The organism is Priestia megaterium, from assembly GCF_041941685.1.
Classification (GTDB): Bacteria; Bacillota; Bacilli; order Bacillales; family Bacillaceae_H; genus Priestia; species Priestia megaterium_C.
This window is the reverse complement of sequence record NZ_CP130958.1, coordinates 4,890,897-5,121,582: the sequence shown is the minus strand read 5'-3', so window position 1 is coordinate 5,121,582 and position 230,686 is coordinate 4,890,897. Positions and strand designations below refer to the sequence as shown.

Annotated in this window: 215 protein-coding genes, 4 tRNA genes and 3 pseudogenes (2 of these 222 only partly in view); 174 read left to right on the top strand and 48 right to left on the bottom strand. The window is 38.3% G+C overall.

The genetic code is table 11. The features are described from left to right. The 7 genes from jag to Q5794_RS27045 form a co-directional block, all read left to right on the top strand. Positions 1–413, top strand: partial view of an RNA-binding cell elongation regulator Jag/EloR gene (gene jag, locus Q5794_RS27075; protein WP_215054915.1) — the 3' portion only. 217 nt of this gene lie to the left of the window's left edge; 413 of the gene's 630 nt are visible here — the last part of the coding sequence; the start codon falls outside the window, past its left edge; its stop codon occupies positions 411–413. Between the two features lie 308 nt (positions 414–721). Then, positions 722–2,110 carry a tRNA uridine-5-carboxymethylaminomethyl(34) synthesis GTPase MnmE gene (gene mnmE, locus Q5794_RS27070; protein ID WP_164796795.1) on the top strand — a complete coding sequence of 463 codons (1,389 nt, stop codon included), beginning with the start codon at positions 722–724 and terminating at the stop codon, positions 2,108–2,110. Between the two features lie 22 nt (positions 2,111–2,132). Then, entirely contained in the window at positions 2,133–4,022 is a 1,890-nt protein-coding gene (gene mnmG, locus Q5794_RS27065) for a tRNA uridine-5-carboxymethylaminomethyl(34) synthesis enzyme MnmG (protein WP_215054914.1), read from the top strand. 30 nt (positions 4,023–4,052) lie between these two features. After that, positions 4,053–4,769, top strand: coding sequence for a 16S rRNA (guanine(527)-N(7))-methyltransferase RsmG (gene rsmG, locus Q5794_RS27060; RefSeq protein WP_192997016.1), 717 nt, complete (start codon positions 4,053–4,055; stop codon positions 4,767–4,769). A gap of 135 nt (positions 4,770–4,904) precedes the next feature. Next, entirely contained in the window at positions 4,905–5,780 is an 876-nt protein-coding gene (noc, locus tag Q5794_RS27055) for a nucleoid occlusion protein (protein ID WP_215054913.1), read from the top strand. Between the two features lie 117 nt (positions 5,781–5,897). Continuing rightward, positions 5,898–6,680 (top strand): ParA family protein, encoded by a 783-nt coding sequence (locus Q5794_RS27050; protein ID WP_013059922.1) that lies wholly within the window; start codon positions 5,898–5,900, stop codon positions 6,678–6,680. After that, positions 6,652–7,521: a ParB/RepB/Spo0J family partition protein gene (locus tag Q5794_RS27045; RefSeq protein WP_013059921.1), complete on the top strand. Its 870-nt coding sequence runs from the start codon at positions 6,652–6,654 to the stop codon at positions 7,519–7,521. Before Q5794_RS27050 ends, Q5794_RS27045 begins: the two co-directional genes overlap by 29 nt. A 32-nt stretch (positions 7,522–7,553) precedes the next feature. On the opposite strand, the gene yyaC is transcribed toward Q5794_RS27045, so the two are convergent. Beyond that, on the bottom strand, positions 7,554–8,174 hold the full coding sequence (gene yyaC / locus Q5794_RS27040; RefSeq protein ID WP_215054912.1) for a spore protease YyaC: 621 nt from the start codon (positions 8,172–8,174) through the stop codon (positions 7,554–7,556). An 86-nt stretch (positions 8,175–8,260) separates the two neighbouring features. On the opposite strand from yyaC, the gene Q5794_RS27035 reads away from it, so the two are divergent. The 24 genes from Q5794_RS27035 (at position 8,261) to rlmH (ending at position 27,957) form a co-directional block, all read left to right on the top strand. Then, entirely contained in the window at positions 8,261–9,274 is a 1,014-nt protein-coding gene (locus Q5794_RS27035; protein WP_215054911.1) for a hypothetical protein, read from the top strand. Between the two features lie 67 nt (positions 9,275–9,341). Then, the gene (locus Q5794_RS27030; protein WP_192997019.1) at positions 9,342–10,235 is read left to right on the top strand and encodes a mechanosensitive ion channel family protein; all 894 of its coding nucleotides are present in this window, start codon (positions 9,342–9,344) and stop codon (positions 10,233–10,235) included. Positions 10,236–10,249: 14 nt separating this feature from the next. Next, positions 10,250–10,447 (top strand): DUF951 domain-containing protein, encoded by a 198-nt coding sequence (locus Q5794_RS27025; RefSeq protein ID WP_013059917.1) that lies wholly within the window; start codon positions 10,250–10,252, stop codon positions 10,445–10,447. Between the two features lie 170 nt (positions 10,448–10,617). Continuing rightward, the gene (gene ychF / locus Q5794_RS27020) at positions 10,618–11,718 is read left to right on the top strand and encodes a redox-regulated ATPase YchF (protein WP_013059916.1); all 1,101 of its coding nucleotides are present in this window, start codon (positions 10,618–10,620) and stop codon (positions 11,716–11,718) included. A gap of 189 nt (positions 11,719–11,907) precedes the next feature. Continuing rightward, positions 11,908–12,195, top strand: a complete 288-nt coding sequence (rpsF, locus tag Q5794_RS27015; RefSeq protein WP_013059915.1) for a 30S ribosomal protein S6 — start codon at positions 11,908–11,910, stop codon at positions 12,193–12,195. A 48-nt stretch (positions 12,196–12,243) separates the two neighbouring features. Then, on the top strand, positions 12,244–12,744 hold the full coding sequence (ssb, locus tag Q5794_RS27010; protein WP_013059914.1) for a single-stranded DNA-binding protein: 501 nt from the start codon (positions 12,244–12,246) through the stop codon (positions 12,742–12,744). 66 nt (positions 12,745–12,810) lie between these two features. Further along, positions 12,811–13,050, top strand: coding sequence for a 30S ribosomal protein S18 (rpsR, locus tag Q5794_RS27005; protein ID WP_013059913.1), 240 nt, complete (start codon positions 12,811–12,813; stop codon positions 13,048–13,050). Between the two features lie 138 nt (positions 13,051–13,188). After that, positions 13,189–14,133, top strand: a complete 945-nt coding sequence (locus tag Q5794_RS27000) for a YybS family protein (RefSeq protein WP_215054910.1) — start codon at positions 13,189–13,191, stop codon at positions 14,131–14,133. A 36-nt stretch (positions 14,134–14,169) separates the two neighbouring features. Next, positions 14,170–16,143: a DHH family phosphoesterase gene (locus Q5794_RS26995; protein ID WP_192997020.1), complete on the top strand. Its 1,974-nt coding sequence runs from the start codon at positions 14,170–14,172 to the stop codon at positions 16,141–16,143. After that, a complete protein-coding gene (gene rplI / locus Q5794_RS26990) occupies positions 16,140–16,589 on the top strand; it encodes a 50S ribosomal protein L9 (protein ID WP_013059910.1) in 450 nt (149 codons plus the stop codon). The genes Q5794_RS26995 and rplI overlap by 4 nt, the downstream gene beginning before the upstream one ends. 116 nt (positions 16,590–16,705) lie before the next feature. Next, positions 16,706–18,070 carry a replicative DNA helicase gene (gene dnaB / locus Q5794_RS26985; RefSeq protein WP_013085554.1) on the top strand — a complete coding sequence of 455 codons (1,365 nt, stop codon included), beginning with the start codon at positions 16,706–16,708 and terminating at the stop codon, positions 18,068–18,070. A 187-nt stretch (positions 18,071–18,257) separates the two neighbouring features. After that, the gene (locus tag Q5794_RS26980; protein ID WP_013085553.1) at positions 18,258–19,544 is read left to right on the top strand and encodes an adenylosuccinate synthase; all 1,287 of its coding nucleotides are present in this window, start codon (positions 18,258–18,260) and stop codon (positions 19,542–19,544) included. 168 nt (positions 19,545–19,712) lie between these two features. Beyond that, a tRNA-Lys gene (locus Q5794_RS26975) sits at positions 19,713–19,785 on the top strand. A gap of 15 nt (positions 19,786–19,800) precedes the next feature. Continuing rightward, a tRNA-Glu gene (locus Q5794_RS26970) sits at positions 19,801–19,872 on the top strand. Between the two features lie 26 nt (positions 19,873–19,898). Continuing rightward, positions 19,899–19,974 (top strand) — tRNA-Asp (locus tag Q5794_RS26965). A gap of 4 nt (positions 19,975–19,978) precedes the next feature. Continuing rightward, positions 19,979–20,051 (top strand) — tRNA-Phe (locus Q5794_RS26960). 262 nt (positions 20,052–20,313) lie between these two features. Beyond that, the gene (gene yycF, locus Q5794_RS26955; protein WP_013085552.1) at positions 20,314–21,021 is read left to right on the top strand and encodes a response regulator YycF; all 708 of its coding nucleotides are present in this window, start codon (positions 20,314–20,316) and stop codon (positions 21,019–21,021) included. A gap of 6 nt (positions 21,022–21,027) precedes the next feature. After that, a complete protein-coding gene (gene walK, locus Q5794_RS26950; protein ID WP_215054909.1) occupies positions 21,028–22,935 on the top strand; it encodes a cell wall metabolism sensor histidine kinase WalK in 1,908 nt (635 codons plus the stop codon). Beyond that, positions 22,932–24,293 (top strand): YycH family regulatory protein, encoded by a 1,362-nt coding sequence (locus Q5794_RS26945; RefSeq protein WP_374988577.1) that lies wholly within the window; start codon positions 22,932–22,934, stop codon positions 24,291–24,293. Before walK ends, Q5794_RS26945 begins: the two co-directional genes overlap by 4 nt. Then, positions 24,280–25,059 carry a two-component system regulatory protein YycI gene (locus Q5794_RS26940; RefSeq protein ID WP_215054907.1) on the top strand — a complete coding sequence of 260 codons (780 nt, stop codon included), beginning with the start codon at positions 24,280–24,282 and terminating at the stop codon, positions 25,057–25,059. The genes Q5794_RS26945 and Q5794_RS26940 overlap by 14 nt, the downstream gene beginning before the upstream one ends. An 18-nt stretch (positions 25,060–25,077) precedes the next feature. Further along, positions 25,078–25,872, top strand: a complete 795-nt coding sequence (locus tag Q5794_RS26935) for an MBL fold metallo-hydrolase (RefSeq protein WP_014457688.1) — start codon at positions 25,078–25,080, stop codon at positions 25,870–25,872. Positions 25,873–25,929: 57 nt separating this feature from the next. Continuing rightward, the gene (locus Q5794_RS26930; protein WP_226897590.1) at positions 25,930–27,162 is read left to right on the top strand and encodes a S1C family serine protease; all 1,233 of its coding nucleotides are present in this window, start codon (positions 25,930–25,932) and stop codon (positions 27,160–27,162) included. Positions 27,163–27,235: 73 nt separating this feature from the next. Beyond that, a complete protein-coding gene (locus Q5794_RS26925; protein ID WP_013059901.1) occupies positions 27,236–27,394 on the top strand; it encodes a CxxH/CxxC protein in 159 nt (52 codons plus the stop codon). Between the two features lie 83 nt (positions 27,395–27,477). Next, complete coding sequence (rlmH, locus tag Q5794_RS26920) at positions 27,478–27,957, top strand: 23S rRNA (pseudouridine(1915)-N(3))-methyltransferase RlmH (protein ID WP_013085547.1); 480 nt, start codon at positions 27,478–27,480, stop codon at positions 27,955–27,957. A gap of 169 nt (positions 27,958–28,126) precedes the next feature. On the opposite strand, the gene Q5794_RS26915 is transcribed toward rlmH, so the two are convergent. Beyond that, on the bottom strand, positions 28,127–29,125 hold the full coding sequence (locus Q5794_RS26915) for a tRNA-dihydrouridine synthase (protein WP_215054906.1): 999 nt from the start codon (positions 29,123–29,125) through the stop codon (positions 28,127–28,129). Positions 29,126–29,535: 410 nt separating this feature from the next. Beyond that, on the bottom strand, positions 29,536–31,434 hold the full coding sequence (locus Q5794_RS26910) for a PhoX family phosphatase (RefSeq protein ID WP_215054905.1): 1,899 nt from the start codon (positions 31,432–31,434) through the stop codon (positions 29,536–29,538). Positions 31,435–31,815: 381 nt separating this feature from the next. Between Q5794_RS26910 and Q5794_RS26905 the strand changes: the two genes are divergently transcribed. After that, complete coding sequence (locus tag Q5794_RS26905) at positions 31,816–32,658, top strand: PepSY domain-containing protein (protein WP_215054904.1); 843 nt, start codon at positions 31,816–31,818, stop codon at positions 32,656–32,658. Positions 32,659–32,699: 41 nt separating this feature from the next. On the opposite strand, the gene Q5794_RS26900 is transcribed toward Q5794_RS26905, so the two are convergent. Continuing rightward, positions 32,700–34,145 (bottom strand): cell wall metabolism sensor histidine kinase WalK, encoded by a 1,446-nt coding sequence (locus Q5794_RS26900; RefSeq protein ID WP_215054903.1) that lies wholly within the window; start codon positions 34,143–34,145, stop codon positions 32,700–32,702. Then, positions 34,142–34,825 (bottom strand): response regulator transcription factor, encoded by a 684-nt coding sequence (locus Q5794_RS26895; RefSeq protein WP_374989252.1) that lies wholly within the window; start codon positions 34,823–34,825, stop codon positions 34,142–34,144. The genes Q5794_RS26900 and Q5794_RS26895 overlap by 4 nt, the downstream gene beginning before the upstream one ends. A 233-nt stretch (positions 34,826–35,058) precedes the next feature. Here Q5794_RS26895 and Q5794_RS26890 point away from each other — a divergent pair, with 233 nt between their 5' ends. The 3 genes from Q5794_RS26890 (at position 35,059) to Q5794_RS26880 (ending at position 39,201) form a co-directional block, all read left to right on the top strand. Further along, positions 35,059–36,096, top strand: a complete 1,038-nt coding sequence (locus Q5794_RS26890) for a PepSY domain-containing protein (RefSeq protein ID WP_215054902.1) — start codon at positions 35,059–35,061, stop codon at positions 36,094–36,096. A 192-nt stretch (positions 36,097–36,288) separates the two neighbouring features. Next, positions 36,289–37,488: a class I SAM-dependent rRNA methyltransferase gene (locus Q5794_RS26885; RefSeq protein WP_215054901.1), complete on the top strand. Its 1,200-nt coding sequence runs from the start codon at positions 36,289–36,291 to the stop codon at positions 37,486–37,488. Between the two features lie 279 nt (positions 37,489–37,767). Further along, positions 37,768–39,201, top strand: coding sequence for an anion permease (locus tag Q5794_RS26880; RefSeq protein ID WP_374988576.1), 1,434 nt, complete (start codon positions 37,768–37,770; stop codon positions 39,199–39,201). A gap of 30 nt (positions 39,202–39,231) precedes the next feature. Here Q5794_RS26880 and Q5794_RS26875 read toward each other — a convergent pair whose 3' ends face one another. After that, the gene (locus Q5794_RS26875; protein ID WP_215054900.1) at positions 39,232–40,683 is read right to left on the bottom strand and encodes an alpha-amylase; all 1,452 of its coding nucleotides are present in this window, start codon (positions 40,681–40,683) and stop codon (positions 39,232–39,234) included. Positions 40,684–40,933: 250 nt separating this feature from the next. On the opposite strand from Q5794_RS26875, the gene Q5794_RS26870 reads away from it, so the two are divergent. Together Q5794_RS26870 and Q5794_RS26865 are read left to right on the top strand one after the other, a co-directional pair. Continuing rightward, entirely contained in the window at positions 40,934–41,623 is a 690-nt protein-coding gene (locus Q5794_RS26870) for a response regulator transcription factor (protein ID WP_192997031.1), read from the top strand. Beyond that, on the top strand, positions 41,601–43,850 hold the full coding sequence (locus tag Q5794_RS26865; RefSeq protein ID WP_374988575.1) for a histidine kinase dimerization/phospho-acceptor domain-containing protein: 2,250 nt from the start codon (positions 41,601–41,603) through the stop codon (positions 43,848–43,850). Before Q5794_RS26870 ends, Q5794_RS26865 begins: the two co-directional genes overlap by 23 nt. 326 nt (positions 43,851–44,176) lie before the next feature. On the opposite strand, the gene katA is transcribed toward Q5794_RS26865, so the two are convergent. Together katA and cstA are read right to left on the bottom strand one after the other, a co-directional pair. Then, positions 44,177–45,637, bottom strand: coding sequence for a catalase KatA (gene katA / locus Q5794_RS26860; RefSeq protein ID WP_215054898.1), 1,461 nt, complete (start codon positions 45,635–45,637; stop codon positions 44,177–44,179). 275 nt (positions 45,638–45,912) lie between these two features. Further along, a complete protein-coding gene (gene cstA / locus Q5794_RS26855; RefSeq protein WP_215054897.1) occupies positions 45,913–47,721 on the bottom strand; it encodes a carbon starvation protein CstA in 1,809 nt (602 codons plus the stop codon). Positions 47,722–47,965: 244 nt separating this feature from the next. Here cstA and proB point away from each other — a divergent pair, with 244 nt between their 5' ends. From proB to Q5794_RS26840, 3 genes are all read left to right on the top strand, one after another. Continuing rightward, positions 47,966–48,799: a glutamate 5-kinase gene (gene proB / locus Q5794_RS26850; protein WP_251034399.1), complete on the top strand. Its 834-nt coding sequence runs from the start codon at positions 47,966–47,968 to the stop codon at positions 48,797–48,799. After that, positions 48,796–50,040, top strand: coding sequence for a glutamate-5-semialdehyde dehydrogenase (locus tag Q5794_RS26845; RefSeq protein ID WP_374988574.1), 1,245 nt, complete (start codon positions 48,796–48,798; stop codon positions 50,038–50,040). The genes proB and Q5794_RS26845 overlap by 4 nt, the downstream gene beginning before the upstream one ends. 131 nt (positions 50,041–50,171) lie before the next feature. Next, the gene (locus Q5794_RS26840; RefSeq protein WP_215054894.1) at positions 50,172–50,321 is read left to right on the top strand and encodes a hypothetical protein; all 150 of its coding nucleotides are present in this window, start codon (positions 50,172–50,174) and stop codon (positions 50,319–50,321) included. Between the two features lie 63 nt (positions 50,322–50,384). Here the strand turns inward: Q5794_RS26840 and Q5794_RS26835 are convergent, their stop codons facing one another. Then, a complete protein-coding gene (locus Q5794_RS26835; protein WP_374988573.1) occupies positions 50,385–51,770 on the bottom strand; it encodes a sugar porter family MFS transporter in 1,386 nt (461 codons plus the stop codon). Positions 51,771–51,961: 191 nt separating this feature from the next. On the opposite strand from Q5794_RS26835, the gene Q5794_RS26830 reads away from it, so the two are divergent. The 9 genes and pseudogenes from Q5794_RS26830 (at position 51,962) to Q5794_RS26790 (ending at position 63,412) form a co-directional block, all read left to right on the top strand. Continuing rightward, entirely contained in the window at positions 51,962–52,738 is a 777-nt protein-coding gene (locus Q5794_RS26830; protein ID WP_215054892.1) for an alpha/beta hydrolase family protein, read from the top strand. A gap of 95 nt (positions 52,739–52,833) precedes the next feature. Continuing rightward, positions 52,834–53,844, top strand: a complete 1,011-nt coding sequence (locus tag Q5794_RS26825; protein ID WP_215054891.1) for a LacI family DNA-binding transcriptional regulator — start codon at positions 52,834–52,836, stop codon at positions 53,842–53,844. 144 nt (positions 53,845–53,988) lie between these two features. After that, positions 53,989–54,750, top strand: a complete 762-nt coding sequence (locus tag Q5794_RS26820; protein WP_013085528.1) for a threonine/serine exporter family protein — start codon at positions 53,989–53,991, stop codon at positions 54,748–54,750. 14 nt (positions 54,751–54,764) lie between these two features. Continuing rightward, positions 54,765–55,220 carry a threonine/serine exporter family protein gene (locus Q5794_RS26815; protein ID WP_013059882.1) on the top strand — a complete coding sequence of 152 codons (456 nt, stop codon included), beginning with the start codon at positions 54,765–54,767 and terminating at the stop codon, positions 55,218–55,220. Between the two features lie 300 nt (positions 55,221–55,520). Further along, positions 55,521–56,927 (top strand): cytochrome ubiquinol oxidase subunit I, encoded by a 1,407-nt coding sequence (locus tag Q5794_RS26810; RefSeq protein ID WP_374988572.1) that lies wholly within the window; start codon positions 55,521–55,523, stop codon positions 56,925–56,927. Continuing rightward, a complete protein-coding gene (cydB, locus tag Q5794_RS26805; protein WP_128821432.1) occupies positions 56,914–57,930 on the top strand; it encodes a cytochrome d ubiquinol oxidase subunit II in 1,017 nt (338 codons plus the stop codon). The genes Q5794_RS26810 and cydB overlap by 14 nt, the downstream gene beginning before the upstream one ends. Next, a pseudogene (cydD, locus tag Q5794_RS26800) lies at positions 57,930–59,641 on the top strand (thiol reductant ABC exporter subunit CydD). The gene cydB and the pseudogene cydD overlap by 1 nt, the downstream one beginning before the upstream one ends. Then, complete coding sequence (gene cydC, locus Q5794_RS26795; RefSeq protein ID WP_374988571.1) at positions 59,638–61,386, top strand: thiol reductant ABC exporter subunit CydC; 1,749 nt, start codon at positions 59,638–59,640, stop codon at positions 61,384–61,386. The pseudogene cydD and the gene cydC overlap by 4 nt, the downstream one beginning before the upstream one ends. Positions 61,387–61,612: 226 nt before the next feature. After that, positions 61,613–63,412 (top strand): sodium:proton antiporter, encoded by a 1,800-nt coding sequence (locus Q5794_RS26790; RefSeq protein WP_215054887.1) that lies wholly within the window; start codon positions 61,613–61,615, stop codon positions 63,410–63,412. A gap of 28 nt (positions 63,413–63,440) precedes the next feature. On the opposite strand, the gene Q5794_RS26785 is transcribed toward Q5794_RS26790, so the two are convergent. From Q5794_RS26785 to Q5794_RS26745, 9 genes are all read right to left on the bottom strand, one after another. Continuing rightward, the gene (locus tag Q5794_RS26785; protein ID WP_215054886.1) at positions 63,441–64,817 is read right to left on the bottom strand and encodes an O-antigen ligase family protein; all 1,377 of its coding nucleotides are present in this window, start codon (positions 64,815–64,817) and stop codon (positions 63,441–63,443) included. Between the two features lie 25 nt (positions 64,818–64,842). Next, positions 64,843–66,345 (bottom strand): murein biosynthesis integral membrane protein MurJ, encoded by a 1,503-nt coding sequence (murJ, locus tag Q5794_RS26780; RefSeq protein WP_215054885.1) that lies wholly within the window; start codon positions 66,343–66,345, stop codon positions 64,843–64,845. Between the two features lie 30 nt (positions 66,346–66,375). Further along, positions 66,376–66,708 carry an EamA family transporter gene (locus tag Q5794_RS26775; protein ID WP_215054884.1) on the bottom strand — a complete coding sequence of 111 codons (333 nt, stop codon included), beginning with the start codon at positions 66,706–66,708 and terminating at the stop codon, positions 66,376–66,378. Continuing rightward, complete coding sequence (locus Q5794_RS26770; protein ID WP_215054883.1) at positions 66,701–67,036, bottom strand: EamA family transporter; 336 nt, start codon at positions 67,034–67,036, stop codon at positions 66,701–66,703. The genes Q5794_RS26775 and Q5794_RS26770 overlap by 8 nt, the downstream gene beginning before the upstream one ends. Continuing rightward, positions 67,036–68,754, bottom strand: a complete 1,719-nt coding sequence (locus tag Q5794_RS26765) for a DUF6020 family protein (RefSeq protein WP_215054882.1) — start codon at positions 68,752–68,754, stop codon at positions 67,036–67,038. Before Q5794_RS26765 ends, Q5794_RS26770 begins: the two co-directional genes overlap by 1 nt. Before the next feature lie 2 nt (positions 68,755–68,756). After that, a complete protein-coding gene (locus Q5794_RS26760; protein WP_013059871.1) occupies positions 68,757–69,695 on the bottom strand; it encodes a glycosyltransferase family 2 protein in 939 nt (312 codons plus the stop codon). Beyond that, a complete protein-coding gene (locus Q5794_RS26755; protein ID WP_374988570.1) occupies positions 69,692–70,792 on the bottom strand; it encodes a glycosyltransferase family 4 protein in 1,101 nt (366 codons plus the stop codon). Before Q5794_RS26755 ends, Q5794_RS26760 begins: the two co-directional genes overlap by 4 nt. 291 nt (positions 70,793–71,083) lie before the next feature. After that, positions 71,084–71,869 (bottom strand): endonuclease/exonuclease/phosphatase family protein, encoded by a 786-nt coding sequence (locus Q5794_RS26750; protein ID WP_215054880.1) that lies wholly within the window; start codon positions 71,867–71,869, stop codon positions 71,084–71,086. A gap of 4 nt (positions 71,870–71,873) precedes the next feature. Next, entirely contained in the window at positions 71,874–73,511 is a 1,638-nt protein-coding gene (locus Q5794_RS26745) for a PTS transporter subunit IIBC (RefSeq protein ID WP_025752447.1), read from the bottom strand. A 274-nt stretch (positions 73,512–73,785) separates the two neighbouring features. Between Q5794_RS26745 and pgmB the strand changes: the two genes are divergently transcribed. Both pgmB and Q5794_RS26735 read left to right on the top strand, forming a co-directional pair. After that, positions 73,786–74,493: a beta-phosphoglucomutase gene (pgmB, locus tag Q5794_RS26740; RefSeq protein WP_374988569.1), complete on the top strand. Its 708-nt coding sequence runs from the start codon at positions 73,786–73,788 to the stop codon at positions 74,491–74,493. Between the two features lie 88 nt (positions 74,494–74,581). Beyond that, positions 74,582–75,451, top strand: a complete 870-nt coding sequence (locus Q5794_RS26735) for a Cof-type HAD-IIB family hydrolase (protein ID WP_215054878.1) — start codon at positions 74,582–74,584, stop codon at positions 75,449–75,451. Positions 75,452–75,484: 33 nt separating this feature from the next. Here Q5794_RS26735 and pdxK read toward each other — a convergent pair whose 3' ends face one another. Beyond that, the gene (pdxK, locus tag Q5794_RS26730) at positions 75,485–76,309 is read right to left on the bottom strand and encodes a pyridoxine/pyridoxal/pyridoxamine kinase (RefSeq protein ID WP_374988568.1); all 825 of its coding nucleotides are present in this window, start codon (positions 76,307–76,309) and stop codon (positions 75,485–75,487) included. A 357-nt stretch (positions 76,310–76,666) separates the two neighbouring features. Here pdxK and Q5794_RS26725 point away from each other — a divergent pair, with 357 nt between their 5' ends. After that, positions 76,667–77,356, top strand: a complete 690-nt coding sequence (locus Q5794_RS26725) for a hypothetical protein (RefSeq protein WP_226897593.1) — start codon at positions 76,667–76,669, stop codon at positions 77,354–77,356. A gap of 62 nt (positions 77,357–77,418) precedes the next feature. Here Q5794_RS26725 and ald read toward each other — a convergent pair whose 3' ends face one another. Together ald and Q5794_RS26715 are read right to left on the bottom strand one after the other, a co-directional pair. Beyond that, complete coding sequence (gene ald / locus Q5794_RS26720) at positions 77,419–78,552, bottom strand: alanine dehydrogenase (protein ID WP_013059863.1); 1,134 nt, start codon at positions 78,550–78,552, stop codon at positions 77,419–77,421. Positions 78,553–78,803: 251 nt separating this feature from the next. Then, the gene (locus Q5794_RS26715; RefSeq protein ID WP_215054875.1) at positions 78,804–80,039 is read right to left on the bottom strand and encodes a CdaR family transcriptional regulator; all 1,236 of its coding nucleotides are present in this window, start codon (positions 80,037–80,039) and stop codon (positions 78,804–78,806) included. Between the two features lie 396 nt (positions 80,040–80,435). Between Q5794_RS26715 and gndA the strand changes: the two genes are divergently transcribed. Beyond that, complete coding sequence (gene gndA / locus Q5794_RS26710) at positions 80,436–81,848, top strand: NADP-dependent phosphogluconate dehydrogenase (protein WP_215054874.1); 1,413 nt, start codon at positions 80,436–80,438, stop codon at positions 81,846–81,848. A gap of 42 nt (positions 81,849–81,890) precedes the next feature. On the opposite strand, the gene zwf is transcribed toward gndA, so the two are convergent. Further along, the gene (gene zwf / locus Q5794_RS26705) at positions 81,891–83,393 is read right to left on the bottom strand and encodes a glucose-6-phosphate dehydrogenase (protein ID WP_013059860.1); all 1,503 of its coding nucleotides are present in this window, start codon (positions 83,391–83,393) and stop codon (positions 81,891–81,893) included. Between the two features lie 305 nt (positions 83,394–83,698). Then, positions 83,699–84,145, bottom strand: a complete 447-nt coding sequence (locus Q5794_RS26700) for a staygreen family protein (protein ID WP_025752460.1) — start codon at positions 84,143–84,145, stop codon at positions 83,699–83,701. A 177-nt stretch (positions 84,146–84,322) separates the two neighbouring features. Here Q5794_RS26700 and Q5794_RS26695 point away from each other — a divergent pair, with 177 nt between their 5' ends. From Q5794_RS26695 to Q5794_RS26685, 3 genes are all read left to right on the top strand, one after another. Then, the gene (locus tag Q5794_RS26695; RefSeq protein WP_215054873.1) at positions 84,323–84,997 is read left to right on the top strand and encodes a uracil-DNA glycosylase; all 675 of its coding nucleotides are present in this window, start codon (positions 84,323–84,325) and stop codon (positions 84,995–84,997) included. A 115-nt stretch (positions 84,998–85,112) separates the two neighbouring features. After that, positions 85,113–85,418 (top strand): YwdI family protein, encoded by a 306-nt coding sequence (locus Q5794_RS26690; RefSeq protein ID WP_223269014.1) that lies wholly within the window; start codon positions 85,113–85,115, stop codon positions 85,416–85,418. A gap of 15 nt (positions 85,419–85,433) precedes the next feature. Further along, a complete protein-coding gene (locus tag Q5794_RS26685; protein WP_013059856.1) occupies positions 85,434–85,805 on the top strand; it encodes a DUF423 domain-containing protein in 372 nt (123 codons plus the stop codon). A gap of 24 nt (positions 85,806–85,829) precedes the next feature. Here the strand turns inward: Q5794_RS26685 and gerQ are convergent, their stop codons facing one another. From gerQ to hemQ, 3 genes are all read right to left on the bottom strand, one after another. Continuing rightward, on the bottom strand, positions 85,830–86,309 hold the full coding sequence (gene gerQ / locus Q5794_RS26680; RefSeq protein WP_057240029.1) for a spore coat protein GerQ: 480 nt from the start codon (positions 86,307–86,309) through the stop codon (positions 85,830–85,832). Positions 86,310–86,335: 26 nt separating this feature from the next. Continuing rightward, positions 86,336–86,758 carry a cell wall hydrolase gene (locus tag Q5794_RS26675; protein WP_215054872.1) on the bottom strand — a complete coding sequence of 141 codons (423 nt, stop codon included), beginning with the start codon at positions 86,756–86,758 and terminating at the stop codon, positions 86,336–86,338. Between the two features lie 178 nt (positions 86,759–86,936). Further along, positions 86,937–87,680 (bottom strand): hydrogen peroxide-dependent heme synthase, encoded by a 744-nt coding sequence (gene hemQ, locus Q5794_RS26670; protein ID WP_013059854.1) that lies wholly within the window; start codon positions 87,678–87,680, stop codon positions 86,937–86,939. A gap of 276 nt (positions 87,681–87,956) precedes the next feature. On the opposite strand from hemQ, the gene pta reads away from it, so the two are divergent. Beyond that, complete coding sequence (gene pta / locus Q5794_RS26665) at positions 87,957–88,928, top strand: phosphate acetyltransferase (RefSeq protein ID WP_013059853.1); 972 nt, start codon at positions 87,957–87,959, stop codon at positions 88,926–88,928. 31 nt (positions 88,929–88,959) lie between these two features. Here the strand turns inward: pta and Q5794_RS26660 are convergent, their stop codons facing one another. After that, positions 88,960–89,811, bottom strand: coding sequence for a biotin/lipoate A/B protein ligase family protein (locus Q5794_RS26660; RefSeq protein ID WP_215054871.1), 852 nt, complete (start codon positions 89,809–89,811; stop codon positions 88,960–88,962). 128 nt (positions 89,812–89,939) lie between these two features. Further along, positions 89,940–90,614: an RsfA family transcriptional regulator gene (locus Q5794_RS26655; RefSeq protein WP_308215704.1), complete on the bottom strand. Its 675-nt coding sequence runs from the start codon at positions 90,612–90,614 to the stop codon at positions 89,940–89,942. Between the two features lie 201 nt (positions 90,615–90,815). On the opposite strand from Q5794_RS26655, the gene Q5794_RS26650 reads away from it, so the two are divergent. The 3 genes from Q5794_RS26650 to Q5794_RS26640 all read left to right on the top strand — a co-directional run bounded on the left by Q5794_RS26650 (position 90,816) and on the right by Q5794_RS26640 (position 93,074). Continuing rightward, entirely contained in the window at positions 90,816–91,040 is a 225-nt protein-coding gene (locus Q5794_RS26650; RefSeq protein ID WP_013059850.1) for a DUF1450 domain-containing protein, read from the top strand. 193 nt (positions 91,041–91,233) lie between these two features. Beyond that, positions 91,234–92,541 (top strand): HD domain-containing protein, encoded by a 1,308-nt coding sequence (locus tag Q5794_RS26645; protein WP_013059849.1) that lies wholly within the window; start codon positions 91,234–91,236, stop codon positions 92,539–92,541. A gap of 23 nt (positions 92,542–92,564) precedes the next feature. Further along, a complete protein-coding gene (locus tag Q5794_RS26640; protein WP_013059848.1) occupies positions 92,565–93,074 on the top strand; it encodes a YwgA family protein in 510 nt (169 codons plus the stop codon). 46 nt (positions 93,075–93,120) lie between these two features. Here the strand turns inward: Q5794_RS26640 and Q5794_RS26635 are convergent, their stop codons facing one another. After that, positions 93,121–93,306, bottom strand: coding sequence for a 2-hydroxymuconate tautomerase (locus Q5794_RS26635; protein ID WP_013059847.1), 186 nt, complete (start codon positions 93,304–93,306; stop codon positions 93,121–93,123). A gap of 274 nt (positions 93,307–93,580) precedes the next feature. Here Q5794_RS26635 and Q5794_RS26630 point away from each other — a divergent pair, with 274 nt between their 5' ends. Both Q5794_RS26630 and Q5794_RS26625 read left to right on the top strand, forming a co-directional pair. After that, positions 93,581–94,225: a site-2 protease family protein gene (locus tag Q5794_RS26630; protein WP_215054870.1), complete on the top strand. Its 645-nt coding sequence runs from the start codon at positions 93,581–93,583 to the stop codon at positions 94,223–94,225. Positions 94,226–94,244: 19 nt separating this feature from the next. Next, positions 94,245–94,757, top strand: a complete 513-nt coding sequence (locus Q5794_RS26625) for a YwhD family protein (RefSeq protein ID WP_025752469.1) — start codon at positions 94,245–94,247, stop codon at positions 94,755–94,757. Positions 94,758–94,795: 38 nt separating this feature from the next. Here Q5794_RS26625 and Q5794_RS26620 read toward each other — a convergent pair whose 3' ends face one another. Then, the gene (locus Q5794_RS26620) at positions 94,796–96,862 is read right to left on the bottom strand and encodes a transglycosylase domain-containing protein (RefSeq protein ID WP_374988567.1); all 2,067 of its coding nucleotides are present in this window, start codon (positions 96,860–96,862) and stop codon (positions 94,796–94,798) included. A gap of 266 nt (positions 96,863–97,128) precedes the next feature. On the opposite strand from Q5794_RS26620, the gene speE reads away from it, so the two are divergent. The 4 genes from speE (at position 97,129) to argS (ending at position 101,205) form a co-directional block, all read left to right on the top strand. Beyond that, positions 97,129–97,956 carry a spermidine synthase gene (gene speE / locus Q5794_RS26615; RefSeq protein WP_013059843.1) on the top strand — a complete coding sequence of 276 codons (828 nt, stop codon included), beginning with the start codon at positions 97,129–97,131 and terminating at the stop codon, positions 97,954–97,956. Between the two features lie 75 nt (positions 97,957–98,031). After that, positions 98,032–98,910 carry an agmatinase gene (gene speB / locus Q5794_RS26610; protein ID WP_013059842.1) on the top strand — a complete coding sequence of 293 codons (879 nt, stop codon included), beginning with the start codon at positions 98,032–98,034 and terminating at the stop codon, positions 98,908–98,910. A gap of 187 nt (positions 98,911–99,097) precedes the next feature. Further along, positions 99,098–99,538 (top strand): DUF1934 domain-containing protein, encoded by a 441-nt coding sequence (locus tag Q5794_RS26605; protein WP_311591199.1) that lies wholly within the window; start codon positions 99,098–99,100, stop codon positions 99,536–99,538. Beyond that, entirely contained in the window at positions 99,535–101,205 is a 1,671-nt protein-coding gene (gene argS, locus Q5794_RS26600) for an arginine--tRNA ligase (RefSeq protein WP_215054867.1), read from the top strand. The genes Q5794_RS26605 and argS overlap by 4 nt, the downstream gene beginning before the upstream one ends. 32 nt (positions 101,206–101,237) lie before the next feature. On the opposite strand, the gene uvsE is transcribed toward argS, so the two are convergent. Both uvsE and cls read right to left on the bottom strand, forming a co-directional pair. Then, positions 101,238–102,191, bottom strand: coding sequence for a UV DNA damage repair endonuclease UvsE (uvsE, locus tag Q5794_RS26595; RefSeq protein ID WP_215054866.1), 954 nt, complete (start codon positions 102,189–102,191; stop codon positions 101,238–101,240). A gap of 24 nt (positions 102,192–102,215) precedes the next feature. Then, positions 102,216–103,412 (bottom strand): cardiolipin synthase, encoded by a 1,197-nt coding sequence (gene cls / locus Q5794_RS26590; protein WP_251034398.1) that lies wholly within the window; start codon positions 103,410–103,412, stop codon positions 102,216–102,218. 195 nt (positions 103,413–103,607) lie between these two features. On the opposite strand from cls, the gene Q5794_RS26585 reads away from it, so the two are divergent. From Q5794_RS26585 to Q5794_RS26545, 9 genes are all read left to right on the top strand, one after another. Beyond that, a complete protein-coding gene (locus tag Q5794_RS26585) occupies positions 103,608–105,719 on the top strand; it encodes a (Fe-S)-binding protein (protein WP_215054865.1) in 2,112 nt (703 codons plus the stop codon). A gap of 104 nt (positions 105,720–105,823) precedes the next feature. After that, positions 105,824–106,987, top strand: coding sequence for an acetyl-CoA C-acetyltransferase (locus Q5794_RS26580; protein ID WP_215054864.1), 1,164 nt, complete (start codon positions 105,824–105,826; stop codon positions 106,985–106,987). 15 nt (positions 106,988–107,002) lie between these two features. Further along, positions 107,003–107,857, top strand: coding sequence for a 3-hydroxybutyryl-CoA dehydrogenase (locus Q5794_RS26575; protein ID WP_016765937.1), 855 nt, complete (start codon positions 107,003–107,005; stop codon positions 107,855–107,857). Positions 107,858–107,869: 12 nt separating this feature from the next. Beyond that, positions 107,870–108,997 (top strand): acyl-CoA dehydrogenase, encoded by a 1,128-nt coding sequence (locus tag Q5794_RS26570; protein WP_192997064.1) that lies wholly within the window; start codon positions 107,870–107,872, stop codon positions 108,995–108,997. An 11-nt stretch (positions 108,998–109,008) separates the two neighbouring features. Further along, positions 109,009–110,142 carry an acyl-CoA dehydrogenase gene (locus Q5794_RS26565; RefSeq protein WP_013059833.1) on the top strand — a complete coding sequence of 378 codons (1,134 nt, stop codon included), beginning with the start codon at positions 109,009–109,011 and terminating at the stop codon, positions 110,140–110,142. A 27-nt stretch (positions 110,143–110,169) separates the two neighbouring features. Continuing rightward, a complete protein-coding gene (locus tag Q5794_RS26560; protein ID WP_215054863.1) occupies positions 110,170–110,814 on the top strand; it encodes a TetR/AcrR family transcriptional regulator in 645 nt (214 codons plus the stop codon). After that, positions 110,811–114,053 (top strand): fused isobutyryl-CoA mutase/GTPase IcmF, encoded by a 3,243-nt coding sequence (gene icmF, locus Q5794_RS26555; protein ID WP_374988566.1) that lies wholly within the window; start codon positions 110,811–110,813, stop codon positions 114,051–114,053. The genes Q5794_RS26560 and icmF overlap by 4 nt, the downstream gene beginning before the upstream one ends. 350 nt (positions 114,054–114,403) lie before the next feature. Further along, positions 114,404–114,934 (top strand): DNA-directed RNA polymerase subunit delta, encoded by a 531-nt coding sequence (rpoE, locus tag Q5794_RS26550; protein WP_215054861.1) that lies wholly within the window; start codon positions 114,404–114,406, stop codon positions 114,932–114,934. A gap of 320 nt (positions 114,935–115,254) precedes the next feature. Continuing rightward, positions 115,255–116,862 (top strand): CTP synthase, encoded by a 1,608-nt coding sequence (locus tag Q5794_RS26545; protein WP_014457748.1) that lies wholly within the window; start codon positions 115,255–115,257, stop codon positions 116,860–116,862. Between the two features lie 39 nt (positions 116,863–116,901). Here the strand turns inward: Q5794_RS26545 and Q5794_RS26540 are convergent, their stop codons facing one another. Continuing rightward, positions 116,902–117,432, bottom strand: coding sequence for a DUF2529 family protein (locus Q5794_RS26540; protein WP_215054860.1), 531 nt, complete (start codon positions 117,430–117,432; stop codon positions 116,902–116,904). 237 nt (positions 117,433–117,669) lie between these two features. Here Q5794_RS26540 and Q5794_RS26535 point away from each other — a divergent pair, with 237 nt between their 5' ends. From Q5794_RS26535 to fabZ, 41 genes are all read left to right on the top strand, one after another. Next, entirely contained in the window at positions 117,670–118,044 is a 375-nt protein-coding gene (locus Q5794_RS26535) for a response regulator (RefSeq protein ID WP_087944205.1), read from the top strand. Positions 118,045–118,268: 224 nt separating this feature from the next. Further along, positions 118,269–119,126, top strand: coding sequence for a class II fructose-bisphosphate aldolase (locus Q5794_RS26530; protein WP_013059826.1), 858 nt, complete (start codon positions 118,269–118,271; stop codon positions 119,124–119,126). 137 nt (positions 119,127–119,263) lie between these two features. Continuing rightward, positions 119,264–119,908 carry a fructose-6-phosphate aldolase gene (gene fsa / locus Q5794_RS26525; RefSeq protein ID WP_215054859.1) on the top strand — a complete coding sequence of 215 codons (645 nt, stop codon included), beginning with the start codon at positions 119,264–119,266 and terminating at the stop codon, positions 119,906–119,908. Positions 119,909–120,115: 207 nt separating this feature from the next. After that, entirely contained in the window at positions 120,116–121,402 is a 1,287-nt protein-coding gene (locus Q5794_RS26520; protein WP_215054858.1) for a UDP-N-acetylglucosamine 1-carboxyvinyltransferase, read from the top strand. A 524-nt stretch (positions 121,403–121,926) separates the two neighbouring features. Then, positions 121,927–123,201, top strand: a complete 1,275-nt coding sequence (gene rho, locus Q5794_RS26515; RefSeq protein WP_013059823.1) for a transcription termination factor Rho — start codon at positions 121,927–121,929, stop codon at positions 123,199–123,201. A gap of 154 nt (positions 123,202–123,355) precedes the next feature. Continuing rightward, positions 123,356–123,556, top strand: coding sequence for a 50S ribosomal protein L31 (gene rpmE, locus Q5794_RS26510; RefSeq protein WP_013085477.1), 201 nt, complete (start codon positions 123,356–123,358; stop codon positions 123,554–123,556). A gap of 204 nt (positions 123,557–123,760) precedes the next feature. Continuing rightward, the gene (locus Q5794_RS26505; RefSeq protein ID WP_226897604.1) at positions 123,761–124,375 is read left to right on the top strand and encodes a thymidine kinase; all 615 of its coding nucleotides are present in this window, start codon (positions 123,761–123,763) and stop codon (positions 124,373–124,375) included. 138 nt (positions 124,376–124,513) lie between these two features. After that, on the top strand, positions 124,514–125,581 hold the full coding sequence (gene prfA / locus Q5794_RS26500; RefSeq protein ID WP_013059820.1) for a peptide chain release factor 1: 1,068 nt from the start codon (positions 124,514–124,516) through the stop codon (positions 125,579–125,581). Next, on the top strand, positions 125,581–126,432 hold the full coding sequence (gene prmC, locus Q5794_RS26495; RefSeq protein WP_374988565.1) for a peptide chain release factor N(5)-glutamine methyltransferase: 852 nt from the start codon (positions 125,581–125,583) through the stop codon (positions 126,430–126,432). Before prfA ends, prmC begins: the two co-directional genes overlap by 1 nt. Positions 126,433–126,552: 120 nt before the next feature. Beyond that, a complete protein-coding gene (gene spoIIR, locus Q5794_RS26490; protein WP_192997069.1) occupies positions 126,553–127,443 on the top strand; it encodes a stage II sporulation protein R in 891 nt (296 codons plus the stop codon). Positions 127,444–127,528: 85 nt separating this feature from the next. Continuing rightward, positions 127,529–127,975: a GNAT family N-acetyltransferase gene (locus Q5794_RS26485; protein ID WP_013059817.1), complete on the top strand. Its 447-nt coding sequence runs from the start codon at positions 127,529–127,531 to the stop codon at positions 127,973–127,975. Between the two features lie 192 nt (positions 127,976–128,167). Then, entirely contained in the window at positions 128,168–129,208 is a 1,041-nt protein-coding gene (locus tag Q5794_RS26480; protein WP_013059816.1) for an L-threonylcarbamoyladenylate synthase, read from the top strand. Positions 129,209–129,275: 67 nt separating this feature from the next. Next, entirely contained in the window at positions 129,276–129,836 is a 561-nt protein-coding gene (locus Q5794_RS26475) for a manganese efflux pump MntP family protein (RefSeq protein WP_215054857.1), read from the top strand. Between the two features lie 22 nt (positions 129,837–129,858). After that, on the top strand, positions 129,859–130,014 hold the full coding sequence (locus tag Q5794_RS26470) for a hypothetical protein (protein WP_215054856.1): 156 nt from the start codon (positions 129,859–129,861) through the stop codon (positions 130,012–130,014). A gap of 50 nt (positions 130,015–130,064) precedes the next feature. Further along, positions 130,065–130,493: a low molecular weight protein arginine phosphatase gene (locus Q5794_RS26465; protein ID WP_025752493.1), complete on the top strand. Its 429-nt coding sequence runs from the start codon at positions 130,065–130,067 to the stop codon at positions 130,491–130,493. 80 nt (positions 130,494–130,573) lie between these two features. Then, positions 130,574–131,035 (top strand): ribose 5-phosphate isomerase B, encoded by a 462-nt coding sequence (rpiB, locus tag Q5794_RS26460; RefSeq protein ID WP_215054855.1) that lies wholly within the window; start codon positions 130,574–130,576, stop codon positions 131,033–131,035. 14 nt (positions 131,036–131,049) lie between these two features. Then, positions 131,050–131,622 (top strand): TIGR01440 family protein, encoded by a 573-nt coding sequence (locus tag Q5794_RS26455; protein WP_215054854.1) that lies wholly within the window; start codon positions 131,050–131,052, stop codon positions 131,620–131,622. Positions 131,623–131,739: 117 nt separating this feature from the next. After that, a complete protein-coding gene (gene glyA / locus Q5794_RS26450; RefSeq protein ID WP_374988564.1) occupies positions 131,740–132,984 on the top strand; it encodes a serine hydroxymethyltransferase in 1,245 nt (414 codons plus the stop codon). Between the two features lie 213 nt (positions 132,985–133,197). Beyond that, the gene (gene upp, locus Q5794_RS26445; RefSeq protein ID WP_013059810.1) at positions 133,198–133,827 is read left to right on the top strand and encodes a uracil phosphoribosyltransferase; all 630 of its coding nucleotides are present in this window, start codon (positions 133,198–133,200) and stop codon (positions 133,825–133,827) included. 22 nt (positions 133,828–133,849) lie between these two features. Further along, a complete protein-coding gene (gene wecB, locus Q5794_RS26440; RefSeq protein ID WP_215054853.1) occupies positions 133,850–135,001 on the top strand; it encodes a non-hydrolyzing UDP-N-acetylglucosamine 2-epimerase in 1,152 nt (383 codons plus the stop codon). 66 nt (positions 135,002–135,067) lie between these two features. After that, entirely contained in the window at positions 135,068–137,260 is a 2,193-nt protein-coding gene (locus tag Q5794_RS26435) for a S8 family serine peptidase (RefSeq protein ID WP_215054852.1), read from the top strand. A 297-nt stretch (positions 137,261–137,557) separates the two neighbouring features. Next, on the top strand, positions 137,558–137,779 hold the full coding sequence (locus Q5794_RS26430; protein ID WP_215054851.1) for an AtpZ/AtpI family protein: 222 nt from the start codon (positions 137,558–137,560) through the stop codon (positions 137,777–137,779). 6 nt (positions 137,780–137,785) lie between these two features. Next, the gene (locus tag Q5794_RS26425; RefSeq protein WP_013059806.1) at positions 137,786–138,157 is read left to right on the top strand and encodes an ATP synthase subunit I; all 372 of its coding nucleotides are present in this window, start codon (positions 137,786–137,788) and stop codon (positions 138,155–138,157) included. Between the two features lie 18 nt (positions 138,158–138,175). After that, positions 138,176–138,886: a F0F1 ATP synthase subunit A gene (atpB, locus tag Q5794_RS26420; protein WP_013059805.1), complete on the top strand. Its 711-nt coding sequence runs from the start codon at positions 138,176–138,178 to the stop codon at positions 138,884–138,886. 90 nt (positions 138,887–138,976) lie between these two features. Then, the gene (gene atpE, locus Q5794_RS26415) at positions 138,977–139,189 is read left to right on the top strand and encodes a F0F1 ATP synthase subunit C (RefSeq protein WP_013059804.1); all 213 of its coding nucleotides are present in this window, start codon (positions 138,977–138,979) and stop codon (positions 139,187–139,189) included. 102 nt (positions 139,190–139,291) lie between these two features. After that, positions 139,292–139,810, top strand: a complete 519-nt coding sequence (locus tag Q5794_RS26410; RefSeq protein WP_215054850.1) for a F0F1 ATP synthase subunit B — start codon at positions 139,292–139,294, stop codon at positions 139,808–139,810. Beyond that, a complete protein-coding gene (locus Q5794_RS26405) occupies positions 139,807–140,352 on the top strand; it encodes a F0F1 ATP synthase subunit delta (RefSeq protein ID WP_013085462.1) in 546 nt (181 codons plus the stop codon). Before Q5794_RS26410 ends, Q5794_RS26405 begins: the two co-directional genes overlap by 4 nt. 15 nt (positions 140,353–140,367) lie before the next feature. Continuing rightward, on the top strand, positions 140,368–141,876 hold the full coding sequence (gene atpA, locus Q5794_RS26400) for a F0F1 ATP synthase subunit alpha (RefSeq protein ID WP_013085461.1): 1,509 nt from the start codon (positions 140,368–140,370) through the stop codon (positions 141,874–141,876). Positions 141,877–141,981: 105 nt separating this feature from the next. Next, entirely contained in the window at positions 141,982–142,839 is an 858-nt protein-coding gene (locus tag Q5794_RS26395) for a F0F1 ATP synthase subunit gamma (protein WP_013059800.1), read from the top strand. 36 nt (positions 142,840–142,875) lie between these two features. After that, on the top strand, positions 142,876–144,297 hold the full coding sequence (atpD, locus tag Q5794_RS26390; protein ID WP_013059799.1) for a F0F1 ATP synthase subunit beta: 1,422 nt from the start codon (positions 142,876–142,878) through the stop codon (positions 144,295–144,297). 26 nt (positions 144,298–144,323) lie between these two features. Beyond that, positions 144,324–144,728, top strand: a complete 405-nt coding sequence (locus Q5794_RS26385) for a F0F1 ATP synthase subunit epsilon (protein WP_028411988.1) — start codon at positions 144,324–144,326, stop codon at positions 144,726–144,728. A 274-nt stretch (positions 144,729–145,002) separates the two neighbouring features. Beyond that, positions 145,003–145,239, top strand: coding sequence for a DUF1146 family protein (locus Q5794_RS26380; protein ID WP_013059797.1), 237 nt, complete (start codon positions 145,003–145,005; stop codon positions 145,237–145,239). Between the two features lie 160 nt (positions 145,240–145,399). Continuing rightward, complete coding sequence (locus Q5794_RS26375; RefSeq protein ID WP_192997076.1) at positions 145,400–146,140, top strand: YwmB family TATA-box binding protein; 741 nt, start codon at positions 145,400–145,402, stop codon at positions 146,138–146,140. 31 nt (positions 146,141–146,171) lie between these two features. Next, positions 146,172–147,476, top strand: coding sequence for a UDP-N-acetylglucosamine 1-carboxyvinyltransferase (murA, locus tag Q5794_RS26370; protein ID WP_013059795.1), 1,305 nt, complete (start codon positions 146,172–146,174; stop codon positions 147,474–147,476). A 161-nt stretch (positions 147,477–147,637) separates the two neighbouring features. Then, positions 147,638–148,660, top strand: a complete 1,023-nt coding sequence (spoIID, locus tag Q5794_RS26365; protein ID WP_215054848.1) for a stage II sporulation protein D — start codon at positions 147,638–147,640, stop codon at positions 148,658–148,660. Positions 148,661–148,822: 162 nt separating this feature from the next. Next, positions 148,823–149,653, top strand: a complete 831-nt coding sequence (locus Q5794_RS26360; RefSeq protein WP_215054847.1) for a M23 family metallopeptidase — start codon at positions 148,823–148,825, stop codon at positions 149,651–149,653. 276 nt (positions 149,654–149,929) lie between these two features. Next, entirely contained in the window at positions 149,930–150,193 is a 264-nt protein-coding gene (gene spoIIID, locus Q5794_RS26355; RefSeq protein ID WP_025908769.1) for a sporulation transcriptional regulator SpoIIID, read from the top strand. A gap of 186 nt (positions 150,194–150,379) precedes the next feature. Next, entirely contained in the window at positions 150,380–151,381 is a 1,002-nt protein-coding gene (locus tag Q5794_RS26350) for a rod shape-determining protein (protein ID WP_013059791.1), read from the top strand. A 114-nt stretch (positions 151,382–151,495) separates the two neighbouring features. Continuing rightward, positions 151,496–152,320 carry a flagellar hook-basal body protein gene (locus Q5794_RS26345; protein ID WP_215054846.1) on the top strand — a complete coding sequence of 275 codons (825 nt, stop codon included), beginning with the start codon at positions 151,496–151,498 and terminating at the stop codon, positions 152,318–152,320. A gap of 23 nt (positions 152,321–152,343) precedes the next feature. Further along, positions 152,344–153,165, top strand: a complete 822-nt coding sequence (locus tag Q5794_RS26340) for a flagellar hook-basal body protein (protein WP_374988563.1) — start codon at positions 152,344–152,346, stop codon at positions 153,163–153,165. An 83-nt stretch (positions 153,166–153,248) separates the two neighbouring features. Then, entirely contained in the window at positions 153,249–153,683 is a 435-nt protein-coding gene (gene fabZ / locus Q5794_RS26335) for a 3-hydroxyacyl-ACP dehydratase FabZ (RefSeq protein ID WP_215054844.1), read from the top strand. A gap of 27 nt (positions 153,684–153,710) precedes the next feature. Here fabZ and Q5794_RS26330 read toward each other — a convergent pair whose 3' ends face one another. Together Q5794_RS26330 and Q5794_RS26325 are read right to left on the bottom strand one after the other, a co-directional pair. After that, positions 153,711–154,133: a helix-turn-helix domain-containing protein gene (locus Q5794_RS26330; RefSeq protein ID WP_025752508.1), complete on the bottom strand. Its 423-nt coding sequence runs from the start codon at positions 154,131–154,133 to the stop codon at positions 153,711–153,713. A 523-nt stretch (positions 154,134–154,656) separates the two neighbouring features. Further along, positions 154,657–155,094, bottom strand: coding sequence for a YwpF-like family protein (locus Q5794_RS26325; protein WP_014457773.1), 438 nt, complete (start codon positions 155,092–155,094; stop codon positions 154,657–154,659). A gap of 96 nt (positions 155,095–155,190) precedes the next feature. Here Q5794_RS26325 and ssb (Q5794_RS26320) point away from each other — a divergent pair, with 96 nt between their 5' ends. Further along, positions 155,191–155,553, top strand: coding sequence for a single-stranded DNA-binding protein (gene ssb / locus Q5794_RS26320; protein ID WP_192997082.1), 363 nt, complete (start codon positions 155,191–155,193; stop codon positions 155,551–155,553). A 524-nt stretch (positions 155,554–156,077) separates the two neighbouring features. Here the strand turns inward: ssb (Q5794_RS26320) and Q5794_RS26315 are convergent. The 3 genes from Q5794_RS26315 to Q5794_RS26305 form a co-directional block, all read right to left on the bottom strand. Further along, a complete protein-coding gene (locus Q5794_RS26315) occupies positions 156,078–157,124 on the bottom strand; it encodes a LysM peptidoglycan-binding domain-containing protein (protein WP_215054843.1) in 1,047 nt (348 codons plus the stop codon). A 298-nt stretch (positions 157,125–157,422) separates the two neighbouring features. Further along, the gene (locus tag Q5794_RS26310; protein WP_374988562.1) at positions 157,423–160,053 is read right to left on the bottom strand and encodes a DEAD/DEAH box helicase; all 2,631 of its coding nucleotides are present in this window, start codon (positions 160,051–160,053) and stop codon (positions 157,423–157,425) included. After that, positions 160,046–161,608: a replication initiation protein gene (locus Q5794_RS26305; RefSeq protein ID WP_215054841.1), complete on the bottom strand. Its 1,563-nt coding sequence runs from the start codon at positions 161,606–161,608 to the stop codon at positions 160,046–160,048. The genes Q5794_RS26310 and Q5794_RS26305 overlap by 8 nt, the downstream gene beginning before the upstream one ends. 241 nt (positions 161,609–161,849) lie before the next feature. On the opposite strand from Q5794_RS26305, the gene galU reads away from it, so the two are divergent. The 3 genes from galU (at position 161,850) to Q5794_RS26290 (ending at position 165,037) form a co-directional block, all read left to right on the top strand. Continuing rightward, positions 161,850–162,734, top strand: coding sequence for a UTP--glucose-1-phosphate uridylyltransferase GalU (gene galU / locus Q5794_RS26300; RefSeq protein ID WP_192997086.1), 885 nt, complete (start codon positions 161,850–161,852; stop codon positions 162,732–162,734). Positions 162,735–162,979: 245 nt separating this feature from the next. Next, positions 162,980–164,263, top strand: coding sequence for a nucleotide sugar dehydrogenase (locus Q5794_RS26295; RefSeq protein ID WP_374988561.1), 1,284 nt, complete (start codon positions 162,980–162,982; stop codon positions 164,261–164,263). 66 nt (positions 164,264–164,329) lie between these two features. Beyond that, entirely contained in the window at positions 164,330–165,037 is a 708-nt protein-coding gene (locus Q5794_RS26290; protein ID WP_215054839.1) for a WecB/TagA/CpsF family glycosyltransferase, read from the top strand. 36 nt (positions 165,038–165,073) lie between these two features. Here Q5794_RS26290 and Q5794_RS26285 read toward each other — a convergent pair whose 3' ends face one another. Both Q5794_RS26285 and Q5794_RS26280 read right to left on the bottom strand, forming a co-directional pair. Continuing rightward, positions 165,074–166,603, bottom strand: a complete 1,530-nt coding sequence (locus Q5794_RS26285; RefSeq protein ID WP_013059778.1) for a flotillin family protein — start codon at positions 166,601–166,603, stop codon at positions 165,074–165,076. 20 nt (positions 166,604–166,623) lie between these two features. Beyond that, the gene (locus Q5794_RS26280; protein WP_215054838.1) at positions 166,624–167,157 is read right to left on the bottom strand and encodes a hypothetical protein; all 534 of its coding nucleotides are present in this window, start codon (positions 167,155–167,157) and stop codon (positions 166,624–166,626) included. Positions 167,158–167,785: 628 nt separating this feature from the next. On the opposite strand from Q5794_RS26280, the gene Q5794_RS26275 reads away from it, so the two are divergent. Beyond that, on the top strand, positions 167,786–168,838 hold the full coding sequence (locus Q5794_RS26275) for a glycosyltransferase family 4 protein (RefSeq protein ID WP_057244808.1): 1,053 nt from the start codon (positions 167,786–167,788) through the stop codon (positions 168,836–168,838). Positions 168,839–168,874: 36 nt separating this feature from the next. Here the strand turns inward: Q5794_RS26275 and Q5794_RS26270 are convergent, their stop codons facing one another. Next, complete coding sequence (locus tag Q5794_RS26270; protein WP_215054837.1) at positions 168,875–169,876, bottom strand: LCP family protein; 1,002 nt, start codon at positions 169,874–169,876, stop codon at positions 168,875–168,877. Positions 169,877–170,072: 196 nt separating this feature from the next. Beyond that, positions 170,073–170,708, bottom strand: a complete 636-nt coding sequence (locus Q5794_RS26265; RefSeq protein WP_215054836.1) for a YigZ family protein — start codon at positions 170,706–170,708, stop codon at positions 170,073–170,075. A 439-nt stretch (positions 170,709–171,147) separates the two neighbouring features. Here Q5794_RS26265 and Q5794_RS26260 point away from each other — a divergent pair, with 439 nt between their 5' ends. The 15 genes from Q5794_RS26260 (at position 171,148) to cudC (ending at position 183,037) form a co-directional block, all read left to right on the top strand. Then, positions 171,148–172,296: a sensor histidine kinase gene (locus tag Q5794_RS26260; protein WP_013059773.1), complete on the top strand. Its 1,149-nt coding sequence runs from the start codon at positions 171,148–171,150 to the stop codon at positions 172,294–172,296. Positions 172,297–172,373: 77 nt separating this feature from the next. Then, the gene (locus tag Q5794_RS26255; protein WP_013059772.1) at positions 172,374–173,057 is read left to right on the top strand and encodes a response regulator transcription factor; all 684 of its coding nucleotides are present in this window, start codon (positions 172,374–172,376) and stop codon (positions 173,055–173,057) included. A gap of 422 nt (positions 173,058–173,479) precedes the next feature. After that, entirely contained in the window at positions 173,480–173,893 is a 414-nt protein-coding gene (gene fliS, locus Q5794_RS26250; RefSeq protein WP_251034401.1) for a flagellar export chaperone FliS, read from the top strand. A gap of 137 nt (positions 173,894–174,030) precedes the next feature. Beyond that, complete coding sequence (locus Q5794_RS26245) at positions 174,031–174,468, top strand: YaaR family protein (RefSeq protein ID WP_215054835.1); 438 nt, start codon at positions 174,031–174,033, stop codon at positions 174,466–174,468. A 106-nt stretch (positions 174,469–174,574) separates the two neighbouring features. Continuing rightward, positions 174,575–175,420 carry a DegV family protein gene (locus Q5794_RS26240; protein ID WP_215054834.1) on the top strand — a complete coding sequence of 282 codons (846 nt, stop codon included), beginning with the start codon at positions 174,575–174,577 and terminating at the stop codon, positions 175,418–175,420. A 79-nt stretch (positions 175,421–175,499) separates the two neighbouring features. Beyond that, positions 175,500–177,008, top strand: coding sequence for a DEAD/DEAH box helicase (locus Q5794_RS26235; protein ID WP_374988560.1), 1,509 nt, complete (start codon positions 175,500–175,502; stop codon positions 177,006–177,008). 95 nt (positions 177,009–177,103) lie between these two features. Continuing rightward, complete coding sequence (locus Q5794_RS26230) at positions 177,104–177,697, top strand: ComF family protein (RefSeq protein WP_328244265.1); 594 nt, start codon at positions 177,104–177,106, stop codon at positions 177,695–177,697. A 61-nt stretch (positions 177,698–177,758) separates the two neighbouring features. Then, complete coding sequence (locus Q5794_RS26225) at positions 177,759–178,172, top strand: TIGR03826 family flagellar region protein (RefSeq protein WP_215054832.1); 414 nt, start codon at positions 177,759–177,761, stop codon at positions 178,170–178,172. Between the two features lie 159 nt (positions 178,173–178,331). Then, positions 178,332–178,586 carry a flagellar biosynthesis anti-sigma factor FlgM gene (gene flgM, locus Q5794_RS26220; protein WP_014457790.1) on the top strand — a complete coding sequence of 85 codons (255 nt, stop codon included), beginning with the start codon at positions 178,332–178,334 and terminating at the stop codon, positions 178,584–178,586. Between the two features lie 21 nt (positions 178,587–178,607). After that, positions 178,608–179,069, top strand: coding sequence for a flagellar protein FlgN (locus Q5794_RS26215; RefSeq protein ID WP_229754667.1), 462 nt, complete (start codon positions 178,608–178,610; stop codon positions 179,067–179,069). An 18-nt stretch (positions 179,070–179,087) separates the two neighbouring features. Continuing rightward, positions 179,088–180,611, top strand: a complete 1,524-nt coding sequence (gene flgK, locus Q5794_RS26210; protein WP_374988559.1) for a flagellar hook-associated protein FlgK — start codon at positions 179,088–179,090, stop codon at positions 180,609–180,611. Between the two features lie 2 nt (positions 180,612–180,613). Beyond that, positions 180,614–181,495 (top strand): flagellar hook-associated protein FlgL, encoded by an 882-nt coding sequence (flgL, locus tag Q5794_RS26205; protein ID WP_215054830.1) that lies wholly within the window; start codon positions 180,614–180,616, stop codon positions 181,493–181,495. A gap of 81 nt (positions 181,496–181,576) precedes the next feature. Then, positions 181,577–181,999 carry a flagellar assembly protein FliW gene (gene fliW / locus Q5794_RS26200; RefSeq protein ID WP_045293745.1) on the top strand — a complete coding sequence of 141 codons (423 nt, stop codon included), beginning with the start codon at positions 181,577–181,579 and terminating at the stop codon, positions 181,997–181,999. A 24-nt stretch (positions 182,000–182,023) separates the two neighbouring features. Then, positions 182,024–182,254: a carbon storage regulator CsrA gene (gene csrA / locus Q5794_RS26195; RefSeq protein WP_013085431.1), complete on the top strand. Its 231-nt coding sequence runs from the start codon at positions 182,024–182,026 to the stop codon at positions 182,252–182,254. Positions 182,255–182,482: 228 nt separating this feature from the next. After that, complete coding sequence (gene cudC, locus Q5794_RS26190) at positions 182,483–183,037, top strand: choline uptake/conversion transcriptional regulator CudC (protein ID WP_192997100.1); 555 nt, start codon at positions 182,483–182,485, stop codon at positions 183,035–183,037. A gap of 42 nt (positions 183,038–183,079) precedes the next feature. On the opposite strand, the gene Q5794_RS26185 is transcribed toward cudC, so the two are convergent. Then, the gene (locus tag Q5794_RS26185; RefSeq protein ID WP_215054829.1) at positions 183,080–184,282 is read right to left on the bottom strand and encodes an iron-containing alcohol dehydrogenase; all 1,203 of its coding nucleotides are present in this window, start codon (positions 184,280–184,282) and stop codon (positions 183,080–183,082) included. Positions 184,283–184,303: 21 nt separating this feature from the next. Next, positions 184,304–185,761, bottom strand: coding sequence for a betaine-aldehyde dehydrogenase (gene betB, locus Q5794_RS26180; RefSeq protein ID WP_215054924.1), 1,458 nt, complete (start codon positions 185,759–185,761; stop codon positions 184,304–184,306). A 661-nt stretch (positions 185,762–186,422) separates the two neighbouring features. Here betB and Q5794_RS26175 point away from each other — a divergent pair. Then, entirely contained in the window at positions 186,423–188,135 is a 1,713-nt protein-coding gene (locus Q5794_RS26175) for a sodium:solute symporter family protein (protein WP_215054828.1), read from the top strand. A gap of 37 nt (positions 188,136–188,172) precedes the next feature. Here the strand turns inward: Q5794_RS26175 and Q5794_RS26170 are convergent, their stop codons facing one another. Further along, entirely contained in the window at positions 188,173–189,570 is a 1,398-nt protein-coding gene (locus Q5794_RS26170; RefSeq protein WP_374988558.1) for an amino acid permease, read from the bottom strand. A 331-nt stretch (positions 189,571–189,901) separates the two neighbouring features. On the opposite strand from Q5794_RS26170, the gene Q5794_RS26165 reads away from it, so the two are divergent. From Q5794_RS26165 to hpf, 5 genes are all read left to right on the top strand, one after another. Next, the gene (locus tag Q5794_RS26165; protein ID WP_215054826.1) at positions 189,902–190,582 is read left to right on the top strand and encodes a YpmS family protein; all 681 of its coding nucleotides are present in this window, start codon (positions 189,902–189,904) and stop codon (positions 190,580–190,582) included. A 202-nt stretch (positions 190,583–190,784) separates the two neighbouring features. Next, on the top strand, positions 190,785–192,593 hold the full coding sequence (locus Q5794_RS26160; protein WP_374988557.1) for a flagellar hook-associated protein 2: 1,809 nt from the start codon (positions 190,785–190,787) through the stop codon (positions 192,591–192,593). Between the two features lie 16 nt (positions 192,594–192,609). Beyond that, positions 192,610–193,011, top strand: a complete 402-nt coding sequence (gene fliS, locus Q5794_RS26155) for a flagellar export chaperone FliS (RefSeq protein ID WP_215054824.1) — start codon at positions 192,610–192,612, stop codon at positions 193,009–193,011. A gap of 165 nt (positions 193,012–193,176) precedes the next feature. Continuing rightward, positions 193,177–193,362 carry a hypothetical protein gene (locus Q5794_RS26150; protein WP_374988556.1) on the top strand — a complete coding sequence of 62 codons (186 nt, stop codon included), beginning with the start codon at positions 193,177–193,179 and terminating at the stop codon, positions 193,360–193,362. Between the two features lie 179 nt (positions 193,363–193,541). Next, positions 193,542–194,093 carry a ribosome hibernation-promoting factor, HPF/YfiA family gene (gene hpf / locus Q5794_RS26145; RefSeq protein ID WP_013059750.1) on the top strand — a complete coding sequence of 184 codons (552 nt, stop codon included), beginning with the start codon at positions 193,542–193,544 and terminating at the stop codon, positions 194,091–194,093. Between the two features lie 71 nt (positions 194,094–194,164). On the opposite strand, the gene Q5794_RS26140 is transcribed toward hpf, so the two are convergent. Beyond that, positions 194,165–194,569 carry a GNAT family N-acetyltransferase gene (locus tag Q5794_RS26140; protein WP_215054822.1) on the bottom strand — a complete coding sequence of 135 codons (405 nt, stop codon included), beginning with the start codon at positions 194,567–194,569 and terminating at the stop codon, positions 194,165–194,167. Between the two features lie 226 nt (positions 194,570–194,795). Between Q5794_RS26140 and secA the strand changes: the two genes are divergently transcribed. The 6 genes from secA to cccB all read left to right on the top strand — a co-directional run bounded on the left by secA (position 194,796) and on the right by cccB (position 202,009). Then, positions 194,796–197,312 (top strand): preprotein translocase subunit SecA, encoded by a 2,517-nt coding sequence (secA, locus tag Q5794_RS26135; RefSeq protein WP_374988555.1) that lies wholly within the window; start codon positions 194,796–194,798, stop codon positions 197,310–197,312. Between the two features lie 99 nt (positions 197,313–197,411). Continuing rightward, positions 197,412–198,510 (top strand): peptide chain release factor 2 gene (gene prfB, locus Q5794_RS26130; RefSeq protein WP_115655064.1). Its coding sequence is split into 2 segments (ribosomal slippage): positions 197,412–197,474 and positions 197,476–198,510, totalling 1,098 coding nucleotides; the frame shifts between segments, so codons are not numbered across the junction. Positions 198,511–198,815: 305 nt separating this feature from the next. Then, a complete protein-coding gene (locus Q5794_RS26125; protein ID WP_374989251.1) occupies positions 198,816–200,549 on the top strand; it encodes an alkaline phosphatase D family protein in 1,734 nt (577 codons plus the stop codon). 26 nt (positions 200,550–200,575) lie between these two features. Further along, positions 200,576–200,794, top strand: a complete 219-nt coding sequence (locus Q5794_RS26120) for a twin-arginine translocase TatA/TatE family subunit (RefSeq protein ID WP_016765885.1) — start codon at positions 200,576–200,578, stop codon at positions 200,792–200,794. Positions 200,795–200,853: 59 nt separating this feature from the next. Continuing rightward, positions 200,854–201,570, top strand: a complete 717-nt coding sequence (gene tatC, locus Q5794_RS26115; protein WP_374988554.1) for a twin-arginine translocase subunit TatC — start codon at positions 200,854–200,856, stop codon at positions 201,568–201,570. Between the two features lie 124 nt (positions 201,571–201,694). Then, entirely contained in the window at positions 201,695–202,009 is a 315-nt protein-coding gene (gene cccB / locus Q5794_RS26110) for a cytochrome c551 (protein ID WP_215054819.1), read from the top strand. A 25-nt stretch (positions 202,010–202,034) separates the two neighbouring features. Here the strand turns inward: cccB and Q5794_RS26105 are convergent, their stop codons facing one another. Then, on the bottom strand, positions 202,035–202,571 hold the full coding sequence (locus Q5794_RS26105; RefSeq protein WP_215054818.1) for a flavodoxin family protein: 537 nt from the start codon (positions 202,569–202,571) through the stop codon (positions 202,035–202,037). Between the two features lie 339 nt (positions 202,572–202,910). Between Q5794_RS26105 and ftsE the strand changes: the two genes are divergently transcribed. The 8 genes and pseudogenes from ftsE to pruA all read left to right on the top strand — a co-directional run bounded on the left by ftsE (position 202,911) and on the right by pruA (position 211,891). Then, positions 202,911–203,597, top strand: coding sequence for a cell division ATP-binding protein FtsE (ftsE, locus tag Q5794_RS26100; RefSeq protein ID WP_013085414.1), 687 nt, complete (start codon positions 202,911–202,913; stop codon positions 203,595–203,597). Further along, positions 203,587–204,477: a permease-like cell division protein FtsX gene (gene ftsX / locus Q5794_RS26095; protein ID WP_215054817.1), complete on the top strand. Its 891-nt coding sequence runs from the start codon at positions 203,587–203,589 to the stop codon at positions 204,475–204,477. The genes ftsE and ftsX overlap by 11 nt, the downstream gene beginning before the upstream one ends. Positions 204,478–204,637: 160 nt before the next feature. Continuing rightward, a complete protein-coding gene (locus tag Q5794_RS26090; protein WP_192997113.1) occupies positions 204,638–205,846 on the top strand; it encodes a murein hydrolase activator EnvC in 1,209 nt (402 codons plus the stop codon). A gap of 173 nt (positions 205,847–206,019) precedes the next feature. Then, positions 206,020–207,458, top strand: a pseudogene (locus tag Q5794_RS26085) (S41 family peptidase). A gap of 162 nt (positions 207,459–207,620) precedes the next feature. Beyond that, a complete protein-coding gene (locus Q5794_RS26080; protein ID WP_192997114.1) occupies positions 207,621–208,811 on the top strand; it encodes a PDZ domain-containing protein in 1,191 nt (396 codons plus the stop codon). Positions 208,812–208,837: 26 nt separating this feature from the next. After that, positions 208,838–209,062 carry a DUF2198 family protein gene (locus Q5794_RS26075; RefSeq protein WP_028412034.1) on the top strand — a complete coding sequence of 75 codons (225 nt, stop codon included), beginning with the start codon at positions 208,838–208,840 and terminating at the stop codon, positions 209,060–209,062. 315 nt (positions 209,063–209,377) lie between these two features. Then, positions 209,378–210,292: a proline dehydrogenase family protein gene (locus Q5794_RS26070; protein ID WP_013059735.1), complete on the top strand. Its 915-nt coding sequence runs from the start codon at positions 209,378–209,380 to the stop codon at positions 210,290–210,292. A 27-nt stretch (positions 210,293–210,319) separates the two neighbouring features. Continuing rightward, on the top strand, positions 210,320–211,891 hold the full coding sequence (pruA, locus tag Q5794_RS26065) for an L-glutamate gamma-semialdehyde dehydrogenase (RefSeq protein WP_374988553.1): 1,572 nt from the start codon (positions 210,320–210,322) through the stop codon (positions 211,889–211,891). A gap of 65 nt (positions 211,892–211,956) precedes the next feature. Here the strand turns inward: pruA and Q5794_RS26060 are convergent, their stop codons facing one another. Beyond that, positions 211,957–213,618: a sigma-54-dependent Fis family transcriptional regulator gene (locus Q5794_RS26060; protein ID WP_215054815.1), complete on the bottom strand. Its 1,662-nt coding sequence runs from the start codon at positions 213,616–213,618 to the stop codon at positions 211,957–211,959. A gap of 335 nt (positions 213,619–213,953) precedes the next feature. Between Q5794_RS26060 and uvrB the strand changes: the two genes are divergently transcribed. The 18 genes and pseudogenes from uvrB to hisIE all read left to right on the top strand — a co-directional run. Then, a complete protein-coding gene (gene uvrB, locus Q5794_RS26055; RefSeq protein ID WP_013059732.1) occupies positions 213,954–215,933 on the top strand; it encodes an excinuclease ABC subunit UvrB in 1,980 nt (659 codons plus the stop codon). A gap of 6 nt (positions 215,934–215,939) precedes the next feature. Beyond that, a complete protein-coding gene (uvrA, locus tag Q5794_RS26050) occupies positions 215,940–218,816 on the top strand; it encodes an excinuclease ABC subunit UvrA (protein WP_215054814.1) in 2,877 nt (958 codons plus the stop codon). A gap of 87 nt (positions 218,817–218,903) precedes the next feature. After that, the gene (locus Q5794_RS26045) at positions 218,904–219,215 is read left to right on the top strand and encodes a hypothetical protein (RefSeq protein ID WP_013059730.1); all 312 of its coding nucleotides are present in this window, start codon (positions 218,904–218,906) and stop codon (positions 219,213–219,215) included. Between the two features lie 38 nt (positions 219,216–219,253). Then, positions 219,254–220,345 carry a DUF4097 domain-containing protein gene (locus tag Q5794_RS26040; RefSeq protein ID WP_116074757.1) on the top strand — a complete coding sequence of 364 codons (1,092 nt, stop codon included), beginning with the start codon at positions 219,254–219,256 and terminating at the stop codon, positions 220,343–220,345. A gap of 41 nt (positions 220,346–220,386) precedes the next feature. Beyond that, complete coding sequence (locus Q5794_RS26035) at positions 220,387–220,581, top strand: PspC domain-containing protein (RefSeq protein WP_013059728.1); 195 nt, start codon at positions 220,387–220,389, stop codon at positions 220,579–220,581. Between the two features lie 2 nt (positions 220,582–220,583). Beyond that, positions 220,584–220,949 (top strand): phage holin family protein, encoded by a 366-nt coding sequence (locus tag Q5794_RS26030; RefSeq protein ID WP_013059727.1) that lies wholly within the window; start codon positions 220,584–220,586, stop codon positions 220,947–220,949. A 190-nt stretch (positions 220,950–221,139) separates the two neighbouring features. Then, positions 221,140–222,074, top strand: a pseudogene (gene hprK / locus Q5794_RS26025) (HPr(Ser) kinase/phosphatase). A 16-nt stretch (positions 222,075–222,090) separates the two neighbouring features. Continuing rightward, positions 222,091–222,924: a prolipoprotein diacylglyceryl transferase gene (gene lgt / locus Q5794_RS26020; RefSeq protein WP_215054813.1), complete on the top strand. Its 834-nt coding sequence runs from the start codon at positions 222,091–222,093 to the stop codon at positions 222,922–222,924. A gap of 60 nt (positions 222,925–222,984) precedes the next feature. Further along, the gene (gene ppaX / locus Q5794_RS26015) at positions 222,985–223,632 is read left to right on the top strand and encodes a pyrophosphatase PpaX (RefSeq protein WP_215054812.1); all 648 of its coding nucleotides are present in this window, start codon (positions 222,985–222,987) and stop codon (positions 223,630–223,632) included. Beyond that, a complete protein-coding gene (locus tag Q5794_RS26010; protein WP_028409652.1) occupies positions 223,629–224,156 on the top strand; it encodes a DapH/DapD/GlmU-related protein in 528 nt (175 codons plus the stop codon). The genes ppaX and Q5794_RS26010 overlap by 4 nt, the downstream gene beginning before the upstream one ends. Before the next feature lie 183 nt (positions 224,157–224,339). After that, on the top strand, positions 224,340–225,521 hold the full coding sequence (locus tag Q5794_RS26005; RefSeq protein ID WP_043977360.1) for an ATP phosphoribosyltransferase regulatory subunit: 1,182 nt from the start codon (positions 224,340–224,342) through the stop codon (positions 225,519–225,521). Next, complete coding sequence (gene hisG, locus Q5794_RS26000; protein WP_013059721.1) at positions 225,521–226,153, top strand: ATP phosphoribosyltransferase; 633 nt, start codon at positions 225,521–225,523, stop codon at positions 226,151–226,153. Before Q5794_RS26005 ends, hisG begins: the two co-directional genes overlap by 1 nt. 15 nt (positions 226,154–226,168) lie before the next feature. Further along, entirely contained in the window at positions 226,169–227,437 is a 1,269-nt protein-coding gene (hisD, locus tag Q5794_RS25995) for a histidinol dehydrogenase (protein WP_192997121.1), read from the top strand. A gap of 75 nt (positions 227,438–227,512) precedes the next feature. Continuing rightward, complete coding sequence (gene hisB, locus Q5794_RS25990) at positions 227,513–228,097, top strand: imidazoleglycerol-phosphate dehydratase HisB (RefSeq protein WP_013059719.1); 585 nt, start codon at positions 227,513–227,515, stop codon at positions 228,095–228,097. Beyond that, a complete protein-coding gene (gene hisH / locus Q5794_RS25985; RefSeq protein ID WP_215054810.1) occupies positions 228,098–228,745 on the top strand; it encodes an imidazole glycerol phosphate synthase subunit HisH in 648 nt (215 codons plus the stop codon). It begins immediately after the preceding gene. Further along, positions 228,732–229,466 carry a 1-(5-phosphoribosyl)-5-[(5-phosphoribosylamino)methylideneamino]imidazole-4-carboxamide isomerase gene (gene hisA / locus Q5794_RS25980; RefSeq protein WP_215054809.1) on the top strand — a complete coding sequence of 245 codons (735 nt, stop codon included), beginning with the start codon at positions 228,732–228,734 and terminating at the stop codon, positions 229,464–229,466. The genes hisH and hisA overlap by 14 nt, the downstream gene beginning before the upstream one ends. After that, positions 229,466–230,224 carry an imidazole glycerol phosphate synthase subunit HisF gene (gene hisF / locus Q5794_RS25975; RefSeq protein ID WP_192997124.1) on the top strand — a complete coding sequence of 253 codons (759 nt, stop codon included), beginning with the start codon at positions 229,466–229,468 and terminating at the stop codon, positions 230,222–230,224. The genes hisA and hisF overlap by 1 nt, the downstream gene beginning before the upstream one ends. Next, positions 230,221–230,686, top strand: the 5' portion of a protein-coding gene (gene hisIE / locus Q5794_RS25970) for a bifunctional phosphoribosyl-AMP cyclohydrolase/phosphoribosyl-ATP diphosphatase HisIE (protein ID WP_013059715.1). It continues 158 nt past the right edge of the window; 466 of the gene's 624 nt are visible here — the first part of the coding sequence; it begins with the start codon at positions 230,221–230,223; its stop codon lies beyond the right edge, outside the window. The genes hisF and hisIE overlap by 4 nt, the downstream gene beginning before the upstream one ends.

The following is a 230,686-nucleotide window of genomic DNA, read 5'->3' as shown; positions in this document are numbered from 1 at the left end:
GTGAAATGGGGATTTTGATTCATACGAACGTCAAAAAAACCTCGAGAAACTGCATAATTGAGATTAGTAGCGATTCAGCGGGAATGCTGATTGGAAAACATGGACAAACCCTCAATGCACTCCAGCTTCTCACACAATTGGTAGCTAATCGATACAGTCAGCAATTTTTAAATGTTGTATTAAATCCAGAAAGCTACCGAGAAAAACGAAAAGAAATGGTCGAAAAACTGGCATTAAAAATAGCTAATCAGGCGATCAAAACGAATCGATCTGTTCAACTAGAACCAATGCCTTCTCATGAAAGAAAAATGATTCACCAAGCGTTAGCTAAAAATTCTTTAGTTGAGACACAATCCGTTGGCAAAGAACCCAAAAGAAGTATTTTGGTTCAGCCAGTTGCCAAAAAGCACTAGCAAAATAAGCTAGTGCTTTTTTATGTGCTTATTTTTATCGATCTAGCGCTCAAAAAAATCAAGATGCATACGTTGTTATTCACATGTGGATAAGTTAAAATAGTACATACTGCCTGTTTTTCTTGCTGTGCATAACAGAAGAACGTTAGAGATGTTCCAAATCGGTGAATTGTGGTATTCTATTTATTTGGTTCATACAAATCACGGGCCTTAAAATAGATGTTTTTGTTCGTGGAAAATTGTTAACGATGATAGTATATAACATCGTTTAAAATAAAAGGTTTATAAAATGAAATGAGGTGAAGTTGGTGCTAGATTTTGATACAATTGCGGCCATTTCTACACCAATGGGAGAAGGAGCTATTGCCATCGTCCGCCTGAGTGGTGAAGAAGCAGTTACGATTGCAGATCGTATCTTTAAAAGCGTTTCGAATAAACGATTAACAGACGTAGCTTCTCATACCATTCACTACGGTCATATCGTAGATCCCAAGACAGAGCAAGTCGTTGAAGAAGTGATGCTTTCCATTATGAAAGGTCCCAAGACATTTACTAGAGAAGACATTATTGAAATTAACTGTCACGGAGGAATTGTATCCGTTAATCGTGTGTTGCAGTTAGTTATTGCAAATGGTGCCCGTTTAGCTGAGCCGGGTGAGTTTACAAAACGAGCATTTTTAAATGGTCGAGTAGACTTATCACAAGCAGAAGCTGTAATGGATTTAATTCGTGCCAAAACAGATAAAGCGATGAATATGGCGATTGGTCAAATGGAAGGGCGTTTGTCCAAGCTAGTACGTCATTTACGGCAGGAAATTCTTGAAACACTTGCCCATGTAGAAGTAAACATTGACTACCCAGAATATGACGATGTAGAGGAAATGACTCACCAAGTATTGATCGAAAAAGCTTCAAATGTACGCCAAGAAATTGATAAGCTTCTTCAAACCTCTCATCAAGGGAAAATTTTAAGAGAAGGATTGGCTACGGTTATTATTGGACGTCCTAATGTAGGGAAATCTTCTCTTCTAAATAGTTTAGTGCAAGATGCAAAGGCCATTGTCACAGACATTCCTGGAACGACGCGAGATGTAATCGAAGAGTACGTCAATGTGCGAGGAGTTCCTCTGCGATTAGTTGATACAGCTGGAATTCGTGAAACAGAAGATATTGTAGAACGAATTGGTGTGGAACGCTCCCGTCAGTATTTGAAAGAAGCAGATTTAATTTTGCTTGTGTTGAATTTTAATGAAGAACTAACGGACGAAGATAAAAAGCTATTTGAAGCTGTAAAAGGCATGGACGTTATCGTGATTGTGAATAAAACAGATCTTGAGCAAAAAATTAATCTAGAGGAAGTGCAGCAATTTGCTGGTGATCATCCAATAGTGACGACTTCGCTTCTTCAAGAACAAGGAGTAGATCAGCTTGAAGAAGCAATCGCAGCTCTTTTCTTTGGAGGAACAATTGAATCTCAAGATTTAACATATTTATCTAATACAAGACATATTGCGCTTTTAACGCAAGCAAGAGGAGCTATCGATGAGGCTATCACAGGCATTGAAAGTGGTGTTCCAATCGATATTGTCCAGATTGATTTAACAAGAACGTGGGAACTATTAGGTGAAATTATTGGTGATGCTGTTCATGAAAGCTTAATTGATCAGTTGTTCTCTCAATTCTGTTTAGGAAAATAGATTATTAAAGGAGGCTACTATTATGCAATATGAAGGTGGACAATATGATGTTATTGTCATTGGAGCAGGTCATGCAGGTTGTGAAGCGGCACTTGCTTCTGCGCGTATGGGTGCTAAAACGTTAACGTTGACCATCAACTTAGACATGGTGGCGTTTATGCCCTGCAACCCTTCTGTAGGGGGTCCTGCAAAAGGTATTGTCGTACGTGAAATTGATGCTCTTGGCGGAGAAATGGGTAGAAATATCGATAAAACTCATATTCAAATGAGAATGTTAAACACAGGAAAAGGTCCGGCTGTTCGAGCGCTTAGAGCTCAAGCAGATAAATTTGCTTATCAGCATGAAATGAAAAAAACGTTAGAAAATGAAGAAAATCTAACGCTTATGCAAGGCATGGTAGAACAGTTAATCGTAGAAGACGGTGTATGTACGGGCGTTGTCACTCAAACGGGAGCTGTGTATAAAGCTAAAACAGTTGTTATTACGACAGGGACATTCTTACGCGGGGAAATTATTTTAGGTGAACTAAAATATTCAAGCGGTCCTAATAATCAACAACCGGCTATTAAGCTTTCTGAACACTTAGAGGAGTTAGGACTGGACATGGTCCGTTTTAAAACAGGAACTCCACCTCGTGTTAATAGCTCAACTATTGATTACAGCAAAACGGAGATTCAGCCTGGGGATGATGTGCCCCGTGCTTTCTCATATGAAACAACACAGTACATTACAGATCAATTGCCTTGCTGGTTAACATATACAAGTGAACGAACTCATCAAATTATTGATGACAACCTCCACTTATCTCCTATGTATTCTGGGATGATCAAAGGTACTGGACCACGCTACTGTCCATCTATTGAAGATAAGGTTGTGCGCTTTAATGATAAACCGCGCCACCAAATTTTCTTAGAGCCAGAAGGACGAAATACGCAAGAAGTATATGTTCAAGGACTATCAACAAGCCTTCCTGAGCACGTACAGCGTCAAATGCTTGCGACAATTCCTGGTCTTGAAAAAGTCCAAATGATGCGTGCGGGCTATGCTATTGAATATGATGCAATTGTTCCGACTCAGTTATGGCCAACGCTTGAAACGAAGAAAATTAAAAATCTTTATACGGCTGGACAAATTAACGGAACATCTGGTTATGAAGAAGCTGCAGGCCAAGGTCTTCTTGCTGGAATTAACGCGGGAAGAAGAGCGCTGGAACAAGAAGAAGTCATTTTAGGACGTTCTGATGCTTACATCGGTGTATTGGTGGATGATTTAGTGACAAAAGGAACAAATGAACCGTATCGTCTGCTAACGTCTCGTGCAGAATATCGTTTATTGCTTCGTCATGATAACGCTGATTTACGCCTTACTGAAATTGGTCGTGAACTAGGATTAATCAGTGATGAGCGCTATGCTAAATTTGAACAGAAGAAAGCGGAAATCGAGCAAGAGAAGAAACGTCTTTTCTCCTTTATTATTAAGCCGAATGAAGCTGTTCAACAACTGATTAAAGAAGCTGGCGGCAGTGAATTAAAAGATGGGATTCGTGCGACAGATTTACTTCGCCGCCCTGAAATGACATATACTCATATTCATCAATTAGCACCAGCTGATGAGACGGTAGATCCTGAAGTAGCTGAACAAGTAGAAATTCAGGTGAAATACGAAGGATATATTCAGAAATCACTTCAGCAAGTTGAACGCTTGAAGAAGTTAGAAAACAAAAAGATTCCTGATTATATCGATTATGATGCAATTAACGGTTTAGCTACAGAAGCACGTCAAAAATTAAACCAAGTGCGTCCACTAACGGTAGCGCAAGCTTCACGTATTTCTGGAGTCAACCCAGCTGATATTTCAATCTTGCTTGTTTATATTGAACAAGGGCGCATCGCTAAAGTATCAAATGATTAAAACTCTTAGGCGCGAAGAAAGGGAAACTCAATGAATATTCAACAGTTTCAACAGCTATTAGAAGAAAAGGGAATTTCTCTTTCTTCTAAACAGCTGAATCAATTTGAAAAGTATTATCAAGTTTTAGTGGAATGGAACGAAAAAATGAATTTAACTGCTATCACTGATCACGGTGAAGTGTATGAAAAGCATTTTTACGATTCTATTTCAGCTGCTTTTTTTCAAGACTTTACAGAAATTGAATCCATGTGTGATGTAGGTGCAGGAGCAGGGTTTCCAAGTATTCCGATCAAAATTTGCTTCCCGCATTTGCGTGTAACAATCGTTGATTCTTTACAAAAGCGTATTACGTTTTTAACGCATCTTGTAAATGAGCTTGAACTAGACAATGTCACACTATGTCATGATCGAGCTGAAACATTTGGTAAAAAAGAAACGATTCGCGAGTCATTCGATCTTGTAACGGCAAGAGCCGTGGCACGTATCTCGGTTCTTAATGAATTTTGCTTACCGCTTGTTAAAGAACAAGGACGCTTTTTAGCAATGAAAGGTGCTTCTGCCCCTGAGGAATTAAAAAATGGAGAAAAATCATTCCAAGTATTAGGTGGAAAAGTGAAGTCGATTGAACATTTCCAATTGCCTTTGGAGCAAAGTGAACGTTACATTATTTTAATAGACAAAATAAAGAAAACGCCTAAAAAATATCCTAGAAAACCTGGTACCCCGGTTAAGCTTCCACTAGAGTAGGCATTAAATAGATAGAGAAGAGAATGTTTCATATGAAACATTTTCTTCTCTATATTTTCTGTTTAGAAAGCAGGATATGATTAAAAAACATCGAATTAGTTTAAGGCGGGATTTTCCTGAAGGTGGTGTGGGACTATGAAATCTGCTTTTTCACGTTTTTTTAATTTAAAAGAAAAAGATGAGGATATTCATGTAGAGATTGAAACTGTCCAAGATGAAAATGTCGAAAAAGTTTTAAGAGATGAAGTAAAACAAATTAGGGTTTCAAGTATTATTCCGAATCGTTACCAGCCGCGTACTGTGTTTAATGAAGCAAAAATTGAAGAGCTAGCTCTTACTATTCATACACACGGTATTATTCAACCTATTGTGGTTCGACCGACTGAGGGCGAAGAATACGAATTAATTGCTGGAGAACGCCGGTGGAGAGCTGTACAAAGCTTAGGATGGGATACGGTTCCTGCAATTGTGAAACATTTTAACGATACAGAAACGGCCTCTGTGGCTTTAATAGAAAACTTACAACGTGAAGAGCTAACGGCTGTCGAAGAAGCACTAGCCTACGCAAAGTTAATTGAGTTACATAATCTTACCCAAGAGGCATTAGCTCAACGTTTAGGAAAAGGCCAATCCACAATTGCAAACAAGCTTCGTTTGTTAAAGCTTCCTGTTGAAATACAAGAAGCAATCAAACAAAAATTGATTACAGAGCGACATGCAAGAGCGCTCATTCCCCTCAAAAATCAAGAAAAACAACTTCAAGTATTAGCTGAGATTATTGAAAAACAATTAAATGTAAAACAAACGGAAGATCGAGTAGTTAAATTGTTAGAAACGCGGGTTAAAAAGCCAAAAGCTAAAAGAAAAGCGTTTAGTAAAGATACGCGCATCGCAATGAATACAATTCGTCAATCCTTGACAATGGTTAGTGACAGCGGTATTTCATTAAACACGGAAGAAGAAGAGTTTGATGAATATTTTCAGTTTACTATTAAGATTCCGAAAAAATAAAGAAATAGCCCTCATCTTTTTTTGATGAGGCTTTTTTATCAAAGTTTTTCGTCAGAAAATTCAATGAACAATTAAACTGTCTGGACAAATGGGATGGAAATGAAAGTAGGTGACAACATGGGGAAAATTGTGGCAGTTGCGAATCAAAAAGGCGGAGTTGGAAAAACAACAACCGCTGTTAATTTAGGAGCTTGTTTAGCTGAACAAGGAAAAAAGGTTCTACTTGTAGATGGAGATCCACAGGGTAACGCTACGAGTGGAGTTGGCATAGATAAAGCAGATGTAGATGAATGTATTTACAATGTAGTAGTGGAAGATATGGAAGCCAAAAACGTTGTGCGTTCAACAGCCGTCGAAAATTTATCAATCATTCCCGCGACCATTCAATTAGCTGGTGCAGAAATTGAATTAGTGTCGACTATTTCACGTGAAGTTCGACTTAAGAGAGCTTTAGAAACGGTGAAAGATCACTTTGATTATGTTATTATTGATTGTCCCCCTTCTCTTGGTTTACTGACATTAAATGCGTTAACGGCAGCTGATTCTGTTTTAATACCTGTACAGTGTGAATATTATGCGCTTGAAGGATTAAGTCAATTGCTAAATACCGTTAGATTAGTCCAAAAACATTTGAATAATCAACTGCGTATCGAAGGTGTATTGCTGACTATGCTTGACGCACGCACAAATTTGGGACTGCAGGTAACAGCAGAAGTGAAGAAATACTTTCAGGATCGCGTTTATCAAACGATTATTCCTCGAAATGTTCGTTTGAGCGAAGCACCTAGTCATGGTGAACCAATTATCTTATATGATGCAAGATCTAGAGGGGCCGCAGTTTATACGGAACTTGCAAAGGAAGTGATTTATAATGGCGAAAGGATTAGGGAAAGGAATTAATGCCTTATTTTCAGGCTTAGATGCACAGGCTGATGATTCAATTCAGGAAGTTGCTATTCACGAACTCAGACCCAACCCCTATCAACCACGTAAAACGTTTAATAAAGAAGCAATTAATGAGTTAAAGCAATCCATTTTACATCATGGCATCTTACAGCCAATTGTAGCTCGCAAAAGCATTAAAGGCTATGAAATCTTAGCGGGTGAAAGACGATTTAGAGCTGCTAAAGAAGCCGACCTTGCTACTGTTCCTGTCATTATAAAAGACTTTTCAGAAAAGCAAATGATGGAACTAGCTTTGTTGGAGAATTTACAGCGTGAAGATTTGACGCCAATTGAAGAAGCAACCGCTTATCAATTGCTTATGGATAAGCTCGATATGACACAGGAGCAACTTGCTACACGACTGGGAAAAAGCCGACCTCACATTGCTAACTATGTTCGCCTCTTGCAGTTGCCTGAGGAAATTCAAACCCTCATTTCTACTAATGAATTGTCTATGGGCCATGGGCGTACGCTAGTCGGTTTGAAAAATAAAGCTCTTCTACCTAAAGTCGTTGAAAAAATACGCAAGGAACAATTGAATGTCAGACAGCTCGAGGCTTATATTGCCCACTTAAATAAAGCCGTTCCACGTGAAACATCAAAAACTAAAAAAGATAAAGATTTATTTATAAAACAAAGTGAAACACAGCTTCGTGAGCGTTTTGGTACCTCTGTTCACATTACACAAAGCAAGAAAAAAGGAAAAATTGAAATCGAATTTTTCTCTAAAGAAGATTTAAACCGTCTTCTTGAATTATTTAACGATCTTTCTCAGACTAACAAATCTTCTGTATAAAAAAGGTTGTCCTAGTTTTAGGACAACCTTTTTTATTGTTTATAATGTCTTACAGGTTGGTAAACCGAAGAATTATTAAACTCTTTCTCTCGTTCGTTGTACGCAGTCTCAATACTTTTCGCAATTAAATCGGCAATGCACATAACGAGGTGAAGCCTCGTATTTTGCAAGACGAAAAACTCCATAAATCCGCTCACGTTGACAACCCCTGTTATATGAATATCCCCGACTGGCGGCAATTCTTTATTAACTCCTGCTCCTGGTTTAACGGGTCCTATTCCAAGTGAGGCAGAGCCTACGCTTTTCATACGACCTAAACAAGCATCAATTCCAATAATAAAAGGATTCGGGAAAAGCTTTTGAATATGTTTTAACGTTTCTTTCAAATTAACAGCATGAACAGGCTCTTCTAACGTTCCGAAAATGTGAAAAGATGAAACCTTTTTTTCATTCAGTTTCGTTCCGACTAATGGACCCAATGAGTCCCCAGTTGAACGGTCCGTTCCAATACATACAAAAACAATTGGTCTGTCTTTCTGTGCTGGAAGTAAAGATAGTAACTGTGTACTCAGCTTCTTTGTAGCAAATTCTTCATCATGAAATACGCGGGTTGAATGTTGTGTCTTCTCAAAGAAGGGAGATTTTAAATTCATAGGGTCCACTCCTTATACATAATAGTAACAGTATACGAAGATTTTGAAGATTCTATACATATATTTCATGGATTGGGGGAAAATCGATGTGGAGAGCAGGATGTAAATGGATATTCTTAATTATGGGAACCATGATAGGCGCTGGGTATGCTTCAGGGAGAGAGCTATGGCAGTTTTTTGGCGAAGAAAGCGGACTTGCTATTTTTCTATTTTCTATTATTTTTGCGATTTCTTGCAATGTGATTATGCAAATCAGCTATCGCTACCGAACCAATCAATTTTACCCAGTACTAATTGAATTAATAGGAAAGAGATGGGCTGCAGCCTACGATATTTTAATCGTTTTTTATTTGTTTACGACGACGGTGATTATGATCGCGGGCGGCGGGGCGACATTGGAAATGTGGCATGTTCCTTATTGGTGGGGAATTGGCGCTCTTAGTGCGTTTATCGTCTTTGTTTTTTCAAGAGGATTAAATGGGCTTCTTTCTATCAATTCTTTCGTTATGCCAATCTTAATGATTGGACTAGCTGGCGTACTTCTTACATTTGTTTTACGTCATCCTGTAGTAACTGATTGGCATCTTCAGCATAATTGGCCTGCTGCGTTTACCTTTACGGCTTTAAATATTCTTCCTCTTGTCGCGGTATTATCTACAATTGGAAAGGAAATTAAAAGCAAAAAAGAGATTTATATTGCAAGTGTTGGCAGTGGTTTTTTATTAGGGGGGCTCTCCTTTATTTATAATGAATCGCTTATTCAAGTTTCAGGCCTTCTTTCTTCTTATGAAATTCCATTATTCGCTATTCTTAAAGACTTTCCTTATACGATGCTGTTTTTAATGAGCATTGTTTTGCTCATTGCAATTTATACAACAGCCGTATCAGGAATCTTAGGACTGACCGCACGTTTTCATACTGAAAAGGTGCAATCTCTGTGGAAACTGGCAGCCTGCTGGCTACTTTTAATGATTCCCTTTACAAAGTTAGGTTTTTCTACTTTGATTGCCGTTTTGTATCCAATGTATGGAATCGTCAATTTATTTTTAGTAACGGCCGTTCTATTATATCCATTTCGAAATCGCTACAAAAGTTCGTAGAAACTTGCTACAATAGATTAAAACTTTCTCGTATGTAGAGTATGTTACGATAGGAGCTACATGTAGTATGAATTCGTTGACGTCAGTTTTTAAGAACGTATTTGAGCCATTTTTTCAAGAAGAAACGTGGGCACATATTGGAGAAGGCTTCATAAAAATTCTGTTGATTCTGCTTATTTCTATGTTTTTAATTCGAATTGGAAAGCAAGCGTTAAATAAATTTGTAGAGGTTCGCACAAATAGCCCTCTGCGTATTTCTGAACGACGAGAAGCTACGATGGTCCGTTTGCTTCAGAACGTTTTTTCTTATGCTATTTATTTCGTTGCTGGAGTTATGATTTTAGAAACATTATCAGTAGATGTTCGAGGATTGCTAGCGGGGGCTGGAATCGTAGGGCTCGCGGTAGGGTTTGGTGCTCAAAACTTAGTGAAAGACATCATCACGGGATTTTTTATTATCTTTGAAGATCAGTTCTCCGTTGGCGATTATGTTCGAGTAGGAACATTTGAGGGAACTGTAGAAGAAATTGGTCTGCGAACAACAAAGATTAAGAGTTGGACAGGCGAGATTAATATCTTGCCCAATGGCAGTATTGTGGAGGTCACTAATTTTTCGTTACATAACAGCGTAGCTTTCGTTGATGTAAGCATTTCTTATGAAGAAAACATACAAGAAGCAGAACAAGTAATTTTAGAGCTGCTAGAAGAATTGCCAAGCCGCTATGAAGATATGGTTAAAACGCCTGAATTGCTGGGGGTTCAAAATATCCATGCAACTGAGGTCACAATGAGGATTACAAGCGAAGTAAAACCAATGAGACATTTCCATATTTCTCGTATGATTCGTAAAGAAGTGCGTACAAGGCTAAATGAACATGGCATTGAAGTTCCATTTCCTCGTATGGTTATGTATAATCGTACAGAAGAAGCACAGCATTCGTCGACGTTGAAAGGGAAATAAGGAGGAGAGAGCTGATGACGGAAAAAGAATTTGGTTTAAATGACGTTGTGGAAATGAAAAAACCTCATCCTTGCGGTACAAATGAATGGAAAATCATTCGAATGGGAATGGATATCCGTATTAAATGTGAAGGCTGCGGCCACAGCGTAATGATTCCACGACGTGATTTTGCACGTAAAATGAAAAAAATTCTTGTAAAGCATGAGGAATAACCTCATGCATTTTCTATGTTTATGCCTTATACTGTAAGGTGGGACAAAATGAAGCATCTTAAAACGGTGTGACTAAAGGTTCTTTATCAAACTTGTATTTCAAAAGTTGACTCACTATAATTGTGACAGGTTAACTTGTTTCGGATATATAAAGAGGAGTGAATAAATATATGGCTTTAACAGCTGGAATTGTTGGTCTTCCTAACGTTGGAAAATCAACATTATTTAATGCAATTACGCAAGCGGGCGCAGAATCTGCGAACTATCCTTTCTGTACGATTGATCCTAACGTAGGTATTGTAGAAGTACCTGATCATCGTCTTCAAAAACTTACAGAGCTTGTAAAACCTAAAAAAACAATTCCAACAGCATTTGAATTCACAGATATCGCTGGAATCGTAAAGGGTGCTAGTAAAGGTGAAGGACTGGGAAATAAATTCTTATCTCATATTCGAGAAGTAGATGCGATTTGTCACGTTGTGCGTTGTTTTGAAGATGAAAACATCACGCACGTTTCAGGAAAAGTAGATCCTATTTCAGATATTGAAACAATTAATTTAGAGTTAATTTTAGCAGATTTAGAAACGGTAGAGAAGCGTATTGGCCGTGTTCAAAAGATGGCTAAACAAAAAGATAAAGAAGCAATGTATGAATACGAAATTCTCGAGAAACTAAAGAATGCATTTGAAAGTGATCAGCCAGCTCGTGCTGTATCATTTACAGAAGAGCAAATGAAATTAGTAAAACAATTTCACTTGCTAACAATCAAACCTATTCTTTATGTAGCAAACGTTTCTGAAGATGAAGTAGCAGATGCATCTGCTAACGAATATGTAGCAAAAGTGCGCGAGTATGCGGCAAGTGAAGGTGCAGAAGTGATTGTTGTTTGCGCACGCATTGAATCTGAAATTGCTGAGCTTGAAGGAGAAGAAAAAGCAATGTTCCTTGAAGAACTAGGCATTGAACAGTCAGGTCTAGATCAGCTTGTACGTGCAGCGTATGATTTACTTGGATTAGCTACGTACTTTACAGCTGGTGAGCAAGAAGTACGCGCGTGGACGTTTACACAAGGTATGAAAGCTCCTGAGTGTGCAGGTATTATTCATACAGATTTTGAACGCGGATTTATTCGTGCAGAAACGGTGTCATACGAGGATTTATTAGCTGCCAAAACAATGGGAGCAGCTCGTGAAGCTGGAAAAGTACGTTTAGAAGGAAAAGAATACATCGTAAAAGACGGAGACGTTATGCATTTCCGCTTTAACGTATAAGATTAAAAGCCGAAAGGAGATATCTTCTTTCGGCTTTTGTCGTTGGCGAAAATATTAGCATATATTTACGAAACAGCCCGCAATGCGTATTGCTTTGCCTATGGTAGTGTGCTATAATTTTAATTCGTGAGTAATATTTTATTGCTCCTTGCCCGTTTCGGGCCGTTAGACCAAAAGGAGGTGACAGTGATGAGAAAGTATGAAGTAATGTACATCATCCGTCCAAGCATTGATGACGAAGCAAAGAAAGCATTAGTTGAGCGCTTTAACGGCGTATTAACTGATAATGGTGCTGAAATCGCAAATGTTAAAGAATGGGGTAAACGTCGTTTAGCATACGAAATCAATGATTTCCGTGACGGTTACTACATGATTCTTGACGTGGCGGCTACTTCAGAAGCAGTTTCTGAATTTGATCGTCTTGCGAAAATCAACGAAGACATTATCCGTCATATCGTTGTTAAACAAGAAGCATAATTAAACGTTTAAATAAATTGGGTTTTATTTCCTTAAGGAGTGGTTCTGATGATGAATCGCGTAATTCTCGTAGGACGCTTAACCAAAGATCCTGAATTACGTTATACCCCGAGTGGAGCAGCGGTTGCAACATTCACTTTAGCGGTAAACCGCACATTTACAAATCAGCAAGGTGAACGTGAAGCTGACTTCATCAACTGTGTTGTATGGCGTCGTCAGGCTGAAAATGCAGCCAATTTCCTTAAAAAAGGAAGTTTAGCTGGTGTTGATGGTCGACTACAATCTCGCAGTTACGAAGGACAAGACGGTCGTCGCGTATATGTAACGGAAGTTGTAGCGGAAAGTGTGCAATTTTTAGAGCCGAAAAGTGGCGGTGGGGATACGCAACGCAGTAACTTTGCTAACACTGGAGGATCTGGACAAGGCTCTCCATTTGGAGATAATCAGAACCGTAACTCAGGTAATCAAGGTTATACTCGCGTTGATGATGATCCATTTGCAAATAATGGCGAGACAATTGACATTTCAGATGACGATTTACCGTTTTAATTCGCAGTAGATTATCCGGAGTATAAAATTTTATAGAAACTTTTAAGCGGAAGGAGGCGTATCAAAATGGCAGGTGGACGTAAAGGTGGACGCAACAGACGTCGTAAAGTTTGTTTCTTCACAGCAAACGGCATCACTCACATCGATTACAAAGATGTAGATATGCTTAAAAAATTCGTTTCAGAGCGTGGTAAAATTTTACCTCGTCGTGTAACTGGAACAAGCGCTAAATACCAACGTAAATTAACGATCGCTATCAAACGCGCTCGTCAAATGGCATTATTACCATATGTTTCTGGTGAATAATGAACGGTATAAAAAGAGGCAGTAAGGATTCCCTTACTGCCTCTTTTTACATTACATAGGTGCTCTTTTGCCAAATAGTTGCTTCTTATGAATTGAATCGATAAAATAAATAATAGTCTATATCAACGAGGTGAAGTTGTGAAAGGAATTCGATATATTACAGAAGGAGCAGCTCTTTTAGCGCTGTTTGTGGCGCTGTTACTTTTTTCACTATACATACCTGTTGTGGGAACCATTTTTCAACTAGCGCTAGCTGTTCCATTTATTGTGTATACCGTTCGTCATGGGTGGAAAAAGGCAATATTATTTTTAGTAGTAGGGTTGTTATTGACTTTGTTATTTGGAAATGTGTTGACTCTTCCTTTTACATTTGTATTTGGTATTGGTGGATTAGCAATAGGAATGCTTTACCAACAAAAACAAAAAAGGTATACCATTTTACTAGGCGGCACGGTTGCATTTAGTTTAGGTTTACTTTTATTGTTCGTAGGAGCAAATGTCGTTTTTAATGTTAATCTAATGGAGCAAATAAATAATGCTTTAGATCAATCGATTAATCAAAGTATTGAAATGATGAAAAGTTTAGGACAAGACGTTAAGGAATCTCAAATTGACCAAATGAGAGATGCATTTGATATGTTTAAAAATCTGTTGCCTCTATTAATTGTTATGGGCGGAGTTATTCTGGCCTTTTTCTCTCAGCTTATTGCTACGCCTATTCTTAAAAGAACAGGTTATGAGGTGCAAGCATTCCCGCCTTTTCGTGAATTTAAACTTCCTAAAAGTATCCTATGGTATTATTTGATTGCATTAATCTTATCTTTCCCATCTTTTAATATTGAACAAGGTACATTTATGTACGTAGCTATTATCAACATCGTGATGGGACTGCAAATGCTAGTAGTGTTACAAGGGATCTCTTTTATTTTCTATTTCTCACATCAAAAAGGGTATGCCAAAGCAATTCCAATTGTTGTAACAATTTTAGCATTAATTATTCCAATTATCCTTCAAATTGTGCGCATCTTAGGTATAATTGATTTAGGATTTAATTTAAGAAAACAATTAGACACAAAAAAGTAGATATTGTGGAACTTAAAAAAGTAGGAGCTGAAATGGATGCCTGTCTTTACAAAAAAGAACGTCATTCGCTATCCATTTTACTCATTGTATAGTATAGCTCTGATTTTAGTAGGTATCGTGACCTATCATAATTGGATCATAGGAATGATAGGCTTTATATTACTATTAGCCTGTCTTTTTCTATACATGAGAATGGAGCGAATGCTGTCCGATGAGTTTGAAACCTATATTTCAATGCTGTCTCATCGGCTGAAAAAAGTAGGCGAAGAGGCATTAATGGAAATGCCGATTGGGATTATGCTGTTTAATGATGAATATCAAATTGAATGGACCAATCCTTTTCTAGCATCTTGTCTCGGTGAAGACACACTAGTGGGAAGATCATTATACGATGTAGCCGAAAGTATTATTCCACTGGTCAAACAAGAAGTGGAAACAGAAGTTGTCACGTTGCATGATCGGAAATTTAAAGTGGTGATTAAACGAGACGAGCGCTTACTGTACTTCTTTGATATTACAGAGCAAATAGAAATCGAAAAATTGTATGAAGAAGAACGAACAAGTTTAGGTATTATCTTTTTAGATAATTATGATGAACTAACGCAAGGAATGGATGATCAAGTTAAAAGTAACTTGAATAGCCAAGTAACCTCTATGTTAAATAGTTGGGCTCAAGAATACGGTATTTTTATTAAACGTACGTCTTCCGAGAAATTTATTGCGATTATGAATGAACAAATTTTAATTCATTTAGAGCGAAGCAAATTTTCTATCTTAGACCAAGTTCGAGAAGAGACGTCTAAACAAAATATACCGCTTACATTGAGCATTGGTATCGGAGCTGGTGCTGCTGATTTACCTGAGCTGGGTGCTTTAGCTCAATCTAGTTTGGATTTGGCCTTAGGTCGAGGTGGAGATCAAGTAGCGATTAAACAGCCGAATGGAAAAGTAAAATTCTTTGGGGGCAAGACAAACCCAATGGAAAAACGGACGCGCGTGCGTGCAAGAGTTATTTCTCACGCGTTAAAAGAGCTCATTACAGAGAGTGGAAAAGTGATTATCATGGGTCATAAGTATCCGGATATGGATGCTGTAGGAGCTGCTATTGGGATATTAAAAGTAGCGCAAGTCAATCAGAAAGACGGTTTTATCGTATTAGATCCTGATCATATTGATACAGGTGTGCAGCGAATGCTAGAAGAAATTAAAAAGAAAGAAGGCCTGTGGGAACGATTTATTACGCCTGAAGAAGCCTTAAATCTTGTGAGTGATGATACTCTTTTAGTAGTAGTAGATACGCATAAGCCGTCGCTCGTTATTGAAGAAAGGTTATTAAATCGTATTGAAAATGTCGTGGTCATTGATCATCATAGACGAGGAGAAGACTTTATCGAAGATCCTCTTCTTGTCTATATGGAGCCATATGCTTCCTCGACAGCAGAACTCGTTACTGAGCTTCTTGAATACCAGCCAAAACGATTTAAAATTGATATGCTAGAAGCAACAGCACTTTTAGCCGGTATTATTGTCGATACAAAAAGCTTTACATTACGCACGGGATCTCGTACGTTTGATGCAGCGTCCTTTTTACGTTCTCAAGGCGCAGATACGGTTCTTGTTCAAAAGTTTTTAAAAGAAGATATCACGCAATATGTACAGCGAGCACGCTTTATTGAACATGCAGAGATTTATACAGCAGGTATTGCCATTTCACGAGCTGAACCAAACAAAATGTATGATCAAGTGTTAATTGCGCAGGCTGCAGATACGCTGCTTTCAATCAGCGGAGTGGTTGCTTCGTTTGTTATTTCTAAGCGACGGGATAATCTAATTGGCATTAGTGCTAGATCGCTTGGAGATATCAATGTACAAGTTATTATGGAAAGTCTCCAAGGCGGAGGTCATTTAACGAATGCTGCTACTCAGCTTCAAGACATTAGTTTGGATGAAGCTGAAGAACGGCTTAAACAAGCAATTGATGAGTACTTAGATGGAGGTAAAAAATCATGAAAGTAATTTTCTTAAAAGATGTAAAAGGAAAAGGTAAAAAAGGTGAAGTGAAAAATGTTTCAGACGGTTATGCACATAACTTCTTATTAAAAAATGGCTATGCTGTTGAAGCTACAGGCGGTAATGTGAAAGTATTAGAAGCACAAAAAAATAGAGAGCAAAAAGATGCAGCTGCAGAACTTCAAGCAAACAAAGAGTTAAAAGCAACTCTTGAAGAACTAACAGTTGAATTAACAGCAAAATCTGGTGAAGGTGGCCGTTTATTCGGTTCTATCACAAGCAAACAAATTGCTGAAGAATTAAAGAAAAAGCACAAAATTAAAGTAGATAAGCGTAAAATTGAATTAAATGATGCAATTCGCGCATTAGGCTACACAAATGTACCGGTTAAATTACATCCGGAAGTAACGGCTACTGTAAAGGTACACGTGACTGAACAAAAATAAACGTAGGATTGAGAAATAAGTAAATAATATAAAGGGTTGGCGCGGACTTGTATTTGTTCGCGCCAACATTTATGATGAAAGAAAATACTGAAAGAATATAAGAGGGGCATAGAAATATGAGTGATCTTTTTGCTGATCGTCTTCCGCCTCAGAATATTGAAGCAGAGCAAGCGCTATTAGGGGCCATTTTCTTAGAGCCTTCTTCTTTAACCTTAGCATCTGAACTGCTAATACCTGAAGACTTTTACCGGGCATCGCACCAGAAAATCTTTACATGTATGCTGAAACTTTCTGACCAAGGTGAACCGGTTGATTTGGTAACGGTAACGTCTGAATTAGCTGACCAAAAAATCCTAGAAGAAGTTGGCGGCGTATCGTATTTAAGTGATTTAGCTAACTCTGTTCCAACGGCTGCAAACGTAGAGTATTACGGTAAAATCGTAGAAGAAAAGTCGATTTTACGCCGTTTAATTCGTACTGCAACGCATATTGCTTCAGAAGGATATGCAAGGGAAGACGAAGTAGAAGTTTTATTAAATGAAGCGGAAAAAAACATTTTAGAAGTAGCACAGCGTAAAAACAGCGGTGTGTTTCAAAATATCAAAGATGTACTTGTACAAACGTATGATGATATCGAAGTTCTTCACAATCGAAAAGGTGACATTACAGGTATCCCAACCGGATTTAGTGATTTAGATAGAATGACAGCAGGGTTCCAGCGAAATGATTTAATCATTGTAGCGGCTCGACCATCTGTAGGTAAAACGGCTTTTGCTTTAAATATTGCGCAAAACGTTGCAACGAAAACGGATGAGAACGTAGCTATCTTCAGTTTAGAGATGGGTGCTCAGCAGCTTGTTATGAGGATGCTGTGTGCGGAAGGAAATATTGATGCACAAAGGCTGCGTACAGGTTCGCTTACAGCTGATGACTGGGGAAAGCTCACTATGGCAATGGGATCTTTGTCCAATGCAGGGATTTATATTGATGATACACCGGGTATCCGTGTAGGTGAAATTCGTTCTAAGTGTCGTCGCTTGAAACAAGAAGGCGGGCTTGGGATGATTTTAATTGACTACTTACAGCTCATTCAAGGAAATGGAAGAAGCGGAGAAAACCGACAGCAGGAAGTATCTGAAATTTCTCGTGCGTTAAAAGCTTTAGCTCGTGAATTAGAAGTTCCTGTTATCGCCTTATCACAGCTTTCCCGTGGAGTAGAGCAAAGACAAGATAAGCGACCAATGATGTCTGATATCCGTGAATCCGGAAGTATTGAGCAGGATGCCGATATCGTAGCTTTCTTATATCGTGAAGACTATTATGAAAAAGATACAGAAAATCAAAATATTATCGAGATTATTATAGCCAAGCAGCGTAACGGTCCAGTTGGAACCGTACAGCTTGCCTTTGTAAAAGAGTACAATAAATTCGTTAATCTCGAGCGGCGCTTTGATGACGCAGGAGTGCCGTCTGGTGCATAAAACCTCTCAATATGAGAGGTTTTATTTTATTGTTATCGCATTCGTTCCGCAAAATACGATATATTTGTAATAACTTTTGTTAAATCGTTCGGATTTAATTGACTTTAGCGTGATAAATTGATACACTTATCCATGGTTAAATTATGTCGTAGTGAGCTGTTGCTTACTAAGCGGAGGTGCTTAAGATATGTCTTCAGTCGTTGTAGTAGGAACACAATGGGGAGATGAAGGAAAAGGGAAGATTACAGACTTCCTATCAGAAAATGCAGAAGTGATTGCACGTTACCAAGGTGGGAACAATGCAGGTCACACAATTAAGTTTAATGGTGAAACTTATAAGTTACATTTAATTCCTTCAGGTATTTTTTATAATGACAAAACGTGTGTAATTGGAAACGGTATGGTTGTCGATCCAAAAGCGCTTGTTCAAGAATTAAAATACTTACATGATCGCGGTGTAACAACAGAAAACTTACGTATTAGTAACCGAGCTCATGTGATTCTTCCATATCATTTAAAATTAGATGAAGTTGAAGAAGAACGTAAAGGTGAAAATAAGATTGGTACAACGAAAAAAGGTATTGGACCAGCTTATATGGATAAAGCAGCACGTGTTGGTATTCGAATTGCCGATTTACTAGACCGTGAAGTATTTGAAGCAAAATTAACACAAAACTTAGCTGAGAAGAATCGCCTTCTTGAAAAAATGTATGAAGTAGAAGGCTTTACATTAGAAGAAATTTTAGATGAATACTATGAGTATGGTCAACAAGTTGCAAAATATGTTGTTGATACATCAGTAGTATTAAATGATGCGTTAGACGAAGGACGTCGTGTACTATTTGAAGGCGCACAAGGTGTTATGTTAGATATCGATCAAGGAACATATCCATTTGTTACATCTTCAAACCCAGTAGCGGGTGGAGTAACAATTGGTTCTGGTGTAGGTCCATCTAAAATCAAACACGTTGTAGGTGTATCAAAAGCGTATACAACTCGTGTTGGTGACGGTCCTTTCCCAACTGAATTAACAAACGAAATCGGTGATCAAATCCGTGAAGTAGGACGTGAATATGGTACAACAACTGGTCGTCCTCGCCGTGTAGGTTGGTTCGACAGTGTAGTTGTACGTCATGCTCGTCGCGTTAGCGGAATCACAGATTTATCTTTAAACTCAATTGATGTATTAACGGGAATTGAGACATTAAAGATTTGTGTAGCTTACCGTTATAAAGGGGAAGTTATGGAAGAATTCCCTGCTAGCTTAAAAACACTTGCAGAATGCGAACCTGTATATGAAGAGCTTCCAGGTTGGACAGAAGATATTACGGGTGTGAAAACATTAGATGAGTTACCTGATAACGCTCGCCACTACTTAGAGCGCGTGTCTCAATTAACAGGTATTCCTTTATCTATTTTCTCTGTAGGTCCAGATCGTACACAAACAAATGTATTACGTGGTGTATATAGCTAAATAAAAAAGGTTAGCTCCTCGTGAGCTAACCTTTTTTATTTATAATTGGTGCTTTGTTAACAAGATTTTTTAAAAAAGCTCAATAATAAAAAGAAAGTTTTAAAAAAACTATTGCATTCATATGAAATATCATGTTATTATAATAAGCGTCGCTAAGAGATATAACATGAGCCATTAGCTCAGTTGGTAGAGCATCTGACTTTTAATCAGAGGGTCGAAGGTTCGAGTCCTTCATGGCTCACTTTTGTTACAACGTGGCCCGTTGGTCAAGCGGTTAAGACACCGCCCTTTCACGGCGGTAACACGGGTTCGAATCCCGTACGGGTCATTTTTAATACATAGCATATAGACTGAGGTCCCGTGGTGTAGCGGTTAACATGCCTGCCTGTCACGCAGGAGATCGCGGGTTCGATTCCCGTCGGGACCGCCATTTTGGCTCGGTAGCTCAGTTGGTAGAGCAAAGGACTGAAAATCCTTGTGTCGGCGGTTCGATTCCGTCCCGAGCCATCAAAAAGCATGACTTTATTTAAAGTCATGCTTTTTTCTTTTATTTACATTTAAAAGAAAACGTTATTTGCTTTGTATCTCTTTTGTGGTAATATATTACTTTTGTATTTAGAGATGGTTGAAAATCATATATCTTCATGTATAGTAGAGGATGAACTTGTGACGTTTCAAGGGTTATCAAGTATAATAAAACTACGGTATTCAAACAGTATGAATACTATCTTTTATATTTTGCTTCAACTAATAAAGGAGAACGATGATCATGGATAAACGTATTTTAGTCGTAGATGACGAAAAGCCGATTGCAGATATTTTAAAGTTTAATTTGCAAAAAGAAGGTTACGAAGTATTTTGTGCTTATGATGGCGTAGAAGCACTTGAAAAAGTGGAAGAAGTACAGCCTGAAATGATTTTATTAGATATTATGCTTCCTCAGAAAGATGGAATGGAAGTTTGCCGAGAAGTGCGCAAAAAATATGATATGCCAATTATCATGTTAACAGCAAAAGACTCTGAAATTGACAAAGTTTTAGGTCTAGAATTAGGTGCAGATGATTATGTAACTAAGCCGTTCAGTACGCGTGAATTATTAGCACGTGTAAAAGCTAATTTACGTAGACATCAGCAGGTAGCTGTTCCAACGGAAGAAAGCGAAACGAATGAAATTACAATTGGAGCACTTGTTATTCACCCAGATGCTTATATCGTGTCTAAGCGCGGAGAAACGATTGAACTGACTCATCGTGAATTTGAGCTACTGCATTATTTAGCGAAGCACATTGGACAAGTCATGACGCGTGAACACTTGCTTCAAACTGTATGGGGTTATGACTACTTTGGTGATGTGCGTACGGTAGATGTAACAGTTCGAAGATTACGTGAAAAAATTGAAGATAATCCAAGCCATCCAATGTGGATTGTAACAAGACGTGGAGTAGGCTATTATTTACGCAGCCCAGAGCAGGAGTAATTTTAGATGAAGAAAGTAAGGCTCCTGCAATCTATTCATTTAAAGTTTGTATTGATTTATGTGCTGCTCATTTTAATTGCGATGCAAATTATTGGGGTCTATTTTGCACGACAATTGGAAAAAGAATTAGTTAACAACTTTCGAACGTCTCTTCAAGAGCGGACAGACTTGCTGACGTATAACATTGGACAAGAAATAGTGAAAAATCGTGATGATGATTCACCTACTCTTGAGGAAGACTTAAAGACTATTTTACGAGATTTTGCTTCAAGACCCAATTTAGCTTCAAATGATATGAATGACATCTCTGAAGTAAGAGTCATTGACCAAAATAGAAGAATCATTGCTACATCGAACTCAAACCCTCAACAGATCATAGGTAAAAAGACTAATGATTTAGCGATTACAAATGCGTTGTTAGCAGGAACGAACTCTGATAATGTATTTGTTGACCAAAGCGGACACCGAATCAGAGTTATGATACAGCCTATTCGTTTACAGGATAAAGTAGGTACCAGTCAATCAAATTCAACTAATAAAAATGGAAAAGTTCAGTCTAGCGAAGAAATCTTAGGTGCTATTTACTTAACAGCTTCCATGGAGCCTGTTTACGATCAAATGAGTAATATCAATCAGATCTTTAAGGCAGGTACGGTGATTGCTCTTTTTATTACAGCTATTTTAGGCGTATTTTTAGCTCAGACGATTACTCGTCCAATGTCTGAAATGAGAAAACAAGCACTTGAGATGGCTAAAGGGAATTTTACGAGAAAAGCTAAGGTATACGGATATGATGAAATTGGTCAGCTAGCTCTCACATTCAACAACTTAACAAGAAAGCTTCAAGAAGCACAGGCAACTACAGAAGGGGAGCGCCGTAAGCTTAGTTCGGTATTAGCTCATATGACGGACGGCGTTATTGCCACGGATCGAAAGGGAAGAGTAATTTTAATTAATGATCCAGCTGCAGCTATGCTAAATGTTTCACGTGAAACGGTTTTGTCTGATCCAGTTGTTTCCCTATTAGATCTTGAAGAAACGCATACGTTTGAAAGCTTGCTCGCTAATCAAGAGTCATTAATTTTGGACTTTAGTACAAAATCGGATCCCTTTATTTTAAGAGCTACCATTTCCGCTATTCAAAAAGAGACCGGTTTTATTAACGGGATTATCATTGTCTTGCATGATATTACAGAGCAGGAGAAAATTGATCAAGATCGCCGAGAATTTGTAGCGAATGTTTCACATGAATTGCGTACGCCGTTAACAACGATGCGCAGTTATTTAGATGCGCTTGCAGAAGGAGCATGGCAAGATAAGGACTTAGCTCCAACATTTTTAAATGTAACGCAAACGGAAACAGAACGAATGATTCGTCTCGTTAACGACTTGCTTCAATTATCTAAGCTAGATAGCCAAGACTACCGATTTAGTCGTGACCCAATCAATTTTGTGAAGTTCTATCATTACATCATTGATCGCTTTGAAATGACAATTGAACAAGGTATTTCGTTCGTGCGCGACTTGCCAAATGAAGCAATCTATGTCGCTATCGATCAAGATAAAATTACACAAGTATTAGATAACATTATTTCCAATGCAATAAAATATTCACCTGAAGGCGGAACCATTACATTTTCAATTGCTCAGCATACGCATGAAATTGTTGTGAGCATTAAAGACCAAGGTATGGGAATTCCAAAATCAAATTTAGCTAAAATTTTCGAACGCTTCTATCGTGTAGATAAAGCACGAACGCGTAAATTAGGCGGAACAGGATTAGGGCTTGCTATTGCCAAGGAAATTATTGAAGCACATGATGGACGCATTTGGGCAGATAGTCAGGAAGGAAAAGGAACAACGATTTACTTTACTCTTCCGATTGAAAGTGAGAATGATGACGAATGGGAATGAGATATGAACATATCAAAACGGCCATCTTAGTTGTTCTCGTCGCTTCCAGTTTAATTATGACGTATCATATATGGACGTATCAGCCTTCTTATAAGGTCATTTCAAAAAATCAACATTTGCAGGAAGTTGAAGTGAGTTCAAAAAGTAAGATAGAAGATCATATTCTTCCAACAGAAGTTCTCTATCATCGAAACGATAATCACTACATGTCTCACGACGAAGATGATGTAAACAAATGGGTAAATGAAATGAAAAAGTGGAAATTTTCGAATGTGACGGACGTTTCGGATGCTATTTCTCCTGATGGATTTTTAAATTATGTCCATGGAAGTAATTCTATTGAAGTGCTGTATCCAGACGCGCTACCGTTAAAAACATTTCAACAGCTTTTTTCATTTTCTCAAACGTCTTTGCCTAATCAAACATTTGACCGTGTACTCATTAAAATTAAGCGTACACCTTCCTTTTTCGTGAGCGTGTATCTTGTGAATTATGAGCAAAAAAAGATTTATTCGGTTACAGTCAAGAATTTGGCCAAAGATGATATCAAAGAATTAGAAGACAAAATGAAACGTACGTATGCCCTGAGCTTTGTATATAAAGAAAACAAAAATCGGTATATCTTCCTTCCGGAAAACAATATCACGATGAATAGTGAAGTCTACTATACGAGCATGAGGCATTTAGACATTGAGAAATATAAGGAAGCGCTTTTTAACAACCCAGACTATGCACGGAAAGAAACGTCTACAAACCGAGATGTCTACACCGAAGGTACAAAAGTGATTAATGTTAATACGAAGACAGATGTGATGGAATATGTGAATCTTGTAAATTCCACGACCGAAGTAATGGAAGATTATAATTTAATAAATCGCAGCTTTAGCTTCGTTAATGACCACGGCGGCTGGACGGAATCTAATTACAGGTTCAACAGCTGGAATCGTATTACAAAAGAAATTAGCTATCGTTATTATAAAGATAACTATCCCGTGTACAGCAATCAGGGAATGACTGAAATATATCAGAGATGGGGAAATGCGGAGATTTTAAATTACCGTCGTCCTCTTTATCGTTTTGTAAGAGTACAGGATTCGAGTGTAGAAAAGCTGCAGTCATCTCAAAAGGTGATTCAATTAATTGAAAAACACCAAAACTTTGACCCGAATCTGTTAAAAGATATTTCAATAGGCTATCAGTTAGAAGAAGTCTCACAGCAGCCGAAAACTGGTGAAAAGACGGTTGAGTTTAATTCTAATTCTGTCAAACTCGTTCCTTCTTGGTTCTATTATTATAATAGCAAGTGGTATCGAATTGCACCGCCGACCGAAGGAGGCGATAACGATGGATTGGAATAGAACAAAAACCATCTTTATTTTCACTTTCTTGATTCTTAATATTTATTTAGGCTATCAGATTTTTAAAACCCATCAAGAAGATCAGTACTCTCTATTTGTAGAGTCGAGCGTTGAAGAACAATTAACGAGTGAAGGCATTGAATATAAACATTTACCTACAGATGTGAAGGAAGCTTCATCGTTAAATGCTAAAAGCAAACTGTTTAAAGATGAAGATTTAAAAAAGCTTAAAGAACAAAAAGCAGCGCTGCTTGAGGAAAAAACAATTCGAAGCGTATTAGACAAACCATTTTCAGTGACTGAAAAAAATACAAAAGCAAAGCTAAGTCAATTTCTAAAACGATATGTGCTCTCGGGTGAAGATTATGAGCTATGGAATGTTAATAAAGAGAAAAAAACAGTTACATTCTTTCAACAATATAAGAAGCATAAAATCTATGACAATGAAAATGGCATGATTATTGCTCATTTAAATGATAAAGGTGAAATTGTTTCATATGAACAAACGATGCTAGGTTCTGTGAAAACGCTGGATGATGAGCAGGATGTTTTGTCTCCTTTAAAAGCATTAGAAAATTTGTTTTTGAAGGATGAATTGAAAAAGAAAGATAAAGTGACAAACGTAGAGTTTGGATACTATACGTTTGATCTGCCGTTATTAAATTCTCAAGTTTTAGCACCAACTTGGCACATTGTTGTAAATGGAGATACGAGTTATTTTGTAAATGCCTTTGAAGGGCAGATTATTAAAAAAGGAAATAAATAAGTATTTGGAGTGAGATAAATGAGCCTGCATTTCAGCGTGCTAGCGAGTGGGAGCACAGGAAATGCGATTTTAGTAAGTGATGGAGAACATTCCTTACTAGTTGATGCAGGGCTGAGCGGAAAACAAATGGAAGCTCTATTTCAACAAGTAAATCGCAATATCCCGGATTTATCAGGAATTTTAGTGACTCATGAACATAGTGACCATATTAAAGGACTAGGTGTTCTGGCACGTAAATATAAGCTCCCTATTTTCGCAAATGAAAAAACGTGGAACGCAATGGATGGCTTGATCGGCAACATTGATACGGAACAGAAGTTTCACTTTGAAATTGGCCAAACGAAATCGTTTGGTCAATTGGAAGTGGAGTCTTTTGGCGTTTCGCATGATGCTGCAGAGCCTATGTTTTATGTCTTTCATCAAGGATCTAAAAAATTAACCCTTATTACGGATACCGGCTATGTAAGTGACCGCATGAAAGGTACGATTAAAAATAGCGATATGTACGTATTTGAAAGCAATCATGATGTTGAAATGCTGAGAATGGGGCGCTACCCTTGGAGCATTAAAAGACGAATTCTAAGCGACGTGGGACATGTATCAAATGAAGACGCGGCTCTTGCAATGGCAGATGTGATTGGAGATCAAACCAAACGCATTTACTTAGCGCATTTGAGTCAAGACAATAACATGAAGGAAATTGCCCGCATGTCTGTTGCGCAAGTGTTACAACAAAAAGATATCAATGTAGAGGACAATATTCTCCTATGTGATACAGATCCAAAAAGACCAACTGATATTGTTTATGTATAGTCTCTAGAAAGGAAGCGAAAAATAACTTCATTTAGTACGTGAATGCAGACATTCACGATGATAAATGAAGGGTTCGGTGATAGTGTGGAACATTATGATGAAGGCCAAGAGCCAAATAGTCGGCCGCCTAAACGCCGCAGAGGATATTTCGCTTCTGCTCTGATTGGAGCAATTATAGGTGCACTTATTGTACTGCTTCTTATGCCAGCCTTGGTGAGGAACGGGATTTTGCCAGATGGATGGATGACGGATGAAAATAGAGATGAACAAACAGGATCTACCATTCAAAAGTCAGTATCTCTTGACGTCACTACGGCCGTCACAAAAGCTGTTTCTGAAACCAATGCAGCAGTTGTAGGAGTTGTAAACATTCAGAACTCTGAAAGCTTTTGGAATGATGAACGAACTGATGCCGGGACGGGCTCAGGTGTTATTTACAAAAAGCAAGGCAACAAAGCTTATATTGTGACAAACTATCATGTCATTAAAGGCGCTAACGAAATTGAAGTGAGCTTCAGTAACGGTACAAGGGTATCGGCTAAAATTCTTGGCAGCGATGATTTAATGGACTTAGCAGTTCTTGAAATTGACGCAGGCCACGTGACAAAAGTGGCTACCTTCGGAAATTCTGATAAGCTTAAAGCTGGTGAACCAGTGATTGCTATCGGAAACCCGCTAGGCCTTCAATTTTCTGGCTCCGTTACACAAGGAGTTGTCTCAGGGGTTAACCGTGTCATTCCTCAAGATTTGAATGGCGATGGAAATCCTGATTGGCAATCAGAAGTTATTCAAACAGATGCCGCCATTAACCCTGGTAATAGTGGGGGTGCTCTTGTTAATATTGATGGTGAATTAATCGGTATTAATTCCATGAAAATTGCCCAAGAAGCAGTAGAAGGCATTGGTCTTGCGATTCCAATCAACATGGCTAGACCCATTATTAATGACTTAGAACGATATGGTGAAGTCAGACGTCCGTATCTTGGAGTTAGTACACTATCATTAAGTGAGGTATCAGGGTATCATTTAAAAGAAACCCTTAAGTTACCGCATGATGTAGTAAACGGAGTCGCTGTTCTAAAAGTCGAGCCAGGTTCGCCAGCCGCTAAAGCCGGATTAAAGGAATATGATGTGATTGTTGAGTTAGATCACAGCAAAGTAAGGGACATTGCGACACTTCGCAAACACCTCTACATTGAAAAAGAAATTGGCGATAAAATGAACGTAACGTTCTATCGCGATGGCAAAAAGAAATCCACAGAAGTAAAATTAACGCGTCAAATGAAGTAAAAGAAAAGTTATCCACAGGGGATAAACTCCTGTGGTTTTTTAATGAAAAGAATAGAGAAAGGAAGATAAATACATGAAGATATATTGCTGTTTAGAACATACAGAACTAGCGCTAGATGTAATGGTAGATGAGATTGAGCTAGCACCAGTTTTTGAAAAAATAGAAAATTCCACTGACAAAAAAAGCTGTGAATATTGTGACAATGAAGCTGTATATGTAGTAGGGAACTAATATTCTTATACAAAATGTGGATATAACATGTGGATATGTGGATAATATCTGTGGATAAGAGATAAAGGAGAGGAGAAGAGCCTGTGAATATCTCTATTATAACCATTGGGAAGCTAAAAGAAAAATACTTAAAACAAGGTATTCAAGAATATTTAAAGCGTTTATCAAGCTATGCAAAAGTAGAAATTATTGAGCTTGCAGATGAAAAAGCGCCAGAAAACTTAAGTGAATCTGAAATGGAACAGGTAAAACAAAAAGAAGGAGAGCGCATCTTAGCGAAAATCTCAGACGATACTCACGTTATCGCATTAGCTATTAACGGAAAACAAAAATCTTCCGAGGAACTCGCAAAAGAAATTGATTCATTAGCTACCTACGGAAAAAGCAAAATAGCGTTTGTCATTGGTGGGTCGCTTGGTTTAAGCAGCGAAGTAATGAAACGCTCAAACGCAGCTCTTTCTTTTTCAAAGATGACGTTTCCTCATCAGCTTATGCGCCTAGTATTAGTAGAACAGATTTACCGAGCTTTTCGTATTATTCGAAATGAACCTTATCATAAATAGAAGGTGTGGATATTTTTTCATTAAAAGCTGAGGCAGAAGGAAATGTAAAACCTTCTGCCTCAGCTTTTATCATATGTGGATAAATAGCACACGTCTATAAAAAAGAACAAGAGGTTCTTCTCTCCGATAAAATGTTAGAACAATTGAGTTTAAGCAAACGAGATCTTATTTAAGAAACAGAAAAACCTTCGTCTTCTTTCACTCCAGTTCTATCTTTAAACTCATCAAGCAACGCACGCACTTCGTCAGTCGTTTCCGTGCTCATGAGTAGATTTCTTAATTCACTTGCACCGCGGAATCCGCGAACGTAAATTTTGAAAAAGCGTCGAAGCGGTTTGAAAGGGCGCGGCTCTAATTCTTCAGAATACTTATCATGAAGATCTAGCTGCAGGCGAAGAAGTTCTAATAGCTCTTCGCTTGTGTGCTCTTTCTTTTCTTTTTCAAACGCAAACGGATTATGGAAAATTCCGCGTCCAATCATGATTCCATCAATGCCGTACTTTTCAGCAAGTTCAAGACCTTTCTGGCGGTCAGGAATATCACCGTTAATTGTTAGTAGCGTATGAGGCGCAATTTCGTCACGAAGCTTCTTGATCTCCGGAATTAACTCCCAGTGCGCGTCAACATCGCTCATTTCTTTTTTCGTACGAAGGTGAATAGAAAGGTTCACGATATCCTGTTCTAAAATGTGCTTCAGCCAATCGTACCACTCGTCAACTTGCGTATAGCCAAGACGAGTCTTTACGCTTACTGGAAGCCCTCCAGCTTTGGCTGCCTGGATAATCTCAGCCGCAGTATCTGGACGGCGAATCAGACCAGAACCTTTTCCGTTTCCTGCAACGTTCTGTACAGGACAGCCCATATTAATATCAATGCCGCGAAAGCCCATTTCGGTCATGCCGATACTCATTTGACGGAAGTATTCAGGCTTGTCTCCCCAAATGTGCGCAACGATTGGCTGTTCATCATCTGTAAACGTCAAACGTCCTTTTACGCTATCTTTTCCTTTCGGATGGCAGTAGCTTTCCGTATTCGTAAACTCTGTAAAAAATACGTCAGGTCGTGCTGCTTCGGTCACAACATGGCGAAAAACGACATCCGTCACAGCTTCCATCGGTGCCAAAATAAAAAACGGACGCGGCAACTCGTGCCAAAAATTATCTTTCATCTTATATCTAAACCCTTTCTTTTAGGGGAAACGTATTCCCAAAATTAAAAAGTGTAATTTCTTTTATCAGGTTGAATGCTAGTATAAACTTCAACCAATATATACTTTAATGGTATGGGAGGAAAAGTGCAAGGGAACGAGTGGTTTTGTTTTGCTGGAAATACTTATTGAAACAACTTTTATATCTAGTAGTAGTGGGTTGTAAGCAATTAAAAGCGAGCCTGAAGGCATGTACCGGATACCTGCGAATAAATATCCTAAAGCATTTGGTTTTTGTTTAGGCACTTTCTCCAAGGATATTATAAAGTATTCACCATAATTATGATTACGATAAACGATTTTATAAATAACTTCCACTATATAAAAAAACCACGTCTGTCACTGTACAACAGACGTGGCTTCATTACGTATTAATGCTTTTTGTAAGGAGCGCCGTCCTTAGAAGGCAGCCCAGAAATGTATCCTACACCACCAGTTTCTTGAATGCCAATGCTTTCTTTCATCGCTTTAGTCAGCTCTTCTTTATCAACAGCGGTAATATTTCTGTCGCTGATGTCCTCGCCCGGGTGCTGATAGCTGCTTAGTACATAGCGAGAGTTTTTAATGTTTTCTACTGCACGAAGTCCTGTTGCTTCTGCTCCCACTGGAACTGAAAGGATGCGCGATAATTTTTTTGTTTTTACATTATAAGCCCATACGAAGTTGTTTGTGTGCAGTGAGCTATCTTCTCCGATAAAGAGTGTATTTAAGTCATTTGAATACGTAAGGTTATCAGGGTTGGCAATTTTATTTGGGTCCGCTGTATTGCCGTATGCATCTGCTTTTTCTAGGTCTTGTCCAATCAGTAGCCCTTCCATGCTTGCAGGAACGTAGCGACTGTTAATCTTGCCTTTTGCTTGGTCTTTTTGATGCGATCCTAAGTTCAGCTGGTAGGTCACACCAGACTCTAATTTTGGAAGCTGAATATCATCTTGGACAGCACCAGATTCTTTTAGCATGGCACTATTTTGGTAAGAAATAGCCATATACGCTTTTTTATCTTTTTTGTTAACCGTTAGTCCTTCCATCTTGTTGAATTCAGATGTTGCACCTAAAATTGCACCGTATCGGCGTGATTCTAAAAAGGCAGCTGCTTTTTCCATGCCAGGCTTTACTTTTAGGTATTCAACTTTTTTACTTGCAGCGGTTTTTACAGCTTTAAATCCTTTTGTAGGCTGGTCAGCTGTTTCAAAAATATCACTAAATTTTGTGCCTTTGTCGATTATTGTTTTCATTTCATTGTCTGTTGCATGGCCAAGTTTAATCCACTGAAGGTCGCCTTTACCTCCATTTTCTGTGCTCGTTTGTTTAAACTTTGCCGCATAAAGAGTTCCTGCTGAGAAGTCTTTCTCCTTATCTGCTACATACATAAACATCATGGTATTAGATCCATCGTCTCCAAAAAGAGCGGTTTTATTATCTGGAAGTACCTGCATCATTTCGTGTGAAAAACGACCTGTGCTGTAATGTTTTACGACGGACGCATTGCCGCTTTCATCCAATGAAATTTCTGGAATCCAGCCGTAGTAGTAAGGATTTGCTTTTGACGTGTCACCGAAATAAAGCTTAGCGAAGTTCGTGACGTCTTTATAAGAGCTAGATGAAGGGTCTTCAAAAGCACGTGCATCAGGCTCGTATTCTTCTGAACCAAGGTGAGTACCCCAATCTGTTGTAGAGCCATTACACGGCGTCCATAAACCATTTACATTGGAAAAATCAATTTTTTTAGCATGATTGACGGTTAGTTTTCCTGTTTTATCATCTCGGTCAACTTGTGTAAGCGTCATTGAAGCAGGAAGACCGGAGATCTCTTTTCCAGCATTATTAACGGATTCATATTCATAATGTGAAATAATATAAGACTTACCGTTGATGGTGATAAAGCTGTTTGAATCCGGTGCGTCTGATACGTACGGTGATGGCTTATCAGGAACGCTTCGGTCAATAATTGGATCCCCGTTTGCATCGATTGGTGTACCTGCGGCGATTAATTCCCCTTTATTATCGACAATTTTATCTTTTGAAAGAAAGAGCTGGTTATAGTTAAGCGGCGTTTCTTTAACGCTTCCATCTTTATACGTTACTTTTACAGATGCCTCTGTATACGTTTTAATCATATTTTCAATCGTAGTAGGTGCTTTCATTGGCTGAAACTCGACGCTTTTGATTTGTTTTGGATGTTGGACTGGGTGATGCTCTGCTGCAAAAGCAGAAGCGGCGCTAGAAGCTAAGAGAGTGAGAGATAGTCCAAGAGATACTCGTTTTTTCATGGTTGATAACCTCCAAATTGTATTCATACACTTATTAAATCATTTGATTGTTGAGGAAATATAAAGAGAAGCGCTGGATTTGTTGAGCTGTTGTTAAGAACGTTGAACATTTATATGACAAGTTTAACTAGAGGTTATTCAGCTATCTTTCAGAATTTGTTCAGATAGCATTCAGCTGGGCTTCACAGTGAATTCATATTCCGCTCTTACAATAAACACATAGCTAAAGGCGACAGGAAGCGCTTTGGCTCGTACAGCAAAAGTGAAAGGTATTTTAGCAGAAAAAAACGTTACTCCAATAGCGCTATTTTGACAAATGACCGCTGCTAAAAACTTTAGCTTGTGCTGTAAATACATTGGAAATTACGCGGAGGTATAATCATGATTGGAAAAGTATTAGCAGGAAGAGCAGTAGTAGCAAAAGCCGTGGGAGGTGCCACAATTGGAACAGCTATCGCTCTTGGTTCAATGACAAGCGCATTTGCTTCAGACGGCCAGCACATTACTTCAACAAAAGCGTCGGCTCATACCGAAGCGGCAACATATACGCAAGCTCAAGCAAAAGCAATTGCCTTAAAGAACTGCGGAGGAACGGTTCAATCAGTTTCTTTTGAAAATAACGCCTATACGTTTTTAATTCACGGACAAGATAATCAAGATCATCATGTGAAAGTAAATGCACACAGCGGAAAAGTGGTAAAGGTTGAAAAACTATCTTTTTCTCGAAGTGAGGCACAAGCAGTAGCGTTGAAAAATTGTGGAGGAACGGTTAAGTCGGTAGGCTTCAACGATGGAGTATATACGTTCTTAATTCACGGAAAAGATAGCCGTGATCACCACGTGAAAGTGAATGCACAAAGTGGAAAAGTGATTCAAATTCAAAGCGCTGTATTTACAAAAGCACAGATTCAAACGATTGCACTAAAAAATTGCAGCGGAATGATTCAATCAAGTTCATATGCAAATGATGTATACACATTTTTGATCCACGGAAAAGACAACAAGGATCACCATGTGAAAGTAAACGCTGAAACTGGAAAAGTAATCAAAGTCGAAGCGGTAAAGTTTACACAAGAACAAGCTAAACAAGCTGCTCTTCAACAGCACAAAGGAACGGTTCAATCTGTTTCGTTCAGTGAACAAGCATACACGTTTGTGATCAAAGGAACAGACAATGTAAAACATACTGTAAAAATAAGCCCTCAAACAGGAAAAGTGTGCTGATTTGATAAAAAAAGACGATTGCTTTACAGCAATCGTCTTTTTTACGTTAAGGGCAATACAATTTCAAAAGCAGTTCCTACATTCAATTTGCTTTTTACACGTATTTTTCCCCCGTGCAGCTCTATAATAGATGCGCTGATGGCTAAACCTAAACCTGCTCCTCCGTATGCTCGAGAACGTGAAGCATCAGCTTTGTAAAATCGTTCAAATAAATGAGGAAGGTGCTCTTGAGGAATGCCGTGACCGTTATCTTGTATTCTTAATGAAAGTTCTTTCTCGTTTACTTTTCCTATCACTTGAATAACTCCTGTAGTTGGATTTGTATGCTGTACTGCGTTGGAAAATAAGTTTAAAACAACTTGTTTAAATTGATCTTTGTTAATGTCTGATGGTAAACGGCTTGGGAAGTCGAATAAAACTTTTCTGTTCCCAGCCAATAATATGAGTTGAGGTTTCATATCTAAAATCAATTCATCTACAAAACAGCACTCTTTTTGAAACGTCGGAAGTTGATCGAGCTGAGCAAGAAGCAGAAGATCCTGAATAAGCTTGCGCAGTCTTTTGGACTCTCCATACATGCTTTTTAAGGCGTCTTTTAACTGCTCGGGATTGCTGCTAGCCCCTCTTAGTAAAACTTCTAAAAAGCCGTGAATAGATGTAAGCGGCGTGCGCAGTTCATGCGAAGCATCCGCAACAAAACGCCGCATTTGTTCTTTGGCTTCTGTTTCTGCTTTAAATGCTTTTTCAAGACGTTCAAGCATTTCATTAATAGAAAGAGAAAGGCGGTCCATTTCAATTTGTCCTTGATTAACAGGCAAGCGGTCATGCAAGCTTCCGGCATTAATATGCTCCACTTTTTTAGTAGTAATAAACAAAGGGATTAACGTCTGTTTTAAAACAGAAGAAAAAACAAAAAAAGCAATGGTCATTGCAGTAAGTGAAAGCATTAAAAAGATCATCATTTGTCTGATTAACAGGTCTCTTAGTGATTCTGTTGGAGTATTGATTTGAATAACTCCCTGGATTTCTCCGTCAAAGACAATTGGTTTTAAAACAATGACTTGCTCTTGATGACCATCGATTTTTTTTATGAGGCTCATCGTGTTGTCCGGCTGTTTGATGTTTTTCATTACTTGTTTGTATGTAGATGCAGAAAGCTTGGGAAAGTAAGAATGATGTGGATCCTTAGCCAGCCGTAAAAATGTGCTCTTTTGATTAATAAAGGTAATATTAACACCCGGGAAATAAACCATGGGTCTTGATCTTTTTACATTCTGGCTTGTTTCAATATCATGTTTCCAGACATCATCGGGAATCAAGTGAATTTGGTCTTCGATGCTTTTAATTTTATTCGTGTAAATAAATTGCTTCATGAACACGTATTGAAACAAGCCTATCAGTATCAGTAAACTCAAAATAACAAGCAAACTTCTGAATAAGAGCTGAAGGCGAAGAGAGTTCAGCGGAAAGAACCGTTTGTATTTCATGAAATATCAATCCGGTATCCTACACCGCGAAGCGTTCGAATGACGGTTCGGCTATGGTCCTGTAATTTTTCTCTCAGTGATCGAATGTATACTTCTACAATGTTTTCTTCTCCTCCAAAATCATAACCCCACACCCGATCCAAGATGGTGGATTTACTTAGTACGAGACCATGATTAATAACCAAGAATTTTAAGAGTGCATATTCAGTAGGGGATAAATCAAGTATGTGATTAAGGTATTTAATTTCTTTGCGGCGGTCATCAATTTTAAATGGACCAATTGATACTTCGTCTAATAAGTTGGGAAATTGATTGCGGATTCTAGCTTGAATGCGCGCAAGAAGTTCTTCAAAACTGAAAGGTTTGACCATATAATCATCTGCTCCAATAGTCAGCCCTTTTACCCGATCGTTTACTTGATCTTTTGCTGTTAGCATGATGACAGCTATATTCCCCATTTTCTTCAACAAGCGGCATACTTCAAATCCATCCATTCCTGGAAGCATAATATCTACAATAGCGATATGAGGATTGAATTCTTTGGCTATATTAATTCCTTCAATTCCGTCTTGGGCAGCTTTGATATCAAATCCTTCATTCGTTAAACCTAAAGATAAAAATTGTAAAATAGTTGGTTCGTCATCTATAAGCAAGACTTTAATTCCTTTTAGTTGTTCCATCATGGTGAAAACTCCTTTGCTCCTCTACTTTCTATTATGCTTTTTTATCTGAAACAGCACTGAATAATAGCTGAAAGCAAGCTGAAAAATAGTAGCTATTCTTATATCTTCAGCTAACTTTAAGCTTCTATTCGTCTTATTCTCAGAAATCTTTTGCATAATGAACGGCGTACTAGATAAAACACCATAAATTAGATGGAAAGTCTAATGGTGAAAGAGGAGGAAATTTAAGGATGATTAAATGGGCAAAAGTATTGTCTACGTCTGCTTTAGGAACTGCAATTGCATTTAGCTCTATTACAACAAGTCACGCTGCAGAAATGAAGACAGCGAAAGCAGAAACAACTGAGCATGTGCGTATCTCGCAAGCTCAGGCAAAAGGTATTGCTCTGCAAGATTGCGAAGGGACGGTCACATCTACGGAATTTAAGCAGGAATCAAGTGTGTATGTAATTACAATTGTAACGAATAACCTGGAGCAAAGAATCGTAGAAGTAAATGCAAGTACTGGAAAAGTAGTAAACAAGCAAGAAGTCAAGTTATGGACACAAAATCAAGTGAAAGAATCTGTTTCTAAGCAGTATAAAGGCGTTATTCAATCTATTACATTTAACAAAGAAACGCGTGAATATACGTTAACCATAGTAGATGGCAGAGTAGAATATACGCTAACCGTTGATGGTCTAACGGGGAAAGTCATTCATGAGAATAAAAACGAGCTGCAGCTAATGTCAGAGCAAAAAATAAAAGAAGCAATTGTTAAACAATATAGTGGTTACGTCTATAGTCTAGAGTTTAAAGAATCCGCTAGTCAGTATATTGCAGTGATTCTTAAAGATAGCACTCAATATACAGTAACGTTAGATGCTTTCACCGGAAAAGTAGTTAATACTTCTCAGCAAACAGTGAAGCTATTAACGAGACAAGATGCAAAAGATCTTGCATTGGCTACATATGCAGGTAAGGTGAGAATGGTAGAATATGATCAAAACGCAGCGATTTTTACAGTGAAAATAATCAAAGATAATACGGAATACACAGTCACAATCGATGCGGTTTCGGGTGAAATCACACAGGTAAAACAAGCTAAGCTTCAGCCATTAACTGAGAACGCTGTAAAAGTTCTTGCTTTAAAACATCAAGAAGGAAAAGTAAAGCATATTGAGCTTATAACAGAAAACTCAATAACTGTATACGTAGTAACGGTAGCGAGCGGAAGCAGGCAGCAGACGCTTAAGTTCGATGCTTATACAGGACAAGAGTGCTCATAATTTTTTATCTTAAAACATAAAATATACATTTCATTTTTCATTCATATCAAGCAGAGGGTGCTTCAAGGCATCCTCTGCTTTTCTATTTATAACTAGAAACGGGGCTGTTTATCTATGTTAAGATAAATGTAGATTATTGTTGTAAAATGGATAGAACCAGAATGAAATAAATTAAATAGATAGGGTGTACACATGAGAAAAGAAGTACAAGTTATAGCCAAAGAAGCTTTTATTAAAAAAGTGAACAAGGGTTATCCACTCATTGAAAAAGATGCGCTTGTTGATGGTCATAAACTGCAAGAAGAAGGGGTTATTATTAACTTAGTCACTCCCAAGAATCAATTTTTAGCCAAAGGCTACTATGGAAAACAAAACAAAGGCTACGGATGGATTCTTACGAAGAAGAAAAGTGAGCAAATTGACGCGGCATTTTTTGCAAGAAAAATTCAGCGAGCTATTGCTTCTCGTCATGACTTTTATGCGTCTGAAGACACAACTGCTTTTCGCGTATTTAATAGTGAAGGTGACGGAATCGGCGGCTTGATTATTGATTATTATGACGGATATTACGTTATGAGTTGGTATAGTGAAGGAATTTATCAATTTAAAGAATACGTTATTGAAGCCTTAAAGTCTGCGCCTAACTTTAAAGGGCTGTATCAAAAAAAACGTTTTAATGTCAAAGGACAGTACATTGAAGAAGATGATTTTGTAGCAGGGGATAAAGGTGAATTCCCTTTAATTATAAAAGAAAATGGTATTCGTTTTGCCGTTTACTTAAATGACGGAGCGATGGTGGGAGTCTTTTTAGATCAGCGAGACGTCCGTAAAACGATTCGAGATAAATATGCAAAAGGAAAGACCGTGCTAAATATGTTTTCGTATACAGGCGCATTTTCAGTGGCGGCCGCTCTTGGAGGAGCTGCGAAAACAACAAGTGTCGATTTAGCCAATCGCAGCTTGGCAAAAACAATTGAGCAATTTAGTGTAAATGGAATTGATCAAGAAGCACAGGACATTATCGTAGAAGATGTTTTCAAGTATTTTAAATATGCGGTCAAGAAGAACATGACCTTCGATCTTGTGGTGCTAGATCCGCCAAGCTTTGCTAAGTCGAAAAAGCATACGTTTAGCGCGGCAAAAGACTACAAAGATTTATTAAAAGAAGCCATTGCGCTTACAAAGCCAAACGGTGTCATTGTAGCATCTACGAATGCAAGCAATTTTGATATGAAAAAATTCCATTCGTTTATTGAAAAAGCTTTTAATGAAAAAGGGGAACGGTACAAAATGATGGAGCAGTTCGCTCTTCCATCTGATTTTAAAACAATAAAAGAATTTAAGTCAGGTAATTATTTAAAAGTCGTGTTTATTCAAAAAATAAATCGCTAAATGCAAGGCTGCATGATGAACTCATGCAGTTTATTTATTTTAGATAAAATAACGCTTACAAGCCATTTTGCAGGGAATAAAATGAAGGTAGGAGATAAATATTGTCAATATATATGATAAAATAATAAAGCAATTATGCTCAACACTTCACAATTTTACAATATCATCCTTACGAAACGTATTTTTACAATTATTTTATTTTAAATGGGATAAGTATTGGGTACGAAGTAGAAAGAGCATACTACTACTATTATTAAAAAACATGAAAGGAGAAAGATTATGGCTGAAACAACAAAAAAGCCTGCCGGCGAAGTGAAATTTGTTCCTTTATTAATTTGTCTGGCAATCGGACTTGTTTTATGGTTTATTACACCTCCATCCGGACTTGATGTGAAGGCTTGGCACTTATTCGCTATTTTTGTGGCTACTATCGTAGGGCTTATCATTAAACCATTGCCATTAGGCAGTGTAGCTATTTTATCTTTAACCATTATTGTATTAACTAATACATTAACACTTGAACAATCGCTCAGCGGTTTTCAAAATACGACGATTTGGTTAATCGTTATTGCATTCTTTATTTCTAGAGGTTTTATTAAGACTGGTCTAGGAACAAGGGTTGCCTATATCTTCGTTCGTTTGTTCGGTAAAAAGACGTTGGGGCTATCTTATTCTCTTATCGTAAGTGACTTACTTTTATCACCTGCAATGCCGTCTAATACAGCACGAGCTGGAGGAATTATTCTTCCAATCATTCGTTCTTTATCCGAAACATATGGATCGAGAACTGGAGACGGTACGGAGCGCAGAGTCGGTGCTTTCTTAACAAAAGTATCGTTTCAAGGAGATATGATCACATCCGCTATGTTCGTAACAGCAATGGCGGCCAATCCTCTTGCTGTTAAAATGACGGAACAAATTACAGGAAAGACTATTTCATGGGTTGGCTGGGCAGCGGCTGCAATTGTACCTGGAATTATTAGTTTAATTGTTATTCCGCTTGTTATTTATAAGCTGTATCCGCCAGAATTAAAAGAAACACCGGAAGCATCTGAAATTGCAGTAAAAAAATTAAATGAGATGGGTCCGCTAAAGAAAGAAGAATGGTACATGATTGGCGTATTTTTACTTCTTCTTGTGCTGTGGATTTTTGGCGCTAATTTAAATATTAATGCAACAACAACTGCTTTTATTGGTCTATGTACGCTGCTTTTAACGCAAGTATTAAGCTGGTCGGACATCAAAAAAGAACAGGGAGCATGGGATACATTAGTTTGGTTTGCTGTTTTGGTTATGATGGCAACCTTCTTAAATGATCTAGGCATGATTCCTTGGTTCAGTGATCTGATGAAAGGAACTGTTAGTCATATGTCTTGGATGACGGCGTTGATTGTACTAGCTGTTGCGTATTTTTATTCTCACTACTTTTTTGCGAGTAATACGGCTCACGTCAGCGCTATGTACGCAGCATTTTTATCTGTCATCGTGGCCGCTGGTGCGCCTCCGTTACTGTCAGCATTAATTTTAGCGTTCTTTAGCAATTTATTTGGCTGTTTAACTCACTACGGCAGTGGACCGGCACCGGTGTTCTTCGGTAGTGGATATGTAACGCAGCAAAAATGGTGGTCGCTCGGCTTTTTAATTTCAATTATTCATATTATCATTTGGATTGGAATTGGCGGCTTGTGGTGGAAACTGCTAGGTCTATGGTAAAAAAAACAGTGGCGCAGGCCACTGTTTTTTTTATGCTTCAGCCCAAACGGATACAGAGCCGCCATTTACAGGGAACTGTGCGTAGCCATCTTCTTCAATCACAACTTGATCTTCTCGATTGTTTGTGAAATCAATCCACGTTTGTCCACTTCGGTGTTCGCCGACGAACATTCTCTTTTCACCATCTTCGCTGTTTGACATCACCACAGCGCATCCAGACTTCTCGAATTCCTCTACACCATGCCGTACCCATCCAATAGTATTCGGGTGGTCAAAATAATCGTCTTGCTGGCCGTATGCTTTGTCATAGCGTACATGCAAGAGAGCGGAAATATCTTTTTCTTTTCCCTCAATTGGGTGCTCTCCGCCTATCCCAAAATAGTCTCCGTAAAACACACAAGGATAGCCGTCTTCACGAAGTAAAATTAGAGCGTAAGCACTTTGTTTGAACCAATCTTCTACCCAAGATTCTAAAGATTCATTTGGCTGAGAGTCATGGTTATCTACAAATGTGACAACATTCAACGGGTGAGTCTTGACTAATGTATCATCAAAAATCGTGGTTAAATCAAAATCTCTTCCTTGCTGAGAGGCTTCATGCAGTTTATAGTGCAGCGATACGTCAAACAAATCGATTTGATAATCAATCACGTCTAGGAATTCCTGACAGGCTGTTAACTCTGGGTTCCAAAACTCTCCTACAAAATAAAATGGCTTTTCTTGAGAAGAGGACAATTCGTGGGCAAACTCTTTAATAAAATCGTGGTTAATATGTTTAATGGCGTCTAATCGATAACCGTCGCACTGCAGAGTGTCTGCTAACCATTTTCCCCATTTGATCATTTCTTCTCGAACTTCAGGGTGATCGTAATCAATATTCGCAAACATTAAATAATCGTAGTTGCCAAACTCTTGATCGACATTTTCGTTCCAGCTTTTGTTTTCCCCGGCAATACGAAAAACGCCTTCTTTTCCATTTTTATCATCGTAATCAGTGCCGTTAAAATGATTAAAGTTCCATTTGAAAGAAGAATATTGATCGCCGCGCCCTTCAAATGTAAACTTTGTCCACCCTTCAATTTCAAAAGGTTCAGAAATTTCTTCTGTTCGGTTCATGGGGTCCACTTCAATGACATGGAACGTTTCTTTTTCATCTGCTGCAGCTTTATGATTCATTACAATATCCACATAGACATTAATTCCATGATTATGACAGGCATCAATCGCTTCATGCAGCTCTTGCTTGGTTCCATACTTTGTACGAACGGTTCCTTTTTGATCAAATTCGCCAAGATCGTATAAGTCGTAAACGCCGTAGCCATTATCTTCTGATGAAACACCTTTTGTAACCGGGGGTATCCACACGGAATCAATTCCTTGTTCTTTTAGTTGAGGAGCGAGCTCTTTGAGGCGTTGCCAATGCTCGCCATCAGCTGGCACATGCCATTCGAAAAATTGCATAATTGTATGATTCCGTTCCAAGTTAAATCATCCTCCTTTTAAATAAAAAGATATAATCGCTCATGGATAGTTCTTTAAAATCAAATGAGGAATTGATTATATTTTTTCTTTTAACGTTCCTGTTATCCCTATTCTTTAAACCTTTTTCAACATATGAAGCTTAAGAAAATCTTAAGATTTCCCCTTCCTTTTTCTTAAGAAATGCAGTTTACAATAAAATCCATAGACGAAATGACCCATGATATACTTTTGAAAGGAGTGTGAGAAATCAATGAACGAATATGTGGTTTTAGTCGTAGACGATGAGCAAGAAATCCGTAATGGTATTGCTATTTATTTAAAAAATGAAGGTATTAAAGTCTTTACGGCCAAAGATGGAATCGAAGCCATAGAGATACTAAATAAAGAAAAAGTTCACTTAATTATTCTTGATATTATGATGCCAAGGCAAGATGGCATTTCAACGACGTTTAAAATCCGAGAACAAAAAAATATCCCGATTATTATGCTGAGCGCTAAAAGCGAAGATGCAGATAAAGTGCTCGGTCTGCAGGTAGGAGCAGATGATTATGTGACAAAGCCTTTTAATCCATTAGAACTGATAGCGAGAGTCAAATCACAGTTAAGAAGATATGTGACATTAGGTACATATGAGGAAACAAAGACGATTGATATCCGAGGTCTTGCACTTGATATTGAGGCTAAGTCCGTCACTCTTGATGGGGTATTCATTAAGCTGACTCCCATTGAGTATAAAATTGTAGAGTTATTAATGAGAAATGCAGGGAGAGTTTTTTCCATACATGATATTTATGAACGCGTATGGAATGAACCAGGCTACAACGCAGAAAACACAGTAGCGGTACACATTAGAAAAATAAGAGAAAAAATTGAGATTGAACCAAAAAATCCGAGATATGTAAAGGTTGTGTGGGGACTTGGATACAAAATGGAAAAGTAGCGTCATCTCAGCTATAGGGATTATCTTGTTTTTATTTGGTTTAGGAGCAACTATTTCTTCAATTAGTAACGTGCATAATCTATTAAAAACAAACTATTTACAAAAAAGCAGCTATGTAAAATCAGAAGACTTCAAAAAACAAATAAGTCGTTTTACAAATGATCTCTACCTTTTAGAATTGACACAAAAAGATAAGAATACCGTTAATGCAAATAAGATAACAGAAGAAGAGATTGAGTCGTATCGATATACGGAAGGAACATTAACAGAACAAATAAAAAATGTGCACGATAAATATGAAGAAAAAATAGAAGACGCTAAGCAGGCAAAGAGCAAAAACGTTGAAGCTGCCTATGCAAAACAGCAGGATCTAGAAATTAAAAACATTCAAAAAAAGTTCCAAGATGATCAATTTATTCGAGAAGAAATAGTAAAAAACAAAAAACTCGAAATGAAGAAACTTTATGATGAAGCTTTTGATCGACAAAAAACATTATCTCAATATAAAAAAGACATCATGTATTATTTAAAAGGTAGGAATACAAACAAAATATACACGAACATCCAAAACGCAGGCAAAGAAGATGTTAATCAATTAGTAAAACAGAAAAATATATTGTATAAACATACTTATTCAGCTCAATCACCGCTTGTGTTTCAAGCAGATGAATATAAAAATTCATCGTTAAGCAGTGAGGCAGAATCAGAGATCCCAACCCGGTATTTAAAGCAGAGGTTTACGGGTATAATTGCTGTTCCTGAAAAAGAAACCTTCATTAGTCCTTTATTTGATGAGTATAACTATTATCATCATCAAAATGTAGCGTTTCTCGTGTATGCGTTGTCAGGGATACTAGCTCTGTTAATAGGTTACTTTATTTATAAAAAAACAATAACTGGACATTTAAAAGAAATAACCAGACAAACTGCAGTACAGAGGGTTTATAAAAAAACACCTTTAGATATTTGTATAATTGTTTTTCTTTTATACTCATTTTTTACATTAAGTCTAGTTCTGAACGGCTATCCTGCTTCATTATTAGAGTCATATAAGCATGTTGCTACGTTCTTCTTTTATATGATAGCAATATCCATAGCTATTTCCCTATGGGCACTTCAAGTATTTCTACTGTTTCAGCGTATGCGCACAATAGATGATATAAAAGAAGAATATAAAAGAACGTGTGTTTATCAAGTAATTTATTTTCTTCAATTTATTTTTATTATCAGACATATTGGCATGCATATAATGGTTGTAGTGCTGCTTTTAGTTTTTGCCGTGTTTGCTGTTGCAGCTCTATTGACTAGTGGATCTATGTTTGCAGAACAAGTATCCATACTATACTTAGCTGTTGGAAGTGTTGTAGGAGTGGTTACCTTGATACTGCTTATGCTACGAATTAATTATTTAAATAAAATTATTATTTCAATTGATCGAATCGCCACAGCCGAGTGGAAAGAGCCGTTACCTATCAAAGGAAAATCAGCTTTGACTCAAGCAGCGATAAATATAAATCATATCCAGCAGCAGATTCAAACATCTCAGCATGTTCAAGTTAAAAGTGAACGCTTGAAAACAGAGTTAATTACCAACGTCAGTCACGATTTAAGAACACCATTGACTTCTATTATGACATATACAGCGTTGCTAAAGTCGCAAGATCTTACTTCGGACGAACAACATGCTTACGTTGAAATTATTGACCGTAAATCAAAACGTTTACAAACACTTATTGATGATTTATTTGAAGTGTCAAAAATGGCAAGTGGAAATGTAGAATTGCATAAAGATAAAATTGATATTAACCAGCTTCTTCATCAGGCTTTAGCTGAATATGATGAAGCAATTGAAGATTCAACTCTGCAATTTCGTATTCAATCTCTCGAAAAGCCGATATTTGCTACTGTAGATGGTCAAAAATTATGGAGAGTATTTGACAATTTGATAGAGAATATATTGAAATATTCACTTGAACAAACGCGTGTCTATATTTCTGTTCAAGAAATAAACGAACAAGTGAAACTAACATTTAAAAATGTAAGTAAATATGAATTAAATGAGCAGGCAGATGAGCTGTTTGAACGATTTAAAAGAGGGGACACTTCAAGACAAACCAATGGCTCCGGACTTGGGTTAGCTATTGCTAAGTCAATTATTGATTTGCACGGAGGAGAACTGAATATTGAAATTGACGGAGATTTATTTAAAGTAACGATTACTCTTTAATGTGAGTGAATATAAACATCATATCTAGTAAAAAAAGAGAAGCAACCTCATTATGCTGGTTGCTTCTCTTTTTTTAGCGTTCGTAATTTTATTCCGCAACCGCAAAGCGTACTGTGCTTTAGTACTTTTATTTCTCTATCACACTGATTACATCTTATTTCTTGTCCAATCATTTCTTCATTCCTTCCTCTTTTTACAAGAATTTAAATAAGTATCCATAAAATATGGATACTTATTTAGTGATAAAATGTTAAACTAATTGAGAATAAAAGATAATCTACAATGAGAAAAATACCTTTATTTTTTCATCTGGAAAACTGATATCTTTATTTTACTTGCTGCGGAACAGATAACCCTAAACCGTCTGCAACGCGTGTTCCATACTCTGGATCCGCTTTGTAGAAGTGCTGGATTTGACGCAGTTTAATCTCTTCTTTTTCTACAGGCTTCATAGCTTCAACGATGTTTGCAACTAGTCGTGTACGTTCGTCTTCGCTTAGAAGGCGGTATAAGTCACCCGCTTGCGTGTAATGGTCGTTATGATCATATGCAACACTATCGGCAACGCCTGAAACAGGGTATGCCGCTTGTTTGTTTTTATGAGATTCTGTCGGACCGCCAAAGCTGTTTGGCTCATAGTAAACAGAACGGCCGCCGTTATCGTCAAAGCGCATTTGACCGTCACGCTGATAGTTATTTACTTCATTGCGCGGACGGTTAATCGGTAGCGCTTGATGGTTAGCACCCACGCGGTAGCGATGTGCATCGCTGTATGCGAATAGTCGACCTTGCAGCATTTTATCAGGTGATACGTCAATTCCCGGTACAAGCGTTCCAGGTGAGAATGTAGCTTGCTCCACTTCGGCAAAATAATTTTCTGGATTGCGGTCCAAGACCATGCGACCTACTTCAATTAACGGATAGTCTTTTTGTGACCAAACCTTTGTTACGTCAAACGGATCAAAGCGATACGTGTCAGCGTCTTCTAATGGCATAATCTGAACGTACAGCTTCCATGAAGGGAAATCGCCTTTTTCAATGGCATTAAATAAATCTTCAGTATGATAATCTGGATTTTCACCAGCTAGCTTTGCAGCTACGTCTGGAGAGAGATTTTTTACGCCTTGCTCTGTTTTAAAGTGATATTTTACCCAAACGCCATCTCCTTCGGCATTAACCCATTTAAATGTGTGGCTGCCAAATCCATGCATATGGCGTAAAGTTGCCGGGATACCGCGGTCAGACATTAAAATAGAAACTTGATGCAAAGATTCAGGAGATAAAGACCAGAAATCCCAAACGGCCGTCGGGTTTTTTAAATGTGTGCGTGGATCGCGTTTTTGTGTATGAATAAAGTCAGGAAATTTAATCGCATCTCGGATGAAAAATACAGGTGTATTATTTCCAACTAAGTCGTAGTTTCCTTCTTCTGTATAAAATTTAACAGCAAACCCGCGAGGGTCGCGAACGGTATCTGCTGAGCCGTTTTCACCAGCTACTGTTGAAAAGCGAACAAATAGAGGCATTCGTTTTCCTACTTCAGAAAGGAAAGCTGCTTTTGTATAGGCTGAAACATCATTTGTCACTTCAAAATAGCCGTGGGCACCGGCGCCTTTTGCGTGTACGACGCGTTCAGGAACACGCTCTCGGTTAAAATGGGCTAATTTCTCTAAAAGGTGAACATCTTGAATTAAAGTAGGGCCGCGTGAACCAGCGGTCATTGAATTTTGATTATCTCCAACCGGAGCTCCCCAACTAGTCGTTAGGTTATTCTTGTTTGTTGTCATCTTAGAACCACCTCTTATTTGAATTTTATTATGTTAGAAATAATAATAACATTTTTAAATAAAAAATCAATACTAAATTATAATTATTATAATTTAAAGTGTTAATTTTGAGATGTAGTCAATGGGGTATATAGCATGTGAAGTGTACGAACTATTTTAAAAATTTTCTGTATAGTATATTTAGTTTAATAATAAAAATGCCTGGTGTGCAATTATTTTGACCGGCTATTACCATATCAAAAACACGCTTGCTTATATAAGCAAGCGTGTTCGTTTTATATATTTTGTGTTAAGTTTGCTTTCGCTGCCAGCTCAGCCTGAGGCGTGCGCCAAAGCTGTGTCCATTTTTGAATCGCGGCTATCATAATAATGAGACCGAGTATAAGCATGACGATTGAAAGAGTCGCATTTAATATGCTGTAACCTGCCGCAGCTTCATTTAAATACACATTCTTAACCATCCAATAACCTGCGTAGTTAACCGTTACGTAAAGGTAGGCTAATGGAATAAGGCAAGTAAGCATATAGGAGCGTTTATCTGCAATTCTAAGAATGACGGTTGCTCCAATAATTAAACCAATAGAAGCCATTAACTGATTCGATACGCCGAACAGCGCCCAAACGGAGCCAATATCTCCTGAGAATAATAAGTACCCCCACATAAAACAGGCTAGGGCGCTTGCAAAAATGGACCCGGGAAGCCAGTCTACTCGCTTCAAAGGCTTATAAAATTCACCGAAAAAGTCTTGAATTAAATAGCGGGAAACGCGTGTGCCAGCGTCGATAGCAGTTAAAATAAACACTGCTTCAAACATAATGACGAATTGGAAAAAATAAGAAGACAGGTGGCTGAACCAAGGAATTTCCGTGAAGATATACGTCATTCCTACAGCCAGTGTAACAGCGCCGCCTGTACGGCCTTCTAAGTTTAGACCAATCTCTTGGCTAAGCTGAGGAAGAGCTGTCACGTTCATACCGAGCGTTTTAAACACTTCAGGTGTAGAGTTGATTGCAAAATAGTCTCCAGGATGTAAAGCTGTTGCGGCAATTAATGCCATAATTCCTACCAAGCATTCGACTAACATCGCCCCGAAGCCTACAACTTTAATGTCACTCCAACGGTCGAGCATCTTAGGGGTTGTCCCTGAACCAACAAATGCATGGAAGCCGGAAATAGCACCGCAGGCGATCGTAATGGAAATGAACGGCCACACAGGTCCTGCTAAAATAGGGCCGCCTCCGTGAATAAATTCAGTAACTGCAGGAAATGGAATTGCTGGGTTTACGAAAAACACGCCTACAATCAGCGCGATAAAGACGCCGATCTTCATAAAGCTGCTTAAATAATCTCGAGGTGCTAAAAGCAGCCAAACGGGCAAGGCCGCTGCGAAAAATGCATAAACGGGAAGAATAATTGAAAGTGTTTTAATATCTAGCGTTAAAAAATCTCCTAAAGCTGTTCCTTGAATATAAGGACCGCTAAATACGGCGATTAAAATTAAAATGAAGCCGACTGTAGAAGCCGCTTTTAAATTACCGGTTTTTTTGTGGTAGATACCTACCCCCATTGCGATTGGAATCGTAATTCCAACAGCGAACGTACCCCAAGGATTTTTCTCAAGTGCGTGTAGCACGACCATAGACAAACCGGCCATTGTGATGGTAATGATAAAAAGCATGGCTAAGCCTGTACAAAAACCAGCGACGGGCCCTAGTTCTTTTTTAGCCACTTCTGAAAGCGATTGGCCTTTTTGGCGCATAGATGCAAATAACACAACTGCATCGTGAACAGCTCCTCCGATTACAGCTCCGATTAAAAGCCACAGCAGTCCGGGCAAATAGCCAAACTGAGCTGCTAAAATAGGTCCAACAAGCGGACCCGCAGCTGCAATAGCTGCAAAGTGATGACCAAATGTTACCCATCGGTTGGTTGGCACATAATCTTTCCCATCTTCAAGCTCATGTGCCGGCGTTTTTTGCGCATCGTTTAGTTTCAAGACTTTAACAGCCATGAATGTTCCGTATAGCCGATACGCAATCATTAAAATACAGATAGATCCAATAACAATCGTAACCGCATTCATTACAAATCCCCCTATCCCTTAGTTGTCTGATGTTTGTACTACTACACAACGTTATGTAATTGTGTGTTCCCCTTACAACTTTCATTATAAAAGAAGAAAGCGCTTTTATCACCAGTTTTTCCCTTAATTATTTAAAAAATTAGAAAGTTCAAATTCCCTTTGAAAAACTATAAGACTTTTCGCATAATCTCTGCTATAATTTTTAAAAAAATTAGTACGCATTTAGGTGTTTTTAGTTAGGGAGATGAAAAGAGTGAACCATCGTCAAGAGTTACAAAATAGCAAGCGTATTGTAGTCAAAGTAGGGACATCTACGTTGACCTATGATAATGGAGATATTAACTTAGCACGCATTGAAAAAATAGCGCGTGTTTTATCTGATTTAATGAATGCAGGAAAGGAAGTTGTGCTTGTTACATCAGGTGCCGTTCAAGTGGGAGTAAAAAAACTAAAGTTAAAAGAAAAGCCGACTTCTATTCGAGAAAAACAAGCAGCGGCCTCTGTCGGGCAATGTGAGCTTATGCATATCTATAGTAAATTCTTTGGTGAGTACAGTCACATTGTTGGTCAAGTACTGTTAACGAAAGATGTAATCGAAGATGAACATGTGCGCAATAACGTTGTGAACACGTTTGAAAAATTAATTGAAGACAAAGTGATTCCTATTGTTAATGAAAACGATACAGTTGCAATCGATGAGATTGAAAACATCGTGCGTTTTGGAGATAACGATAATTTATCCGCCATTGTTTCAGTTTTGATTCACGCAGATTTACTTGTTATTTTATCTGATATTGACGGTTTCTTTGATTCAGATCCCACAAAAAACCCTAACTCTAAATTAATGAAAGTAATAGATGGCATCACACCGGAGCTTGAGAATTTTGCTGGAGATAGTGGAACTGACGTTGGAACAGGCGGAATGGTCACAAAGCTTACCGCTGCTAAAACAGCTACAAGTGCAGGCGTGAGCTTAATCTTAGCAAATGGTAAAGAGCCAAGTATTTTGCGAGATATTATTGAAGGCCAAGAAATTGGAACGTTATTCTTAAAACAAGCTGAAGGAGTAATGAAATGAGTGAATTGCAGCTTAAAGGAAAGCAGGCAAAAGATGCCTCTTATTTCTTAGGAAATGTAACGAGTGAACAAAAACAGCAAGCGCTTTATAAAATGGCGGCTGCTTTATTGAGTCAGCAAGAAGCGATTTTAAAAGCCAATGAATTAGACATAGAAAAAGCCGTTCAAAAAGGCATGTCAAAAGCGATGTTAGATCGTCTATCTTTAAATGAAGAACGGATTCATGGAATGGCAGACGGCCTGCGCCAAGTAGCTGCGCTTGCGGATCCAGTAGGAGAAGTGCTGTCTATGGCGAAGCGACCAAATGGCTTACAAATTGGGCAGCAGCGTGTACCCATTGGTGTCATAGGAATTATTTATGAAGCGCGTCCAAACGTTACGTGTGATGCAGCAGGCTTATGCTTAAAAGCAGGAAATGCAGTTATTTTGCGCGGAGGCAGCGAGGCGTTTTATTCGAATCAAGCGATTGTTTCTGTATTATCTCAAGCTGCGGCAAGTGCAGGATTGCCTGAGCATAGCGTACAGCTTATTGAAGATACGTCGAGAGAAACAGCACTGGAGTTAATGAAGCTAAATGAATATATCGATGTATTAATTCCTCGAGGCGGTGCTGGTTTAATTGAAGCGGTGGTAAAAAATGCAACGGTTCCCGTTATTGAGACAGGAACTGGGAACTGCCACATTTATGTTGATGAAGAATATGACGGTGACATGGCGGCCAATATTGTCATTAATGCAAAAACATCTCGTCCAGCGGTGTGTAACTCAGCTGAAAAGCTGATTATTCATGAACGAGCGGCTCATGAATTTTTGCCGATTATTGTTCAAGCGCTACGAGAGAAAGATGTAGAATTACGCGGTGATGAACGTGCGCTAACAATCGTTCCAGATCTTGTTCCGGCAGGAAATGAGGATTGGAAGAAAGAATATTTGGATTTCATCATGGCGGTTAAAATCGTAGATGATATCGATGAAGCGATTTCCCATATTAATGTTCATAGTTCACATCACTCTGAAGCGATTGTAACAACAAATTATGCTCATGCTCAGCGTTTTTTACAGCGCGTTAATTCAGCCGCTGTTTATGTGAATGCTTCAACGAGGTTTACAGACGGAGAAGAGTTTGGTTTCGGGGCAGAAATCGGAATTAGTACACAAAAGCTTCATGCGCGTGGACCGATGGGATTAAAGGAATTAACAACGCTAAAATATATTATTTACGGAGATGGACAAATTCGATAAAAAGAAGAGGCTGGGACGAAAGTATTTTAGACGAAGTGAAAAACGAACCATTGATCAAAATTTTTGATTATTGGTTCGTTTTTTTTTGTTAGGGTGAACGTAGTTTTCATCTGTTTAGATTCTTCTAGTAGTTGATTGGAGGGCGAGACGAAGACTCCTGCGGCGGGAAAAGCGGAACAGATGAGACCCCGCAGGAGCGTAAGCGACGAGGAGGCTCAGCGCCCGCCCGCGGAAAGCGAAGTCTTGCACAGAAATCAACTACGGTGTCACAAGCCGTTTAGCTCATGTATCCCATTTGTTCATCTTTAGATTGGATTCATTTATTTATATCCTGAACTAACCCTTCATTTCCATATATGTTCAATTTCTTCAAGTAACTTTCCTTTTGTTTCTGGAACCCACTTCCATATAAACAAAAATGAAGCCATACACATAATCATAAAGAATAAAAATGTAAAAGATCCTCCAGCTTTGCTCCAAAGAATAGGGAAAAACTGAGACACAAACCAATTAGCTATCCACAAGAAAAACGTGGAAATAGACATTGCATAGCCTCTCGCGTGATTAGGAAAGATTTCAGAAATCACAACCCATGCAACCGGTCCCATAGAAATATTAAAAAGAAATAAATAAAAAACAATAAGTAAACTAGTAGTCAACCCTTCAGTACCTTGAGAATGAAACCCAAAGGAAACGAGAAGCTGCGTAACAGCCATACCAGCTGTGCCAATAAGCAATAAAGCTTTGCGGCCAATCCGGTCGATAAGCCACATGGAACAAAGAACGCCTAAAAAGGCAGCTACACCAATCATAGACGTAACAAGGAGCGATAAATCTCCTCTAGCTCCAGCTGCTTCAAAAACTTGCGGGGCGTAATAAATAATGGCATTAATTCCGACAAGCTGTTGAAAGGCTGCAAGTAGAATACCAATAAGCAGCGCTTTTCGAAGACCGACCTCTTTAAAAAGCGAAAGAGAAGCCGGTTGATTTTCTTTTAACGATTGCTCAATATGATACAGCTCTTGGCGTGCAATGTGTGTACCATTGATTTTAATTAAAATCTCCATAGCTTCTAAAGTGCGGTTTGCTTTTACCAGCCACCTCGGACTTTCAGGAACAGGAGAAAGGATAAGAAGAAATAAAAGAGCTGGAATGCCAGAAGCACCGATAATGTAGCGCCACCCCGTGGAATTCTGCCAAGCGCCTTCCCCAATAGATAAAATGTAGTCATTTACAAAATAGACAGAAACAATCCCAACAGCAACAGCAAATTGATAAAGAGAGCCCAAGCGGCCGCGCATGTGCGGAGGGGCTATTTCAGAAATATAGGTAATAGAAAGAACAGAAGCCATACCAATGCCTAGTCCTCCAATAATTCGAGAAATAATCATAAAAGAGATGGATAAAGATAGCGCTTGCATAATTGCAGACACGATAAATAAAGAAGCTGCTAAAAGTAAGATGCTTTTTCTACCGAATCGATCACTCAGTTTTCCTGAAGCAAGTACCCCAACGGCACCACCGAGCAGCAGACTAGATACAACAAAACCTACCATCGTTGGACTAAGATTAAAATGCACTTCCATCAACCCAATAGCTCCTGAAATGACGGCTGTGTCATAGCCGTAAAGTAACCCTCCAAAAGCAGCTGCACATGAAATGAAAATCACGAAAAATAGATTTCCTTTTTGCTCCTTATACTCGTCAGAAGTTACTTTTACTATCCCCATATAAATTCCTCCTTTGAATCAAGATCATTATTTTAATTAAAAAAACGTTATACGTAAAACGTTTTCATAAAAGATGTTTTTTATGTTAAACTAAAAATTGTAAATAATCAAACTATTTTTTAACTTTTATATGAATTATGTACGTTTTGTTATCAATCAATAGGGAAGAAAAAATAGGGGGGAAGAGAAATATGGCATTTATGCAATGTGATTTTTTTTCAGAAGTATTGCAAATAAGTACTTCAATGAACGTTTTGATACCGCAGCAAACAAAATCTCAAATTGGTTTACAAACCAATACAAGAAGTGAGAAACACCCTACGCTCTATTTATTACACGGTCTTTCTGATGATCATACGATATGGATGAGAAGAACTTCGATTGAACGCTACGCATCAGAATTAGGACTTGCAGTTGTAATGCCAGATGTAGATCGTAGCTTTTATAGAGATATGGCTTATGGAAAGAAGTATTGGACGTTTGTAACAGAAGAACTTCCTCAATTGGCCAGATCATTCTTTCCGTTATCGGAAAAAAGAGAAGATAATTTTGTAGCTGGCCTTTCTATGGGAGGGTACGGCGCTTTAAAATGGGCGTTTCGCAAACCACATCAATTTTCTGCAGCTGCCAGTTTATCAGGAGTGATGGACGTTGAAGGGCTTGGAGGACGTGGAGAAGTGCAGTTCTTAGATTATCCTTTGATTTTTGGCATGCCGCCTGTTATTAGACCTGAGGATGATCTTTTCTGGCTGCTTGAAAATCGCCGACGCTATGGAGAAGTGACTCCGCGTATTTATCAATGCTGTGGAACGGAAGATTTTTTATATCAGGAAAATAAACGTTTTTCCGAGCGTTGTAAGCAAGAGCCTATTTATTTTACATATGAAGAAGGAAAAGGAAGTCACGACTGGGCATATTGGGATCAAAAAATTCAAGATGTGTTAAAGTGGCTGTTTAGTGAAAAGTAGGGAAGGTAGTTTTCGGTGGTTCCGGCTTCTAGTAGTATAATAAAGAAAAATGCTTACTTGGTTGATAGACTAAAAGAAAATAGGAGTCGGTACGAATGGGGAGAAAAAAAGTCACGATTACAGAAGTAGCAAAAGAAGCGGGAGTTTCATTAGCTACGGTATCAAGAATCTTCAATAATAAAGACGGTAAAATTAAAATCAGTGAAAAAACTAAACAAAAAGTACTAAAAGCAGCAGCTCATTTAGGGTATCAGACGAATCCATTTGCGGCAGCTCTGCGGGCCCAAAAAACAGGGATTATCGGGATATTAATTAGAGATTTAAAAGATCCATTTCTAATTGAACTATTAAAAAAGGTACAACAACAAGTTCAAAGTCGAAGGATGGACGTTCTTATTGGACACACGGATTACGAAGAAGCAACGGCTGAGCGTCAATTAAATGTTATGATGAACCATTGGTTTGATGGGGTCATTTTATTAGACTATGTAGCTGCTCAGCATCCGTTTGTAGATGTATTAAAACAATATCAAACGCCTTACGTTTCTCTTACAGGAGACGCCTCTTCTGCACTTTGGCCGATTGTACATGTAGATGATGCGGTGGGAATGAAATTAGCTGTTGCTCACTTAACGGACCTTGGTCATAAGAAGATAGGGTTCGTTGGAAAAGCTGTAAGCGGAGTCGAGCACCGTCTGTCTCTTTTTTATCAGTATGTACCGTCAGCAAACGCAAAGTTTGTGAAAGAAGATATGAATAACTCAGATGAACTATATCAGTTTATAAATGAGCTAGCTCATCATCCAGAGCCTCCAACTGCGCTTATTTGTGCTACGGATTACATCGCTCTGAAAGTGATACACTGTGCGTGGCAAAACGGGCTTCACGTTCCAGCAGATTTGTCTGTTATAGGGTTTGATGATATTACAGAAGCTAGTGAAGCGCATCCTCCACTAACAACTATCCGTCAACCGATGGAGAAAATGGCTGAAAAAGCAGTAAACCTCTTACTTCAGCAAATTCAGGATCAGCAAGAAATAGATCAGATACAGTATAAAATGGCACCTGTATTAGTAGAGCGCGAGACCACAAAACGTATGAATTGATAAGGAATGTATATACTATTCCTGAAAGTGTGAGACAAAAAGTCCACACTTTTTTGCATTAACCATTGCGTCCACTTCCCTCTTTCTTATACACTGTATGCTGTAGGGGAAAAAACCAAGCTTTAATATGTTTGGAGCGATTTGATGACACAACAAAAATTAGATAAATATGAAATTATGGACGTTAGCTTACTAGCAGGTAAAATTATGTTAGAAAGCGGAGCAGAAACGTATCGAGTAGAAGACACAATGATGCGGATTGCAGCGTCTTACGGTATAAAAAAATCCCACAGCTATGTGACGCCAACAGGGATTATGTTTTCACTTGAAACGAAAGAACCGACGAAAACGAAGTTAATTCGTATTTCCGAACGAACGACAGATTTGAAAAAAGTAACCATGGTAAATAGCGTCTCAAGAACAATCAGTCAAGGAAACATCTCCTTGGAGGAAGCGTATGAAATGCTACAAGAAATTGAAGCAACGAACGTAGCTTTTCCACTATGGGTTCAACTTGCAGCTGCATCCATTTCTAGCGGATGCTTTTTAATCATGTTTCAAGGTTTATGGACGGACTTTATTCCAGCTATGTTTTCAGGAGGGCTCGGATTTTTAACCGTGGTGTATTTTCACCGTCTTATTCCGATTCGCTTTTTTGCTGAGTTTACTGCTTCGTTAGTTATTGGACTTTTATCAGCTCTTTTAGTCGCTTCAGGACTAGGCACGCAAATTGATAAAATTATTATTGGATCCGTTATGCCTCTCGTTCCTGGATTATCCATTACCAATGCAGTGCGAGATTTAATGGCGGGACATTTGCTGTCTGGATTATCAAAAGGAGCAGAAGCGTTTCTGACGGCATTCGCTATTGGTGCAGGTATTGCCATTGTATTTACGCTTCTATAGAAGGGAGGCATCATATGCATATCGTAGAGCAGATAATTACAAGTTTTATTGCTTCAGCAGCGTTTGGGATCATTTTTAATGTTCCACGTGAATCATTATTAAAAAGTGGCTTTGTCGGAATGATTGGCTGGCTCATTTACTATTTGCTAACGTTCTATGGCGTAGATGAAATTCCAAGCACAGTTGCATCGGCCTTCTTTATTGCTATTATTAGTCAAATTTACGCAAAAATTTATCGAACGCCGATCATTATTTTCACCGTAGCAGGTATTATTCCGCTAGTTCCAGGAGGAACAGCATACGATGCCATGCGTAACTTTGTAGAAAATAATTATAATGAAGCGATTAGTCTTGCAGCAAAAGCCTTTATGATTTCAGGTTCAATTGCCATTGGTATTGTATTTTCTGAAGTCATTAACCAAATTATTCGTCAATCTAAATTAAATGCCAAAGCAAAATATCGACCGTAGAGAAGCAAGCTCAAATCAGAGCGTGCTTTTTTTATGAAAAAATAAAGAGACCCTTCACTTTTTTGTCACAAGAAAGTCACGTTTTAGTCTAAAAACGTTCAAAAAATGTACGTGCACAGCTAAAAAAATAGACTATACTATGTAAATAGAAAGAGAGATATTACATATATATGTGAAGCATTGAGCATATCTCTCGAATTATTATGCTCAATGTTTCACAATGTAAGTAAAAGATGCTCAGAAATGAGCAAAGTATCTATGGAAATGATGAATGTTCTTATATATGAAAGGAGAAAGAAGATGGATACAGTTATACTATCACGTATTCAATTTGCATCAACGACGCTGTTTCATTTTATCTTTGTACCGCTATCTATAGGTCTTGTCTTTTTAGTAGCGATCATGGAAACGATGTACGTAGTAAAAAAAGATGAACAGTATAAAAAGATGGCAAAGTTTTGGGGGCACTTATTCCTGATTAACTTTGCTGTCGGCGTCGTAACAGGTATTTTACAAGAATTTCAGTTTGGCATGAACTGGTCAGAGTACTCACGGTTTGTAGGAGATGTATTCGGTGCGCCGCTTGCTATTGAAGCACTGCTAGCGTTTTTTATGGAGTCCACTTTCCTTGGACTGTGGATTTTCGGGTGGGATCGTTTGCCTAAATGGCTGCACTGTCTATGTATTTGGCTTGTTAGTCTAGGTACTATTTTTTCAGCGTTCTTTATTTTAACGGCTAATTCTTTTATGCAGCATCCGGTTGGAATGGAGCTGAATAATGGGCGTTTAGAAATGAATGACTTCTTTAAATTGTTAACAAACGGTCAGCTGTGGGTTGAATTCCCTCATACCATTTTAGGTTCGTTTGCAACAGGCGCCTTTTTTATCACGGGTGTCAGTGCCATTATGCTCTTGAAGAAAAAACATGTGGCTTTTGCCAAAAAATCATTTCAAGTTGCCATTATTGTAGGGTTAGTTTCAGGTGTAGGAATTGCGTTATCTGGCCATGAACAGGCTGGATACTTAGTTAAAACACAGCCGATGAAAATGGCCGCAAGTGAAGGATTATGGGAAAACAGCGGAAGTCCAGGCGCTTGGACGGTAACAGCAAATATTCACCCCGATGAAAAGAAAAATACGAGTGAAATCAAAATACCTTATTTATTGAGCTTCTTATCATACGGGAAATTTTCAGGTTCCGTTCCCGGGATGAACGAGCTGCAGGAGCAGTATACGGCGAAATATGGAGCAGGAAATTATATTCCACCCGTTCGGACAACATTTTGGAGTTTCCGCATTATGGCTGGTCTAGGTGGCGTATTATGTGCATTAGGTATTTGGGGCACGTACTTGCTTTCTCGCAAAAAACTTCAAGAAAGCAAACTATTTTTACGTATTATGACGATTGCCATTGCCTTTCCGTTCCTTGGAAGTTCAGCAGGTTGGATTATGACAGAGATTGGCCGTCAGCCTTGGGTTGTATTTGGCTATATGAAAACGGAAGATGCCGTGTCTCCTGATGTAACAGCAGGAGAATTGCTGTTTTCTATTATCTCGTTTTCGTTCTTTTATTTAATTTTAGCTGTGATTATGGTGTTCTTGTTCGTTAAAGAAGTTAAAAAAGGTCCAGATCACAATCACGAAGCACATACAAAAGTAGTATCAACTGATCCGTTTACAAAGGAGGGATACAATGTTTTCTCTTAATGAATTCTGGTATTTACTAGTATCCATTCTGTTTGTTGGTTTTATCTTTTTAGAAGGCTTTGATTTTGGGATTGGAATGGTGTCTCGTTTTTTAGGAAGAAACGACTTAGAGCGACGAGCTTTTATTAATACAATCGGTCCTTTTTGGGATGCAAATGAAGTTTGGCTAATTTCAGCAATCGGTGCTATGTTTGCCGCTTTTCCAAACTGGTATGCAACGCTATTAAGCGGGTCATATGTTCTTTTTGTTTTTCTTTTGCTGTCGCTGATTGGCCGCGGCGTAGCATTTGAATTTCGAGGAAAAGTTGAAAAACAAGCGTGGAAAAATGCGTGGGATTGGGTTATCTTCTTTGGAAGTCTTTTTCCACCGCTCATTTTTGGTATCTTATTTTCAGCGCTAATGAAAGGACTGCCTGTTGAGCGCAACATGCAAATGAATGCCGGCTTTTCGGATATTGTTAATCTATATACCATCACAGGCGGCGTTACGTTAACAATGCTTTGCTTATGGCACGGACTTATTTTTGCCACGATCCGGACGATGGACGATATTAGAGATCGTTCACGGAAGGTCGCTATGAAGCTTTTGCCTATAAATGCCTTATTACTTCTTATCTTTTCAGGCATGACGTTTTTTGAAACAGATTTATTCAGTAATCATAGCCGCTTGATGCTATATACATTTTTCATCGGTATTTTCGTGTATTTACTAGCAGGATTTTTCCTTACACGTAAAAAAGACGGATGGGCATTTGCTATGTCTGGCTTAATTTTAATTTTATCAATTTCCTCTATATTTGCAGGATTGTTTCCAACCGTTTTGGTTAGTTCAATCAATGAAAGCTATAGTTTAACGATTCATAATGCAGCATCAGGGAATTATTCCTTAAAAATTATGTCTTACGCTGCTATTGCATTACTGCCTTTTGTGTTAGGTTATCAAATTTGGAGCTACTACGTTTTTAGAAAACGTGTAGATCATAAGGAGCATATGGAGTATTAATGGGTAGAAATTTAATGGTTTACAACGGAATAAAAATGGTTCTTGCCATGTTAATAGGGCTTATTACTATTCAAAGTGTAGCCATTATTTTTCAAGCTAAGTGGCTCGCCGAAGTAATTACCGCCCTTTTTCATGGTGAAAGTTTAACTTCGCAGACAAAAGCAATCGGCTTGTTTTTGTCTGCCTTTATGATTCGTCAGATCGTAGGTTTTATAGTAAAAAAAACAGCATATCAATTTGGAGTCAAAACGACTCAGGAACTTCGTTTGATAGTCATGAAAAGCATTTTTTCATTAGGACCGCGTTTTACCAAGGATGAAGGAACAGGAAACTTGGTGACGCTCATCACCACAGGCCTACAGAAACTTCGCGCTTATCTCGAGCTGTTTTTGCCTAAACTGGCCGCCATTAGCGTTACACCTTGGCTAGTGCTTGCTTTCGTCTGGTACCATGATCGGCTTTCAGGCATTATTTTACTTGTGACCATGCCAATTTTAATTTTATTTATGATTTTGCTTGGATTGGCTGCACAAAAAAAAATAGATAGCCAATGGGAGACATATCACGTGTTGTCCAACCACTTTGTAGATTCGCTTCGAGGGTTAGAAACTTTAACATTTCTCGGGAAAAGTAAGGAACATGCTGAAACGATTGAAAGAGTCAGTGACCGTTATCGAAAAGCGACAATGGGAACGCTCCGAATTGCTTTTTTATCTACGTTTGCTCTAGATTTCTTTACGATGTTATCTGTAGCCATCGTGGCTGTTATGCTTGGTTTGCGGCTGGTAAACGGGTCTATGACATTAGAGCCTGCACTTATGATTTTATTGCTGGCGCCTGAATATTTCCTGCCGATACGAGAAGTCGGAAACGATTACCATGCAACATTAGACGGAAAAGAATCCGGAGATGCATTACTTAAGATTGTGAAGCAGGCTGAAAAACCGTCGGCTAAAAAAGAAGCTTTTCCTAGTTGGACTGAAAGCAGTGAACTTCAATTACGTCATATCACCGTCAAATATGACAAAGAGCAGCCACCTTCTCTTGAAGATGTGTCACTGCATGTTAAAGGAATGAAGAAAATTGGAATCATCGGAAAAAGCGGAGCTGGAAAATCGACGCTTATTGATATACTAAGTGGCTTTGTACAATCTACAGAAGGTTCTGCCGAAGTAAACGGCGTGCCAATTGATTTACGCTCAGCTGCTTGGCAAAAGCAGATTACGTATATCCCTCAGCACCCATTTATTTTTAATGGAACAGTAAAAGAAAATATTGAATTTTATCAAGATAGAGGCGGCTCATATGATTATGAAGATGCTTTAACGAAAGCAGGACTTTTATCAACGGTTCAACAGATGCCTAAGAAGGAAAATGAAATGATAGGGGATGGGGGACGCCAGCTTAGCGGCGGCCAAGCTCAAAGGATTGCTCTAGCAAGGGCATTTCTAAGCGACCGTCCTATTATTATGCTTGATGAACCAACGGCACAAGTCGATATTGAAACGGAATATGAATTAAAGCAAGATATTTTAACGATGTTCCAAGAGAAGTTATTTATTTTAGCTACGCACCGTCTGCATTGGATGAAAGACATGGATCTCATTGTTGTAATAGAGGACGGAAAGGTTGCAGAAATCGGTAATCATCAAGAACTGATTCAAAAAAAGGAGCTTACTATCAATTTTTACATGAAGAGGAGGAGATATGATGAAATATAAAAGTTGGATATGGCCCTACTTTAAAACATATAAATATCGTATCTTTTCTATCTTATTACTAAGCATGTTAACGATTGGTTCTGCTTGCGCGCTAATGTTCACGTCAGGTTATTTGATTTCAGCTTCTTCCTTACGGCCAGAAACGATTTTATTGGTGTATGTTCCAATTGTACTTGTGCGTACATTTGGTTTAAGCCGAGCAGCTTTCCGTTATGCGGAGCGTCTTGTCAGTCACGATTTTATTCTTCGTATTTTAGCTAAAATGCGTACACGTCTTTATCATTTGATTGAACCGTTAATTGCTACATCTCGCTATCAAACAGGAGATGTTTTAGGAGTTCTCGCGGAAGATATTGAAAGTTTACAAGACTTGTTCTTACGTACCATTCTTCCAACAATTTCAGCTGTTATTTTATACGTTATTTCGATTGTAGCTTTAGGATTCTTTAGCCTAAAGTTTGCATGTTTGATTGCCATCTATTTATTTTTATTAGTAGTAGTGATGCCGCTTTTTTCCCTTTGGCATATGAAGGCAGCCAATCAGCGATATAAATCAAGCAAAGCACAGTTATATGCCAAGGTCACAGATGGCTTTTTAGGAGTGACTGATTGGGTGTTAAGCGGTCAGCAGCAGTCATTTTTTCATTCGTATAACAAAACAGAAAATGAGTTAGACGGCATGGATCGTAAGCTTAAACTATGGACGTATTACCGAGAATTGTTTGGACAACTTATTGTAGCAGGTTTAATTGTCACAATGCTTTGGTTTGGGTCTTCTCTTTTTGCAGATAAAGAGCTTGCAGGTGTGTTTATTGCTGCTTTTATTTTAGTAGTATTTCCTTTATCTGAAGCGCTGCTGCCAGTATCTAATGCAGTAGAAAAGATTCCTCAGTTTGAAGAATCATTAAATAGAGTACAGGCAATGGAAAAGAACTGGGAAGATGTGAACGAAAAGAAAAAACATACTCTTTCTCTACCTTATAAAGGTTCATGGAATTCGGTTAGATTAAAAGTTGAGCATGTAAGCTTTCGCTATAGTAATGAGGAGGAGTCAGTAATTCATGATCTTTCATTTCAAGTCGAGAAAGGGAAAAAAATTGCGATTCTTGGCAAGAGTGGAGCTGGAAAATCGACTCTATTAAAGTTGCTGCAAGGCTCCTTAGTACCTACAGAAGGTACAGTTCAGCTAAACGGTCAGTCTGTTGCTGAGGTTCGTGAAGATGTACCAAAACTCATCTCTGTATTAAATCAAAATCCTTATTTATTTAATACAAGCGTAGCCAACAATTTATTACTAGCTAATGAAGAGGCTACAAAAGAAGAAGTAATTGAGGCCATGAAGCAAGTGAATATGCACTCCCTTGTGGAAGGTTTGCACCAAGGATATCAAACGCCGATGCTCGAAACAGGTCAGCGCTTCTCGGGAGGAGAACGTCAGCGGATTGCGTTAGCACGTGTTCTGCTTCAGCATACGCCAATTGTTATGCTAGATGAGCCAACTGCAGGGTTGGATGCTATGACTGAAAAGCGTCTGTTATCCACTATCTTTGAAACTCTTCAAGACAAAACCTTAATTTGGGTTACGCATAATTTAGTTGGGATGGAAAAAATGGATGAAATCTTATTTTTGCAAGATGGTAAAATAGCCATTCGGGGAACGCATGACGAATTACTTGCGACGAACAGTCACTATCAAAAGCTATATGAATTGGATCACCCGGCAAAAAGCCTTTAGCAGAAGCTAAAGGCTTTTTATTATTTGATAATAAAGTGAAATTCGACAAACACGAGTAAAATATGTGTCGAATGAAAGAAAACAGCTTGGATTCAAAGAAAAGAGTATGCGTTTAGCATTTTTGAAAAAGTGGTAAAACAAGGTAGTGTTTGTTTCTTCCTGTATAACATCGGTTTATTTTAGGGAAAATATATACACATTATGCGAACGAGAGAAGGAAGATACAATGGAACCTATGCTTATACATATCACGCTCGTAGTAGGACTAGGAGTTCTATCTCAGTGGCTGGCTTGGAGATTTAAGTTACCAGCAATTGTCGTGATGTCAATTATCGGACTACTAACAGGCCCTATTTTAGGTTTAATTGATCCTAAAGCACAATTTGCTCAGCTTTTTGATCCTTTTGTATCGATTGCTGTAGCTGTTATTTTATTTGAAGGCAGCTTGAATTTAGACATGAGAGAGGTAAGGGGAATCGAAAAGCCCGTGTTTCGCATTGTGACGCTCGGAGCCATGCTAGCTTGGATTTTAGGCTCTTTAGCTGCTCATTATATAGCAGATTTATCATGGGCGGTGGCAATTGTTATCGGAGGGCTTTTTATTGTGACGGGTCCAACCGTGATTTTACCTCTTTTACGACAAGCTAAATTAAAACCAAAACCAGCAGCGATTTTAAAATGGGAAGGTATTATTGTTGACCCCTTTGGTGCACTGCTGGCCGTTTTTTCGTTTGAAATTGTTCAATTTTTAGTGCTGAGAGAAGTGAGTGGAAAAACAATTCTCTTTTTCTTCATAGCCTCTATTATTGCTGTTTTAATAGGGTGGCTTCTTGGCCGCGGAATAGGATGGATGTTTCAAAAGGGTCATATTCCAGAGTATTTAAAATCTCCGGTCGTATTTATTGTCGTTATTGCCTGCTTTACGATAGCTGATGAAATTAAGCATGAAACAGGTCTTCTAGCAGTAACAGCGATGGGGATTACGCTTGCTAATATGCATATTTCATCTATTAGTGATATGCGACATTTTAAAGAGAACATTTCGGTTCTATTGACTTCTACTATTTTTATCATGTTAACGGCTGGACTGACGATGAAGACCATTACTGAAATTTTTCATTGGAATATTATTTTGTTTGTTTTACTTATGCTGTTTATTGTCAGACCTGTCTCCATCTTTTTATCAACGGTAGGGACAGATTTATCTATAAAAGAAAAAATACTGATTGGCTGGATTGCCCCGCGCGGCATTGTGGCGTTAACGGTCTCAAGTTACTTTGCGAAAGTACTAATCGATGAAGGATTTAAAGATGCTTCTATCCTAACAACGCTGACATTTGCTTTAGTATTTGCTACGGTTTGTGCACACGGTTTTTCCCTTTCATGGCTAGCTAAGAAGCTTGATTTATCAATTGGAGAAGAACCTGGTATTTTGCTTGTAGGAAGCAATGATTTTACGGTTGCCTTTGCTTCCAAGTTAAAACAGCTGGGCTATCCAGTGTTAGTTGCTGATTCTTCGTGGGAGCGGTTAAGAGTTGCGCGCAGAGCCGAAGTAGATGTGTATCACGGAGAAGTTCTAGCTGAGCAAACGGAATATCATCTAGATTTAACTCCTTATGAATACGTGATTGCTGCAACTGAGTTAGATGCATATAATGCACTTGTTTGTACTGCTTTTCTTCAAGATATAGGACGGAACAATGTTTTTCAATTAAGTATTCGTGACCAAGAAGATTCAAGAGAAGATGTCGATGAAATTATGCACACGGTAAGAGGACGCATGCTCTTTAAGAAAGGAATTACGTGGGAGTTTCTACATCATAAAATGGAGCATGGATATACGATTTACAATACAAAAATTACGGATGAATATACGTATGAAACATATCTTGAGGAGAAAAGCGATGATTCTCTTTTACTAGCAGTGAGCAAGCAAGGAAAGGCATTGAGTTTTTTTGCTCATGATCAAGAAATAAACGTTAATGCGGGTGATACGGTGTTAAGCCTTCAGCCATTAAAAAGATAAAAAAACAGGCCTTCAATGGCCTGTTTTTTTATGCTTGTCTTTGTTTGAAATGAATGACGAACAGATAAGCAGCAGCTGCTGCAAAATAGATAGTAACGGCTGGTGCGGTGAAGACATGCCCAGCTACAAAAGCAATTCCAAGAGCTAATACAATTGCTGTACTATACATCATAAAGCTTTCATCAAGAAGCTGTGATGGGTCTTTAAATAATCGAACCAATACGGTTAAACCAACTATTAGAAGTGGAAGAACCCATAGTAAAAATCCGATGATACCTAAAGAGAAAAACAGATCATAAAAATCCATTTCAATCATCTTTGGCGGAAGCTGTTTTGTATAGTCACCAGAAAAGCCCATACCTATCATTTTTCTTGCAATAGGTGCTTTTGCATACTCTTCCTTATGATGAGCTAAAAATTGCTCACGGCTGCTTAGAATTAGATTTTGAATATCTTTGTCATCTAAATTTGATTCCTTTTTCTTTTTCTTTTTAGCCGGCTTTTCTTTTTCTTTCTTTTCCGGCTTTTCTTGCTTTGTTTTCTCTTTTTTAGCCTCTAACATATCGATGTGCGTATATGTGTTTTTATAAGCTGGAGAAATCGGAGTGGTTGCTCCGGTTACAATTAAAAGCAGAATTGAGATTACTAAGTTGGCTTTAATTAAGCTGCGTTTATTCGTAAATAATTTTGCAAATAAGACAACTGTTGCTACAACTAAAGAAAGAATAACGGCACCTAAGCCTACTTTCGTTCCAAGCATGATGGACGAAATGGCTAACAAGATAAAAGGAATCCAGTAATAAGCTTTTGAAAACGAACGTACTTTATCTAAAGCTAAAAGCAGTGTGAGAGGAAGCAAAATAGCAATGGTTGCCCCTAGCTCATTCGCTGCATAAAACCAGCCTTTGAATCCGATTTTATTATACTGATAACTCTCTAGTGCTGTACCTGTTAGCATTGTACCGATAAAAACAATACTGATGATGAGTGAAGCAGTCAATAAGTTTTTGCTCAGTATTCTTTTTACATCCAAAGACGATCGATAATGTGAAAACATTACAATCATTCCAAGTAATGTAACGTTCATATAAACAACCTTATTGAAAAATTTAATTTCTTGCCCAATATAATAAAGATCTTTCCATTGATGATTTAAGTAGATATTGAGTCCAAGAAAGAGTGCAAAAACAATAAGGTAGATAATCGAATATCTAGCCCATTTTGATTGTTTGGCAAACACTAAAAGTAGGACACCTGCGAAAATCATATATAGAAAGCGAATAACAACCCCAATTGAGAGACCACTATCCATGTTCAAAACCATGTACGTCGTTAGCATATCAATAATTGGCTGAATTGAAATAAAACCAACGAACAGAAAAAATAACCAGTATGTGTTCTTCATATAGTACTCTCCTGTTTTACGTGAATTAACGTTTTCTTTTAACTAAAAGCATAACACCTTCTACTCTGCATAATAGCGTCGACATTAAGTATACTAAACCACCTGCAATACAGACAATACCAAATCGTAAGATAACATGTAATGAATTCAAAAATGCGATGTCCTTCAAGAAGAACATGAGGATAGCAACAGGTACGGAAGCTAAAAGGATTTTTCCTGTTTCTTTCACTAGATATCCGTAATGGAAGTGATTGATTTGTTTTGCCAGCATAACGAATACGATGGCTGTATAGAAAAAGGCAACCACTGACATGGAAAGTGCTAATCCTTGGTATCCCATAAATTTAGTGAAAATCATGTTAAAGATGATGTTTAACACAATGGATAATAAGCCTGCTCTCATAATAAGATAACCTTTTTGGAGAGAATAAAATCCTTTTGCAAGAACAGCTTGCAGCGAATAGAAAAATACCGAACCTAGGTAATAATAAGATACATCCGTTGTTTTTAACGTCGAATGTGCGTCAAATGCACCGCGCTGATAAGCAATCATTACAATGTCTTTCATATAAAAGATCATAATAACAATCGTCGGAATCAGCAGCATCAGCATAAACGTAATCCCTTTTTCAATTCCCGATTTAAAGCGTTCTTCATCTTTTTCAGAAATGGCTCTTGCAATCAGCGGATAAATAATGGTTGCAACCGTAACCCCGAATATTGCCTGGGGAATACTTACAAGTCTGAAGGCGTAATTTAAGTATGAAATAACACCTTCACCAAAGGAGCCAGCAAAGAAGAAGTTTACAGTTAAATTAATTTGACCGACCATAATGGTCACACCAACAGGGATGAATACTTTATAAAAAGCCACCACTTCATCACGGTCAATTTTTTGCTTCCATAACAACAGATGCTGCGGTTTAAAATAGACAACTTTAATTAAGAAAGAAGCAATTGTTCCTATAAAATAGCCAAGAGCAATTGCATAGCCGCCCATAATTGAATGTAATAGGATTGTACTTAAAATCGTAAATAGTACAACAACCGTTTGAGAAAACACGGAGAAAGAATATTGACTTCGTGCATCAAATACCCCTTCGTATACGGCATTCACTCCAACTAGTGAAAGAGACAAGAAGTACATAACGCCCGTATAAATTCCTAGTTCGATTGCTGCTTTGGAAAAATTAGAATACGAAGCGGGAAAGTAAAAGAAAGCGGCAATTGATCCGAGAACCGAAACAATGAAACAAATAAGAAAGGTTGATTTAACAATATTAGTCAAATGAACCTTTCCTTTATTTTCTTTTTCATAACGTAAATAACTAGGAATAAACGCATCCTTCATCCCCGTTAACATAAATAAAATAAAAGCGTTTGGAATGATCATTGCTGCGTTGTATGAATCGACGATATAACTTGTACCGAAATAGTTAGCAATAACTAAATCACGAATCATACTAGAAAATTTCAAAAATAATGTTGATATGAGCAGTAAAATGCTCGCGAATTTTAAGTTTTTCATGCGAAACTCCTACCTTTTCAAGTTATCTCATCAACTATTAGCAATAAAGAAGCATCCAACAATTAGAAGAATACAGCCGATAACTTGTTTTGTTGTAACTTTTTCTTTAATTAAAAAGTAACCGAATGTTAATGTCCAAATATACGTAATAGACGTGAGCGGAAATACAATAGAATAAGGTAACAGCGTTAAAACATACACATTAAGCAGAGCTGCCGCCCCGTAAAAAAGGCCGCCACCCACAAAGCAAATAAGCGCTAGCCTTATCTTTTTTTCATTTAAATACGTAGAAATATACTTGAAAAAGACAGCTCCAACTGAACCTAAAAGGGTCATAATAATTAAAAGTGGGATACTATTCATCTTGGCCACCTACTAAAATTACACCTACGATAATAATAAGAGTACCGACCAGCTTCATAGGGCTAATGGTTTCATTTAATAGAAAGAAACCAAGAGCAATGCTGATTACGTATCCTAGGCTTAAAAATGGATGAAGTAAGGAAACTCTTTCAAATTTAAAAGCGGCAATCATAAAAACCGCTCCTAATCCATAAAGAAAAAAACCAATAATTAAATTTAAGTTAAATGAAGCTTCGGACAACTTCCAAAAAAGTTGTCCAACAGCTGTAAACAGGGAAGCCACGATAACGAGTGTGATTCCTAGCTTTTTGTTGTAATTGCTCTCCATCAGGAGGTCACATCCCTTTCTTTCTGATCAAATCGGATAAAAGGAAGACCAATAAAGAAGAAAGACACAAATACGCTTGCTAATAAATATCGAAAATCTTGAGCCGGCAATGCCGCAAGAACAGAAAGAGTGTTAAGAGCCCAAGGAATGACGATAATAAGTGACGTAATTCCTCTTCGAATCACTAGCATTAATGAAAATAATAAAATGACACAGTGATAAAAAGCTGGTTTCCATAAGAATGTAAAAACAGGGTGCTTAAAAATAGCTAAGTAAGCATTGGCAGTATGCGTAATAAACGGCTCGATTATTTTATTTTTAAGACCTAAATCATTGCCGTAATAAATGTTGGTTACATACGTATCTGTGTAGCCATCTTTAAAAGGATTGATTTGCCATACTAAAGCCGTTTGTTTGAGAAAGCCTTCCGTTGCTAGATAAGGATTTTTGATGACAATGCTAGCATAATTCTTAAAGTAAAGACCTAAATCATTAAAAATAAAATCGCGGTCGTAGTATTTCCAAGTAAATTTAATAGGATCGCTTTTGTATGGATTGTACTTTTCTTTCCACAATTCAATAGGGAGCACTTTATTAAAATATTCGCGCTCTTCTTTTGACATTTCCCCATCATTTGAAATGATGTTTGCAATTTGTTGAGTTGGAATAGACAAAGCTTCATTTGGATCCGAAGGCTGTACATCAAGCCACGTGAACACAGGGCCTGTAACAATCTTTTGTAAAATAAAGACGACTAAGAAAATCGTGACAAGAGGTTTCCAATTTTTTCTGAATAAGACGATCATTAAAAGGAAAGTCAAAACAAATACAGGAAAACCATTATGTCTAAAGAAAGCTACTCCAAATGCGGAAAGTAAAAGTAAGAAAAAGCTTGCTTTGCTTTTAATCCAAGCACCTTTTGACAAATAGATTTTTGCAATATTCACCGTAAAAAACAGCAGAAAAGCACTGTATAAAATATCTTTCCAAATAATAATTGAAAAGATTAAAAAGCTTGGAATAATGACAATAATAGCTGTTAAAAGTCCAATCATAACAGGATGTGCTTTGCGTTTAATGAAAAAGTCAAACGTATAGGCGTATATGCTTACTACAACAACAATTTGCGTGAACGCTACAATTCCTGGGTTATCCCATATTTTTGTCAGCAGCATGATGAGCCATGTAATCATAATAGGGTGCCAATCGTTAAATTCTCCGTTATGTGCCTGTCTCCACTGTGCTAATGAATCGGGAGTCATGGCCGCTGGGAAAAAGGCGAACCAGTAATATAGACTAACAGCTAAAATAAGAATCGTAACAATTCCTAGGTAACGCTTTGGGTGTGCAAATGTATAGTGAAAATCGTTTATCTGTTTGATAGCGCTGAGTACAGCGGCCGTCAGCAGCATTGCCAATAAAGTACGGCTGATGGCATACAAAACGAGTAAGAAAACAGTTGAGCTCGTCATATGTAAGTTATCTAAAAGTGAAAACTGTACGATAAACGAAAAAACAATCAGCAATAGCCATTCTAGCGGTTTAAATGAAGCATAAGCTCTATTTTTATAAATAAAAATAGAGCTTATGATGGTAAATACAAGTGCAGCAAAAAGGTAAAGATAGTGAACACCTTCTGGATTACCAATACTTAAACCGATAAGAATAATTAAAGCTGTTACTGTAAGCAGTAAAATACTTTTTTTATTCTTCATCATTGTTATTCTCCTACTTGTTCAATCTGTTCAATTTTTTTATTTAGTTCTAATTCATATTGCTTGCGATTTAATGAAGCGATTGTATCTAGAATTAATCCACAGACGAAAGATAAAACACCTAACACCATCAATCCAGTTGCTAAGATAGATGACGGTACTTTGGTAATAAAGCCTGTATCAAAAAATTCATAAAGTACCGGAGCACCAACAGCTAATCCTGCGACAATAAACAACACTGTCCAAATGGAGAAGAACTGAAGCGGCTTGTACTCTTTAAATAACGTAAAAATCATTCGTAACACTTTAAATCCATCAGAGAACGTATTAAGTTTCGATTCGCTGCCTTCAGGTCGATCGCGATAATCGATCGCGATTTCTTTTAGGCGGAAGCGTTTATCTAACGCGTGAAGACTCATTTCTGTTTCAATTTCAAATCCCGGGCTCATCACAGGTATTGATTTTACAAATAATTTATCGTACGCACGATAACCTGTCATGATATCTTTAATGTTACTTTTGTACAGGCCATTAATTAAAGAACGTACTAAGTTGTTACCAAAATTATGGAAAGCACGTTTGTTTTCTTCGAGATACGTTCCGTTTGATAAACGATCTCCAATGACCATATTAGCTTCTCGATTTCTAATAGGCTCAATTAATTGATGAACAAATTCTGCAGGGTACGTATCATCCCCATCTACCATGACATAACAATCTGCATCAATTTCTTGAAACATCGAACGTACAACATTTCCTTTTCCTTGCTTGAATTCTTTTTTGACGATTGCCCCGTGTTCAAGTGCAATTTCACTTGTACGATCTTTTGAATTGTTATCGTACACATAAATGTCTGCACTAGGCAGTTCGCGTTTGAAATCGTCAATTACTTTTCCAATTGTTACTTCCTCGTTATAACAAGGAATTAAAACTGCGACTTTCATTTTTCCACCTCATCAAAAAAAATTGTTGGGAGTTGTTCAGCAATTACATCTACTGTGTAGCGGTTTGCTGTTTGTAACGCCTGTTGAGACATTTGCTGTTTCACATCTTCAGGAAGATTAATAAAAGCCTGTAGCTGTGAAGCTAATTCCTCTACATTTTTAGGCTCAAAGAATAGACCATTCTTTCCGTCTATAATGTAATCTTTTAGACCACCAATCTGACTCCCAATTACGGGTGCTCCGCAAGCCATAGCTTCGAGGCCGACTAAGCCTAAACTTTCTCCTTTTCTTACGGTCGGAAACACGAATGCTTCAATTGCATTATATACGTAAGCAAGAGAGGACTGAGGAAGGAGAGGGAAATGGATGACTTTTTCCTCTAGACCTAGAGTCTTGACCATTTCCTTAAATGCAGCTTCATCTTTTCCGCTTCCAATGTATAGGTATTTATAAGAAGTGGGCATTTGTTGTTCAGCTTTTGCAATTGCTTGCAGGTAGTATTTCCATCCTTTACCCACATCAATGCGGCTTACACATCCAAGATAACGGATAGTAGGGTCCAAGTTTAGTTCTTGATAAGCTTTGCTTTTATCTGCATAAGGGTGAAACAGATCTTTATTCACTCCTCCGCTTGGAAAAATATAGATTGGGTTATGAACCTTATATTTCTCTTCAACGAGCCCTTTATAATAAGGAGAAGGAGTAATAATTTTAGTAGAATGTTGCAATAAGTCATTTACTCTCGGCTGATATTTTTCCTGTGAAGGTACTTCAGGTACAACGTCTGAACCATGAACGTTTGTCACAATCTTCACATTCTTCTTTAGCTTTTTAAGAATCAACAGAGGAAGAGCATTATGAGATGCATAATGTACGTAAAGGTAGTCGTAGTTTTTTGTCAAGCCCGTCAAGACGACATTAGCATAATGAGAAGCATAGCTAAAAAGCTTGCTTAATTTGCTTGTCTTTTTTTGCATGACAATTTTATCAACTTGAATACCATGTTGAACTAAAATTTTTTCAGTGTTTTGAACAAATACACCATAGCTCGGGAATTGTTCCGAAGGATACATATTTGAAATCAACAAAATTTTCATGATTGTTTCACACCTATTTTTCTTTATTAGTTTATGATAATGACAACGGGTGTTCATTTAAATAGAGCTTACATGTATCATCTTACTATTAAGTTGAGCGATTTCATTGATAAACATGCAAAAATGGGTTGCATATCGCCAACATCACAATATTATAGCACACCTACTTTTTAAAATGCGAAAGTTTATCGGACACTTCTAAAACGATAGATAAAGCAGTAAAGAAGATGATTTTTACATCCTCATAATCACACGAAAAAAAGCGAACGCTATTCGTTCGCTTTATGTCACTTATTTCACTTCAACGCTTACCCCAAAATGGTCGGAAACAACGGGATAATGTATGCCGTTAAAAACCACAGTTGATGACTGAATATCCTGCGCATGACTCGATAGAATTAGATCAAGGCGCAGTGCCTGTTCATTATCATCCCATCCAGCAATGTTACCTTTAACTGTAATACCGCTGTCTTTTTTATTCGATAGAGTATACGTATCATAGAGGCCTTGGCTCAACAGGTAGTCGTAACCTTCATTTCGTCTATGAGCGTCATTATTAAAGTCTCCGAGTAGGAAAAATGGGTTATCTTTGTGTACATGAGCTAGCAGTGTATCAACTTGCTGCTTGAATGGCTCTTCCTCGTCATCCCACCAGCCAAGATGACAAGAATAAAACGTAAGGAGTTCTTTTTCATATTCGATTGTTGCTCCAACAATTCTTCTCGTTTTCCAATAGTCAATATTTGACGTTTGTGAAACAAAAAATGAATGCTCTTCAATAATCGGGTGTTTCGTTAAAATGGCAATTCCTTCTTCATACACTTCATAGCCTATATGAGATACATCCCATACCAATTGATAGTCTTCACCTTGCTTACCCAGTTCTTTTGCTAAAAGCCAAGCGTAATTATCGCTACGAATGTAGTCATATACATAAGGTGCGTCTACTTTTTGGCTTACTTCCTGTAAAGCAATGACATCATATTTTTCTTTTTTAATTACTTCAGCTAGACAAGATAACTTGTCTAGCTGATTTTCCTCTTGCCAAGAGTGGCAATTTAACGTTAATAGCTTCATTATGTTAAGCTCCTAACAAATCTTGAATGTCGGATTTCAAAACATCCGCTTTAGGTCCATAAATAGCTTGTACCCCTTTATCTTTCAAGATTAAACCAAGGGCTCCGTTTTGTTTCCACTCACTTTCTCCTGCAACGGCATGTATATCTTTTACCGTTACACGTAAGCGAGTCATACAAGCATCAACGTCTTCAATATTGTTTTCTCCGCCAAGCAGTCCAATAATGACTGGGGCAAGCGAATCATTTTTCACCTGCTTGCTGCTTGTTGCAGTTGTTTCTTCATCGATATAGTTTCCGTTACGTCCCGGCGTTGGGAAGTTAAAACGTTTGATTAAGAAGTTTGCCACTCCAAAATTTAAGCCAAAGAATACAAGGCAGGCGATGACGAAGTTCATTAAGTCAGCCCATAGTCCGGCTTTGATAATCATTGGTGTACGTGTTAATAGTTCAATTACACCAAATGAGTGTACGCGAACATGAACAATATCAACAATGGCAAAAGCCAGTCCCGTCATAATGGCGTATACGACGTATAGAAGAGGTGCTGCGAACATGAACATAAATTCAATCGGTTCTGTTACGCCTGTTAAGAAAACAGCTAGTCCAGCTGAAAAGAACATTGAACGATATTTCGAACGTTTGTCAGGATCTACGTTACGATACATTGCTAAAGCGATTCCAATTAATGACGCACAAGATAAAATCATCTGTCCTACTTTAAATCGTGCAGGTGTAACGTCATGTAAGAGCTGCTTGTAGCTGTCCATATCTCCTGCAGCGCGGAAATTATTTAAATCTGCAATCCAAGCAAGCCACAAAGGATCTTGACCGGCAACAGTGGAACCTGCTCCAGAACCCGTTAAAATTTTGTACGTACCGCCTAGCTCCGTGTAGTTCATAGGAACTGTCAGCATATGATGAAGACCAAATGGAAGAAGCAAACGCTCTAATGCTCCGAAAATAAATGGTGCTAGAATAGGAGCTGTGTCTCTAGATGTTGCAATCCACTGTCCGAAGCTGTTTAATGAACCTTGGATAAATGGCCATACAATGGATAAAAGCAGTGCCGTTACAACTGAACCACCGATGACCACAAATGGTACGAAGCGCTTGCCGTTAAAAAACGAAAGAGCTTCAGGCAATTTATCGTAGTTGTAATATTTATTGAATAAATTCGCGCCTAAAAAACCAGCGATAATTCCTACGAACACTCCCATGTTAAGAGCGGGAGATCCTAAAATAGATGTGAAGTAGTCTTTTACAACTAATTCTTGTCCAAACAGTGATTGAACCGTTGCTTTTGAATCTGAGAGCATTTCTGCTTTAACTCCGAAAATGGCTCCTGTAATTCGATTAATAAGAATGAATGCAATGAGTGCAGCAAATGCACCGCCAGCACGTTCTTTTGCCCAAGAGCCCCCAATGGCAACAGCGAACAAGATGTGAAGATTTGTAATGATACCCCAGCCTATGTCTTCCATCACGCGTGCAATTGTTTGTACAGCAGTGATGTCTCCCCCAGTCATTGCAACTAGTTTTCCAAGTGAAATCATAATACCGGCTGCGGGCATAACCGCTACTACTACTAATAAAGCCTTACCAAACTTCTGCCAAAAATCAAATGAAAAGAACTTCTTCATAGTTTTTCCCCTTCCCCTATGTATGGGCTTTCATTTTATTTTTTGATAAACTATATTTTTAAGATAGCGCAACCGTTTGCATAATCTTATTGTAATAAAAGGGCTTTCATAATGCAATACTGTAATTCCTCTTTTTTGAAAAATTTATTCATGAATTATAAATGATGAAAAAATTTTTATGATAAAGTGAACAATATCAACGGCATTTTAACACGATAGAATGTAATAAAAGCATTCAAGTAATGGCATAAAGACAAGTGCAGAGGAGGATAATATGCAAAAAGAAGGGCTACAAGCGATTATTTTTGATTTAGACGGTGTTATTGCAGATACGGTACATTTATATTATAGAGCAAACAAAAAAGTAGCAGATCAACTTAACGTTTCATTTTCTGAAGAACTGAATCAGCAGCTGCAGGGAATCAGCCGAGTGAAAACTGTAGAGCTCATTGCTGCACAAGGCAACGTACGTCTGACAGTGGAAAAAAAAGAACAGCTTGCTGATGAGAAGAATAAGCATTATCAAGCACTAATAAAGGAAATGACGAAGAATCACTTACTTCCAGGAATACAATTGTTGTTAGAGGATTGTAAAAAACAAGGTATTAAAATGGGAATTGCTTCTTCTAGTTCAAATGCAAATACTGTAGTGGATGCGTTAGGAATACGCTCTTTTTTTGATTGCATTGTGAATGTGAGAAAAATAAAGAAGGGAAAACCAGATCCAGAAATATTTTTGACAGCCGCCGATCAATTAAAAGTAAAACCCTATGCATGTGTGGCCATAGAAGATGGAGAGGCTGGTATAAAAGCTATTAATCAAACAGATATGGTTTCTATCGGCGTTGGTAAGCATCTGAAGGAAGAGGATGTGAATTTTCACGTATATTCAACAGCTGATTTGCGTTTAAAGACGATCAAAGAGGTTTTCGAAAAAGCAAGAAAAGGAACAGATTATAACAGCGCGTATACAAAAAATTAGTAAATCTTTTACATGCAAGTAGCAAAGCGTAAAAAAACATATGCTAGAATAAAATAAGAGAGCAAAGATACATAGGAAGGGGTACATCATGATTAAATGTATTGCGATCGATATGGATGGAACTTTAGTAAATAGTGAACAAGTTGTAAGTAAAGAAAATGCCCAAGCGATTAAGACAGCTCAAAAGGCAGGGGTGGAAGTTGTTGTTGCTACGGGACGTTCTTATGAAGAGGCCCGTTATGTTTTAGAAGAAGCAGGACTTCATACATATTTAATTTGTGCAAACGGAGCAGAGCTTCGGAACCCACAAGGGGAAAAACAATATTCAGTAGGCATGACGATGGAATCTATTCGCGAAGTAGAAAATATTTTTAAGAAGTTTCAGCTGTACTTTGAAGTCTATACAAGTGAAGGTACGTATTCAAATGACTATGAAAAAGCTTTGTCGGTATTAATGGATATTTATTTAAGCGCTAGCTTAAAAGATAATTATGAAAAATCGTTAGAAGCGGCAAAAGAGCGTTTCAATAGCGGCAGAGTAAAGCTTATTGAAGAGTATGAAGCGTTGTTTCAAGATCCAAACAAGGACATTTATAAGCTGCTTGCTTTCTCTTTTGACGAAGAAAAGTTAGAACAGGCAAAAATAGAACTTGTGAAGTTAGATTCGGTTGCAGTCAGTGCATCTGGTAAAGAAAATATTGAAATAAATGATGAAAATGCTCAAAAAGGAATTGCAGTTACATCATTTGTTCAAGAACGCCATATTTCTTTAGAAGAAACGATGGCCATTGGAGACAATTATAACGACGTATCGATGTTTCAGCGAGTTGGACGCGCTGTAGCGATGGGGAATGCGCCTCAAGAAATTAAAGAGTTTGCCCATATCGTAACAGGAACAAATGACGAGCACGGCGTAGCTCAAGCTATTTTAAATGCGCTTGAAACAGTTAAACAATAAGCAAACTAAAAAGCATGCCTTTAGGCATGCTTTTTAGTTTGCTACTTTCTCCTTGTTACGACGGTATGCACCGTGGTTTGTTGGTCCAACATATTGATTTAAAGCAAATGAATGACGAATTGCTTCTGTAATAAATTCTTTTGCTGTATAAATAGCTTGTTTGACGTCACTGCCTTTTGCCAATTCAGCAGCAATCGCAGCTGAGTATGTGCATCCAGCACCGTGCGTAAATGTCGTTTCAATACGTTCAGACTCTAAGATCTCAAACGTCTTTCCATCATAAAGCAAATCAATTGCTTTTTCATGCGCCAATTTACTTCCGCCTTTAATCAATACATATTCGGCACCAAGGTCAAAAATTTTGACGGCTGCTTCTTTCATTTTATCCACCGTTTTGATAGGACCAAGTCCGCTTAATTGACTAGCTTCAAATAAGTTAGGCGTTACGACTGTTGCTTTTGGAACTAGTACATCACGCAAGCTGACAGTTGTTTCCGGGTGAAGCGCTTCGTCTTCTCCTTTACATACCATCACAGGATCTACTACGATATTTTTTAAACCATATTCTTCAATTGTTTTTGTGGCTAGTTCAATAATTTCCACTGAGCCAAGCATACCTGTTTTTAGAGCTTGTACGCCTACGCCTTTTACAATTGTTTTCAACTGCTGTTCAACAGTTGAAACTTCTTGTGGAAATACGTTATGAGACCAGCTGTTATCGGGATCCATTGTTACAATTGTTGTTAAAGCTGTCATTCCGTAAACACCCAGTTCTTGAAATGTTTTTAAATCCGCTTGAATGCCAGCTCCGCCGCTACTGTCAGAACCCGCAATGGTTAATGCTTTATTCAGTGTCATAAAAAATCCTCCCGTATTTTAAGTTCATAGAGAAAATAGGGTAAAACTTCCACCGGTCGGTTTTTAGCTGCCCAATGTGTTTTAGATAAATTTCTTCCATTCACTTTTTCTTCTATTTTATCGCTTTTAATGTAGATATTCAATTTCTAAAAACTGTATGAATCCTAAGTGTATACTTTTGTCTTAGCCTCTTTTACCTTATGGTACAAGCACTCTTTCTTTTCATGAATAAAATAAAGAGAAACTTAAGAAAGGGTGATTCACATAAAAAAACATTCTAATCATGACAGTTATAAAGACGATTCGTATTCTTTCAATAAATCACAACCTCGCAAAAAAAACTACAAAGATTATTATATGAATTCAAATTTAACAAACGATCACTTCAGAACTGTTAAGGCAGGCACTTTAAATGTTTGTATAATTGTATTACCAGGAGCTAAAGTTGATAGAAACTCCAAAGATAATCAGTCTATAGTTCCTAATCGTGTAAAAAGAGACATAGCGGCCGCTAATAAAATATGGAAACAATATGAGAAAAACCGATTAATTCAAGGTGTTACATTTACTATTACACGTTCAGTTGTTTTTTTGGAAAACATCAGTGGCATTGTTAGTAATGCGGAAAATTTTCCAATTGGAGGGTCTAGTCATCTTACAATGGTACAAGCAATGCTTAAAACTGGCCGAAAGGTTTGTCAAAATGCTGATGTGTATGTATTTTACATGAATGGAAATAGATTTGGGCCTGTTAATTTTGATTATTCATCTACTCTCGCTGTAACTTATAATTCTTTTCCGCTTATTATTATGACAAATGCAAGTACAGATGAGTATCTTCTCGCACATGAATTGGGTCATTTTATGTTTATTACGAATCGTTTTAACGAGACGGATGATCCAGAACCTTTTCATGAACTAGATGGAAATCATAATAGAACGCCTAGTAACCTTATGTTTCCTACTCCTGAATTCTGGCCAATAGTACCGGAGATTACCAGTGAACAGATACACAAAGCTTTAAATAGTCGTGTTTTTTATAGCTAATTGTTGTTCATGCAAAATAAAAACGCCCTTAACAGCGGGTTAAGGACGTTTTTCACTATTTATTAGATAGAAGCTAATTCTTTTTCAAGAGCTACGTCTACTGATACATAATCATAACCTAAATCATGTGCAACTGCTTCGTACGTAATGGCTCCGTTTGCAACGTTCACTCCTAATTTTAACGCTTCGTTTTGAGCGATTGCTTTGTGAACACCTTTAGAAGCAATTTGAAGTGCGTAAGGTACGGTTACATTTGTTAAAGCAATTGTTGATGTGCGAGGAACTGCTCCCGGCATGTTTGCAACTGCATAGTGTACAACCCCGTGCTTTTCATAAGTCGGCTGATCGTGTGTTGTAATGTGGTCGATTGTTTCAACAATACCACCTTGGTCGATTGCTACGTCAACAATAACAGAACCTGGCTTCATTGTTTTTACCATTTCTTCTGTTACTAGTTTTGGAGCTTTTGCACCTGGAATTAATACTGCGCCAATCACTAAATCTGATTCTGCTACTGCATCCGCAATATTGTAAGGGTTTGACACTAGCGTATTGATTTGGTTGCCAAAGATATCGTCTAATTGACGTAGGCGTTCAGGACTTAAATCAATAATTGTTACATCAGCACCCAGGCCGATTGCGATTTTTGCAGCATTTGTACCAACACCGCCGCCGCCGATAATCGTTACTTTTCCGCGGCTAACTCCAGGAACACCCGCTAATAAAATTCCTTTTCCACCGTTTGATTTTTGAAGGAATTGTGCACCGATTTGAGCAGCCATACGTCCTGCTACTTCACTCATAGGTGTTAATAGAGGCAATGTACGATTTACTGCTACTGTTTCATAAGCAATGGCTGTTACGCCGCTATCTTTTAATGCTTTTGCTAGTGCTGGTTCAGCTGCTAAGTGAAGGTATGTGAATAAGATAAGACCTGGTCTAAAATAGCCGTATTCACTGGCTAATGGTTCTTTTACTTTCATAACCATTTCAGCTTGTGCCCAAACGTCAGCTGCTGTCTCAACAATTTCAGCTCCAGCTTTTACATAATCTTCGTTTGTGAAGTTACTTCCAATACCCGCTTCATTTTCAATTAATACACGATGACCTGTACCAACAAATGATGCTACGCCTGCTGGTGTAATCGCTACTCGGTTTTCGTTGTTTTTGATTTCTTTTGGTACGCCAATAATCATGATTAATTTCCCCCTTGGTCGTTTGTGTACCTTTAGTATAAAGAAAGTTTTATGAAATTTCTTTGTCTAGAAAGAAGAATTGAAGAAGTGGTTTTTGTTTAAACACACAAATGTAAACGCTTACTTATCAGATTTTTTAATTTTTATGTAAGGTCATCTAACATCACGAGGAAATAAAAAGTAAAAAAAGAGCTATTCGTTTATTTTCTAATAAACGAATAGCTCAATGTTAAAAGAAGTTACATAACCTGTTATTTTTTATATTTCATTAACTTAATATCAATATAAAGAGTCATTTTTTGATTAACGTCCTTTAAGTTAATATCACCAATCTCTGAAATTCGCTTTAATCGATAGCTAAGTGTATTCATATGCACATTTAATTCTTTTGCTGCTTCGTTAATGTTATTATCATTATTTAAAAATACTTCGAGAGTCTCCACCAAGTTACTGTTATGACGAAGATCGTAATCAGTTAGCTTCTTTAAAGAATGGTTTTCAAATTGATCTTGCACGCGCTTCTCTAAAATAACATCAAGAAATTGATAAATACCTAATTCCTGATAGTTAATAATCTCTTTCGTTTCTTCTGGAAACTTACTTTTCATATCTAATACGTTCAAGGCTTCTTTATAACTTTTTTCGATATGATCGTGCAATGAATAAATACTGCTGCAGCTGGCTTTAATTTGAGTAACATCAAAGCGTTCATACATGTTGCCTCTAAAATAGTCTACAAAATCTCGCTGTTCATCAAGAGGGTTTTCAACCGCATCCAAAGAAAGCAGTAAGATTAAGTCATTGCAATCAATCGTATAAAGAACGATTTTCAAGCGATGCATCGTTTTTAGCATATATGAGATTTGACGTTCAGCTTCAGGCGTAATATCTTCTTGGAAGCGGAAGATAGCAATGGAAAACGTTGATGGAGCTGTAATTTGAGCTTCATAAAACGCTTCTGAAATTTCCTGGCGAGACTTAATGTGACCAGTTAATAATTTCCAGAAAAATTCCTGGGAACGTTCCTCTCGCTTATACTTTCGAATTTGAAGCTGTAGCAATTTATTTTTTAATACATTCGCAGCTTTTTTTAATAGCTCTACTTCTTCGTCGCCTAAGGCTTTCTCAATTTCAACAGCCCAGATGAATCCTAGAACTTCTTCATTTTTCCAGATGGAAATAGCTATACGATCTCCAAGTCCAATTTCATTTATATTTTTCACACGCACAGGTTCATTTGTCTCAAGTAGTTTAGGAATAATGCCTTCTTTCCATAAGTTGTTGATGACTTTTTCCGGAACTCTTCTTCCAATAATCGTGGCAATACGCGCCTGGTCCGTTCTTTCGTCATGGGTGCTATAAGCTAATAAGCGATGATTAGCATCTTCAATGGTAATAGGACAGTTCAATACTTCGCTAATGCGATCAGCGAATTCTTCAAGCGTATCAAAATTTTCCTTGAACGGATCTTTGATTGGTTTCGTCATATATAAAATCCCTCTTCATAAAACAAAATAAGTACTAGTACAGCTTTTTTAGCTGCAATAAATATAGTAAAACGGTAACAACCGTGTTGATCATCAATTCATTGAAATGATTAACTGCTTAATATTTTAACAAAAGTAATTGTTTAAGAAAATGTTAAAATGCGTCTAAAGGTAGTTAAGAATGTACGGATGATTAGTAACTGCGTTCATTTCGCTTATTTTATCGAAATTTTCTTCAAAATAATCAATGTTCGGTGAGCATGATTCTTTTCAAATGTGTATAATAAAACGTATGATTATGGTTATATCAAACTTGAATCTGTAACTTTCTTTATGATATGTTCAGTTACGATTAGGTTGACCAATTCATATTACACATGAAGGGAAGAATTTAACATGGCAAAACAACAAATCGGTGTTATCGGTTTAGCGGTTATGGGGAAAAACTTGGCGCTAAACATTGAGAGCAGAGGCTATTCTGTTTCAGTTTATAACCGCTCTCCTGAAAAGACAGAAGAGTTCCTAAAAACAGAAGCAGAAGGTAAAAATTTTGCAGGTACATACAGTGTGGAAGAGTTTATTAATTCTCTTGAAAAACCGCGTAAAATTTTATTAATGGTTAAAGCTGGTGCTGCTACAGATGCAACAATTGATTCGTTAAAACCATACTTAGAAAAAGGCGACATTTTAATCGATGGCGGAAATACATTCTTCCAGGATACAATTCGTCGTAACAAAGAGCTAGAAGAATTAGGTATCCATTTCATCGGTACAGGCGTATCCGGCGGAGAAGAAGGCGCATTAAAAGGACCTTCAATCATGCCTGGCGGACAAAAAGAAGCATATGAACTTGTAAAACCAATCTTAACAGCTATTTCAGCGAAAGTTGAAGGCGATGATTGCTGCACATACATTGGACCAAATGGTGCAGGTCACTACGTAAAAATGGTTCATAACGGCATCGAGTACGGCGATATGCAGTTAATTTGTGAAGCATACTTCATTATGAAAAACGTATTAGGTTTAGAAACAGATGAACTACATGAAGTATTTGCTGAATGGAATAAAGGCGAGCTAGATAGCTACTTAATTGAAATCACAGCTGATATCTTTACGAAAAAAGATGAAGAAACAGGTAAAGCACTTGTAGACGTTATTTTAGACACTGCAGGTCAAAAGGGTACAGGTAAATGGACAAGCCAAAGTGCGCTTGATTTAGGTGTACCACTACCAATCATTACGGAATCTGTATTTGCGCGCTTTATTTCAGCTATGAAAGAAGAACGTGTAAAAGCAAGCAAAGTATTGAGCGGTCCAAATGCAGCTGCATTTGAAGGTGATAAAACCGAATTAGTAGAAGCAATCCGTAAAGCATTGTACATGAGTAAAATTTGTTCATATGCGCAAGGGTTTGCTCAAATGAAAGCAGCTTCTGAAGAATATGACTGGAATTTACAGTATGGTGATATTGCAATGATCTTCCGTGGTGGTTGTATCATCCGTGCACAATTCTTACAAAAAATTAAAGAAGCTTACGATCGCGATGCAGATCTAACAAACTTATTATTAGACCCATACTTCAAGGATATCGTAGAAGGCTATCAGTCGGCTCTTCGTGAAGTTATTTCAATTGCGGTTAAACAAGGTATTCCTGTACCAAGTTTCTCAAGTGCATTAGCTTACTATGACAGCTACCGTACAGACACATTACCAGCGAACCTTTTACAAGCGCAACGTGACTACTTCGGAGCTCACACATATCAACGTGTTGATAAAGAGGGCGTATTCCATACTGAGTGGTTAAAATAAAAAACAAGAAAAGCAGCTGTATACTACAGCTGCTTTTTTTATTTACTCTTTAGGTGAGAAGTTGTCTTCGCCGACTGGCCACCAGTGAAAACCGTCTTCAGCAAGCAATGCGTCTGATTCTTTTGGTCCCATTGAACCTGATTCGTAGTTCGGGAAGTTTTGTGCTTTTGTGCTTTCCCATGCTTCTGAAATGGTATCAACAAACTTCCAAGAAAGGGCTACTTCATCCCAGTGAGTAAAGTTCGTTGCATCTCCAAGCATGCAATCATAAATAAGGCGTTCATAAGCTTCCGGTGTATTCATTTTATCTCCACAGTTATTGCAATAGTTCAAGTTAATTGGTGTGGACGATGTTGCACCCGGCGTTTTACGCGCGTTTAAGTGAAGCGTAATGCCTTCTTCCGGTTGGATATGAATGACAAGCAAGTTTGGATGAATTTCTTTATCTTTATTGAAGTACAGGTTCATTGGTAAGTCTTTGAACTGTACAACAATTGTCGTTGCTTTTTCTTTCATGCGTTTACCTGTACGGATATAAATTGGTACGCCAGCCCATCTGAAGTTATCAATCATAAGCTTACCAGATACAAATGTAGCGGTATTAGACTCAGGATCAACCGAGTTTCCTTCGCGATAGCCGATAACTTCTTCTCCTTCAAGTACACCTTTGCCGTATTGGCCTCGTACAAAATAATCATCTACTTCATCTACTGATAAAGAGCGAAGAGCACGCAATACTTTTACTTTTTCACTGCGAATTTCTTCCGGTGTTAATTTAATTGGCGGTTCCATTGCAAGCAATGCCACCATTTGAAGCATATGGTTTTGTACCATATCTCGAAGGGCACCTGAAGATTCATAGTAACGGCCACGGTCTTCTACACCAAGCGTCTCGCTAGACGTAATTTGGATGTTTGAAATGTATTGGTTGTTCCACATCGGTTCAAATAGAGCATTTGCAAAACGGATAACTTCGATATTTTGCACCATTTCTTTACCGAGGTAGTGGTCGATACGATAAATTTGATCTTCCTTAAATGCATGGCGAATTTGTTCATTTAGTTCTTTAGCAGAAGGATAATCATGGCCAAACGGCTTTTCAATGACTAGGCGACTCCAACCGTCTGTTTGTGTTAAACCTTCATTTTTTAAATTCGAAGCAATTGTTCCGAAAAATTCAGGTGCCATTGCTAGGTAGAAAATACGATTTCCAGGCACATTGTATTGCTCATCAAGGCTTTCTGTTAGGCTTTTTAATTCTTGATAAGAAGCGACATCTGTTACGTCAAACGGTTGGTAATAAAAATGTGAAGCAAACTTTTCAATGTCAGCGTCACTGTTTTTGAAACTGCTCACTGATTTTTTTACATTTTCGCGTAATTCGTCATTAGTCCAAGGTCTTCTTGCGACACCGACAACAGCGAAATCTTCCGATAGTTTGTTCGCTTTATATAAGCGGAAAATAGAGGGGAATAACTTACGTTTTGCTAAATCACCTGTAGCGCCAAAAATTACGATAATGGATTTTGGTTGTACATTTGTCATTACTTCTAGGACCTCACTTTGTCGTAGTTACGTTCAATTTTTTTCCGCTTTAACAGACAACACTTAAATGAAATCTGGGGATTCATTGCCCGTTAAACTCGGCCTTTATAAACAAACGAATGATTGCTTGTTTACCTTTTCCTTTATGTATAGAACTACTAATAAATTGTAACGATTTTAAAGGGTTAACGCAAATAGATTAAAACAATTTGTAGTTATTATTCCATGTTTTTAACAAGTTTAAAAGTATTTTGTTTCGAATACGGAAAAAAAGCTACCGTTATTTTAACAGTAGCTTTTCTCATTTATTTATATTGATACAGGGAACCGATAGATTTTTTTGTTGAAAATGGCAAGTCAGGGCTATCGGCGATGATAAAAATAGGACAGTGCATTAAAAGTGGATGTTTTTCGAAAAAAGAAGCATCAGCGTGATAGATGGACGATAGAATAACAGGGAGCTGTTCTAAAAAGTGAAGGTAGCGTGTAATGGTTTCATCTGTTGATGTATGCGCACCGATGTAATAATACACAGTAAGGGAATAAAAACCTTTATCAAAGACGAAGGATGCTAAATATTCGTTCCGCTCTTTTTGCATATGATCGTAGGCAAATTCAATGCCGATTTGAATGGAAGGAACAGAAGTGTGTTGACCTGGGAAAACGGTGTATTTTCTTGGTATCATCGGTTCAACGGGTGTAACACCCAGGCTGTAGGTTACATCTATTTGGTGGGGATTGCTGATGATCATATGGAATCCCTCCTTTAATATAAAAATACACTCTTTATAAGTGTATACAAAGTTTCATTGAACATGACAATATTAAAATATGGCCAGGCTCTCAGCATATTTAAAGCAGGCAACGTTTGAGCAGGGGGCAGAGTTTACGATAAAATAACAAAAAAGATTATTATGAGGTGATAAGCAATGAGTATTTTAAAAAATGACTGGGCTCCTTTATTAGAAGAAGAATTTCAAAAAGACTATTACATACAGCTTCGAGAATTTTTAGTGGATGAATATAATCACCACACCATTTACCCTGATAAATATGATATTTTTAATGCTTTACACTATACGGATTATAAAAATGTAAAAGTGGTCATATTGGGACAAGATCCTTATCATGGACCAAATCAAGCGCATGGACTGAGCTTCTCTGTTCAACCAGGAGTAAAAACACCGCCTTCTTTAGTGAATATTTACAAAGAGCTGAAAAATGAAATGGATTATCACATTCCGAATAACGGTTATTTAGTCAAATGGGCAGAACAAGGCATTCTTTTGCTTAACACTGTTTTAACGGTTAGAAGAGGAGAAGCGAACTCTCACAAAGGAAAAGGGTGGGAGCAGCTGACGGACCGTATTATTGAATTAGTGGCACAAAAAGAGGAGCCAGTTGTGTTTTTGCTGTGGGGCAAGCATGCACAAGCTAAAAAGGAGCTCATTCATCATTCGCACCATTTAATTTTGGAAAGCCCGCACCCTAGCCCATTTTCGGCTAATCGAGGCTTTTTTGGTAATAATCACTTTCAACGAGCAAATGAGTTTTTGTTCCAACACGGACGTCAATCCATTGATTGGCAAATTGACGATGTGTAAAAGTGAGCATTTCATGAAGATTAGCTTCAGACATAGCCTCCTATTTCATCTTTTGATAAAATAGCTGTATAAAGTCATATTGAATGTAAGATGAGGTGTCTACATGGATATAAAAATGGCGCAGCTCCTTGATAAAATTAGTGCAGAAGTACAAAAAGCAAAGCACCATTCGAATAGTGCGAACGTTCGAGATCAATTGGTTGCCATAAAAGCACTGTGTGAGCTTGCATTAGATCAAAATGGAGAGGTTTCAGTATCGAAACCTGTCTCGGTTTCAAAACCTGTTGTAATGTCTTCACCGGAAATGATGCAATCTCCTGAGATTATGCAGCAACAGATTATTCAGTCATCCAAACCTAATTTTGAGGGAACGAAATTGAAATCAGATGATGCAAACGGCGATAGTCTATTTGATTTCTAAAGTGAGGAGAAAAACATGAAACTATTTTTAATAATCGGTGCAATCAATGCGATGTTAGCGGTTGCTCTTGGTGCTTTTGGAGCACACGGTTTAGAAGGCAAAATCTCAGAGAAATATTTAGAGGTATGGAAAACGGGAGTGCAGTACCAAATGTTCCATGCAATGGGGCTGTTTGTCATTGCGTTTCTATTAAGCAAATTTCCTCAATCTTCTTTGTTAACAGCTTCGGGCTGGATTATGTTCGCGGGGATTGTGCTGTTTTCGGGAAGTCTCTATGTATTAAGTACGTCCGGTATTAAAGTTCTCGGCGCGATTACTCCGCTAGGTGGAGTTGCGTTTATTGTGGCTTGGATTTTAATTGTTGTTGCAGCTGTGAAATGGCTATAAAAAAACCCCTGAAAAGGGGTTTTTTTAACGAGGAGAATAATTGCTCAACTGCTGGCCTCCACCGCTAAACGGATAATTATATTTGATTGGACCCTCAAAAGTGATGTAATCGAGATAAACCATAAGCAGTAAATAACGAGTGCCAGTTTGTGGATCACTTAAAATGATATGATCGCGTCCGGCTGCTTCAATTTCCCCTCTAAAGACCTTAGCGTTCCACTGCGTGTTATTTTCAAACGTCATATATACAGTCGCTATTTTCCCTCGATTTAAACGTAAAATATTTTCAATATATGATTGTTCAATGGGCAGTTGATTTGGGTCTTGCGGGGCACCACTGCCTCCAGAAGAGGTAGGGGGCGGACCTCCTTGGCTTTGCCCTTGAACCTGCTGGCCGCCTGGCTGGGGCTGCTGCGGCTGAGGCATATAATAAGGGTAGTTTGGACTCATATACGGATTTTGCATATATTGCTGTTGCGGTTGATTAGACTTTGGTTTTTTCATAGGAACCTCCTTCAAACAAAAAGAAATTAGTAAACTCCTGGACAATCAGCTTGAGTTGGTGCAAAGAAACAGTGAGATTTAAATCGTCCTGTGTTATTTTGGTTATACCATTGAGCAGGACAGTCGCCGCTGGGCTTGAAAAACCACAGTGAGTTTTCCGCGGGGTTAAAACGTTCCCCTCTTAATACACGTCGTGCAAGTGTAATTTCAGACTGGCGGGCACGCTGATAAAAGTAGCCTTTTTGAGTTGCTTCAAATCCGCCTGGGTTTTGAAACACCATCTGACGAATGGTTCTTATATTTCTAAAATCTAAACAGGGAGCTTTAGCGCGGTTCACGCCTAGATTTCCTACCAGTAACATCCCTTGTTTTCCTTCACTTTCAGCTTCAGCTCGAATGAGTCTGGCTAGGAGCTTAACATCTTCTTCGTTGTGTGCAACAACTGCCATTATCCCACCTCGCTTACTTGTGACACTGTTGTATATATATGGTCCTGTAAGTGCGAATATGCCATGGCTAGAAAATAAAAAACCTGTTTCCACTTGGAAACAGGTTTTTTTAGATAAAGCTCATTGATATTTATTGCTCTAGGCGTTACAAAAGAGATGAGCGCTTTTGCGGCTTAGTTTAAACGTGTAAAAAACGTGCAATAGCTTCTTCTTTTAATAAATTTCCGACAAAGAAGCTGCCAAATTCCCCGTAGCGAGCACTTACTTCGTCAAAACGCATTTCGTATACTAATTTTTTAAATTGAAGTACGTCATCTGCAAAAAGAGTAACGCCCCACTCATAATCATCAAAACCAACAGAACCCGTAATGATTTGCTTTACTTTTCCAGCGTATTGACGTCCAATCATTCCATGACTGCGCATTAAGCTGCGGCGTTCTTCCATAGGAAGCATGTACCAATTGTCATTTCCTTGACGACGTTTATCCATTGGATAAAAGCAAACATGACTAGCTTTTGGTAAAGTTGGATATAGTCTAGCTTGGATTTGAGGATTTTCATAAGGATCCTCCCCAGCAGGTAAGTAGTTGCTTAATTCAACTACTGATACGTATGAATAAGTAGGAATGGTAAACTCAGCAAGCTTTGTTTTATTAAATTCTGTTTCAATTTCATTTAGTTCTTCCATAGTAGGACGAACAAGCATTAGCATAAAGTCTGCTTTTTGGCCGACAATGGTATATAAAGCATGGCTACCTTGCTTCTCAGCTTCAGTTCCTTTCCATTTCTCAATCAAACCTAAAAATTCATGGATAGCCGCTTGGCGATCGTCGCTTGATAACTGCTTCCAAGCGCCCCAATCGATTGAACGGAAATCATGAAGTGCATACCAACCGTCTAATGTTTGTGCTGCTTCTGCCATTTCGTTTCACTCCTATTGTCCGATTATGATAAATTCCAATTCTACTATATCATAGTTTGTCTGAAGACCTGGAATGAAAAACCTGTGATTTTGTGACTAAACTTTAAACAATTGTCGCAAAGTAAAAACAGGTTTTATTTTAGGTGTTAGCGGAAAATTAAGAATTAAAAGACTTTTTTGTGATCATGGATTCTTGAAGAACATGCCTTTGATTTTTAAAAAAAGTGGAGTATCCTATTATGAGAAAAGTTTTTTACATATCGAGGAGGATTTACTTTGAGTGATTTATTTACAGGTTTAAAACAAAAAGTATCAGCTAGCGATGTATCAATCGTATTCCCAGAGGGATTAGATGAGCGCGTATTAGGTGCTGTTTCTCGTTTAGCTGCCGACAATATCTTAAAGCCTATCGTTGTTGGAAATAAAGACGCTGTAGCATCAAAAGCAGCAGAACTAAACGTAAAATTAGACGGTGTTGAGGTTTTAGATCCTCAAAGCTACTCTGAATTTGATGAAATGGTGGCAGCATTTGTTGAGCGTCGTAAAGGTAAGGCAACAGAAGAAGATGCTCGCAAAATTTTATTAGATGAAAATTATTTTGGCACAATGCTTGTTCATATGAATAAAGCGGACGGTCTTGTAAGCGGAGCTGCTCATTCTACAGCAGACACAGTGCGACCTGCTCTACAAATTATCAAAACAAGACAAGGTGTTAAGAAAACATCTGGCGTATTTATCATGGTTCGTGGCGATCAAAAATACGTATTTGCTGACTGTGCAATCAATATTTCACCTGATAGCCAAGATTTAGCTGAAATTGCTATCGAAAGTGCTCGTACAGCTGAAATGTTCGATATTGATCCTCGTGTTGCTATGTTAAGCTTCTCAACAAAAGGATCAGCAAAATCTCCGGAAACAGAAAAAGTAGCAAACGCAGTAGAAATTGCAAAAGAATTAGCACCAAGCGTAACATTAGACGGCGAATTCCAATTCGACGCAGCATTTGTTCCTTCTGTAGCTGAAAAGAAAGCACCAGGTTCAGTGATCAAAGGAGATGCAAATGTATTTGTATTCCCAAGCCTTGAAGCAGGTAACATTGGTTACAAAATTGCACAGCGCTTAGGAAACTTCGAAGCCGTAGGTCCAATCTTACAAGGTCTAAACAAACCGGTAAACGATCTATCTCGCGGTTGTAACGAAGAAGATGTGTACAAGCTTGCTTTAATCACAGCAGCTCAAGCACTGTAATAAAAAAACTCCGTCCTCGGGCGGAGTTTTTTTATTCGGCTAATGAACCCAATGCTTTTTTGTTGCGGTCATACATGCGCTGCAGCTGCGTCTCAAACAGCTCTTGTTCGGTAGCATTTAAAGGCATATTTACAAGAGAAGAGCTCATACTATTCAGTGTTTGCAATAAAAGCAGCATGACATCAGAAACGGTTAAATCAATCTGTAATAGCTCAGATAGAGAAGCCATTGTATGAGGCTCGATATCTGGGTATGAAAATTTAGTTTCCGTGTTTTGGAGCCCTTTTTTGTAAAACTCTTGAATGAGAGAAGCACGTTTAGAGCCGCTTCCTTTAACGCATAAGTAAATTTGTACAGCCACTCCGCCGCGAACGCGTCGCTGTGAAATGCCTGCAAACTTTTGATTGCGAATGCTTAAATCAAAACTGCCGGGACAATAAGAGCCTACGATTTCCTTCGCTTCAATTGCTGTCTCGTAAGATGCAAACATGACCTTAATCAAATCAAACATGGCTTCATATCCACGATCGATATCAATTCCTTTTTCTGCATCAGGAAAAATTAAAGAAATGTTTAGGACATCTTGATCAAGTACGACAGCGAGGCCGCCTGAATTGCGGACGATTGTTTTATATCCTTGTTCATGTAAATAAGCTGCACCTTCAGCTAAATGAGGGAGCTTTGTATCTTGGATGCCTAATACAATCGTATCGTGATGCACCCAAGAGCGCATGACAGCTGGAGATTCACCTCTTCCAACGGTTGTACAAAGCGTGTCATCGATGGCAAAAGAATGACGGGCATCAAAATGAGGACCTAGACTGGATTGATCAATAATACGCCAAGCGGGCTGTGCTAAAAGCTTTAAACTATTCTGCTGCATATCTCAAACCCCTTTATAAACAGTAAACGAACATATTATAGCATAAAGGCGTCGTGTCATTGGCTGTAAAATAGAAAAAGAAGAAAGAAGAGCCAAGTTTGACATCCCTCTTTCTTCGTTCATGTAGCTTATTCAGCCATTTTCTCAAGATTTCCGTTACGATCCATTTTAAATGTAGTAGAAGAACGTTCTTCTTCATCGAATAGAGCTAACTTTCGCGCACGGTTCATGATTTGCATTAATGTTTCATAGTCTTCTTGAATAGTAGTAGCATTTGCCTCGAGATGTTTGATTTGTTTTTCCAACTCTGTGGTTTTCTTAGCTAATTCTGTATTTTCTTGCATCAAGCGTTTGTTTTCGCTTTGCAATGCCTGTAAATTGCTCGCTTGATTTGGCATTGTTTGCAAAAAGCGAATAACGTCAGCCATTGAAAGCTCTTCACTGCTGCTTTTTTCTACTTGTGTTTCAGATAAGCTATATGTTGCTGTAGGTGCAGACATCATTTGTTCCACATGCTCTACAGATGCTGGTGGCGTATATAATAATTTCTTTTTGCCTTGCTCTTGTCCAAGTGCACGCATGCGCTGTTTTCGCTGTTTTTTGGCTAGCTGAAGTGCTTTTTCATACTGATGGCGTACGACAGCATTCCATCTGAATCCACATGCTGCTGAAGTGCGATTTAATTCATCTCCAACTTCTTCAAACGCATTCAGCTGCGTACTTCCTTCGCGGACATGGCGCAATACTGTTTCAGCTAATAATAAATCGTTTTCTTCTGTCCAAGCATCTTGTCTATCTTTCACTTTGTTCACTCCTCTATTTTCCATGACTCATAGTAATCATGTTTTGTAGTATCATCATGTACAAAAAATCCATACTTTATACCATTTCTTCTAGGAGTATGATAGATTTTACTTCCTTCTTTAACTTGCATCGGACTTCAAATAGGGGTAAAATACCCCTTAGACAAAATGATGAACCCATTTTGAAAGGATTGTGTCAACATGGCAAATGAATTTAGAATTTGTGATGATTGTCAGGCAACAAACGTCAAAACGTTGTTACCTCGACTTAAAAAAATAGATGAACAAGCTGAAGTACAAATCGGCTGCCAATCTTACTGTGGACCCGGACGTAAAAAGTCATTTGCATTTGTAAACAACCGTCCTGTAGCAGCGCCAACAGAGGATGAATTAATCGAGAAGATTGAGAAAAAAGTAAAAAAATAGATAGTGAAACAATAAATAGCTGCTTTTCTGCTACTTATTTGTCGAACGAGCTTCTTACAAACAGAATCGCCTTGTTTGTTAGGTAAATCACCTTGGTTGCTTGACAAGGTGATTTTTTATTCTGAATAGGAAAATAGGAAGTGAGTGTCGAAAAATTATAGCAACAACAAAGTGAAGATAGAGAGGTATGTAAATGACATATCCTAATGAAAAACTCAGTGAAGAAAAAGTATTTAAAGATCCTGTTCACCGCTATATCCATGTAAGAGATCGTGTTATTTGGGAGCTAATTGGGACAGCCGAATTTCAAAGGCTGCGTCGTATTAGACAGCTAGGAACGACATACTTAACGTTTCATGGGGCTGAGCACAGCCGTTTTAGTCATTCCTTAGGTGTTTATGAAATTGTGCGCCGTATTATTGATGACGGTTTTCAAGGACGCCCTGAATGGAATGAAGATGAGCGTCTTCTTTGTCTTTGTGCTGCTTTACTGCACGATTTAGGTCACGGTCCGTTTTCACATTCGTTTGAGAAGGTTTTCCACTTAGACCATGAAGAATTTACACAAGCCATTATCGTAGGTGACACAGAGGTAAATCAAGTGTTAACGAAAGTAGGAAAGGATTTTCCTAAAAAAGTGGCTGAAGTAATCGCGAAAACATATGAAAATAAGCTTGTCGTTAGTTTGATTTCCAGTCAAATTGATGCAGATCGCATGGATTATTTGCAGCGTGATGCGTATTACACAGGAGTAAGCTATGGTCACTTTGATATGGAACGAATTCTGCGCGTTATGCGCCCTCGGGAAGACCAAGCCGTGATTAAACACAGCGGTATGCATGCGGTTGAAGACTATATTATGAGCCGCTATCAAATGTACTGGCAAGTGTATTTTCATCCTGTTACGAGAAGTGCTGAAGTGATTTTGACAAAAATTTTACATCGTGCAAAAGAGCTCCATCATCATTACTATGAGTTCAAGCAGGAGCCAACTCATTTTTATTCGATTTTTGAAGAAGAAATATCGCTAAAAGAGTATTTGAAATTAGATGAATCTGTGATTTTATTTTATTTTCAAGCGTGGGAAGAAGAAGAGGATGAAATTTTATCTGATCTATGCCGAAGATTTATGAATCGTCAGCTTTTTAAATACATTGAATTTAATCCGAATTCACAAATGAAGATGTGGATGGAGCTTACAACATTATTTAAAAAAGCGGGTATTAACCCAGATTATTATTTAGTCGTCGATTCTTCAAGCGACTTACCATACGATTTTTATCGACCGGGTGAAGAGGAAGAACGTTTGCCGATTCATCTGTTGATGCCAAATAATGAAGTGCGTGAATTATCACGTCAGTCGGAGATTGTTGAAGCAATTTCAGGGAAAAAGAGAACCGATCATAAATTATATTTTCCACAAGATCTCATTGATCAATTGTCGTCTAAGCGAAAAGTTAAAGATCAGATTATAAACTTACTAAAAGGAGATCAGAGTTAAATAGTATAGGAGTTGAAGGGGCTGTGTTAAACGATCACGCAAAGATTGTGAAAGTATTTTCCGCGGCGGGAGAAGTTGTTGGCAGAAAAAAGTTACAAAAGATGATATTTATCGGAAAAAAGCTGAAGTTTCCTTTTTATGAAAAGTATAATTTTCACTTTTTTGGACCTTATTCTGAGGAATTAACGCTTCGAATTGAAGAGCTGTGTAACTTAGGCTTTTTAAGTGAAATTAAAGAGAAAAAAGGCGGGTATATGCAGTATCGCTACGTATTAACAGAAGCGGGGGAAGGGTTTTTAAGCCACTATGACTTAGAACTTCCTCACTTGCAGGAATGTATGAAGGATATGAACGAACAAAGCTCTAAATTTTTGGAGCTTGTCTCTACGATTTTATATTTCGATAATTTACCGAAAGAAGAAGTAAAAGAAAAAGTGTTTACGCTAAAGCGTAAGCAAAACTATACAGAAGAAGACATTTCAGAAGCATACAAATATATTGAGAAACTTCAGGCAACGCTGTCTGTCCATTAAAAAAATGCCATAGGTTCACTCCTATGGCATCTTTTTTATGTAGGCGTTATTGATCACTCATGCGCTTGCCCGCTACAGCGTAATGGTTTTTAGACATTTCTTCGATGATAATGGATACTTTTTCAGGTGCTGCACCTGTTGTTTCCACAACAGCATCCGTTACTTTTTCAACAAGAGCTCTTTTTTGATCATCTGTACGGCCCTCAAGCATTTTAACAGTTACAACTGGCATAATGTGTACACTCCTTTTTGATCATTATATGATTAGTGTACCCGTTTTCTGAATAAAATGACAGTATGAGATAGTGATGGAGGCCATAATCTGTAGTATACTTTTATAATAACATCGATATAAAAAAACAGGTGTGCCCAAAGGAAGCCCATCGCTGGTCTTTGAGAACTTTTAGGGCATATTTGAAGAAACCTTGTATCTTTCTTACCGCAAAAAAAGATTCATCTAGTAGATGTGATAGGTAGAAATTATTTTAAAATAAAGGAGATAAAGAGTGGAACATTTTTTAGCTTTTTCATTGCAAGACCTTCCTTACGTGGTAATGACGCTTATTGTTGCATTCACGCTGCATGAGTTTGCACATGCGTATGTAGCTTATTTATTTGGAGACCACACGGCTAAAAAGCAAGGAAGGCTAACGCTTTCTCCGCTGGCTCATTTAGATCCATTTGGAACGCTTTTGTTAATCATCGCAGGTTTTGGGTGGGCGAAGCCGGTTCCTGTTAATCGCTATTTCTTTAAAAAGCCACGTTTAGCTGGTATTCTAGTATCGATAGCGGGACCGTTTAGTAACTTGGTGTTGGCATTTATCGGCTTGCTTATTTATTATTTGATGAATAACGCCGCAGTGGATAACGATGCGCTTTATCGTTTTGTTACATTATTTATTCAAATAAACCTAACGCTAGGTGTATTTAACTTGTTGCCTTTTCCGCCTTTAGACGGCTACCGCGTGATTGAAGACCTCGTTCCGCCGTCCACGCGAGCCAAAATGACGCAGTATGAGTCTTGGGGCATTTTTGTATTTTTAATTCTTGTGATTACACCTCTCGATCAAATTGTGATCTGGCCGCTTCTAAACGGAGCAGCAACGTTTGTTATGAATATCTTTCAGCAGATATTAGCACCACTGATTTAATCAATAGAGGAGGCTTACTATGACTCAGCCAAAAAAGAAAAGTATAGGATTTAATATCATAAAAGACGATTCAACCGACGGCCACGGCGGTTACGGTGTTGGAGCGTTAAGTTTAGAAAACATTTCACCCGTTTTTGTTTGTCCGAGCGACGAAGAAGTATTTGTAGATATCGGTGCGATGCATGCAAGAAGTGTAGTGGAAAAAGGAATTAAGTTCTTACCGAATAAAGACGAGGTGCCAAACGGCAAGTTATATTGGCTTGTGTGGGTAACGATTGATCGCAAGCAAGAAGGACCTTACTACGCAGGTATGACAGCATGTGAAATGACCGTTGATCGTGAAATTCGCCGCGGCTATAAGTCACTTCCTGAACACGTGAACAAAATGGATAAATCCTTAAAACGACGCATTATGGTAGAAGAAATGGATAACAAGTCTAAGGATTTGCTTCGTGAGTTTTTGAAGTCTCATAATGAAGAAGTTTGGACGTTATCTAATGATGACTTAAAAGAAGCGCTTCAAACATCGTAATGCTAAAAAAAGCTTAAGGCCTCAGCCTTAAGCTTTTTTTAATCAAACCATTTGGGTAACCAGTGAAACTTTTTATCTTCTTTTTCACGCTCTTTTTTCTTCGTTTTTGCTGCATGATCGATGTGATCAGTACAATATGTTTTTGGCTGTGTTCCAGTTAAATAATAAGCTTTATATTGAACAGGGCATGATTTGGATGCTAACTTTCCATTTTGAGGATTAATGTTTACGCTCATTAATCCGTTTGGTGCTTTAAACTTTTCTTTTTTCTTCCCTTTTAAAGCATCTTCCATAAATAATGCCCACATTTTTTTTGCGTATCCTTTTTCAGCTACATCATCCATTGTCCTTCCTTGATCATATCCAACCCAAACGCCTGAAACGAGCTGAGGAGAGTAGCCAATCATCCAGCTGTCTGTAGAGGTTGTGCCGGATTTTCCCGCGTAAGGACGAGATACATATTTAGAAATAGGCTTTCCTGTGACGGTTGTATAGCCATTTAGCTTTTGATTAAACATGCCTGTCATTAAATGGGTAGTAAGAAAAGCATAGCGCTTATCAATGACTTGTTTCTGTTCGGAAGGAGCTTGATAAACAACTTCTCCGTCATGGGTTTCAATTCGTTTAATAAATGTTGGACGAATTTCTTTTCCGCCATTAGCAAAGATGCCGTACGCATTAACCATATCAATAACTTTGACAGGCGAAGTTCCAAGAGCTAAAGATGGAACTTTCTTTAAAGGTGATGATATTCCAAGTGTTTTAGCAGTTTCAATCAAGCGGTTTTCCCCAATGAACAAATGCGTTTTTACGGCATAAATATTGTCTGAAAGTGCGATGGCTTGAGCCATTGTAATAGGAGCATCTGCATAATAATTGTGATAGTTACTAGGCGTGTATGTCGAAACGCCATCTTCCAATTTGAACGTCGTTTCTTCACTTTTCATTGGAGTAGATTCAGTAAAACCGTCTTTTAACGCCGCATAGTATAAAAATGGCTTCATCGTTGAGCCAGGCTGTCTTATTGCTTGAGTTGCGCGATTAAACGGGCTCTTTTCATAATCTCTTCCACCAATAAGAGCTTTCACTTGTCCATTTTTAGGATTCATCGCAACAAATGCACTTTGTACGTCTGAAGAGCTGCTGATAACATCCTTCATCTTTTCTTCTGCCGTTCGCTGCATCTTTTCATCCAGCGTTGTATAAACGCGAAGTCCATTTGTGTAAATCATGGTTTCATCAATGCCTAAATCTTGCTTTAATTCTGCTAGCGCTGCATCCATAAAGTAAGAAGCATCTTCTTTATTAGGATTTTTTTCGGCAGGCTTTGCGAATGCTAGAGGTGTTACAAGCGCTTTTGTTGCTTGCTTGGCTGTAATACTTCCATCCTCTTTCATAAGAGATAAAATGATATTTTGTCGTTTTTTTGCATTTTCTTGATGAATAAGAGGAGAGTAGTAGCTAGGGCCTTTTGGAATACCTGCTAACATACTCGCTTCACTTAACGTCAAATTTTTGGCGTGCTTATCAAAATACAGCCTAGCTGCCGCTTCAATTCCATAAGCTCCATGGCCGTAGTAAATCGTATTCATGTAGCCTTCTAGAATTTGGTCTTTACTATAATTCATTTCTAAACGAATCGTATACAGAGCTTCTTGAAGCTTTCGAGTCCACGTTTTGTCGTGCTCTAAAAACAAGTTTCGTGCATACTGCTGAGTAATGGTACTCGCTCCCTGTACTTTCCCCATAGCTTTTATATCAGCTACAACTGCTCCGGCGATTCGATGCATATCAAAGCCGTGATGCTCGTAGAAGCGCTTATCTTCAACGGCTAAAGTCGCATCTTTTACGTAAGGTGAAATTTGATTAAGTGAAACCCAGTAGCGCTTTTGTCCATTGTGAACTTCATCAAGAACTTTACCGTTTGCTGAGTAGAAAACAGCTGTTTGAGAAACGTTTAGCGGAGGGGGGCCAGCGATTTTGGCGTAGAGAAAGATGCTTATGTAGGCAAACAACAATAAAGCCCCCGCTAATATACCAAGGACGAGAAGAATTCGGAAGATGCGTCTTGCCTTTTTTAAATGTTCGGTTAATACCGTTTCCATTTCTATTCACCACCAATATGTGTCACTATGCACCGTACATGTTGTTTTCAATACAACAAAATTCTATTAAAAGAGCGGTGCAAGTAGATTCTAAAGCTTGTATCTATCATCAGTATGAAATAGAAAAGGAGGTTTTAAACCTCCATTGCTAAAAATTTTACTTGCTTTTTTGCTGAATTCATCTATACTTTTTTCATGTTTGTATAAATTATGTTAGGGTAATCTATGCATAGGTTAATTCTCAAAATAGAAGGGAAGAGTTTGAAATGGAATTATGGTTCACAGAAAAGCAAACAAAGAACTTTGGTATTACAGCTAAAATTAATCGCACTTTACATACAGAGCAAACGGAGTTTCAAAAATTAGACATGGTTGAAACAGAAGAGTTTGGTAACATGCTCCTACTTGACGGTATGGTAATGACAACAGAAAAAGATGAGTTCGTTTATCATGAAATGGTTGCGCATGTACCGTTATTTACGCATCCAAATCCAGAAAACGTACTAGTTGTAGGTGGAGGAGACGGAGGCGTAATCCGTGAAATTTTAAAACACCCAAGCGTAAAAAAAGCGACGTTAGTTGATATCGATGGAAAAGTTATTGAGTACTCAAAAAAATTCTTACCTTCAATTGCGGGCAAACTAGAAGATCCTCGTGTTGATGTACAAGTAGATGACGGATTTATGCACATCGCTAAAAGCGAGAACGAATACGATGTCATTTTAGTGGATTCAACAGAGCCAGTAGGTCCAGCTGTGAATTTATTTACAAAAGGATTCTATGCAGGTATCTCAAAAGCACTTAAAGAAGATGGTATCTTTGTTGCTCAATCGGACAATCCTTGGTTCACGCCAGAGCTTATCTCAAATGTTCAGCGTGATGTAAGAGAAATCTTCCCGATTACACGTCTATACGTAGCGAATATTCCAACGTACCCAAGCGGTTTATGGACATTTACAATGGGTTCAAAGAAACATGATCCATTGGAAGTAAGCGAAGATCGTTTCTTCGATATTGATACAAAGTATTACACAAAAGAATTGCACAAAGCCGCATTTGCTTTACCTAAATTTGTGCAAGATCTTATTAAATAAGTTATCACATACAAGTGAGATGCCAGAGGTTTAAGGCTGGCATCTTTTCTATGAATAATGAAGGAGGAACAAAATATGCGTTTTGATGAAGCCTATTCAGGTAATGTATTTATCGGCAGTCACCCTGTTTTTGAAGAAAGTGAAGCGGTTCTTTACGGAATGCCAATGGACTGGACAGTTAGCTATCGTCCAGGTTCACGATTTGGCCCAACTCGTATTCGTGAAGTATCAATTGGATTAGAAGAATACAGCCCGTATTTAGATCGAGAGCTAGAGGAAGTAAAATATTTTGATGCAGGAGATATTCCACTTCCATTTGGGAACCCTCAGCGCAGCTTAAATATGATTGAAGAGTATATCGATCAGCTTTTAGCAGCAGATAAGTTCCCATTAGGCATGGGTGGAGAGCATTTGGTTTCTTGGCCTGTTATGAAAGCTATGTATAAAAAATACCCGGATTTGGCCATTATCCATATGGATGCTCATACAGACCTTCGTGAAGAGTATGAAGGAGAACCACTTTCTCATTCCACTCCGATTCGTAAAGTTGCAGAACTAATCGGACCGGAAAATGTTTATTCATTTGGTATTCGTTCAGGAATGAAAGAAGAATTTCAATGGGCAAAAGAAAACGGCATGCATATTTCAAAATTTGAAGTTCTAGAACCGTTAAAAGAGATTCTACCAACACTTGCAGGTCGTCCTGTTTATGTAACAATTGATATCGATGTATTAGATCCGGCGCACGCTCCTGGTACAGGAACAGTAGATGCAGGCGGTATCACATCAAAAGAGCTTTTAGCTTCTATTCACGCAATTGCTAAATCAGATCTTCGCATTGTCGGAGGAGATTTAGTAGAAGTAGCTCCAATTTATGATCCGTCTGAACAAACAGCTAATACAGCAAGCAAGCTTATTCGCGAAATGATCTTAGGCTGGGTACAAAAGAAATAAATAAAGTAAAAGGCGGCCGCTGTGGCTGCCTTTTTTATTTGGAATATGTGAATGCGTCACGTACTGTAAAAAGGTGAATTCTCGGCGTATCTATCATATTTCCTTTGAAGTATTATTGAATTCTTTCTTTAGAATGTTTATACTATTTAAGTTATAACGTATTCATTTTAATAAGGAAGTGTCTTTTGTGAGTAACGCTTCAGAAGTCAAGAAACCCATTGAGGTTAAAATTGTGACGGATATCCACGATGGTCACCGAAAAGAGACAACATCGGTAAATGCAAAAGGTATGTATTATGAAAAAGGATCGAAAATTTATCTTACATACACAGAGCGCCAAGAGGAAATCGGAGATATTAGAACAATGGTGAAAATTAGCGAAGATGAAGTATCAATTAATCGAACCGGTGCTGTTCAAATGAAGCAATCGTTTCGTAAAAAGGTACAGATCGAAGGAACTTATATAAGCCCTTATGGACGTATGGATTTACTAACATTCGCTCATAACATTGAATATAAACAAATGACTCAAAAGGGTCGATTATTTTTAACGTATGATCTAGAAGTACAGGGTCAGCCTACCGGGAAATATGCGTTAACCATTACATTCAAGGAGGAGAAAAAATGAACATCGTCGAACAAGTGCAGCAAAAATTAAAAGCTGAAATTCAAGATGCTGTGGTCAAAGCAGGACTTGCTGAAAAAGCAGAACTTCCAGAAGTTCTATTAGAAACCCCAAAAGATAAAACACATGGTGATTATTCTACCAATATGGCTATGCAGCTAGCTCGTATTGCCAAAAAAGCACCGCGTGTTATCGCTGAAGAGCTTGTAGCAAACTTCCATAAATCAAAAGCATCTATCGAGAAAATTGACATTGCAGGCCCTGGATTCATCAACTTTTATATGAATAACTCTTATTTAACAGAGCTTATCCCAACGATTGTAAAAGCTGGTGAAGCGTACGGCCAAACAAACGTAGGGAACGGACAAAAAGTACAAGTTGAGTTTGTTTCAGCTAATCCGACAGGAGATTTACATTTAGGACATGCCCGCGGTGCTGCAGTTGGAGACTCATTATGTAATGTTCTTGAAAAAGCAGGTTACGATGTGTCACGTGAATACTATATCAATGATGCTGGTAACCAAATTAATAACCTGGCTTATTCAGTAGAAGCACGCTACATGCAGGCTCTTGGTTTAGAGAAAGAAATGCCCGCAGACGGCTATCATGGTGCTGACATTATAAACATCGGAAAAGAGCTAGCAAAAGAGCACGGAGACAAGTATGTAAATGCCTCTGAAGAAGAGCGTTTTGAATTCTTCCGTCAATACGGGTTAGATTATGAGTTAGCTAAATTAAAGCGTGATCTGGAACAGTTCCGTGTGAAATTTGACGTATGGTATTCTGAAACGTCTCTTTATAAAAATGATAAAATCTCAGTTGCACTTGAAACGCTGAAAAAACAAGGCCATGTATATGAAGAAGAAGGTGCTACGTGGTTCCGTTCTACGACATTTGGTGATGATAAAGACCGTGTGTTAATTAAAAATGACGGTTCATTTACGTACTTAACACCAGATATTGCGTATCACCAAGACAAAATTCAACGCGGATTTGATAAGCTAATTAACATTTGGGGAGCCGACCACCATGGATATATTCCTCGTATGAAAGCGGCGATTCAAGCGCTTGGTTATGAAAAAGATACGCTTGAAGTAGAAATTATTCAAATGGTTCAACTGTATCAAAATGGCGAAAAAATGAAGATGAGCAAACGTACAGGTAAAGCAGTAACAATGCGTGATCTAGTAGAAGAGGTAGGCCTTGATGCAACTCGCTACTTCTTTGCGATGAGAAGTGCCGATACACATTTAGACTTTGATTTAGATTTAGCTGTTTCTCAATCTAATGAAAATCCTGTATACTACGCGCAATATGCTCATGCCCGTATTTGCAGTATTCTTCGTCAAGGTGAAGAGATGGGGATTCAATCAACATCTGGCGCTGACCTTTCATTAATTAGTGCAGAAAAAGAAATGGAACTGCTGAAGAAAATCGGAGAGTTCCCTCAGGCCGTAGCGGAAGCAGCAACAAAACGTATTCCGCACCGCATTACAAACTATGTATTTGATCTTGCTTCTACGTTCCATAGCTTCTATAATGCAGAAAAAGTATTAGATAGCGATAATGTAGAAACAAGTAAAGCGCGTATTGAACTAGTGAAAGCTGTTCAAGTAACGCTTCAAAACTCCTTAAAACTAATTGGTGTTTCAGCACCTGAAAAAATGTAACACAAAAAAGAGCCTCTTGGCTCTTTTTTTATTTAAAAAACAAGCGTAGCGCCTCCCGTACGCTTTACTCCTCTCATTGATGCTAAATCTTCCACTAATTTTAGCAGCGCTTTATCTTTTAACTTTGCTTCAATCATTACGTCAAAATCTTCTCCGATATCTTTAGCTATTTGTAAAAAAGGTGCGATAAAATCAGTTGAGACATAATCAGAGTGACTTCTAAATTCTTTTTCAGATTTAGGAGAAGAGATATGTATTTTTGGTTTTAAGCCGATATGTTTCCACGTGTCAAAGATGCGAGGGAGCAATAATGCAAGAGGTTCTTCTCCTTCATTTGCTTTGTGGTGGTGATAATCAAAGAGGAGAGGGACTTTCTCTTTTTCGCATACAGCTAATGTTTCTTCAGTTGTGTATGTTTTATCATCATTTTCAAGAGTCATGCGCTTTTTAATGACAGGTGGCAGCGTTTGAATGTTTTCATGAAATCGACCGATCGCTTTTTCTTTATTGCCATAGGCTCCTCCTACATGAATATTAATAAGAGCTTGATCGGCTACTCCCATCGCTTCAAGCATTCTATAGTGATAATCCATATCTTTTACCGCATTTTCTGTAATATGTTTTTTGTCGCTTGTAAATAATGTGAACTGATTGGGGTGAAAACTCACGCGCAGCTGATGATTCCGAATCAATTCTCCTATCTCTGACCAATCGTCTTGGAACGCATCAATGTAATTCCAATCTACTTCAGGATGAGTAGCTAAAGGGACAAGAGAAGATGATAATCGATACAGCATAATTTCATGGGCAATATTAAAATGTAAAGCGCGCTTAGTATGATTCAAATTTTGTTTTGTGACGTAATGAAGCTTATCCAGCCCCTCGTCTTTTTTCATTTTTTTCCATCTAGTAAACGTGAGGGTTTTAGCAGGTGAGCAGTCCCAAAGCGACAGGGCATGTGATACATAGCCAAATCTAATTTTCATTATAAATTTTCCTCTTTTCGTTCATTAAAGTAACGGAGAAATAAAGGTTGCAAATCCTTGCTTTAGTTTTTCACTCCATTTTCGATTTTTGACATCTTCTAAAGACAAAATTGGGCATTCCCCCATACAAGCTTTAAAGCTGTTCTTTACCTCTTCAATGTATGTGGCATCGTAGATTAAACAGTTGATTTCAGCGTTTAAGAACAAGCTTCTTTTATCAAAATTAGCCGTTCCTACATCGCAGATAACATTGTCTGCAATTAATACTTTTGCGTGGTAAAAACCGTAATAATATTGATAAATCATGCAGCCTGCTCGAAGCAATGTAGGAAGATAGGCAAATGCAGCATGATGAACAAGCGGTTGATCTGCACGCATTGGAATCAATATATGAACTTGTACTCCCCGTGCACGGGCTTGCAGTAAAGCATTCATCAAAGGTTCACTTGGAATAAAATAAGGAGTACCTATGTACAATTCCCTATTGGCTTGGTTGATAATCGATAAAAAGCTTTCTTCAAGTGAAAAACCTTCAGTCGACTGTAGCTGAATAACATAGTCTCCTTCAGAGGTTGGTGGAAAGTATCTTTCCACTTTACGCAGGTCTATGCCGGTAGCAGCATACCAATCGCTCAACAGCTGCATTTGAAGATCTTGGATACCTTCACCTTCCATACGCAGGTGGTAATCTTTCCACACCCCAAGCTTGGCGTCGAGTCCTAAATATTCTCTTCCGATATTAAAACCGCCAATGTAACCAACTTTCCCATCAATAACGGCTATTTTACGGTGATTGCGTGCGTTGAGTGTATAAAATAAATAAGGCCACCGTAGCGTTCGACTGTAAGCAAAATGAACACCTTGTTTCTTTAAGAATGCAATTTTGTTTTTCTTGATTTTATAGCTTCCTACACGGTCTACCAATAACCTGACTTCAATATTTTGCTGTGCTTTTTGGACTAGTAAATCTAAAAAATCTTGGCTAATTTCATCATTTTGTACGATGTAAAACGATAAATGGATAAATGAAGAGGCATTTTCTATTTCGTGAAATAAATCTTTATACAAGACATTCCCGTCTGCGAACAAAAAAAGAGAAGCACGGCGCTTTGGAAATGTATTTTCAACTTGAGAAAATACTTTCTTTCCAACGCCAAGGTCAATTGCAAGCCAAGCAATAAAAATAATAAAAAGTAAAATTACAACCATGCCGCTCATCATGTCACCTCTTTTCCCGATGTAAATACATTTTGTGTTGTTCTTAGTGTCACCTTGTTTAAATAGAATATGAACAAAAGAACGAAAAGATATTGACTGAATGCTCATTCATTATATACAATGAAAACAGATATATTATCAGAAAATTTAGTCGTCAGGAGGAAAGAAGGGTAACAAATTATTCAAGGAGGGGACGAGATGACAGGGTTGCTGTGGGTGAATTTTCTCTTTTTTATTATTGTAACCGCTTACGCTGTTTCTTTGTTTGTATATTTAATTCGCACACGCATTGAGTATATTCAATTAGGGAAAAAAGTTGAATTTGATCAGCGGTTAAAAGAAAGGCTGCAAAAAATTTGGGTGAACGTGTTTGGACAAAAGAAGCTGTTAAAAGATAAAAAAAGTGGAATTATGCACGTCATGTTTTTTTATGGGTTTATTTTAGTTCAGTTCGGCGCGTTAGACTTCATTATAAAAGGTTTGCTTCCAGGTAAACATTTGCCGCTTGGACCTTTATATCCCGGCTTTACATTTTTTCAAGAAATTGTGACGTTTTTGATTTTAGTAGCAGTTGTCTGGGCTTTTCACCGCCGCTACGTCGAAAAGCTTGTGCGTTTAAAAAGAGGATTTAAATCTGGTTTAGTACTGATTTTTATTGGAGCACTTATGCTGTCAGTGCTTGTTGGAAACAGTATGTCAATCATCTGGCATAATCATGAACCATCATGGACAGAACCAATTGCGTCATCGATTGCCATCTTATTTAAGGGAATCAATGACGTTGCCGCTATCTCCATTTTTTATGTTTCATGGTGGATTCACTTAGCCGTGTTATTGACGTTTTTAGTATATGTTCCTCAATCAAAACATGCTCATTTATTGGCTGGACCGGCTAATGTATTTTTTAACCGTGTTTCTAAACCAGGTAAGCTTGAAAAGATTGATTTTGAAGACGAGACCCAGGAGACGTTTGGGGTTGGAAAGATTGAAGAATTCACGCAGCATCAGCTTATTGATTTATATGCCTGTGTGGAATGCGGTCGATGTACGAATATGTGTCCGGCAACGGGTACAGGGAAAATTTTATCTCCAATGGATTTAATTTTAAAGATGCGCGATCACTTAACAGAAAAAGGAGCGGTTGTGACATCTAAGGCTCCTTGGGTTCCTACGTATGCATTTTCCAAAACAAAAGGAAATCAACTGGCGATGATGGCGGCCAGCCAAGGCGGAGAAGAAGCCGCAGCAACAGCGGAATATAATCCCGCTTTAATTGGAGATGTCATTACGGAAGAAGAAATTTGGGCATGTACAACGTGCCGAAACTGTGAAGATCAATGTCCCGTGATGAACGAGCATGTAGATAAGATCATAGATTTACGACGTTTTTTAGTATTAACCGAAGGAAAAATGGACGCGGATGCTCAGCGTGCCATGACGAATATTGAGCGTCAAGGAAACCCTTGGGGATTAAACCGAAAAGAGCGTGAAGAATGGCGACATGTAAGAGAAGATGTTCACATTCCGACTGTTAAAGAAGTAAGTAAAGCCGGTGAAACGTTCGAGTATTTGTTCTGGGTAGGTTCGATGGGATCTTATGATAACCGCAGCCAAAAAATCGCTCTATCGTTTGCAAAGCTTCTCAATGAAGCGGGTGTTTCATTTGCAATTTTAGGAAATAAAGAAAAAAATTCTGGTGATACGCCGCGCAGGTTGGGCAATGAATTTTTATTCCAAGAGTTAGCTTCTAAAAATATCGCTGAATTTGAAAAAAATGAAATCAAAAAAATTGTTACGATTGACCCACATGCTTACAATATCTTCAAAAATGAATATCCAGATTTCGGTTTTGAAGGAGAAGTGTATCATCACACAGAATTATTAGCTATGTTGGTGAAAGAAGGTAGGCTGTCACCAAAACATGCGGTTAATGAAAAAATTACCTTCCATGATTCCTGTTATTTAGGAAGATATAACGAAGTATACAGTCCACCAAGAGAAATTTTGAAAGCGATTCCAGGTGTTAGTTTGATTGAAATGGATCGCAACCGTGAAAATGGTATGTGCTGTGGAGCAGGAGGAGGGTTAATGTGGACGGAAGAAACGACCGGCCAGCGCATTAATGTAGCGCGCACGGAACAAGCCTTGGCCGTTAACCCAAGCATTATCAGTTCAGGTTGCCCGTACTGCTTAACGATGCTAAGTGACGGAACAAAAGCAAAAGAAGTAGAAGAAAAGGTTCATACGTATGACGTAGCAGAACTGCTTGAAAAGTCAATTTATGGTGACGTGCAAGAACAGGTTTCATAAAGGAGAAGTAGAGATGGTCTTCATCTCTACTTTTTACAGAAAGGAAATTGAGCAAGCGTTCAATCGGCAAGGACAAAGATTAGGAAAAAGAGGAGGAAACAATAGTGGGGAAAACAGTTATTGTGAGTGCAGTTCGAACACCTTTTGGAAAATTAGGTGGCAGCGTAAGTGGACTAAAAGCAGCAGAACTAGGCGGGAAAGCGATTCAAGCAGCATCAAAGGGACGTACAGAAATTGATTCCGTTATTATGGGGTGCGTGCTGCAAGGGGGCCAAGGACAACTGCCTTCTAGGCAAGCCATGCATTATGCAGGTTTACCGTGGCAAGTAGAGACGGAAACCATTAATAAAGTTTGTGCATCGGGCATGCGCAGCATTACAACTGCTGATCAGCTGATTCGATTAGGAGAAGCAAAAACAATCATTGCAGGTGGAATGGAATCGATGAGTAACGCACCGTATCTTCTTCCAAAAGCAAGGTGGGGATTCCGTATAGGAGATAGTGTAGTGACGGATTTGATGGTTCATGACGGATTGACATGCAGCTTTACAGGAGTTCAAATGGGTACGTATGGAAATGAAATAGCTTCTGAAATGAATATTTCCCGAGAAAAGCAGGATGAATGGGCCCTTCGCAGTCATCAATTAGCGGTGGAGTCAGAAGAGAAAGGGAGATGGACTGGAGAAAGAATTTCAGTTGATATTCCGTCTAAAAAAGGAACGATAACGGTTCAAAAAGATGAAGGACCAAGAAAAGATACGTCGTTAGAAAAACTCTCGTCTCTTCGGCCTGTATTTGGTCACAGCGGAACTATTACAGCAGGAAATGCACCTAGCGTGAATGACGGAGCAGCTGCGCTCATGCTAATGGATGAAGATGTGGCAAAAGCAAATGGCTATGAGCCGTTGGCTACGATTGTAAACCATACTTCTCTTGCGATGGAGCCAAGGGAATTTCCAAAAACGCCTGGGTTTGCTATTAACAAGCTACTGCAAAAAACAAATAAGACAGTAGACGATATTGCGCTGTTTGAAATCAATGAAGCTTTTTCAGCAGTAGCGTTGATGAGTATGGAAATTGCAGGGCTTCCGGCTAAAAAAGTAAATGTGAACGGCGGGGCTGTAGCACTTGGACATCCAATTGGAGCAAGCGGCGCCCGTATTGTTGTAACGCTCATTCATGAATTAAGACGACGAGGCGGCGGACTAGGCATTGCTTCTATTTGCAGCGGCGGCGGCCAAGGTGATGCCATCATGGTAGAAGTGTAAAAGGGGGATACCAACTTGAATATTGAAACAGTTATGGTTATTGGAGCAGGTCAGATGGGAGCAGGAATTGCACAAGTATTTGCTGCGAGCGGATATCAAGTTTCTTTGTATGACGTTGATCAAAAAAATACACAAAAAGGAATAGAAGGTATTGATAAACGTCTGAAAAAGCAGGTGGGAAAAGGTTCTCTCTCAGCTAAGGAATATGAAGAAATTATGGAGCGCCTTCACCTGGCAAATGAAATAACAGCAGCACAAAAAGCAGATTTAATTGTCGAAGCGGTTGTGGAAAAGATGGAAGTCAAGCAAGCCATTTTTGCGGAGTTGGATTCGTTAGCCCCGAATCATACTGTTTTAGCAACCAACACGTCTTCGCTTCCTATTACTGAAATTGCAGCTGTGACCACTCGACCTGAAAAAGTAATTGGCATGCACTTTATGAATCCTGTTCCGGTGATGAAACTCGTTGAAATTATTAGAGGGCTGGCTACTACCGATGAAGTGTATCAAGCAGTCTATGAAACAACGAAAAAATTAAATAAAACCCCGGTGGAAGTTCATGATTTTCCAGGGTTTGTTTCAAATCGAATTTTAATGCCAATGATTAACGAAGCTGTGTTTACGCTCTATGAAGGTGTAGCAAACGAAGAGGATATTGATCAAGTGATGAAACTAGGAATGAACCATCCAATGGGACCTTTGACATTAGCAGATTTCATCGGCCTCGATACATGTTTGTTTATTATGGAAACGCTTCATAAAGGATTTGGTGATGACAAATATCGTCCTTGTCCATTGCTTAGGAAATATGTAAAGGCAGGGTGGCTTGGTCGAAAAACAGGAAAAGGATTTTTTACGTACGAAACATAAAGGAGTGGCGAAATGATCTTTTTTACGTCTGAACAACACATGATTAAAAAGATGGTAGCTGATTTTAGTGAAAAAGAAGTCGCTGCGGCTGTGCCAAACATGGAAAAGGGTGAATTTCCTCGAGGTTTATTAAAGCAGATGGCTGATCTGGGCCTGATGGGCATTCCCGTTCCTCAAGTATACGGAGGGGGCGGACTGGACTTTGTGTCGTATATGATTGCCATCCACGAAATATCAAAAGTAAGTCCAGCCCTCGGCGTCATTTTGTCTGTTCATACTTCTGTAGGTACGAATCCTATTGTCGTATTTGGGACGGAAGATCAAAAACAAAAATATGTAAAAAAACTGGCGACAGGTGAATGTTTAGGTGCTTTTTGTTTAACAGAACCTAGTGCAGGGTCTGATGCTGCAAGCTTAAAAACAAAGGCAGAACGAAAAGGAGACCACTATCTTTTAAATGGTTCAAAGCTTTTCATTACAAACGGCGGCGAAGCGGATACGTATATTGTATTTGCTAAAACGAACCCCGAACGCGGGTCGAGAGGGATGAGCGCTTTTATCGTTGAAAAGACGATGGAGGGATTTTCAGTAGGAAAAGATGAACATAAGATGGGTCTTCACGGTTCTCGAACGGTTCAACTGCACTTTGAAAATATGCAGGTGCCTGTAGAAAATCGTCTCGGAGAAGAAGGTGAAGGCTTTCGAATTGCGATGGCTAATTTAAATGCCGGAAGAATTGGTATTGCTGCTCAGGCGGTAGGAATTGCTGAAGGTGCGTTAACGGCAGCTAAAAACTATGCAAATGAAAGATATCAATTCGGAAAACCGATTTTATCTCAGCAGGGTATTGCCTTTAAGCTGGCTGATATGGAAACGGCTGTTGAATCAGCGAAGCTTTTAATGTATAGAGCCGCTTTTTTATATGATCAAAAACTTCCTTGTAAAAAAGAAGCCTCAATGGCGAAATTATTTGCTTCCCAAACAGCGATGAATGTAGCAATCGATGCGATTCAAGTTTTGGGAGGCTATGGTTATATGAAAGATTATCCAGTAGAGAGGTATTTTCGCGATGCCAAAGTATGCGAAATCTACGAAGGTACAAGCGAAATTCAGCGCATCGTCATTAGCAGTCAATTATAGGGGGAATAATCATGTTTTTTAAACTTTCAGAAGAACACGAAATGATTCGAAAAATGGTGCGGGACTTTGCTAAAAACGAAGTGGCTCCGACAGCTGCACAACGAGATGAGGAAGAACGTTTTGACAGAGGAATCTTTACGCAAATGGCTGATCTAGGATTAACAGGTATTCCATGGCCGGAGCAATACGGAGGAATTGGCAGTGACTATCTAGCTTATTGCATTGCCGTTGAAGAACTGTCTAGAGTATGTGCATCGACAGGCGTTACTTTGTCGGCTCATACTTCTCTAGCCGGCTGGCCAATCTATACATTCGGAACAGAAGAACAAAAACAAAAATACCTGAAACCTATGGCAACGGGTGAGAAAATAGGTGCTTATGGGTTAACCGAACCGAGTGCTGGATCAGACGCAGGAGGAATGAGAACGCTCGCTGTAAAGGACGGAGAAGATTATATTTTAAATGGCTCTAAAATCTTTATTACAAACGGCGGCGAAGCGGATATTTACGTCGTATTTGCTCGCATCGACCCCAATGAAAAACGCACGAGCGCTTTCATTATTGAAAAAGATATGCCGGGATTTTCAGTTGGTAAAAAAGAAAAGAAACTGGGCATTCGCTCTTCACCTACCACAGAAATTATTTTCGAAGACTGCCGTGTTCCAAAAGAAAATTTGCTGGGAAATGAAGGAGAAGGATTTAAAGTTGCGATGATGACACTAGATGGCGGCCGAAATGGCATTGCAGCGCAGGCTGTAGGAATTGCTCAAGGGGCATTAGATGCGGCCGTAGCTTATGCCAAGGAACGTCAGCAATTTGGTAAGCCAATTATTTCTCAGCAAGGAATTGCTTTTAAGCTAGCCGACATGGCCACGAGTATAGAAGCTGCAAGATTGTTAACCTATCAAGCTGCTTGGCTGGAGTCTCAAGGGCTGCCATATGGCAAAGAATCAGCCATGTCAAAATTATATGCTGGGGATACAGCAATGAAAGTAACGACAGAAGCTGTTCAAGTATTTGGAGGGTACGGTTATACAAAAGATTATCCAGTAGAACGTTTTATGAGAGATGCAAAAATCACGCAAATTTATGAAGGCACACAAGAGATTCAGCGTCTTGTCATTTCTAGGTATCTTGCTAAATAAAACACTTGTTGTAGGAGAGGTGAAAAAATGAAAAAGAGAGAAGTTCTCACATCCATTAAAGATGAAAAGCTGATTGTAGAGCGTCGTAATCAAATGATTAAAGGGGCCGTCACGCTATTTAAGGAAAAAGGTTTTCACCGAACAACAACAAGGGAAATTGCCAAAGCCGCTGGGTTCAGCATTGGTACGCTTTACGAATATATTCAATCTAAAGAAGATGTTTTATATCTTGTATGTGACAATATTTACGATGAAGTGAGAGAGCGATTAGAAGAGATGGTAGTGGATCATTATACAATCGCTGAGCTTCAACAAGCGATTCAGCACTATTTTAAAGTTGTGGATGAGCTTCAAGATGAAGTATTAGTCATGTACCAAGAAGCGAAATCGCTGTCTAAAGATGCGCTTCCATATGTATTAAAAAAAGAGCTAGATATGGTTGAAATGTTTAAGGTTATTATCGAAGGCTGCGTAGAAAACAATCAATTTGCACTTACGGATAAAGAAATTTCGCTGTTTGCTCATCATTTATTTGTTCAAGGTCAGATGTGGGCATTTCGCAGATGGTGGCTGCAAAAGCATTATTCATTAGAAGAATATACAAATATGCAGTTAGATTTTTTACTTAAAAATTTTTCATTTCAACAACTGTGTGAGGGGGAGACAGTTTGAATACAAGCAAAAGACCGCTTCGTTTTTTAACCGCTTCTAGCCTGTTTGACGGCCACGACGCGTCCATTAATATTATGAGACGAATTCTTCAAGCCAAGGGGGTAGAAGTCATTCACCTGGGGCATAACCGATCTGTTGAAGAAATTGTTAACGCTTCCATACAAGAGGATGTTCAGGGGATTGCCATTTCTTCTTATCAAGGCGGCCACGTAGAATATTTTAAGTATATGTACGATTTACTCCAAGAACAACAGGCTTCTCATATTAAAATTTATGGCGGAGGAGGAGGGGTAATTATTCCGAGTGAGATTCAAGAGCTTCATGATTACGGCATTTCTAAAATCTTTTCTCCGGAAGATGGACGAAAAATGGGGTTAGAAGGCATGATTCAATTCATGATCGATGATTGTTATTACACCAATCCCCCTGCACTGCCGAAGGATCGAACCTTAACGCCGGCTAATGACCGTTTAATTGCCCAGCTTATTACATGCGCTGAAAATGAGGCCTATGAATATACAAAAGAGCACGCAGCCGCTCTTGAAGAAATCCGAGAAAGTGTAATTGAAAGCGAGACGGATCAAAAAATACCGGTTATTGGAATCACAGGAACAGGAGGAGCGGGGAAAAGTTCGCTTACGGATGAATTAGTAAGAAGGTTTATTGAACATATTCCAGATATTCATGTAGCTGTTTTATCCGTCGATCCAACTAAACAAAAAACCGGAGGAGCGCTTCTTGGGGATCGAATTCGCATGAACATCGCAGCGTCTCCTCGTGTGTATATGAGAAGTTTGGCCACACGTTCATCTGGACATGAGCTATCGGCGGCCATTCGAGATGGAATTGCCGTCGTGAAAAAAGCGGGTTTCGACATTATCATTGTCGAAACAAGCGGCATCGGGCAAGCTGATGCTCAAGTCAAAGATATTGCAAACGTCTCTCTTTATGTAATGACAAGCGAATTTGGCGCGCCGTCGCAGTTAGAAAAGATTGAAATGATTGATTACGCAGATTTTATTGTAATCAATAAATTTGAAAAAAAAGGTTCCGAAGACGCAAAAAAACAAGTGCAGCGTCAATACCAGCGCAATCATCAGCTGTTTGAAAATAATCTCTCTACGATGCCAATTTACGGAACAATTGCGAGTCAGTTCAACGACGGAGGAACAAATATTTTATTTGAAGATCTTGTAAATCATCTGCAGCAAACATGCCGTACGTCTTGGCACGTAGAAAAATCATCAGAGCGCGTAAGTGAAAAGAAATATACCATCATTCCTAATGATCAACAGCAATATTTACAGGAGATTGTAAACAGCGTTCGCTCTTATCACCGCAATACGGATGTTCAAGTGCAAACAGCGCGTAAATTTTATCAGCTAGAGGGTGCTTTGGAAGAAGTGGAAACAGAAACAGCCAAGCAAGAGCTCACTCAGCTAAAGGAGAAATATCAAAAACAGCTAACGGCTGAATCGATTGAAAAGCTGGAAAACTGGCCTAAATTAAAAAGTCAGTATCGGCAAGAAGAACTTATTACAGAGATAAGAAATAAAGAAATTAAAACCTCTTTGCAAGTTGATACGCTATCAGGACTGCGTATTCCGCGCGTGGCCCTTCCAAAAGTTGAAGAATACGGGGAAGTTCTTCGTTTTCTTTATAAAGAAAATGTGCCAGGCGCGTTTCCTTATACAGCAGGTGTTTTTCCGTTCAAACGAAAAGGTGAAGATCCTAAGCGTCAATTTGCAGGCGAAGGAACACCAGAACGAACCAATCGCCGCTTTCACTATTTGTCAAAAGATGATGAGGCCAAGCGTTTAAGTACAGCGTTTGATTCTGTAACGCTTTATGGAGAAAATCCGGATCCAAGGCCGGATATCTTCGGGAAAATTGGCGAAAGCGGCGTAAATGTCTGTACGCTTGATGATATGAAACTCTTGTATAAGGGATTTGATCTTTGCCATCCTTCGACTTCCGTTTCGATGACGATCAATGGGCCAGCTCCAATATTATTAGCTATGTTTATGAATACAGCTATCAGTCAGCAGGTGGAAAAGAAGGAAGAGGAGCTGAAGCGTCCTTTAACAGAAGAGGAATACGAGGAAGTAAAATCGGGTACGTTGAAACAAGTGAGAGGAACCGTTCAAGCGGATATTTTAAAAGAAGATCAAGGCCAAAATACGTGTATTTTTTCCACAGAATTTGCATTAAAAATGATGGGGGATATTCAGCAGTACTTTATTGACGAGAAAGTGCGCAACTATTATTCTGTGTCTATTTCAGGCTATCATATTGCTGAAGCAGGAGCGAATCCAATTTCTCAGCTCGCGTTTACATTAGCCAACGGTTTTACGTACGTGGAATATTACTTGAGTCGAGGTATGCACATTGATGATTTTGCTCCTAATTTATCTTTTTTCTTTAGTAATGGACTTGACCCTGAATACACGGTTATTGGACGTGTAGCGAGAAGAATCTGGGCAATTGTGATGCGTGATAAATACGGCGCGAATGAACGCAGTCAAAAGCTTAAGTATCATATTCAAACATCCGGCCGATCACTTCATGCACAGGAAATTAATTTTAATGATATACGTACGACGCTGCAAGCCTTAATGGCTCTTCATGACAACTGCAACTCTCTTCATACCAATGCGTATGATGAAGCAATTACAACACCGACAGAGGAATCTGTACGAAGAGCGATGGCCATTCAATTAATCATTACAAAAGAGCATGGATTAACTAAAAACGAAAATCCGCTACAGGGCTCTTTTATTATTGATGAACTAACAGACTTGGTAGAAGAAGCGGTATTGGCTGAGTTCCAACGCTTAAATGATCGAGGCGGCGTTTTAGGTGCGATGGAAATGCAGTATCAGCGAGGTAAGATTCAAGATGAATCGATGGAATACGAGATGCAAAAACATATGGGAGCTTTACCTATTATAGGAGTAAATACGTATATTAATCCAAATGAAGAGGAGAGTTCCTCAGTTGATGACATGCAGTTAGCCCGCGCATCAAAAGAAGAAAAAAATCACCAAATTAATCAGCTTCAGAAGTTTCAACAGCAGCATGAAGAAAAAAGAGAAGATGCGCTGAAAAGGTTAAAGAAAGCTGCAACAGAAGGAGAGAACATTTTCAAAGAGTTAATGGAGACCGTTAAAGTAGCCAGCTTAGGAGAAATTACGCGAGCTTTATATGAATGCGGTGGGCAATATCGCCGAAATATGTAATAATGTATCGTTAGTATATAGTGATATATTAAAAGCCGAGATGACCGTTTGTTGGTCGTCTCGGCTTTTATAGACCTAACCTCAACGGAGTCAGAATAACTGATGGTGAATTCCTTTTGATCAAAGGATGCTGTTGGCTTATTAAGTAGAATGTATTATAGTGATAAAATTTCTATTTTTTCGTTGTTTTATGCGAAATTCTCGAGAATTTTAGAAACGAGGCTAGCATAAATGTATTGAATTTGTTTATAATGAATGGTATGTATTTATTCGTTTCCATCATTTACACATATGATGAATTGATTTAATAGATTTTCGATATACATAGCCATAGAAAGGATGTGCCAGATTTGAGTTTAGCACAGTACTCAAAAACGGATTTAAAAGAAATGTCGATGATTGAGATTGCTTATGCGCTTCTAGAAGAAAAAACAGATCGTCAAGCAATGTCATTCCAAGAAATTATTGCTGGAATTAAAGCAGCAGCTGAAATGTCAGATCAAGAATTAAAAACGAGATTAGCTCAGTTTTATACAGATATTAATATTGATGGTCGCTTTTTAACAGTAGGGGACAACCACTGGGGTCTTCGTGGATGGTATCCTTTTGACCAAGCTGAAGAAGAAGTTATTCCGGTTGCAAAACCTAAAAAGAAAAAAGCGAAAAAAGCTGTTGTTGAAGAAGTTGAAGATTTTGATGATTTAGAAGAAGATTTGGATTATGAAGATGAAGATGATCTAGACGAAGAAGAAGATTTTGAGGACATTGACGAGCTAGAAGAAGATGAAGATGATCTTGCAGAAGACGATTTTGACGATTTAGAAGATGATCTAGACGATGATGATGATGATGAAGATTATGAGGACGACAAAGAAAAATAATCCTTCTTGACTTTTTCAAGCGAAGTAGGTAGAATCTTTTTTGGGCTCTTTAAACAAGCATTTAAAAAGTTTTTATTTAAAATAGACTATTGCTCCCAATCCAGTTTTGGTATTGGGAGCAATTTTTTTATTTTATCTATCCATGTTTTACACCCCGATATGTTCTTATAAATCCTTGATAGAAACTTTCTTTTGGTTCTTGAACGTTTCACATTCATAAGGTTTCTTATAATTTCGCATGCACAATGAATGAATTGTGATTGTTTATGTGAAAACTTTTAATATTGTACAGTTCAAATTATTTAGAGGGGGAAGTATAGATGACAAAGTATATTTTCGTAACAGGCGGTGTTGTATCATCTCTAGGAAAAGGGATTACAGCAGCTTCTTTAGGCCGTTTATTAAAAAACCGTGGGTTGAACGTAACGATTCAAAAGTTTGATCCATATATTAACGTAGACCCAGGAACAATGAGTCCATACCAACACGGTGAGGTATTCGTAACGGATGACGGCGCGGAAACAGACTTAGACTTAGGTCACTATGAGCGTTTTATCGATATTAACTTAAATCGCTACAGCAACGTAACAACAGGTAAAGTATATTCAACAGTATTGAAAAAAGAGCGTCGCGGTGATTATTTAGGCGGAACAGTTCAGGTTATTCCGCACATCACAAATGAAATTAAAGAACGCGTTTTCCGTGCAGGTAAAGAAACAAATGCGGACGTTGTTATTACTGAAATCGGCGGAACGGTAGGAGATATTGAATCACTTCCTTTCCTAGAAGCTATTCGTCAAATCAAAAGTGATATTGGCCGTGACAATGTTATGTATATCCACTGTACACTTGTGCCATATTTAAAAGCTGCTGGTGAAATGAAAACAAAACCAACACAGCATAGTGTAAAAGAGTTACGTAGCTTAGGTATTCAGCCAAATGTTATCGTTGTTCGTACAGAAATGCCAATTTCTGAAGATATGAAAGACAAGCTAGCTTTATTCTGCGACATTGATCCAAAAGCGGTTATTGAGTGTGCAGACGCTGAAACATTATATGAAATTCCACTATCTCTACAAGAGCAGCACCTAGATCAAATCACATGCGATCACTTGAAATTAGATTGCAAAGAAGCAGAAATGACTGAGTGGAAAGCACTGGTTGAAAAAGTAAAAGGACTTTCAAATACAACAAAAATTGCATTGGTTGGTAAGTATGTAGAGCTTCAAGATGCTTATATTTCTGTCGTAGAAGCAATGAAACATGCTGGATATGCATTCGATGCAGATGTAAACATCAAGTGGGTAAACTCGGAATTTGTAACAAAAGAAAATGTTCAAGATTTACTTGGTGATGTAGACGGTATCTTAGTTCCAGGTGGATTTGGTGATCGTGGAATTGAAGGTAAAATTGTAGCAACACAATATGCACGTGAGCAAAAAGTTCCATTCTTAGGTATTTGCTTAGGTATGCAGCTGGCATCAGTTGAGTTTGCGCGTAATGTATTAGGCTTAGAAGGCGCACATTCAGCAGAAATTGCACCTGAAACAAACTATCCAATTATCGACTTATTACCAGAACAAAAAGACGTAGAAGACCTAGGCGGTACACTGCGTTTAGGACTATACCCTTGCAAATTGTCTGAAGATACGCTTGCATATGAAGCATACCAAGATGAAGTAGTATATGAGCGTCATCGTCACCGTTATGAATTTAATAACGAATACCGTCAACAAATGGAAGAGAAAGGCTTTATCTTCTCTGGTACAAGCCCAGACGGCCGTTTAATTGAAATTGTAGAGCTAAAAGACCACCCATGGTTCTTGGCTTCACAATTCCACCCAGAGTTTACTTCTCGTCCAACTAGACCGCAACCATTGTTCAAAGAATTTATTCGCGCATCAATGGAATCAAGTCAAAACAAATAAGTGAAATAAAAAACACGCTGTCTTTAGACAGCGTGTTTTTTATTCATATTCTTCTACGATTTCTTTTAATGTGAAAGTTAAACCGTAGTACGCGTATAAAGCGACCATCATTGCTGGAAAACCAAATCTTGAGCCGTCTTCTCCAGGAATAAGCGGCTTTAACAATTTTGTATCAATATGCGCATCTGCGAGTGCTGTTAAAGAAGGTTCGGCTATCTCTTTAGGAACAGCAGCAATGCTAACAAATGGAATATCGTGTTTCTTTAAACGTTCAGCTATTTCCACTGCTTTATTATCTGTTGAAAATCGAGAGACAAGCAGTACACGATCAACGCTAGTCAGCTGATCTAATTCATGTAAAGGCAAAGCTTTTGCCTGACTTAAAGGTTCTGCACTGCTTAGTGCTTCAAGCGTAATGGCGTGCATTTCTTCTACGCCATAAATATAAATAAATCCTTCTCCGACAGAGGCTTGTGCTAAAATACGCGCGGCATCTTCAAATTGGAATTCTTCTTGTTCTTCAATTCGTTTAAAAAAACCTGAAAGTTGAGTTGTGAAAATTTTAAGCATAGAATCTCCCTTCGATTTAAGCGGCTAAAGCCGTCTATCTACACATTATAACGAAAAAAGCTATCTGTATTCTATCTTGAAATGAGCTACAATGAAAGTAAAGTGCAATGAAGTTGGATAGATGACAAAAAAAGCTATGTTTTGTAACAATTTCTCTAATTAGCAGGGATTTTTGTTTTAAAGGCGAAATACATATGTTAGTTTTGTCTGTAGAAGAGGAATATAAAAGGTGGGATTATATTGGCAGAGAAAATTTTAATTGTTGATGATCAGTATGGTATACGTATTTTATTAACGGAAGTGCTGCAAAAAGAAGGCTATACGACATTTCAAGCGGCGAACGGCTTCCAGGCGATTGATATTACAAAAGAGCAAGCACCGGATCTTGTCTTATTAGATATGAAAATTCCAGGAATGGATGGAATTGAAATTTTAAAAAGGTTAAAGCAGCACGATGAAACGATTAAAGTCATCATTATGACCGCTTATGGTGAATTGGATATGATTCAAGAAGCAAAAGATTTAGGAGCATTAACACACTTTGCAAAACCGTTTGATATTGATGAAATCCGAAAAGTTGTTAGGGAATATATACCAGTAAAGTCGAATTAAGGTTTTGGTAGGGTTTTCATCCTAACAAATTTTGAATATCAGCCTAAAAATGTTGCTGTTTTCATTGTTAGTTGGTATCCTAATTACTGTATTCATAATTCGACAATCTATTATGTAAAGATGCGCGTTGTTTCTACATGAAACACTCAATTCAAGAGCATACTATTTGAGTGTGCCTTTTGGTTAGCATCTAATCTAAGGTTGATTTTAAGGAGGATTTCAATATGCCTTTAGTATCAATGAAAGAAATGCTTATTACAGCAAAAGAACAAGGCTATGCAGTAGGTCAATTTAACTTAAATAACTTAGAGTTTACTCAAGCTATTCTTCAAGCAGCAAAAGAAGAAAACTCTCCGGTTATTCTTGGTGTATCTGAAGGTGCAGCACGCTACATGGGCGGTTTCAAAACTGTTGTAGCAATGGTTGAAGCTCTAATCGAAGATTACGACGTTCAAGTACCAGTTGCAATTCACTTAGATCACGGTTCAAGCTTTGAATCATGTGCAAAAGCAATCCATGCTGGATTCACTTCTGTAATGATCGATGCTTCTCACCACCCATTTGAAGAAAACATTGCAATTACTTCTAAAGTAGTTGAACTAGCTCACTTCCACGGAGTATCTGTAGAAGCAGAACTAGGAACTGTTGGTGGACAAGAAGACGACGTTATTGCTGAGGGCGTTATCTATGCAGATGCTAACGAGTGTGAAGAACTTGTTAACCGTACAGGTATCGATTGCTTAGCTCCAGCATTAGGATCAGTTCACGGACCATACAAAGGTGAACCAAACCTAGGTTTTGCTGAAATGAAAGAAATCGGAGATCGTACAGGCTTACCATTAGTTTTACATGGTGGAACTGGTATTCCAACAAAAGATATCCAAAAATCAGTTTCTTTAGGTACTGCTAAAATCAACGTAAACACTGAAAACCAAATTGCTTCAGCTAAAGCTGTTCGTGAAGTATTAGCTGCGCAACCTGAACAATATGATCCACGTAAATACTTAGGACCTGCTCGCGAAGCAATCAAAGAAACGGTTCAAGGTAAAATGCGTGAATTCGGTTCTTCTAACAAAGCATAATTTGAAATCTTCGGATTGCCTGTTTGCAGTTAGTTGAGTCTGAAAAATAAAACCGTCTTATTTTTATTGTAAGGCGGTTTTATTTTTACTATAATTTTCTTATCATTCTGAATACATAACACAGGGGGATGGCATTCATGAAGTTTTTTATTGATACGGCTAATTTAGACGAAATTAAGGAAGCGCATTCATTAGGTTTGTTAGCGGGGGTTACAACAAATCCTAGTTTAGTAGCTAAAGAGAACATCACGTTTGAAGATCGTCTTCGTGAAATTACAGAGTTCGTTGAAGGGTCTGTAAGTGCAGAAGTGATTGCGCTTGATGCAGAAGGCATGATTCGCGAAGGAAAAGAGCTTGCTGCGATTGCGCCGAATATTACAATCAAGGTACCGATGACTCCAGATGGCTTAAAAGCAGTAAAAGAATTTACTAGTTTAGGTATTAAGACAAACGTTACGCTTATTTTCTCAGCTAACCAAGCGTTAATGGCAGCAAGAGCAGGTGCTACTTACGTATCGCCTTTCTTAGGAAGATTAGACGATATTGGTTTTAATGGCCTCGATTTAATCTCAGATATCGCAGATATTTTTGCGATTCATGACATTCCATCAGAAATTATTGCAGCATCTATTCGTCATCCGATGCACGTAACAGAAGCTGCAAAAAATGGAGCACATATTGCGACAATTCCTTACAAAGTTTTAGTGCAATTGTTCAAACATCCGTTAACAAATGCAGGAATTGACCAATTTTTAGCGGATTGGGAAAAACGAAATGTCTAAACATGTATAAATTTGTGTGGCATTTACCATCCTGACAGGTGAATGCCATATTTTTCTTTTATCTTGTCGAAACTATACATGATTTTTTCATTTTCGTGTACACTAGTAGGTAATAGGAAAAATAACCATTCTTTTAGGTATTCTTTGTACCAAAATTTTCCTCAATTACTAGGTGAGAAACTTTCTTTCACTAGAAGGGAGCTATAAATGGAAAAGTTAAAAATACAAGGTGGCTTTACCTTAAGTGGATCCGTCCGCGTCAGTGGTGCTAAAAATAGTGCCGTTGCGCTTATTCCAGCAACAATTTTAGCCGAGTCACCTGTTACAATTGAAGGTCTGCCCGATATTTCAGACGTGCAGTTATTAGGGGATTTAGTTGAAGAAATTGGTGGGAAAGTAACCATTGATAACGACGAATTAACAGTAGATCCATCCGGAATGGTTGCAATGCCTTTACCGAACGGAAAAGTAAAAAAATTACGCGCTTCTTATTATTTAATGGGGGCGATGTTGGGACGCTTTAAAAAAGCGGTAGTTGGGCTTCCAGGAGGCTGTTACCTTGGTCCTAGACCAATCGATCAGCACATTAAAGGCTTTGAAGCTCTTGGCGCTAAAGTAACAAATGAGCAAGGAGCTATTTACATCCGAGCTGAGGAACTGATTGGTGCTCGAATTTATTTAGACGTTGTCAGCGTAGGAGCAACAATCAATATTATGCTCGCTGCTGTAAGAGCAAAAGGGCGTACCGTTATTGAGAATGCTGCTAAAGAGCCTGAAATTATTGATGTAGCTACGTTACTGACAAGTATGGGTGCCCGTATTAAAGGTGCAGGTACGGATGTTATTCGAATTGATGGAGTAGATCAATTAAAAGGCTGCCGTCATTCCATCATTCCAGACCGAATTGAAGCAGGCACGTATATGATCATGGGAGCGAGTATGGGAAAAGAAGTTGTTGTTGACAACGTTATCCCTCAGCATTTGGAGTCATTAACGGCTAAAATGCGTGAGATGGGTATTCATATCGAAACAAGCTCAGATCAGATTCTTGTAGCGACTCGCCAGCTATTGAAGCCCGTAGATATTAAGACGCTAGTATATCCAGGTTTTCCAACTGATCTACAGCAGCCATTTACGACGCTTCTAACAAGAGCGTCTGGTACAAGCGTTGTGACGGATACAATTTACGGTGCAAGGTTTAAGCATATTGATGAGCTGAGACGAATGAATGCATCTGTTAAGGTAGAAGGACGTTCTGCTATTATCAATGGTCCCATTCACTTACAAGGTGCGCGTGTGAAAGCGTCGGACTTACGAGCAGGAGCAGCTCTCGTAACCGCTGGCTTAATGGCCAAAGGGATTACAGAGGTAACGGGTTTAGAGCACATTGACCGAGGTTACAGTCATTTAGTAGACAAGCTATCGGATTTAGGGGCAATGGTTTGGCGTGAAGAGATGACTCAAGAGGAAATTGAGCAATTTCAAAATTCATAGAGGCAAATCGGTGCCACAGTCATGAAACCAAAGTCTAGAAATGAGCTTTTTAATAAGCTACACAGGCGTAGGAGCGTTCTTCTATGTCTGTGTAGCTTATATATTTATGAATAGGGTAAATAGATAAAAAGGGAAGCTAAAAGATAAATTTCATTTCTTATTTTAACGTCCAGTTTATTTCCTTTAATGTGAAATTATGAAAAGGTTTTCCTCGCTTCTCGTAAGCTATTAAATTTCCTTTTTTTATTCATCTTCTAAAGTAAAAAAAGATTGATTAAAAAGATAGAAAAAGGTTAGAATATAAATTGCTACGTTAAATTTATCAAGATAATATAAATGGTTTTATGTCGGAATTATTCTTCTAAAAGTGTATAGTTAATCAATTGATTCTACTTATTATACTTCAAAGGTTATATTCTCCATTTTCACAGATTTATTCCATCCATATCATCTCTCAATTTTATATTTGAATTTAATATGGGAGGAACGGTTAAAAATTATTCATTATAAAGCGTGGTGTCCTAATGAACTTAACATTATCCAGTTTAGAAAATATGAAATTAAAAGAGCTATATGAACATGCTCGTGAGTATAAAGTTTCGTACTATAGTAAATTAACGAAAAAAGAACTTGTCTTTGCTATTTTAAAGGCTCAAGCTGAACAAGATGGGCTTTTATTTATGGAAGGCGTTCTTGAAATTATTCAGTCAGAAGGATTCGGTTTCTTACGACCAATTAACTATTCACCGAGTTCAGAAGATATTTATATCTCGGCTTCACAAATTCGTCGCTTCGATCTGCGTAATGGAGACAAGGTATCGGGGAAAGTTCGTCCTCCAAAAGAAAATGAGCGCTACTACGGATTATTACATGTAGAAGCAGTAAACGGAGAAGATCCGGAAACGTCAAAAGATCGCGTGCATTTTCCAGCGCTAACGCCAATTTATCCAAATGAGCAAATGCTGCTGGAAACTCAGCCAAGAAGTTTCTCTACGCGTATTATTGACTTGATTTCACCAATTGGATTTGGGCAAAGGGGACTAATTGTCGCGCCGCCAAAAGCAGGTAAAACGATGCTGTTAAAAGAAATTGCCAATAGCATTACAACAAATCATCCTGATGCAGAATTGATTGTCCTTCTTATCGATGAGCGTCCTGAGGAAGTGACGGACATTGAGCGTTCGGTTGACGGTGATGTTGTCAGTTCTACATTTGACGAAGTGCCAGAAAACCACATTAAAGTAGCAGAACTTGTCCTTGAACGTGCGATGAGATTAGTTGAACACAAAAAAGATGTTGTCATTTTGATGGATAGCATCACAAGACTTGCTCGTGCTTATAACTTAGTTATTCCACCGAGCGGTCGTACACTATCAGGGGGTATTGACCCGGCTGCTTTTCACCGTCCAAAACGATTCTTTGGAGCTGCTCGTAACATTGAAGATGGAGGCAGCTTAACCATTCTAGCAACAGCCTTAATTGATACAGGCTCTCGTATGGATGATGTTATTTATGAAGAATTTAAAGGTACAGGTAACATGGAACTGCATCTAGATCGTTCACTAGCTGAAAAACGTATCTTCCCTGCGATTGACATTCGTCGCTCAGGAACACGTAAAGAAGAGCTGTTAATTCCAAAAGAGCATTTAGACCACTTATGGGCAATTCGTAAATCAATGGCAGATGCTCCTGATTTTGCAGAAAAATTCTTAAAACGTTTACGTCAAACAAAGACAAATGAAGAGTTCTTCTCGATGTTAACGGAAGAGAAAAAAACGCTTCTAGCAAATAAACGATAAGTTATAAAACATGTGGTTGCAAAAGCATACAACCCTTGTTATAATTTCATCATGTGTGTTGATAAAGTACACAGTGAAATAGTTATTATTTCATCACTATCTTTATCAATAAACTCTGTTTCAGAATGATTCAGGGCGGAAGGAGATGAAACGAATGAAAACAGGAATTCATCCAAACTATAAAACAGTTATGGTTAAATGTACTTGCGGAAACGAATTTGAAAGTGGTTCTGTAAAAGAAGAGATCCGCGTTGAGACTTGTTCTGAATGTCACCCATTCTACACTGGTCGTCAAAAATTCGCTGAAGCTGGTGGCCGTGTTGATCGCTTCAACAAAAAATACGGTCTTAAATAATCACATTGTCGAAACAAACAGGCAAGTAGCTTAACTTCTTGCCTGTTTTTTTGCTTATAAAAGTAGAAAAACAGGGTCTGCTTGATAAAAAAGTGGGTACTTTATCATAGGAATAAGATCTACATAGAAGACGTAGATTAAGTTAGTAGCGGTTCGCTCAGCAACGGAACGAGAAGAAGGGAGAGTCCCGCAGTGGTGTACGTAATGAAACAAAGCGGTTGGATAGAAGTAATTTGTGGCAGTATGTTTTCAGGGAAATCAGAAGAGTTGATTCGACGTGTGCGCCGTACGCAGTTTGCTAAACAAAAAGCACAAGTATTCAAGCCTGCAATTGATAATCGATATAGCGAAGAAGCTGTCGTTTCACATAATGGTACATCTGTTATGGCTTATTCAATCTCGGCATCGCGCGATATTTTAAAGCGAGTAGATGAAGAGACAGACGTAGTAGCGATAGATGAAGTACAGTTTTTTGACACAGATATTTTAGAAATTGTTCAATCTTTAGCGGATCAAGGCTTTCGTGTGATTGTAGCGGGGTTAGATCAAGACTTCAAAGGTGAACCTTTTGGACAAATGCCGCAGTTAATGGCTATTGCAGAATCGGTAACAAAGCTACAGGCCGTGTGCGCTTCATGTGGCTCTCCTGCGAGCCGTACGCAGCGTTTGATTAACGGTGAGCCTGCTTCTTATGACGACCCTATTATTTTAGTCGGTGCGTCTGAATCGTACGAACCAAGATGTCGTCATTGCCACGTGGTGCAAAAGTCTAAAGGACAAGCTGTGTCTGTGGACTCAAGCGAAATGGTCGAAAAATAAAGCAAGAATTTTATGATGATAAAAACAGAACGCGCAGTTCTGTTTTTTTGTTCATATACGTGTATTAACAAGGTTTTGACTCTATTTTAAAGCTATACTATAATTACAATGTTATGGATAAAGAATGAGGTGAATGACGTGTTTGATCGTTTAGAAGCGGTAGAGGCGCGCTATGAGAAGTTAAACGAACTTCTGAGTGACCCTGAGATCGTAAACAACCCCTCTAAGTTGAGAGAATATTCGAAGGAACAATCAGATATACAACAAACGGTAGCTGCTTATCAGGAATACAAAGATGTAAAAGAGCAGTTATCAGAAGCGAAAACGATGCTTGAAGATAAGCTTGATGCAGATATGCGTGACATGGTAAAAGAAGAAATTGCCGAGTTAGAAACGCAGCAAGAAGAGCTAGTTGAAAAGCTACGTATTTTATTAATTCCAAAAGATCCAAACGATGATAAAAACGTAATCATGGAGGTTCGTGGAGCGGCTGGTGGAGATGAAGCAGCATTATTCGCAGCTAATTTGTACCGCATGTATTCGCGCTTTGCTGAATCACAAGGCTGGAAAACAGAAGTAATGGAAGCAACGACTACTGGAGTAGGCGGTTATAAAGAAATTATCTTTATGATTAACGGTAAAGGTGCGTACTCAAAGATGAAATTTGAAAACGGTGCACATCGTGTTCAACGAGTTCCTGAAACAGAATCAGGCGGTCGTATTCATACATCTACAGCAACAGTAGCATGTCTTCCTGAAGCGGAAGAAGTCGAAGTGGACATTCATGAAAAAGACATCCGTGTAGATACATTTGCTTCAAGTGGACCTGGTGGCCAAAGTGTTAATACGACGATGTCAGCCGTTCGTTTAACGCATTTACCAACAAATACAGTGGTATCATGTCAAGATGAAAAGTCTCAGATTAAAAATAAAGAAAAAGCAATGAAAGTATTGCGTGCTCGCGTGTACGATAAGTTCCAGCGAGAAGCACAAGCAGAGTACGATGCAACGCGCAAACAAGCAGTTGGATCAGGAGATCGCTCCGAGCGTATCCGTACGTATAACTTCCCGCAAAATCGCGTAACGGACCACCGTATTGGTCTGACGATTCAAAAGCTAGATCAAATCTTAGAAGGCAAGCTTGATGAAATTATTGATGCATTAGTCATGGAAGACCAAGCGCGCCGAATGGAAGATTCGAACTAATGAAAGTATTTGAAGCCCTTAAGTGGGCTTCTTCTTTTTTGAAAGAGGCAAAGCGAGATGAAAACGCGGGAGAACTCTTGCTTCGCCATCACTTGCAGATGACGAGAACTCATTTGCTAGGTTCTCTGCAGGAAGAACTAGAAGAAGAAAGTCTAAAAAGATTTGAACAAGATGTCCATGCTCATAAAGCAGGTATGCCTGTACAATATCTAATCGGGACAGAAGAATTTTACGGGCGTTCATTTATTGTAAACGAACATGTATTAATTCCAAGACCCGAAACGGAAGAGCTGGTATACGGAATGATTTCTCGAATAAAAAAAGAATTTCAACACCAGCCTATTGAGCTTGTAGATATTGGAACGGGAAGTGGGGCAATTGCTATCACTTTAGCTTTGGAGCTTGACAGAGTGGAAGTTACAGCAACAGATATAGCTATAGAATCTTTAAGCGTAGCCAAAGAAAATGCTCAAAACCTCGACGCTGCCGTCACGTTTATACAGGGAGATCTATTACAACCATTTCTATTATCGAATCAGAAATTTGATGTAATTGTGTCTAATCCGCCTTATATTCCAGCAGATGATGAGTTGTCCACAGTGGTAAAAGATCATGAGCCAAACCGAGCTCTTTTTGGTGGAAAAGATGGCCTGGATTTTTATCGGCGTTTCATGGAAGAGTTGCCATATGTGACGAAGTCAAATAGTATTATTGGATTTGAAGTCGGGGCCGGACAGACAAAAGATGTAGCTGAGATGCTGCAAAAAACGTTTCCGACAGCTTTTGTAGAATGTGTATATGATATTAATGAAAAAGATCGAATGGTTTTTGCACAACTTCGCGAGAACTAAAAAATCAGAGGGAATGATTTTCCCTTTGATTTTTGAAAATCATGCATTTTTTTACTAAATTACTAGTTTAAGATATCTTGCTTTCGGCCATACTGTTCCTATGAAAGGGCGGTGGCCGAAATGAAGAAATATGCTATCATTTATTTTATTTTATTAATTATTGGAGCAAATGCTCAACTTATATATACACATAACCAAGTGCAGGCAGATCAGCCTGCAGTCATTCCAGACGAGGCAATTCGACTGCGCATTTTAGCAAACAGCGACGGTGAAAAAGACCAGTACGTAAAACGTCTGATTCGTGACCGCGTGAACGAACAAATCACAGAATGGGTAAAAGATTTAACATCTGTAACTGTAGCTCGAAAAACAATTAAAGAAAATTTGCCGGCGCTTGAAACAATTGCGAAAGAAGTGCTAAAAGAAGAAGGCGTAAATGAATCTGTTCATGTTAAATTCGGAAAAGTAGAGTTTCCTACTAAGTTGTACGGTCAGTTTTTATATCCAGCAGGTGAGTATGAAGCCGTACTTATTACTCTTGGCAAAGGAGAGGGAGCAAACTGGTGGTGTGTACTATTTCCTCCTTTATGCTTCTTAGATTTCTCAAACGGTGAAGCGGTAAAAGCGCCGGAGCCATCTGAAGAAGAGCCAAAGGAAGAAAAAGAGAAACCAGCAGCTTCTGAATCAAAATCTGCAGACAAAACAGATGACAAATCGGCTGAAAGTAAAGAGCCTGCAGTGAAAACAGAAATTCAATCTGCAACTATTACATCGGATTCTATTGAGCAGAAAGCTGAGGAGTCTTCTCAACCAACAGTATCTTCTAAAGAAGCAATTGCAAAAGATACAAGTGCAGTAAAGGAAGACACAAGTGCTAAGGCTGAAAAAAAGGAAAGTAAAGAAGCTGAAAAGTCTGTTTCATCTAAGAAAAAAGCTGATTCTAAATCAAAAGAAGATTCTGTAGAAGTTAAGTTTTTTGTAGTAGAATGGGTATCGTCAGTATTTAATTAATAGAATCATTAAAAATAAAATTCAGTTCTACTTTTTTTAATCATCTCATAGATTTGTTACTAGAAAACAAGTTGAGGTGATTAAAATGAGAGAACAATTAAAGATTGCCAGTGAAAATGATTATATTCGAATTCAGCAGTTTTTACAAAAAGCGGGCATCAGCACAGCAGGTGTGGAAGAGCATATTCATCAATTTGTCATAATGGAAAATGAAGAAGGCGAGTTGCTAGCAACAGTTGGGTTTGAAAAAGAAGGTGTGGATGGAATTCTCCGCTCCCTTGTCGTGTCTCCTTCTTTAATGCAATCTGATATTCTGCTGCTATTTAAAAGCATCGTCCAACTGGCTCAAAAGCATGGCGTAAAGCAACTATATTTACTAACAAATAAGGCATCTTCTCTACATTTTTTTCAAATGATGAATTTTCAGCAAACATCTTACAGTGCATTGCCTGAGTTGTTAAAAGAACATTCTTATTTAAAAAAGTTACCAAACCCTCAGGATGTCTATGTGATGTTTTATGCAGCTAGTTAAAAGAAAATGTGGATAAATCATTTTAATGGGGTATCCACAATGTTATTCACAAAAACATAAGCTTTATCCACATTTTGTGGATAAAGCTTGTTTGTTGATATAATGAATGCATGTATTTTACTATCTTTGATACATATTGTACTTTTAAAGTAAAAAAAACCTAGATATAGAAAGAAAAAGGAGTTGAAGAAGATGGAAACTAAGTTATGGGTTGTGGATAATTTTACGAACGAAAAAGATATTTATCCACAGATAGAAGAAGCAGCAGATTTGCTGCGCAATCACGAAGTGGTTGCTTTTCCTACAGAGACGGTGTATGGATTAGGAGGAGACGCAACATCGGATAAAGCTGTGGATAAAATTTTTGCAGCGAAAGGACGTCCTAGTGATAACCCTCTTATTGTTCATATTGGAGATAAAGAGCAGCTTCATACATTTGTAGAGTCGATTCCTTCAAAAGCAGAGAAAGTGATCGATGCTTTTTGGCCGGGTCCTCTTACAGTAATATTACCCAAAAAAGATCGAGTTTCAGATAAGGTTACGGCTGGTTTAAACAGCATTGCAGTGAGAATGCCCTCACATCCAGTAGCCCTCGCATTATTAAAAAAAGTGGCTTTGCCTATCGCAGCTCCTAGTGCAAACCTTTCCGGCAAGCCAAGTCCCACTCTAGCTCATCATGTGATGAATGATTTAGAAGGGCGTATTAGCGGAGTTGTAGATGGAGGAGCAACAGGGGTAGGAGTAGAGTCCACTGTCCTTGATTGTACAGAAGAGATTCCTATCATTTTACGGCCGGGCGGCATTACTCAGAAAGAGTTGGAAAATGTCATTGGTCCCGTAAAAGTAGATCGAGCGTTACTAAGTGATAAAGAAGCGCCAAAATCTCCAGGTATGAAATACACGCATTACGCACCTGATGCACCGCTTGTCATCGTTGACGGCAGTTCAGATTTTTTCCAGTCTATTATTGATGGCTATAAAGATCAGGGTAAGCGAGTGGGGGTATTAACGACATCTGAACATGAAGATGCGTATAAAGCGGATGCGGTTATCACATGTGGATCTCGTTCAAATTTAGAGACGGTTGCTAGCCATTTATACGAGTCGCTTCGTTCATTTAATGAGTGTGACGTAGATATTATCGTTAGTGAAAGTTTTTCTGAAGAAGGAGTCGGTCATGCCGTTATGAACCGATTAATGAAAGCTGCAGGACATCACGTGATTAAGCAATAAAATTCATCTTCTAAACCTTTTCGAATGTGCATATTTTGAAATAGGAGCACGTCCGAGGAGGGTAAAGATGAATGTATCTCAGTTAATTAGTGAAATGATCACGTTAGTCATTATGGCGTTTGCCTTAGGAATGGATGCTTTCTCAGTTGGTTTGGGAATGGGATTAATTCGTTTACGCTTTCGCCAAATTTTCTACATTGGTGTTGTTATCGGTGTATTTCATATTTGGATGCCGCTGTTAGGCATGTTTATTGGACGACTTTTGTCTGATAAACTTGGAATGTTTGCTACCTATGGCGGTGGAATTTTATTGCTGATTCTTGGGGCGCAGATGATTTATTCCTCCTTTAAGCATGACGATACGCCGTTTATCAAACCAGTTGGCTTGGGACTGTTATTTTTTGCGCTCAGCGTGAGTCTAGATAGTTTTTCTGTTGGACTTAGCTTAGGTATTTTTGGAGCAAGAACGTTTTTGACCATTATTGTTTTTGGCGTAGTGAGTATGCTATTAACTTGGTTAGGACTGCTGCTAGGCAGAAGAGTACAAGGCTGGCTTGGTTCATATAGTGAGGCACTGGGCGGAAGCATTTTATTAGCTTTTGGAATCAAATTGTTACTACCTTTTTAACTATATAAATAGGTAAAGGATCATGACCATGCAGGTTATGGTCTTTTTTTGCTTCTTTTGGATTGCAGCGATAAAAGAAGGAAAGCGAAGTCGTTTTTTCGAGATGGATGAAGCGATAATGGATAAAAAATACCCGGAAAAGCTAACTGGATTTATGCAAGCAATAGAGATACAATAGGGTGGAATATCAACATAGTCGAACATAGTGAAAGCAAGGGAGGATGTATCTTGAAAAACATCTTATTTGTATGTACAGGAAACACGTGCCGCAGCCCTATGGCAGAAGCGTTGCTCAAAGCTAAGGAGATAGATGGAATAAACGTGAAGTCTGCAGGCGTATTCGCTTCAAATGGAAGTGAAGCTTCTGTTCATGCACAAGTTGCCCTTCACCAGAAAGGCATAGCTTGTTCTCATGCTTCGGCAGCATTAACGGAAGAACAATTGATGTGGGCTACTTATATTTTTACGATGACGGAGCAGCATAAAATGCTGATTTTGAACCAAGCTCCGTACGTAAGTGATAAATTATTTACGCTAAAAGAATTTGCCGACGAGCAAGGTGAAGTATCTGATCCGTTTGGCGGATCATTACAGACGTACGAACAGACTTTAGAAGAGTTAGAGCGTATGATTAACAAAATAGTCGACAAATTATAAAAGGTCCCATAAATTTTTGCTGGCTTAAAATGAACAGAAATTTAATATAAGACAAAGGTATGTATGAGGAGGAAACAAAGATGAAAGTAGCTATTGCATCTGACCACGGCGGTATAAATTTGCGACAGGAAATTATCTCTTTAATGGAAGAATTAAATATTGAATATGTGGATTTAGGGTGTGAATGCACAGCGTCTGTAGACTATCCGGATTATGCACTTCCCGTTGCTCAAAAAGTGGCGAGCCAAGAAGTAAGTCGAGGCATTCTTATTTGTGGAACAGGCATCGGTATGAGTATAGCAGCTAATAAAGTAAAAGGAATTCGCTGCGCTCTAGTGCATGATACGTTCAGTGCAAAAGCGACAAGAGAACATAATGATAGCAACATTTTGGCAATGGGTGAACGTGTCATTGGGCCGGGACTTGCACGTGAAATTGTGAAAATTTGGTTAATGACAGACTTTGAAGGCGGCCGACATGAAAATCGCGTGAATAAAATTAAACAGTATGAGCAGCAAAGCGATGCAACAGTAACTGTATAATATGAACGTATTCAATGAAAGAAAGGAAGAAAAACGTGTCTGAACTTACGAAATGGAAAGAGCAGTTGGAAACAGTTTTATCTGATTTTTTAGCACAAGTGCAGTTGTCTTCAGAACATACACTTGTCATTGGATGCAGTACGAGCGAGGTAATTGGTGAAAAAATAGGAACCGCAGGCGCAATGGAAGTCGCAGAAATGATTTTTGATACACTAGCAGATTTTCGAAAAAAAACGGGTGTCCACTTAGCATTTCAATGCTGTGAACATCTCAATCGAGCACTGGTAGTAGAAAGAGAATTAGCTCGCAAAGAGCGTTTAGAAATCGTTAGTGTTGTGCCTATTCATAAAGCAGGCGGAGCGATGGCTACACAGGCCTATGGCCAGCTTAAAGATCCCGTTTTGGTAGAGTTTATTAAAGCTGATGCCGGTATTGATATTGGAGATACATTCATTGGTATGCATTTAAAGCATGTCGCAGTACCCGTTCGTTGTACGTTAAATGCAGTTGGACACGCTCATGTTACTTTAGCAAAGACGCGCCCAAAACTAATTGGTGGAATGAGAGCGTTTTACGAACTTTTGTAATTAAATATATTAAAATAATACACATTTTTTCTTTTTTATTCTAAATAAATCATGTTACAATGTAGTTGAATCAACAAATAACGAACATTGTGAATACGAAATGAGGAGAGGATTTTGATGGAGAAACAACTAATGCAACAAGATCCAGCAGTTTATAATGCGATCAAGGATGAATTACAAAGACAACGTACTAAGATTGAGCTAATTGCTTCAGAAAACTTTGTAACAACAGCGGTAATGGAAGCACAAGGTTCAGTTTTAACAAATAAATATGCTGAAGGCTATCCAGCTAAACGTTACTACGGCGGTTGTGAACACGTAGACGTAGTAGAAGACTTAGCTCGTGATCGTGCAAAAGAAATTTTCGGAGCAGAGCACGTGAATGTTCAACCTCACTCAGGTGCACAAGCAAACATGGCTGTATACTTCACTGTTTTAGAGGCTGGAGACACAGTACTTGGTATGAATTTATCGCACGGCGGTCACTTAACGCACGGAAGTCCTGTTAACTTTAGTGGTGTTCAGTACAATTTCATCGAATATGGCGTAGATCGTGAAACACATCGTATTAACTATGATGATGTATTAGAAAAAGCTCGTACACATAAACCAAAATTAATTGTGGCTGGTGCAAGCGCATATCCACGCGCAATCGACTTCAAGCGTTTCCGTGAAATCGCTGATGAAGTAGGCGCTTATTTAATGGTAGACATGGCTCACATTGCTGGTCTAGTAGCTGCAGGACTTCATCAAAATCCTGTGCCACATGCTCATTTCGTTACAACTACAACACATAAAACACTACGCGGACCACGCGGCGGTATGATTTTATGTAAAGAAGAATTTGTGAAAAAGATTGATAAGTCAATCTTCCCTGGTATTCAAGGTGGTCCATTGATGCACGTTATCGCTGCAAAAGCAGTAGCATTTGGTGAAGCATTACAAGATGACTTTAAGCACTATGCTCAAAATATCATCGACAATGCTAATCGTTTAGCAGAAGGATTAAAGAAAGAAGGATTTGCTCTTGTATCTGAAGGAACAGACAATCACCTTGTGTTAATCGATGTAAGCTCAATGAATTTGACAGGTAAAGTAGCTGAAAAAGCACTTGATGATGTAGGTATTACAACAAACAAAAATACAATTCCTTACGATGAGCAAAGCCCATTTGTAACAAGCGGTATCCGTATTGGTACAGCTGCGGTTACAACTCGCGGATTTGGCTTAGAAGAGATGGATGAAATTGCTTCTATCATCGGATTAACGCTTAAAAATATTGAAGATGAAGAAAAGCTAGCTGAAGCTAAAACACGCGTTGAAGCTTTAACAAGCAAGTTTGAAATGTATAAATCACTTTAAGAGAGACAGGCCTTTGTGCCTGTTTTTTTATGGAGAAAGTGGTAGCAATTCAATCATTTTTTGAATAATGCTTGAACTCAAAAACTTTTTTCTGTAAAATGAATGCAATGTATAAATTTAATTAGCAAGAGATATGTTTTTACTAGTACGTACCATTCAATTCGTTGAATGGTATTTTAATGTGTACATCTTTATATATAAGGAGAGATATCAATGGGCAAAGTATACGTATTTGATCACCCGCTTATTCAACACAAATTAACTTACATACGCGATGTAAAAACGGGAACGAAAGAGTTTCGTGAATTAGTTGATGAAGTGGCAAGCTTAATGGCTTTTGAAGCGACACGTGATTTACCGCTAGAAGACGTTGAAATTGAAACACCGGTTTGCAAAACAAAGTCAAAAGTTATTGCAGGGAAAAAGCTTGGTATCGTTCCAATTCTTCGTGCTGGTATCGGCATGGTAGATGGATTTTTAAAACTAATGCCAGCTGCTAAAGTTGGACACGTTGGCTTATATCGTGATCCAGAAACATTACAGCCTGTTGAATATTATGTAAAGCTGCCTAATGATGTAGAAGAGCGTGACTTTATTGTAGTAGATCCTATGCTTGCAACAGGAGGGTCAGCTGTAGAAGCAATCAACTCTCTTAAAAAAAGAGGCGCCAAAAACATTAAATTTATGTGTTTAATTGCTGCTCCTGAAGGCGTGGAAATCGTAAAAGAAGCACACCCTGACGTAGATATTTACATTGCGGCATTAGATGAAAAGTTAAATGACCATGGATATATTGTTCCAGGTTTAGGTGATGCAGGGGATCGTTTATTCGGTACAAAATAATTTGTAGATTCGGGTGATGAACATGAAGCAGCCAATTAAAGTAATGACGATATTCGGGACAAGACCAGAAGCAATTAAAATGGCCCCTCTAGTGCTAGAACTTAAAAAGCGACCGGAGGAGTTCGAAGCGATTGTTACAGTAACGGCTCAGCACCGTGAAATGTTAGACCAAGTATTGAGCATTTTTGACATTCAGCCTGACTATGACCTTAACATTATGAAAGATCGCCAAACTCTTATGGACGTAACGACCAGAGGATTAGAAGGTTTGGACGACGTAATGAAAAAAGTAAAGCCGGACATCGTACTTGTACACGGCGATACAACTACGACGTTTATTGCCGGACTAGCAGCTTTTTATAATCAAATTCAGGTGGGACATGTTGAAGCAGGTTTGCGCACATGGAATAAATATTCTCCATATCCGGAAGAAATGAACCGTCAGCTTACAGGCGTTCTCGCTGATTTGCACTTTGCTCCAACAGATAAGTCTGCAGCTAATTTGCAAGCAGAGAATAAAAAAGAAGAGCGAATCTTTGTGACTGGAAACACAGCTATCGATGCGTTAAAAACGACAGTAAAAGAGACATATGAGCATGAAGTGTTAACGAAATTGGGAGATGATCGTCTTATTTTATTAACGGCGCATCGCCGCGAAAATTTAGGCGAACCAATGAAAAACATGTTCCGTGCTGTTAAACGTATTGTGGATGAACATGAAGATGTGCAAGTTGTGTATCCTGTTCATTTGAATCCGGTAGTTAGAGAAACAGCAAACGATATCTTAGGAAATGACCGACGCATTCATTTAATTGAACCGTTAGATGTAATTGATTTCCATAACTTCGCTGAGCGCGCTCATATTATTTTGACAGATTCGGGCGGTGTTCAAGAAGAAGCTCCTTCATTAGGCGTACCTGTATTGGTACTTCGTGATACAACAGAGCGACCGGAAGGAATTGAAGCAGGAACCCTCAAACTAGCAGGAACGGAAGAAGAAACGATTTATACGCTAGCAAAAGAGCTGTTAATAGATGAAGACGTATATAAGCAAATGTCACAAGCATCGAATCCTTACGGAGACGGCTTAGCTTCTAAACGTATTTGTGATGCTATTAGCTACTATTTTAACCGCCGTGAAAACAGACCGGAAGCTTTTAATCCACTTTCGTAAGATTTCTAAACACCTTTCACATGAAAAGTGTCTCTTTGAGACACGATAGTGTGAGAGGTGTTTTTTATGTGGATTAAATGGTTAATGATTAGCTTTATATTAGGAAGCGGGGGAGGGCAAATGTCGCTCAATCCGACATTTCCTTCTATAAAACAAGAAATGAATCATCAGGAAAAATCAATAATTGTCATGATTGAAAAAGAAAAATTCGCGAAATTTAAAAGTCAGCTACAAAAAAATTATCCTAATATAAAGATTAAGAGCGAATTTCACACGGTGTTTACAGGACTTTCATTAAACGGCTCCATCTCGGATTTGGAAAAACTATCTCATAATCCTTCTATTATTGGTTCACATTCTATTAAAAAATACCAGGTTGCAGAAGAAAATAGCGTAACCTTCATTGGCTCAGAACAGGTAAGAGGCTTATTTGATACTTATAATCAGCGCTTAACAGGAAAAGGGATCAAAGTAGGCGTCATCGATACGGGTGTTGATTATTCTCATCCCGATTTAAAACAAACCTATAGGGGAGGATATGATGTAATAGATAAAGATTATGAGCCGATGGAAACCACTCGGGAGCAAGGAGAGCCTACTCTGCATGGCACTCATGTAGCTGGTATTATTGCAGCAAATGGAAATATTAAAGGTGTAGCACCTCAAGCGGAGATCTACGCATACCGAGCTCTTGGACCTGGTGGAGCTGGAACATCTGAAAGCGTTATTCTAGCTATCGAAAAAGCAATTCAAGATGATGTAGATATTATTAATTTATCATTAGGAAATGATGTGAATGGCCCTGATTTACCAACAAGCTTAGCGTTAGATCGAGCTGTTGAAAAAGGAATTGTAACGGTTACATCTAGCGGCAATTCAGGTCCAGGTTTATGGACCGTGGGCTCTCCAGGTACAGCGGGAAAAGCTATTTCGGTTGGCGCTTCTGTTTCCCCGACAACAGTTCAATTTCTAACAATTGGATTTAACAAAGAAAAAATTATGATGGCGCCAGTAGAAGGGTCTCGTCCATGGACGTTTAATCAAACGCTGCGTGTAATAAATGAAGAATACTTCAAAGAGCAAAAGCATGCGTTGGGTAACGTCATTTTGCTAAAAGCAGAAGGAAATGCGGTTGAAAAAAAGATTAAACAAGCTGAACAGGCAGGAGCAAAAGCCGTTATTTTATATAGCCCGACTGAAAAAAGCATAATCGGTAAACTACAAGAGTCAGTAAATATTCCAGTGATATGGGTAAGTAAAAAAAGCGGTGATACCATTAATCAACACATTCAGTCTCAACAGCCATACTTACGCACTGGCAAGCAAGTGGTGCAAGACTTGCTCACATCTTTCAGTTCAAGAGGACCTGTAACGACTACTTGGGGAATCAAGCCGGACGTCGTCGCACCTGGTTACTTCATTAATAGTACAGTTCCTGGGGGATATGAACGCATGCATGGAACAAGTATGGCTGCGCCCCATGTAGCTGGAGCGTGCGCTCTTATTTTACAAGCTCACCCGAACTGGTCTCCTGAACAAGTCAAAGCTTCATTGATGAACACAAGTAAAGTAATGCAGCAGCTAAATGGCCAAACGTATCGCGTATATGAACAAGGAGCCGGGAGAATTCAAATAGCAAAAGCTGTCACAGCAGACTCTTTATTTTATCCATCTTCTTTATCTTTCGGTATTTTTACGCGCCCATCAAAGAAAGTCTTATCATTTAAAATTGATAACCAGTCTGATAAAGCAAAAACGTATCGCTTAAACGTTCCGAAAAGGGATGAAGGAGTGAACTGGGTTGTTCCATTACCCGTCACGGTGCCGCCCCATCAGACAAAAGAAATAGCTGTCACTTTATCGGTGCAGCCCCGTTTTAAAAATAAAGGTATATATGACGGATATTTGGAAATAAATGATTCACGTGAAACATTTTCGCTTCCTTATATGTACATGGTTAGCATTCCAGATTATCCTCGTGTCATGGGATTGCAAGTAGCAGCGGAAAAAGAGAAAAATACGTACAGCTATGAACTGTTTTTGCCTGAAGGAGCAGAAGAATTAGGCGTTGCTCTTTTTGATAAGCAGTCTTTACAGTTTATATCGTATTTAGATGTTGACGTTGATGTAGAAAGAGGCATGAGAAAACGAAAAATAACGATTGATGAATCGTTTGTACCGGGGGCGTACCAAATATTTGCATTTGTGAAAAAGCATAGACAAGAACAGGTTGTACACAGTACAATAACGATTGAATGAACCTCTTTAAATGTTTTCATTTGAAGAGGTTTTATGTGTGGCAGAAATGTGAACAATAAGAAGAGATTGTGAAGTTTTTAGCTTAAACACATTGACATTAAATATACGCTATTGTATGCTTACAGGGAATATAAATGATAAGGTTTTCAACCTGTGAAAACCGTTGATATTTCTGCGTATTTTATTAGCTGTTTTTACCTTTTTTAGCAATTTTTTTTGCCTTTCTATCATATATTGAGCTATAAAAACGATAGAGAATTCGGAAAAAAGAAAATTTTGCAAAAGGGGTATGAGCTTATGAAAGATCGCAACCGTCATCCTTTGCAAGCGATGGCATTAGTGTCAATCATTCTATCACAGTTAGCAGGTTCAGTCTTAATTGGCTTATTCTTTGGAAGATGGGCTGATCAATGGCTTGACACCGAACCACTATTTTTGATTTTAGGCCTTCTTTTAGGGCTAGCAGCAGGTGTTTTTATGATGCTGCGGACAGTCCACCATTTTTTTTCAGGAGATTAATAATTCATGCAGGATTTGCAGCACGTTTTTCCAAGACTTCGTTCATACATATTGTATTTGTTAGCATTATACGTTCTCGGCTGGGGATTTACAAGTTATAAGGCTGTTTTTGCAGGTTTAATTTTAGGAACCGCCCTGAGTTTGTATAATTTGTGGAACTTAGTAAGAAAGTTTGAGCAGTTTGGACAGGCGTTGGATGAGGGGAAAAAGCCCCGTTCAATTGGGACTGTTGTAAGATTTGCAACAGCTGCTCTCGCAGTTGTGATTACCATCTCTTATCCAAAAACCTTTCATATTATTAGTGTAGTTGTGGGATTAATGACGTATTATGTTGTCATTATCATAGATTTAGTTGTTCAAAATATGCGTAGAAGATAGAAAGAGAGGTGAACACAGTTGGGTCATGAATCACCAACTATAGAGTTTCTAGGCCTTACTTTTAGTCAAAGTAACTTGCTTATGGTTACCGTAGCTTCTGTTATTGTATTCTTAATTGCAGTTTTATGTACTCGTACTCTTGCTATGAAGCCAAGCGGTGCACAAAACTTTATTGAATGGGTCTTAGATTTTGTTAAAGGACTCGTTAATAGCAATATGGATTGGAAAACAGGTGGCCGCTTTTTGACGCTAGGTGTAACTTTACTTATGTACATTTTTGTGTCAAATATGTTGGGTCTTCCATTTGCCATCGTGATTGACCATAACTTATGGTGGAAATCGCCAACCGCTGATCCAGCAATTACGCTGACGTTAGCCGTTATGGTAGTTGTACTATCACATTATTATGGCATTAAAATGCGAGGTTTCTCTGCATACACGAAAGATTACTTCAAGCCAATGGCATTTTTATTCCCGCTTAAGATTATCGAGGAGTTTGCCAATACGTTAACGCTTGGCCTTCGTCTTTACGGTAATATTTATGCTGGGGAAATTTTGTTAAGCTTGCTAGCTGGTTTAGCAACAACAGGCTTCCTAGGTACAATTGGAGCTGCTATTCCAATGCTTTTATGGCAAGGATTCAGTATTTTTGTAGGCGCAATTCAGGCCTTCATTTTCACAATGTTAACGATGGTTTATTTATCTCACAAAGTGAGTAGCGACCATTAATTTATAAAGCTTTGTTCAAGTAATACCCAATTTGGACAAAACAAAACTTAGTTAAACAAAATCATATATATTAAGGGAGGACTTTATAAAATGGGTTTAATAGCATCTGCAATTGCGATTGGTTTAGCGGCACTAGGTGCTGGTATTGGTAACGGTCTTATCGTTTCTAAGACGATTGAAGGCACAGCTCGCCAACCAGAAGCACGTGGTACATTAACTTCAATGATGTTCGTTGGGGTTGCCTTAGTTGAGGCGCTTCCAATTATCGCCGTAGTTATTGCATTCATGGTACAAGGTAAATAATAATGTGTTACATGTGGCGAAGATCATTCAAAAGAACCTTCGCCATTACTTTATGTCTTTAATAAGTAAATTATATATGTGGAGTCTCTGAAGGGAGTGAACATGGCCGTGTCGAACATGTTTGTGTTAGGAGCAGCAGGCATTAATGGTGGAGATATTCTTTTCCAATTAGTGATGTTCCTTATCCTACTTGCGTTACTTCAAAAATTCGCGTTTGGTCCTGTAATGGGAATCATGAAAAAACGTGAAGAGCATATTGCCGGTGAGATTGATGAAGCAGAAAAGCAAAATGAGGAAGCGAAGAAGCTTGTTGAAGAGCAGCGTGAAATCTTAAAGCAATCTCGTCAAGAAGTGCAAGTAATGATGGAAAACGCTAGAAAGTCTGCAGAAGATAAAAAAGAAGAAATCATTGCGGCAGCACGCGAAGAGTCTGAGCGTCTAAAAGCTGCAGCGAAAAAAGAAATCGAACAGCAAAAAGATCAAGCAGTTGCCGCGTTACGTGAGCAAGTTGCTTCATTATCTGTTTTAATTGCGTCGAAAGTTATTGAAAAAGAACTTTCTGAACAAGATCAAGAGAAGTTAATTCATGAATATATCCAAGAAGTAGGGGATGTACGATGAGTCAACCAGCTGTAGCCAAACGCTATGCACTAGCTCTTTTTCAATTAGCAACAGAAAAACAGATGATCGATGAAATGCAAGACCAGCTACAAATCGTTGAAGAGGTGTTTGCTAAAACACCTGAATTAATGGATGTATTAACTCATCCAAAAATTACAATTGAGCGAAAAAAACAGTTTGTAAGTGAGGCATTTGCTGAACTTTCACCAACTGTTCAACATACGGTTCTTCTATTATTAGAGCGTCACCGCATTCAAATTGTTAGCCAAATGGTACAAGAGTATCGTTTCCTAGCGAACGAAGTACGTGGCGTGGCAGATGCAACTGTTTATTCTGTCAAACCTTTAAGTGCAGATGAGAAAAGAGCAATCTCGCAATCATTTGCTTCTAAAGTTGGAAAACATACTTTAAATATTTCAAATATAGTAGATAAAAGCCTAATCGGCGGCGTGAAGCTTCGCATTGGTAATCGTATCTATGATGGCAGCATTAGCAGCAAATTAGAAACGATCCACCGAGGACTTCTTGCACACAGATCGTAGATAGGGGTGAAATTCATGAGCATCAAAGCTGAAGAAATTAGTGCGCTGATCAAGCAGCAAATTGAAAACTATCAGTCTGAGATTAAAGTGAGTGATGTAGGTACTGTTATACAAGTTGGGGACGGTATCGCACGTGCTCATGGCCTCGACAATGTCATGGCTGGAGAACTGGTTGAATTTTCAAATGGTGTCATGGGAATGGCACAAAACTTAGAAGAAAACAATGTAGGTATCATTATTTTAGGACCATATACGGAAATTCGTGAAGGTGACGAAGTTCGCCGTACAGGACGCATCATGGAAGTTCCAGTAGGGGAGCAGTTAATCGGTCGTGTTGTTAACTCATTAGGTCAGCCAGTAGACGGCTTAGGCCCAGTAGAAACAACAAAAACACGTCCAATTGAAGGTGCTGCACCTGGCGTTATGGATCGTAAATCAGTACATGAGCCGCTTCAAACAGGTATCAAGGCGATTGACGCACTTGTACCGATCGGTCGTGGACAGCGTGAGTTAATTATCGGTGACCGTCAAACGGGTAAAACATCGGTAGCAATCGATACAATCTTAAACCAAAAAGATCAAGATATGGTATGTATCTATGTAGCGATTGGCCAAAAAGAATCAACAGTTCGTAACGTAGTAGAGACATTACGTAAACACGGTGCTCTAGATTACACAATCGTTGTAACAGCATCAGCTTCACAACCAGCTCCACTATTATTCTTAGCGCCATACGCTGGGGTAACAATGGGTGAAGAGTTTATGTATAACGGTAAGCACGTACTTGTTATTTACGATGACTTAACAAAACAAGCATCAGCTTATCGTGAACTTTCATTACTATTACGCCGTCCTCCAGGTCGTGAAGCGTATCCAGGGGATGTATTCTACCTGCACTCTCGTTTATTAGAGCGTGCGGCAAAGTTATCGGACGCAAAAGGTGGAGGTTCATTAACAGCTCTTCCATTTATTGAAACGCAAGCAGGAGACGTATCTGCTTATATCCCAACGAACGTAATTTCGATTACAGACGGACAAATTTTCTTACAGTCAGATCTATTCTTCTCAGGCGTACGTCCTGCGATTAATGCTGGTCTTTCTGTATCACGTGTAGGGGGATCTGCACAAATTAAAGCAATGAAAAAGGTAGCAGGTACACTGCGTCTAGACCTTGCATCTTATCGTGAGCTTGAATCGTTTGCTCAGTTCGGTTCTGATCTTGACCAAGCAACTCAAGCAAAATTAAATCGAGGAGCGCGTACAGTTGAAATCTTAAAACAAGGCTTACACAAACCGCTTCGCGTAGAAAAACAAGTAGCTGTGCTTTACGCATTAACAAAAGGCTTCTTAGATGATGTTCCAGTATCAGATATTACACGCTTTGAAGACGAGTACTTAACATGGTTAGAATCAAACCGTAAAGAAGTACTCGAATCAATCCGTACAACTGGTGGCCTTCCTGAAGCTGGCGTATTCGAATCAGCACTTGAAGAATTCAAGAAAACATTTATTGCATCTGAATAATATATTGTCAGCATGGTATGTTAAGACAATCTTTCAATAAGGTGAAGGTGAACATTTGTTCACCTTTCATACCACGTGATCTTCTAAAACAAGGTGGTGAAACCTTTGGCATCATTACGTGATATACAAACTCGAATCACATCGACGAAAAAAACGAGCCAGATTACGAAAGCAATGGAAATGGTTTCAGCTGCAAAGCTGAATAGAGCGGAACAAAATGCAAAATCGTTTGTTCCATACATGGAAAAAATTCAAGAGGTAGTCTCAAGCGTAGCCCTAGGCAGCAGAGGCGCTTCACATCCAATGTTAACTGCGCGCAGCGTGAAGAAGACTGGTTATATCGTAATCACTTCAGATCGCGGTCTAGCAGGAGCATATAACAGTAATATTTTACGAAAAGTATCTCAAGCTATTGAAGAACGCCATCAATCACCTGATGAATATGGCGTGATTGCAATTGGACGAGTAGGGAGAGATTTCTTCGTAAAACGCGGTATTCCGGTTTTGCTTGAAATCACAGGCTTAGCAGATCAGCCAGCTTTTGCTGACATTCAAGGAATCGCTTCACAAACAGTTCAAATGTTTGCGGACGGTACGTTTGATGAACTTTACTTATACTACAATCACTTTATCAATACGATTTCACAAGAAGTGACGGAGAAGAAGCTATTGCCTCTAACAGATCTTCAACCTTCTGGTAAACTTGTTGGTTATGAATTTGAACCATCACAAGAAGAGATTTTAGAAGTATTACTTCCTCAGTATGCAGAGAGTTTAATTTACGGTGGCCTGCTTGATGGAAAAGCAAGTGAGCATGCTGCTCGTATGACAGCGATGAAAAGTGCAACAGACAACGCAAAAGATCTTATCAATAATCTTACATTGTCATATAACCGTGCACGTCAAGCGGCAATTACCCAGGAAATTACGGAAATTGTTGGCGGAGCGGCAGCGTTAGAATAGAAAGTTTAATGGAAAAGCAAGTTAGGAGGGAACACGATGACAAAAGGACGCGTTACTCAAATCATGGGTCCAGTTGTAGACGTAAAGTTTGACAACGGACACCTTCCGGCAATTTATAACGCCCTTAAAATTTCACATAAACCGAGCAGTGCAAGTGAAGTTGCAATCGAATTAACATTAGAAGTTGCGATTCACTTAGGTGATAACACAGTTCGTACAGTAGCAATGTCATCCACTGATGGCTTAGTTCGTGGATTAGAAGTAGAAGATACAGGTGCAGCAATCTCAGTACCAGTTGGTGACGTTACGTTAGGTCGTGTATTTAACGTATTAGGTGAAAAAATCGACTTAGATGCCCCGATCGATGCAGGTGCACGTCGTGATCCAATCCACCGTCAAGCACCAAAGTTCGAAAATCTATCTACACAAGCTGAAATTCTTGAAACAGGTATTAAAGTAGTAGACTTATTAGCTCCTTACATTAAAGGTGGAAAAATCGGTCTATTCGGTGGTGCCGGTGTAGGTAAAACAGTATTAATTCAAGAGTTAATCAATAACATTGCTCAAGAGCACGGCGGTATTTCTGTATTCGCTGGTGTAGGTGAGCGTACGCGTGAAGGTAATGACTTATACCATGAAATGACAGATTCTGGTGTTATTAAGAAGACGGCTATGGTATTTGGACAAATGAATGAGCCACCTGGTGCACGTCAACGTGTTGCATTAACAGGATTAACAATGGCAGAATACTTCCGTGACGAACAAGGTCAAGACGTATTATTCTTTATCGATAATATCTTCCGTTTCACACAAGCGGGTTCAGAAGTATCAGCATTACTTGGCCGTATGCCATCAGCAGTAGGTTATCAGCCAACATTAGCGACAGAAATGGGTCAGCTTCAAGAGCGTATCACGTCAACAAGCGTAGGTTCTGTAACATCGATTCAAGCGATTTACGTACCAGCCGATGACTATACGGATCCAGCTCCAGCGACAACATTTGCTCACTTAGATGCAACAACAAACTTAGAGCGTAAATTATCAGAGATGGGTATTTACCCTGCGGTAGATCCATTAGCATCTACATCTCGCGCTTTATCTCCTGAAATTGTTGGAGAAGAGCACTATGCAATTGCGCGTCAAGTTCAACAAACGTTACAGCGTTATAAAGAGTTACAAGATATCATTGCAATCCTAGGTATGGATGAGTTATCTGATGAAGATAAACTTGTTGTACAACGTGCTCGTCGCGTTCAATTCTTCTTGTCTCAAAACTTCCACGTAGCAGAACAATTTACAGGTCAAAAAGGTTCTTATGTTCCTGTAAAAGAAACTGTTAAAGGATTTAAAGAGATCTTGGAAGGTAAATACGATCATTTACCTGAAGATGCGTTCCGTTTAGTTGGCCGCATTGAAGAAGTTATTGAAAATGCGAAACGTATGGGAGTAGAAGTTTAATTTAAGGGACATAGGAGGTTTTTTAAATGAAGACAATCCATGTCAGTGTAGTGACTCCTGATGGCCCAGTTTACGAATCAGAAGTGGAAATGGTAAGTACCCGAGCACAGAGCGGTGAGCTTGGTATTTTACATGGACATATTCCGATGGTTGCTCCTTTACAAATTGGAGCCGTCCGCTTGAAGAAAGCAAGCAGTACAGAACTTGTGGCTGTTAGCGGAGGATTTCTTGAAGTAAGACCTGACAAAGTAACAATTCTTGCACAGGCTGCTGAAACAGCTGAAGCGATTGACGTAGCTCGTGCAGAAGAAGCGAAAAAGCGCGCTGAAATGCGCCTTGATAGCAAACAAGACGACGTTGATGTTAAGCGTGCTGAAATTGCCTTAAAACGGGCAGTCAATCGTTTAGATATTAGTCAGCGTAAGTTCTAAAAAAAGCCCTCTCAAACGAATGAGAGGGCTTTTTTGCTCTATTATACAAAAGGGGAAGAGCAAATAGCATTTATCTATGATTATATATTCCATTTAACTAAGCGCATCCATCTTCTTTATTTTGCTCAATAATGGAAAAGGATCTTAAAATAGGGAATAAAATAAATGTTTTTCATGTTACCGTTTACGAATTTGCATAAGTGTGCTTTAATATGAAAAGAAGAGACGATGATCGTCTCTTCTTTTCATATGGTGTTTAAAAGGAGTGCTTTTATTGTTTGGAGGAATTGAACAGCAAACGTTACTAACCATGATTTCACATTTGATTTTTATTGTGATTACTTGGTATGCTTTGCAAGGCTTTCAAATTGAAAAGCTGATGAAACCCAATCATGTGTTTCAAGCAAAATTAATGCTTATTTTATTGACCATTACGATTTCATCAACAGTAAGTAATTTCTTTTTGGATTATTTATTTTGGTCACAGCGCATTCCCTCATTTTTTCAATGATTGGCAGGCTATGAGTCTATGATAAAATAGACGTTCATTCATTGAAGATATACGAATTTATACGCTAATATATGTCGCTATGTCTAAATATGACGACCCTTTTCATGTATGTATCATCGCCTTCTGGAAAGACTGATGAGTACGGAGAGGGAGTGGCGAAATGTTTAAAAAAATTAGTGTCTTTTTGGCTATTTTCATTACTGGCTTATTCGTATATCATGGAAGTTATGTGAGCAATGCCCAAAACAATGAAACTACTATTGAGAAGATTGTTCACACCTTAAATAAGCAGCATGTTTCGTTAACTGAAGTATCGTTGTATGCAAGAGAAGAAGTAAAAGCTGTTACTGACCAAAAAACCTTTTATTCGCAAGCTAAAAGTATTAAAAGTAATTTCAGAGGTTTTAAATGGGAAGTGAAGAGGGAAAGAGACCTATGGAAAGCAATAGGTACACGCAAAAGTGAAGATGTGAACGAAGTCATTCTGTTAACTTATGCGATCGATGAACACAGCAATGCGTACATATCGTATCATGTAACGGGACAAGGTTTAAAAGAAAAAAATATGACCCATTTTCAAAATGTATTTCAGACAAATTATGAAAAAATTTTCCTATCAGAACCCATAATTTTCTCTTGTGCAACAGGGGAAATCAATGGTAAGATGGAAAGTGTTTTGTCTGTTGAAATTCAAGACCTATTACGAGCTTTCAATGCTAAACCAGTGGAATCTCTAGTGGAAGAGTCATTTACCTCTGTTTCAGCATATACTGGACTGTGGAAAGAAGCTCTTCAAACGAAAAAGCAGGAAATGAACTTACAAATTGCATTACGCAAGACAAGAATGGGCGGTCAAACAACCATAGTTGTTGGCACACCTATCATTACGTCTGAATATTAATATAGAGAAAATGGACGCGGAGGGGAATACCTTGGAAAAAATCATCGTCCGCGGTGGAAATAGATTAAGCGGTACAGTTAAAGTTGAAGGAGCAAAAAACGCCGTTTTACCTATTATCACTGCAACCTTATTAGCTAGTGAAGGAAAAACAATTCTAAATGATGTACCAGCTCTCTCCGATGTATTTACGATTGGCGAAGTTTTAAGACATCTGAATGCAGAAGTAGATTTTGAAACAAATCGTGTAGTTGTAGATGCATCAAGAGAGTTAAAAACAGATGCACCTTTTGAATATGTAAGAAAAATGCGCGCTTCAGTACTTGTAATGGGTCCTTTATTGGCGCGTACAGGTGAGGCTCGTGTAGCTTTACCTGGCGGATGTGCGATTGGATCAAGACCGATTGATCAGCATCTTAAAGGCTTTGAAGCAATGGGTGCTAAAGTTCAAGTAGGAAATGGTTTTATTGATGCAAAAGTTGAAGGAAGACTAAAAGGTGCTAAAATTTATTTAGACTTCCCAAGTGTAGGTGCCACAGAAAATATTATGATGGCAGCAGCATTAGCGGAAGGCACTACAATTATGGAAAACGTAGCAAAAGAACCTGAGATTGTCGACTTAGCAAACTTCTTAAACGCAATGGGCGCTAAAGTTCGCGGTGCAGGAACTGGTACGATCCGTATTGAAGGTGTTAATAAATTATATGGTGCAGAACATGCAATTATTCCAGATCGTATCGAAGCTGGAACATTCATGGTAGCAGCAGCTATTACAGGTGGAAACGTACTTGTACGCGGTGCAGTAGCAGAGCACATCAGTTCACTTGTTGCTAAAATGGAAGAAATGGGTGTTGAAATTACTGAAGAAGGCGACGGCTTACGTGTTGTAGGACCTGAAAAGCTAAAATCAGTAGATATTAAAACAATGCCTCATCCAGGGTTCCCTACGGATATGCAATCTCAAATGATGGCATTATTATTAGCAGCAGAAGGCACAAGTATGATTACAGAAACAGTTTTTGAAAACCGCTTTATGCACGTAGAAGAGTTTCGCCGCATGAACGCTGATATTAAAATTGAAGGGCGCTCTGTTATTATTAACGGACCTTCCCAACTACAAGGCGCTGAAGTAGCAGCAACAGATCTTCGTGCAGCAGCAGCGTTAACATTAGCAGGACTTGTAGCAGACGGCTATACGCGTGTAACGGAATTAAAACACCTTGATCGTGGTTATGTAAATTTCCACAATAAATTAGCCGCTTTAGGCGCTGATATTGAACGTGTAAATGACGAAACAAAGCAAGTAGAACAAACTCAACAGGCTTCAGACGTCAAGTAAATATGTCATAAAAAAGCATCTCATAGCGAGATGCTTTTTTTGTCGTTGGACGACCCTTATGGCCGGTTTGCTGTCATAAAAGGTTGTCCACCTCCATACATATGGAATATAGGGATATAGGTGTTCCTTTTCAAAATAATAGATATGGAGGCTAGGCGTTCATGAAACAAGCAAAGCCAATCGTCGTACTAGGAGTCATCTTTTTTTTCGTTGTGTTACTCATCCCAACACTTCTCGTTGTTCCTTTTACTGAAAAGACAGATGGAAAGCTACATGAAGATGTCAAACAGACCCCAAAAACCGAAAAACTACAAAAAGTGACAGCGTCTCCTCTTGACGTCAGCGTTTATCGTACGGAAACGAAAAAAGTAGAAAAACTGCCGCTCGAAGACTATCTTGTAGGGGTAGTAGCAGCTGAAATGCCTGCTACTTTTGAACTTGAAGCACTCAAGGCTCAAAGTTTGGCAGCCAGAACCTATATTGTGCAAACTATGATGAATGGAAATAGTCATCTTCCCGAAGGAGCGGATGTGACTGATACTGTAGAGTACCAAGTATATTTAAATAAAGATGAGCTAAGAAGCAGATGGAACAAAGACTATGATTGGAAAATCAAAAAAATTCAAGAAGCAGTGAAGGACACCCAAGGTCAAATTCTTACGTATAAAAATAAGCCAATTAATGCTACGTTCTTTTCTACCAGCAATGGTTATACCGAAAATTCAGAAGCGTATTGGAAGAATTCCATTCCTTATCTAAAAAGTGTAGCTAGTCCATGGGATAAAAAGTCCCCTGAATATACAAATCAGAAAGTAATGTCTGTTGCTAGCTTTGAGCGGAGGCTTGGAGTGAAATTAACAAACAGTGGATCAGTAGGTGAAATCGTCTCTAGAACGCCGGGGCAGCGCGTAGATTATGTAAAGATAAACGGTAAAGAACTGTCGGGAAAAGATGTCCGGGAAAAACTGGGTTTATCGTCAGCCGACTTTCATTGGACAAAAAAAGGTAATGAAATTATCATCAATACAAAAGGATATGGACATGGTATTGGGATGAGTCAGTATGGAGCAAATGGTATGGCACTGGAAGGAAAAACGTATAAAGATATTGTTACTCATTATTATACAGGCGTGGCGATTACCCCTAACGATCAGTTTGTTGCACAATTGACAGCTAAACGCTAATTCAAAGACCCTTATAGAAGGGTCTTTTTTTATGTTTTTCACTTTTTTTAAATAAAATGTATATTTTAGATTCATCTGTTGAAAAATAATCGAAAAAAATTTTTTATCGCTGTGTATATATTCATTCAATTGTGTTCAGACTGATTGCTGAGGTGATGATATATGAGAGAGGAAGAAAAGAAACGTACTTCTCCAAAATCGAAAGTTCAAAAATTAGTTAGAAAGCGTTGGGTGTTCCCGGCTATCTATTTAGCGAGTGCAGCAATTATTCTTACAGCAGTCCTTTGGTTTCAAGCTAATGGAAACGATATTAGCAAAGAAGACAAAAGTGGCTATAGCGAAGACGGTACGGCTTATCGAGACGACGCTGTAGAGGTAAATGCTTCGCTTGAAAATTTAAAAATGCCAGTTGCTAGTGAAGCATCAGCTATTGTGAAAAAGCCTTTCTACGACGATCAAGCATCTGAAAAACAGCAAGAAGAAGCACTAGTTTTCTACAACAATACGTATCATCCAAACACAGGTGTTGACTTAGCTGTTAAGGGAGATAAATCATTTGATGTTGTAGCAGCAGCTAGCGGTACAGTAACAAAAGCAGCAAAAGATCCTTTACTAGGTTATGTAGTAGAAATTGATCACAAAGATGGTTTAGTAACACAGTATCAATCTCTTGAGAAAGCTGATGTAGAAGTAGGAGATATTGTTAAACAAGGCCAAACAATCGCAAAAGCTGGAAAAAGCTTATATAATCAAGAAGCAAAAACACATGTGCATTTTGAAGTTCGTAAAGATGGTGTAGCAATTAATCCAAGCAGTTATTTTGGAAAATCTGTTAGTTCTATCAAAGAAGTCAAAGCAGCTGAAGTGACAGAACCAAAAGACGACTCTTCTTCTGAAGAATCAAAGGGTAGCGAAAAATCATCTGATGAAAAGACTAAAGAAGATAAAGATTCAAAACAACCTTCAACAGATACGTCTAAACCAAATGCATAAGGCAAGACCATAAATATGAAAAGAAGCTGGATAAAATCGAGCTTCTTTTTTTATGAATTTTTTCTAAAATGAGATGCATTATGTTAAAAAAGTAAATAAAAAACACTAAATTTTCAAAAAAATATAAGAAATCACTTGTCCTTACTGACTTTTCTAGCATATATCTGCACACAAGCTAATAAACTGTTACAAACCTATAAAGAGAATGTTAGAAAAGGGATAATATATACATTCCCTTGGATACTTCTCATATCCAATTTGGGGAGGGCGAGTAGTGTGCACGATTACATCAAAGAGAGAACTATCAAGATTGGAAAGTATATTGTAGAAACAAAGAAAACAGTTCGTGTAATTGCGAAGGAATTTGGCGTTTCGAAAAGTACTGTCCATAAAGATTTAACAGAGCGTCTACCAGAAATAAATCCTGAGTTAGCAAATGAAGTAAAAGAAATTCTTGATTATCATAAATCTATTCGGCATTTGCGTGGAGGAGAAGCAACAAAATTAAAGTACAAAAAGGAAGAAGAAATTGTAAAATGAAAAAATGCCCAATATTGCCTTTTTTATAGAGGTAGTATAGGGCATTTTATTTTTTGGATAAAATAGGTATATAATAAATATTTTTGCTAATAACAACATGCATATACAAATTGTGATAAAATAGTAAATTAGGAAAAAAGAATGGTTATCATGCAAAGATATGTAAATAGAAGGAGGATTTAAGGTATGTTAGCAAAAGACATTGGTATCGATTTAGGTACAGCTAACGTCTTAATTCACGTTAAAGGCAAAGGAATTGTGTTAAATGAACCGTCTGTTGTGGCGATTGATAAAAATACAAATAGAGTGCTAGCAGTAGGGGAAGAAGCGAGACGTATGGTAGGAAGAACGCCCAGTAATATTATTGCTATTCGTCCCTTAAAAGATGGTGTTATCGCTGACTTCGAAATTACAGAGTCTATGCTCAAACACTTTATTAACAAATTAAATGTAAAAGGTTTTTTATCCAAGCCGCGCATTTTAATTTGTTGTCCAACAAATATTACCTCTGTTGAACAAAAAGCAATTCGCGAAGCTGCTGAAAAGAGCGGTGGAAAAACCATTTATTTGGAAGAAGAACCAAAAGTCGCGGCTATTGGCGCTGGAATGGATATTTTTCAACCGAGCGGAAATATGGTCGTAGATATTGGTGGAGGTACAACCGATGTGGCCGTCCTTTCAATGGGCGATATCGTAACAGCAGCTTCTATTAAGATGGCTGGTGATCGTTTTGATGCCGAAATTTTGCAGTACATTAAGCAAAAATATAAGCTCTTAATTGGAGAGCGTACAGCAGAAGAAATTAAAGTGAAAATTGGTACGGTGTTTCCTAAAGCTCGTAATGAAGAGCTGGACATTCGAGGGCGAGACATGGTTTCAGGCCTACCTCGTACGGTTACTGTTTATTCTGAAGAAGTAGAGGAGGCACTTAGAGAGTCTGTCAGCGTCATTGTACAAGCTTCGAAAAGTGTATTAGAGCGTACACCTCCCGAACTTTCTGCCGATATTATAGACAGAGGCGTTATTTTAACTGGCGGTGGAGCATTGCTTCACGGTATGGATCAGCTGTTAGCGGAAGAATTAAAGGTGCCTGTGCTAATTGCAGAAAATCCAATGGGTTGTGTAGCTGTTGGAACAGGTATTATGCTCGATAATATTGATAAATTATCTCGTCGCAATATTGTTTAAATAAATGAAGACTCCTCTATTGGCTCGTTTCATACAGAGGAGTCTCTTCTTTTATCTATTATACTCTGTGAGCTGGCTATAACGAACAACGTTTACTTGTAAGGAGGATGAAGTATGTTTAAAGGGTTTTACACGGTAGCAGCGGGTATGCTGTCTCAACAGCGTCAAACTGACTTATTAACGAATAACATAGCAAATGCTAATACGCCAGGATTTAAAGCAGATCAAGGTACGTTAAAGGCATTTCCTGATATGTTTCTGCAGCGAATGGAATCTGAAGATTTACCTACTGACCGCAGCATCTCTGTTCAGAACAAAAAAGACATAGGTGCGATTAATACGGGCGTGTATATGCAAGAAACAGTTCCAAATTTTACACAAGGTGATTTTCAGCAAACGTCTCAATCAACTGATATTGCATTGATGGAGCAAAATATGCCTACAAAAGAGGGCGGACTATTTTTTGTGGTACAAAGCCCTGATAATACGCCTCAATATACAAGAAACAGTAATTTTACATTAGATCAGGAAGGGTTTTTAACTACGTCTACCGGAGCTTATGTATTAAATACAAATAATAAACCAATTCAACTAAAAAGTGAAAAATTTACAGTTGATTCACAAGGTAACGTAACGGAAAATAATCAGCAGGTTGCACAAATCGATATTGCTTATGCTAGTGACTTACAAACGATTAAAAAGGCAGGGAATGGATTGTATGAAACGCTGAACAATCAGCCCTTGCCTTCAGCAAGGAATAATCCAGGCATTTCTTATCAGGTAAAGCAAGGATTTGTTGAACGTTCTAATGTAGATGCTGCTCAAAGTATGACTGATTTACTAACGGCTTACAGAGCTTTTGAGGCAAATCAAAAAATAATGCAAGCTTACGATAGAAGCATGGATAAAGCGGCAAATGAAATTGGGCGTGTGCGCTAAAAGCAACAGGGGAGATGAGAAGGATGAACCGTACAATGATAACAGTGGCTAATACGATGGGGCAGCTGCAGCAGCAGCTTGATGTCATTGGTCATAATCTATCTAATACAAATACGACAGGGTATAAAGCGAGAGATGCTTCATTTAATGATATGCTGTATCAACAAGTAAACAATCAAGAAGATAAGGGAACAGAAAAGCGGCTTACGCCAGCTGGAATTCGGCAAGGCACAGGCGCTTATTTAGGTCAAACGAGCTTGAATATGACGCAGGGTGCTTTTCAGAATACAGATAAACTATTAGATGTAGCTGCATCAAATCCAAACGTTTATTTTCAAGTTGCCGTAAACGATTCCCAACAGCCTGTACAATATACGCGAGATGGTTCTTTTCATCTTAGCCCTGAAGGTCCGAACAATGTTAAATTAGTAAACGGTTCTGGTCAGGATGTGCTCGGGGAAAATGGTCAAGCTATTATTTTCAGTAACGCGTTCAAAGATATACAAATTGATGGAAGTGGAACGATAACGGTTACTACGAATACCGGCGTTGACCAGTTTACACTTGGATTAACAAATGTCCAAAAGCCGCAGGTGCTAGAAGCTAAAGGAGAAAATCTATTTGCCTTTCCAGCAGGGATGAACCAACCGAATATGTTTACAGATTTGACTGGAAAAGCTCGAGAAACAGCAGGCGTAGAGCAAGGGAAATTGGAACAGTCAAATGTAGATTTGAGCAAAGAACTCACTGATATGTCCATTGCTCAACGTGCGTATCAATTTAATTCCCGCTCTATTTCAATTGCAGATCAAATGATGGGCTTGGTTAATGGAATTAGAGCTTAAGCAAGTAGTTGCTTCTCAATTGAGCATTCTGTATATTGATAATAGTACCGTATGTTACATGCGGTTTGAAAGGAGACTTATTTATGCTTGATATTGAACAAATTAAAGAAATTATTCCACACCGATATCCATTTTTATTGGTCGATCGTATTTTAGAAGTGGAAGAGGGAAAAAAAGCAGTTGGTTTAAAAAACGTATCTGCCAATGAAGAATTTTTTAACGGGCATTTCCCTGACTATCCTGTGATGCCAGGGGTTTTAATTGTAGAAGCTTTGGCTCAGGTAGGAGCAGTAGCTATGCTAAAAAAAGAAGAAAATCAAGGACGTTTAGCATTTTTTGCAGGCATTGACAACTGCCGTTTTAAAAAGCAAGTAAGACCTGGTGATCAACTGCGTTTAGAGGTTGAAATTGTACGTGCGCGTGGATCTATTGGCAAAGGAAAAGGTATCGCAACTGTAGATGGAGAGTTAGTCTGCGAAACAGATATTATGTTTGCTTTAAGCGATAAAAAAGAATAGTACATAAGAGCTGCTGATGCAGCTTTTTTATTGGCGCTGCAAAGCAGAAAAAAGCTTCTTTAATAAAGGTATAATATCCGTTAGCAACTCTTTTTGAAGTGTTGGTGACAGAGATGAAAATTGTAAGAGCACATGTTTCAATAAGGGCTGTTTATCTATGAGGGTTAAAATGGTCTCGTCGTGTGAATCCGATTCACATTTTCTTGTTAAGTAAAGAAGTTGGAAGTCATGTAAATGATCTTGTTTATAAGAGGAAGGCTCAATAAGTTGGTCCAGCGTAATTTGAAAACAATTACATAGAGATAGAAAATCAAAAATGGAAGGCGTTTGTTTCGAACATTCCCATTTTGAAATAGTTGTACGAGAAACATTCAACTGATTTGCTAATTCTTCTTGTGAAAATCCTCCTTTTAGTCTGAAATGTTTAATTCTTTCTCCAAAATCCTTCATATGCATCACCTGATTTCGTAAAGATAAGTATATGTCTTATTGTTCGAATGTAGTTCATGTTCTTTGTAACATGCTGAATTCGCACAATATGAAACATATACACTTTACCTTCTGCAATAAAGGGAATAAAACCTGTTTTTATTTCTTTTTTTTCTCTAAAAAGATTCATTTTTCTGCATGGATATAAAAAAAGAACAAAAATAGAGGTTTTCATAGTAAAAAAAATCCTATTTTTTGTTCGGCATATTGAAAAAAATGGTTGAATAAAGGGGAAAAATGCATTAATATACGAATTACAAAGAAAAAGGAGTGAAAAAATGACAAATTTTTATTTGAAAAGGCAAGGCGCTCGCATAAGAGATAATCGCTTCAAACGTTCTAGTTGTGCTCATTTATTTTTAGGAAAAAAAGAAAGGTACCTCTCCAATGAGTTCTCTTTTCTTTACCCTTCTCATGGACCAACGAAAAAGACCGCAAACAATAATCCTCTCTTTTAAATCCAGACACCTTGAGATGACTTGACTTATTTTTTAGATGTACTTTTTATCGGTCTGTTTCGAAGCTGCAGTTTGAACTGTTGAAGTAAATCTTGACCTGATAACCCTTGGTTAATTAAATCCTCTAAGAGCATTTCAGCATAATGAAGTCTCCGTTCTTTTAAAACACCTTTCATCAACAAACTAATACGATTTTCACCAATTGAAGTAATGGAAGCCACGGTAGCTATAAAGGTAGCCGGATCATTTGTTTCTTTCGTAATTTTAGCTTCTACCGTCATTTTTTGTTTATCTTTCAACAAAACATGAAATTCATCGTACCATTTCTTATCGATAACTGCTTCTAAAATCCAGTTATTTTCGCCGTCTTCTTTATTAATAATAAGGCCATTAGTTAGTGAGACAGACTGACGCTTTTCTTGATCATCAACCAATTGAAATGACACAAGTTTAAATGTTTTCATTGATGTTTCCTCCTTTATGTAAATAGTAGGTTATCCATATTATAACATGAATGAGCTTAAAGATTCCCATTATTCAATCAGTTGGAGTGGTAGACTATGATTAACCATATTGTTCTTGTAGGAAGACTGACAAAAAAACCTGAGCTTCGATATACCCATGAAGGGATTGCAGTATCTACTATTACTTTAGCAATTAATCGAACGTTTCGAAATGTTGAAGGTGAATATGATGCTGATTTTGTCAACATTACTCTGTGGAGAAAAAATGCAGAAAATACGGCTGCTTACTGTGATAAAGGAGCGGTTGTAGGTGTGGTAGGGCGTGTACAAACGCGCACATTTGAAAATAATCTTCAGCAACGAGTATATATGACCGACGTTGTGGCTGATGCTGTTAAGTTTTTAAGTGGAAACCCATCCGGTTCTTCTTCATTTGATTCAAATCAGCAAGAAGAATAAAGTTATCTAGTATGAAAGGGGGTGATTAGTTCAGCTAAGATTCTAAGTCCCCTTATCTATCGTAATAGAAGATAGATCCTCTTTAAGAGCAAGGCTCTTTCTATATTCTCAAGAGAGAAAATTAAAGTATTTACTATCCCCGAACTATTCCTCTATTTCAGCCGTTAAATCATTTAACGGTTTTTTTCTGTATATAAGAGATTAAGAAGTAACTGAATCAATGCAATCTAAAGACAAACAAATGGGATGAGCTAGTATAGATCACTTGTTACACCACTGTTGATTTCCGTGCAAGGCTTCGCTTTCTGCGGACGGCCGATGAGCCTCCTCGTCACTTGGGCGCGGTCTCATCTATTCTGCTTTTCTCGCAGGAGTCTTTGCTTTGCCCTCCACTCAACAGCTAGAAGCACCTACATATATGAAGCCTACAATGAAAAGATCCGAACAAGTTTGATTCTCCATCAAGAATCAAACTCGTTCGGATCTTCCTTCAACTAACATACTTTTGTTTCAGCTTCTATCAATTATTTAGAAAATCTTTTTGCACCTAAGTAGCGCTTGCTCCAGTAGCTGTTATCTAAGCTTGCAATGGTTACACCCGTAGAGGATCCAGCATGAATAAATTGACGATTACCAAGGTAAATGCCCATATGTGTAGGACCGCTAGAATATGTATTAAAAAACACTAAGTCTCCAGGCTGTGGATTACTGACGGGTGTTGATACACTCCAATAACCAGCCGTCGTATAGCGCGTTGTAGAAATTTGTTGTTTCGTTACGTAATAAATGAATCCGCTGCAGTCAAAACCAGAAGGAGTTGTACCACCCCATCTGTAAGGAACACCTATATAACGTTTTGCATCTGAAATCATTTGCGATACATTTAATGTTCCGTTAGAAGTTGAAGGTGTGGATGTACTTGGTTTTGTTGTCGGCGTAGTTGTTTTGCTGCTTTTTGATACCTTTAATTGTTGATTTACATAAATCGTATTAGACGTTAATCCGTTTATTTGTTTTAGCTCACTGACGCTCGTGTGAAATGTCGAAGCTATTTTAGATAAGCTATCTCCACGCTGAACTTTGTAAGATCCATTTGCATCCTTAGAAGGAGTTTCTGCTGGTTTACTCGTAGTTGGAGTCGATGCGCTATTGCTTCCATTTACTTTTAACGTTTGGTTAATATAAATAATGTTAGAAGAAAGAGCGTTCAAACGTTTTAATTCTTCTACGCTCATATTAAAACGAGTAGCAACTTTCCAAAGGGTATCGCCGCTTTGAACTTTATAGGTTGAACCAGTAGCAGGAGCTGAAGGCTTTTCTTCCTTATTAGATGGTTGAGAGGTTGAAGCAGAAGGAATCGATAACGTTTGTCCTACACGAATTGTATTTGAAGATAACTTATTTACGCTTTTTAAAGCTTCTACCGTTGTATGGTATTTGATAGATAATGACCAAAGTGTATCTCCAGCTTTCACTTGAACAGTTGAAGCAGATGCTTCAGCTGAAGCTTGATATAAAAATGTCCCGCCAACAATGGCGCCTAGAGATAAAGCGAGCTGCCTTTTTTTCATTAATAAATCCCCCTAATTATGTAAATGTTTCGTGTTTATTTTTCCAATATGTCTATTAAATTACAAAAATATTATATGTATAAATATGCTAGAATTTAAAGAGAAAGTAAAGGGTCTTTTTCGCTATAAAAATACCTTTTTATTCAAAAATCGCTATTTATTGCGCTTTTTGTATCTTTATCAGTAGCTAGAGAATGATTTACACTTATTTTTTTTGTGTCGAATGATCTAATAAAAAAAGGGGACAAGTAAAAAAGTCCTCTTTTTAGTAACGTTGTAACACACTTTATAATTTTTCTTATTCATTTCTGTACGCAAGAAGCTCTTGTAGTTCTTTATTAGAAAGTTCTGTTACCCATTGATCTCCTTGGATGAGTTCATTGTTTAGATGTTGTTTTTGATTGATCACTTCATCAATTTTTTCTTCAATCGTTCCTCTTGTAATAAACTTATGAACATGAACAAATTTATTTTGCCCAATTCGATGGGCGCGATCGGTTGCTTGGTTTTCAACGGCTGGGTTCCACCATCGGTCAAAATGAATAACGTGATTTGCAGCTGTTAAATTCAATCCAGTTCCACCTGCGCGAAGAGAAAGGATAAAGATGGCTTTTTTCCTTGCTTGAAATTGAGCAACCATTGCATCTCTTTGTTCTTTTGACAAACTTCCGTGAAGGAATAAAACCGGCTCGTTGATTTCTTTTTCTAAGGTTCTTTGCAGCATGAGTCCTGTTTCAATATACTGAGTAAAGATTAAACAGCTTTCTTGCTGTGTGCGAATGCTCTCTACGAGTTCAATAATTTTTTCACTTTTATGAGATCGCCGTACCGTTTGTTTAGCTGCACTTTCCTTTAAGTACAAAGCTGGATGATTGCATAATAATTTTAGCTTATTTAGTGTTTGCAAAATCATGCCTTTTCGTTCAAATCCTGTTTTTTCCTCTGTTTCTTGAAGCATTCCTTGAACTAGCTCCTGGTAAAGTGAAGCTTGTTCCGCTGTCAGGGGGATATATTCTTTTTGTTCTTGTTTATCAGGCAGTGAGCGGGCGATGTTTTTATCTTGTTTTGTTCTTCTCAATAAGAAAGGCTGAATGAGTGCTTTAAGCTCAACAGTTCGTTCAGGTTTCTCGCCTTTTTCAATGCCTGCTACAAATCGGTTTTTAAATGAATTGATTGTTCCTAAGTAACCAGGATTGATGAATTCAAATAATGACCATAGTTCCAGCAGACGGTTTTCAATTGGAGTTCCAGTAAGCGCAATTTTGTGTCTTCCTTGCAGCTGACGGATGGCTCTCGCCTGTTTAGTCTGCGGGTTTTTAACATGTTGTGCTTCGTCTAAGGAGATGCTGTTCCACATAAACCCTTTCAACAATTCGACATCCAAAAGAGCAACTTGATAAGTCGTGATCACAACGTCAGTACTTTCACATATCTTCTCAAATGCGTATCCGTTGGTTCTTTTCGGCCCGTAATGAACATGAACACGAAGAGAAGGGGCAAATTTCTGTAATTCTTTTTCCCAGTTTCCAATTAAAGAAGTTGGGCAAACGATAAGAGAAGGAGAGCTATGTAACTGATGAATATTTGTTAAATAACTAATTAATTGAATGGTTTTACCTAGCCCCATGTCATCTGCTAGACATCCTCCTAAGTGAAACTTTCTCAAAAACATGAGCCAATTCAAACCTTGCTGCTGATAAGGTCTTAATGCACCTTTAAATTCAGAGGAAGGCAGCACTTCCGGCAGCCGTTCTAAATCCGTTAAGGATGTAATAAATGATTGAAAGGAAGAGGGGAGTTGGAACTCAACTTTTACCTCTTCTTCATCGGTTTTACTGTCTGCCATGTAGGTTAGCTTCGTTTTTAAAATTTCATGAATTGAGACGCCTTTTTTACTAGCTTCTTTAACAATTTTCTGCGCTTGTTTAATCAATCTAGAATCCAGTTGAATCCACTGTCCGTTAATAGATAATAATCGGCGTTTTTGTTCGACTAATTTCCGAAACTCTTCTTCTGAGAAAGTATGATCGCCAATAGAAAATGACCAGCGGAAGCTGCTGATAGCTTGTTTACCAAACAATGCAGATGAAGTATTTTCTATAGCGCCAGATACTTTTATGGTGGCTTTTTTTAATGATTCCCACCAGCTTGGCAAATGGATAGAGACACCTTGTTTAATCAATGCTGCACTATCTTGAGTTAGAAATTCCCATACTTCCTCATCTGTTAGGACAGACTGAATAAACGCTCCTTTTTGGTATAAAGTAGGAGCCAATGCTTTCCATCGTTCGTGTTCGTACGCGATATATGATTCGTAGTGATTCCACTCTTTAGGAAGCGTTCTTCCCAGTATAAAAGGTTCTTTGGCTTCATTGTGGGGAATCACGAATGTTTCAGCCGTCCACACATCTCCATCGGTCGTTGGCTCTACAATACGCAATGAAAGGTCAAAAGGAGGATTATAGCTCTCGCCTTCTATGCTTATTAAAAAGTCCTTTCCTTCTTTTTTTAATAGGCTCTCTTTAATTTGTGCTCGCCACTCTTGCTCATCAGCTTGTGAAAGCGATCCAGTCATTTGTTTTTTTAAAGGAAGAGAATGAAATTTCCCTTGGATAATCCTCTTTGTCATATCGACTGCAATTTGCTGATAAGCTTCCGCTGAAGCGGACAAAGCCGGTTTCAACACATGCTGTTGAATAGGTAATTGTATGAAAGTGAACATTTGCCATGCAGAAAGAAGAATTCCTTTTTTTCCGTTAATCTCAACCTGTGTAGCTTCGCTTCCGTAATAGGTCTGTTCATGCCATAGAAACAGCGCATCTTTCCATGTATCAGGGAGCAAAATTTGGCCGCTAGGTGATACACAGTAGAGAAAAAAGTCATCATGTACAGGTTCGACTTCAAGTGTTAAATGAAACAAATCAAACATTCAGTAAATCTCCTTTTTCTAATAGTTGTTGAAACGCGCGCTGTTTCTTCGTTTTTATCGCTAATTCTTCCATATAATGTTCCCATAGTAGAGAGCGATTCATTTGTAAATAAAGTCTCTTTAATTCTTGTAAGTAGATATAGGCTTCTTGATAACTGCTTTTCTTTTTTTCATAAATCAGCTTTGAAATCATTTGATGATAAAGAGGAATAACCAGCTTTTCATCTTTTTGTTTTAAGGCTTCTATCGTTTGTTCGTCATATTTGATGCTGTCATATTGAAGAAGCACCTGTAATTCCACCCAATTTTTCAATTGGTCAGAAGCATATAGAAAATCACTGTATTCAATAAAACTATAGGGAAGTAATGTTTGCAATGCTTCAGTATACAAAGTTTGATCATTCGTTAAGTCTTTATAGTGCTGAAATAAATTTACAATCATGGAGACCATGTTTCGGCTTCCTTGATAAGTAGTCGGAACGGTGCGTACGTAATCGCCTATATAGGCCATTATATAAGAGCCCCACTGAGCAAAGCGGTCAGTTTCTTTTTCGTGCAATAAATCATTTAACCAAGGAATAAGATAGGGAATCATTTGTAGTGTTTCATCGCTCAAACGTTCTTTTGCTTCGCTATCTTTTTCTTGAAGGAATAAAAGATAGGAAAGAGCTGTATTGTTTATAAAAGAACCGTGCTTGGCTTTTAATTCGCTTTCCTCAGTTTTTCGCCACTTTTCTAACGTGAAGACTTTTTGCCAAATAACGCGATAAATCTCAATACGCTCATATTGTAAAGGCATATCTTTATGCAATAATTCTCGGATGTATGGAATGCTGTCCTCTATAATAGATAATGCATCTCCATCGTATTTCGTTTGCTTTAATGAATCAGCGGTAGCATAAATTTCATTTGTTATTTTGTAGACGTGACTATATACAAATGATTCCTCGATGTTAGTAGAAAGCTGATGTGCCTGTAATTGAGCTGATAGTTTATAGAATGTATGGACCGCTCCATACATACAAAATAAAGCATAAAGCAATGGATGGTCAGGAGCCTTTTTCACTAAAGAACGGTAATAGTACTGATAATATTCATGATAAATGGAACGGTCATTTTCGTTCCGCCCCTGCATAAAAAGCTTATACTGCTCCTCAAAAGTTTGTCTCCACTCTTGAAAAGTTGCCTTCGGCTTTTTTAACACTTGTTTGGCAGATAGCATAGTCAAAGCTGCTTTTTCATGGTTTCGCCATTCTTTGAATAGGGGCGCAAGCGGTTCTATTAATGAATACATATAAAAAAACGCTGCAAAGCAGTGTTCACAAAATCCGTTATGCTGACAAGAACAGGTACTTTCAGGGAGCAGCTGCTTGTTTAGTTCAACATAAAACGAATCGATTTTAACGTTTAATATCTGTTCATCATTGTGCAAAATGAAGAATGAATGGGTACGGTAAAGGTCTAGTCCTGCTTGGGCATTCGTACGATAGCGTGCATCACTGTACGGGAAATGATGTATAAATTGGTGCTGTAAGTGATCTGAAAACGAACTCATAATCCCATTCCTTTCTATACATAAGTGGAGCATAAAATTATATTTATAAGTGATTAATTTTCTTTTCATTATAAATGATAAAAATAGAATTATACAAAATCTTTTGTTATGATAAAGCAGAATCCAACATGACTCTTTATAAAAAGAAATGGACTCAACATGACTTTGTGTACATACTCAATCGCAGACTTACTATACTATAACCAATAAGCACGATTGACATTGACAGGAGGAAAAGTAAGTGAAAATTCGTAAAGCTATTATTCCAGCAGCTGGATTAGGGACACGCTTTTTGCCGGCTACAAAAGCACAGCCTAAAGAAATGCTGCCAATTGTAGATAAACCAACGATTCAATACATTGTGGAAGAAGCAGTAGCATCAGGTATTGAAGATATTTTAATTGTAAGCGGTCGCGGAAAACGAGCAATCGAAGACCATTTTGATAAATCATATGAGTTAGAAGAAACATTAGCCGCAAAGGAAAAGTGGGACATGCTCGAAGAAGTGCAGGGGATTTCGAATTTGGCTAATGTTCACTACATTCGTCAAAAGGAACCTAAAGGATTAGGTCATGCCATTCACTGTGCAAGAAGTTTTATCGGAGATGAACCTTTTGCTGTTATGCTAGGCGATGATGTAGTTCAATCAGAAACCCCTTGTTTGAAACAGTTAATGGACGTATACGAAAAATATGAATGCGCTGTAGTTGGTGTACAGGAGGTGCCTAGGAAAGAAACTTCAAAGTACGGAATTGTAGGTCCTAAAGGAGAGCCTCTTGAAAAAGGGTTATTAGACGTAGAAACGCTCGTTGAAAAACCGAATCCAGAAGAGGCCCCTTCGGGCTATGCAATTATGGGGCGCTATATTTTAACACCGGAAATTTTTGATATCTTAAGCAGAGAAGAGATTGGCGCAGGAGGAGAAATTCAATTAACAGATGCTATTTTACGTCTGAATGAATTCCAACGTGTTCTTGCTTATTATTTTGAAGGAAAACGTTATGATGTTGGAGATAAATTTGGATTCATTAAAGCAACAATTGATTTAGCTCTGCAAAGAGAACCGCTGCGAGAAGAGTTAGTGAACTATTTCAGAGAAATTGTCGAAAAAGAAGGGCATATGTAAAATATATTTACTAGGGGAACTATTGGGAATCAAGGAGATTTTCAATAGTTCTTTTGGGTTAGAGCTCGTTGTACAAAAGATGGTTATATCGTTTATTGATGAATTCTCATAAAATGTTACATAATAATAAGTAAAAGAAATTATTTCATGTTTTTATATAAATGCTATCATGAAATGACATTTTTCGATATAATATCAGATAGGTTTTATTTATTAAGCATGTCATATAAAGGAGATTTTCTGCAATGACAAAGAAATTGTGTGTAGTTGGTTTAGGATATATAGGTTTACCGACAGCTGTTATGTTTGCCAATCACGGCTTATATGTACATGGTGTCGACGTAAATGAAAAAGCAGTAGAATTAATTAAAAATAAGCAACTTCATATAGAAGAAAACGGCTTACAAGAACGTTTAGAATCAGCAGTTGAAAACGGACACTTCACAGTAGGCACAACAGCTGAAGAGGCGGATATTTTTATTATTGCTGTACCATCACCAATTAATGAAGATAAAACGGCAAACTTGAACTATGTTCGAGAAGCGACAAAATCGATTGTTCCTTACGTTCGTAAAGGAAATTTAGTAATTTTAGAATCCACAGTTCCTCCGCGTACAGTAGAAGATGTTATGCTACCTGTGCTAAAAGAAACTGGTTTAGAATTAGGCAGTGATTTATTTGTTTCTCATTCACCTGAACGCGTTATTCCAGGAAAAGTATTTGAGGAACTAGTAAATAATGACCGTATTGTCGGTGGTATTAACGAAGAATCTAGTCGTTTGACTGTTGAGCTTTATAAAACATTTGTAAAAGGAAATATTCACGTAACGGATGCTACAACAGCTGAAATGGTGAAAGTAATCGAAAACACATATCGTGATGTGAACATTGCGTTTGCAAATGAGCTGGCAAAAATCAGTGAAAAAATTGGTGTAAATGCGTGGGAAGCGATTAAGTTAGCGAACTATCATCCACGTGTAAACATTCATTTACCAGGTCCTGGTGTAGGCGGCCACTGTATTGCTGTTGACCCTTGGTTCTTAACGGAGCTTCAGCCAGAACTGGCAAAAATTATTTCTCTTTCTCGTCATACAAATGATTCAATGCCTGAATATACAGCATTGAAAACGAAAATCCTACTAGATGAAAAGGGCATTCAACATGGACGTGTAGCTGTTTTAGGTTTAGCTTTTAAAGGAAATATTGACGATATGCGTGAAAGTCCATCAACAGATGTACTTCATCATTTAGAAAAGCTGGGCGTTGATTACACAGCATTTGATCCTCATATCAAAGAGAATAAAATCGAACGTCAGACGCAAAGTTTGGATGAAGCTGTTGCACATGCGGATGTGATTCTTATTTTAACAGATCATAATGAGTTCAAAGAGCTTCTTCCACCAACTGTTGAAAATCACATGCGTACAAAAGTTATTTTTGATACGAAAAACTGCATTCAGCGTGATCAATGGAAAGCAGCAGGCTTTGACGTAGTGTTACTTGGTGATTCAAAAGTTTCTACTTTATAAAAAGACGGGCTGAACAGCCTGTCTTTCGTTTGTAAAAAACTAAAAAATCAACATACGGGTGATTTAATGAAGGAAAACATCTTAGGAATAGACGTTTGTAGCGACACGTACGATGAGCTAGCGGTAAAGTTACTTCAAGATATAGATAAAGGCCGAAAATCATTTATTGTAGCAATCAACCCTGAAAAAATTATGAAAGCACAAGAAGACAGGGAATTAAAGTCACTATTAAATCAAGCGACTTATCAAATTCCAGATGGAATCGGTGTGATTTTAGCTTCAAAGCTCAAAAAGGGACGTATTCGTGAGCGTGTAACGGGTATTGATATGATGCTGAAGCTGTGTAAAGAAGCAACGAATAACGGTAAAAGAATTTTTTTATACGGAGCCAAGCCTGGAATTGCAGATGAAGCCAAAGCTAAGTTGGAAGAGATGTTTCCAGGGATTTTAATTGTTGGAACATTAAATGGCTACGAAAAAAATGAAGAAGTCATTGAACGTACGATTAATGATTCAGGAGCAGAAATTATTTTTGTGGCTTTAGGCAGTCCAGCCCAAGAAAATTGGATTATTGCTCATAAAGAGAAACTTAATCCTTCTGTTTATCAAGGCGTAGGGGGTTCGTTCGATGTTATTTCAGGACGATTGAACCGAGCACCTGCTGTTTTTCAAAAGTTTGGTTTAGAGTGGCTTTATCGACTGTTAAAAGAACCATGGAGATGGAAGCGTCAGTTAGAATTACCTAGGTTTCTTCTCCGAGTGTTAAGAGGTTAAAAAAGCATGCGGATTACATCCGCATGCTTTTTATTTTTAGATATCTTCTTTCTTGTTTTGTTGCTTGATTTCATCCGTTAGTTCGTGCAAGCTTTGTCGCACATTTCCTTTTCCAGAAAAGTTTTCAATCAATTCCTTCACATCTATACCTGAGGATGCTTTCAGCGATTCTTGAAGAGAAGACATTAAGTTTGTTGCATAGCCAGTCACTTTATTAGCTCCGCTGTTTTCACCGTTGCTTCCTGTATCCACAACCGTAATTTTGTCGATATTTGCTAAAGGACTTGCAACTTGTTTTGCATATTCAGGAAGCATCTTGATAATCATATCTAAAATAGCCGCTTGACCGAACTGCTCGAATGCTTCAGCTACTTTTTGTTTAGCTTCTGCTTCAGCTAAACCTTTTAAGCGGATAATCTCAGCTTCAGATTCACCTTGGGCACGCTGAGCTTCAGCCTTTGCTAAACCATCAATTCGAACGCGTTCAGCTTCAGCTTTAGCCATTGCTTCAATTCGATATTTGTTGGCGTCTGCTTCAGCAAGCTGTTTTGCTTTTTCAGCTTCTGCGGATTGCTCAACAGAGTAACGATCTGCATCTGCTTTCTTCTTTACTTCAGAATCGTATTGACGTTCACGACGAAGAATTTCTTTTTCTTCTAATTCAATTTGTTTCTGACGTTCAATAATGCGGATTTGCATTTCTTGTTCTGTTACATCTTGTTTTGCGCGAGCTGTTTCTAGATCATATGCTTGGTCAGCACGAGCTTTGGCAATATCTTGTTCGCGACGATATTCAGCGGTTTTTAACTGATTCATCTTTTCAGCTTCCGCGATTTCTGTATTTCGCTCAAGCTCCGCTTTTTGGGCATCTTTATGAGCCTCAGCACGCTTGATTCTTGTTTCTTTTTCAGCTTCAGCTGTTGCAATGTCAGCATCTCGCTTCACTTGAGCAATACGAGGTTTCCCTAGAGATTCTAGATAGCCGTTCTTATCTCGAACGTCTTTAATTGTAAACGATACAATAATTAACCCCATTTTAGCCAGATCTTGTGAAGCTACGCGCTGTACTTCTTGAGAGAATTTTTCACGGTTTTTATAAATTTCTTCTACCGTCATAGAACCAAGAATCGAGCGAAGGTGACCTTCTAAGACTTCTCTAGCTTCGGTTTCACGATCTTCTTTTGCTTTGCCTAAAAACTGCTCAGCGGCCGTTGCAATTTCTGAAATAGAACCTCCAATTTTAATGATTGATACTCCATCAGCCATAACAGGAACACCTTGTTCTGTATATACTTCAGGTGTAGATACTTCCAGTTTGCTTGACAGCAAGCTCAGAGGCTCAGCCTGCTGAAAAACTGGCAGCACAAACGTACCGCCGCCGCGAACAATTTTAATGCGGTTTCCGGATTCATCGATGTGCACGTTTTTATTTCCCAGATAGCTTCCTGTTACAATTAACGCTTCATCTGGACCTGCTGTACGGTATTTTGTAATAAATACGGCAATCAGCGCAATTAATAAAAAAACAACAATTCCAACGACAACTAATATAGGTGTTGAAAACATAAAACTCCCCCTAATACTATTTATAATGAGTGATTGGTCATAACTTCTTCATAAATCACAACGAGTGCGTTGCCTCTTTGTATATCTACAACAAGCACTTTGCTGCCTAAAGGTATAGCAGTGTTTTTAAAGCTGGCTGCGGGTTTGGAGATAGTGCCGCTAACCCCTTCGATAAATACTTCTCCATAACCATCAGCAGGAACGGAAGTAATAATGGTACCAAGTCTTCCTTTTAACGAATCTTCAGTAAAAGCAAGAGACTCTTCAGCCGATGATAAAGGAATCAATACAAAAACGTTGAGCAAAATAACGAGTAGAAGGGCAATAAGAGCGGAAATCGAAATAATCCAATAATTTTGCAATGACGTATAGGTGAACAAATATCCACTGGCACTAAAGAATGTTAAAAAAGAAAAAAGAAGAGTGGGGTTAAAAAAAGGTATCGCTTCAGATATTCCATCTAATAAATCGCTAAATAAAATGTATAAGAAGGTGAGACTTCCGCAGATAATTAATCCATACAAATACACTGTTTGAACAGATAGACCGAACATAGTTCATTCAACACCCCCTTTATGTAAGATGATTGATGCTTTTTCTACTTTGTATTACGAACCGCATCGAAAAAAGTTTCATTTTTTTGATAAAATTCCTTTTTTTGTTTAATTTTATCCGTATCCATTTCACTATATTTTAACTTTTAACTGATATAAGATAAGGACAACGATTCAGTGAATGTGGTTTGAAGTAGTGGACATGCATAGGTCAAAAGTTTGTTCATATAATGAGTGGGGCCATGTGAAATAAAAATAAAGGTTTAAATATGCTTAATAAAAAGGAAAAAGAGTTAGAGATGACGAATAAATTAGACGAAAAGGGGGAGTTCGCTTATATTTTAATAAAGTATAGTAAAGAAAATATTCTACATAAAATAACCACATAAGAATAAAGTAAATCAGCTGTTTATACACCAAAAAATACAGTTCTTTTCTATTGATAGTTTGTAAATGTACTAATTTTTGAGAATAAATTTCTATTTAAGTAGTAGAATCATTGTGATATAATCCATTTTGGGAATAAGTAAGTAATTATTGTTATACACAATTTGAAATACTATCCAATTATATAAAGTTGGATACATTTTTTATGGTTTTGGTTAACATAAACCTGAGGAGGGTCTCCATGCTATATTTGACCTTGTTTATTTGTTTTATTACATCTATTCTGATCACTCCGCTGGTTAAAAAGCTGGCGTTTAAAATAGGTGCAACGGATAAACCAAATCAACGAAAAGTTCATCAAAAAATTATGCCTCGCCTTGGAGGTTTGGCAATATTTTTTAGTTTTCTTATTGGCTACCTCGTTTTACAGCCTGACAGTAAATATGCGCTGCCAATCTTAATTGGAAGCATCATTATCATCATTACCGGTGTATTAGATGATATGATTGAGCTATCCGCTAAAATCAAATTAGGCGGTCAGCTAGTAGCGACATTGATTGTGGTTGTGTACGGTGGAGTCCAAATTGACTTTATCAACTTGCCATTTGACGGAAGATTAGAATTCGGAATGTTAAGTATTCCAATTACGGTATTATGGATTGTAGGAATTACCAATGCTATTAATTTAATTGATGGATTGGATGGATTAGCTGCTGGCGTTTCCTCGATCGTATTGATTACCATTTCGGGTATGGCTATTATGATGGGAAATGTGTTTGTGACAAGCATGGGTTTCATTGTATTAGGAAGTACGCTCGGATTTTTGTTTTATAACTTTCATCCCGCTAAGATTTTCATGGGTGATACTGGTGCACTATTTTTGGGCTATATGATTTCTGTATTGTCTCTGTTAGGATTTAAAAATGTAGCAGTCATTTCCTTCATTGTTCCAGTTATCATTTTAGGGGTGCCAATTTCAGATACATTCTTTGCTATTATTCGCCGAATCGTAAAAAATCAACCGCTATCGGCTCCTGATAAATCTCATTTGCATCATTGTTTGTTGCGCTTAGGATACAGCCATAGACAAACGGTTTTAATTATTTATGGAATGAGTGCGATATTTGGTTTAGCGGCGGTTATCTTCTCAAAGGTACAAACAATGTGGGGTTCTTTTCTTGTACTAGCTATCCTCCTTGTAGCGATTGAAATTATCGTTGAAAAGATAGGGCTAGTTGATAAGACATACAGGCCAATCCTCAATATGGTTCGTGGGCTACGTTTAAAAAATTAATAAAAAATACCTCTTGGATATCCAAGAGGTATTTTTTTATTCTTCTGTTGTATCTGAAGTTGATTTAATGCCTAAGTGCTTGCGGAGTTTTTCACTTACTTTTTCCACTGAATCATTGTCTAGTTTGAAGTAGTAAACGCCGTTAATTTTTTCATCGCTGCCGTCTAAGTTAATGGTTTCGATGTCTACTTTTTTCGAAGCATAATCATAAAACGAAAGCATTTCACCGAACATTAAATTCGTTTTCATATTATCGCCAACAGCTTCGATAAGATTTCCATATTTATTTAGTGATCCAATGGAAGCAGCTTTTTTAATCATGGCTTCAATCAACTGCTGTTGTCTTTTTCCTCGCTCAATATCGTTGTCTTGTTTTCGTGTTCGAGCAACAGCTAACGCTTCTTCGCCATTTAAATGTTGATTTCCTGGTTTTAAGACAATAGCATTATGACGATCTTTTGAGTCCTTTTCACTCATCGCATAAGGTACATCAAAATCGATTCCCCCAAGTGAGTCTACAATGTCTGTGAAAGCTTTAAAATTCACTTTAACATAGTAATCAACAGGGACATTAAACAGCTGTTCTACCGTTTCTACAGTTGCTTTTGGGCCTCCGTAAGCATGCGCATGAGTAATTTTATCTTTTTTGTTCACCTCAGGTATATAAACCCTCGAATCTCGAGGTATGCTTACAAGCTTTACGGTTTTATTGGTTTCGTTAAAGGTCGCCAAAATTAAAGCATCCGTACGGGCTGATTTTCCGAATTTCCTGGTTTCGCTATCATCTACGCCCATAAATAAAATGGATATATCATCTTTTTTGGGATCGATTTTACGATCACGCATAGGAGAATTATCGCGATCTCCGAGTCCTTCATAAGAATCAGAAGCTACTGTTTTAGCTTTAACAAATAAATAAGAGCCATAAGCGGTTGCAGAAAGCCCTAAAATAAGGATAGGTAACAGAAAAAATGTAAAAAGCCTTCGTTTTCTTTTCCGTTTGTTTACTCTTTTTTGAAAACGTCTATATTGAGCCATACGGTTTCTCCTTTTATTCGTATATTCGAACACTTATTGTGACACTTAGTATGTGTTATAAATTGGAATGTATGAATCAAACTCGTCAAAGCTATGCATCTGTACGAGGTTTTTTACTCATTGACAAGTAGCGCAACCATCAGAATAGTTGCGCTATTTATCAATTGTACAATGTTTTTTAATAAGAGTAAATAATTCATTCTACATCTTCTTCTAAATAGGTCGTCTCACCTTCTCGAATATCTGCTTGGCCGTTTGTTAGCTCGGTCATCCATTCAGTAAATGCTTCTGTTTGAGCTTCCTCTACAAATGTTTCAATCTCTACCATATCTGCGTAGTGGATTTCTTTTAATAGATAAACGGAACTGCGAAGCTCATTTTCTAATTTTCCAAGCCATGTATAGTCGACGGTTGTATGCATAACCGCCATGAGAGTTCGTTTGATTGTACCTAGTTCATTTAACGCTTCGGAAACAGATTTCCCATATGCGCGCACCAAGCCACCTGCGCCCAATTTAATGCCTCCGAAATAGCGCGTAACGACGACCACCGTATCTTTTAAGCCTCTTTTTTTGAGCACTTCTAACATTGGTACGCCTGCTGTTCCACTTGGTTCTCCATCATCGTTTGCTTTTTGAAATTGATCTCTTTCTCCAATTAGGTAAGCTGAACAGTTATGAGTAGCATTCCAGTGCTGTTTTTTAATGTCTTGGATAAATTGCTGAGCTTCTTCCTCAGTTGTTACACGTTTCATATGACAAATGAATCTAGATTTTTGAATAGTGATTTCATGTGAACCTTCTTTTTTTACGGTATAATATTGTGATAACAATCAAAAAATCCTCCTTAGCGTTATAAATAGAAGAAAAACGGGTATTTACGTACTGTTTACTTGCTATTAGTATAAAATGTTTATGAAAAGACATCAATTAATCAAATTCAACATCACTTGAACAAGCTATACAGAATATACGTTATAATAAAAGAGTGTGCAGGCTTGTATAGCTAAATAATGAAATGATTTAAACAGGCAGTTAGTCACTGTTGAAGAGTGAGCGTAAATGGTAATCTATTCAAATAACGCGAGTCAAGCGTCGATTGATGTCGAGTTTGAGGGTACTAAAAACAACCGTTACTTTTTGGATATAAAAAGTCAGATAGGGAGAAAATATGGATCTTATCCTCACAATTCAGATAGGTCATACGAATACTATATATAGCATGAACGTATAGACATTTCTCCGAATGTGAGTATAGTTTGGGGTGAGTAAATGTCGAAACATAAATTAACAAGCAAGGCACTTGATGAAATTTTCGAGAAGATTATTGGCACAGTGGGAGATAGTAAAAATGAAGTCTATCGCCTTTCTGAAGATGCCAGACAAGAATATCAGCAAATTAAAGAAGAGTTAGAAGTGTTAAAAGGAAAAGTTCTTGAGACGATAGAGCAAGGCGATAAATTGGAAACTCAGGCAAGGTTGGCCCGAAAGCGTTTGTCTGATGTGAGCCGACATTTTCAAATTTATTCAGAGCCTGAAGTAAAAGACGCTTATGAAAAAGCACACGAATTACAAACCAAGCTGCTGATGAATCAGCAAAGCGAATATCAGCTGCGTAATCGTCGAGATGAACTAGAAAGACGCTTGCTTACATTGGAAGAAACGATTAAACGTGCAGATCATCTAGTAGGTCAAATTTCCGTTGTGTTAAATTATTTAACAAGTGATTTAAAACAAGTAGGGGAAATAGTAGAAGATGCCATTCAAAAAGAGTATTTTGGCTTTCGGATTATTGAAGCTCAGGAAGAGGAACGGAAACGTTTGTCAAGAGAGATTCATGACGGCCCAGCTCAAATGCTTGCAAATGTTATGATGAGATCGGAATTAATTGACCGAATTTACCGGGAACGTAGTGCAAAAGAAGCAATGGAAGAAATTCGAGATTTACGAAAAATGGTTCGTTCTGCCCTATACGAAGTGCGTCGAATTATATATGATTTAAGACCGATGGCACTTGACGACTTAGGTCTAATTCCGACGCTGCGTAAATATCTTGATACAATCGAAGATTATAACGAAGGCAAGCCTCGGATTACGTTTATTTCCATTGGACAAGAGAAGCGAACTGCTTCAAAATTGGAAGTAGCACTGTTTCGTTTAGTGCAAGAAGCTGTAACGAACGCATTAAAACATGCAGACGCGACGGAAATCCAAGTGAAGATAGAGTTCAACAATGAACACGCTATTTTGCTTGTCAAAGATGACGGCTGCGGTTTTAATCAAGAAGAGAAAAAAGAGAATTCGTTCGGCTTAATAGGAATGAAAGAGCGTGTTGATTTGTTAGATGGGACTATTTCTGTTCATTCGAAAATTAACCAAGGCACGCTTGTTATGATTAAAGTACCGATTATAGCCGCTTAAAAAGGCAGAGATATGTATATAAATAGGGGTCAATATAGAGTAAAACATTTGTTGTTCGATTTGGGGAGGAATCAAACATGCAGACAAGAATTATCATAATCGACGATCACCAATTATTCCGTGAAGGAGTAAAAAGAATTTTAGATTTCGAAAAAGATTTTGAAGTAGTTGCAGAAGGTGACGACGGTAGCGAAGTTATTGACCTTGTAGAAGAACATCAACCTGATGTTGTAATCATGGATATTAACATGCCGGCTGTAAATGGTGTAGAGGCTACGAAAAAGCTTGTAGAAGTAAATCCGGACGCTAAAGTTATTATCTTATCTATCCATGATGATGAGACATATGTAACTCATGCCTTACAAACAGGTGCGCGAGGCTATCTGCTAAAAGAAATGGATGCGGATGCGTTAATTGAGGCGGTGAAAGTAGTTGCAGAAGGTGGTTCATATTTACACCCTAAGGTAACGCATAGTTTAGTAAAAGAGTACCGTCGACTAGCAGCTCAAGGACAATCGTCTTCTTATCCGCACGAACCAATTGAGATTCGCCGTCCACTACATTTGTTAACACGTCGTGAGTGCGAAGTGCTACAACTGTTAGCTGATGGTAAAAGTAACCGAGGAATCGGAGAAGCATTATATATTAGTGAAAAAACCGTTAAAAACCATGTGAGTAATATTTTGCAAAAAATGAATGTAAATGATCGTACTCAAGCTGTTGTTGTGGCAATCAAAAACGGTTGGGTAGAAGTAAGATAAGTTCAAAAGTCCGATATACTAATAGGTATATCGGACTTTTTTTTCTTTTTATAACTTTTTTTTGAAATTGTAGGTAAAAAGTCATGTTTGATGAGAGAGGAAAATAACCGATAAGTTAAGGGAAGAAAATATCTTTTAGGAAGGCAAAGGATGATACCTTTGCGCATTTACTCATTCTTCAACTTCGCTTAAGCATAAAGGAAATCTTAAGGATCCTACAACTTTCGACGAAAGCATCCATACCTCAAAACAATGTCCATCAATTTGATGCAAGCTCTTGTAAAGGAAAGTCTTCAATATACTCAGATACATATGAGGTCGTAGAAGAATTTATTCAAACCTCAACTGGTATCCATTAAAAATTTAAGAGTTAGCTTTTAATGAAACAAATAGAAAACTGATTTAAAGAAGACAAGAAGGTGATGAAGCTGAATTTTATAACGGAAGAATTAATCTATCATAAATCTCCGCAAGAGCTAACAGCTATGATGTATGAAAAATTTATTCAAAATATTGATGAAGCTGTTATAGCAATTCAACACAATGATTATTTTATAGCGAATGAAAAAATTAAACAGTGCAACGATATTTTATATCGGTTAGGAATTGGCTTAACATATCAAGCAGGTATCATTGCAGAGCAGTTAGATACCCTATACAACTATATGTCTGAGCGATTAATTATGGCTAATTTTAAAAAAGATACGTTTATTTTATGTGAAGTTCAACAAATGATGAAGAAGCTTTCTAACGCTTGGAATGAAGTGTTAAAAGCGACGCCTAAAGTTACCTCTTCGCTCCAAAAAACAAGCTGTCTTCTTATGAACAGCACATAAGTATCACTCTTAGCTAAAGGATAATCATCATATCCACGCATCAGATGCCTCTCGAAACCTTTCAGCTAATCAAGCTAGCACATCTAAAAGCCTAAATTGAATGGAGTGTATACTAACAGAGAAAGGAGAGATACATAGTGGAGGTACAGCGAATTAACAGTCTTTCTTCTTCTGTGAATCTCATTAGAGAAAAAGAAGTAAGTGGTTCGGTTTCATTTACAGGAGTAATGGCCAAGAAACAAAAAGAACTAACCTATGAACATTTAACTCAAGTGATAAATAAAATTGAAGAACAGGGAAAGCAGTTAGTGAAAAGTCAAACTATTGATTCCTTGCGGAAATACAAGATTCTTGTGAAGCAGTTTATGAATGAAGTCGTTAAAAATGGTTTTGAACTGCATGAAGAAAGAGGATTTAATCATAGAGGAACGACTAAAGTATATAAGTTAGTGAAAGAAGTGGATACGAAACTAGTTGACTTGACAAATGATATCCTTCAAAAAGAAAAAGACAGTTTAAATTTACTCAAGCGGGTGGGAGAAATTCAAGGTTTGTTAATTAATATGTATACGTGAGGGAGCCTTTACTAATAGGTAAACCTCTCGTTACATGCATTTTAATCCTAAATGTTGTAGAATAGAGTGAAATTATTTTATATAACAAAGGATGGATCCCTATCTTATGAAAACAGCAATTATTACAGATAGTACCGCCTATATATCAGAGGAAATTCGATCAAACTATCATATACATATGGTACCGCTAAGCGTTATTTTTGGTGAAGAAACATATCGTGAAGAAATAGATATGACTGCAGATCAATATTTTGGAAAAATTAAAGAAGCAAAAAATCTTCCAACCACTTCTCAGCCTGCTATCGGAGAATTTGTAGAGTTGTTTGAACAGTTAAAACGAGATCAATTCGATGCTGCTATCGTTATTACGTTATCTAGTGGAATTAGCGGAACGTATCAGGGTGCTTTGACGGCAGGTAGCATGGTAGAAGACTTTGATGTGCACGTATTTGATTCAGAAATCAGCTGTATGGTTCAAGGCTTTTATGCGATTGAAGGAGCCGAGATGGTCCGATTAAATAAACATCCTGACGAAATCATTGCGCGTTTTGAAGAGATGAAACTATCAATGCATGCGTATTTTATGGTAGATGATTTATCTCACTTGCAGCGTGGAGGTCGCCTAAATGCTGCTCAGGCTATTATCGGAAGTCTGCTTCAAGTAAAGCCCGTGCTCCATTTTGAATCTAAAAAAATTGTTCCGTTTGAAAAAATTCGTACGCGTAAGCGAGCGTTAAAACGAATTACGGAGCTTCTTGATGAGGATGCAAAAGAAAACGTGCCTATGAAAGCTGTAGTTATTCATTCTAATCGTGAAAATGAAGCAAAAGAAATTCAACGAGACTTAGAACAAGAATATCCTCATATTGAATGGAGCCTTTCTTATTTTGGCGCTGTCATTGGCACGCATTTAGGTGAAGGTGCTATCGGTATAGGCTGGTATAAAAAGTAATCGAAAACCAAATCATTTGATTTGGTTTTTTTGCAGGAAAAAACACCTTTTTTTGCGTATATAGATGTGTACGATAAACATGGAAAGGAATGAAGATATGCTTTTTACTGTTAAACAAGAATTGCTAAATCCCGTTCAAGTACCTAGCCCAGCTGCTTTTCCTCTCTCAAAAATCGATACGTGGAGAACTCCACCTTTAAATCCTTTATACCCCTACTCTTTAGATCTTCAGCGCTCTCTAAGCGGAAAGCAGCTTCTACTAACTCAGACTCCCTATCCTTTATCTCTCATTCATGAACATTATCTAAACGGATATATTTCCTATCAAAAAGCACTTACCCAGAAAGAAAACAGATATAAATGCAACCGGTGTGGAAGTGATAGCCCCTTTTATTTTGCTTCATTTCCATGCAGTAGATGTCACCAGGAGTGCTACTATTGCCGAGCATGTATTGTAATGGGGAAAGTAAGTGAGTGCACACCCTTTATAAACTGGGAAGGACCAGCAAGTAGTGTCCTGCCAAAAAGCAGCGTGATGAATTGGAAAGGAACGCTGTCTAAAGCTCAAGAACGTGCTTCAAATGAACTCATTCAAGCTATAAGAAAGGATGAAGAACTGTTAATTTGGGCTGTTTGCGGAGCAGGAAAAACGGAAATTTTATTTAAAGGTATTGAATCAGCGTTGAACAGTGGAAAGAAAGTCTGTATTGCTACTCCAAGAACAGATGTAGTTATTGAGTTAAAGCCAAGAATTCAATCGGCATTTCCGAATATGTCTGTGCTGGCCATGTATGGAGGCAGCGAAGACCGTTTTCATGAATCCTCTCTTATTATTTCCACCACTCATCAACTTCTGCATTATTATCAAGCATTCGATGTGCTGATTATTGACGAAGTAGATGCATTCCCGTATTCGACAGAGCCTATGCTGCACTATGCTGTTGCAAAAGCAGCTAAACACGCTGCATCAAAGATTTATTTAACAGCGACTCCAAATGAATCATTAAAAAAAGACGTTGAGCAAGGGAAAAAACAAGTAGTTAAAATTCCAGCCCGCTATCACCGAATGCTTATTCCTGTTCCTCGGTTTGAATGGTGTGGCAATTGGAAGAAAAAAATGAAAACAGATATCTTGCCTGCTAATGTTGAGAAATGGCTGAAAAAAAGAATAAATGAAGGGAAACAATGCTTTATCTTCGTCCCGCAAATTAAGTGGATTGCTCCGATCACAGACATGATTCGAAAGCTAACCGAAAAGGTAGACGGCGTCCATGCTGAAGATTCCCAGCGAAAAGAAAAAATAATGAAATTTAGAGAAGGGCAGCTAGTTATTTTAGTAACGACAACAATATTAGAGCGAGGCGTAACGGTTCCCAACATAGATGTTGCAGTATTGGGAGCAGAAGAAACGATTTTTACTGAAAGTGCTCTTGTTCAGATTTCAGGAAGAGTAGGGAGGAGTGCTCAATTTCCAACGGGAGACGTGGTCTTTTTTCATTATGGGCAGTCTCTGTCTATGCGAAAAGCAAAAGAGCATATTGAATATATGAATGCTCTAGCTTATAAGAAAGGGCTGGTTGATCGATGACAATATGTCTGATTTGTTTTGAACCTCTTGTCTCTTCTTTCGATTGGAGGTCATTGTTAAAACCTTCTTCAACGGACAGGATTTGCACTGTTTGCTTGCAAAAATGTCCTATCATCACCAGTAGCATTTGCAGGGGATGCGGCCGTTCTCTTGCAGACCTCGCTTCTTCTCATTATGAGCTAGACACATGTATGGACTGTCAGAAATGGGATGATGCTTCTTTTTTCAACCGTTCTCTTTATACGTACAATGATTTTATGCAAAGCATAATAGAACGTTTTAAATTTCAAGGAGATTATGAAATTATCCAAGCATTCAAGGAGCAGTGGTATAAGTTCTATAAAAAAGAATGTAATCCAAAAGCTATACTAGTTCCTATACCTTTAACGGACGAGAGATTATATGAGAGAGGGTTTAACCAATCTTTAGCGCTAGCTGAACTGATCAGTGACAACATAGAAATGCCTCTTGTTCGCTGTTCAGGAACAAAGCAATCAAAGAAAAATAGGCGAAGTCGGCTGGCAGAAAGGCTGGAATTTAAAGTAGTCGATTCCTCAATGGTTACGAATCAAGAATTTCTCTTGATTGATGACATTTATACAACAGGAGCAACCGTGCGCCAAGCGGCAAATTGTTTGCAGGAAGCTGGGGCACGTTCAGTTCGTTCGCTCACTTTAATTCGTGCATGAAGATGTATAATTTAAGACTTTGACCGATAGTAAAATAAAAAACAAATGAGGAGTTTCGAATATGGGAACGTTAGATAATTGCAGGGAATGCGGTCATTTATTTGTAAAAAGTGGATCAATAAACATATGTAAATCATGTTTTGACAAAGAAGAAGCTCTGTTTCAACGTGTTTCTTCATTCTTGAAGAAAAGAGCAAATCGTACAGCAACGACTTACGAAGTGATGAAAGAAACGGGCGTTTCAGATTTGTTAATTCATCAATTTATTCGACAAGGTCGCTTAGTGCTAACTAATTTTCCAAATATAAGCTATCCATGCATGCAATGCAACGCTCAGATTCGAGAAGGTAAACTTTGTCATTCATGCTCTCAAGAAATTAAACATGGGTTAGAAAAGCATAATCGTGAGATGATTCGTTCAAATGAAGAGCCGACGCGTCCTACCTATCGTTCTAACGAAAGGAAAAAAGAGTAAAAGTGTGCTGAGTGTTTGCAGGTTCTCTATCTATAGACCTAGGTTTAAGGAAGACTGTGAAAATGGTCTCAACTTCCTTGCCGATGCTAAAGGTTTAGGTGGAAATTCCGATATAATGAATAGAGATAACGGATACAAATATAAAAAGAGGTGAGAGAGATGAAGATTAACCCATCGAACTTATTTGGAATAAATCCGTACAAAAAACAATCAGAAAAAACAGAACAGGTCTCTAAAAAGAATCCACAAGATCAGATTCATATTTCATCTGAGGCGAAGAAACTTCAGGGAAATGAACCATCTCCAGAAAGACTTGAAAAATTGGAGAAACTAAAACAGCAAATTAACAGCGGAACATACGAAATTAACGGAAAAGAAATTGCTAAAAGTATTGTAGATTTCTATAAAAAATAAAAGGACTGACATTGATTGAACGTGCAAGAAATTCAAACGATACTAGAAAAACAAGTAACGCTTCACAAAAGTTTGTCTGTCATTGTTAAAGAGAAAACGAATTTTATTATTAAACAAGATGTAAAGGCATTGACGGCTTCTTTGCAAAAAGAGCAATCTCATATAGCTGCTATTTCTGCACTGGAAACAAAGCGTATAGAAGCGATGGAAAAAAGCGGACATGCTGCTCACTCCATTGAAGAAATAGCAGGTTCATTCTCTGAATACTCCATCTTGATACCCTTTCAAAAACAGCTAATAGATATAATTCAAGATATAAAGTATGCAAATGACTTAAACAATCAGCTGCTCACACAGTCTTTGCAGCTGATTCATACCGAACTAGACCTTCTTGTTCCATCGAAACGAGAGGATTCGTTTAATTACACAAAAACAAATAATAGATCGTTTCAGTCCAACTCTATTTTTAATTCGAAGGCATAAAGAACGGAGGAAAGCAGAATGAGTTCAACATTTCATGGTTTGCAGGTGGCTAAACGAGGAATGGATGCCCAACAAGCAGCTCTTTACACGATTGGCCATAACGTATCTAATGCAAATACGCCGGGCTATACGCGTCAGCGAGTAAGTTTAGAAACGTTCCCAGCTTATCCAGCCCCAGGGATGAATCAGGCTGGAACTGCGGGCCAAATAGGAATGGGAATAGAAGCCAGCACGGTAGAGCGAATACGTGATACATTTTTAGATACCCAGTATCGAGATGAAACCATTAAAGTGGGGTATTGGGATGCGCGCGCTGGTGCTCTTGAAAAAATGGAGGAAATTATGAATGAACCTACTGAAGATGGACTTTCAGCTGTTTTTAATCAATTCTTTGAGTCCATTCAAGATGTAGCTTCACACCCTTCAGAAGCAGGAGCCAGGTCTGTTATGATTGAACGAGCTGAAGCAGTAGGCGATACTTTCTCTTATTTATCTACTTCTTTAAAAACGGTTCAAGGTGATTTACAAAACGAGCGTGACGTAGCGGTAACACAAGTGAATTCTTTGTTAGAGCAAATAAGTAATGTGAACCAACAAATACAAAACGTAGAACCGAATGGCTATTTGCCTAATGATTTGTATGATGAAAGAGATCGGCTGCTAGATGAGATTTCTAAATTTATGCCGGTTTCTTTAGAGTATACAAAAAGCAGCGGGAACGCTTCTGCAACGTCAGAAGGGGTGGTAACGGTTCGGCTTCAAACGTCTCAAGGGCCTATTACTCTTTTAGATGGGAAAACTCATCAAGTAAATGCCATCAGTTTGACAACAAACCAAGATTCCTATGTGACGGAAATTCATATAGGGGATGAGATACGGAACCCTGTGTCATTTCCTCAAGGAAAACTTAAAGGGTTAATTGAGGCTTCTGGATATATAGATAATAGTGGTAATAAAACAGGTGTTTACGCTTCAATGATTGATGATTTAGATGAAATGGCATATGAATTTGTAAATTGGTTTAATGATAAGCACCAACAAGGTGTCACGCTAGATGGTGATACTGGTATGTCCTTTTTTAATGAGATTTCTCAGAAAGAAGGAGCTGCAACTGGAATTGTTATTGCTGATAAAATTAAGCAAAACACAAACAATATTGCTGCTGCTTCTTCGGCCTCCTCTGGGGATGATGGAACTGGCCGCAAAGGAGATGGACAAAATGCTCAGCTATTGTCTCAATTTCGTCAAAAGGTGCTTATTAATTCCGGGAATCAAGCTGTTTCCCTAGATGGCTTTTATCAATCTGTTATTGGCCAAATGTCAGTAGATGCTCAACAAGCCAACCGCTTAAAAAGTAATTCAGAAACTCTCCAGGGAGCTGTGGAGCAAAGGCGCCAGTCTACCAGTGCAGTTTCATTAGATGAAGAGATGACCAATATGATTCAGTTTCAGCATGCATATAACGCTAGTGCTCGTATGGTGACTATGATTGATGAAATGCTTGATAAAATTGTAAACGGTCTTGGAACTGGAGGAAGGTAAAGATGCGCGTCACACAAGGAATGTTAGCGGCTAATTCGTTAAAACAGATTAGCAATAGCTATAATAAGCTGGAAACACTTCAAAACCAATTATCAACGGGAAAGAAAATTACTCGTCCTTCAGATGACCCGGTAGTAGCTACTAAAGGAATGGCTTATCGTTCTAATCTTTCTGAAGTAAATCAATATAAACGTAACTTAACAGAAGCTCAGTCTTGGTTTGATAGTTCAGAATCCGGACTTGAACAAGTCAATTCTATTCTTCAGCGCACTAAAGAGCTGGTCGTGCAAGGGTTAAACGGTACGAATGAAAGTGATGACCGCCAAGCGATTGCACGTGAAATTGAACAGTTAAAGCTGGATTATATGCAAGTAGGCAATACGCAGGTGGCCGGAAACTATATCTTTAACGGTGTAAATGTAGGAGCACCGCCTATAAGTGAGACTGCAAGCGGTATGATAGAATCGAATATTAACCTGGATTCTTTTTCAGTTGAAGTCTCAAAAGGTATCCAGCTGAGAGTCAATATTCATCCTGAAAACATTTTTGGACAAGGTGCATTCGACTTAATGAACAATGTTCAAACAGCTTTTGAACAAAACGATGTAAACTCACTAAAAGATCTCTCTACACAGGTAGACACGCAGCTGTCTACGCTATTAGCGGAGCGATCTGAATTGGGAGCAAGAAGCAATCGGCTTGAGCTGATCGAAAACCGCCTTGATTCACAGGAAATTACGGCTACTAAGATGCTTTCAAATAATGAAGATGCAGATATTGAAAAAGTCATTACGGATTTAACCGTACAAGAAAGCGTTCATCGTGCTGCTTTGGGAGTAGGGGCTCAAATTATTCAGCCTACGCTGCTAGATTTCTTGCGTTAAAAAGTTCCTTCTAAACAGAAGGAGCTTTTTTACAATGAAAAAAGATAACAAGAAAAAATCAATTAGCAAAGGTGTGATGAGATGAAAATTTCAACAAGCTATCATGGAGATATAGAAATAGATAATCAGCAAACACTGACATTCAATCAAGGGATTCCAGGTTTTTTGGAAGAAACTGAATTTGTTATTTTACCACTTCCGGAAGCCGAAGCTTTCCAAGTTCTGCAGTCTATTCAAACCAAAGAATTAGCTTTTATTATCACGGATCCATTTCAGTTTTTTTTAGATTATGATTTTCAACTAGAACCTCAGGAAATCGAAAAGCTTCAATTACAACAAGCGGAAGATGCAGCTGTTTACGTATTGCTTACGATGTCAGATTCTGTGGAAAAGATAACAGCTAATTTGCAGGCTCCTGTTATTATTAATACAAAGCAACAGCTTGCTAAGCAAGTGATTTTAATGAATACAGCCTACGAAACGAAGCACAGGTTATTTGAGTAAGAGGAATAGATAAGGAGTGAGTCCATGCTTGTTTTAACACGAAAGTTAAATGAAACAATCAAAATAGGTGATGAAATTGAAGTGACCGTCCTTGCAGTTAATGGTGATCAAGTAAAGTTAGGAATTCAAGCTCCAAAGTCTGTAGATATTCATAGACAAGAGATTTATGAAGAAATACGTAACGAAAATAAAAGTGCTTCTCAAATTACATTACATGCTATTGATATGCTGAAACAATTACCGAAAAAGAAATAAAACGATCAGTTTAAAAATCATCAAAAATATACGGTATAAATAATATCTAAATCGGGAAAGATAAACATATAGTATTCCCCACTATGTCTTAAGCCTTTCTCTTCAAGAGAAAGGCTTCTTTTTTATCAAAAAAATTGAACTGAATTTCTGTTTTTTTCCTGTTTATCGTGTATTATTAAATTTATTAAGTATAATTCAAATGAATTTAACAAAAGAGGAGAAGAGTAAATGAGTGATGTTCAAGAGTATCATGATTTATTAAAAGAAGCAGAAGATGTGGTTGTCAGTGCTTTAGCTGATACGATGGATTTATATGGGGTCACACCTTCAGTAGGAAGGCTGTATGGCATGCTTTATTTTATGGATGAGCCTGTTACATTAGATCAAATGAGTGAAGAATTGGGTATGAGTAAACCAACGATGAGTACATCCATTCGTTCACTGCAAAATATTGATATGGTCCACAAAGTGTGGAAAAAAGGTGTTCGAAAAGACTTATATGAAGCAGAAAAAGATTTTTCTAAGTCCTTTTTTTCATTTTTCTGTAAGAAGTGGCAAAGAGAAATTTCAGTTAATTTAGAGGCAATCGAAGAAGCGGAAAACAAGCTGCAGATTCTCTTAAATGATGAAGATGTTCCTGAGGAGATCGCAGTAAAAGCAAAGCGTAATTTAGCGCAGATTATAGAGTCCAAACATTATTATCATTTCTTGAAAAAAGTAGTGAAAGTTTTTGACGACCGAAGAATCATCGATATTTTAAATGAAGAATTAGCGAAAAAGTAAATAAAAAAGGCTGTTGAAAAATCAACAGCCTTTTTATCATTTTTATACGGTTAATGGTGTAGCTTCAAAACAGCGGTTATAAATCCATTCGTAACTTTTTACAGTTAAATCACGAGGGTTACCAACTGTTTGTGGATCATTAAATGCTTCTTGAGCTAAGCGAGAAACCGCTTCTTTTGGAACACCTTGTTCTTCTAAAGAAGGGATTTGTACATCTTTAACTAGTTGATATACTTCACGAACAGCTGCTTGAGCTGATTCTTCAAGAGTTAATTCGTGTGTATTAACTCCTAAAGCTTGAGCTATGCGTGCAAATTTTTCAGGCTCACCCATCCAGTTATATTCCATTACAGGACCTAGCATTGCTGCTACGCAAGGGCCATGGGCAATTGGATAAATGCCTCCTAATGTTTGAGCCATCGCGTGAGCTGCTCCTGCAGATTCACTTCCATATGAAAGGCCGGCAAGCATAGCTGCATGCGCCATTCCATAACGTGCTTCGATATCCTGTCCATTTGCCACTGCGCGTCGCAAGTATTTGCCGACGTATTCGATAGCCAATAAAGCAACTGAGTCTGTCATCGGCTGTGCAAAATGACATGTATAACATTCAATTGCGTGAGCTAATGCGTCAATTCCTGTACCGGCCGTAATATGTGAAGGCATAGATACGTGCAGTTCTGGATCAATAATTGTTAAGTGGGCAGCAATTAAAGGTCCACCTGTATTAAACTTAAACTCACGAACAGGATCCGTAATGACAGCCCATTGTGTGACTTCACTTCCTGTACCCGCAGTTGTAGGAATGGTTGTTAAAGGAGGGATACGTTTTGTTAAAGGTTTTTTTCCTTCAGCTGCTTCATAATCTAAGACGGGAGCATTATGAGCTACTTCTACACCAATAGCTTTTGCCGTATCCATTGAGCTTCCGCCTCCAACAGCTACTAGTCCGTTGCATCCATTTTCTTTGTACATTTTTGTGCCGTCTGCTACCACGTGAATAGAAGGGTTGGCTTCTACTTGGTCAAATAGAATAACGTCTACGTCCGCTTCTTTTAAACTAGCGATTACAGGATCTGCTAAACCTACTTTTTTTACACCAGGATCTGTTACTAGTAAAACCTTAGATACACCTAGGTTCTTTACTTCCTCTCCAGTATGCTTAACAGCACCAATTCCATGTTTTACAACCGTTGGCATCTCAAAACTTTTTAAACGTTCCATTCTTTCAAATCGCATAAACATCTTTACATTCCCCCTTGAATTTTATTGAAACCAGCGCATTGGCTGTGGATTTGTATTCGTATAAATATGTTTAATTTCCGTATATTCTTCTAGCCCAATGTGGCTAAGCTCTCTTCCGATCCCAGATTGCTTATATCCTCCCCAAGGAGCCTGCGGGAAGTAGGGATGATAATCGTTAATCCAAGTTGTTCCCATACGGAGTGCTTTCACTACACGTTCAGCTCGATTCATATCACTTGTCCAAACGGCTCCAGCTAATCCATAGATTGTATCGTTAGCAAGTGCCACCGCTTCTTCTTCGGTACTGAAGCGCTCAATGGTCATAATTGGACCAAATGACTCTTCTTGGACAACTTTCATATCTCCATGACAGTCTGTAAAAATAGTTGGTTCAATGAATAAACCTTTTTGTAAAGACTCTTGAGTTGGACGTTTGCCTCCTAAAACAAGGGAAGCACCTTCTTGTTTGCCAAGCTCAATGTAATGTTCCACTTTAGCTAGGTGTTCTTTTGAGATGACGGGTCCCATTTGAGTGGCTTCATCCATGCCGTCTCCTAGCTTAATTTTTTTGGCTTGTTCAATAACTGCTGAAACAAATTTATCGTGAATATCATCTTGAACGAGTAATCTCGCACCAGCTGAACAAACTTGACCGGCATGAAAGAAGACCGCATTTAATGCATAGTCAACCGCAGTGTCAAAGTCAGCGTCAGCAAAGACGATATTCGGATTTTTTCCACCGAGTTCAAGAGCGATTTTTTTAAAGTTGCCTGCGGCAGCCTGCATGACTTTACGTCCAGATACACCGCCACCTGTAAAGGAAACTAAATCTACTAAGTGACTTTCTGCCATTTCTTGTCCAACGGTCGCACCCGGGCCGAGTACAATGTTAATGACGCCTGCTGGAAAGCCAACTCTTTCAAAAATTTTCATCATATGAATAGTTGTTAAAGGGGTGATTTCGCTTGGTTTAATAACAATTGTATTCCCAGCAGCAAGTGCCGGAGCCAATTTCCAAGAGGCTTGCAATAAAGGGTAATTCCAAGGAGTAATTTGGCTGCATACACCTACAGGTTCGCGGACAACGCGGCTAACAGAATCGGGATTAGGTGACTCAATCATCTGTCCACCATCTTTATCTGCTAATCCAGCATAGTATTGAAAGACATCAGCAATCCCATCCATGTCTGCCAGGCTTTCAACGAGGGTTTTTCCAGTATTCAAGGTTTCAAGTTTAGCGAGTTCTTCACGATCATTACGAATTTCTTCCGCTACTTTAAATAGTAAAGAACCTCTTTGGGCCGCTGTGAATTTAGACCATTCACCTGCATCAAAAGCTTTTCTAGCTGCTTCAATAGCTTCTACAGTATCAGCACGATTTCCTTCTGTAACGACAGCGATAACCTCTTGATTAAAAGGATTTATAATCTCTCTTTTCTCGCCGTTGCGTGCTTCAACCCATTCGCCGTTTATGTGCATTTTTTCAAGCGTAAGTGTTTGTTCCAATAGCACCGACCTCCAAATAATAGAATTTGTTAAATTTATATTTAACGTTCTTAACAATTTGAATTATAGCACCGGTTATTTAATTTAGTCAAATCATAAAACTCTAAATGTTCTGAATTTATTAGATTATCTTCTCTGTAAAAGACTAATCATTCGGATATCAAGAGAAAATTTAACAAAAAGTGATAAAAAATCACTGATTGCTATGTCCCTTGATACAAAAGGTTTTTTTGTGTATGAGCTATGAGAATATTATTCTTTTTTTATATGAAAACACTCAAACTTTTTTGACAATATCCTAAACATTCAGATATATTAACCATAGTACTATATCTGCTTGCATACAAACCTTGAAAAACAAAGGATTGTGAATGTGGAAATTAAGAAAGGAGTTTAAATGGAAGATGAAAATAATTGTGAGTTCTTAGCAAAATAATAAAAAAAGTCGATTTAAATTATTTTAATATAATTATATAAACGTAATTTCTCCCCTTCGCATTGGTATTTATAATCCAACTATTTATATTTTATTCTAAAAAATCTATTTTTAGGTTTAATTGTATGCTGGTAGGAAAAAGGAATAGAGGACAAGTTTGTCTTTAGATTTCTTTATCAATTTAAAGGATGTGAGACGATGCAAAATGCTAAAAAGCCATTTCGTTCAGACACACAACAAGCCAGGCCTGAAAAGTCGAATGAGACTTCTGACTTTTCAGGGAAATCAAACAGGAACAACCGTCTACTAACCCCCTTATGGACAACTATTATAGGATTTTCCATCTTTATGGTTGTCGCATTTATCTATTCTCTCTATAATCCAGATCTCTATTGGCCAGGCCTCATTTTAATGTTCATTATGTATGGTGTTATTTATTTTATTGGTGCTCGAGCCGCTGCAAGTAAAAAAGGAAAATCAGATGATATGCTTGTTGCAGGAAGATCTATGCCGCTATGGATTTCAATGTTCACAATGACCGCCACTTGGGTGGGTGGAGGGTATATTGCTGGAACGGCGGAAACCGTTTATTCCTCAGGGCTGACATGGACTCAAGCGCCATGGTGTTATTCAATCAGCTTGATTTTAGGCGGTATCTTTTTTGCTAGAAAGATGAGAAGGTTTGAGTTTATGACAATGCTCGATCCTCTAGAATCTCGTTTCGGTAAGAAAATGGCTACGGTTCTTTATTTTCCAGCTATACTGGGAGAGCTGTTTTGGAGCGCAGCTATCTTAACTGCTTTAGGAACAACATTCGGTGTGATTTTAGGCCTCAGTTTTTCAATTTCCATCATTCTTTCCGCACTTATTGCCATTGCATACACCGTGATTGGCGGCCTGTGGGCAGTAGCACATACCGATATCTTACAGCTTTCTATTATGTTTTTAGGACTATTTCTGGTGCTTCCCTTTGCATTTTCGAATACGGGAGGGGTGGGAGCCGTTTTTTCTACGTATTCAGAAGGCATGACTGGTTCTCTTCATTTATTTCCTCCATTAAAAGGCTGGGAAGATCCGAAATGGGGAAATACATATTGGCAATGGTGGGATAGCACATTTTTACTTATTTTTGGTGGTATTCCATGGCAAATCTATTTTCAGCGCGTGTTATCTGCTAAAAATGAAAAAGCAGCAATGTGGCTATCTATTACAGCCGGCATCTTTTGCGCGTTAGCGGCCTTGCCTCCAACTTTAATAGGAATGATAGGTTACAGTGCAGACTGGTCTTCATTTGGAGCGTCAAGCCCTGAGAGCGCGTCCATGATTTTAACGTATGTATTTAAATACCTAACGCCTGATTTAGTAGGAGCGATTGCGCTTGGAGGACTAGCTGCTGCCGTCATGGCTGCAGTAGCGGCTTCGTTGCTTTCAGCTTCGGGGATGGCAGCCTGGAACGTGTATCGTCCGATTGTAAAACCAAATGCGACACAGGCACAGTTAGATAAAGTTATTAAACGTTCTATCATTATCATTGGAACGGGAGCAACTCTAATTGCTTTAAACTCTGAGAGTGTCTACTCTTTATGGTATTTATCAGGGGACCTAGTGTATTGTATACTTTTTCCGCAGTTGGTTTGTGCTTTATTCTTTAAAGGAGCTAACTGGTACGGATCTTTGGCTGGGTTTATTGTGTCTCTTGTTCTTCGAATAGGTGGAGGAGAACCGCTGCTTCATTTAAAAGCGCTGCTTCCGTATCCGATGATTGAAGACGGAGTGGTCATGTTTCCGTTTCGTACATTTGCGATGGTAGGCGGGTTGTTAACTATTTTTATCGTTTCTTACGCGACGCGACATATTTGCCCTCCTCAGCCGCTTCGAAATCTTCATCGTGACATATCGGTTGAGAAATAATCAAAAGCAAAATAAAAAAGCCGCATCTGCGGCTTTTTTATTTTGCAATATTTTCTGACTCGGAAAATTGATCATCAGGTCGCTTGTTGTTTGTTTTTTTGATGAACGAGTATGAAAGAAGAACCACAGCGGTTAATCCTAGAGTTAAGAAAAACTGTGAGCGCATCGAATCAATAAATGCCATTGATAAGAAGATCACGGTAATAACAGCAATTGTTACGTATGTTAAATACGGGAACAACCACATTTTCATCCCTTTAATTGGCTGGTTGGCTCGATTCATTTTCTTACGCAGGCGTAAATGAGAAATAGCGATAGCTAAGTACACAATAAGAGCAATGGCTCCTGATGCATTAACTAAGAATAAAAAGAGTTTATCCGGCGAAACGAAGCTAAAGATAGCACATACATATGCGGCAGCTGTGCTAATCCATACAGCTCTTGCCGGCACGCCTGATTTGCTTACTTTTGCTAAAGCGCGAGGAGCTTGTCCTTTTTGAGCCAATGATAAAATCATTCGTGAGTTCGTATACAAAGCAGAGTTCAAGCAAGACAAAACGGATACTAATACGACTAAATTCATAATTTGTGCAGCTGCTGGAATATTGACCATTTCTAACATTGTTACATATGGACTTTTTAGTAAAACAGCTGAGTTCCAAGGTAAAAGAGTTACTAAAATAGCAACTGAACCAATATAGAAAATTAAAATTCGCCATACGACACTGCGAATAGCAGTTGTGATAGCTTTTGCTGGATTTTCTGATTCACTAGCTGCAATAGCCGCAATTTCAGCTCCAAAATAAGAGAAAATAACGGTAATAACTCCTAAAAAGATAGAGTTCGTACCTTTTGGCATAAAGCCTCCGTGGCCCGTTAAATTAGCTAGACCAGGTGAGGATGTACCTGGGATCAATCCGAAAATAATAGCTAAACCGATTCCCATAAAAGCAACGATTGCCACAATTTTAATCATAGCAAACCAATATTCAAATTCTCCAAATGATTTGACAGAGAACAAGTTTGTTAAAGTTAATGCAAAGGTTAAGATTAAGCTTAAAAGCCAAATTGGTACGGAAGGGAGCCATTCATGAACAATTGATCCTCCTGCAGTGGCTTCAATCGCAATTACAATTAGCCAGAAAAACCAGTAAAGCCATCCAATAGCATAACCTGCCCACGCGCCAATTCCTTGCTGAGCATATGTTGCGAATGAGCCTTTATCTGGGTTTACCATAGCCATTTCACCGAGCATACGCATCAATAGAACGACTAGCAGTCCGGCTGCTGCATATGAAACTACTGCTGCTGGGCCTGTTGCGTTAATAACGGATCCGCTTCCTACAAACAAGCCGGCTCCGATAATACCTGCAATGGAAATCATGGAAACGTGACGTTGCTTTAACTTTCCGTGTGATTCTGTTTTGTTTCCCATCGTATTCACTCCTTTAAAATTATCGAAATACTATTAGAAAATAAAGTAAATTCTGAAAATATAAATAGAAATTCCTCCCCTTACCTTTATAATAAGCAAGAAGTGTGCCAATTATCAAATTCCTATAAAAATCAACTTTAAGTTACTAAAATTGACGCATTCCAAGTCAAAAAAGACTCATTTTATTCACCATAGACTTATTCGCCATTTGGGATGTCTGGTATATACGTACATTTTATACAAGTTTTCGACAACTATCTTATATATCTTGTATGATAAAAGAGAAATCGGTATTATATTCCAAGAAGAATATTTGAGAGGGTGCGTGTGTTTGAGAAAATTTATAGCTGTTATTTTTCTATTTATTATCCTTTTAGTTGGGTTGTATTTTTTCGTTAGTCCAGTCAGAAATATTGAAGAACTTGATCAGACTGCTTCATTATCTTCACTGGCACAAGAAAAGTCCGCTCATGCGACGTCGCTAGAACTGAACGGAGGTTCTCCTATTTTAGGATACCGATTAAGCGAGAGCGATGTTAATGATTATTTGCGCAGCTACCTTTACGAAAATGATGAAACGGTTGACGGAGCAGAAGCCGAGTTGCTTCCGGAACATATAAAATTTTATATTAATAAACATGTAGTATCTTTTATGGAATCACAGTTTGTAGTTGACGTAACACCAAATGCCGAAAATGGAAAGCTTGTTTTAAAGGTGAATAGCGTGCATTTAGGAAGAATGCCGATTCCGATGTCTCTTGTATGGGATCGCTTAAATATTGATAAGGCTGCTGATGTCACGGTCGATAAAGAAATGAATGAAATTACTCTGCTCAATAATTTGCCAGATTCCATTTCGTTTGAGCAAGCAGATACAACGGATGAATATATAAATTTATCTGCCTCTGTAACCATTGATTCGTTACGAGATATTATAAATCTAGCACCATATCTTATTCCTAAGGATATTCAAAGAAATTTATCCCAGAAACTGAACTTGTTTGGCCAATAATAAAAAGCTCACTTATTGTAGAAAAATAAGTGAGCTTTTTCTATCTTGCACCATTTGACCTATGAAAAAAATAACTGTTTTACCGATACAAAATAGAGAAGTGTTGAACCTATAAACGAATAGGGTGATTCAAAAAAATATACTCATATTTTATGGCTAACAGTTGATGAATAGATGAATAAAAAAACGGTGGTGATGGTAAGTGGTAAGAGTAAGTGGGTTAGCAAGCGGAATGGATATTGATCAAATTGTCAGTGATTTAATGAAGGCTGAACGTATGCCTATTGATAAAATGAAAAAACAAAAACAAACGTTAGAGGGGCAGCGAGATGATTATCGCTCTATGAACTTGCTGTTATCAGAATTTAATAATCTCGCTTTTAATATGACCTTGCAGTCTTCTTATTCGTCTAAAACGGAATCTTCATCGGATGAAATGAAAGTAAAAGCGGCAGCTACTTCCTCAGCAGGTAACGCGTCTTATACACTTTCAAACGTGACAATGGCGACTGCTGCGCAAAATATCAGTAGTGGAAAAATTTCAGAAGTCTCTTCAGAAGGCACTATTGACCCTGCTAAAAGTTTATGGGAGCAAAAAACCTTGCTTGGCAGTGCGTGGAGTGGAAAAGAGGTCAAGCAACCTGATATTACAATAAGTGCTGATACAAAGACTGCCAAGTTATCCAAAGGAGCTATTTTTGAGGGAAGTCTGCCTTCTGCTATTCAAGTGGAAAATGGAGAATCTTCTCAAGAATTTAATATAAAAACTACAGGCGATCCTACTTTAATAGGAGAGAATGATGTATTCGTTAATATGAATACGGGCGAAATGACATTCGGTTCCACATTAGCAAACGGTAGCACTGTTCAAGGTTTTACGTATAAGCAAAATGTCCTCCAGTTTTCTATTACAACGTATGACAGCAGTGGAAAAGCAACAGGAGATAATGCAGACGGCAGTATGTCGTTTGAATTTGATGGTTCAGCGTCATTAAATACTGTTTTGACCCAACTTAGTAATTCAAAAGTAGGTATTTCAGCCTTTTACGATGAAGGAACAGATAAAGTTGTCTTTACTCGCAAAGACACAGAAGATTTGTCAAAAGCCGGTGGTGCAGGCGGTCAAAAGATGGTGTTTTCAGGAGCGTTTTTAACAAATTTCTTAAAATTAGATACTCAAAAAGAAACCGGCGGAACAGACGCAAAATTTACGCTAAACGGTCTAGAAACAACTCGTAAGTCCAATACATTTACAACGGGAGGCGTTACCTATACCCTTCAAAACAATTTCACAGGAGACATCCGCGTTAATGTAAGCAATGATACGCAGAAAGTATTTGATACAATTAAAGATTTTGTGACCAAATACAATGAACTGATTGAAAAGATTAACGGAAAGATTACGGAAGAAAGAGACCGGAACTATCAGCCTTTGACTGATGAAGAAAGAGAAAAACTAACGGATAAACAAGCTGAACAGTGGGATGAAAAGGCGAAAAGCGGTTTGTTAAAAGGAGACTCAATTTTATCCAGCGGGCTAAATCAAATGCGTTCTAACTGGTATGCCTCTGTATCAGGAGTGAGCGGAGCATTTTCGCAGCTAACCGACATTGGTATTTCAACTAGCGCAAACTATAGCGATCGAGGCAAGCTAGTCATAGAAGGCGACGGAACTAAATTAAAAGAAGTAATTGAAAAAGATCCGCAGTCTGTGATGGATTTATTTATGAAAAATGGGAGTACAACAAGTGAAAAAGGGATTGTACGACGTTTACGAGATACGATTACTCAAACCGTATCCAAAGTTGAGCAGCGCGCTGGCCGTTCAACATGGACAAGTGAACAATTTTTGCTTGGGCGGAATTTAAAAAGCGTAAATAGCCAAATCACTAGTTTTGAAAGCAGGCTCACACAAGTAGAGGACCGGTGTTATCGTCAGTTTACAGCAATGGAAAAAGCCATTCAAAATGCAAATGCTCAAAGCGCGCAGTTATCGCAATATTTTAGTTAAGAAGGAGTGAACGTTTATGGCAGCAAATAATCCATATCAAGCGTATCAGCAAGGAGCTGTTCAGACTGCTTTTCCAGGAGAGTTAACGCTTATACTGTATAACGGGTGTTTAAAATTTATCAAACTTGCACGAACAGGCATACAGGAAAAAAATATTGAGCTGAAAAATACGAATCTGTTAAAAGCACAAAATATTATTCAAGAATTAATGATTACCCTTGATACAAACGTGCAAGTTGCTAAGTCTATGATGGCTATGTATGACTACATTAACCAGTGTTTAATTGAAGCAAATACAAAAAATGACACAGCAAGCTTGGATGAAGCCGAACAATATGTAACAGAATTCCGCGATACATGGAAGCAAGTTGTGCAGCTTCACCGCCAGCAAGTCCATGGAAGCGGCGGTCAAGCATAAATATGATTAACGACCTATATCAGCTAACTGATGAGATTTATCGGCTTATTCAAACATTTTCTGACAAAAATCGAGAAGAAGGCATTCAAAAGTTAGAGTATCTTCTATTAAAAAGGCGTGACCTCATAGAGAAACTGCCGCCAAAAAAATAGGGATAATGAATCGATGGGTAAGAAAATTGTCGAAATGAATAAGGAAATTGATCCAAAGCTCATCTTAATTCGGCATCAAATTATGGTAGATCTCCGTTTACTAAAAGCAAAAAAAAAGCATAGTAACAGCTATGTAAACCCTTACGAAATGAAAACGTTTGATGGGATGTTTTACGATAAAAAAATTAATTCTGCGTAAAAAAATACAACCCTTCTTCTTATGAAGAAGGTCTATTTTTTTGGTTTTTTCATAAACTTTTCTCAGGTTCCATAAATTTTCACTAAATTTTCAAAAAATTTTAATAGTTTAGGAAGGGATTGTGTCGGGTATTGTAGAATTGTAGAGGTATAGCAATGGATTAAAGGAGGAGTTCGAACATGATGTATAACATTCGCGGTGAAAACATTGAGGTGACTCCAGCAATTAGGGAATACGTAGAGAAAAAGCTTGGTAAGTTAGAGCGTTATTTCGACGAAACACCAACTGCTGACGTAAATGTAAACTTAAAAGTCTACAATAACGATCAAAAAATAGAAGTCACAATCCCAATGAATGATCTCGTATTGAGAGCTGAAGAGACACACAGTGATTTATACGCAGCTGTCGATCTTGTCCTAGATAAATTAGAGCGTCAAATTCGTAAACATAAAACAAAAGTAAATCGAAAAATGCGTGAAAAAGGCGCTGAGAAGTATCTGTTCGCAGCATTAGAAAGCGAAGCAAACGTAGCAGTTGCAACTGAAGAAGATGAATTAGAGCTAGTTCGTACAAAACGATTTAACTTAAAGCCAATGGATAGTGAAGAGGCTATTTTGCAAATGAATATGTTAGGACATAGTTTCTTTGTATTTACAAACGCTGAGACCAACATTACAAACGTTGTATATCGAAGAAAAGATGGACGATATGGATTGATTGAACCAAACTAAGATTATAGGCTCTCTTAAACAAGAGCAGTAAAGTAAAAGCAGCGTGCCTCCGCACGCTGCTTTTTAGCTGCTTAAAAAAATAGTTCCATCACTACATAGCGTGTAGAAGATTTGGTGAATACACGTGCCGTTTTTTTCATGTTGAACGCCTGATAAAAAGAGACTTTATTTTCTCGTGCGTTACACCAGATCTTTCGTACCCCAAGGTTCTTAGCTTTGAGAAAAACCTCCTCTAGTAGACGGCTGCCATACCCTTTTCCTTGTTCTTCTTTGAAAGTAGCAAATTTTCGAAATTGAGCTTCATCACCTGTTATAAATAAGGAAACAACTGATTTTAACTCTCCTTCTTCAAACAGTCCATAGTGAATGCCTGATGGATCATCTTTCAGTTGAATATAACTGAACTCTTTATCAGGCCACATGACAGTATGACGGACTTCCCAAGCTTGTTCTTTTGTAATCGATTGAACGTTCATTCTACATTCCCCTTTTTTATTGTAAGAGTGAGGCAGGGGAAATCACAATAGAAAATAACTCGTTAATAGAGTAGTACTCGTAAAGAGACAGACGAAAAAGGGTACAAGTTGCTACTTGTTTAGCTGCAATGTTACAATTTTACTCAGAATGTTTTATAATGAAAGATACAGATATGAATGAAAATAGTATAAAATGTACTGATTATAAATAGAGGAGCGTTTTAATATGCTTGGATTATTTAAAAAAGTGTTTGACGGCAATCAGCGCCAAATAGGCCGTTTAGAAAAAATGGCGGACCAAATTGATGCGTTAGGTCCTGAAATAGCGTCTTTAACGGACGATCAGCTTCGTGAAAAAACAGCTGAATTTCAACAACGCTACCAAAATGGCGAATCGCTCGATAACCTATTAGATGAAGCTTTTGCGGTTGTACGTGAAGCAGCGAAACGTGTGTTAGGCATGTATCCGTACAAAGTTCAGCTAATGGGGGGTATTTCTCTGCATGAAGGGAATATCTCGGAAATGAAAACGGGTGAAGGTAAAACGTTGACAGCTACTATGCCTGTATACTTAAACGCTATTACAGGAAAAGGTGTACATGTAGTAACAGTCAATGAATACTTAGCGAGCCGTGATGCTAGTGAAATGGGTCGTTTATACGAATTCTTAGGTTTGAAAGTAGGATTAAACTTAAACCATTTAACGCGTGAAGAAAAGCAAGAAGCATATGCAGCCGATATTACGTATAGTACAAATAATGAACTCGGATTTGACTATTTACGTGATAACATGGTGCTGTACAAAGAACAAATGGTTCAACGTCCGCTTCATTTTGCTGTAATCGATGAAGTTGACTCTATCTTAATTGATGAAGCACGTACGCCGCTTATTATATCCGGCAGCGCAGAGAAATCGACTGCTCTTTATATTCAAGCTAATGCATTCGTTCGCACGCTTGATAAAGAAAACGATTTTACTTTTGATATCAAAACAAAAAGCGTTCAGCTAACCGAAGAAGGTATGTCAAAAGCAGAGCGCGCATTTGGCATTGAAAACTTATTTGATATTTCACACGTAGCGCTAAACCATCACATCAACCAAGCGCTTAAAGCACATGTAACGATGCAAAATGATGTGGATTATGTAATTGATGAAGATCAGGTCGTAATCGTTGACCAATTTACTGGTCGTTTAATGAAAGGAAGACGTTTTAGCGACGGCTTGCATCAAGCTATCGAAGCTAAAGAGAACGTTGAGATTCAAAATGAAAGCATGACGTTAGCTACAATTACATTCCAAAACTACTTCCGTATGTATGAAAAATTATCAGGTATGACGGGTACAGCTAAAACGGAAGAGGAAGAATTCCGTAATATCTACAACATGCACGTTGTTGTTATTCCGACAAACAAGCCAATTTCACGTGATGATAAAGCAGATTTAATTTATAAGTCAATGGAAGGCAAGTTTAATGCGGTAGTAGAAGATATTGCCGAGCGCCACGCAAAAGGACAGCCTGTTCTTGTTGGTACAGTTGCGATCGAAACATCTGAAGTTTTATCAGCTTTATTAAAGAAAAAAGGCATTCGTCATCACGTGTTAAATGCAAAACAGCATGAGCGTGAAGCGGATATTATTGAAAATGCAGGTCACAAAGGTGCGGTAACAATCGCAACAAATATGGCCGGTCGTGGTACGGATATCAAACTAGGTGAAGGTGTCGTTGAAGCTGGCGGTCTTGCTGTAATTGGTACAGAACGTCATGAATCACGCCGTATTGATAATCAGCTTCGCGGACGTGCTGGACGTCAAGGGGATCCAGGGGTATCTCAATTCTATCTATCCATGGAAGATGAATTAATGCGCCGATTTGGTTCAGATAATATGATGGCAATGATGGATCGCCTTGGTATGGATGACTCACAGCCAATTCAAAGTAAAATTGTAACAAGAGCTGTTGAATCCGCTCAAAAACGCGTTGAAGGTAATAACTTCGATGCGCGTAAACAATTGCTTCAATATGATGACGTGCTTCGTCAACAGCGTGAAGTTATTTACAAACAGCGCTTTGAAGTGCTTGATTCAGACAACCTGCGTGCGATTGTAGAACGTATGATTGAATCAACGCTACAGCGTGTGGTTGAAGTAAACACACCGCGTGAAGAATTAGAAGAAGAATGGAATTTACAAGCGATTATTGATTACGTAAATGCTAATGTTCTTGAGGAAGGTGAAGTCACAGAAGAAGATCTTCGCCGTAAAGAGCCTGAAGAAATGGTAGAACTGCTGGTAGATCATGCAAAAGCTCGTTATAATGAAAAAGAAGAGCAGCTCCCTGAAGAACAAATGCGTGAATTTGAAAAAGTTGTCGTTCTTAGAGCAGTTGATTCTAAATGGATGGATCATATTGATACGATGGATCAGCTTCGCCAAGGTATCCACCTTCGTGCGTACGGCCAAACAGATCCTCTTCGCGAATACCAAATGGAAGGTTTTGCGATGTTTGAAAATATGATTGCAACCATTGAAGAAGAAGTGACGAAGTATATCATGAAAGCAGAAATTAACAACAACCTTGAGCGTCAAGAGGTAGCGCAAGGTCAGGCGGCTGTTCATCCAAAAGAAGGAGACGCGCCGGCTAAGAAGAAGCCAAAAGTAAATGCGATAGAAGTTGGCCGAAATGATCCTTGTATCTGCGGAAGTGGCAAAAAGTATAAAAACTGCTGCGGTAAAGAATCATAAAGTAAGAGTCAATTAGTATAGAATGAACTAGTACAGGAAGGAAATGAGTCTTCTCATTTCCTTCCTGTGCGTCAAAAATAAAATAGAGGTGTTCAACTCATGGATTTAGTAGAAATTAAGCAAGAACTTGACAAAACAGCTAAGCGATTAGCGGACTTTAGGGGGTCTCTTTGACCTCGATACAAAACAAGCTCGTATCGATGAATTAGATGAGACTATGGCTGATCCAAATTTTTGGAATGACCAGCAGGCAGCTCAGACTGTTATTAATGAAGCCAATGGTTTGAAAGATGCAGTAAATCAATTTAACCACTTGGATGAAACATATGAAAATTTACAAGTGTCTTATGAACTTGTAAAAGAAGAATACGATGAAGATTTAGCAGAAGAACTAGTTAGTGAATTAAAAGAGCTTATATCAGGCATGAATGACTTTGAATTACAGCTGCTTTTAAGCGAGCCGTATGATAAAAATAATGCCATTTTAGAACTGCACCCAGGTGCTGGTGGAACAGAATCACAGGATTGGGGTTCAATGTTACTACGTATGTATACGCGCTGGGCGGAGAAAAAAGGTTTCAAAGTAGAAACTCTTGATTACTTACCTGGAGATGAAGCTGGTATTAAAAGTGTAACGCTTTTAATTAAAGGTCATAATGCGTACGGGTATTTAAAAGCTGAAAAAGGCGTTCATCGTCTCGTTCGTATTTCTCCGTTTGATTCATCAGGCCGTCGTCATACGTCATTCGTATCGTGCGACATAATGCCGGAATTTAACGATGAAATTTCAATTGATATTCGTACGGAAGATTTGAAGGTTGATACGTATCGTGCAAGCGGTGCCGGAGGTCAGCATATCAATACAACAGATTCAGCTGTTCGTATTACTCACCTCCCAACTAATGTAGTCGTATCTTGTCAGACGGAACGTTCACAAATTAAAAACCGTGAGCAAGCAATGAAGATGTTAAAATCTAAGCTGTATCAATTAGAAATTGAAAAGCAGCAAGAACAGCTAGCTGAAATTCGCGGAGAACAAAAAGATATTGGGTGGGGAAGTCAAATTCGTTCTTACGTATTCCATCCGTATTCATTAGTAAAAGATCACCGCACAAATACGGAAGTCGGAAACACACAAAGTGTAATGGATGGAGATCTAGATCCGTTTATCGATGCGTATTTACGTTCTCATATTTAATCAAAAGGCAGCGTACCTAAGTATGCTGCCTTTTTTTAGTTGTTGGGACTTTGTAAAATTTGGATGAAGAAAAACGAGCGTAAAGAACTATTGTTAAAAAGAAAATTAAGAAAATGCAGAAATTTAAAGGTTACTGTCGTCAGTTCGCTTATTTTGTCAATGAAATAAAATGGTTAAAAATACCTGTTTTGCGGTAAGTGCTTCTTTACAATCCTTTATACCCCTTTTACAAACAGTGTTTATAATTTGAGCTAAATCATGAGGAAGGGGTATGTGCAGTGGAAAATAAATCGTTAAACGAATTAATAGAGCAAGTGAAACAGAATAGTTTTTCTTCGAGTAAAGGGTTTGATAGACGGCGTTTTTTACAAGGAGCTGGAAAAGTAGCGGGAGTATCACTTGGCTTAACAATTGCTCAGTCTATTAGTTTAAATGCAGTAGAAGTTTCAGCTGCAGCGCCTAAATTTTCAAGTTATCCGTTCACTCTAGGCGTAGCATCAGGAGATCCTTTAGCAGATAGTATTGTTCTTTGGACAAGATTAGCACCAGACCCGTTGAATGGAGGGGGAATGCCTAATCAACCTATTCCAGTAAAATGGGAGCTTAGTGAAGATGAAGACTTTCATCGAATTGTCAAACGAGGAACAGAAGTGGCTAGACCTGAACTTGCTCATTCGGTTCACGTTGATGTAAAAGGATTGAAGCCGAGTCATATTTATTATTATCGATTTAAAAGCGGCCATGAGTTAAGCCCGGTTGGAAAAACAAAAACACTTCCTTCAGCAAATGCAGAAGTAGCCAGCATGACGTTTGCATTTGCTTCGTGTCAGCAATATGAACATGGGTACTTTACAGCCTATGAGCATATGGTTAAAGAACAATTAGATTTTGTCGTTCATTTGGGTGATTACATCTATGAATATGGACCAAACGAGTACGTGGCTGCAAGCGGAAATGTTCGTACTCACAGCAGCGCAGAAATTCAAACGCTGCAAGACTATCGAAACAGGCATGCTCAGTACAGGTCAGATGCCAATTTGAAGTCTGCTCATGCTGCTTTTCCATGGATTGTGACGTGGGATGATCATGAAGTAGAAAACAATTATGCAAATGTAATTCCTGAAAAAGGCCAATCAGTAGAAGTATTTATTCAACGCCGCGCGGCAGCTTATCAAGCTTATTACGAACATATGCCTTTGCGTCAAACATCCTTGCCCCACGGAGCGGATATGAGATTATATCGTGACTTTTCATATGGAAAACTAGCTTCTTTTCAAGTGTTGGATACGCGTCAATACAGAGAAGATCAAGCAAACGGAGACGGAACAAAGCCGCAAACGCCAGAATCTCTTGATCCCAAACGTACGCTATTGGGGAATGAACAAGAAAAATGGCTGTTTACTAATCTTGAAAAGTCAGCGTGTCACTGGAACGTACTGGCTCAACAAATTTTCTTTGCGCCAAGAAAATTTGGAACGGCTGCTAAGCCTACATACAGTATGGATGCATGGGATGGGTATACGGCGAATCGTCAGCGCGTCATTGATTTTATTGAAAAGAAAAAGTTGGACAACGTCATTGTACTAACTGGAGATGTACACGCTAACTGGGCTTCTAATTTACACACGGATTTTGCCAATCTTAATTCTAGAATTATTGGTGCAGAGTTCGTCGGCACCTCCATCACTTCCGGAGGGAACGGAGCAGATAAAAGAGCAGACACGGATAAAATTTTAAGTCAAAATCCACACCTCACATTCTTTAATGATTACAGAGGATATGTAAGGTGTACGGTAACTCCTGATATATGGCAAGCTGATTATCGCGTTATGCCTTTTGTAACAGAGCCTGGTGCAGAAATTTCAACTCGAGCTTCCTTTCAATATAAAAAAAATGGCAAAGGTATGACGGAAGTTGAAGTAAATAACGTGCCGCGTGGACTAAAGATTTCTAAGGCAGTAGAGGAAGATCGTATGCGGGCACACGGGAAAGCACATGAAAAACAAGAGTTGAAAAAGAAAGAAAAAGTCCAGCAGTAAACTGAGTAAGGAAAAGGAGGTCAAGTATGTTTTCTAATATTGGAATCCCTGGTTTGGTTATTATTTTAGTCATTGCCTTAATAATTTTTGGACCGTCTAAGCTGCCGGAAGTTGGACGAGCATTTGGACGAACATTAACTGAATTTAAAGGAGCAGCAAAAGGGCTCGTATCAGATGATGAAAGTGTTAAAGAAAAGCAGACCGCAACCGTTTCTGAACAAAAAGGGAATGAATCCACATCGTAAGTAAGGAAATAGACGAGGAAACTCGTCTATTTCTACTTGTCAGAAAGGAGAGAAAGACAATGGGAGAAATGAGCTTGATGGAGCACCTTGAAGAATTGCGTGTTCGTATTATTAAAACACTTTGTGCATTTGTAGTTTTACTTATTGTCAGTTTTGTATTTGTACAAGATATTTATCAGTGGCTAGTGAAAGATTTGGACGGCAAGCTTGCGGTACTTGGACCAAGTGAAATCGTATGGATTTATATGGTGATTGCATTTGTTTTTGCGCTGGCCTTTACACTTCCAATAGCTGCTTATCAAGTATTTCGGTTTGTTTCACCTGGGTTAAAAAAGGAAGAATATAAGGTTTTGATTACCTTCATTCCATTCTTTTTTCTTTTGTTTGTAAGCGGGCTGGGGTTCGGTTATTTTGTTTTATTTCCAATGATTTTAGCATTTTTAACGGGCTTGTCGAATGATCAGTTTTCACTGATGTTTACGGCGGAGCATTATTTCCGTTTTATGCTTAATCTGTGTTTACCGTTTGGGTTTTTATTTGAAATGCCTTTAGTTGTTCTATTCTTAACGCGCTTAGGGGTGCTAAACCCTTTAAGATTAGCTAAAGCAAGGAAGCTCTCTTATTTTGCTTTAATTGTGATATCCGTACTTATTACTCCTCCTGATTTTATTTCGGATATTTTAGTCATTGTCCCGCTTCTGCTTTTATATGAGCTCAGTGTGACAATTTCACGCGTAGTATACAAAAAACGTTTAGGAAACGAATCAATTGCTTAATCGTATACATAAGTGTGATGAGAGAATTCATGAAATTGAAACAAAGTCCTTGTAAACAGAGTGTTTTAAACATTCTGGAGTAGGTTATAATAGAGTGAAAACTCTACAGCAAGGGGGAGAAGGCTTGAAAAAAGTATTACTGACGTTAACAATCGGTCTAGCGCTTGTTTTGTCCGCGTGCGGCGGAGGAAGCTCTAAAAATGAATCTGCTGATGAATCTTCAGCGAGTGCAGAAGACATTGTGAAGAAAAACTGTACAGGCTGTCACGGAGTAGATTTAGGAGGAGCGAATGGGCCGAGCTTGCAGCATGTAGGGAGCAAGCACTCAGAAGCTGAAATTGAAAACATTATTAACAATGGTCAAGGCGGTATGCCAAAAGGACTAATTAATGAAGAAGATGCCAAAAAAGTTGCTGCTTGGCTGGCAAAGAAAAAATAAGACGGATATCCGTCTTATTTTTGTGTTAAAACTGCTTTAATTCTTGGTTTAAGACAATGGCCTGCTGTTGAGCCTTGACATCTTTCGCTATATCTCCAGGTGCATTTGCTTCTCCAATAATGTACCCGCTAAAGGAAGAACCAATAAAATCGACAATGTATTGAAATTGCATAATAAGAGGAAGGGCCTTTACAGATGCGCCTGTGCCTCCTACTACTAATACATAAACGCGCTTGTTTTTCATTTGTTCTTTAAAATTAATGGTTGAATCTCGGAGGCTTTCAGACCAACGATCCACAAAGTTCTTCATCAATCCGCTCATACCGTACCAATAGAGAGGTGTAACAAATAGAATAGTATCGTGTGCTGCCATTTTTTTCGCTATATTATAATAATCATCTTGTTGATTGGTAAACCCAAGTTCATCGTGACGCATATCAGTAATGGGGTTAATGGTATGCCGGCGCAAGTAAACTTCTTCGGTATTAATATCTTTTAAGACTGCTTTAGCTAATTCCTCCGTATTTCCGTTTTCTCGTGAACTTCCATAAATGGTGATCATGTTATCTCTCCTCAGCGTTTTTCTTATTTATCATACCTTGTTTGTAAAAAAAGTAGACATGAATGTGCTTTTTCTAACGATATTCGTAAAAAAATGCACAGCAAAAAACAACAGAATTAAAAATAAGGATAAATTCTCATACCCTGCTAAAAATATCCTACTTATGTCATATTTGAAATAAAAATGTAATATTTTTGAGGCTTATTTTCACGAAGAGTGATGTTATAATGAGAAAGCGCGTGAGAAGAGTCGAATTTTTGGTTTGAATTGTAGAGTTTTGTCGTATTTTGACAAGTTTTACATAGTATTAAAATAACACACTTGATTAGGTGATTACTTATGATTGAAATGCAAAATGTATATAAAACGTATCCGAACGGTGTAAAAGCAATCAATGGCATTAGCATCAAGATTAATCAAGGTGAGTTTGCTTATATCGTAGGACCAAGTGGAGCAGGAAAATCCACTTTTATTAAAATGATGTATCGTGAAGAAAAGCCTTCTTCAGGAAATATCATTGTAAACGGTGCAAATGTAGCAAAAATAAAAGATAGCAGAGTTCCTATCTTTAGACGTCATATTGGTGTAGTCTTTCAAGATTTCAAGCTGCTTCCAAAATTAACGGTCTATGAAAATATTGCTTTTGCACTAGAAGTAATTGAGCAAAGTCCCGAAGAAATTAAAAAGCGAGTGCTAGAGGTGCTAGAGCTTGTTAAGTTAAAGGGTAAAATGGATTCTTTCCCTGATGAACTATCTGGAGGAGAGCAGCAGCGTGTGTCTATTGCGCGTTCAATTGTGAATAGTCCTAAGGTTGTCATCGCCGACGAACCGACAGGGAATCTTGATCCGGAGACTTCGTGGGAAATCATGGATATCTTTGAGGAGATTAATAAACGCGGTACGACTATTTTAATGGCAACGCATAACCGTGAAATTGTAAATACAATTCGAAAGCGCGTAATTGCGATTGAAAATGGAAATGTTGTGCGCGATGAAGTAAGAGGTGAATACGGATATGAAGGCTAGGACATTCGGTCGCCACTTACGTGAAGGATCTAAAAGTTTAGGAAGAAACGGCTGGATGACATTCGCATCTGCAAGTGCTGTTACCGTGACGCTCTTGCTTGTAGGCGTATTTTTTATGTTGATGATGAATTTAAACCACATTGCTAAATTGATTGAAAATGATGTGGAAATTCGTGTTCACGTTGATGCTGCAGCGACAGCAGATGATCGAAAAGCAATGAAAGAAAAGCTAGATGCAATTAAGCAAGTTGATACGGTGACGTTTTCTTCTAAAGATAAAGAGTTAAAAGATTTAATTAATAGTATGGGTGATGAAGGACAAGCTTTTGAACCGTTTGAACAGCAAAACCCATTAAATGATGTATTTGTTGTTAAAACAAAAGAGCCGACTGATGTCGCAAAAGTAGCTAAACAAATTGAGAAATATCCGTATGTAGCAAAAGTTCAATACGGACAAGATCAAGTTGAAAAGTTATTTAAAGTGCTGAAAGTAGCTCGTAATATCGGAGTAGTGCTGATTTTAGGGCTTCTATTTACAGCAATGTTCCTAATTTCAAATACAATTAAAATTACGATTGTAGCTCGCCGTGAAGAGATTGAAATTATGCGCTTAGTTGGAGCCACAAACTCCTTTATTCGCTGGCCGTTCTTTATTGAAGGTCTGTTTTTAGGAGTGCTTGGTTCTATTGTGCCAATTGCAGTTATTATCGGTGTGTACAGCGTTTTATATAATGAAGTTCAACCTAAGTTTGATGGATTCTTTGAACTTTTACCTGCCTTTCCATTCGTGCTTCAAGTGTCGCTATTATTACTAGTGATCGGCGGTCTAATTGGGATGTGGGGAAGTACATTATCCATCCGTAAGTTCTTGCGAAAATAAGAATAGATTTTTAACATAATAGATTACAACAACCTCACATTTGATGTTTATCAAATGTGAGGTTGTTGTGTAATTACACATAAAAATAGAAAAAAGTGCTAATGGGGGTCTTGCTAATGCCCGTTTATACGGGGAAATATGTGCAGATGGGGAGAAACAAATGACACGTAAGACATTAGTAATGACAGCAGCAGTTTTAGCCGGATTAAGTGCGGCTTGGATAGGTAATGAAAAAATTGCTTATGCGGAAAGTGCCAGCACTACTAAACTCGGTGATTTAGAGAAAAAAAGTGATGATGTGAACCAAAATATTAATCAAAATAAAGAGAAATTAAAAGAGGTTCAAGAAAAGCAAAAAAACGAAGACGCTGAGATTGCGCGCTTGGATTCAGAAGTCGGACAAACGAATGCAGATATCCGCAGTCGTGAATCTGAAGTAGAAAAAGCAAAGCAAGACATCGAAAAGCTGAAAAGCGAGATTGACGTTGTAAAAAAACGAATTGAAAAACGAAATGAGCTATTAAAAAAACGTGCTCGTGCTTTACAAGAAAATGGCGGGTCTGTGGATTACATAGATGTACTGCTAGGCTCTGAAAGCTTCGGAGACTTTATTAGCAGAGTGAGTGCGGTTTCGACAATTGTAGGGGCTGACCGTGATTTGTTAATGCAGCATGAAGCCGATAAAAAGGCAAAAGAAGAGAAAGAAACAAAAGTTCAAAACAAGCTAACGGAAGTAAATCAAGCACTTGAAGAACTTAAAAATCTTCGTGCGCAGCTGCAAAAACAAGTGGATGAAAAGAATCAGCTCATGCAAACGCTCAAAGATCAGGAAAAAGAATTTAATGAAGAAGCCGTTGGATTAGAAGAGCAAGCTTCTATTTTAGCTGATCAAAAAAATGCAGTACAAGCTCAACAGCAAGAAATTGAAAAAGCCGGGGCAACAGAGGAGGCACCCCCTGTTACAAGCGGGTCGTTTACGAGGCCGGCAAAGGGCCCGGTAACATCTCATTTTGGGTATCGAGAAACGTTTGGAAGAGGACACTACGGTATTGATATTGGAAAGCGAGGAGAAAGTGTGCCAGTTGTAGCCGCAGCAAGCGGAAAGGTAATTAGAGCATATCATTCTTCTTCTTTTGGTAATGCCGTATTTATTCGTCACAATGTAGAAGGTCAGACGTGGGTTACAGTTTATGCTCATTTAGAGAGCTACAGCGTCTCAAGCGGTCAATCTATCAATAAAGGTCAACAATTAGGTTATATAGGGAACACAGGACGTTCGTTTGGTGCTCACCTGCATTTTGAATTGCATAAAGGCGATTGGAAAGGCAAAAGTTCCGCTGTAAACCCTGAAAGTTATATTAAATTTTAAGTTCCTAGCATACGTGGTACAAGCTCAACATATAGTTTAACAAAAAGGCATCGCACTTGATTTGTGTGGTGCCTTTTGCTACAAATAACACATGCATCCTTTTTATTACATAGTTTTGGTTGTATCTATTATAATAAGAAGAGATGGCTTAAGGTTGAGGAGGATGAAAGAACTTGAATCGGAAAATCGTTGCACTATTAATGGCACTCTCCTTAGTTGTTGGAGCAGCAGGTACATATTTTGGCATTCAGTATGCAAATGCTGGAACGGTCAGTACCCCCTTACAACTTCTTCAAATGATAGTAAAGTGGAAAAGGAAGAGCTAGACAAAATCAAGCAAGCTTATGAACTGATATCTTCAAAATATTACAAAGATGTAGATGACAAAAAATTATTAGATGGCGCAATCCAAGGAATGGTACAAACCTTAGGAGACCCTCACTCATCTTACATGGATAAGAAAACGGCACAGCAATTCACGCAGTCTCTTGATTCATCGTTTGAGGGAATTGGCGCTGAAGTAAGCATGGTAGATGGAAAAGTAACAATCGTAGCTCCGTTTAAACAATCTCCTGCGGAAAAAGCAGGATTAAAACCAAATGATCAGATTTTAAAGATCGATGGTAAAAGTATCGCGGGTCTGGAATTGAATGAAGCAGTATTAAAAATTCGCGGTAAAAAAGGCTCTACCGTGACATTAGATGTTCAACGACCAGGCGTGAAAGAAACGATGAAAGTAAAAGTTGTAAGAGATGAGATTCCAATTGAAACCGTCTATTCTTCTGTTAAAAATGTAAATAATAAAAAAATTGGCTACATGGAAATTACGTCATTCTCTGAATCAACGGGAGACGAATTTACGAAACAGTTGAAAAAACTTGAAAATAAAAATATTGATGGCTTAGTTCTAGACGTTCGGGGAAATCCTGGTGGCTATTTAACGAGCGTTGAAAAAATGCTTGATAAATTAGTAACGAATAAAAAGCCATATATCCAAATTGAAGATCGTAACGGTGAACGTCAAAAAGTGGTTTCTTCAATGAAAAAGAAAAAGGATTATCCAATTGTGGCCTTGATTGATGGAGGAAGTGCATCCGCTTCTGAAATTCTTGCCGGGGCATTAAAAGAAGCAGGAGGATACAAGCTAGTCGGTGAAAAATCCTATGGAAAAGGAACGGTTCAACAAGCTGTTCCAATGGAAGACGGCAGTAATTTAAAATTAACGTTTTATAAATGGCTAACGCCTGATGGAAACTGGATTAACGAAAAAGGTATAAAACCAACAGTAGAAGTCAAGCAGCCGGATTATTATTATGCAAATCCAATTCAAGTTGATAAAAAGCCATTAACACGTGATATGACAGGTGACCAAGTGAAGAATGCTCAAGTGATGCTAAAAGGCCTTGGCTTTGAACCTGGACGTACAGACGGATATTTTAGTAAAGAGACAGAAACAGCTGTAACTGCATTCCAAAAAGCCAATAAGCAAAAAGCTACAGGTGAAATCGATGAAGATACAGCAGCGCTTTTACAAACAAAACTTCTAGAAAAAATTAAATCAAAAGATGAAGATCGTCAGCTTCAAACGGCTTTAAAGCTAGCTAGTCAATAAGAAGTAGAAAAAGTTCCGTGCTTTTCCAAAGCGCGGAACTTTTTTAGTAAAAACAACATTGTCGGTTAGTGATGCATTTTGATAAAATAAAGAAGCCTATGATACATAACAATCAATCGTAAATGTTGTAATAAAAATGTGAAAAATACAGGTGGTGAAAAAATGGATTTTGCATTAGAGCTCTTAAAAGGTATCGGGCGTTTGTTTTTACATCCGTTAACTTATTTATTTCTGCTCGTCTCGTTTTTTGTAGGTCTTTCTCGCGTCAAGAGAGAGCGTCAGAATTTTCATGTTCGCGTGTTTGATTTTATTTTAGAAGCAAAATATTTATTTTTTCCAGGTATCATTATTGGGTTGATTTTATCCGTTGTTACCGTGTTGCTAGGTGTCTATGTATCTATAGGAATGATTGTACTTGTAGCTGTTTTAACTTTTATCATAAGCGGCCCTTGGACGTTTAAATGGCTTTCTCCTTCTTACACCGTAGGACTGGCTGTGCTTGCAACCTTGGTTATTCCGGCATCTGGTTTCGGTGAAGGATTTATTCAAACTTGGTCTGTGCAAGCTCATAACGCAGATTTACCTTCTCTGACTATTTTAATGTCTCTGCTTGTATTAGCAGAAGGATATTTAATTTGGAAATTTGGAGCAAAAGGTACGTCTCCAGCCATTGTGAAAAGTAAAAGAGGGCAGGAAATTGGGGCTCATTACTCTCAAAAATTATGGGTTGTCCCGCTTTTTGTCTTAATTCCAGGCAACGCCATTACGTCTGTGTTTCCATGGTGGCCTGTGTTATCTATTGACGGAACATCATTTAGCCTGTTTTTTGTTCCTTTTGCTATCGGTTTTTATCAGCGAATTCAAAGTATGGTGCCGTTTAAATCTATTGAATTTACCGGTAAGCGTGTATTAGCATTAGGCGTGGGATTAACGATTATTACGATTGCTGCTATTTTTTATCCTCTTGCCGCTGTAGCTGTTGTTATTCTAGCGATCATAGGAAGAGAGTGGATTCGTTTGCAGCAGCGTCGAAGCGATGAAAAAGCGCCCGCGCTGTTTACTAAGCGTACACAAGGTTTGGTTGTATTAGGAATCATCCCTCATTCTCCGGCAGAGAAAATGGGTTTGAAAGTAGGAGAAGTGATTATTAAGGTAAATGGAATCGCTGTATCTGAAGTCCATAAATTTTATGAAGCATTACAAGTTAATAACCGTGCTTTTTGTAAGCTAGAAGTTATTGACGAAAATGGAGAAGTTCGCTTTACTCAGCGAGCATTGTATGACAACGAACATCATGAACTAGGTATTTTGTTTGTACACAATTATACAAAACGTGATTCACAAGCTGGTTAAAAGACGGATAAAAAGGAGAAATGTTTGTGGAAGTCAAAACGATTGCCGCAGTTTTTCTACCCGCCATATTGCTTGTTCTGTTTGCTAGAGTAACATATAACTTATATGTTGCCACAGCGCTGACGCTTTTGTTGATAGCTGTTTCTGTATATAAAGGGTACGCAGATTATCCGCTTATTATTTTAATAGATTTACTTTCAGCAGCCATCGGTTTTATATATGCAAAAGGCATGCTAGCAGCTGGAAAATAAAGATTGTTGCTTTGATGATAAGTTAATCGCTTATTATTAAACTGTACACAAAAGCTCTCTACACAACGTGGAGAGCTTTTTTATGTAAAAAAATGAGTTAGAACGTATAACAATATTGTTTCGATTCATTTAATGAACGAGTATAATTAAATTGATTAGACAAATATGTTTATGTATAAAATATTTTAAACACTTATGTATAAATCTATTTAAATAAGTGTACAGAAATGTGAGAAGGGTATAGAAAAATAAAGTTATTAATCTGAAAATTTAGTTTATTTTTGATTTTAAAAAATAAAAGGAGGTTTAGGATTGATGGAAGTATTAATGAGAACGATGTTTCAGTCGCTTGGCAAAAATCATTCAATGAACAAATTAGCTAAAAAGTATGGATTGAGGATGGGGGCAGCCCGTTTTGTTGCTGGAGACTCAACCGAATCAGCAATTCAAACATCCAAGGAGCTTAACAATAGTGGGAAAGTTGTTACACTCGATCATTTAGGAGAATTTGTTTTTACAGAAGAGGAAGCCAGGTTGTCTACTGCCATGTGCATTCAGACACTAGAAGCTATTGCAGAATCGGGCGTTCAATCAAATTTATCATTAAAGATGACTTCTTTAGGATTGGATATTAGCAAAGAGCTTTGTATGGAAAATATGCGCAGAATTCTACACACGGCCAGAATGAATAATATTTTTGTTCGAATTGATATGGAAGACTACTTGCACTGCCAAATCTCCCTTGATATGTATAAAGAATTACGCAAAGAATTCGATAATGTTGGAATTGTGATTCAAGCGTATCTTTATCGTACAGAACAAGATATGAATGACTTACATCAATATCAAGCCAATTTACGTCTAGTAAAAGGAGCTTATAAAGAATCACCAGAAGTATCATTTCCGGAAAAGAAAGACGTAGATGAAAACTATAAAAAAATCATTAAAATGCATTTATTAAATGGGCACTATACAGCTGTAGCAAGTCATGATGAAGAAATGATTCAGTACACAAAACGATTAGTAAGAGAAAATGGTATTTCAAATGACCAATTTGAGTTCCAAATGCTTTATGGAATTTGCGTAGAGCTGCAGGACCGTCTAGTAAAAGAAGGATATAAAGTCAGGGTTTATGTTCCTTACGGCATTGATTGGTTTGGGTATTTCATGAGACGCCTAGCCGAGCGTCCCGCCAACGTATGGTTTGTGCTGAAAAACTTCGCGAAATAAATTTCTAATTAAAGGGGACTGGTTGAAATGACAGTAAGTACAAAAATCTCAGTTTTTAAAAATGAACCGTTTACTGATTTTTCGTTAGAAGAGAATAAACAAGCGATGCAAGCGGCGTTAGTGAAAGTGAAAAAAGAACAGGGACAAACATATCCTCTCACGATTGGAAAAGATAAAATCTCAACAGAAGAAGTGATTGTCTCTACGAACCCGGGAAAGGTAGATGAAGTGATTGGCAGAGTAAGCCGTGGCACTAAAGCTTATGCTGAGCAGGCAATGCAAGAAGCATCAGTAGCATTTCAATCATGGAAGAACGTCCCGCCTGCTGAACGTGCTGATTATTTATTCAAAGCAGCAGATCTGATGAGAAAAAGAAAGTATGAATTTTCTGCCATGCTCGTTTATGAAGTGGGGAAAAACTGGGCAGAAGCTGATGCGGATACCGCGGAAGCTATTGACTTTATGGAATTTTATGCGCGAGAAATGATTCGTTTAAGTGAAACGAATGAGCATCAGCCTTTAACGCCGGTAGAAGGTGAAACAACAGAGATGACGTATATTCCTTTAGGCGTAGGAGTAGTCATTTCACCTTTTAATTTTCCGCTTGCCATCATGGCTGGAACGACTGTAGCTGGAATTGTATCTGGAAATGCGGTTATTTTAAAGCCAGCTGATTCTGCACCGGTTATTGCTGCGAAATTTGTTCAATTAATGGAGGAGGTCGGTCTTCCGTCTGGTGTTCTGAATTTTATCCCTGGAGATGGCATAGAAGTTGGAGAATATTTAGTCGAACATCCTCAAACTCGTTTTATTTCTTTTACCGGATCAAGAGAAGTAGGATGTCGCATTTATGAACGTGCTTCAAAAGTACAGTCTGGACAAATTTGGCTGAAACGCGTCATTGCTGAAATGGGAGGAAAAGATGGCATTGTGGTAGATGAAACGGCAGATTTAGATGCGGCAGCGCAAGCGATCGTAGCATCTGCATTTGGATTTCAAGGACAAAAGTGTTCTGCTGGCTCTCGAGCGATTGTTGTAGAATCTGTTTATGAAGAGATTGCCCAAAAGGTAGCCGCATTAACAAAAGAATTAACCGTCGGACTACCTCAAGACAACCCTTCTATGGGGCCTGTTATTGATCAAAAAGCGTATGAAAAAGTATTAGCCTACATTGAAATTGGCAAAGAGGAAGGAAAGCTTATTGCCGGGGGAGCTAAAGCTCCTGGAAATGGCTACTATATAGAGCCTACAGTATTCAAAGATGTGGATTCAAAAGCACGAATTATGCAAGAAGAGATTTTTGGACCGGTCCTTGCGTTGACAAAAGCAGCTAACTGGGAAGAAGCCATTGAGATTTACAATGAAACTGACTACGGTTTGACGGGAGCTTTTTTCTCTGAAAACGAAGAGAGAATTCAAAGGGCGTTAGCTACTATGCACTGCGGTAACTTATATATTAACAAAAAATGTACAGGAGCATTAGTCGGCGTTCATCCTTTTGGAGGTTTTAATATGTCCGGAACGGACTCGAAAGCCGGAGGGTATGATTATCTTCTATTATTTACACAAGGGAAGATGACAGCGAGAAAACAGAAATAAGTTCAGGCTAAAGGAAATCAAAAAATTCGACACGAAGCTAAAGATGCTTGTGTCGAATTTTTTGATTAGTTTAATCCATATTCTTTGATTTTGTTATAAAGGGTGCCGCGTGAAATGCCAAGCAGATCTGCTGCTGCACTTTTGTTTCCATAGGTTTTTTGAAGAGTCTCTTCTATTAGCCTAGCTTCTTGGAGAGACTCTTCCTCTTTTTGAACTTCTGTGAAAGAACTTGCATCCTTCAGGTTGTCAGGAAGGTGTGTAAGGGTAATCAACGATTGATCACTTAGAAAAATCATTCGTTCAATCGTATTTCTCAGCTCGCGAATATTGCCTGGCCAGTCGTATTGCATAAAGGCTTCGAGAATTTCAGAGCTGATGAAAGGAGCCTTCTTTTTATACTTTTTACTAAATTCCTGTACAAATTGCTGAGTCAATGCTTCGATGTCTTCTTTATGGTCTCGAAGCGGCGGAATAATAATGTTGATGACGGTCAGCAAATAGTAAAGATTTTCATGGAATTCACCGGCTTTTAGCAACTCTTCCAAAGGCGTCGTGGTAGAGGCTACAATTCGGGTTTGAACTTGAATTTCTTCCGTGCCTCCAACGTGATAAAAGGATCGTTCTTCCAAGTAACGGAGAAACTTAACTTGAATTTCAAGAGGCATTTTATCAATTTCCTCAATAAATAACGTCCCGTTGTGAGCCTGCTCCAGTTTTCCTGCAATGGTTGTTGGATCTTCTGAAAAGACATCTTTTTGATGACCAAAGAGCTCAATTTCCAGGAGTCCCGATGGAATAGTGGCGCAATTTAAAGATAAAAAAGGTTCTTTATGTTTAGATCCTCCGTAGTGAATGGCCTGAGCCAGCATTTCTTTCCCAGAACCAGGTTCTCCTGTTAATAAAATAGGCATATCTGTAGATGCCACTTTTTTGGCAATGTCAACGGCTTGCTTAATTTCAGGACTGATACCCGCGAAAGAAGAAAATGGATTATCTTTTGGAATGAGAAGAGACACATCAATTTCTTCATTTAATCTTACAATATTGGTAATGTCATGTTCAGTTGCGACTCCACCTATGACTCGATTGTTTCTTATAATAGGAGATGCATTGATGAGCACGTGAGTTTGTTCATTAGGACGATGATACATTCCGCGTACAGGGCGCCCTTCATTTAGAATCGTATGTAGAATGATGGATTCATCTTTGAAATGCTCTCCGATTTTTCTACCAATAATATCATCTCTCTGAATCTTATACGTATGTTCCGCAGCAGTATTCCACAAGATTACATTTCCTTCATTATCGACCGCTGTCACTGCATCATTAATGGTTTCTGCCAATGTATCAAAATAGGAAGCTAATATCTCATTTTGGCTATGCAAATGTGTAATCCACTGCGAAGGTGTTACAAGTCCTATTGTGGTTTCTTGATTTTCTGCTTGAATGAGGACTGGTCTGTTCCAGTTTGTGTTGGCTTGTAAATTGGCTAACGTAGAAGTAGAAGATGAAGGCCAATTTGTATCCGCTATTACTTTTTTTATGGACGATGCCTCGTCATGACCTGTTAACAGGTATCGTTCATCTTTTTGTATTACATAAAAGGTACTAGCTGTGACTACGACGAAGTCATAGTTTGAAAGTTCAGATGTCACTTTAGCTAAAGAAGTTGATTCTTCAACTGTTATAAAGGAGTTATTTATAAGAACTTGATCAACGCTTGCCATACTAAACCCCTCTCAGTACATATTTTTTATACTGTATCATAATTTAGAAATTGGCGCAAAAGCCTATCTTTTTCAAACCATTACGCAGCTTACTTTCTTTTATTGCTTTCATCCAAAGAGTTGTATTCCCTTCGAAAAGGGTAGTATAAGAATTTAGTGGGTAATAAAGTAACAGGGTAAAAAATAAAAACAAACAAACACTATATAAGATTAATACTCATTAGTTTCATTTATGATTATAAAGTGATAAAATACGAATATCAGTTCGTGTTTTCGGTTTTTACATATCGTAATAAAAATAGATAAAACAAGAAAATGGAAACGGAGGCCTTCATTTGAAAGATCAGTTTGAATTAGTATCCCCATATCAACCGCAAGGTGATCAGCCAAAGGCAATTGAAAAGATTGTGAAAGGAATTAAAGAAGGTAAGCAGCATCAAGTTTTGTTAGGTGCTACAGGAACGGGAAAAACCTTCACCATGTCTAATGTTATTAAGGAAATAAATAAGCCGACGTTAATTATGGCTCACAACAAAACGCTTGCTGGTCAATTGTACAGTGAGTTTAAAGAGTTTTTTCCTAATAATGCAGTCGAATACTTTGTCAGTTACTACGATTACTATCAGCCTGAAGCCTATGTACCTCAAACAGATACATTTATCGAAAAAGATGCAAGCATTAATGACGAAATTGATAAACTTCGTCACTCGGCAACTTCTTCTCTTTTTGAACGAAAAGATGTCATTATTATTGCCAGCGTATCCTGTATTTATGGCTTAGGATCTCCGGAAGAATACAAAGAAATGGTCGTATCTCTTCGAGTAGGAATGGAAAAAGAGCGCAATCAGCTGCTTCGTACGCTAGTAGATGTACAGTACGAAAGAAATGATATTGACTTTAAGCGCGGAACGTTTCGCGTTCGCGGTGATGTTGTGGAGATTTTCCCTGTGTCTCGAGATGAACACTGTATTCGCGTCGAGTTTTTCGGCGATGAAATTGACCGCATCCGAGAAGTTGACGCTCTAACAGGAGAAATCATTGGTGACCGTGAACATGTAGCTATCTTCCCGGCATCTCACTTTGTCACGAGAGAAGAAAAAATGCGTGTTGCCATTCAAAATATTGAAAAAGAACTAGAAGAACAGCTAGAGAAGCTAAAAGAAGCAGGCAAGCTTTTAGAAGCGCAGCGCTTGGAGCAGCGCACGCGCTACGACCTAGAAATGATGAGAGAAATGGGCTTTTGTTCGGGAATCGAGAACTACTCTCGTCATTTAACGCTTCGTCCTGCTGGTTCTACACCTTATACACTGCTGGACTTCTTCCCTGAAGATTTCCTTCTTGTTGTGGATGAATCACACGTTACGATTCCTCAAGTTAGAGGAATGTACAATGGGGACCAAGCGCGTAAACAAGTGTTAGTGGACCATGGTTTCCGCTTGCCTTCCGCATTAGATAACCGCCCGCTTAAATTTGATGAATTTGAACAGCATATTAACCAAATTGTTCATGTTTCCGCAACACCAGGTCCTTATGAACTTGAGAAGGCACCTGATGTGATTGAACAAATTATCCGTCCAACGGGATTATTGGATCCAAATATTGAAGTTCGACCAATTGAAGGGCAGATTGATGATTTAATTGGAGAAATTCACGACCGGATTAAGCGAAATGAACGAGTACTCGTTACGACGTTAACAAAGAAAATGTCTGAGGATTTAACGAACTACTTAAAAGAAATCGGCATTAAAGTTCAATATCTTCACTCTGAAGTGAAGACGCTCGAGCGTATTGAAATTATCCGAGAGCTGCGGCTTGGAAAGTACGATGTGCTTGTAGGAATTAACTTACTTCGTGAAGGTTTAGATATTCCGGAAGTTTCGTTAGTAACCATATTAGACGCGGATAAAGAAGGGTTCTTGCGTTCAGAACGATCGCTTATTCAAACCATCGGACGTGCTGCGCGAAATGCTAATGGACATGTCATTATGTATGCAGATCGCATCACAAACTCCATGGACATTGCTATCAATGAGACCAAGCGTCGTAGAAGTATTCAAGAAGCTTACAATGAAGAGCATGGTATTACACCAACAACGATTCAAAAAGAAGTTCGAGGCTCAATTCGTGCAACAGTAGTAGCAGAAGATACAGAAACGTATGAAGAAGCACCGGCATTTGATAAGCTCAACAAAAAAGAAAAAGCAAAGCTCGTAGAAGAAATGGAACAAGAAATGAAAGAAGCAGCCAAAGCGCTTAACTTTGAACGCGCAGCTGAGCTTCGTGACTTGATTCTAGAATTAAAAGCGGAAGGGTGATAAAACATGGCGATGGAAAAAATCGTGGTAAAAGGTGCACGAGCCCACAATTTGAAAAATATCGATATTGAAATCCCACGAGACAAATTAGTGGTGTTAACAGGGTTATCAGGTTCTGGTAAATCTTCTTTGGCTTTCGATACAATCTATGCAGAAGGACAAAGACGTTATGTCGAGTCGCTTTCGGCATATGCAAGACAGTTTTTAGGTCAAATGGATAAGCCAGATGTAGATTCAATCGAAGGATTGTCGCCTGCTATTTCAATCGACCAAAAAACAACGAGCCGAAACCCTCGTTCAACCGTCGGAACTGTGACGGAAATCTATGACTATTTGCGCCTTTTGTTTGCTCGTGTAGGAAAGCCGATTTGTCCTAATCATGGAATCGAAATTACATCTCAAACGATTGAGCAAATGGTAGATAGAATTTTAGAGTACCCTGAACGCTCAAAACTTCAAGTACTGGCACCTGTGGTATCTGGCCGAAAAGGCACCCACGTAAAAGTGTTAGAAGATATTAAAAAGGAAGGGTACGTTCGCATTCGAGTAGACGGAGAAATGCGTGAAATAACAGAAGAAATTGAACTGGAAAAAAACAAAAAGCACTCCATTGAAGTAGTGATTGATCGCGTTGTTGTAAAAGAAGGTGTAGCCGCTCGTTTGTCGGACTCTTTGGAATCAGCTCTTCGCCTTGGAGAAGGGAAAGTAATTATTGATGTGATAGGTGAAGAAGAACTGCTTTTTAGTGAGCATCATGCTTGTCCAAAATGTGGTTTCTCCATTGGAGAGCTTGAGCCCCGCATGTTTTCATTTAATAGTCCGTACGGGGCGTGTCCAACGTGTGACGGGTTAGGCACGAAATTGGAAGTAGATAAAGATTTAGTTATTCCTAACTATGACTTAACGCTTCGTCAGCACGCAATTGCACCTTGGGAGCCAACAAGTTCTCAATACTATCCGCAGCTGCTTGAAGCCGTATGTACACATTACGGCATCGATATGGACGTGCCGGTGCGAGATATCCCGGAACATTTATTTGATAAAGTATTATATGGCAGCGGTAAAGAAAAAATTTACTTTCGCTATGAAAATGATTTTGGCCAAGTAAGAGAAAATCATATCGAATTTGAAGGCGTGCTTCGGAATGTAGAGCGCCGTTATCATGAAACAAGTTCAGATTATATCCGTGAGCAAATGGAAAAGTACATGGCTCAGCAAGCTTGTCCAAAATGTAAAGGAAATCGCTTAAAACGTGAAAGCTTAGCGGTGCTTATTGACGAAAAGCATATAGGAGATACAACCCGCTTCTCAGTAAAAGAAGCATATGATTTTTTTGAAAGTCTCAGCCTATCTGAAAAAGACATGAAGATTGCGGATATGATACTGCGTGAAATTCGTGAGCGTCTAAGCTTTCTCATTAACGTGGGACTTGATTACTTAACATTGAACCGCTCTGCTGGAACTCTCTCAGGAGGAGAAGCACAGCGGATCCGTTTAGCTACTCAAATTGGTTCTCGCTTGACGGGGGTTCTTTATATTTTAGATGAACCTTCTATCGGTCTTCATCAGCGTGACAATGATCGCTTAATTCGCACGATGCAAGATATGCGCGATATTGGAAATACGTTGATTGTTGTAGAACATGACGAAGATACGATGATGGCAGCTGATTATTTAATTGATATCGGACCAGGAGCCGGCGTACACGGGGGTGCTGTTGTTTCTCAAGGTACGCCTCAGGAAGTGATGGAGGATGAAAACTCTTTAACGGGTCAATATCTATCAGGAGAGAAGTTTATTCCTCTTCCAGCGGAAAGACGGTCAATAGATAAAGATCGAACGATTGAAATTATAGGAGCAAAAGAAAACAATTTAAAAAATGTAAAAGCAAAGCTTCCGTTAGGTATGTTCACGGCTGTTACAGGTGTATCTGGATCAGGTAAGAGTACGCTGGTAAATGATATCCTTCATAAATCATTGGCGCAAAAGCTGCATAAAGCAAAAAGCAAAGCAGGAGAACATAAAGAAATCAAAGGCATTGAACACTTAGATAAAGTCATTGATATTGATCAGTCTCCCATAGGCCGTACGCCTCGTTCGAACCCTGCAACGTATACAGGTGTATTCGATGACATACGAGATGTATTTGCCCAAACAAACGAAGCAAAAGTGCGCGGATATAAAAAAGGCCGTTTTAGCTTTAACGTGAAAGGCGGCCGCTGTGAAGCTTGTCGAGGAGACGGTATTATTAAAATTGAAATGCATTTCTTGCCAGATGTATACGTCCCTTGTGAAGTCTGCCATGGCAAACGATATAACCGTGAAACTTTAGAAGTGAAATACAAAGATCAAAACATTTCAGATGTATTGGATATGACCGTTGAAGACGCGCTTCACTTCTTTGAAAACATTCCAAAGATTAAGCGGAAGCTGCAGACAATTTACGATGTAGGACTTGGCTATATCACGCTTGGACAGCCGGCTACTACTTTATCTGGTGGAGAGGCACAGCGTGTAAAGTTAGCTTCAGAGCTTCACCGCCGCTCAACAGGAAGAACGCTGTACATTTTAGACGAACCGACTACCGGTCTTCATGTCGATGATATTGCACGATTATTAAAAGTGCTCCAGCGTTTAGTTGAAAATGGAGATACGGTTCTAGTGATCGAACATAATTTAGACGTCATCAAAGCTGCTGATTACCTGCTTGATTTAGGGCCTGAAGGTGGAGATAAAGGCGGACAAATTGTGGCTTCGGGTACGCCAGAAGAAGTGGCAAAAGTAAAAGAATCTTATACGGGTCATTATTTGAAGCCAATTTTAGAACGTGACCGTAAGCGTATGGAGAAAAAAGTTGAAAAAGCAGAGGCATTAACTCGTTAAAAGACACCAGCATTGGTGTCTTTTTTATAAAGAATGAAACTTTTTAACTCATTAAACCGTAATACATGATATAAGGAGCTGATTATTATGGAAGGAAATCGCATACTATCTTCCTTAAATTATTTTAGCGTTTTCTTTGCACCATTTTTATTACCTATTATTATTTATTTTGTTGTTCATAACATAGAAGTAAAGAAACATGCAAAAACTGCATTTTTGTCACATTTATTACCTATCGCTACAGCGATCTTATTCTTATTTTTCTTGCTTCCTGCTCTTACTGGCTCTAGTGGAACGGTATTTATTCTTTTAATTGTAGCTTTAGTTGTTGTTTCTTTAGTTAATGTTGTTGTGTTTGTATGGAATATTGTAAAAGGGATACAAATATTAAGCAGATAAAAATTAAATGACTAAAACGTAAAGAGGAGATGGAACGTATGAGTGAAAAGCGCAAACAAATTTTACAGATGGTAGAAGAAGGAAAACTTAGCGTAGATGAGGCTTTAACTTTGCTAAATTCACTGGAAAAAGACTCAGCTAATGATTCTTCCTATGCTACGCCTGATAAAGCTGAGCTATTCCCTTATGTAGGAGGAAAGCAGAAAAAAACGTACGCTTCTAAATCATCTCAAAGCTCTTTAAAGGAAAAATTATTTACATTTGTAGATCAAACGGTAAAAAAAGTAAAAGAAGGAGATTTAGATTTTAACTTTGGTCCTTCAATTGACGTTCAGCACATCTTTCAACAATCAGAAGCATATATTCAAGAGATTGACGTAGATTTAGCAAATGGAAGCGTCCAACTCCGACCTTGGGGAAGTACAGAAGTACGAATAGAATGTGAAGCCGCTATCTACAAAGTAGAGAATTCGGATGAAGCGCGCCGCACTTTCTTGCAGCATACGGCATTTTCCATTGAAAATGGCAAATTGCGCTTTGCAATTCAGCAAAAGCAAATGAAGGTGAAAGCGATTATTTATATTCCAGAAATGGAATATGAACGCGTCAAGCTCCGTATGTTTAATGGTTCAATCGATGGGGAAAGACTAAGCGTACGAGACCTGAAAGCCAAAACAGCTAATGGTACCATCCGCTTTTACGATGTGAATAGCCATTCTCTTGAAATGGAGACATCAAATGGGCATATGGAACTTTCTCGAATACTCGCTTCAAAATGTGAGCTTGAAACAATCAATGGAACGGTTAAATTTGATGGGGACACAAAGAAAATTGACGTTCAAACATTTAACGGAGATATTGATACGTATTTAAAAGGAGAGCGCATTGAAAAAGCATTTTTCAAAACGACTACGGGGAGCATTACGCTCTATACGCCGCCCCACCTCTCCGTTGATGGAGATTTGAAATCTAACTTTGGGAATTTTACATGTACACTTCCTGAGATGGAAATAGTAGATGAGAAAAAAGAAACGGTGATGAAACAACTTCGTTTCAAAGCCAATATCGCTTCGCCTAAAGGCTATAAATTGTTAGCTGAATCCAAAACGGGCTCAATTGTTATAAAATAGAAAACGCTTGGTTTAGTAAAAAAGCAAAGGAGATGATTAACGTGCGAAAGTTGTATCGTTCGCGAACAAATCGCAAGCTTGCGGGTGTTATCGGCGGTATTTCTCAGTATATCGGAATAGATGCTTCACTACTGCGCGTATTGTTTATCATCAGTTTATTTTTTACAGTAGGTACCCCGGTCATTTTATATATGATTTTTGTGTTTTTAGTTCCAAATGAAGAAGGAGATTTCTAAAAATGTTATTGCGCGGAATCATTAGTATTTTAATCAATGCCCTCGTATTAATCGTAATCGCAGGTTATATTGACACCTTTCACTTGGAATCAGTCAGTGCAGCTATTATCGCGAGCTTGATTCTATCGATTTTGAATGTGTTTGTTAAGCCGATTTTAATTTTACTTACCCTGCCGGTGACATTTCTTACGCTTGGCCTATTTTTATTCGTCATTAATGCCATTACGCTGATGATTACACAAAGTGTTATGGGAGATTCTTTTAATATTGACGGGTTTGGTACAGCGCTTTTAGCCTCGGTAATCATGTCGCTTTTAAATGCGCTTATTCAACGAGTGATTGTTGAACCGCTTCAAAATAGAAGATAACTTTCTTGCAATATTTAATTTTCTAAAAAAGATGGTAAGGCGATGCAGCCTATGCCATCTTTTTTTCTTTTCTTTCCGTATTAATGATAAAATAAAGTGGCTAGTAGAACCAAACGCGACATAAAAGCGAGAGTTGGATATACTGTAGACATGAACAGGTATATGACTGTTCATAAAAGGAGGATGCACGGTGGTTAAAGTACGTACAAAAGACATCATTGAGAAATTTAAATTAGAGCTTATTAGCGGAGAAGAAGGAATCGACCGCCCTATTTCAACAAGTGATATTTCACGTCCAGGTATTGAAATGGCAGGTTATTTTACATATTACCCAGCGGAACGTATCCAGCTGTTAGGTAAAACAGAACTATCATTTTTTAAGCAGTTAGATGATGAACAAAAAAAGTTCGAATGGAAAAGATGTGTACAGATATCACGCCGGCTATCATTGTTTCGCGCGAAATGGATGTACCGAAAGAACTTATCGAAGCTTCAGAGCGTGAATCAGTTCCTGTGCTGCGTTCAAGCTTTAAAACAACGCGACTTTCCAGCCATTTAACGAATTTTCTTGAAAGTCGGCTAGCACCTACTACTGCCCTGCACGGAGTATTAGTTGATATATACGGAATTGGTGTATTAATCATGGGAAAAAGCGGCGTTGGTAAAAGTGAAACAGCTCTAGAGCTTGTTAAGAGGGGACATCGCCTAGTAGCCGATGACTGTGTGGAAATCCGTCAAGAAGACCAAGACACACTTGTAGGAAATGCGCCTGGTTTAATCGAGCATTTGCTTGAAATTCGAGGACTAGGGATCATCAATGTGATGACGCTATTCGGCGCAGGAGCTGTACGAAGCTATAAGCGAATTTCACTTGTTATTCAGTTAGAGACATGGGATCAGCAGAAACATTATGATCGCCTTGGTTTAGAAGAAGATAAAATGAAAATCATTGATACAGACGTTACAAAAATTACATTGCCAGTACGTCCGGGACGAAACTTAGCTGTTATCATTGAAGTGGCAGCAATGAACTTCCGCTTAAAGCGTATGGGTATTAACGCAGCAGAACAATTTTCTGCACGTCTAACAGATGTAATTGAAGAAGGAGATCGTGAAGATTTATAAGAAAGGGTGTTAACTTGTGGAAGCAACTATTCAGCCGTTAGATCGCGTTTTCCTTGAAATTGGCCCTCTAACGGTCTACTGGTACGGCGTAATTATCGGTGCAGGTGTTCTATTAGGTCTTTATATTGCGACAAGAGAAAGTGTAAGAAGAGGCTTATCAAAAGATACATTTGTTGATCTTATCTTATTTGCTGTGCCAATAGCTATTATTTGTGCACGAATTTATTATGTATCCTTTGAATGGGGATACTATTCAAAGCATTTAAATGAAATACCTCAGATTTGGCAAGGTGGGATTGCCATTCATGGTGGCTTAATCGGAGGCGTATTAACTGCCATTGTGTATTCGAAAGTAAAAAAGATTTCATTTTGGAAGTTGGCTGATATTGCTGCGCCTAGTTTAATCCTTGGCCAAGCCATTGGGCGCTGGGGAAACTTTATGAATCAAGAGGCACACGGGGGACCGGTTACCCGTGCTTTTTTAGAAGGGTTGCACCTTCCAAATTTTATTATTAACCAAATGTATATTAACGGTACATATTATCATCCTACGTTTTTATACGAATCATTATGGGATTTTGCCGGATTTATCCTGTTGATGGTACTTCGCCGCACCAGTCTGCGAAAAGGAGAAATTTTCTTATCTTATTTAATCTGGTACTCAGTTGGACGCTTCTTTATAGAAGGGCTTCGCACGGATAGCTTAATGCTGACACATACACTCAGAATTGCTCAAGTTGTTTCACTTGCACTGATTGTAATAGCCATTATTTTAATTATTATCCGCCGCGTGACGGGAATGAGTAAACAGAAATACTTAGAGAATGAAGAAGCACAATCTAAGGCGTAAATGAAGAAAAGCTACAAGATTTACACAAACTTGATTTCACGCAAGGGAAGGAAATGAATAATGAAGATTAATACGGTTTTGTTTGATTTAGACGGCACGTTAATTGATACAAATGAATTAATTATTGCCTCGTTTACTCATACGCTTAATCACTATTATCCTGAACAATATACTCGTGAAGATATTTTACAGTTTATGGGACCTCCTTTATACGACACGTTTGTAGAAATGGATAAAACGAAAGTAAACGAAATGATCGAGGTGTATCGCACCCATAATCTAGCCAATCATGATTTGCTTGTTAAAGAATTTGAAGGCGTACTTGAAACAGTTAAATGGCTGCACGAGCAGAATTATAAATTAGGTATTGTCACAACAAAGCAAAGGAATACGGTCATGATGGGGCTTAAGTTAACAAAGTTAGATCAGTTTTTTGATACGATTGTCGCAATTGAAGACGTAACAAATGCAAAGCCGCATCCTGAGCCAGTAGAAAAAGCACTGAAGCTGCTTGATGCTAAACCTGAAGAAGCGCTGATGGTGGGAGATAATCATCACGACATCGTTTCTGGCCAAAGAGCTTATACGAAAACAGCTGGAGTTGCTTGGAGTGCAAAAGGAAGAGATCATATCGCTTCTTATAATCCTGATATTATTTTGGAAAATATGACGGATTTAATTGATATATTAAAAGGAGAACGTCAGTGAGAAAAACGACGCGCTATCCGGTTAAAGGAGCTAATTCCCTTTGGCATGTCTATAAGACCGTGCCTTTTTGGAAAGTAGTGCGCAACTTCCTAATCATTCAATGCGCTCGCTATACGCCTTTTCTTTCGATGAAAAACTGGCTGTATAAAACGTGCTTAGGGATGAAAGTAGGACCTCAAACATCCTTTGCCCTTATGGTGATGCTCGATATTATGTTTCCTGAAAAAATACAAGTAGGACGCAATACGGTCATTGGATACAATACAACTATTCTCGCTCATGAATATCTGATAACGGAATATCGTCTTGGAGATGTCATCATTGGGGATGAAGTGATGATTGGAGCAAATAGCACCATCCTTCCAGGTGTAACAATCGGCAATGAAGCGGTTGTAGCGGCTGGAACGGTGGTTCATAAAGATGTAGCACCCGGTTTCTTTGTTGGAGGTAACCCTATGCGTGTTATCTATACAAAAGAAGAAATGGAAAAGCGCAGGGAAGCAGAACCTAAAGCCACAACTTAGCAAGAACTAAGCTGTGGTTTTTTTTGTAAATTTGAACAGCTGGCGGTTGACGGCTGACTTTATCGGGTGTAAACTATCAATAACTTTAATTTGTTATTTCGCTAATACATTAGTGTGATAAAGTAAAATCAACCTATAAATGGTTCCTTAATAGATAAAATCAAGCTTAAAGGACGTGTCGGAATGTCAAAGTTATTTATGTTTGAAAAACCCCTTGGAATGAGAGATACCCTGCCAGCTCTTTTTGAAAGAAAAAAACAAGTTCGCAATCAGCTGGCAGATGAAATCAGCAGCTGGGGCTATCAATATATGGCAACGCCTACTGTGGAATACTACGAGACGGTAGGAAGCGCATCGGCTATTTTAGATCAACAATTATTTAAACTTTTAGATAAAGAAGGGCATACGCTTGTGCTGCGACCGGATGTAACAACGCCATTTGCACGTGTGGCCGCTTCAAAACTTTTAAATAATTCTCCTTTGCGCTTAGCTTATGAAGCAAATGTATTCCGAGCTCAGCAGCGTGAGGGTGGCCGCCCGGCGGAGTTTGAACAAATAGGCGTTGAGCTAATTGGAGACGCTACGATGAGCAGCGATGCTGAAGTCATTGCTCTCATGATCGGCGCATTAAAAAGAGCGGGACTTAAATCATTTAAAGTGGCAATTGGCCATATCGGGTTTGTTAATTCGCTTTTTTTAGAAATTGTCGGAAATGAAGAACGTGCTAACGTGCTTCGCCGCTTTTTATATGAGAAAAATTACGTGGGCTATCGTAATCATGTAAAAGATTTGAATCTATCTTCTATTGATAAACAGCGTCTCCTTCAGCTGCTTAACCTGCGCGGAGATGAAAAGAAGATTGAAGAAGCGGTTGAACTAGTTGAAAATGAAGCTGGTAAAAAAGCAGCCGGTGATTTGAAAAAGCTATGGAATATGCTTGATGCGTACGGTGTAACGGATGAAATTAAAATTGATTTTAACTTAGTCAGTCATATGAGCTATTACACAGGTATTTTATTTGAAGTCTTTGCTGAAAACGTTGGTTTCCATATCGGTAATGGAGGACGTTATGACCAGCTTCTTGAAAAATTTGCGTCTAAAACACCAGCTACAGGATTTGGAATTCAGCTCGACCGCTTAATTGAAGCGCTGGGCGAAGAAGTATATGAGCCTTCAGCAGTATACGGCATATTATATAGCCAGGAGCGTTTAGATGAGGCATTAGCTTTAGCTGCTGAACAGCGCAAGCAAGGATACCGGGTAGTGACTCAGGAAATTGCAGGCGTTGATGATGTTGATGTATTTACTGCACAGTTTGAAGAAGTCACGTTTCTAATTGGAAAACGAGGCAAGGGGGGACAATAATGAGTGAACTATTAACAATTGCAATGCCAAAAGGACGTATTTTTGAAGAAGCAGCTGAACTTTTGCGTCAAGCAGACTTTCAATTGCCGCCAGAATTTGACGATTCGCGCAAGCTGATTGTAGACATTCCTGAAGAGAACATGCGCTTTATTTTAGCAAAACCAATGGACGTTACTACTTATGTAGAATACGGAGTAGCGGATCTTGGTATTGCAGGTAAAGACGTAATGTTAGAAGAAGAACGAGATGTCTATGAGCTGTTGGATTTAAATATTAGTAAATGTCATCTGGCCGTTGCCGGTTTGCCTAATGCTAAAAAATCAGAAATTGCTCAAAAAGTGGCAACCAAATATCCAAATGTAGCATCTACTTATTTCAGGGAGCAAGGAGAGCAAGTAGAAATTATAAAATTGAATGGTTCGATTGAATTAGCGCCTTTAATCGGCCTGGCTGATCGGATCGTTGATATTGTATCAACGGGACAAACACTAAAAGAGAACGGACTTGTTGAATTGGAGCACATTGAAGATATTACATCGCGTTTGATTGTGAACCCTGTGAGCTATCGTTTAAAAGACGAACGAATTGATGATTTAGTGAATCGTTTAGCCCAAGTGGTTCAACCTGTATAAAAGAGGTGACATACATTGAAAATTACACGTGTAACAGAACAAGTGAGCTTAAAGCGTACGATCGATCAAGGGACAAGTGCTCAAAGAGAAATTGTCGTAAATATTTTAAAGCAGGTGCAAGAGCAAAAAGATGAAGCTTTAAAAAGGTATACAGCGCAATTTGACGGCGTTGAGCTTTCTTCTTTGCTCGTGACAGAACAAGAAAAGAAGCGTGCTTATGAGCTGGTTGATGCAGATATGCTGTCAATCATTCGTGAAGCTGCTGACAATATTCGTGATTACCACGAAAGAATGGTCGAGCAGTCTTGGATGACAACAAAAGAAGACGGCACCATTTTAGGGCAGAAAGTAACGCCTTTAGATGCAGTAGGTGTTTATGTACCGGGAGGCCTTGCGGCGTATCCTTCTTCCGTTTTAATGAATGTCATTCCTGCTCAAGTGGCAGGTGTAAAACGTATCGTGATGGTTTCACCTCCAGGAAAAGACGGTGCGCTTCCTGCTGGAGTAGTGGTAGCAGCGAGTGAGCTTGGGGTCAAAGAGATTTATAAAGTAGGGGGAGCTCAGGCAGTAGGAGCACTTGCCTATGGAACAGAAACAATTCAACCCGTCGATAAAATTGTAGGGCCAGGTAATATCTTTGTTGCATTAGCGAAAAGAGAAGTATATGGCTTAGTAGACATTGACTCAATTGCTGGACCTAGTGAAATTGTCGTACTAGCAGACGATATGGCTAAGCCGAACGAAGTGGCCGCTGATTTATTGTCTCAAGCAGAACATGACAAATTAGCTTCAAGTATTTTAGTTACGCCTTCTATGAAATTAGCCGAAGCTGTTAAAGAAGAAGTGGAAAGACAAGTAGAATCTTTACCTCGTAAAGAAATTGCAAAATCTTCTATTGATAACCATGGCGCTATTTATGTGACCGGGTCATTAGAAGAAGCGATTGAAGCTGTTAATCAATTAGCTCCCGAGCATTTAGAAATTATGACTGAAAGTCCGCTTGAACTTTTAGGTTCTATTCGTCATGCCGGTGCTATTTTTCTAGGAAGATACAGCTCAGAACCTGTTGGCGATTATTTCGCGGGACCAAACCATGTTCTTCCAACAAATGGGACAGCGAAATTCTCAAGTCCTTTATCAGTTGATTCATTTGTGAAAAAGTCTAGTATCATTTCATACAGCCAACAAGCCCTGCAGAAAAATGTCTCGAAAATCGCAGCGTTTGCTCGTTTAGAAGGGCTAGAAGCTCATGCAAGGGCGGTTGAAGAACGCTTTAAAAAATAAGATGGAGATTAAAAGAAAAGAGTAGAAATGTTCTTTTCTTTACTTATTACATGCACAGTTGAAAGGAGTTTCACAATGAGAGAGTCAAGTATTAAACGTACAACAAACGAAACGGATATTGCATTAGCGATTGGAATCGATGGAGAAGGAAAAGCGAACATTGATACAGGCGTTCCTTTTTTAAATCATATGCTCGATTTATTTACAAAACACGGACAGTTTAACCTTGATGTAAAAGCAGATGGAGACACGGAGATTGATGATCACCATACAACGGAAGATATCGGTATTTGCCTTGGTCAAACGTTCAAAGAAGCGCTCGGTGATAAAAAAGGAATTAAGCGCTATGGAAATGCTTTTGTACCAATGGATGATGCTTTGGCTCAAGTTGTAGTGGATTTAAGCAATCGTCCTCATTTTGAATTTAAAGGTGACATTCCCGCGTCGCGCGTCGGTACATTTGATACAGAGCTTGTGTATGAATTTTTATGGAAATTTGCATTAGAATCTCGCATGAATGTACATGTAATTGTACACTACGGTAAAAATACACACCACATTATTGAAGCGGTATTTAAGGCTTTAGCACGTGCTTTGGACGAAGCGACAACGATTGATCCGCGTGTCAAAGGTGTGCCTTCGACGAAAGGGATGTTGTAAATGATTGGAATTATCGACTATGGGATGGGCAACTTATACAGCGTAAGTAAAGCTCTTGAACGATTAAACTATGACTATATTATCTCCGCAGATCCTGCAGAACTAAGAAAGGCAAAAGGGCTGATTCTTCCTGGAGTTGGAGCATTCAAAGATGCGATGGAACAGCTGAATCAAACAAAGCTGACGGACTTTATTAAAGAAGAAGTAGCAAAAGGAATGCCTTTGCTTGGAATTTGTTTAGGTATGCAGCTTTTATTTGAAGAAAGCGATGAGAACGGCGTAACAAAAGGGCTGGAACTGTTAAAAGGGAGAGTCGAGCGTATTCCCGGCGTTACTGCCGAAGGACAGACATATAAAGTTCCGCATATGGGCTGGAACTCTTTAAATTTTCATCAGCAGTCTGCTCTGCTTGATGGAATCAGTGAAGGTCACGTGTACTTTGTTCACTCTTATTACGTAAAAACAAATGACCAAGACGTGCTTTTAGCAACAAGTCCTTATGATGTTGAAGTTCCAGCAGTTGTTGGAAAAGAACACGTATTTGGCACTCAATTCCACCCTGAAAAAAGCAGTGCAATCGGAATGCAAATGCTGCAAAATTATGCAAACTTCGTAGAGAAAAGGAGCCCATCGTATGAGCAAATTTGAAATATATCCAGCCATTGATATGCGCGGAGGAAAGTGCGTCCGTTTGCTTCAAGGAGATTACACAAAAGAAACGGTGTACGGAGATTCTCCGGTAGATATGGCCGCACAATTCGCAAGTGAAGGCGCTCAGTGGATTCACATGGTTGATTTAGACGGCGCAAAAGCGGCCAAGCGCGTGAATGATGAATTTGTGCTGGGCGTGAAAAAGAAATTAAATGTACGTGTGCAAATTGGAGGAGGCATTCGCTCAGAAGCTGACGTTGCTTACTATTTAGAAAATGGAATCGACCGCGTTATTTTAGGAAGTGCAGCTATTTCTAATCCTGAATTTGTGAAAAAAATGCTGAAGGAATATGGTGTGCGTATTGCTATTGGTATTGATGCACGTGATGGCTATGTTGCGACGGAAGGCTGGGTGGAAACATCTACAATCAAAGCGACAGAACTAGGAAAAGAATTGGCTAATGCTGGTGCGGAAACATTTATTTTCACAGATATTTCTACCGATGGTATGCTGTCTGGTCCTAATGTGGAAGGAATTGCTGAAATGGCTAAGGCTACTGGAAAAGGTGTGATTGCATCAGGGGGAGTTAGTAAGCTTGCTGATCTAGATGCACTAAAGAAATATGAAGCTGACGGCGTTATTGGTGCGATTGTAGGGAAAGCACTTTATACAAATAAGTTTACAGTAGCTGAAGCACTTCAAGAGGTGAAAGCGTAATGATTACAAAACGAATCATTCCTTGTTTAGATGTAAAGGACGGCCGTGTGGTAAAAGGAGTTCAGTTTGTGGAACTTCGAGATGCAGGAGATCCTGTAGAGTTGGCGAAATTTTACGATGAAGAAGGCGCAGACGAACTAGTCTTTTTAGATATTTCTGCTTCTCATGAAGGACGCAAAACAATGGTACATGTTGTAGAAGAAGTAGCATCTCAGCTAGCGATTCCTTTTACGGTGGGCGGAGGAATTAATGCATTAGAAGATATGAAGAGAATGCTTCGTGCTGGTGCAGACAAAGTGTCATTAAATACAGCGGCCGTACTCAATCCAGCACTGATTACAGAAGGGTCCGACTTTTTTGGAGCTCAGTGTATTGTGGTAGCCATCGATGCTAAGTACGATGAAAGTTTACAATCATGGCGAGTCTATACACACGGAGGCCGCAACGCAACGGACTGGGAAGTAATCGACTGGTCAAGAGAAGCAGTGAAGCGCGGTGCGGGTGAGATCTTGTTAACGAGTATGGATAAAGATGGCGAAAAGTCAGGGTTTGATTTAGCATTAACCAAAGCAGTCAGCCAAGCGGTGAGCGTTCCTGTTATTGCTTCTGGGGGCGCAGGAAATGGTCAAGATTTTGTCGATGCGTTTGAAAAAGGAGAAGCTGACGCGGCTTTGGCGGCTTCGATCTTTCACTATAAAGAAACATCTGTAAAAGAAATTAAAAGCTATGCAAAACAACAAGGAGTGAGCATTCGATGACGATTGAAAACATTAAATTCAACAGTGATGGACTTGTGCCAGCTATTGTACAAGATGCTGTGAGCAAAGAAGTTTTAACATTGGCTTATATGAACGAAGAATCACTTCAAAAATCAATTGATACACGTGAAACATGGTTTTACAGCCGTTCTCGACAAGAGTTGTGGCACAAGGGTGCAACCTCTGGAAACACACAAAAAATTGTGAGCATGGCATATGACTGTGATGCTGATTCTCTTGTTGTAAAAGTGGAGCCTCAAGGTCCTGCTTGTCATACGGGGGCTTACAGCTGTTTTAATGAAACAATTCTTGGCGAAAATAAACAAAACGATAATCGGTTTGCTATTATTAATGAGCTAGAAGAAGTAATCGCTAAGCGTGAAGCTGAAATGCCAGAAGGAGCTTATACGACGTACTTATTCGATAAAGGCGTAGATAAAATCCTCAAAAAAGTAGGAGAAG

Bases quoted from the DNA above. Each gene is read 5' to 3' on its own strand.
- mnmG (WP_215054914.1), top strand. From the start codon at position 2,133: ATGCAATATGAAGGTGGACAATATGATGTTATTGTCATTGGAGCAGGT.
- rsmG (WP_192997016.1), top strand. From the start codon at position 4,053: ATGAATATTCAACAGTTTCAACAGCTATTAGAAGAAAAGGGAATTTCT.
- noc (WP_215054913.1), top strand. From the start codon at position 4,905: ATGAAATCTGCTTTTTCACGTTTTTTTAATTTAAAAGAAAAAGATGAG.
- Q5794_RS27050 (WP_013059922.1), top strand. From the start codon at position 5,898: ATGGGGAAAATTGTGGCAGTTGCGAATCAAAAAGGCGGAGTTGGAAAA.
- Q5794_RS27045 (WP_013059921.1), top strand. From the start codon at position 6,652: ATGGCGAAAGGATTAGGGAAAGGAATTAATGCCTTATTTTCAGGCTTA.
- yyaC (WP_215054912.1), bottom strand. From the start codon at position 8,174: ATGAATTTAAAATCTCCCTTCTTTGAGAAGACACAACATTCAACCCGC.
- Q5794_RS27035 (WP_215054911.1), top strand. From the start codon at position 8,261: ATGTGGAGAGCAGGATGTAAATGGATATTCTTAATTATGGGAACCATG.
- Q5794_RS27030 (WP_192997019.1), top strand. From the start codon at position 9,342: ATGAATTCGTTGACGTCAGTTTTTAAGAACGTATTTGAGCCATTTTTT.
- Q5794_RS27025 (WP_013059917.1), top strand. From the start codon at position 10,250: ATGACGGAAAAAGAATTTGGTTTAAATGACGTTGTGGAAATGAAAAAA.
- ychF (WP_013059916.1), top strand. From the start codon at position 10,618: ATGGCTTTAACAGCTGGAATTGTTGGTCTTCCTAACGTTGGAAAATCA.
- rpsF (WP_013059915.1), top strand. From the start codon at position 11,908: ATGAGAAAGTATGAAGTAATGTACATCATCCGTCCAAGCATTGATGAC.
- ssb (WP_013059914.1), top strand. From the start codon at position 12,244: ATGATGAATCGCGTAATTCTCGTAGGACGCTTAACCAAAGATCCTGAA.
- rpsR (WP_013059913.1), top strand. From the start codon at position 12,811: ATGGCAGGTGGACGTAAAGGTGGACGCAACAGACGTCGTAAAGTTTGT.
- Q5794_RS26995 (WP_192997020.1), top strand. From the start codon at position 14,170: ATGCCTGTCTTTACAAAAAAGAACGTCATTCGCTATCCATTTTACTCA.
- rplI (WP_013059910.1), top strand. From the start codon at position 16,140: ATGAAAGTAATTTTCTTAAAAGATGTAAAAGGAAAAGGTAAAAAAGGT.
- dnaB (WP_013085554.1), top strand. From the start codon at position 16,706: ATGAGTGATCTTTTTGCTGATCGTCTTCCGCCTCAGAATATTGAAGCA.
- Q5794_RS26980 (WP_013085553.1), top strand. From the start codon at position 18,258: ATGTCTTCAGTCGTTGTAGTAGGAACACAATGGGGAGATGAAGGAAAA.
- yycF (WP_013085552.1), top strand. From the start codon at position 20,314: ATGGATAAACGTATTTTAGTCGTAGATGACGAAAAGCCGATTGCAGAT.
- walK (WP_215054909.1), top strand. From the start codon at position 21,028: ATGAAGAAAGTAAGGCTCCTGCAATCTATTCATTTAAAGTTTGTATTG.
- Q5794_RS26945 (WP_374988577.1), top strand. From the start codon at position 22,932: ATGAGATATGAACATATCAAAACGGCCATCTTAGTTGTTCTCGTCGCT.
- Q5794_RS26940 (WP_215054907.1), top strand. From the start codon at position 24,280: ATGGATTGGAATAGAACAAAAACCATCTTTATTTTCACTTTCTTGATT.
- Q5794_RS26935 (WP_014457688.1), top strand. From the start codon at position 25,078: ATGAGCCTGCATTTCAGCGTGCTAGCGAGTGGGAGCACAGGAAATGCG.
- Q5794_RS26930 (WP_226897590.1), top strand. From the start codon at position 25,930: ATGATAAATGAAGGGTTCGGTGATAGTGTGGAACATTATGATGAAGGC.
- Q5794_RS26925 (WP_013059901.1), top strand. From the start codon at position 27,236: ATGAAGATATATTGCTGTTTAGAACATACAGAACTAGCGCTAGATGTA.
- Q5794_RS26915 (WP_215054906.1), bottom strand. From the start codon at position 29,125: ATGAAAGATAATTTTTGGCACGAGTTGCCGCGTCCGTTTTTTATTTTG.
- Q5794_RS26910 (WP_215054905.1), bottom strand. From the start codon at position 31,434: ATGAAAAAACGAGTATCTCTTGGACTATCTCTCACTCTCTTAGCTTCT.
- Q5794_RS26905 (WP_215054904.1), top strand. From the start codon at position 31,816: ATGATTGGAAAAGTATTAGCAGGAAGAGCAGTAGTAGCAAAAGCCGTG.
- Q5794_RS26900 (WP_215054903.1), bottom strand. From the start codon at position 34,145: ATGAAATACAAACGGTTCTTTCCGCTGAACTCTCTTCGCCTTCAGCTC.
- Q5794_RS26895 (WP_374989252.1), bottom strand. From the start codon at position 34,825: ATGGAACAACTAAAAGGAATTAAAGTCTTGCTTATAGATGACGAACCA.
- Q5794_RS26890 (WP_215054902.1), top strand. From the start codon at position 35,059: ATGATTAAATGGGCAAAAGTATTGTCTACGTCTGCTTTAGGAACTGCA.
- Q5794_RS26885 (WP_215054901.1), top strand. From the start codon at position 36,289: ATGAGAAAAGAAGTACAAGTTATAGCCAAAGAAGCTTTTATTAAAAAA.
- Q5794_RS26880 (WP_374988576.1), top strand. From the start codon at position 37,768: ATGGCTGAAACAACAAAAAAGCCTGCCGGCGAAGTGAAATTTGTTCCT.
- Q5794_RS26870 (WP_192997031.1), top strand. From the start codon at position 40,934: ATGAACGAATATGTGGTTTTAGTCGTAGACGATGAGCAAGAAATCCGT.
- katA (WP_215054898.1), bottom strand. From the start codon at position 45,637: ATGACAACAAACAAGAATAACCTAACGACTAGTTGGGGAGCTCCGGTT.
- cstA (WP_215054897.1), bottom strand. From the start codon at position 47,721: ATGAATGCGGTTACGATTGTTATTGGATCTATCTGTATTTTAATGATT.
- proB (WP_251034399.1), top strand. From the start codon at position 47,966: ATGAAAAGAGTGAACCATCGTCAAGAGTTACAAAATAGCAAGCGTATT.
- Q5794_RS26845 (WP_374988574.1), top strand. From the start codon at position 48,796: ATGAGTGAATTGCAGCTTAAAGGAAAGCAGGCAAAAGATGCCTCTTAT.
- Q5794_RS26835 (WP_374988573.1), bottom strand. From the start codon at position 51,770: ATGGGGATAGTAAAAGTAACTTCTGACGAGTATAAGGAGCAAAAAGGA.
- Q5794_RS26830 (WP_215054892.1), top strand. From the start codon at position 51,962: ATGGCATTTATGCAATGTGATTTTTTTTCAGAAGTATTGCAAATAAGT.
- Q5794_RS26825 (WP_215054891.1), top strand. From the start codon at position 52,834: ATGGGGAGAAAAAAAGTCACGATTACAGAAGTAGCAAAAGAAGCGGGA.
- Q5794_RS26820 (WP_013085528.1), top strand. From the start codon at position 53,989: ATGACACAACAAAAATTAGATAAATATGAAATTATGGACGTTAGCTTA.
- Q5794_RS26815 (WP_013059882.1), top strand. From the start codon at position 54,765: ATGCATATCGTAGAGCAGATAATTACAAGTTTTATTGCTTCAGCAGCG.
- Q5794_RS26810 (WP_374988572.1), top strand. From the start codon at position 55,521: ATGGATACAGTTATACTATCACGTATTCAATTTGCATCAACGACGCTG.
- cydB (WP_128821432.1), top strand. From the start codon at position 56,914: ATGTTTTCTCTTAATGAATTCTGGTATTTACTAGTATCCATTCTGTTT.
- cydC (WP_374988571.1), top strand. From the start codon at position 59,638: ATGATGAAATATAAAAGTTGGATATGGCCCTACTTTAAAACATATAAA.
- Q5794_RS26790 (WP_215054887.1), top strand. From the start codon at position 61,613: ATGGAACCTATGCTTATACATATCACGCTCGTAGTAGGACTAGGAGTT.
- Q5794_RS26785 (WP_215054886.1), bottom strand. From the start codon at position 64,817: ATGAAGAACACATACTGGTTATTTTTTCTGTTCGTTGGTTTTATTTCA.
- murJ (WP_215054885.1), bottom strand. From the start codon at position 66,345: ATGAAAAACTTAAAATTCGCGAGCATTTTACTGCTCATATCAACATTA.
- Q5794_RS26775 (WP_215054884.1), bottom strand. From the start codon at position 66,708: ATGAATAGTATCCCACTTTTAATTATTATGACCCTTTTAGGTTCAGTT.
- Q5794_RS26770 (WP_215054883.1), bottom strand. From the start codon at position 67,036: ATGGAGAGCAATTACAACAAAAAGCTAGGAATCACACTCGTTATCGTG.
- Q5794_RS26765 (WP_215054882.1), bottom strand. From the start codon at position 68,754: ATGATGAAGAATAAAAAAAGTATTTTACTGCTTACAGTAACAGCTTTA.
- Q5794_RS26760 (WP_013059871.1), bottom strand. From the start codon at position 69,695: ATGAAAGTCGCAGTTTTAATTCCTTGTTATAACGAGGAAGTAACAATT.
- Q5794_RS26755 (WP_374988570.1), bottom strand. From the start codon at position 70,792: ATGAAAATTTTGTTGATTTCAAATATGTATCCTTCGGAACAATTCCCG.
- Q5794_RS26750 (WP_215054880.1), bottom strand. From the start codon at position 71,869: ATGAAGCTATTAACGTTAAATTGCCACTCTTGGCAAGAGGAAAATCAG.
- Q5794_RS26745 (WP_025752447.1), bottom strand. From the start codon at position 73,511: ATGAAGAAGTTCTTTTCATTTGATTTTTGGCAGAAGTTTGGTAAGGCT.
- pgmB (WP_374988569.1), top strand. From the start codon at position 73,786: ATGCAAAAAGAAGGGCTACAAGCGATTATTTTTGATTTAGACGGTGTT.
- Q5794_RS26735 (WP_215054878.1), top strand. From the start codon at position 74,582: ATGATTAAATGTATTGCGATCGATATGGATGGAACTTTAGTAAATAGT.
- pdxK (WP_374988568.1), bottom strand. From the start codon at position 76,309: ATGACACTGAATAAAGCATTAACCATTGCGGGTTCTGACAGTAGCGGC.
- Q5794_RS26725 (WP_226897593.1), top strand. From the start codon at position 76,667: ATGAATTCAAATTTAACAAACGATCACTTCAGAACTGTTAAGGCAGGC.
- ald (WP_013059863.1), bottom strand. From the start codon at position 78,552: ATGATTATTGGCGTACCAAAAGAAATCAAAAACAACGAAAACCGAGTA.
- Q5794_RS26715 (WP_215054875.1), bottom strand. From the start codon at position 80,039: ATGACGAAACCAATCAAAGATCCGTTCAAGGAAAATTTTGATACGCTT.
- gndA (WP_215054874.1), top strand. From the start codon at position 80,436: ATGGCAAAACAACAAATCGGTGTTATCGGTTTAGCGGTTATGGGGAAA.
- zwf (WP_013059860.1), bottom strand. From the start codon at position 83,393: ATGACAAATGTACAACCAAAATCCATTATCGTAATTTTTGGCGCTACA.
- Q5794_RS26700 (WP_025752460.1), bottom strand. From the start codon at position 84,145: ATGATCATCAGCAATCCCCACCAAATAGATGTAACCTACAGCCTGGGT.
- Q5794_RS26695 (WP_215054873.1), top strand. From the start codon at position 84,323: ATGAGTATTTTAAAAAATGACTGGGCTCCTTTATTAGAAGAAGAATTT.
- Q5794_RS26690 (WP_223269014.1), top strand. From the start codon at position 85,113: ATGGCGCAGCTCCTTGATAAAATTAGTGCAGAAGTACAAAAAGCAAAG.
- Q5794_RS26685 (WP_013059856.1), top strand. From the start codon at position 85,434: ATGAAACTATTTTTAATAATCGGTGCAATCAATGCGATGTTAGCGGTT.
- gerQ (WP_057240029.1), bottom strand. From the start codon at position 86,309: ATGAAAAAACCAAAGTCTAATCAACCGCAACAGCAATATATGCAAAAT.
- Q5794_RS26675 (WP_215054872.1), bottom strand. From the start codon at position 86,758: ATGGCAGTTGTTGCACACAACGAAGAAGATGTTAAGCTCCTAGCCAGA.
- hemQ (WP_013059854.1), bottom strand. From the start codon at position 87,680: ATGGCAGAAGCAGCACAAACATTAGACGGTTGGTATGCACTTCATGAT.
- Q5794_RS26660 (WP_215054871.1), bottom strand. From the start codon at position 89,811: ATGCAGCAGAATAGTTTAAAGCTTTTAGCACAGCCCGCTTGGCGTATT.
- Q5794_RS26650 (WP_013059850.1), top strand. From the start codon at position 90,816: ATGGCAAATGAATTTAGAATTTGTGATGATTGTCAGGCAACAAACGTC.
- Q5794_RS26645 (WP_013059849.1), top strand. From the start codon at position 91,234: ATGACATATCCTAATGAAAAACTCAGTGAAGAAAAAGTATTTAAAGAT.
- Q5794_RS26635 (WP_013059847.1), bottom strand. From the start codon at position 93,306: ATGCCAGTTGTAACTGTTAAAATGCTTGAGGGCCGTACAGATGATCAA.
- Q5794_RS26625 (WP_025752469.1), top strand. From the start codon at position 94,245: ATGACTCAGCCAAAAAAGAAAAGTATAGGATTTAATATCATAAAAGAC.
- Q5794_RS26620 (WP_374988567.1), bottom strand. From the start codon at position 96,862: ATGGAAACGGTATTAACCGAACATTTAAAAAAGGCAAGACGCATCTTC.
- speE (WP_013059843.1), top strand. From the start codon at position 97,129: ATGGAATTATGGTTCACAGAAAAGCAAACAAAGAACTTTGGTATTACA.
- speB (WP_013059842.1), top strand. From the start codon at position 98,032: ATGCGTTTTGATGAAGCCTATTCAGGTAATGTATTTATCGGCAGTCAC.
- argS (WP_215054867.1), top strand. From the start codon at position 99,535: ATGAACATCGTCGAACAAGTGCAGCAAAAATTAAAAGCTGAAATTCAA.
- uvsE (WP_215054866.1), bottom strand. From the start codon at position 102,191: ATGAAAATTAGATTTGGCTATGTATCACATGCCCTGTCGCTTTGGGAC.
- cls (WP_251034398.1), bottom strand. From the start codon at position 103,412: ATGATGAGCGGCATGGTTGTAATTTTACTTTTTATTATTTTTATTGCT.
- Q5794_RS26585 (WP_215054865.1), top strand. From the start codon at position 103,608: ATGACAGGGTTGCTGTGGGTGAATTTTCTCTTTTTTATTATTGTAACC.
- Q5794_RS26570 (WP_192997064.1), top strand. From the start codon at position 107,870: ATGATCTTTTTTACGTCTGAACAACACATGATTAAAAAGATGGTAGCT.
- Q5794_RS26565 (WP_013059833.1), top strand. From the start codon at position 109,009: ATGTTTTTTAAACTTTCAGAAGAACACGAAATGATTCGAAAAATGGTG.
- Q5794_RS26560 (WP_215054863.1), top strand. From the start codon at position 110,170: ATGAAAAAGAGAGAAGTTCTCACATCCATTAAAGATGAAAAGCTGATT.
- Q5794_RS26545 (WP_014457748.1), top strand. From the start codon at position 115,255: ATGACAAAGTATATTTTCGTAACAGGCGGTGTTGTATCATCTCTAGGA.
- Q5794_RS26540 (WP_215054860.1), bottom strand. From the start codon at position 117,432: ATGCTTAAAATTTTCACAACTCAACTTTCAGGTTTTTTTAAACGAATT.
- Q5794_RS26530 (WP_013059826.1), top strand. From the start codon at position 118,269: ATGCCTTTAGTATCAATGAAAGAAATGCTTATTACAGCAAAAGAACAA.
- fsa (WP_215054859.1), top strand. From the start codon at position 119,264: ATGAAGTTTTTTATTGATACGGCTAATTTAGACGAAATTAAGGAAGCG.
- Q5794_RS26520 (WP_215054858.1), top strand. From the start codon at position 120,116: ATGGAAAAGTTAAAAATACAAGGTGGCTTTACCTTAAGTGGATCCGTC.
- rho (WP_013059823.1), top strand. From the start codon at position 121,927: ATGAACTTAACATTATCCAGTTTAGAAAATATGAAATTAAAAGAGCTA.
- rpmE (WP_013085477.1), top strand. From the start codon at position 123,356: ATGAAAACAGGAATTCATCCAAACTATAAAACAGTTATGGTTAAATGT.
- Q5794_RS26505 (WP_226897604.1), top strand. From the start codon at position 123,761: ATGAAACAAAGCGGTTGGATAGAAGTAATTTGTGGCAGTATGTTTTCA.
- prmC (WP_374988565.1), top strand. From the start codon at position 125,581: ATGAAAGTATTTGAAGCCCTTAAGTGGGCTTCTTCTTTTTTGAAAGAG.
- spoIIR (WP_192997069.1), top strand. From the start codon at position 126,553: ATGAAGAAATATGCTATCATTTATTTTATTTTATTAATTATTGGAGCA.
- Q5794_RS26485 (WP_013059817.1), top strand. From the start codon at position 127,529: ATGAGAGAACAATTAAAGATTGCCAGTGAAAATGATTATATTCGAATT.
- Q5794_RS26480 (WP_013059816.1), top strand. From the start codon at position 128,168: ATGGAAACTAAGTTATGGGTTGTGGATAATTTTACGAACGAAAAAGAT.
- Q5794_RS26475 (WP_215054857.1), top strand. From the start codon at position 129,276: ATGAATGTATCTCAGTTAATTAGTGAAATGATCACGTTAGTCATTATG.
- Q5794_RS26470 (WP_215054856.1), top strand. From the start codon at position 129,859: ATGACCATGCAGGTTATGGTCTTTTTTTGCTTCTTTTGGATTGCAGCG.
- rpiB (WP_215054855.1), top strand. From the start codon at position 130,574: ATGAAAGTAGCTATTGCATCTGACCACGGCGGTATAAATTTGCGACAG.
- Q5794_RS26455 (WP_215054854.1), top strand. From the start codon at position 131,050: ATGAAAGAAAGGAAGAAAAACGTGTCTGAACTTACGAAATGGAAAGAG.
- glyA (WP_374988564.1), top strand. From the start codon at position 131,740: ATGGAGAAACAACTAATGCAACAAGATCCAGCAGTTTATAATGCGATC.
- upp (WP_013059810.1), top strand. From the start codon at position 133,198: ATGGGCAAAGTATACGTATTTGATCACCCGCTTATTCAACACAAATTA.
- wecB (WP_215054853.1), top strand. From the start codon at position 133,850: ATGAAGCAGCCAATTAAAGTAATGACGATATTCGGGACAAGACCAGAA.
- Q5794_RS26435 (WP_215054852.1), top strand. From the start codon at position 135,068: ATGTGGATTAAATGGTTAATGATTAGCTTTATATTAGGAAGCGGGGGA.
- Q5794_RS26430 (WP_215054851.1), top strand. From the start codon at position 137,558: ATGAAAGATCGCAACCGTCATCCTTTGCAAGCGATGGCATTAGTGTCA.
- Q5794_RS26425 (WP_013059806.1), top strand. From the start codon at position 137,786: ATGCAGGATTTGCAGCACGTTTTTCCAAGACTTCGTTCATACATATTG.
- atpE (WP_013059804.1), top strand. From the start codon at position 138,977: ATGGGTTTAATAGCATCTGCAATTGCGATTGGTTTAGCGGCACTAGGT.
- Q5794_RS26410 (WP_215054850.1), top strand. From the start codon at position 139,292: ATGGCCGTGTCGAACATGTTTGTGTTAGGAGCAGCAGGCATTAATGGT.
- Q5794_RS26405 (WP_013085462.1), top strand. From the start codon at position 139,807: ATGAGTCAACCAGCTGTAGCCAAACGCTATGCACTAGCTCTTTTTCAA.
- atpA (WP_013085461.1), top strand. From the start codon at position 140,368: ATGAGCATCAAAGCTGAAGAAATTAGTGCGCTGATCAAGCAGCAAATT.
- atpD (WP_013059799.1), top strand. From the start codon at position 142,876: ATGACAAAAGGACGCGTTACTCAAATCATGGGTCCAGTTGTAGACGTA.
- Q5794_RS26385 (WP_028411988.1), top strand. From the start codon at position 144,324: ATGAAGACAATCCATGTCAGTGTAGTGACTCCTGATGGCCCAGTTTAC.
- Q5794_RS26375 (WP_192997076.1), top strand. From the start codon at position 145,400: ATGTTTAAAAAAATTAGTGTCTTTTTGGCTATTTTCATTACTGGCTTA.
- spoIID (WP_215054848.1), top strand. From the start codon at position 147,638: ATGAAACAAGCAAAGCCAATCGTCGTACTAGGAGTCATCTTTTTTTTC.
- Q5794_RS26360 (WP_215054847.1), top strand. From the start codon at position 148,823: ATGAGAGAGGAAGAAAAGAAACGTACTTCTCCAAAATCGAAAGTTCAA.
- Q5794_RS26350 (WP_013059791.1), top strand. From the start codon at position 150,380: ATGTTAGCAAAAGACATTGGTATCGATTTAGGTACAGCTAACGTCTTA.
- Q5794_RS26345 (WP_215054846.1), top strand. From the start codon at position 151,496: ATGTTTAAAGGGTTTTACACGGTAGCAGCGGGTATGCTGTCTCAACAG.
- Q5794_RS26340 (WP_374988563.1), top strand. From the start codon at position 152,344: ATGAACCGTACAATGATAACAGTGGCTAATACGATGGGGCAGCTGCAG.
- fabZ (WP_215054844.1), top strand. From the start codon at position 153,249: ATGCTTGATATTGAACAAATTAAAGAAATTATTCCACACCGATATCCA.
- Q5794_RS26330 (WP_025752508.1), bottom strand. From the start codon at position 154,133: ATGAAGGATTTTGGAGAAAGAATTAAACATTTCAGACTAAAAGGAGGA.
- Q5794_RS26325 (WP_014457773.1), bottom strand. From the start codon at position 155,094: ATGAAAACATTTAAACTTGTGTCATTTCAATTGGTTGATGATCAAGAA.
- ssb (WP_192997082.1), top strand. From the start codon at position 155,191: ATGATTAACCATATTGTTCTTGTAGGAAGACTGACAAAAAAACCTGAG.
- Q5794_RS26315 (WP_215054843.1), bottom strand. From the start codon at position 157,124: ATGAAAAAAAGGCAGCTCGCTTTATCTCTAGGCGCCATTGTTGGCGGG.
- Q5794_RS26310 (WP_374988562.1), bottom strand. From the start codon at position 160,053: ATGTTTGATTTGTTTCATTTAACACTTGAAGTCGAACCTGTACATGAT.
- Q5794_RS26305 (WP_215054841.1), bottom strand. From the start codon at position 161,608: ATGAGTTCGTTTTCAGATCACTTACAGCACCAATTTATACATCATTTC.
- Q5794_RS26295 (WP_374988561.1), top strand. From the start codon at position 162,980: ATGACAAAGAAATTGTGTGTAGTTGGTTTAGGATATATAGGTTTACCG.
- Q5794_RS26290 (WP_215054839.1), top strand. From the start codon at position 164,330: ATGAAGGAAAACATCTTAGGAATAGACGTTTGTAGCGACACGTACGAT.
- Q5794_RS26285 (WP_013059778.1), bottom strand. From the start codon at position 166,603: ATGTTTTCAACACCTATATTAGTTGTCGTTGGAATTGTTGTTTTTTTA.
- Q5794_RS26280 (WP_215054838.1), bottom strand. From the start codon at position 167,157: ATGTTCGGTCTATCTGTTCAAACAGTGTATTTGTATGGATTAATTATC.
- Q5794_RS26275 (WP_057244808.1), top strand. From the start codon at position 167,786: ATGCTATATTTGACCTTGTTTATTTGTTTTATTACATCTATTCTGATC.
- Q5794_RS26270 (WP_215054837.1), bottom strand. From the start codon at position 169,876: ATGGCTCAATATAGACGTTTTCAAAAAAGAGTAAACAAACGGAAAAGA.
- Q5794_RS26260 (WP_013059773.1), top strand. From the start codon at position 171,148: ATGTCGAAACATAAATTAACAAGCAAGGCACTTGATGAAATTTTCGAG.
- Q5794_RS26255 (WP_013059772.1), top strand. From the start codon at position 172,374: ATGCAGACAAGAATTATCATAATCGACGATCACCAATTATTCCGTGAA.
- fliS (WP_251034401.1), top strand. From the start codon at position 173,480: ATGAAGCTGAATTTTATAACGGAAGAATTAATCTATCATAAATCTCCG.
- Q5794_RS26240 (WP_215054834.1), top strand. From the start codon at position 174,575: ATGAAAACAGCAATTATTACAGATAGTACCGCCTATATATCAGAGGAA.
- Q5794_RS26235 (WP_374988560.1), top strand. From the start codon at position 175,500: ATGGAAAGGAATGAAGATATGCTTTTTACTGTTAAACAAGAATTGCTA.
- Q5794_RS26225 (WP_215054832.1), top strand. From the start codon at position 177,759: ATGGGAACGTTAGATAATTGCAGGGAATGCGGTCATTTATTTGTAAAA.
- flgM (WP_014457790.1), top strand. From the start codon at position 178,332: ATGAAGATTAACCCATCGAACTTATTTGGAATAAATCCGTACAAAAAA.
- flgK (WP_374988559.1), top strand. From the start codon at position 179,088: ATGAGTTCAACATTTCATGGTTTGCAGGTGGCTAAACGAGGAATGGAT.
- flgL (WP_215054830.1), top strand. From the start codon at position 180,614: ATGCGCGTCACACAAGGAATGTTAGCGGCTAATTCGTTAAAACAGATT.
- fliW (WP_045293745.1), top strand. From the start codon at position 181,577: ATGAAAATTTCAACAAGCTATCATGGAGATATAGAAATAGATAATCAG.
- csrA (WP_013085431.1), top strand. From the start codon at position 182,024: ATGCTTGTTTTAACACGAAAGTTAAATGAAACAATCAAAATAGGTGAT.
- cudC (WP_192997100.1), top strand. From the start codon at position 182,483: ATGAGTGATGTTCAAGAGTATCATGATTTATTAAAAGAAGCAGAAGAT.
- Q5794_RS26185 (WP_215054829.1), bottom strand. From the start codon at position 184,282: ATGTTTATGCGATTTGAAAGAATGGAACGTTTAAAAAGTTTTGAGATG.
- betB (WP_215054924.1), bottom strand. From the start codon at position 185,761: ATGCACATAAACGGCGAATGGGTTGAAGCACGCAACGGCGAGAAAAGA.
- Q5794_RS26175 (WP_215054828.1), top strand. From the start codon at position 186,423: ATGCAAAATGCTAAAAAGCCATTTCGTTCAGACACACAACAAGCCAGG.
- Q5794_RS26170 (WP_374988558.1), bottom strand. From the start codon at position 189,570: ATGGGAAACAAAACAGAATCACACGGAAAGTTAAAGCAACGTCACGTT.
- fliS (WP_215054824.1), top strand. From the start codon at position 192,610: ATGGCAGCAAATAATCCATATCAAGCGTATCAGCAAGGAGCTGTTCAG.
- Q5794_RS26150 (WP_374988556.1), top strand. From the start codon at position 193,177: ATGGGTAAGAAAATTGTCGAAATGAATAAGGAAATTGATCCAAAGCTC.
- hpf (WP_013059750.1), top strand. From the start codon at position 193,542: ATGATGTATAACATTCGCGGTGAAAACATTGAGGTGACTCCAGCAATT.
- Q5794_RS26140 (WP_215054822.1), bottom strand. From the start codon at position 194,569: ATGAACGTTCAATCGATTACAAAAGAACAAGCTTGGGAAGTCCGTCAT.
- secA (WP_374988555.1), top strand. From the start codon at position 194,796: ATGCTTGGATTATTTAAAAAAGTGTTTGACGGCAATCAGCGCCAAATA.
- Q5794_RS26120 (WP_016765885.1), top strand. From the start codon at position 200,576: ATGTTTTCTAATATTGGAATCCCTGGTTTGGTTATTATTTTAGTCATT.
- tatC (WP_374988554.1), top strand. From the start codon at position 200,854: ATGGGAGAAATGAGCTTGATGGAGCACCTTGAAGAATTGCGTGTTCGT.
- Q5794_RS26105 (WP_215054818.1), bottom strand. From the start codon at position 202,571: ATGATCACCATTTATGGAAGTTCACGAGAAAACGGAAATACGGAGGAA.
- ftsE (WP_013085414.1), top strand. From the start codon at position 202,911: ATGATTGAAATGCAAAATGTATATAAAACGTATCCGAACGGTGTAAAA.
- ftsX (WP_215054817.1), top strand. From the start codon at position 203,587: ATGAAGGCTAGGACATTCGGTCGCCACTTACGTGAAGGATCTAAAAGT.
- Q5794_RS26090 (WP_192997113.1), top strand. From the start codon at position 204,638: ATGACACGTAAGACATTAGTAATGACAGCAGCAGTTTTAGCCGGATTA.
- Q5794_RS26080 (WP_192997114.1), top strand. From the start codon at position 207,621: ATGGATTTTGCATTAGAGCTCTTAAAAGGTATCGGGCGTTTGTTTTTA.
- Q5794_RS26070 (WP_013059735.1), top strand. From the start codon at position 209,378: ATGGAAGTATTAATGAGAACGATGTTTCAGTCGCTTGGCAAAAATCAT.
- pruA (WP_374988553.1), top strand. From the start codon at position 210,320: ATGACAGTAAGTACAAAAATCTCAGTTTTTAAAAATGAACCGTTTACT.
- Q5794_RS26060 (WP_215054815.1), bottom strand. From the start codon at position 213,618: ATGGCAAGCGTTGATCAAGTTCTTATAAATAACTCCTTTATAACAGTT.
- uvrA (WP_215054814.1), top strand. From the start codon at position 215,940: ATGGCGATGGAAAAAATCGTGGTAAAAGGTGCACGAGCCCACAATTTG.
- Q5794_RS26045 (WP_013059730.1), top strand. From the start codon at position 218,904: ATGGAAGGAAATCGCATACTATCTTCCTTAAATTATTTTAGCGTTTTC.
- Q5794_RS26040 (WP_116074757.1), top strand. From the start codon at position 219,254: ATGAGTGAAAAGCGCAAACAAATTTTACAGATGGTAGAAGAAGGAAAA.
- Q5794_RS26030 (WP_013059727.1), top strand. From the start codon at position 220,584: ATGTTATTGCGCGGAATCATTAGTATTTTAATCAATGCCCTCGTATTA.
- ppaX (WP_215054812.1), top strand. From the start codon at position 222,985: ATGAAGATTAATACGGTTTTGTTTGATTTAGACGGCACGTTAATTGAT.
- Q5794_RS26005 (WP_043977360.1), top strand. From the start codon at position 224,340: ATGTCAAAGTTATTTATGTTTGAAAAACCCCTTGGAATGAGAGATACC.
- hisG (WP_013059721.1), top strand. From the start codon at position 225,521: ATGAGTGAACTATTAACAATTGCAATGCCAAAAGGACGTATTTTTGAA.
- hisB (WP_013059719.1), top strand. From the start codon at position 227,513: ATGAGAGAGTCAAGTATTAAACGTACAACAAACGAAACGGATATTGCA.
- hisH (WP_215054810.1), top strand. From the start codon at position 228,098: ATGATTGGAATTATCGACTATGGGATGGGCAACTTATACAGCGTAAGT.
- hisA (WP_215054809.1), top strand. From the start codon at position 228,732: ATGAGCAAATTTGAAATATATCCAGCCATTGATATGCGCGGAGGAAAG.
- hisF (WP_192997124.1), top strand. From the start codon at position 229,466: ATGATTACAAAACGAATCATTCCTTGTTTAGATGTAAAGGACGGCCGT.